This window comes from Streptomyces sp. NPDC041200 (assembly GCF_055591805.1).
In genome coordinates, this window is record NZ_JBVIZF010000011.1 from 53,025 (window position 1) to 243,131 (window position 190,107).

Genomic DNA, 190,107 nt, shown 5'->3' on the forward strand with positions numbered 1-190,107 from the left:
ATCGCGATCCTGCTCTACGAACACTTCACCGCCCTCGACGCCGTCGGCCCGTACGACACCCTGGCCGGACTGCCCGGCGCCGAACCGGTGTTCGTGGCCGAACGCCGCGGCCCGGTGCGCAACGACAGCGGCAGCCTCCAGCTGGTGGCCGAGGCCACGCTGGAGGAGGTGACGCGGCCGGATGTCGTGCTGGTGCCCGGCGGCCCGTTCCCCGAGGAGCAGCAGAAGAACCCGGAGGTGCTCGCCTGGCTGCGGGCGGTGGACGCCACCACGACCTGGACCACGTCGGTGTGCACCGGTTCGCTGATCCTCGGTTCGGCCGGACTGCTCACCGGCCGCCGCGCCACCACCCACTGGACCACCATGGACGGGCTCCGGGCCCTGGGGGTGGAGGCCGTGGACGAGCGTTATGTGTTCGACGGCAAGTACGTCACCGCGGCGGGTGTCTCGGCCGGGATCGACATGGGCCTGGCCCTGGCCGGACGGATCGCCGGGGACGCCACCGCGCAGACCGTACAGCTGATGCTCCAGTACGACCCCCAGCCGCCGTACGACTGCGGCTCACCGCACAAGGCCCCGGCCGAGCTGACCGCCCGGATGCGCCAGGAAGCGGGCGCGCCGGGCTAGGGGGTGTCCGTTGCCCGGCCGGGCGAACGACCTCAGGGTGGATTCGCTGGCCGGGCCGTCCGTGTGCGGAGCGAGGGGTGGCTGTTTCAGCAAGCGCAGTCGGCGGACCCGACCGGCGCCGTCAACGGGTCGGCCGCCCGCCGCTCGACGCCGTTCGCCCCTTCGACGGGGAGCCCTTCACGAATCCAGTACTCGATCCCGCCGATCATCTCCTTGACGCGGTAGCCGAGCCGGGCGAGGGCGAGTGCCGCGCGGGTCGCACCGTCGCAGCCGGGGCCCCAGCAGTACGTGATGATCGGAACCGCCGGATCCAACAGGCTCGCGGCGCGCTCCGGGATCTCGGCGGTGGGCAGGTGCACCGCACCCGGCACATGCCCCTGCGCCCACGCGGCGTCCCCCCGTGAGTCGACGATCACGAAGCCCGGACTTGCGGACTCCAACGAGTCATGGACATCGGACACATCTGCCTGGAAGGCGAGGCGTGCGGCGAAGAAGGCGGCAGCCTCCGCGGGTGCCGCTGGCGGCACCCGAAGGGCGCTGCTGATCTGGGTCTTGGTCATGCCCTCGACGCTATGCTCCCCACGCTTCCCCCGGAACCGACGATCCACGGCCCTGTCCGGCCTTTGCCGTGAACTCCGTGGTATCAATCGGCTATGGCCGCTGATTCCCTTGACGCCACCGACATACGCATCCTGGAAGCCCTGCAGCGCGACGGGCGCGCCAGCTACGCCGAGTTGGCCCGCAGCGTCTCCATGTCACCGAGTGCCGTCACCGAACGCGTCAGGCGGCTGGAGGAGAGCGGCGTCATCTCCGGCTACTCCACCGTCGTAAGCCCCGAGGCCCTGGGGCTGGACATTCTGGCCTTCGTCCGCCTCCGCTACCCCACCGGCAACTACAAGCCGTTTCACGACCTGCTCGACACCACTCCGGAGATCGTGGAGGCCCATCATGTGACGGGCGAGGACTGCTTCGTCCTCAAGGTCGTCGCACGCTCGATGCGGGATCTGGAACGCACCACGGGCCGCATCGCCGCCCTGGGCTCCGTCACGACGAGTGTCGTCTACTCCAGCCCGCTACGAAGCCGGGCGGTAACGGCGGCCGTGTCCATGGACTGTCCAGCGGGTCATGAGCAGAGCCAGAGGCGAATGGCAGCAACGGTCACGGTGCCGTAGACGAACGCGAGCGGACGTCGGCCGCGCCCGTTCTTCTCCCCGCCGGCCAGGCGCGTTTGGAACGGCCCGCCGCCGGTCGCGGTCTTCTTCGCGGTGGCCCGCCTGGTCTCCTCGCGCAGCGCCTCAGGGCGCATCACGATCCCCTTGCCGTCCGCCGAGAGCACCAGCAGCATCTCCTCTGCGCCGGAGCCGGAGCCTGCGCTGCGCGCGTGTGCGTATGCACCTCGCGGCCGCGCGCGGCGATGAACTCCTCCGCCTCGGCGTGGGAGAAGCCCTGCTGGTCGAACAGGTCGGGGACGGCCGAGCGTCGTGGTGCGGTTCAGCGCCTCCGAGGGAGTGGTTGTCACGTCGGTGGAGGTGATGCCCTGGTGTTTCTCATCAACATCGGCCAGGACGTTGCATGCCTGGATGAAGACGCCCTCCCTGCTCATGATCCACGAGTTGGAGTCGGGGAAGTTGACCTGGGCCGTGGGTTCCGGCCGAGCTCTCCCAGCGACCCTGCCGCCCGCATCGGCAGCTTGCGTGAAATAGGTGTCATGCGTATGGTTATTTCTCGACTGGGGCGGCTGGAGTCGAGGCGGTGCCATAGCAACCAAGGTTTCAGTGGCGGTGGTCAGTTATCGACGGTCGTATTCGCCGTGCAGCCACTGGCGCACTCAATGTCGTGGAGGAAGCAAGTGATCATCGATGCGAGTGAGTTGAATGCCACCTCGGCCTACAAATTGCTGATCGGGAGCATTGTGCCTCGTGCCGTGGCATGGGTGAGCACTGTTTCCCGGGAAGGTGTAGGGAACGTCGCGCCAATCTCCTTTTTCACCGTGGTGGGACGGAAGCCGCCGATGATCTCCATCAGCTTGCAGCCGCGGTCGGACGGCGTGACCCTCAAGGACACGCTGGTCAACATCCAGGGAAGCGGGGAATTCGTGGCTAATCTTGCGACACTCCCTCAGGCGCATCAGATGCACAGATCTGCCTTCGAATTTGATTCGGAAGAGGATGAGTTCGAAGCTCTCGGTCTGGAAAAGGAGCCATCCAAGGATATCGAGGCGCCGCGGATCAAGGGTTCTCCGATCTCTTTTGAATGCGTCGTGGACCGGATTATCCCGGTAGGGTCCGAGAATGAAAATGTCGTCTGGGGTAGGGTCGTAAATTTTCACATCCGGGATGATCTCTACCTGGAGCGTGGACGCGTCGACACCGCGGCCCTGCCTGTGGTCGGCCGGCTCGCCGCTGAGTACACCCTGGTCAACAACGTCTTCACGACGCCGCTCGACGACGACGTGCTGGCGGCGCACCAGGGTCGCCGCATGACCCGTCTCGACGCCCATGCAACGGACTGGTCACCCATTGACACCGCGGAGTGGTCACCCTCCGGCGCCGTCACCAGCCCCGGGGAGGGCAAGCGGCCATGAAGGCGCAGCGGGTAGCAGAGACGGACATCAGGTTCCGACGCGGCGGCGGCGACGACTGCGCGCTGGTGTTCGTCCATGGGTTCCTCGACGACCAGCACGTCTGGGACGGCGTGATCGCGGAGATGGGCACCCCAGGCGTCGAAGCCGTGCAGCTGGACCTCGCTGGATGCGGCGACCGTACGGAGGCGAGCGGCCCCTTCGACCTCGACCGGTTCGTGTCGGACGTCGGCGCGGTCGTGGATGCACTGGACAAACCGGTGGTGCTCGTCGGCCAAAGCATGGCGGGCCCCATCGTGGAACTGGTCGGCGCGGCCCGCCCCGACCGGACACGCGGACTCGTGTTGGTGACCCCGATCCCGCTGGCCGGCACGCAACTCCCCGACGATGCGATCGAGTGCTTCCGGGCCCTGGGCGGGGATTTGGAGGCACAGCGTGCCGTGCGTCGGCAGTTGTCGACGGCGCTGACCGAGGCCGATCTGGATGGCCTCGCGGTGGTCGGCGGGCGGGTGCGTCCCGAGGTCGTACGCGACCTTGCCGACTGCTGGAACACCGGTCACGCACAAGGTGCTCAGCCGTCCGCCTTTACTGGCCCCGTGCTGGTGCTACGGGGAGGCGATGACGGGTTCGTCACGGAAAATGTCGTTGCAAATGGGGTCCTGCCACGGTTCTGCGCCCCGCAGGCAACTGTGATCGCGCAAGCGGGTCATTGGGTGCACTTTGAGCAACCCGCCCTAGTCGCAGCCCATCTCGATGCCTTCCTCGAAGACGTTGACCTCCAGCAATAGTGCGCAAGGCGTACAGCCTCAGAGATGGACAAAAGATCGAGAGCAAGCTTCCGTGTCGTCCCTGAGCGGCTGTGTGTAACTAGAAGTCAACGGGTGAACCGGCCGGAAACCGGGACGCCCCTCAGGTGGATTCGTCCGCAGCAAGGAAGTAACCAAAGCAGCTATACCTCTTACGGATCCTCTAGGGGCCGCCACCCGGCCTGCCGGGGCGCCCGCATCAAGACAGGAGTGATCCTCGTGAGCGAGACAGCCAAGACCAACATCACCGAAGAGGTGGAGGCTCAGCCGTGGACCAAGGCGTTCGCCGCCAAGGACGCCAAGGCGTTCGCCGACGCCTTCGCCGAGGACATCGTCCTTGAGGCGTCCGCTCTGCGCAGCCCCGTCGAGGGGCGGGACAACGTCAAGCACGTGATGGGCGCCGCAAGCGGCATCTACGAGGATCTCGTCTTCACGTACGAGATCACTGATGGCTCCCGCAGCTGCATCGAGTGGGAGGCGAAGGCGTTCGGTGGCAAGGAGCTGCGCGGCTCCACCATCCTGACCGTCGACGATGAGGGCAAGATCGTCCGGGTCGTCATTCAGCACCGCCCCCTGGACAACCTGCTCGCCTTCTCCAACGAGCTCGGCGATCGTGTCATTGACCTCGTCGGGCGCGACCACTTCTACCGCGCCTGAGGGCCGGTGTCCGAACAGTCGGCGCATCTTGCCCCGCTTGTCGCATGACAGGTGCCCGGCAGCCACACGGCACTGCGTCATCGAGCAGTGGCAACACCTCATCCCTTGGAGGAACCAGTCATGACCCGACCCGCACCGTCACCCGTGGAGTTCCTCGCCCCGGACGGGGTGACGTTGCGCGGTGTGCTGTATCTGCCCGGCGAAGCGGCAGGGCCGTACCCCGCGATCACCATGGCCCATGGGTACGGAGGCGTGAAGGAACAGGGCATCCTCCCCTTCGCGGAAGCCTTCGCCGACGCCGGCTTCGCCGTACTGGTCCACGACCACCGCGGCTTCGGCGCCAGCGACGGCACCCCGCGCCAGGACATCGACCCCTGGCAGCAGATCGACGACTGGCGCCGCGCCCTCACCTACCTGGAATCCCGGCCCGAGGTCGATCCCGACCGGATCGGGCTGTGGGGGACCAGCTACGCCGGTGGCCACGCCCTCGTCCTGGGCGCCACCGAGCGCCGGCTGCGGGCGGTGGTCGCCCAGGTGCCCACCGTCAGCGGGTACGAGCAGGCCAAGCGCCGTGTCGTGCCCGAGAACGTCCCGGCGCTGGAGGCGATGCTGGACGAGGACGAACGTGCTCAGCTGCGCGGCGAGCCGCCCCGTACCCAGGCCCTCGTCAGCGCCGACCCCTCCGTCCCGGCCTCCTACCGCGCCCCGGACGCCGTCGACTTCTACCTCCAGGACCTCCCCGAGGGCACCGACTGGGACAACCGCGTCACGGTCCGCTCCACCCGCAAGGCCCGGATGTACGAGCCCGGCGTCTTCATCGGCCGCGTCTCCCCGACGCCGCTGCTGATGGTCGTCGCCGAGCGCGACACCATCACCCTCACCGACACCGAGCTGGCCGCCTTCGAACGGGCCCTGGAGCCCAAGCGACTGCAGTTGATACCCGGCGGCCACTTCGACCCGTACGGCAAGGAGTTCGCCCGCGCCCGCGATGCAGCCACCGACTTCTTCCGTACCCATCTCACACGTACAGGAGAGTGAACCCCCGTGTCCGCCGCACCTGACAACACCGTCATTTCCGCCGCCCCCGCCACCGGGCAGAGCCCATCGCCCCGCCATGTCACCCACCGTCTCAACGGTGCGCTGGCCACCGTCACCCTGACCAACCCGCCGCAGAACCGGCTCACGATCCAGTTCGGCGAGGAACTGGCCGAAGCCGCGGACGCCATTACCCGCAGCGACGCCCGCGCCGTGCTCCTCACCGCGGAGGGCGACGACTTCAGCTGGGGCGGCGACTTCGTACCGTGGGCCGACATGTCCCCGCGTGAGCTGCGTGCCACCTTCGAACGCTACTGGAGCGCATACGAGCAGTTCGAGAAGCTTCCGATCCCCGTGGTCGCCGCCGTACAGGGCCTGTGCCTCGGCGGCGGTTTCGAACTCGCCCTGCGCGCCGACGTCATCTACGCGGCCGAGACCGCGCGCTTCGGCCACCCCGAGCAGTCACTCGGCATCCTCACCCTCATGGGCGGCATCCAGCGCGTCGCCGAGCGGGCCGGACGGGCGCGCGCCATGGAGTGGGCCATGACCTCCGAGAAGGTCCCGGCCCAGACGATGCGCGAGGCCGGTGTCATCAACCGCGTCGTACCGGACGAGCGGCTGCGCACCGAGGCGGAAGCGTTCGCCCGCCGCCTGGCCTCGGGCCCCACCCTCGCGCACGCCGCCCACAAGGCCCTGTTGCGCGCCTGGGCCACCGGCGGTGTGGCCGCCGCCGACCGCGAGCTGTTCGACCTGGCCATTCCTCTCTTCGCAAGCGAGGACGTGCAGGAAGGACTCACCAGCGCAACCGCGGCCCTGCGGGCCGGCCGCCCCCGCCCCACCCTGGACTTCCAGGGCCGCTGAGCTGCGGGAAGGGGCGGCTGTGGAAGAGTAGGAAACGCACCCGCACGCGTGCGTACTCAACGAGACACTTCGCGTACTCGACGAGACGCTTCGGACCCGAACCAGGAGGTGGATTCGCCATGACGGCGCCCTGGCCCGCGACGAGCCGGTACGGCCTGACCCCCGCCCCTGGTGGCCTCGCCCTCGTGCAGGATCTCCTCAACACCGCCCCGGCTGGCACCCCGCCCGAGCCCGACCTGCTCGCCGACGACGCCTCCTCGCGTGTCTGGGCCCGCGCGGCCGCGGCCGCCTGGGCCCAGGCCACCGGGCAGCCCGTCCCGCAGATGGTCCCCGACCCCGATGGCCTGGCCGAGCTGCGCGCCTTCCGCGACGAACTGCACCGCCTCACCGCCATGCCACCGCCGGAGGCCGGCGATCCGGCAGCCGTTCCCGTGCTGCACACCGCCACCGCCGCACTGCAGCTCGACGAGAACGGACAGGTGCATCTCGAACCACGCGGCACCGGATGGCGGCGCATCGCCTCCCTGGTACTGGTCGCCGCGTTCGAAGGACAGCGGGCCGACACCCGCCGCCGCCTCAAGGTATGCCGCAACCCGCGCTGCGCGGTGACCTTCTACGACCGCTCACGCAACAACAGCGGCGTCTGGCACGACGTGAAAATCTGCGGCAACGCCGCCAACCTGCGCGCCTACCGCGCTCGCCAGAAGCAGCAAAGCCCGAAGGCCGCGGCTCGGTCTGAGGGACGGTGATCAGCAGGAGTTTCGCGTTCCGGAAGACCGGTAAGCCCTTGGACGGTGCGGAGTTTGGGCCCGGCGCAATTGCGTCGGCGGCATCGCCGGGAGGGACGCGTGGAGCAGGAACTGCTGGCGCCGCTGAAGCAGCACGAGGAGGCGGCCCGGCAGCGAGTGGAAGAGCTGCGGGCCGGGCTGGCCGCGCTGAACGAGTGGATCGCTGCCGCCGAGGGGGAGCTGTCCGATCTGGTGGTCACTCGGGCGACGCTGGCCCGTGTGTGCGCCGAACACGACGTGGCTGAACCGGAGTTCGATCCGGCGGCCGTGCGGGATGCGGATCCGTACGATCTGCCCAGGTGTCTGCCGCCGGTTGTGCGCGTCGCGACCGGTGAGGTGCCCGCGGAGGGCGACTGGCCGGCGCCGTCCGCTACCGCGACGGCTTCGCACTCGCGGCGTGATCACCGTCCCTCAAACCGAGCCGCGCCCAAGGCGGTTCGTGGGCGACATCGGCCGGCGATCACCCATAGAGCGAGCGTGTTCCCGGGCTGCTGGCCTTGCGGCGCTGGCCCATGGCGATCTCGTCGCCCACTACCGACCAGACGGTCTCGTCGTCCTGGAAGGGGAGTGGATCGATGCTGTTCGTCTCCTCACGGATGCGATCGACCTCGCCGTCCAGGCGCTCGAAGTCGGCTTCCTCCTCGTCCTCGTCGCCGCTAAAGGTGAACTCCTCGAGCAGGCGCTGGAGCCGGAGGGTGACCTGGACGAGGGAAGAGACGTCCGCGTGGAGTTCGACCACGGTCTCCTCGTCGGGGTCGAAGGCGTGCACCTTGCCGGATACGGGGGCGAGGGCGAGGTGCGCGTTGAGCAGCCAGCCGATGACGGGCCAGTCACCCGCGCCCTCCGCGGCGTCCTCGAAGTCCTCGATGGAGACGACGTCCTGGACGAGGGGCAGCAGGCCGTCGTCTTCGTCGGGCTGACGCAGCAGGAGCGTCCCGGTGGGGGCGCCGACGGTCTGCAGGAGGCGGGCACCCTCGGTGTCCGCGGCGGCGGGCGGGAAGGCGGTGGCGGGCACGGTCGCGACCCGGTCCTCGCCGAAGATGTCGACGAGCTCGCTGCGGGTGACGTCGAAAAGCACTTACGGAACTCCTATGTGTGAGGGCGGCAGCGGTGATGGTGGAGCGTGGCGTCGCCGACTGCCGGGCGCCGATGGAGGCCGGCCCGATGACCCCGAGGAACTCGATCGCGGCCACCGCTGGACAGCGGGAGCCGCGCCACGGCCAGGTAGAACACCGTGTTCATCGTGGCCAGGACCAGAACGGGTGCAACGCCCGGGTTCTGGCCGAAACATGGGTCAATCGGCGGGGTGCTCGGTGACCGGCAGGGTGTAGCGCAACCTCTGCCTTTCCTCGGCCCGCGCGCCCAGGCGTTCGTAGAAGCGCACGGCGCCCTCGTTCCAGACGGGGGTGTTCCACTGGATCTGGGTGAGGCCCAGGTCCCGGGCGTGGGCGGTGACCGCGTCCATGAGCAGGGCGCCGAGCCCCAGGCCACGGTTGCCCGAGCGCAGGAAGAGGCAGTCCATGTGGAGGTATGCGCGGCCGCCCCAAGTGGAGACCTCCGGAGCGCAGGTGGCGTACCCCACGACCTCGCCGTCGGCACGCTCCGCGACCACGCAGTGCAGGCGCGGGGTGGCGGTGCCGAACAGGAGGGCGCCGAGCCGTTCGGCGAGGCCGGGCGTGGGCGGCGTGGCGCGCTCGTACGCGGCGTGCTCGGCGGCGAGTTGGGCGACCCGGGGCAGGTCGGCGGGGCGGGCCCGCCGGACGTGCGCGGTGGCGGTCATCGGACGCCGCCTTCGAGGATGTCGGCCTGCCACGCGGCGAGCCGGTCCGCGAGGGCGCCGTCGCCGTCGAGGAGGTGGCGCGAGAACGCCTCGCGCTCATGGGCGAGGACCGCCGCTTCCCACACGCACGGGGCGAGTCCGACGCGCCCGGGGCGCAGCGCGTCGGGAATCCCGGCGGGGCCGGAGAAGACGGCGAGGTCGGACATGTAGCCCTCGATCCAGGTGTGGATCAGGACGTAGTCGCCGTCGCCGCCCGCGTGCACGATGAGCACGGCGAGGCCCAGCGAGCCGCGCAGGGCGCCGAGTTCGAGATGGGTGCCCGCGAGGCGGAGGGCGGCGGCCACGTCCTGCTCGGTCACGGCCCGCCCGGGCGCCTGCACGGAGTACACCTTCACCAGATGCCCGCCCGCCTCGCGGGCGCCCCAGGCCCGCGCGATCCGGTCGTGGTGCTCGCGGGACAGGGCCAGCAGGGCGTCCGCGTCCACGGCGGACGGCAGTATCTCGTGGTCGGCCATGCGCCTATTATCCGTGGTGTTCCGCGAGGACAAGGAGCGGGCGCGGGTCTGGCTTCACCCTGCCGTAAGGCCGACTCAGTGGCCGGAGGGCGGCATGAAGCAGCCGGTCTCCATGTAGGGACCGTTGGCGCTGACCGCGAAGTTCGTCTTCTGCAAGTACGCCGTCACGCACGCGTCGTCGTGGACGCGAAGTCCGACCTTGGAGCCCTCGGGCGTGACGTAGTGGTCGCGCTCGTAGCGCGAATCCAGTCCCCGCACGGTGAGCGTTCCGCCCAGCCGCTCTCCCTTCGGGCCGGTCCGCTCCTCCTCGTAGCCGAGCCCCAGCAGCGCCGCGCGCACGCTCTTGGGGTCCCACTTCTTCTGGTGCCACAGCCGCTTGAGCACGGGCTCGATGCGGGCGGCTTCCTTCCGGGCGTCCTCGGCGCTGGCGGGGGACATCTCGCCGGGGCGGCGGTAGGCGTTGTTTTCGCCGTTGTGCGGGGCGCCGTCGATGACTCCCGGTTCCACGTAGGGGGAGGCGCCGGAAGGGCCGCGGCTGGGACTGGGGCTGGAACTCGGGGGAGCGCTCGCGGGAGTGCTCGCGGCATCGGCCGCCGTGACGCGCTGCTCACCGCAGGCGGTCAGGGGCAGGGCGAGGCCCAGGAGGAGAGCGGCGAGGCGTCTGCGCCGCCGCGGCGATAAGGTCGGCATGCGCATGACTCTACGGGGCGGGCGTGCGGTTCGCCGTGGCGATCGCGGCCGCCAGGTGCTTCTGGATCGGTTCGGGCAGCTCGCCTCCCTGAAGCGTGACCAGGTCCCGCGCTAAGCGGTGCAGCTTGATGTTGGTGTTCTGGGAGGTCATGACCAACACGTTCCAGGCCGCTTCGGGGCTCAGGCCGTAGTTGGCCATCAGCATGCCGCGGGCCAGGTCGATCGTCGGCCGGGTCCGCATGGCCCGGCGCAGTTGGAGCACCTCGGTGCAGAGATCCTGCTCAGTTTCCGCGGCGGTGGGCGCCGTGCCCTGGTCGTCGGGGCCTGGGTGAGCGAACAGAGCCCGAGTGCCGGTCATGTCCAGCAGCCGCTCGACGGCCGGGCTGCTGCCGCGGATGGCGACCGTCTTGCCCTGGTCAAGGGCCCGCCGTCGCAGGTCGAGCAGCATGTTGAGGCCGGAGCAGTCGCAGAATGTCAGCGCGGTCAGGTCCAGATCGATGCCGCTGCCCGACCTGCGCAGCGCTTCGCGCAGGTCACCCCGGAGCATCTGGCCGCCGAGGTCGAGTTCCCCCCGCAGACTCACGCGCATCCGGTCGCCGTCCGGCGCGACGTCGCTGGCTGCCGGACGGGACATGAGCCCCGTCGGCTTGCCGTCACTCTCCGCGTGCCTGACGTCCTTCTCGACGACGGGCCGTGCAGGATCCGGCATGGCCGTGGCCTCCCCTTGTCTGATCGCCAGCCTCGGCCTTCAGATTCACCTACCTGTCCCACATACGTCAACCGATACATGAAATGAGTTACGTGCTTTTGGATACGTGTATGGCCAGTGGCTAAAGTCGGACCATGGATGAAGTGCCCGAGCCACACACCGGATGGACGTTCCTGACCAACCATGCACGGGTGCTGGCAACCATCGCGGACAACCACAACGCCCGCATCCGCGATATCGCCGTGCACTGCAGACTCACCGAACGCGCCGTGCAGAAGATCATTTCTGATCTGGAGCGGGACGGATACCTCTCCCACACCCGGGAGGGCCGCACCAACACGTACCAGCTCGACCCGAGCAAGGTGCTGCGGCACCCGGCCGAAGCCGGACTGACCGTCGCGTCGCTGCTCTCCTGGCTCGTCCAGGACGAGGCCGAACGCACGACGGCTCCCGAGAGCCACGCCCGGTCCCACACCTCCGCCTGACCGGCGAGTGTCGCACGGTACGAGTCGGGCCTCGGCCGTGACCGTGCCGTAAGCGGAATGGTCCGCTCCTCGTCACCTCGTGCCCGCCGGGACGGCCCCGCGCTGTGTAACGCTGGAAGCCGGTCCGCGCGCCCAGCGCGGACCGGAGTCTGAAGTGAGGCCACGGCGTGCAGAAGCCCCGATGGAAGACCGTGGGGGGAGCCCTGCTGCGGGTGGCGGCCGTGTGGGCGGTGTCGACGCTCACCATGCTGGCACTCGCGGGCATCCTGCCCGATTTCCGCCTGCAGGCGGCTGACGGCGACAGCGCGACGAGGATCGCGGTCACCGCCGCCAGCGGCGCCGGTGCGTTCGGCGTGCTGAGCGCGCTCGTATGGCCGCTGCTGGTACGGGCGTTGCTGCTGATGCCCGCGCTCGTGCTGGGGCTGCTGGTGTTCGTGCTGAACGGGTCGCTGCTGCTGCTCGCGATCAGCCTGATCCCCGACGGGCGGGGCACGGTCGCCCCGGAGACGGCGGTCGTGGTGGCGGCGGTCATGTCGGCCGCGTCCTCGGCGACGAGCACGTTCCTGACGGTGCGGGACGACGGGGCGTACCGGCGGCGGCTGGCGCGGCTCGCGGATCGCGAACGGCGCCTCAGCGGCGGGGACGGCGGCCGGGAGCGGCCGCCGGGGACGGTGTTCCTCCAGCTCGACGGGGTCGGGCACGCCGTGCTCCGGGACGCGCTGCGGCCACGGGACAACAGGCCGCCCGTCATGGAGACCGTGTCGGCGTGGGTGGGCGGCACCCACACCGTCACGCCGTGGCGCACCGACTGGTCCAGCCAGACCGGCGCCAGCCAGCTCGGCATCCTGCACGGCTCGAACGAGGACGTGCCCGCCTTCCGCTGGTACGAGAAGAAGAGCGGGGAGGTGATGGTGAGCAACCGGCCGACGAGCGCGGCCGTGTTGCAGCGCCGCGCCGCCGCCCGCGCCGGACACGACGGGCTGCTGACGGTGGACGGCGCGAGCCGGGGCAACCTGTTCACCGGGGGCGCCGACGAGCTGGCGCTCGTCCTCTCCGTGGCGGCCCGGCGCAGCAAGCACAACCGCTCCCGCAGCGGCTACTTCGCGTACTTCTCCGACCCGGCCAACGCCACCCGTACCGCGGCCTCGTTCGCGGCCGAGGTGGTCCGGGAGATCTGCCAGTCCACCCGCGCCAAGCTGCGCCGGGAGTCGCCCCGGGTGGGGCGCGGCGGGCTGTACCCCTTCATCCGGGCGTTCGCGACGGTCGTCGAGCGGGACGTGGTGGTGGCGGCGGTGAGCGGGGACATCCTGGCGGGCCGTACCGCGATCTACGCCGACCTGGTCGCGTACGACGAGGTCGCGCACCACTCCGGACCGCGCAGCCGCGACGCGCAGCAGGTGCTGGCCCGGCTCGACCGGTCGATCGAGCTGATCGCCAAGGTCGCCGAGCGGGCGCCGCGCGACTACCGGATCGTGCTGCTGTCCGACCACGGCCAGAGCCCGGGGGCCACCTTCGCGGGGGCGTACGGGCTGACGCTGGAGGACCTGGTGCGCGCCGGGTGCGGGCTGCCGGTGCCGAAGGCGGCGGGGCGCACGGTGAGCGGGGCGGAGGCGCGCGAGGCGGCGCGGGCGGCGCTGCACCGGCCCGAGAAGGACGAAGCGGGACCCGAGGGGGCCCGGCCGGTGGTGCTGGCCTCCGGGAACCTGGGGCTGGTCTCGTTCCCCGACGTCCCCGGCCGGATGAGCCGCGAGGCCATCGACCGGCGCCATCCCGCGCTGCTGCACACCCTCGCCAACCACCCCGGGGTCGGCTTCCTGCTCGTCCGCTCCGAAACGGAGGGCGCGGTCGTGCTGGGGGCGAAGGGCGCCGAGCACCATCTCGACACCGGCCGGGTGATCAAGGAGAGCCCGCTCGCGGTCTTCGGGCCCGGGGCCGCCGCTGCCGTACGGCGGACGGCGCACTTCCGGAACACCCCCGACATCATGGTCAACTCGGCCTACGACGCGGCGACCGGCGAGGTGCACGCGTTCGAGGGGCAGATCGGCTCGCACGGAGGGCTCGGCGGCGAGCAGGGTCACCCCTTTCTGCTGTGGCCGGTCCAGCTCTCCGCGCCCGTCGCGGCGGGGGAGGAGCTGGTGGGCGCGGAGCGGGTGCACACGGTGCTGCGGCGCTGGCTGCGGGAGGCGGACGGGCCGGAGGTTCCGGCGGAGGCGGCGGAGGTTCCGGCCAAGGCGGCGCCACCGGAACGGACCGTGTCTGACGGTGCGCAGGATCCCGCGAAGGAATCCCGGATTCCGGGTCCTCCGGCCGTACCATTTCCGGCCGCCGCCCCCGTCCTGCCGGACAAAGCCCGGTGATTTGGTGCACCGTACATCGTCCATGACGATATTCACATGCTCGACCAGCACCACACGCGCCGATTCGGCCTGCCCACGGCGACCGCCCTCGTCATGGGCAACATCATCGGCGGCGGCATCTTCCTGCTCCCCGCCTCCGTCGCCCCGTACGGCACCCTCAGCCTGCTGGCGTTCGTCGTCCTGACGGTCGGTGCCATCGCGCTCGCGCTCGTCTTCGGGCGGCTCGCGCGGCGCGACCCGAGCACGGGCGGGCCGTATGTGCACGCCCGCGCCGCCTTCGGTGACTTCGCGGGATTCCTGTCGGCGTGGTCGTACTGGACGATGACCTGGGTCAGCAACGCGGCGCTCGCGGTGGCGGCGGTCGGCTACGTCCATGTGCTGGCCCCCGGGCACCCGTCCAAGAGCGTGGACCTGGCCATCGCGCTGCTCGTGCTGTGGCTGCCGGGGCTCGCGAACCTCGCGGGGACGCGCTGGGTCGGCGCCGTCCAGCTGGTGTCGACCGTGCTGAAGTTCCTCCCCCTGCTCTTCGTCGCGGTCGTCGGGCTCTTCTTCTTCGACCCGGACAACATGGGCCCCTTCAACGCGGGCGGCGGCAGCGCGCTCGGCGGGATGTCGGCGGCGGCCGCGATCCTGCTCTACAGCTACCTGGGCGTGGAGTCGGCGTCGATGAGCGCGGGCGAGATGGAGAACCCGGAGCGCAACGTGGGGCGGGCCAGCGTGCTCGGCACGGTCGGCGCGGCCGTGGTCTACCTCCTCGGCACGGTGGCGGTGTTCGGCACCGTCGCCCACAAGGACCTGGTGAACTCCACCGCCCCCTTCTCGGACGCGGTCGACGCGATGTTCGGCGGCACCTGGGGCGGCACGCTGATCGCGGTGGCCGCCGTGGTGTCCATCGTCGGCGCGCTCAACGGCTGGATCCTGATGAGCGCCCAGGCGCCGTACGCGGCCGCGCAGGACGGGCTCTTCCCGGCCGTCTTCGCGGCCAAGCGGCGCGGGGTGCCGACGGCCGGGGTCATCATCGGCGTGATCCTGGCGTCGCTCCTCACCGTGGTCAACTACACCTCGGGCTCGAACGGCGTCTTCGCGACCCTCGTCCTGATCACCACCTTCTCGGCGACGGTCCCCTACCTGCTGGCGGCCGGTGCCCAGCTGTACTTCCTGCTGTCGGGCCGCCGCGACGAGGTCCGGACCGGGCGCTTCGTCTGGGACCTGGTGCTGGCGCTGGCGGGCTTCGGCTTCTCCTTCTGGCTGGTCTCGGGCGCCGGGTACGCGGCGGTGTACCAGGGCGTGCTGTTCCTGTTCGCCGGGGTGCTCGTGTACGTGGTGATCGCGGCCCGCCGCCAGCGCCAGGGAACGGACGAGAAGGCGGCCGGGGACGGCGCCGCGGCGGAGGCCGGTATTCCGTAACGCCGGGGCGCGTCGCGTCTTCTTGCCCGCTCGGTATTCCGTCGGGATATGCGGCGAGCGTCGCCGAATTCCCCGCTGAAACGCCGTATTTCTTATGCGGCGGATGAGGTCGAGGGGGAGGAAGTTGCGCTCTTTCCCGAGACTTTCCTCTTTTCGCACGCGCCGCAATTGCGCGAAAATTTCTCTCCATGAATGTCGACCTGAGCACCGGCTGCCCCTTCCGGCTCGACCCCACCGCGGGTGACATCCACGCCGAGGGGGACCGGTTGCGGGATCTGGGTCCGGCGACGCCGGTGGAGCTGCCCGGCGGGGTGGTGGCATGGGCCGTGACCGACCCGGCCCTGGTGAAGCGGCTGCTCACGGACCGCCGGATCTCCAAGGACGCCTACCGGCACTGGCCCGACGCCTACATCGAGGAACGCATTCCGCCCAAGTGGCCGCTACGCATCTGGATGGACGTCCGTAACGCGCTGACCGCGTACGGTCCCGAACACGTCCGGCTGCGCCGTCTGGTCGGCGCCGCGTTCACGCCCGGCCAGGTGCGGGCGCTCGCGCCGCGCGTCGAGGAGATCACCGGATCCCTGCTCGACGGGCTGGACGCCACCGAGGCCGCCGCGCCCGGCGCGGTGGTGGACCTGCGGTCGCGCTTCGCCTGGGTGTTGCCGCTGATGGTCGTCAACACGCTCCTCGGGGTCCCCGAAGCGCTGCACGACGACTTCCGTACCGCGATCGCCGGGGTCTTCGCGACCGGGCATTCGGAGGCCGAGGCCGAGGCCAACACCCGTGAGCTGTACCGGCTGTTGAGCGAGTTGCTGGCCATCAAGCGGCAATCTCCCGGCGACGATGTGACCAGTGCGCTCATCGACGCGCACGACGACGAGACCGACTCCCGCCTCAGTGAGCAGGAGCTGATGGACAGCATGCTGCTGCTGATCGGCGCGGGACACGAGACCACGGTCAACCTGCTCGACCACGCCATCGTCAATCTCCTCACCCACCCCCGGCAACTCGCCCTGCTGCGCTCCGGAAAGGTGCCATGGCAGGACGCGGTGGAGGAGACGCTGCGCCACCAGGCGCCGATCGCCACCATCATCATGCGCTTCGCGATCGAGGACGTGCATGACGCGGCGACCGGGCTGACCTTCCGCGAGGGCGACCCCATCGTCATCAACTACGCCGCCGCGGGACGCGATCCGGGCGTCCACGGCGAGCGCGGCGGGCACTTCGACCTTACGCGGGATACCCGCCGCGAGCACCTGGCGTTCGGATACGGTCCGCACTTCTGCCTGGGCGCGGAACTGGCCCGGCTCGAAGGCCGCATCGGGCTGCGCGCGCTCTTCGAACACTTTCCCGATCTCACCCTCGCGGTACCGGCCGCCGAGCTACGTCCGCTGGAGTCGTTCATCTCCAATGGACATCAGCAACTGCCGGTCCGGCTGCGCCGCTAGATCTTCTCCGGGCCACCCGCCTGGCATACCTCGCAAAGCGTGAGTTGACCATAAAACGGCCGATCACGTTTTGGTTGCGTACTCCGCGCGGCGACTGCTACGGTCGCTTGGTCTTGGAACTGATGTTAACTCGCAACGATAAGTATCGCGGTTTCGTCAACAATCCCGGTTGGGCCCGGGATGAGCCTTATCAATATCTGCCGTCCTGAACTCCGATGAACTGGCCGACGTGTGGGAGTCGGCACTTCGGGTACGGGCAGGGGGCTCGTGTTCCATACGACAGACGGGGTAAGCGGAAGTCCACGGGGGTGGCCTTGAGCCGGTCATTACTGCACCTTCGCGTCGATGTGGCTGGGCTTGTCGTCCAGCGCCCAGCCCTCCATGGGTAGTACGCCTCCTGATGTCTTCGTCCATCGCTGTCTTCCATGAAGCACCGGATTGTCACAGGGGGATAGGCACATGAATGGTCAGCTCATGGCTGACACTGCCGAGATCATGGCGCAGCGGTCCACCGAAATGGTGTCCCTGAGCGAGTTAACGCACTTTGATTCGCCACGGCTGTCGGGCGCGGACACCGAACATGTCCGTCTCCTCGCCGAGTCGGACGCCGAACTGCCGCCCATTTTGGTCAATCGCAGGACGATGCACGTCATTGACGGGATGCATCGGGTCCAGGCTGCGGATCTGCGTGGTCAGGGCAAAATCGAGGCGATTTTCTGCGAATGCGATGACGAGGAAGCGTTCGTCCTCGCCGTCAAAGCAAACGTCTCGCACGGACTTCCCTTGCCGCGCGCCGACAGGAATGCCGCTGCCAAACGTATCATCAACTCCCATCCGGAATGGTCCGATCGAGCCATCGCTTCGGTCACCGGGCTCTCCCATAAGACGGTCGGCGCGATCCGCCGCCGTGCGAGTGGGGAAATTCCCCAGTCGAGCACCCGGGTCGGGCGCGACGGCCGGGAGCGCCCGGTCGACGCCGCCGAAGGCCGTATCCAGGCCGGCCGGATACTCGCCGAGCGCCCCGGCGTCTCACTGCGCGAGGTCGCCCGGGAGGCCGGGGTCTGCGCCGCCACCGTGCGGGACGTCCGCGACCGGCTGCGGCGCGGTGAGGCCCCCTCGGGGCCCGTGCGCCGTGAGCCCAGGGCGGCGGCCACCGCGACCCCGCTGGGGCCCAAGGCGGTGGCCCGGATCGACGGCGCCGACCGCGCCCCCGACCTCCCCGCCCTGCTCCACAACCTGCGCAAGGACCCGTCGCTGCGGCTCTCCGAGTCGGGCCGCACGTTGCTGCGGCTGCTGGACGCCTGCACGGTGGGGCCGCAAGAGTGGACCCGGATCAGCGACAACGTCCCGCCGCACCGCGTGGAGCTGATCGCCACGGCCGCACGTGAGTGCAGCCGGGCGTGGCAGGACTTCGCGACGGAGCTGGAGCAGCGCTCCAGCCAGCAGGCATCCGGCTGACATCCGGCTGATATCCGGACGACACTCCCCATTCCCCATTCGCTTTTCGGCGCCTAGGGAAGGCAGGCATGACGATCCATCAAGTCAGGGGTTTCCGCGCGACGGACGCCCAGGACCTCCTCCACTCGACGCTGGCGTCCGACGCGCCCCCGTTCGCCCTGCTGCGCAGAGCGGGCGCGGGCGGGCAGGAGGTGGAGGTGCTCACCGGGCCGGTGGCCGAGGTGGCGACGCTCGCCGAACTTCCGTGTCCCGGACCGGCGGACGCGGACGCGGACACGGGCGCGGCGGGCGCCGGGGGCGGTGGACCGGCCGAGGTGCTGGCGGTCATCCCCTTCCGCCAGGTCACCGAGCGCGGCTACGCGTGCAACGACGACGGCGAACCGATCCTGGCGCTCACCGCCGAGCGGCGCGCCGCGCTCTCCGTCAAGGAAGCCCTGGATCTGCTCCCCGACACCGAAGTCGACCTGCGCGACGCCGGGTTCGACATCGGGGACGAGGACTACGAGAAGGTCGTCGAGAAGATCCTCGACCAGGAGATCCGGGCCGGTGAGGGCTCCAACTTCGTCATCAGGCGGTCCTTCCGGGCGACCCTCACCGACTACCGGCCCGAGGTCGCCCTGACCGTCTTCCGGCGGCTGCTGACCATGGAGTCGGGCGCCTACTGGACGTTCGTCGTGCACACCGGTGAGCGCACCTTCGTCGGCGCCTCCCCGGAGCTGCACGTCCAGGTCGACGGCGGCACCGCGCGGATGAACCCGATCAGCGGCACCTACCGCTATCCGCCCTCCGGCGCGGACCTGGACGGGGTGCTGGAGTTCCTGGGCGACCAGAAGGAGACCGACGAACTCTTCATGGTCGTGGACGAGGAGCTGAAGATGCTCTCCCGGGTCTGCGACGGCGGCGCCCGGGCCCGGGGCCCCTATCTGCGCGAGATGGCCAAGCTCGCGCACACCGAATACCTGCTGGAGGGCGCCACGTCGCGGGACGTCCGCGAGGTGCTGCGCGAGACGATGTTCGCGCCGACCATCACCGGCAGCCCGCTGGAGAACGCCTGCCGGGTGATCGCCCGGCACGAGGAGAGCGGACGCGGCTACTACGGCGGCGCCCTCGCCCTCCTCGGCCGGGACACCACCGGCCGGGCCACCCTGGACTCGGCGATCCTGATCCGCACCGCCGACATCAGCCGCGAGGGCGCCCTGCGCGTCGATGTCGGCGCCACCCTGGTCCGCGACTCCCGGCCCTCAGCGGAGGTCGCCGAGACCTGGGCCAAGGTGGACGCGCTGCTGGCCGCCACCGGATTGGAGCCGCGGGCGGGGCTCACGACACCGGTCCGGCCCCCGGGCGGCGGCGCGCCACTCGCCCACGACCCCAAGGTGATCAGCGCGCTGGAGCGGCGCAACGCCGGTCTGTCGGCCTTCTGGCTGGGCAAGGAGGACGACGGGCCGGTGCGGTGGGCCGGTCCTGGCGCCGGACGGGTGCTGATCGTGGACGCCGAGGACATGTTCACCGGCATGCTCGGCCACCAGACCCGCTCGCTGGGCCTGGACGCCGCCATCCGCTCCTGGGACGCGGTCCGCGCCGAGGACATCGACGGCTGCGACTGCGTCGTGCTGGGGCCGGGCCCCGGCGACCCCCGGGCCACCGCCGACCCCAAGGTGCGCGGCATCGCCGAGCTGATCGGCGGGCTCTTCGCCCGGGGGATCCCGTTCGTCGGCGAATGCCTCAGCCACCAGGTGCTGTGCGCGCTGCTGGGGCTCGAACTCTTCCCCCGGGAGCGGCCCAACCAGGGCACTCAGCGCCGTATCGACTTCTTCGGACGGTCCGAGCCGGTCGGCTTCTACAACTCGTACGCCGCCCGCCACACCGCCGACCGGCTGTATTCCCCACTCGCCCACGGCGCCGTCGAGCTGTGCCGCAACCCGGCCACCGGCGAGGTGCACGCGGTGCGCGGTGAACGGTTCGCCGCCACCCAGTTCCATCTGGAGTCGGTGCTGACGGAAAACGGCACCGATCTCCTGGCCGGTCTGCTCGGCTGGGCGCTGCGCCGCCCCGGGCCCGGCGCTCGCCCCGCCGGACCTCGCTCCGCCGAGCTGATCGAATGCGACGCCGAGCGGTGATCGGCGACGGCACCCGGGCCGCGCCCGGACACACCGGGCCCGAAGGGGCGACCGGGCCCGAGGCGGCGGGGGCCGCGCAGCAGCCGGAGTGGAAGGCCCACCCCGACTACATGGCGAGCCGCGCCGCCCTGGCCTCCGCGCCCGCGCTGGTGACCGCCGCCGAACTGGACCGGCTGCGCCGGGCGCTGGCGGTGGTGGCCGGTGGCGGCGCGCGGATGGTCCAGCTCGGCGACTGCGCGGAGAGCTTCGAGGAGTCCGGCGCCGACCACGTCCGCGCCAAGACGGCGGTGCTGCACGCCCTCGCCGGTGAACTCGCGGACGACGGGCCGGTGTTACGGGTCGGCCGGATCGGCGGCCAGTTCGCCAAGCCGCGCAGTCAGCCCTTCGAGGACGTCGACGGGGTGCCGCTGCCCGCCTTCCGCGGCCACATGGTCAACGGCGAGGCCCCGACCGCCGCGGCGCGGGCACACGATCCACGGCGGATGGTGCGGGCGTACGAGGCGAGCGCCGAGGTGTTACGGGTCCTGGCCCGCGACCGGGACCGCCGCGCCGCCGCACCCGCCGGGCGTCTCGCCGGACCGTTCCCCGACGGGCCCTGGGCCAGCCACGACGCGCTGGTCATCGACTACGAGGCCGCGCTCGTCCGCACCGAGGCCGGGCAGCGCGTCCTCGGCTCCACCCATCTGCCCTGGCTCGGCGACCGCACCCGGGCGCCCGGCTCGGCCCATGTGCGGCTGCTGTCCCAGGTGGCCAACCCGGTCGCGCTCAAGCTCGGCCCCACCACCGACCCCGCCGAACTCGCCGAGGTGTGCGCGCTGCTGGACCCGGGCCGGACCCCCGGCAGACTCACCCTCATCGCGCGGATGGGCGCCGAGCGGGTCACCGGACTGCTGCCGCCGCTGGTGGCCGCCGTACGGGCGCGGGGCCACCGGGCGGTCTGGCTGAGCGACCCGATGCACGGCAACACCGTCCGGGCGGGCGGGGTGAAGACCCGTCACCTGGACGCCGTCGTGGACGAGGCGGTCCGCTGCAAGAGAGTCCTGGAAAGGGCGGGGGAGCACCCCGGCGGACTCCATCTCGAAGTCGCCGCGATGGATGTCACCGAATGCCTCGGCGGAAAGGTCGACGGGGTCGAGCGACTGGCCGAGCGCTATACGACGCTGTGCGATCCGCGCCTGAATCCCGACCAGGCCGCCGAATTGCTGCGCACCTGGATTCGCGCATAGGAATCCGTAGACTCGGAATACATCCGCCGACGCTTTTCCGCCCTGACCGGCGGCTGCCCTTCTCTCCAAGGAAGGTGAGGATTTGACCGAGCACAAGGACACTCCCGATATCGCCTGCCGGGTCGCCCTGGTCACCGGCGCGGCCGGTGGAATCGGAACCGCCATCGCACGGGCGCTCGCGGGCCAGGGAACCCTGGTGGCCGCCGTGGACCGGGACGCCGACCGGCTGACCGATCTGGTGGAGAAGATGGCGACGGACGGCCTCACCGCCATCCCCTTTCCCGCCGATGTCACCGACAGCGAGCGGATCAATGAGGTCGTCGACCTGATCGAGGCCGAACTCGGCGCCGTGGACCTGCTGGTGAACGCCGCCGGAGTGATGCGGGCCGGGTCCGCCCTGGAGATGTCGGACGTCGATTGGCGGGCCATCTTCTCGATCAATCTGGACGGCGTCTTCCACTGTTCCCGGGCCGTCGCCTCGCGCATGAGGGAACGCGGCGAGGGTGCCATCGTGACCGTCGCCTCCAACGCCGGACGGATACCCAGGGTTCATATGGCCGCGTACGGCGCGTCGAAGGCCGCCGCGTCCCTCTACACCAAATCCCTCGGACTGGAACTGGCGGAATACGGAATCCGCTGCAACGTGGTCTCGCCCGGTTCGACCGACACCGACATGCTGCGATCGCTGTGGTCCTCGGAGGCCGACCAGCAGACCACCCTCGACGGTTCGATGGCCACGTACAAAACCGGAATCCCGCTGCGCCGGATCGCCGAACCTGGCGACATCGCGGACGCCGTGCTCTTCCTCGCCTCCGACCGGGCCCGGCACATCACGATGCAGGACCTGTGCGTCGACGGCGGCGCCATTCTGGGGGTGTGAGAAAAGGCCATGGGCATTCCCGTCATCGCGCCCTATCCGATGCCGACCGCGGCCGATCTGCCGAAGAACCAGGTCGACTGGCGGCCCGACCCAAAGCGCGCCGTCCTCTTCTTCCACGACATGCAGGAATACTTCCTGGCGCCCTACGACCGGGGCAGCGCCCTGTACGGCGAGCTGCTGGGCAACACCCGCGCCCTGCGCGACCGGGCGGCCGCGCTCGGCATCCCGGTGGTGTACTCGGCCCAGCCCGGCGACATGGACCGCGCCCAGCGCGGACTGCTGTACGACTTCTGGGGCCCCGGCATGTCCGCGCACGAGCGGGACACCGGGATCGTCGAACCGCTGCGGCCGGCGGACGGGGACACCGTGCTGACGAAATGGCGTTACAGCGCTTTCGTCCGCTCCGAACTCCGTGATCTGATCGAGAAGTCCGGCCGCGATCAATTGATCGTGTGCGGGGTTTACGCCCATGTCGGCTGTCTGATGACCGCCGTCGACGCCTTCAGTTCCGATATCCAGCCGTTCCTGGTGGCGGACGCGCTCGCCGATTTCACCGCCGACCACCACCGGTCCGCGCTCGACTATGCCGCGCGCTGCTGCGCGGCGATTCACACCACCGAGCAGATGCTCGACTTCCTGGCCGCCCGCTAGAGGGGTGCTGACCCATGAGTTCCACGGAAACGTTCCGGGTGGACGCCACCACCGACATCCGCGCCGATCCCGCCACCGTCTTCGCCTATGTCAGCGACCTCGCCCACAGTGGTGACTGGAGTCCCGAATGCCTGGGCGGGGAGTGGACCGAGGGAGAACCGGCGGTTGTCGGCTCCGTGTTCACCGCGCGCAATCACCGGGAGCCGGATGTGGTCGCCTGGGCGCCGGTCGTGCGCGGGGACTGGACCACCCAATGCGAGGTCGTGGAATCCGCCGCTCCGCGCGTGTTCAGCTGGGCCATGCGCACCGGCGACGGCCGCGCCCAGGAGAGCGTATGGTCGTTCACGATCGAGCCGACGGCGAACGGCAGCGCGCTCACCCACGCCTTCTGGATGGGCGAACTCACCGAAGGCATGCGGGGAATTCTCCACGGCATGAGCGACGCCGAGGTGAAGAAATTCCTCGACGACTGGTCGGACAAAATCGACGGCGATATGCGGAAGTCGCTCGCCCGCATCAAGGCCGCACTCGAAACCGCCTCCTGACGGCGCACGCGGACGCACGCGGAAGGGTGACGCCACCGTGATCCTGCAACGCATCGGGAACAGGGGTCTGTTCCTGGGCTCCTTCTTCGACGGCGCAGCCAAGAAGAGCCCGTACCAGAAAATCACCCTCGACCATGAACTCGACATCGCACCGGAGCTGGGCAGTGACCTCACCGTCTACGCCTGTGCGAATCTCGTCGCCGAAATGGCGTCCGCGCTGCGCGATCTGCGGGTGCGTCCGGGCGACAAGGTCGCCGTCTACAAAGAGGACGGCTTCGACATCTTCCTGCTCACCTGCGCGGTCGCCCGCGTCGGTGCCGTCCCCGTCGCCCTCTCGCCCAGCCTCACCGGCGAGGTCGTCGCGGAGCTGCTGAACCGCTGCGACTGGCCGCATCTGATCACCGACGAGAAGAAGCTCGTCGGCGAGCTGCCGCCGGACGTGACCAAGCGCTGCGCGCGGGTCTTCCTGGTGACCGGCGAGGCGGAGGGCACCACCGCGCTGCGGCGGGACCCCGAGGCGCAGCTGCGCCCGTACACCCGGACCAGGACCCGCAGCCCCGCGCTGCTCACCCACACCTCAGGCACCACCGACATCCCCAAGCTCGTCGTCCACACCGCCCGTTCGCTGCGCGCCCGCTACCGCCCGCAGGCGCTCGGCGCCCGGCTGCTGATACGCGGCCGCGAAACCCTCGCCGTCCGGGTGTCGTTCGTCCACTCGCGCCTGGTGACCGCGCTCGCCATCGCGCTGCGGCGCGGTTTCCCGGTCGTCATCACCAAGGACGCCACGCCCGAGCGGATCGCCGACATCTTCGCCGAGGTCAAGCCCGGTGTCCTGGAAGCGCATCCCAATACGTTCGTGGAGTGGGAGCCGCTGGCGGACGACCCGCGCGGTCCGCTGTCCAACGTCCAGGCCCTGAGCAGCACGTTCGACGCGATCCACCCGCGGACCGTGCAGAAGATCCTGGGCGCCTCCCGGCGCAGGCGCCCGTTCCACCTCCAGCTGTACGGCCAGAGCGAGATCGGGCCCACGGTCGGCCGGGCCACCTCCCGGCGGCGCGCGATGTCCGCCGACGGACGCTGCGTCGGCTTCCCGTTCCCCGGGATGACGGCGGTCCGGGTGGTCGACCGCAACGGCCGCACCCCCGGACCCGGAGACCCCGGCTTCATCGAGGTCCGCTCGGACGGCCGGGCGCTCACCTACTTCGGCGAGGACGCCCGCTTCCAGCGGCAGCTCGACGACGGCTGGTGGCGGATGGGCGACGTCGGCTACCGCACCCGCTGGGGCTGTCTGCACGTCTCCGACCGCGAGGTCGACGTCATCCCCGGCTTCGGCAGCGCGCTGGAGGCCGAGGACCTGCTGATGTCGCGGCTCGACAGCCTGCTGGAGGTCGTGGTCGTGCCCGGTGAGGAGGGCGCGCCGACCCCGGTCGTGGTGACCCGGGACGGCGGGCCGCTGGACCTCGCCCGCTGGGCGGAGGCGGCCGCCCAGCTGGCCCCGATGCGCCCGCCGGTGCAGCTGAGCCTGGACGAACTGCCGCGCACCGCCACCGCCAAAGTGCGGCGGCTGGAGCTGGCGCGGCTGCTGCGGGACCGGACCGCCGAGCCCGGGCGGGACGCCCGGCCGACCGAAGAGCAGGGGGAAGGCCATCATGGCGCACCGTAAAACGGCCGACCACGAGCGCGTCTTCGGCTGGCTGGACGATCCGTCGGACGACCGCGGGATGCGGTTCCGGCTGGACGACGGCTCCTGGCAGCGGCTCACCTACCGGGAGCTGGCCCAGCGGACCCTGGGCGCGGCCGCCGCGCTCGCCGACGCGGGGGTGCGGCCCGGCGATGTGGTGCCGCTGGTGGTGCCGGGCGGGGAGGACTTCGTCACGCAGTTCTTCGGGCTGCTCGCGATCGGCGCCACCCCGTCCGTTCTGCCCCTGCCGCTCGCCCTGCGCGGCGGAGAGGGCTACGAGAACCAGCTGAAGGCCATCACCGCCCGCATCCACCCGCGCCACGCCATCGCCGACCCGCGTTACCGGGACGTCGTCGCGGAGAACGTGGCCCGGCTCGGCGGCGGCACCGAGGTCCTGGCGCCGAAGTACGCCGACCGCCCTGAGGAGGCGCCGCGCGCCTGGGGCGAGCTGGCAGTGCTCCAGTTCACCTCGGGCTCCCGGGGCTCACCGCGCGGGCTGCGCATCTCGATGGCCAACCTGGCCACCAACCTCCGCATGATCCAGGGCTGGATGGACCCGGTGGGCTACGGCGCGGTCACCTGGCTGCCGCTCTACCACGACATGGGTCTGGTCGGCGGGCTGCTGGGCGCGCTGACCCTCCAGGTGGAGCACGCGCTGATGCGGCCCGAGCAGTTCATCCGGGACACCCGGGGCTGGATCGCCGAGTACGGCCGCACCCCGTACTCCAACATGTGCATGCCCAACTTCGGCTTCGAGCGGGTGCTGTCGGCGGTCCGCCCCGGCGACCTCGACGGGCTGGACTTCTCCCCGCTGACCGCCGTCGTCAGCGGCGCGGAGCGGATCGACCCCGCGGTGCTGGCCCGCTTCGCCGCGCTGCTCGGCCCGCACGGTTTCGACGCACGGGCGCTGATGCCCGCGTACGGGCTGGCCGAGGGCACCCTCGCGGTCACCGGCGTGAGCAAGCACCACGTCCCCCGGATGGTGCGGGCGGGCGGCCTGGAGCGGCGGCTCGGCGAGAAGCTGGACGTGAGCGAGGTCGTCGAACTGAGCACCGTGCCGGTCGACGAGCCCTGGACCTGGCAGGTCTCCTGCGGTCCGCCGCTGGAGACCGCGCGCGTGGAGATCCTTGACGAGGACGGCGCCCCGCAGCCCGAGGGCGTGCTCGGGGAGATCTACGTCGAGGGCCCCTCGGTCGCCGACGGCTACGCCGACCCCGGCCCCGACGACCTGGCCAAGCTGCACGACGGCAGGCTGTACACCGGCGACGCCGGGTTCCTGCTGGACGGCGAGCTGTATGTGATCGGGCGGCTCGGCGACAGCGTGAAGATCAACGGCCAGAACGTCTTCGTCGAGGACATCGAACTCGAACTCGTCGCCTCCGGGGCCATCTCCCGGCGGTACGCGACCGTCGTCGCCGGGATCACCGGGGGCGAACCGACGGTGCTGGTGGTCACCGAACGCCCGCTGGGCGAGCGGCTGGACGACGCGCTGTCCGTCATCGCGTCGTTCACCGGCGACGCGGCCCACGCCGAGGTGCTGTACGTCAAGCGCGGCACCATCCCCCTGACCTCCAGCCGCAAGCCCCGCCGCCGTTCGCTGTGGCTGTCGTACGTGGCGGGTGAACTGAAGGAGCGTAACGACTCGTGAGTGTTGTGGCCGCACCGGCGGAGCAGACCGCACCGGGAGAGCAGACCGCACCCGCGGAGCAGACCTCCCGCCTCTTCACGGCCGGGCCGTTCGGCGAGCGGGTGGAGGACACCCGGAAGGGCGTCGCGGAACTGCTGCGGCGGACCTTCGAACCGGTCGCCGAACAGGCCGAGGCCGAGGGGCTGTTCCCGCGCGACGCACTGGCCGACCTCGGCCGCGCCGGGCTGTTCGAGGACCGCTGGCGCGACGCGTCCCCGGCGGAGCCGTACGGCGACCCCGGCCTCGGCGTGATCACCGCCGAGGAGAGCGGGCGGCTCGGGCACGCCAGTCTGTCGGTCGGGCTCAGCCTGCACTGCGAGACGGTCCTGTCCATCCTCACCCGCTTCGGGGACTCGCCGCTGCTCGCCGAGTACCGGGCCGGCGCGCTGGAAGGGCGGCTGGTGGGCTGCCTCGGCGCGTCCGAACCGACCGGCGGCTCCGACCTCAACGGGGTGCGCACGGTCGCCCGCAAGACACCCGGCGGCTGGCGGGTCACCGGCGAGAAGAAATACCTGTCGCTCGGTCTGGTCTGCGACTTCGCCCTGCTGCTGTGCAGGCTGGACGAGGGCTCCGGGCCGGTCGACGGCAGGCTCGGACTGCTCGCCGTACCGCGCGACGGGCTCACGCCCCGCAAACGGCTCGACAAGGCGGGCACCTCCGCGCTGGACACCACCTGGATGGTCATCGACGCCGAGGTGCCCGACGAGGCCCTGGTGGGGCGGCGCGGCGGCGGGCTGCTCGGCGCCACCTGGGGGCTCAACCACGAACGGCTCTCCATCGCCGCCCAGGCCGTCGGCGGCGCGGCCCGCGCCATCGGGCTGGCCACCGCCCACCTCCAGCGCCGCAAGCAGTTCGGAAAACCGCTGATCGAACAGCAGGCACTGCGGCTGCGGCTGGCCGAACTGTCGTCCCGGCTGATCGCCCTGCGCTACGCCGTCTACACGGCCGCCCAGGGCGTGGCCGTCCCCGGCGCGTGCGGCACCCGCGAGATCGCGGCGCTCAAGACCACGGCGGCGCGGTTCGTCGAAGAGGTCATGAGCGAGTGCATGCACCTGTTCGGCGGCCCCGGCTATCTGGAGGACGAGACACCGCTCGCCCGCATGTGGCGCGACTCCCGGCTGGCCCGGCTCGGGGGCGGCACCGACGAGATGATGTGGGAGCTGGTCGCCGGGGGACTGGTGCCCGACATCGCCGCCTACGACGAGGGTGTCGATCTCGGATGAAACTGCTGCTGACCGGAATCACCGGACAACTCGGCACCGCGGTCGCCGAGATCGCCCCGCGGCGCGGGATCGAGATCGTGCCGCTGGTGCGCCGCGCCCGCCCCGGCCAGGTCCCCTTCGAGCGGCTGTTCCCCTCGCTCGCCCCGGCCCGGGTCGGCGGCGATGTGCGCGAACCGCTGTGGGGGCTGACGGACGCGGAGCTGGACGAGCTGGCCGAGGACGTCGACGCCGTCGTCAACCTCGCCGGGGACACCAACTGGGCGGGCAGCGGCCGCGATCTGTACGCGGTCAACGTGCTGGGCGCCCGCAACGGCTACGACGTCGCCCGTGAGCTGCAGCGCCGCTCCGGCCGCCGGGTGGTCTACGGCTACGCGTCCTCGATCTTCGTCGCGGGCGGCACCCTCGGCCGGATCCCCGAGACCCCGCTCGCCGCCGACCGCCACCGCACCGCCTACGAGCACAGCAAATGGCTGGCCGAACAGGAGCTGACGCGGCGGCACGGCCCCGGCGAACCCGATGTCCTCATCAGCCGGGTGGCCGCCCTGCTCGGCGACTCGCAGACCGGCGCCACCCGCAAGCGCAACTCGCTGTACCTGCTGGCCGAGCGGTGGGACGAGCTGCCCGGCCGGGTGCTGCCCGCCATGCGCGGCGCCCGGGTCGACGTCCTGCCGCGCGACCTGGCGGCGGGCACCCTGCTGGACGCGCTGGCCGGGCTGCACCGCTCCGGCCCGCGCCCCGAGCCCGTCGTCACCCATCTGTCCGCGGGGGAGCGGGCCCCGTCGATCCGCGGTCTGCTGGAGGTGGCGCGGGCCCTCTCGCCGCTGCACTTCGGCAAGTGGCTGCGGCTCGTCCCGGCCTCCGCCGAACAGGTGCTGTGGATCTCCGCCAACGCCGAACGCTTCCTGCCGCTGTCCCAGGCGTGGCGCAACAGCGTCATCGGACTGCGCTACATCGGGCTGGACCGGGTGATGGAACGCGGCAGGCTGGCCGGGCTGGTGGACGGGCCACTGCCCGAACCCTCCACCGAACTCCTCGCCCGGCTGCTGTTCGACCTCCCGGCGCCGAAGCGTCCCCTGGCCCCCGCCGACAGCGGATTGTCGAGGTTCCTGGCATGAACGATCCCGGCAAGAACGATCCGGGCATGAACGTGTTGATTCTGGGCGGCTCCGGCTTCCTGGGCACGGCCGTGGCGCAGGCGTGCGAACGCGACGGCGCCACCGTCCGGGTGCTCTCCCGCAGCGGCCGCACCGCCGTCGGCGAAGGCGTCCGCGGCGACGTACGGATGCCGCGCCTCGGCCTGTCCGCCGCCGACCTGGCCCGGATCCGGGACGAGACCACCCATGTGGTGCTCTGCTTCGGCTCGGTGTCCTGGACCTCCGGGCCCGGTGAGGTGCTGGAGACCCACAGCTCCGGGATGCGCCAGGCGCTGGCCTTCCTGCGCGAGCTGCCCGGGCTGCGGCAGGCCGTGCACGTCTCCTCGCTGCTGGCGCTCGGCCGCGCCAAGGGCCGGATCACCAACCGCGAGCTGTACACCGGCCAGCGCTTCCGCAACTGGTACGAGTACGGCAAGTACTGCGCCGAACGGCTGGTCCGGGACACCCCCGAACTCCCCGTCGGCGTCGTCCGCTTCGGCCCGGTGCTCGGCCCCGACCCGCGCGGCGGACGGCCCGACACCCGGCACGGACTGCCGATGGTCTTCCCGCATCTGCTCGCCGGGTATCCGGTGCACCTGGCCCGGCGCGGGGAGTTCCCCTGCTGGATCACCGACGCCACCTCCGCCGCGCAGATCGTGCTGAAGGCGCTCACCACGCCCATCGGACGGGCCACCTGGACCTGGTTCGACCCGGCGCTGCCCACCCTCGGCGAGGTCTTCACCGAGGTGTGCCGCCCCTGGGGCGTCGTGCCGAAGATCGTCGAGGCCGGGCCGCTCGGCCGGTTCACCCGCCTGGTCGGCGAACGGGTCGGCGCGCCGAAGGAGCTGACCGAGTACACCGAGCCCTGGTTCGACTTGGACGTCAACGTCCTCAAGGACATCCCCGAGCCCTGGCCCGTCCCCGACCCCGACTACCTCGGGGCCACCGGTGAGGCGCTGCGCGGCGGTACGGAGAGGAGGGCCCTCGTATGACCGAGCAGGTCACTGAAGAGTCCACCGAGCGGCCGGTGTCGGTCGACACCGACGCGCATCCCTACTTCCGCGTCTACTCGGCGGGCAACTTCGGCGAAGTGGCGCCGCAGCGGCTCTCACCCATGTCCTGGTCGCTGGTGGGCGACCCGATGGAGCGCGGCACCCGCGCGCTCGCCCGGCGCCTGTGGGGCCGCCCGGCCTGGGCCGAGGGCGGACACTACGTCTTCGTCGGCTACTTCGGCTGCCGTCCGTACCACAACCTGGCCGCCTACTGTCATCTGTCCGCGTCCATCCCGGGACTTCAGCCGAGCGATGTCACCGACGCCTACTTCGAGGGCATCGACTCCCCGGAGGAGCTGACCGCGCTGCGCTCCGGCCGGGTCCGCCAGGTCGCGGGCAGCGCCAAGCTGCTGGGCGAGCTGCGCGACACCGGGCCCCGGCTGCGCGCCCTGGAGGAGCGGGTCGCCGAGCTGGAGTGGGGGCTGCGCGCCGCGACCACCACCGACAGCCCCATCGCGCTGGCCGGAGTGCTGCGCGACGCGCTGCCCGTCCTCGAAGAGGCCTGGGCGGTGCACATCCTGACCACCTCCGGTCTGGTGCCGGTCACCGCCCTCCAGCGGCGCGTCTACGGCAAGCTGCTGCGGCACGGCAAGGAGATCGCGCACTGGCTGACCCGGCCGCGCGAACTGGTCTGGGACCGGCTGCACACCGCGGCGTCCACCCTCGACCCGTACGGCCCCGGTGACTTCCTGGCCTCCTCCTTCTACGAGGTCGCGGACGACCAGGCGCCCTGGCAGGACTACGCGGTGCGGCACAAGCAGGTGGCGGGCGGCAGCGGCGAGGCGTCGGTGGCGCCGATCGACCCGGCCGAGGCCCTGTCCGGCATGGTCTCGCCCTGGCGCAGCCGCACCGTACGGTCGCTGGCGGTCGCCGTCGGCGAGATGATGGCCGGACGCGAGCACTCCAAGTCCCTCGCGATGCGCACCCTGCACGTCTACCGGCGGCTGCTGCCCGCGCTGGCGTCCTCGATGGGCGGCGACGCCGGCCTGTGGCCGTATCTGACGATCCGGGAGTTCACCGAACTCGCCACCCGGCCGGGGCTGATCGAGCGGGCCCGGCCGAGGATCGAGGCCTGCCGGGCGGCGCTGGCCACTCCGATGCCCGAACACCTCGACCTCACCGGCGACGACGGGGTGATCCGGCCGTGGCTGAGCCGGACGCCCCAGGGGCTGCGCGGGGTGGCGCCCGGCATCGGCACCGGCACGGTGATGCCCCCCGAGGGCGACCTGCCCGACGAGCCGGTGATCATCGTCTGCTCGTCCGCCGACGCGGACATCGCCCCGCTGCTGCCCTTCGCCGAGGGCGTGCTCAGCGAGCGCGGCAGCGATCTGTCGCATATCGCGATCCTCTCCCGCGAGTACGGGATTCCGTGCGTCGTGGGCTATCCCGGCGCGGCCTCGCTGCCTGCGGGCACGGCCGTCTCCATCAATGGCAGTACCGGAGAGGTGAACATCCTTGACCCTTCCTGACTCCACCCAGACCGCCCGGACGTCCGTGAACTCCGAGACCCTGACCGCTTTGGAGGAGGTCTACGCCCAGGTCAAGCGGGTGCAGCGGGATCTGCGGCCGACCGACCGCATCATCCAGGACCTGGAGATCGACTCGCTGGCCACCCTGGAGATCCTGCTGGCCCTGGAGGAGCGCTTCGGCGTGGCGCTGGTCGACAACCCCAAGGCCGCCAGGATCACGACGGTCGGCGACCTCGTCGGACTCCTCGACGAACTGCGTGCCGAGGGCACCACGACATGACGACGGGAGATTCCTTGCTTCCCGACACCGACACCGCTGCTTTCGATGTCCTGCACACCCTGGTCATCAAGGGCATGGCCACGGCCGACCCGCTGGTGGCGGGCGCCGGTCGCGACCGCGACGACGTCCTCGCCGAACTGGAGAAGCTGCGGGCCGATGGGCTCGCCACCCACATGGAGCGGCGCGGACTGTGGCGCATCACGGCCGAAGGCCGCGAGCGGCACGCCACGCTGATCGCCGACGACCTGGCGGGCGACGCCCGGGACCGGCTGCGACCGGGATACGAGCGCTTCCTGCCGGTGAACGACCGGTTCAAGGAGCTGTGCACCCGCTGGCAGCTCCGCGACGGCACCACCAACGACCACACCGACCCTGCTTACGACCAGGAGCGGGTGGCAGAACTGGGCGCCGTGCACGAGGAGGCCGCTCCGATCCTGGCCGAACTGGCCGCCGTACGACCACGGTTCGGGCGCTACGCCGACGGGCTCACCGGCGCCCTGACCCGGCTGCGCGACGGCGACCACAAGGCGTTCACGGGCGTCATGTGCGACTCGTACCACGACACCTGGATGGAGCTGCACCGCGATCTGCTGCTCTCGATGGGGATCGAGCGGGAGGCCGAGGAGCGGGCGGGGACAGCGCGATGAGTGGCGCGGAGACCTCCATGCGTGGCGCGGACACCACCGTGAGCGGCGCGGACACGGTGCTGCGGCTCACCGGCGCGCTCGGCGACGGCGACCGGATCGCGGTCGGAGGCAAGGCCGTGGGGCTCGCCGCGCTGCTGCGCGCCGGGGTGACCATCCCCGACACCTGGGTGGTGCCGGTCGGGGCGGAGCCCGCCGCCGACGATCTCGCCCGGCTCGCGGCGGTCGCCCCGCGCTGGGCGGTGCGCAGCTCGGCCACGGTCGAGGACGGGGCGGCGCTCAGCTACGCGGGCATGTTCCGCAGCGAACTCGACGTGCCCGCCGATCTGTTGGCCGCCGCCATCGCCGCCGTACGGGACTCCGCGCGCAGTGGCCGGGTCGTCGCCTACCGGGAGCGCGCCGCCTCCGGTCCGCTGCTGGACGTCGGGATGGCGGTGCTGCTCCAGCCCTTCCGTACCCCGGTGCGCAGCGGGCTGTGGCTGGGCCGCGCGCCCGGCCGGGGGCGGCTGGAGTGGGTCCACGGCAGCGGCGACGCCCTGGTCTCCGGTGCCGTCACCCCCGCCTGGGAGGAGTGGACGCCCGAGGGGCCAGCCGGTGGCTCGGAGCCGGAGCCGCTGACCAGCGGCGGACAGCCGGTCGGCGCGGCGTGCGTGGCGCTGCAGGACACCCTCGGCATGCCCGCCGACCTGGAATTCGCCCTCCTCGACAGCGGTCTGGTGTGGCTTCAGTTCCGGCCGATGACCACCGCGCTGGGGGAGTCGCCGGGGCCCGCCGCCGAGCCGGACGAGAAGGCGGACGAGAAGGCGGACGAGAAGGTCGTCCACGGCATCGCCGCCTCCGGCGGGGTGGCCACCGCCCGGGCGCTGCGGCTGCGGGACATCGACGATCCCCGCTGGGAGCCGGGCGCGGTGCTGCTCGCCGAGCAGACCGACCCGGACTGGGTCCCGCTGATGGCGGAGGCCGCCGCCCTGGTCACCGCCGAGGGCGGGATGCTGTGCCACGCCGCCATCGTCGCCCGTGAACTCGGGGTGCCCTGTGTGACCGGGGTCGGCGCGGTGGCGCTGGAGCGGCTGGCCGTGGGCGGCCCGGTCGCGGTGGACGGCTCGGCGGGCACGGTGGCGATCCTGTGACCCCGATACGCGAGACCGCCGTAGGAGATACCCCCGTACGCGAGACCCCGGTACGCGAGGAGCTGGCCGATCTCGCCGATGAGCAGCGGGAGTTCGGCGCGCTGGTGCGGTCCCTCGACGAGGCCGACTGGGGCCGTGACTCGGCGGCCGACGGCTGGACCGTCGCCGACCAGGTGTCCCATCTGGCCGACACCGAGGAGGTCGCCCGCGACACCCTGTCGGGCGGCCCGCGCGCGTTCGCCGCGACCGTCCCCGACTATCCGACCGCCGAGGACTTCACCGCCGCCGGATGCCGCCGGGGTGAGGGACTCTCGCCCGGCGACCTGACCGCCTGGTGGGACCGCGCCGGTACGACGACCCGCCGGCTGATGGCGGAGCGCGCCCCCGGCGACCGGGTGGCCTGGGGCTTCGGCATGACCACCGAGGTGTTCGCCACCGCCCGGCTCATGGAGCACTGGGCGCACGGCCTGGACATCCGGGACGCGCTGGGCCTCCCGGTGGCCGATACGCCCCGGCTGCGCCACATCGCCGCACTCGGCCACGCCACGCTGCGCTACGCGCTGGCCCGGGCCCGGGTGCGCCCGCCCGGTGGCCGTACCCTCCGGCTGGAGCTGACGGCGCGGGACGGTACCGGCCACGCCGTCGGACCCGAGGACGCGACCGATGTGCTGCGCGGACCGCTGCTGGCGTGGTGCCGGGTCGCGACCCGGCGCACCCGGGGCGACGCGGCGGCGCAGCTGAGAGCCGACGGTGAACTCGCCGAACTCGCGGTGCTGTACGCGCGGGCCTATCTCTGAAAGCGAGGCAGGACGGTAGTGTGACGTCATGGTCAAGGTGGAGAAAGAACAGACAATCGCCTGTACACCGGAAGCCTTCCTCGACTTCGTGATGGACATCGAACGTTACGTCGAAGTCGATGACAAGGTCGGACCGATCTCCTGGGTGCGCAGGACCGGGAATCTCACCGAGTTCAAGTTCCAGCCCAAGCTGCCCGGGCTGAAGCTTCCGGAGCCCAAAGCAGTGGCCCAGATGCGGCTCACTCCGGGCTCGTGCATCGACATCCGGCTGGCGCCTCTGCCGCTGAACAAGTTCAATCACCGGATGGCCGAATTCAGCGCCCGGTTCTCGTGTGTACCGGTGGACGGCGGCATCCGGGCCACCCGCATGATTTCCTTTCAGTTCAACCCGCTCACCCGCTGGATGCTCGACCCGGTTCTGCGGCGCACCATCCCCGGGTCGGTGGAGCGGGAACTGCGGCTGAGCAAGGAGATTCTGGAACGCGCGCAATGACGCGACAGGGGGAAACCCATGGCGATATCGACGGACGACGACAACCCGGCCCCGGCCGGGGAACAGCAGGCCCATGTCATCGTGATCGGCGCGGGATTATCGGGTATCGCCGCCGCGGTTAAACTGCGGCGCGGCGGCATCACGGACTTCCTGGTCCTGGAGAAGGCCGACCGGGTCGGCGGGACCTGGCGGGAGAACACCTATCCGGGGTGCGCCGTCGACATCCCCTCGTCGATCTATTCCTTCTCCTTCCACCCCAACCCGGGCTGGAGCAGGAATTTCGTCGGCCAGCCCGAGCTGCTGTCGTACATCGAGGACACGGTGGAGAAGTTCCGCATCGCCCCGGCGCTGCGCTTCGGCACCGAACTGCTGGAGGCCGCCTGGTCCGGGGACCGCCGCCGCTGGGTCCTCGACACCAGCCGGGGGCGGTTCGTCGCCCAGCACGTCATCTTCGCCTCCGGTCTGCTCCACGAGCCGACCACCCCGTCCCTGCCCGGGCTGGACGGGTTCCCCGGCGACACGTTCCACTCGGCCCGCTGGAACCACGACGTGGACCTCACCGGCAAGCGGGTCGCCGTCATCGGCACCGGCTGCTCGGCCGTCCAGCTCGTGCCGGAGATCCAGCCGCAGGTGCGCGAGCTGTACGTCTTCCAGCGCACCGCCGCCTGGGTGATACCCCGGCTCGACTTCCGGGTCCCCAGGCCCGTCCGGCGGCTCTTCCGGCACGTCCCCGTCACCCAGCGGCTGTTCCGCGGCGTCAGCGACGGCTTCCTGAAGGCACTGGCCCTGGTCATGCGCCGCCGAAGCTCCGCCCGGCTGCTCACCCCGGTCGGCAAGGGGCTCCTCCGGCGCCAGGTGCCCGACCCCGAGCTGCGCGCCCAGCTGACCCCGGACTTCACCGTCGGCTGTAAGCGGCTGCTGCTGTCGAACACCTACCTCCCGGCCCTGACCCGGCCCAACGCCCGGCTCGTCCCGCACGCCCTCGCCGGAGCCGACGGCAGCGAGCTGATCGCGGCCAACGGCGAGCGCGTCGAGGTGGACGTCGTCGTGTTCGGCTCCGGCTTCGAGATGCGCCATCCGCCGATCGCCGAACGCATCCGGGGGCGGGACGGCCAATTGCTGTCCGAGACCTGGAAGTCGAAAAGCCCGGAGGCCTACCGGGCCACCACTCTGCCCGCCCTGCCCAACGCCTATCTGCTGCTCGGCCCGAACATCGTGATGTACAACTCGCTGCTCGCCCTCGCCGAGGCCCAGCTCGATTACGTCGTGGACGCGATACGTACCGCACGCGCCCGGGGCATCGACGCCCTGGAAATCCAGCCCGAGCCCTTCCGCTCGTTCAACGACGAGGTGCAGCGCGGCCTCGCCTCGACCGTCTACAACACCGGCGGATGCAGCAGCGTCTATCTCGACGAAAACGGCAAGAACTTCGTCACCTGGCCATGGTCCACCAAAAGGCTGCGCAACGGCCTGGCCCGCTTCGACATCGAGAACTACGCGACGACCCCTGCGGAGCGCTGAATGTACGACTACACCCAGCCCTTGAGCCGGAGCGAGGCGAGCCGGGCCAAAGTGCGGCAGCAAACGGATATCGAGCTGAGCGGCAAGGAATGGGCCCTGCTGCCGGACGTGTTCTCCCCGGCGGACTCGAAGTCCAGCCAGGCCCATCTGTCCCTGCTGGACTTCCCGGCCGGTGGCACGTTCCTCGAAATCGGCTCCGGCATCGGGCTGATCGCCATCCACGCCGCGCTCGCGGGCTGCCGCGCCGTATACGCCACCGATCTCAATCCGGCGGCGGTGAAGAACACCGAACTCAACGCCGAGCGCTTCGGTGTCGCGGACCGGGTCACCTCCGTCCACAGCGATCTGTTCAACGCGCTCCACGACGCACCCGCGTTCGACGTGGTCTACTGGCATTCCAACAATGTGTGGGCGCCGCCGGAACTCGATCTGACCGCCCATGAACTGGCCTATGTCGACCCCGGATACGAGGCACACCAGCGGTATTTCCGCGAGGCGAAGCATCATGTCGCGCCCGGGGGACGGGTGCTGATCGCACTGAGCAGCCGGGCCGGTCGCGCAGAGCTGGACGAGCTGGCGGCGGCCGAGGAGCAGCGGCTGATCACCGTCGACTCCACCACCGTGGACGAGCCGGAAGGCCCCGTGGTCTACGAACTGCTGGAAGTCGTCCCCTCGTAGGACTCCCCTCGTAGGACGCCCCTCGTAGGAGAAGAGGCCCACCCTTGATCTTCGACAAGCTGCTGAGTCTGCCCAGTGACGCCGAGCCCTGGATCGTCGACCACCAGCCGATCGCCGTCGCCGCCGAGGACGAGAAGGTACGGCCGGGCGATGTCGCCGACGCCGCCGCCCGCGCCGCGACCGCCCTCCGGGCCCATGGCGTCGAGCCGGGGCGGCGCTGCGTCGTCTGGCTGGAGTCCCCGACCGACATCATCGTCGCCTACGCGGCCATCACCGCCCTCGACGCCGTGCCCATCCTGATGAGCCCGACCCTCTCCGGCCCGGTCGTCGCCTCGATGGTGGAGAACGTCTCCGGTATCACCGCCGTCCTCTCCACCGACGCCCGGCTGGCGGAGAGCGAGAAGACCTTCCCGGACATCGGCACCTTCATCGACTGGCGCGACATCGCCGCCGAACTCCCCGCGCACAAGCGGATATCCAGGCCCCGCGAGGTCGCCTCCGACGCCGCGTACGTCGTCGTCCACACCTCCGGCACCACCGGCACCCCCAAGCTGGCCGAGTGCTCCAGCGCCAGCATCCAGTTCAACGCCCGCGTCCAGGCCGTCATCCACTGGCTCTCCCGGCTGGACGGCCACCTCGCCCTCGCCATCTCGCCCGTACACGGCCGGACCGTGGTCGGCATCCTCGCCGCCCTCATGCGCAAGGCGCCGCTGCTGCTCCTGGAGGACGACTCCCCGGACAACGTGGACCGGATGCTCAAGCGGCACCGCCCCAGCTATCTGGAGACCCACCCCAACACCTTCCGCGCCTGGCAGCACCTCGCGCCCGGCGGCGCGTTCCGCTCGATCCGCTTCTTCGGCGCCGGATTCGACGTCATCCACCCGGACACGGTGAGCGCCCTGCTGAAGGGCTCGGACCACCGCTTCGCCGTCTGCGTCGAGGTCTACGGGCAGAACGAGACCGGACCCATCTCCATCCGCAGCCACCTCAAGGGCACCCAGAAGCCGCTGCGCGCCCTGCGCCGACTGCGCCGCGCCAAGCTGCTGCGCGGCCACCCGGCCGGGCCCCGGTTCCCGTTCTGCCGGGTCCGCATCGTCGACGACTCGGGACGGCCCGTACCGGCAGGCACCCCCGGGCGCATGGTGGTGCACACCCCCGGCGTCTTCTCGGGATACATCAACCGGCCCGATCTGACGTCCAAGAACTACCCCGACAAACGCTGGTGGGACACCGGCGACTGGGGCACCAAATCGCGCACCGGGCGCATCACCCTGATCGACCGCCAGGTCGACAAGGTCTCCGGAGCCATCAGCGGCATCGGCATCGAGGACATCCTGCTGGAGAAGTTCCCCGAGTTCCTGGAACTCGTCGTCCTGGAACGGGGCGGCACCCTCCAGCCCGTCCTCTCCCTGCGGCCCGGAACCGAATTCCGGCGCAAGGCCTGGGAATCGGCGTCCCGCCGTCTCGCCGCGATGGCCGAGCCCGTCATCATCCCCGACAGCGAGTTCCCCCGGACCGTCACCGGAAAGATCAAGCGGGAACAGCTGAAGAAAACGCTGGCCGAACAGCAGCGCCTTTCCATCAGCGTCTGAGGGAGCGTGCCCATGACCGCCACCAGCGCATCCGGCACACAATCCGGCGCGACGTCCGACACGACGTCCGGCGCGACCAAGACCCCGCTCGGCACCAAACTCATCGGGTACGTCCAGCTCGGCAAGGTCCGGATCTACCACCACGCCTACGGCTGGCTCCTCGCCCTGCTCCTGCTGCGCCTGGACGGCCGGGTCGGCGGCGACACCGCCGCCGCGCTCGCCCTGACCCTGCTCATGGTGTGCGCCACCCAGTGGAGCGGCGGCGCCGCCGATGACCTCGGCGGCTTCCGGGACGGCAGCGACGCCCGCAACTACGCGGGCCGCCCCGCCTCCACCGTGGCCAAGAAACCGCTGCTCACCGGGGTGCTGACGGAACGCGAGGCGGTCCGGTTCGGCGTGGCGATGTGGGTGATCGCGATCGCCGCCGGCCTCGGGGCCGTGGCCAGCCTGGACGGCAGCGCGCCGCTGGCCGCCGTCCTGGTGATGCTCGTCGGGCAGATCGCCTCGGTGCAGTACTCGACCGGACTGAAGCTCAGCTATCTGCCCGCCGGACTGGAAATCACCATCTTCTATGTCATCGGCTGTATCGGCCTGGTGCCGTACTGGCTGATCGCGGGCCAGGTCTCCAGTGAATCCCTGATCGCCAGCGCACTGGTCGGCCTGTGGTTCCTGCTGATCGTGTCCTACGGGAACGCGTCCGACAAAGAAGGCGACTCCGAGGTCTCCCGCTACACCCTGGCGGTCCTGCTGCCGCCGGCGGCGTTCAAGGCATTTCTGGGTCTGCTCTTCGCCGCCAGCGTCACCCTGCTGACGCTGCTGTACACCACGACCCGACTCGACCCGATCCTCGGGCTCACGGCCGTTCCGGTCGTTGGCCTCCATGCCGTTCAGCTCTATTACGGCGCCGGAAAGGAAGAATGGCGAAAGGCGCGTTTCATCGGGCTCAGCTCGGTCGACCTCGGCTGCCTGGGACTGGCCCTCGCCTTCCTTCTCGCATGACGCCTGAAATGGGAGAGCAGTGCAGTGAACGGCGATATGACGGCGGCGTACATCACCGGTTTCGGCGGTGCCGATGACATCCGGACCGGGCCGCTGCCCCGTCCCGTACCCGGCCCGGACGAGGTGCTCGTCCGGGTCGAGGCGGTGGCGGCCAACCATGTGGACACCTTCGTCCGCTCCGGCGCGTTCGCCACCGAGGTGCCCTTCCCGTTCGTCGTCGGACGGGATCTGGTCGGCACCGTCGAGATGCCCGCCGGGCCCTTCGCGCCCGGCGACCGGGTGTGGTGCAACAGCCTGGGCCACGACGGGAGACAGGGCTCGTTCGCCCAGGTGGCCGCCGTGCCCGTGGACAGGCTCTTCTCCCTGCCCGCCGGGGTCGACCCGGTAGCGGCGGTGGCCGTGCTGCACACCGCCGGTACCGCACACCTCGGCCTGTTCCGGGAAGCCCGCGTACGGCCCGGCGAGACCGTGCTCGTCGAGGGCGCGGGCGGCGGCGTGGGAAGCGCCGTGGTCCAGCTGGCGACCGCGGCCGGGGCGCGCGTCCTCGCCGTCGACCGCGCGGAGAACGCCGAGTGGTGCCGTACCTGCGGCGCGGCCGACGTCCTCGACCGGGCCGACCCGGACATCCCCGCCGCGGTCCGCCGCCTCGCCCCGGACGGGGTCGACGTGGCGTGGGACTGCTCCGGGCGCCATGACTTCGAGACGACGATCCCGCTGCTCGCCCGGGGCGGCCGCATCGTCCTGATGGCCGGGATGGGCGCGCGCGCCGTGCTGCCCGTGGGCGCCGTCTACACCCGTGACATCAGCCTCCACGGCTTCGCCATCAGCAACGCCTCGGTGGCGGACCTCGCGGGCGCCGCCGAGACCATCAACCGCGAGCTGGCCGGCGGCCGGCTGCGCGGCCGGGTCCGCGCCGAACTTCCGCTGACGGAGGCGGCACGCGCCCACCGCCTGCTGGAGGGCCGCGAGGGCCGCGAGCCCGGGCCCGGCGGTCCGGGCCGCATCGTGCTGATCCCCTGACCGGAAGAGAAAGGAAGGCCGTAGGTGTCCCGTCAGAACAGCAAGCCGCGTCTGCTCAGCAAGGAATGGTGGGAACTGCGATTTCTGCGGATGTACGACTCCTGGCGGGACCCGGTGACCTGGCATGTCACGGCGACCCCGGGCGGCCCCGGTGACCTGCGGCAGTTCAAGCGCCGCCGGTTCGCCCTCCTGGTCACCTACAAGCGCAGCGGCGACCCCGTACCGTCGGCGATGTGGTTCGGCCTCAAGGACGGCCGGGCCTATCTGCGCACCGGCTGCGACTCCTGGAAGGTGCGCCGGATGCGGAACAACGACCAGGTGCTGTTCGCGCCGTCCAACATCCGCGGCAAGCCCAAGGGCGCCGTCATCCCGTGCACGGCGCGCATCCTGCCGGACGAGGAGAAGCCGCGCGCCGCGCAGATCATCGTGGACTCGTACGGCAAGGGCCGGAAGCTCTACGACCGTACGGTGGCCACGGTGTACGAGGAGGCCGCGTACATCGAGATCACCCCGAACGCCCTCCTGAAGGCCGAAGCGGAGCGTGCCGCGGCCCAGCGGGCCCGGGGCTAGCCACCGACACCACGACGCCGGGCGCGTCCGGGACCTCCCCGGACGCGCCCGGCGCTTTCGTGTTCACTTCTCCCGCAGGCCCACCTTGGCGTGCAGCGCCCGCAGCGGCTTCGGGGCCCACCAGTTGCCCTTGCCGACCAGCCGCATGAAGGCCGGGACCAGGGCGCCCCGGACCAGCGTGGCGTCCATCAGCACCGCGAGCGCCAGCCCGATCCCGATCGCCTTGAGATAGACGATGCCGGAGATCAGGAAGCCCAGGAACACGATGGCGATCAGCACCGCCGCGGCCGTGATCATCGAGCCGGTGCGCTCCAGGCCGCGGGCGACGGACGCCACGTTGTCCCCGGTTCTGTCGTACTCCTCCTTGATCCGGGACAGCAGGAACACCTCGTAGTCCATCGACAGCCCGAACGCGATGCAGAACAGCAGCACCGGCACGGTCCAGGTGATCGAGTCCGTGACCACGAAGTCGCCGACGACGCCCTCCAGATGGCCGTCCTGGAACCCCCACACCAGCACGCCGAGCGTGGCGCTCAGGCTCAGGCAGTTGAGGATCAGCGCCTTGAGCGGCAGCAGCAGGGAGCCGGTGAAGAGGAACAGCACGGTGAAGGAGCTGGCGGCGATCACCGCGAGGGCCAGCGGCAGCCGGGAGTTCATCGAGTCGATGGAGTCGGTGAGTTCGGCCGCGGGCCCGCCCACCTGGACGGGGTGGGGCGCCGGGAGGTCTCTGATGTCCGCGACCAGCGCGCGCCCCTCCTCCGAGAGCGACTGGTGGCTCGGCACCACGGACAGATAGGTGCTGTGGTCGGAGGCGAAACGCTCCGACAGGGCCGACGGCCGCTGCACCAGCCGCCCGTCGGCGAACGTCCCGGCCTCGCTGTCCACCCGGGACACATCGCCGAGCTTCGACAGCCGCTCGGCGTACGGGGCCACGTTCCGGTCGCCGGGCCCGGGGGTCCGGTCGAGGACCACGTTGAGCGCCTGGGTCTCCTGGGCCGGGAAGGTCTCCCGGATATCGCCGCCGACCTGCCGGGCCTGGCTCTCGGCGGGCAGCACCCGCTCGTCCGGCAGGCTCAGCCGCAGATCGAGGAAGGGCGCGCCGAGCAGCAGCAGAAGCGCGGTGACGGCGCCCGCGACCGGCAGCGGGAAGCGCATCACCCCGGTGGCCAGCCGGTGCCAGAAGCCCTCCCCGGAGCCCGCTTCGGCACCGGGCGCGCGGCGGCGCCCGATGCGTCCCTTCTCGATGCGGTGGTCCAGCACCTTCAGCAGCGCGGGCAGGAAGGTGAGCGAGACGAACGCGGCGAGCAGGGCGGTCGGGATTCCCGCGTACGCGAACGAGCGCAGGAAGTAGAACGGGAACACCAGCAGCGCCCCCAGCGCCAGAGTGACCGTCACCGCGGAGAACAGCACGGTGCGGCCCGCCGTGCGCAGCGTCGTGGCGATGGCCTGGTCGGTCTGCGCGCCCTGGCCCCGCTCCTCCCGGTAGCGCTTGATGAGGATCAGGCTGTAGTCGATGGCGAGACCGAGCCCGAGGCCGGTGGTGACGTTGCTGGCGAGCGCCGAGACCTCGGTGAACAGGGTCAGGACGCGGATGACCAGAAGCACCGACAGGATGGTCAGCCCGCTGACCATCAGCGGCACCAGGGCGGCGACCACGCTGCGGAACACGAACAGCATCACGATCAGCAGGACCGGGAAGGTCACCGCCTCGATCTTGATGAGGTCCTTCTCGGTGGTCTCGGACATCTCCTTGTCGGCGAGCGCGTTGCCGCCCACCCGGATGTCCAGCCCTTCGGCGCGGTGCTCGTAGCGGCTCTCCAGCCGCTTGAAGGTGTTCTGGACCTGGTCCTCGTCGCCGGAGATCCGGGCCATCAGCAGTGCCTGCCGGCCGTCCTCGGCGCGCAGCGGCTCGGCCTTGCCCAGCGACCAGTACGACGCGGCCTGCTCGACGCCGGACTCATGGGCGACGCGTTCGGTGAGCCGGGCGCCCGCGGCGGCCACGGCGGGGGAGTCCACGCCCCGTTTGTCGGATATGAGCAGGACGAAGTCCGGGGCGCCCGCCCGGAATCTGTCGTCCATGACCTTCGCGGTCCGCGCCGATTCCGTCGAGTCGTCGACGAACCCGCCGGCGGACAGCTCCTGGATCACTCCGCCGCCCAGCGCGCCCGCTATGACCAGCAGCGCTCCGGACAGGTACAGCACCAGTTTGCTGCGGCGGCAGGTGAACCGGGCCAGTGAGGCGAACAATTCGGCTAACCCTTCTCGCGCCGCGCCTTTCCCGGCAGGTGGTTGACCCGCAGGGCGCGCAGCAGCGTGGACGGTGCGGCCAGGGAACTGGGATGGGTGCGCATGTACGTCACCGAGTTGAACCGCACGGCGACGGCTTGGTCCGTCACCGAGGCGTCGGCGATCTGCTCGGCGAACCATTTCGAGACGCGGTAGCCGCGTGGATACGGCCCGGTCACATCCGGCCGGGCCAGATCGGCCGCGGTGGATATCTGCCAGGCCGCGTCCACCACGACGCGCTGATGGGCGAAGAAGCTACGGGCGGGGGCGTCGAGGTCCGGCCGGGAGCGCAGGTACTCCGACAGGGCCGAGGCGTGCAGGGTCGCTGAGGACATGCCCTGCCCGTAGATCGGGTTGAACGACGCGACCGCGTCCCCGACGCTGATCAGCCGGGCCGGGAACCGGGTGAGGAGATGGAAGTCACGGCGCCGGCTGTCGGCCTGGTGGTAGGGGAGGATCTCGCCGAGCTGATCGCCCGCGACGGCCTCGCGGTAGACCGGCGGCAGCTCGCCGCACAGCTTCCGGAACTCCTCGACGTCCCGGATCGGCGGCTGCTTCCCGTAGTTGGCCAGGGTGATCAGCCAGCGGTCGTCCTCGATGGCGGTGATCGCGCCGCTCGCCACCCGTGGCGGGGTCGCGGTGGGGGTGCGGTAGGAGATGGCCGCGGCCAGCTCCGGGTCGGCGCTGGTGCGCCGGAAGTAGCCGGTGGCGTAGTCGATGTTGATGGCCATGCGCCGCATCGCGGGCCGCTGCCAGCCGTCCTTCTCCAGCCACTCGCCGAGCTTGCTGGCGCGTCCCATCGCGTCGACGACGAAATCGGCTTCTTCGACCCATTCGTCCCCGCCCGTTCCGCACCGCACCCCGCTGACCGCGCTCGCGCGGAACTCCAGGCCCCGGGCGCGGCAGGTGAGGACCTTCACATTGGGCAGGGCCAGGGTGCGGCGGCGCACCAGCGACTCCAGGAAGGGGCGGCTGCTGGAGAGCAGCCCCATCGTGCCGTCGCTCACCTTCGGGACACCGTCCGCGTAGGCGCGGATGTTGTAGGGGGACGAGAGGATCGCGCCGCCCGCCCTCGCCTCGTCCTCGAAGCCGGGGAACAGCCGCCGCAGCTGCATCCGGCCGCCGTGCATCAGGGTGTGGAGCTGCCCGTCGTGCGGGGTGCCCGGCCGTGGGGACGCGGCGGCGGGTAAGGCGTCCCGTTCCACGATCACCACGCTTTCGGCGTGGTCGGACAGCACCCGCGCCGCCAGCATTCCGGCCATACTCCCGCCGAGCACCACCGCCTTGCCCATCAGGACCTCGGTATTGGTGATCGGTTCGTCCGTACTGAGCCGGGCGAACACACGGGCGGCTGACTCCATCACGAGACCTCCAGACCGGTTATATGCATCAACCAGGAACTGTGGGGTAGGCGCCCGAATCCGACTGACGAAGAGAGAGAAAAGTTGTGCCTGCCCTGACCGATTCCGATGCCCCCGCCGCAGTCCGGCACCCCATGCTCCACCGCGCCATCAAGCGGCGCAAGAACCCTCCGCTGCGGCGCAGTGACATCACGGTCACGAAGGAGAAGGACGTTCACCGGGCGGTCAAAGCCGCGGCGCTGGGAAACGCCATGGAGTGGTTCGACTTCGGGATCTACAGCTATCTCGCGGTCACCATCGGCAAGGTCTTCTTCCCTGGCGGGAGCGCCACGATCCAGGTGCTGTCCTCCTTCGCGACGTTCGCGGTGGCCTTTCTCGTACGGCCGTTGGGAGGTATGTTTTTCGGGCCGCTCGGTGACCGCATCGGGCGGAAGAAGGTGCTGTCCTTCACCATGATCATGATGGCGACGAGCACGCTCGCCATCGGCCTCATACCCGGCTATCACTCCATCGGCTACGTCGCGCCCGCGCTCCTCATCCTGTTCCGGATGCTGCAGGGATTCTCCACGGGCGGTGAATACGGCGGCGCGTCCACGTTCATCGCCGAATACGCCCCCGACAAGCGGCGCGGCTTCTTCGGCAGCTTCCTCGAATTCGGCACCCTCATCGGCTATACCGCCGCTGCCGGACTGGTCACCATCCTGACCCTGACGCTCTCCGACGACGCGATGGGCTCCTGGGGCTGGCGCATTCCCTTCCTGGCCGCCGCCCCCATCGGACTCGTCGGCCTCTATCTGCGGCTGAAGCTGGACGAGACCCCCGCCTTCCAGAAGCTGGAGGAAGAGGCGCCCGCCGCGCAGGAGCGCACGACGCTGCCGTTCTGGCAGGTGTTCCGGACCCAGTGGCGCGCGATGGTGCTGTGCATGGCGCTGGTCGCCGCGTACAACATCACCGACTACATGCTGCTGTCGTACATGCCGACGTACCTCTCGTCCACGCTCCACTACAGCGAGACCAGCGCCCTCGTCTCGATCATCATCGTGATGGTGGTGCTGATGGCGGCCATCACCTTCGTCGGCCGCCTCTCCGACCGCGTCGGGCGCAAGCCGATGCTGCTGGCCGGGTCCATCGGCTTCTTCGTCCTCGCCGTGCCGTCCTTCCTGCTCATCAAGCAGGGCGGGATCGTCCCCGTCTTCGCGGGTCTGCTGCTGCTCGGCATGTGTCTGCTGCCCTACGTCGCCGTGATGTCGGCCTCCCTGCCCGCGCTCTTCCCGACCGATGTGCGCTACGGCTCGCTGTCCATCGCCTTCAACATCTCCGTGTCCCTCTTCGGCGGCACCACTCCGCTGGTCGTCGAGGCCATGGTCAGCGGCACCGGTGATGACCTGATGCCCGCGTACTACACGATGGCCGCGGCGATCGTCGGCATCATCGCCTCGGCCGTGATGAAGGAGACGGCCCGCCAGCCGCTGGAGGGCTCGCCGCCCGCGGTCGCGACCAAGGAGGAGGCCATCGCCCTGGTCGAATCCCAGTCCCCGCAGTCCCAGCGCCTCTGACCCGGCGCCCCCGCCCCGGGGTTCATTACCCCGGCGGTAATCGACCCCCTCGTCCCCCGGCGGCACAGTGAAGGCATCGGGTTCCGGGCCGGCGCACTCCGGCCCGGGATCCGGGTACCGACCGTTCACAGGCCGCTCGTGGCCGCCCAGGAGGGGACGACATGACCGACTACGACACCGCCGTGGCCCGCTACTTCGAGGCATGGAACGCCACCGGGCCCGAGGCTCTCGCCAAGGCCGTCGCCGCCGCCTGGACGGAGGACGGCGGCTACACCGACCCGCTGGCCGACGTGCGGGGGCACGAGCAGCTGGCCGCCGTCATCGCCGGGGCGCACGAGCAGTTCCCCGGCTTCGTGTTCCGCCAGCTGGGCAGCGCCGACGGGCACCACGGCATCGCCCGCTTCGGCTGGGAGCTGGTGGCGCCCGACGGGTCCGCGCCGGTCGCCGGATCCGACGTGATCACCCTCGCCGAGGACGGCCGCATCCGCTCGGTCCTCGGCTTCCTGGACCGGGTGCCCACGGCCGCGTGAATCTCCCCTACGGGACCGCCCAGGGGGCAGTCCGCAGCGCGGCGGCGGTCTCCGGGTCGGCCGGGAGGAACGTCTCGATGGCCAGCTCGGAGACGGTCACATCCATGGGGGTGTTGAAGGTCGCGATCGTCGAGATGAACGACAGCACCCGCCCGCCGTGCTCGATCATCATCGGCAGCGCGAACGGCGCGTGGCCGCCGCCGGTGGCCGACTCCCGGCCGCCCGACTCGGGCAGCGGATAGCCCGCCACCTCGTCGTACAGCTCGCGCAGCGGCGCGGAGCGCATCAGCGCGAGCTGGCGGTCCATCTGGTCCAGCAGATGGCCGCGCCACTCATGGAGGTTGCGGATGCGCGGGGCGAGCCCGTCCGGGTGGAGCGTGATCCGCATCGCGTTCACCGGCGGGGTGAGCAGATGGTTCGCCACGCCCTCCAGCAGCGCCTGGATGCCCCGGTTGGCCGCCAGCACCTCGTACGTCCCGTCCAGCACCAGGGCCGGATACGGCTCGTAGCCGGTCAGCAGCCGCTCCATCCCCTCGCGCAGCGCGCCCATCGACGGGTCGTCCACCGCCCGCTCGGGATAGTGCGGGGCGTATCCGGCGGCGATCAGCAGCGCGTTGCGCTCCCGCACCGGTACGTCGAGGTGATCGGCCAGGCGCAGCACCATCTCCTGGCTCGGCCGGGACCGGCCGGTCTCGATGAAGCTGATGTGGCGCGCCGAGGAGTCGGCGCGCAGCGCCAGCTCCAGCTGGCTGATCCGCCGCCGGTCCCGCCACGCGCGCAGCAGCGCGCCCACCCCGGCGGGCGCGGCGGGGGAGGCCTTGCGGGAGGGCGCGGCAGTCGTCATGCCCTGAAGGTAACGGAACTCCGGCCACCCCCGTGGCAGGGTGGAAGGGCCGATCCCTTTACCTGAGGAAGGAGCCGTCATGGCTGTCGAGCCGCTGGCCCGCGAGGAGATCGACGGGCGCCTGGAGCAGCTGCCCGGCTGGTCGTTCGCGGACGACCAGCTCTCCCGTACGTACGTCTTCGACGGGCATCCGCAGGCCGCGGGCCTGGTCGCGGAGATCGCCCGCATCCAGGACGAGCTGGGCCACCACTCCGATCTGACCCTCGGCTACAACAGGGTCACCGTCACCGTGAACACCCACAGCGTCGGCGGCAAGGTCACCGAGCTGGACTTCGGGCTCGCCCGCCGTATCGAGTCCGCCGCGCCCGGCCACGGCGCGCATGCCTGAACCCGCCGCCCCCGCGCGGGAATCGTGACCAAACCGCTCCCCGACCGGCTCCGAATACCCCATGAAGGGTTCCGGTGGCGGTCGGAGGAGTTGAGGCATGGGCGGGCAGCGGCAGCGGATCGCCGTCGTCGGCAGCGGAGTGGCGGGGCTCACCGCGGCGTACGTGCTGCAACGCGCGCACGACGTCTCGCTGTACGAGGCGGACGACCGGTTGGGCGGCCACGCCCACACCCACCAGGCGGCGGCCCCAGGAGGCCGGGTGTGGGCGGTCGACAGCGGGTTCACGCTCCACAACGAGCGCACCTACCCGCTGCTGCTGAAGCTCTTCCGCGAACTCGGTGTCTCCACCCAGGAGTCCGAGATGAACATGTCCGTGGTGTGCGAGGGCTGCGGACTGGAGTACGCCGGAGCGCGCGGCCTGCCCGGGCTGCTCGCGCGGCCCTCCAACGCGGTCAGGGTTCGCTATCTGCGCATGCTCACCGAGGTCCCGGCCTTCCACCGGGCCGCCCGCCGGTTCCTCGACCGGGTGCCGGACGACACGGTCACCCTGCGCATGTTCCTCGCCATCGGCGGCTGGTCGCGCTACTTCGTCTCCCACTTCGTCACCCCGCTGGTCTCCGCCGTCTGGTCCTGCGACGCCGAGACCGCGCTGCGCTACCCCGCCCACTACCTGTTCCGCTTCCTCGACCACCACGGCATGCTGTCGGTCACCGGCGCCCCGCCCTGGAGAACGGTGACCGGCGGCTCGCGCACCTATGTCGAGGCCATCGCCAAACAGCTCTCCGCCCTCCACACCTCGGCCCCCGTGCGCACCGTCCTCCGCCACCCCGACGGCGTCGACCTCGTCACCGAGGACGGTGAACACGCCCCGTACGACGCCGTCGTCATCGCCGTCCACGCCGACCAGGCGCTGCGGCTGCTGGAGCGCCCCACCGCCGAGGAACGCGACATCCTCGGCGCCTTCCCGTACTCCCGCAACGACACCGTGCTGCACACCGACCCCACCCTGCTGCCTCGCAACCGCCGCGCGCGGGCCGCCTGGAACTACCGGATGCCGTCCTGCGCCACCCCCTCCGGCCGGGTGCTCATCAGCTACGACATGAACCGGCTCCAGCGGCTCGACGCCCCCCGCGACCACATCGTCACCCTGAACGGCGGCGACCGCGTCGACGAGAGCCGGGTGCTGGCCCGCATGGTGTACGAACACCCCATCCACACCCCCGAGTCGGTGGCCGCCCAGCAGTGGCTGCTCACCCTCAACGACCGCGTCACCGCCTTCGCCGGGGCCTACCACGGCTGGGGCTTCCACGAGGACGGCTGCGCCTCGGGCGTACGGGCCGCCGCGGCCCTGGGGGTGCGCTGGTGAACCGTCCGTATGCCCGTAGCGGTCCCCGCAGCGGTCCCCGCACACAGGAGGGCATGGAGTGACCGAACTGCACCCCATATCCGGCGCCGCCCACCGCCCGGCCGTCGACGCCGCCCGCTGGCCCGCCGTGGCCAACCGGCCCGGCCCCTCGCGGCCCCGCGACGCGCTGGCCCGGCCGCTGGTCCGGCGGGCCCTGGCCCGGCTGCCGCTGCGGGTGCGGTACGGCTCCGGGCCGCCGCGCGGCACCACCGGGCCGCTGCTGGAGATCGCCGATCCCGAGGCGTTCGTCCGGCGGGTCGGCCGGGACGGGCTCATCGGCTTCGGCGAGTCGTACCTGGCCCACGAGTGGGACGCCGAGGACCTGGTGGCCGTGCTCACCGTGTTCGCCGAGCACGCCGCCCGCATCGTCCCCCGCTGGACCCGGCCGCTGCGCCGGGCCTGGGCCCCGCGGCGCCCCGTCGGGCAGTACAACACGCTGGAGGCGGCGCCCAAACACGTCCACCACCACTACGACCTGTCCAACGAGCTGTTCGGGCTCTTCCTCGACCCCACCCTCAGCTACTCGGGCGCCCTCTTCGACCGTCTCCCCGCCGTCTGGGACGACCTCGCCGACGCCCAGCACCGCAAGATCGACCGGCTGCTCGACCTCGCCGGGGTCGGCCCCGGCACCCGGCTGCTGGAGATCGGCACCGGATGGGGCGCGCTCGCCCTGCGCGCCGCCCTGCGCGGGGCCCACGTGGTCACCGCCACCCTCTCCGAGGAACAGCGGCGGCTCGCGGCGCGGCGCGCCCTGCGCGACGGGCTCACCGACCGGATCACCCTGCTGCTGTGCGACTACCGGGAGCTGGAGGGCCAGTACGACGCCGTCATCAGCGCCGAGGTGATCGAGGCCGTCGGGGCGGCGTACTGGCCCCGCTACTTCGGCACCCTGCAGAACCTGCTGGCCCCCGGCGGCCGGATCGCCCTCCAGGCCGTCACCATGCCGCACGACCGGATGCTCGCCACCCGCCACACCTACACCTGGATCCAGAAGTACATCTTCCCCGGCGGCTTCCTGCCCTCCGTGACCGCCCTCGAACAGTGCGCCGCCCGCCACACCCGGCTGCGCCTGGCCCGCCGCGATGCCTTCGGCGACCACTACGCGCAGACCCTGCGGCTGTGGCGGGAACGTTTCACCGCCCGCGACGCGGAGGTCGCCGCCCTCGGCTTCGACGCCACGTTCCGCCGCATGTGGACCTTCTACCTCGCCTACTCCGAAGCGGGCTTCCGCGCCCGCTACCTCGACGTCCAGCAGATCCTGCTCCAGGAGGCAGACCGATGAGCGACGTGGCCCCCACCCTCGCCCCGATCGCCGAACGCCTGCTCGGCGGGCCGCTCCCGGTGCGGCTGTGCGCCTGGGACGGCAGCGAGGCGGGCCCGCCGGACGCGCCCCGCGTCGTCCTGCGGTCGCCGCGCGCGGTGCGGCGGCTGCTGTGGCAGCCCGGCGAACTCGGCCTCGCCCAGGCGTACATCAGCGGCGATCTCGACGTCGAGGGCGACCTCACCGACGCGCTGCGCGCCCTATGGCACGCCCCGCGCGAGCACTCCGCGACCCTGCCGCGGGCCGGTCTCGCCGCGCGTGCCCGGGCCGCCGCCCGCACCGCCCGGATCGGCGCCCGCACCGCCCGGATCGGCGCCATCGGACCGCCGCCGTCCGCCCCCGTTTCCCACCAGGGGCCCCTCAGCGAGTTCTACGAGCGGCTGCTCGACCCCTCCATGGCGTACTCCTGCGCCTACTGGACCAGCCACGACCCCTCGTACGGCCTCGCCGACGCCCAGTGCGACAAGCTGGAGGTCATCTGCCGCAAGCTCGGGCTGGTCCCGGGCGCCCGGCTCCTCGACATCGGCTGCGGCTGGGGCGCCCTCGCCCTGTACGCGGCCGACCGCCACAAGGCTCAGGTCACCGCCGTCACCAAGGTGCCCGAGGAGCGCGACTTCTTGTGCGAGCGGGTCGACGAACTGGGGCTGGGTCAGTTCGTCGAGGTCGTGCTGAGCGACTACCGCGATCTGCCGGGCGGTCAGTACGAGGCCGTGGCGTGCGTGGAGACGGGCGAACACGTCGGCCACGACCAGTACCCGCACCTCGCCCGCACCCTGCACGGCATGCTGCGGCCCGGCGGCCGCGCCCTGGTCCAGCAGATGTCACGCACCGCCGCCGGGGGTGCTTTCTTCGACACCTGTCTCACCCCCGACCTCTCCACGCGGCCCCTCGGCGACACCATCGGCCTGCTGGAGGCCGCCGGACTGGAGGTGCGCTCCTCCGAGTCCCTGCGCGAACACTACGTCCGCACGGTCGGCGCCTGGCGGGAGGCGCTGGAGGCCCAGTGGGACGCCCTGCGGCTGCTCGCGGGCGACGACACCGCCCGGATGTGGCGCCTCTACCTGGCCGGTGGCGCGCTCGCCTTCGAGGAGCGCCGCATGGGCATCGACCAGATCCTCGCCGTACGGCCGACGGGGCGCGGTGTCAGCGGCATGCCGGACACACCTGCGGCGTGGTATCCGGCGCTGGAGGTGGCATGACCGCTTTCCCGTGGGACGCCTTCGGGGCTTCTCTCGTCTACAGCGCCCTCGCCCCGCTGACCATCACGCTCCTCACCTTCCTGGTGGCCCTGGCCAAAGGAGTCCACCGCATCGTGGACGTGGCCTGGGGGCTCGGGTTCACCGCCATCGCCCTGGTCACCTTCGCCGCGTCCGACGGTCACGGCGACGGGACGCGGCGGCTGCTGGCCACCGTGCTCACCGCCGTCTGGGCGCTGCGGCTCGCCGTCCACGTCGGCGTACGGCGGTGCGGGCACGGCGAAGACTCCCGCTACGAACGCCTCCTGGCCCGCGCCCCCGGCAACCGCCACCTCTACGCCCTGCGCACCGTCTACCTCCCCCAGGCCGCCCTGATCTGGCTCGTCTCCCTCCCCGTCCAGGCCGCCCAGTACGCCCCCGGCCCCCTGGGCCCGGCCACGGCGGCGGGCGCGGCCCTCTGGCTCCTCGGCCTCACCTTCGAAGCCGTCGGCGACTCCCAGCTCGCCCGCTTCCGCGCCGACCCGCGCAACCGGGTCCGGATCATGGACCAGGGTCTGTGGCGGTGGACGCGCCACCCCAACTACTTCGGGGACGCGTGTGTGTGGTGGGGCCTGTTCCTGCTGTCCTGCGCGACGTGGCCGTCCGCCCTGGTCTCCCTGATCTCCCCGCTGGTGATGACCTACGTCCTCACCCAGGGGCGCGGCAAGGCGCTCCTGGAGCGCCACATGGCCGACCGCCCGGCCTACGCCGCCTACGCCGCCCGCACCAGCGGCTTCCTCCCCCGCCCTCCAGCCGACCCCTGACGAGGGTGGTGTGTCCCCCACCCCGCCCCTCCCCGAATCCGGGAGCTACGCCTCCGGGTCCCCGACGGGGCTGTGCCCCGGCCTGGACCCCCGCGAGGCTGTGTCCCCGGGCCCTCGGGGGACTGCGTCCCCGTGCGGGGGTGGGGAATCCTGGGGTGTGGCCTCTGGCGCGGGTGGTGTGTCCCCTACCCCGCCCCTTCCCGAAACCGGCGGGCTGCGCCCCCGGGCCCCGCGTGGGTTGCGGCCCGGCCCTCGGTGGGGGGTGTGCCCACGGGCCCCGTGGGGACTGCGTCCCCGGGCCCTTTCGGGGCTGCGCCCCGGGCCCCGTGGGGGTTGTGCGCCGGTCGCCGGTGGGGGCTGCGTCCCCGGAACTGCGCTCCGCCCTTTCGGGGCGTGCCCCCTGGCCCCGTGGGGCTGTGCCCCGACCTGCCTCGGCGGCTGGGCCCCTGGCCCCGTGGAGGCTGCGACACCGGGCTCCCACGTCGCGGCTGGGCTCGCCCTGGGGCCGGGTCCCGGTCCTGTGTGTCGCTCGGGTCTGCCTAGGCTCGGGCCCGGTCTCCGCACCTCATGTCCGTACAGGAGAACCCTGCGGATCGGCCACATCCAGCCCCTCCGGCGTTTGAGGAGCGGGGGTGTGGGGGCGGAGCCCCTGCGTTCGGGGAGGGGCGGGGTGGGGAACAACTCACGGTCAGGCGCCGTGGCGGGAGGCGCGGAAGCGGGTAGCCGCTTCGGACAGATCCACGATCGGGGGCGGGTAGGAGAGGGCGGCGCGCTCGGGCTCGGGGAGCTTCCAGGGGGTGTGGACGCGGCGTCCGGGGACGCCCGCCAGTTCGGGCACCCATCGGCGGACATAGGCCCCGTCCGGGTCGAAGCGGCGGGCTTGGGACAGGGGGTTCAGGACCCGGTTGGGGCGGGTGTCCGTGCCGGTCCCGGCCACCCACTGCCAGTTGAGCTGGTTGTTCGCCACGTCCCCATCCACCAGCAGAGACAGGAAGTGCCGCGCCCCCACCCGCCAGTCCACGTACAGCGTCTTCGTCAGGAAGCTCGCCACCAGCAGCCGGGCGCGGTTGTGCATCCACCCTTCGGCGGCCAGCTGCCGCATCCCCGCGTCGACCAGCGGGTAGCCGGTGCGGCCAGCCACCCAGGCCGCGACGGCGGTCTCGTCGGTCCGCCACCGGTCGCCGCGCGGGCGGTAGTCGGCGTGGGAGGCGTCGGGGCGGGCGGCGAGGACCTGGTGGTGGAAGTCGCGCCAGGCGAGCTGCCGTACGAAGGCCTCGGCACCGGGCCCGCCGGACTCCCGCGCCCGGCGTACCAGCTCCACCGGGGACAGACAGCCGAAGTGGAGGTAGGGGGAGAGCCGTGACGTGGCGTCGCCCGCCAGATCGTCCTGGCGGTCGGCGTACGCGCCCAAGCCCGACCGCAGCCACGAGTTGAGGCGGCGGCGCCCGGCCCGTTCGCCGCCCTCGGGCAGCCCGGGGGAGGGACTGCCGGAGGCGAGCGAGGACACGGCGTCGACCGGTTCGGACCGCACGCCGGGCGGCACCCGCACACCGCCCGGAGCGGCGAGCGGCCTGCGCGGTTCGACGCCCTGCCAGGCGCGGTAGTAGGGAGTGAAGACGGCGAAGTGGTCTTTGCCGACCGGGGTCACGGTGCCGGGCTCGACGGCGTTCAGCACGGCACCGTGCACCCTCAGCGCCTCGCCCAGCACCTTCCGCAGGCCCCCCTCCCGCCGCCCCGCGAACCCGCTCACGCCGCCCGCGATGTGCACCTCCCCGGCCCCGACCTGCTCGGCCACCCGGCGGATCTCCTCCACCGCGTCACCCGTACGGACGATCAGACGGCCCCCGCGCTCCCGCAGGCCCGCGTCCAGGTCGGCCAGACAGTCCCGCAGGAACGCCACCCGGTTGGGCACGGCGAACCCCGCCGCCGCCACCCGGCGGTCCACGACGAACAGCGGAACGACCTGGTCGGCCGAGCGGACCGCGGCGTGCAGCACGGGGTTGTCGCGCAGCCGCAGATCGGAGGTGAAGACGGCGATCGAGGTGCTGGTTGTGGTCACTCCTCTCCCTTACACCGGGCGCCCTCACCCCGCCGGGAGCGACATCAGCCCGATCGGATCGGTCGTCGGCGCCTTCGAGCCCCCGGCGGGCTCGACCGTCACGCCCACGCCGGACGCCTTCCCGACCGCGCCGCTCAGCAGGGCGGCCGTGCCGCCGCCGGTGCCGGTGCCGGTGTCCGCGGTGTCCATGAGCCCGGCCGACCGCATCGTGCCGCCGTCGCTGAACCACAGCTGGTACACCCGCCCCTCGGGCGGCTTCGGCAGGCCGGAGGCGAGGAACGCGGCCTTGTCCAGCCCGTGCGAGACCACGACCGTGCCCGTGGCGCCGTTCGTCAGCTTGGCGTTGCGGCTGTGGGCGTCCGGGGCGGCCAGCACCTCGGTCACCGCGGCCACCCGCGCCAGCCGCTGTTCGGAGCGCTGGGCCGTATCGCGCGCGTCGGACGCCTGCTGGTTCTGCCATACGGCGACCCCGCCGAGCGACACCGCCCCGGCGAGACAGGCGGCCAGCGCGAAGTTCTGCCACCGGCCGCCGCGCGCGGCACGCCGGTGCGGGGTGGCGCCGCCGGAGAACTCCGGTTCGCTCCGCGCCACCCGCGGCGGGTCCTGACGGACCGTGGCGATCCGCCGCATCACATCGTCCTTGAGCACCGGCGACGGCGTCAGCGAGGTGGCCATGCCCAGCTTGGCGGCGGTGGCCCGCAGCTCCCGTACCTCCTGGGCGCAGGCCTCGCAGTCGGACAGATGCCGTTCGAAGGCCAGCAGTTCCCGCCCGGAGAGGGCGTACACCGCGTACGCGCCGGTCAGCGTGTGCAGATCCGCTCGGTCCGCTCTGGTCATGCCCCGACCCCCATGCAGTCGCGAAGCCGGATGAGTCCGTCCCGGAGTCTGGTCTTCACCGTGCCGAGGGGGAGCTGGAGCAGCTCCGCCACCTCGCGGTAGGTACGGCCACGGTAGTAGGCGAGCGTCACGGACTGACGCTGTAGTTCGGTGAGGGTCTGCATGCAGCGGCGCACCTGCTCGCGCTCCAGCCTGGCCTCGACCTGCTCGGTCACCTCGTCGAAGGCCGGGGTGCGGTTCAGCAGGGCGGCGCGCTCCTCGCGGTCCGACGCGGACTGCGCGGACCGTACGCGGTCGACGGCGCGCCGGTGCGCGAGCGTCATGATCCACGCCATGGCGCTGCCCCGGGCGGGCTCGAACCGGGCCGCGGTCCGCCACACCTCCACCAGCACCTCCTGGGTGACCTCCTCCGCCTGGGCGGGGTCGCGCAGCAGACTGCGCGTCAGACCGAGGACGGAGCCGCTCACGGCGTCGTAGAGCGCTGCGAAGGCGTTCTGGTCCCCCCGGGCCACCAATCCGAGCAACTCCTCGAGGTCCGGGCCCCTGGGGGCCGGTCCACCGATGAACACGGGCTCTCTCACTAGCCGTCCTTCCGGATGAGCATCACGACACCACGCAGGTGTCGTATCTCATTCGCGGCTGGAGCGGGTGCGGATTGGTCAGATCAGCGAATTTGCCGATCCGGCAAGGAAGTTTGGCAGATCGGCCCCGAGGCGAGCACTCTCGGGCCATGAACGCATCCCATGGCGCACACGGACACGCACACGGACACGCGCACGCACACGGGCCCGGGCACGATCACGGGCAGCCGGACTGGGCCGCCTTCGCCCTCTTCCTCGAACAGGGCGCGGAGCTGCACGCCCCCATGTACGACCAGGCCACCGCCTGGCTGCGCGAGCGCTTCGCCGCGGGCGGCCACCCCGTACGCCGCGTCCTCGACGTCGGCAGCGGCCCCGGCGTGGTGACCTGCCTCCTCGCCCAGGCCTTCCCGGACGCCGAGGTCGTGGCCGTCGACGGGACGCCCGCCCTGCTGGAGCGCACCCGGGAGCGCGCCGCCCGGCTCGGGCTCGCCGACCGCGTCACCACCTTGCACGCCGAGCTGCCGGAGGGGCTCGACCCGGCCACGATCGGCACCGCGGACCTGATCTGGTCGAGCAAGACCGTGCACCATCTGGGTGATCAGCTCGCCGCGCTGCGCCAACTCGCCGCCGCCCTGCGCCCCGGCGGGCTGCTGGCGATCGGCGAGGGCGGACTGCCGCCCCGCTTCCTGCCCCGCGACGCGGGACTGGGCCGACCCGATCTGCTGGCCCGGCTCGACGCCGTCCAGGGGGAGGGGTTCGCCGCGATGCGGGCGGAGCTGCCGGGCGTGGTGGAGGCCGTCGAGGACTGGCCCGGGCTGCTCACCGCGGCCGGTCTCACCGGCGCCACCAGCCGCAGCTTCCTGCTCGACCTGCCCGCCCCGCTCGGCGCGACGGCCCGCGAGGCCCTGCGGACCGAGCTGGCCCATCGGCGCGAGGCCGCCGCCGAGGGTCTCGACGACGGCGACCTCGCCGCCCTGGACCGGCTGCTCGACCCGGATGACGAGGCCGGGATCATGCGGCGGCCGGATGCCTTCCTGCTGGTCGCGCAGACCTTCCACGTGGCGGCCCGGACGGAGTGACGGACTGGGGGGCGGCGCCGTCAGCCGGTGGTGAGGGTGAGCCCGTACGCGCTGAGGATCGGGTTCACCGGCTGGTAGTACGTCGTACCGCCGACGGTGCAGTTGCCGGAGCCGCCGGAGAGGACGCCCTGCGCCTCGGTGCCGGAGACGAACGAGCCGCCCGAGTCGCCGGGCTCGGCGCACACATTGGTGCGGGTCACGCCGCGGATGGTGCCCTCGGGGTAGACCACGCTGGTGTTGTGCTGCTGGATCGTGCCGCAGTGCCAGCCGGTGGTCGACCCCGAGCGGCAGACGGACGAGCCGACCGGCGCCTCCTGGGAGCCGGTGACCGTGATGGTGGTGGAGTCGGGGCCGATCACCAGGGGCGTGGGCGTCCAGTTGGCGTTGGTGGCCACCCACGCGTAGTCGCTGCGGGGGAAGACCGAGCCCTGGAAGGTGCCCTGCGCGACGCGGTTGAAGCCGGTGGTGGTGTCGCCCGCGTCGCCGCAGTGCCCGGCGGTGACGAAACCGGCCTGGGTGTCCTGGGTGACGGAGAAGCCGATCGAGCAGCGGGCACTGGCGTTGATGTAGTACGCCTCGCCGCCCCGCAGGTCATAGAGGGGAGCCGGCCGCTCGGCCGACTCCACGATGCGCACCATGGCGCGGTCGACGCCACTGGCGTCGATGAACTGCTGGGCCGCGGTCGGCTGGGCCGACTGGACGACCACGCTGTTGCTCTTCACGTCCACGTACCAGAGGGAGGCGGTGGAGGCGGACGGGGGGCGCGCCTCGGCCACCCGGTCCAGCATGTCCTTCGCGGCGTTCAGCTGCTCCAGGCTGTGGCCGACGACGGTGGCCTTGGCGCCGGAGGCGGTGATGGCGCCGCTCTGGGCCTGGTCGGTGGTGCCGATGGTGAGTTCGGCGGTGTTCCCGGTCACCCAGGTGCCCGCGTAGCTGCTGCCGAGGTTCTTGCGCCAGCCGGGTTCGGCCTGTCCGGCCTTGTACTCGTTGGAGATCCGGGTCCGCGCCTCGTCGGCCGTCAGGCCCAGGTCGCGCTGCATGGCGGCGAGCACCTCGGGCGGGATGTCCCGGTGGGAAGCGGGCGACGGGGACGGGTTCGCGGCGGCGGGTATGCCCGCACCGGAGAGGAACAGGGCGGCTATGGCGACGGTGCATCCCGTGGCGAGCTCAAGACCATGACGGCGTCTGCGGCGCATAGTGCGTTCTCCTGTCGCGTGTCACGCTGTGTGTCCTGTTGAGCGCCAAGCGTAATTGCGGTGACAGGGGACCGCGCGGCGGGCGTGAACACGACGCCGCCCCGGCATGACACCGCCCCGCCGCGCGGCTCGCGCGACGGGGCGGGTGGGGCGACCGGTGGTCAGTCCGCCAGGTTGAACGTGTCCGGGTTCGGGCCCAGGCGGTTGCCCGAGTCCAGGGCGCCGATCGCGGACAGGTCGTCGGAGTCCAGCTCGAAGTCGAAGACGTCGATGTTGTCCTTGATCCGGGACGGCGTCACGGACTTCGGGATCACGACGTTGCCCAGGTCGAGGTGCCAGCGCAGCACGACCTGCGCCGGGCTCTTCCCGTGCTTCGCGGCGATCTCGACGAGCTTCGGCTCCTCCAGCAGACCCTTGCCCTGGCCCAGCGGGGACCAGGCCTCGGTGACGATGTCATGGCGGGAGTTGAAGGCGCGCAGCTCCGTCTGCTGCAGCTGCGGGTGCAGCTCGACCTGGTCGATCACCGGGGTGACCGAGGCCTCGGAGAGCAGCCGCTGGGTGTGGGCCGGGTGGAAGTTGGAGAGCCCGATGGCCTTGGCGCGGCCGTCGGCGTAGATCTTCTCGAACGCCTTCCAGGTGTCCACGTACTTGTCGACCTCGGGCAGCGGCCAGTGGATCAGGTAGAGGTCCACGTACTCCAGGCCGAGCTTGGTCAGCGAGGTGTCGAACGCGCGGAGCGTCGAGTCGTAGCCCTGCTCCGCGTTCCAGAGCTTGGTGGTGACGAACAGCTCGTCGCGGGCGATGCCCGACGCGGCGATCGCCTTCCCCGTGCCCTCCTCGTTGCCGTATATCGCGGCCGTGTCGATGTGGCGGTATCCGGCGTCCAGCGCGTTGCGCACCGCGACCTGGGCCTCGTCGTCCGGGATCTGCCAGACACCGAAGCCGAGCTGCGGGATCCGAACGCCATTGTTGAGGGTGATGAAGGGGACCTTGCTCACGAGCAGTCGATCCTTACGTCGTGCGGATTCGTACTCTCTCTGTCAACGATCACCGGGCGCCACGCATTCCCGGTCCGCGAGCCGCACCGGATGCGCGATCTCCGTGCGGAAACGGTGCGGGGTGTGCCCCTCGCGCACCGTCGCGCCCACCGCGACCGCCGCCAGGCTCACCGTACCCCGTGGTGCTCGCACCACCATGACCAGCCGGTATGTACCGCCGATGGGGGCCGTGCCGGTGCGGCGGATCTCCCAGCCGGGGTCGGAGCGCAGCTCCCGCCGCGCCTCCAGGCGGACGCGCTCGCCCGCCGCCAGGGTGTGGTGGTCGTCCCGGAGCCCCAGCCGGGGGCCGAGGCGGACCGGCGCGGGAACGCCCCCGGCTTCGGCCGCGGCTTCGGTGAGCTGATGCGGGGCCATGGACCAGGCGATCGGCGTGAAGGCGGCTTCAGCGTCGGTCGACAGGGTCAGATCGAGGTTGACCGTGTGCAGAGCGGGTTCCGGCGCGTCCTGTGCGCAGCTGAGCGCACAGTGCAGCAGGTGGTAGACGGCGGTGTGCGCCTCGGCCTCCAGGAAGGCCAGCAGTTCCGGGTCCCCGGCGGCCAGCTCGGCCGTCACCGGGACGGATACCGGCCCGCCCAGGGTGACGTGGCCGGCCAGCGCCGGGGCTTGGGGAGTTTCCTCGGAGACCAGGGTCAGTTCGCGCTCGGGAAGTGCGGGGAGAATGACATCGATCATTTCGTGCCCCCTTCGCGGCTCGGTGGTTCCCAGGGAGTGCGTGTACCCCGTCTCCTACGCGTTGTAGAGCGCCTCGACCTCGACGGCGTATGCCTGCTCGATCGCCTTCCGCTTCAGCTTCAGGGACGGTGTCAGGAGACCATGCTCCTCCGAGAACTGCGCGGCAAGTATCCGGAACGTACGAATCGACTCGGCCTGCGAGACGGTGGTGTTCGCCGCGACGACCGCCCGCCGGATCTCGGTCTCCAGATCCGGGTCCCGGACCAGCTCGTTCGCCGCCATCTCCGGTTTGCCGCGCATCGTCAGCCAGTGCGAGACGGCCTCCGGATCGAGGGTGACCAGCGCCGCGACGTACGGGCGGTCGTTGCCGACCACGATGCACTGGGCCACCAGCGGATGCCCCCGCACCCGCTCCTCCAGCCCGACCGGTGAGACGGTCTTGCCGCCGGAGGTCACCAGGATCTCCTTCTTCCGCCCGGTGATCGTCAGATAGCCGTCGTCGTCCAGCGTGCCGAGGTCGCCGGTGGCCAGCCAGCCGTCGCGCAGCACGGCGTCGGTGGCCTTCGGATCGCCGAGGTAGCCGATGAAGACCTGGCCGCCGCGCAGCCAGATCTCGCCGTCGTCGGCGATGTACACGGTGGTGCCGGGGATCGGCTGCCCGACCGTGCCGTAGCGGGTCCGCTCGGGCGGGCAGGCGGTGGCGGCCGCGGTCGACTCGGTGAGCCCGTACCCCTCGTACACGGTGACGCCCGCGCCCCGGAAGAACAGCCCGAGCCGCCGCTCCATGGCCGAGCCGCCCGACATCCCGTGCCGGACCCGGCCCCCCATCGCGCCGCGCACCTTGCTGTACACGAGCTTGTCGAAGAACTGGTGCTGCATGCGCAGCGAGGCGCTGGGGCCGCTGCCGGTGCCGAACGCCTTCTCCTCCACCGCCTCCGCGTACCGCACGGCGATGTCGACCGCCTTCTCGAACGGCCCCGACCTGCCGTCCGCCTCCGCCCGGCGGCGCGCCGCCGCGAACACCTTCTCGAAGATGTACGGCACGGCGAGGATGAAGGTCGGCTTGAAGGTCTGCAGGTCGGGCAGGAGCGCGGACGCCGCCAGCTTCGGCTGGTGGCCGAGCTTGACCCGGCCGCGGATCGCGGCGACCTCCACCATCCGGCCGAAGACGTGTGCGAGGGGGAGGAAGAGCAGGGTGGAGGCCTCGTCGCCGCGCTTGGAGTGGAAGGCGTCCTCGTACCGCTCGACGACGTTGTCGCACTCGGCCATCAGGTTGGCGTGGCTGATCACACAGCCCTTGGGGCGGCCGGTGGTGCCCGAGGTGTAGATGATGGTCGCGGTCTGCTCCGGGGTCATCGCCAGCCGGTGCCGGTTGACCAGGTCGTCGTCGATGGACTCGCCGTCCGCGATCAGCTGCTCCAGCGCCCCGGCGTCCAGCTGCCACAGCCGCTTGAGGTGCGGCAGCCGTCCGACCACCGAGCCGACCGTCATGGCGTGGTCCTCGTGCTCGACCATGCACGCCGTGACGGACGCGTCGTGCAGCATCCAGAAGACCTGCTCCGCGGAGGAGGTCGGGTACAGCGGCACGCTCTGCGCGCCCACGGTCCACAGCGCGAAGTCGAACAGCGTCCACTCGTAGCGGGTGGGGCACATGATGCCGACGCGGTCGCCGAACCGGACGCCCTGCGCCAGCAGTCCCTTGGCGAGCGCCACCACCTCGTCCCGGAACTGGGCCGAGGTCACATCCTCCCAGCGGCCGTCAGGGGTCTTGCGTGCCAGCGCCACCCGATGAGGGTCGGATTCCGCATGCTCGAAGACGGCATCCGCCAGTCCTCCGGCCTGGGGCGCCGACGCCATCGGGGGGACGGTGAACTCGCGCAATACCTGCTCCTTGAAGCCGCTCCGCACAGCGCCGCGACCGTACCCGATGCTGACCTCCCGGCGGGAGAGGTGTTTCGTCAGGGAATGATCGATATGCGTTCTGGTCTGTGAGGTGAAAGCACGTCAAACAGTCACTGAGGGCGCCGGTTTGTACTCAGTCTGCCTCTGTGCACCGCATGTGTGGCCGATATGTGATGACTTTCTGCACGGAATCTCTCCGATCACGGCACAGGCCCGGCCAGGATCGCCTCCGCGAGCCGCTCCGCCGCGGCGCGGGTCGCGGTGTCCCGCTGCCGCTCCCCGTACAGCAGGACGAAGTCCACCGGCCCCAGCTCCGGCAGCCCGGCCCGCTCCGGAACCGGTACCAGGCCCGGCGGGATCAGGCCATCGGTGTGCGCCATCACCCCGAGCCCCGCGCGCGCCGCCGCGACCAGACCGTTGAGGCTGCCGCTCGTGCACACGATCCGCCACGCCCTGCCGTCCCGCTCCAGCACCTCCAGCGCCCGGGCCCGGGTCAGCCCCGGCGGCGGGAAGACGATCAGGGGGAGCGGGCGGCCGGGGTCGAGCCGCAGCCCCTCCGCGCCGATCCACACCAGCCGGTCCCGCCACACCAGCTGCCCCTGCGGCCGCTCCTCGGACCGCTTGGCCAGCACCAGATCCAGCTTCCCCGCCTCCAGTTGCTGATGCAGGGTGCCCGACAGCTCGACCGTCAGCTCCAGATCCACCTCCGGGTGATCGCGGCGGAACCCCTTGAGGATCTCCGGCAGCCGGGTCACCACGAAGTCCTCCGACGCCCCGAACCGCAGCCGCCCACGCAGCCGGGTGCCCCGGAACCAGCCCGCCGCGCGCTCGTTCGCCTCCAGGATCGACCGCGCGAACCCGAGCATCGCCTCGCCGTCCTCGGTCAGCTCCACCCCGTGCGTATCGCGGCTGAACAGCTGCCGCCCGGCCGCCTCCTCCAGCTTGCGGACGTGCTGGCTCACGGTGGACTGGCGCACCCCGAGGCGGTGCGCGGCCTGGGTGAAGCTCAGGGTCTGGGCGACGGCGAGGAACGTACGGAGCTGGGCGGGATCGAACACGTCTTCCACTTTAGGCAGCGCCCATCACGGAACGCGATAGCAGTCAGTGCGGTATGCGGGATTCCCGATGGGCCCGGTCGCGGGCAGGCTGGAGAGGGCCCCGTACGGCACCCGGGGAGCCCGAGCAAGACGCACGACCGCGAACGACCGCGCGACCGAGGAAGATCGAGAAAGAGAGTTCATGCACCGCCCGCACCATCCGCTCCGCAAGATCACCCTCCCCTCCTGGCTGCCGCTGGACGGCTTCATCCTGGGCCTGGTCGGCACCGTCGCCCTCGCCGCGCTGCTCCCGGTCAGCGGCCGGGCCGCCACCGTGACGGACGGGGCGACGACGGTCGCGGTCGCCTTCCTCTTCTTCCTCTACGGCGCCCGGCTCTCCACCCGCGAGGCACTGGACGGGGTGCGCCACTGGCGCCTCCACCTGACCGTGCTGGCCTGCACCTTCGTCATCTTTCCCGCGCTGGGCCTGGCCGCCCGCGGGCTGGTCCCCCACGTCCTCACCCAGCCCCTCTACACCGGCCTCCTCTTCCTGTGCCTGGTGCCCTCCACGGTCCAGTCCTCGATCGCCTTCACCTCGCTCGCCCGGGGCAACGTCGCCGCCGCGATCTGCGCGGGCTCCTTCTCCAGCCTGATCGGCATCGTCGTCACGCCGGTCCTGGCCGCGCTGCTCCTCGGCAGCGGCGGCGGCGGGTTCTCCGCCGACTCGATGGTCGAGATCGCCCTCCAGCTGCTGGCCCCCTTCCTGGCCGGGCAGCTCCTCCGTCGCTGGATCGGCGGCTTCATCTCCCGCCACCGCACGGTCCTGCGCCTGGTCGACCGCGGCTCGGTCCTGCTCGTCGTCTACGCGGCCTTCAGTGAAGGCATGACCCGGGGCATCTGGCACCAGATCACCCCCGCCCGGCTGGCGATCCTGCTGGCCGTCGAGGCGGTGCTGCTCGCCCTGATGCTCACCCTCACCACCTACGGCTCCCGGAAGCTGGGCTTCCCGCGCGAGGACCGCATCACGATCACCTTCGCGGGCTCCAAGAAGAGCCTGGCCGCGGGGCTCCCCATGGCCAGCGTCCTGTTCGGCGCCCAGGCGAGCCTGGCCGTCCTCCCGCTGATGCTCTTCCACCAGATGCAGCTGATGGTCTGCGCCGTCCTGGCCCGCCGCTTCGCCGACCGGGCGCCGGAGGCGGAGCCCGAGCCGCTGCCGTCAAAGACCCCTCAGCCGCCTGCCGTGGTCCGCTGAGCGATTCTTCCGGCTGTTCCGCTAATCTGCGCACATGTCGAACACACTTACCCATGGGGCCTTTCGCACGGAACGCTTATGGGCCGGGGCCGGTGTGCTGTCCCTCCTCCTGTTCCTCACCTGCGTGGTGGCCTGGGTGGACACATTCGAATTCGACGAGCGGTGCAGCCACGGCTTGGTGAACGGCTCCGGACAGCTCGGCGACATCCGGCGCCAAGCGTTCCCCCCGGCCACCATCTGTGAGTACGAGGGAGGAGACGTCACCGCGGGCGCGACCGGGCTGCTGGGCGCGGTGATCTGGTGCGCCTTCCTGGGGCTCGCGCTCTGCGTGCTGCTGGCGCTGCTGGCCGAATGCGTCGAACTGCCCGACGGTACCGGCGGATTGCGGCTCACCCGCAAGGAGCGGCTGCGCCGCGCGGGGACGGCCCTCTTCGTCACCGGCTCCTTCTTCGCCCTGGTGTACGGACTGCTCGCCTGGCCGCTGCTCACCGGCCCGTCCTCGGCCTGTTCGGCGGGCGCGGAGTGGGGCATCTACGCGCCGAAGACGCTGGACTACCGTCTGTTCCCGCCGCAGGCCACGTGCATGACCCACAGCGGGAGCGTCTCGCGGCTGAACGCGGGCTGGGCCGAGACCCTGACGGTGGTGCTGGCCGTTCCCGCGGCGATCTCCGCGACCGCGCTGGCCCTCGCCTGGCGGCGCGGACGGCGCGAGGCGCACGCCGCCCGCGCCGACCACGCCGCTCAGGCCGCGAGCGAGACGTCAGCGGTATGACCGTACGCGGTCCAGGGGGAGGCGGGCGGTCGCGGACTTCGCGTCGAGGGGGGCGTTGAACTCGCGGACCCGGCGGAGTTCGGTGTCGGTCAGCGCCCGGGCGTAGACGCGGACTTCGTCCAGCGCGCCCGTCATCCGGGAGCGGCCGTCGACCGCCTCGCCCAGATGGAGGGCGAAGGGGGAGGAGCGGCTGATGGTGCCGGGGGCGTCGGGCGCGGAGACCGGGGCGGTGCCGTCCACCGTGAGGGTGAGGCGGCCGCCGGTGCGGGTGAGGGCCAGGTGGTGCCATGCGCCGTCGTTGTGGGCGGTGGTGGTGGCGACCGAGGCCGAGGTGTAGGTGGCCGGGCCGTTGACGGTGGTCATCAGGGCGCGGACGCGGTTCGCCGAGGGTTCGCCGCGCAGCCAGACCTGGGCCTGCTTGCCGCCGATGCCGCCCATCCAGAGGAACGGGTGCTGCCCGGAAGCGGCGTTGTAGCGGAACCACAGGCTGATGGTGAAGTCGCGGGTGCCGAGGGGGAGCGCGCCGCGGTACGGGAGGCGTACGGCGGCGTCCGTACCGTCGAAGGTGAGCGCCCCGCCGAAGCGGCCTTCGGCCCCGGTGGCCCCGCCGAGGACGGTCGCGGGGCGGGCGCGGGGCGCGCGGTCGTCCGTGACCGGGGAGGGGGCGGCGCGCGGGCCGAGCCAGTCCTCGGTGAAGCGGGCGAAGCGGATCTCGTCGCGGGCGTCCACCGCGCCGCCCTCGTACATCAGCCCGACCGTGCCGGGCGAGACGAGGGCCATGTCGGAGTAGCCGGACCAGTCGGTGGTGACCACCTTGCCGCGGTCGGTCCCCTCCCAGCTGCGGGCCTCGTCCCAGGAGGAGCGGATCATCATGGTGCGGCGCCGGTCGGGGTCGGCGGGCGCCGCGAACAGCAGCCGCCCGGGACCGTCGCGGCCCTGATCGCGCAGCCGCAGGACCGAGCCCTGCACCATCGGCGTGGACAGGTCGGGGATGGCGCGGAACGGCGCGGCGAAGCTCTCGCCGCCGTCGCGGCTGACGGCGTAGTCGCGGTGGCCGAGGTCGGTGCCGTCCTGTTCGCGCCCGTTGACGTAGACCGAGCCGTCGGCCCGCTCCACCAGCGTCATCTCCGACGGCTTCTGACGGAACGTACCGTCCTGCGCTATCGGGTACGAGTCCGTCGCGCCGACCTTCCAGCGCCTGCCGCCGTCGTCGCTGTAGGCGAGCGCCGCGTGGTTGGCGGTGATGCGGGTGCCGTCGTGGCTCTCGGTGTTGACGGTGAAGAGCAGCCGTCCCTTGTGCCGCCCGTGCTTCAGCTGGATGCCGTGCACCGGGCCGGTCGCGTACCAGGAGTTCCAGCCCGGCGGCAGCAGGGCGGGGCTCAGATCGCGCGGCGTGGACCAGGTGGCGCCGTCGTCGTCGCTGTACTGGAGGTGCGGGGTGCGGTCACACGGCACGTCACAGCTCTGGGAGTCGTCCCGGCCGGTGTTGTACGTGCTGGCCAGCAGGACGCGGCCGGTGCGCATGTCCACGACCGGCGCCGGGTTGCCGTGGGTGTCGCCGCCGCCCTCGTTGACCACCTGTAACGGGCCCCAGGTGCGGCCCCCGTCGGTGGAGCGCTTGAGCACCAGGTCGATGTCCCCGGCGTCGCCGCAGTTGTCCTTGCGCCCCTCGGCGAAGGCGAGCAGCGTGCCGTCCTTGGACGTGACGATCGCGGGGATCCGGAAGCAGAAGTACCCGGCGTCCTGGCTGGACTTGAACAGGATCTGCTGTTCGAAGCCCGCGTTCGCGTCGGCGTCAGTGGGGGAGCCGGAAACGGTACGGGCCGCGGACACGGTGTCGTCCGTGTCCGCGGCCCGTACCGGAAGCGGAGCCAGGGCCAGCGCCGCGGCGGCGAGAAGCACCGAGGCCCGGCGCCGCGAGCGTCTGGTCCGGGGGCGTGTACGGGGATCTGACGCCATGGGTCACGACCTGCCCTTCAGAGCCATCTGGACATCAAGACATCACGACATCCCACGTCTGATGGAGACTGTCGCAGAAGTGTCCCGCTTTGCTCCCGTCCGGGACAAGGACCGTGCGTCATGTCGCTTTGACGCAGGGCCTGTTCGGCTCAGCGCCCGCCGGGTCGGAGCTTGGGGGCGCACATCACATCGTCGAGGAGTGTCTGGATGGCCTGTTCCGCCGCGAGTTGTTGCTCTTCGTCGGCGGTCGTGCCCGTGGTCATGGCGACGACCGAGCGGCGCCCGGCCGAGTCGGTGGTGGTCCTGATCGTGCCGCCCGCGAGGTCGCCGCCGTGGCCCCAGCGGTCTCCGCCGCAGCTCAGCGGCTGGAGGGCCAGCCCGAGGCCGTAGCGCATGCCGGGGAAGGCCTTCTCGTAGTCCGCGTTGACGGGGACGGTCCGGCGCATCTCGGCGAGCTGCTCCGGTTCCAGCAGCTTCCCGCCCAGCAGCGCGCTGTAGAACCGGGCCAGATCGTGGTCGGTGCTGATCAGGGAGCCCGCGGAGCCCGCCCAGTTCACATTGCGGACGGTGGTGTCGGTCCACTCGGCGGAGCCGGGGAAGCGCTGGTACGTATGGGCGTGCGGGCCCCTCAGATACGGGTCGTCGCCGGGCGCGTACGTGCCGGTCAGGCCCAGCGGGCGGACGATCCGGTCGTGTACCTCCCTGTCCCACGACCGCCCGGTGACCTTCTTGATGATCATCCCGGCGAGGAGGTAGCCGGGGTTGGAGTAGCTCCACCGCGGCTTCGGGTCGCCCTCGGCGGCGGGCGGGAAGTCGGGTGCGTGCTTCATCGCTCCGGCGACGATCTCCGCCGGGTCGATGTGCCGGTACCGGTTCTGTTCGAAGGCCTCGGCCGTGTCCCCGGTCTCCTCCGTGGGGTCGTAGCGGTAGATGCCGCTGGTGTGCTGGAGCAGGTGCCGGATGGTGATGCGACTGCCGTCGTTGCCGTTGCCGCTCACCACGCCCGGCAGCCACTTCTCCACCGGATCGCTCAGCGACAGCTCCCCCTCGGCGACCAGTTGCAGCACCACGGTGGCCACGAAGGTCTTGGTGGTGCTGGCGGCCCGGTAGTTCGCCCCGTACGGCATCGGGCGGCCGGTGTTCCGCCTGGCCTCGCCCGCCCGGGCGTGCATCCGGCGGTGGCCGTTCTCCCGCACCTCCACGGTGATGCCGGTGTACCCGGCTTCCTCCAGGATCCGGGTCACCCGGCGTTGCAACTCCTTCTCGGTGAGCGCGGTGCCGCCCTCGGCGGTTGTCGCCGTGGCCGCCGTGGCCGCCGTGGCCGCCGGGACGGCGGCGGCTCCCAGGAGGAGGGCGGCCGCTGTGGCGGTCGCGGCGAGGCGTAAAGGGGACGTTCTGAGGCGTCTGTTCATGGCTCATCAGCCTGCCCGGGCGCGGGGGCCCGGACCATGGCCCCACCACCCCGGCCCGGGTGGGGGAAAGCCCGATGGGCCGGGTGGGGAAACCCCCAGGTCACGGCGGAGCCCGGCCCTCCGCAAAGGGGGCGGGCCGGGGCCCGGCCGGGCCGTCAGGCCGCGGAGCCGCTGTCCACGACGAGGTCGGTGCCGACCACGGAACCCGCCGCCGGTGAGGCCAGGTAGAGCACCGCCGCCGCGATCTCCTCCGCCTCCGCGAGACGGCCCAGCGGGTTCGCCGCCTTCATCCGCTCGATGCGGTCGGCCTCGGTCTCGCCGGGCAGCAGCGACATGGGGCCGTCGGAGGCGCCGGGGCTGACCGCGTTGATCCTGACTCCCTGGTGGATGTGGTCGAGCGCGGCCGCCCGGGTCAGCGTGGCCACCGCCGCCTTCGACGTGCTGTACGCGCCGAGGCCCGGAACCCGCAGGTGGGCGCCGAGGTTGGAGGAGACGTTGACGATGGCGCCGCCGCCGTTGTCCTTCATGTGGGCGATCTGATGCTTCATCGCCAGCCAGACGCCGGTCACATTCGTGCGCAGCACCGCGTCCCAGTCCTCCTCGCTGACCTCGCCGATCGGCCCCCGGCCGCGGAGTATCCCGGCGTTGTTGACCGCGATGTCCAGCCCGCCGAAGCGGGTGACGGTCTCGCGGACCAGATCCCGCAGCTGTCCGGAGTCGCCCACATCGGCCGTGACGGCGGCCGCCCGGCCCCCGGCCGTCTCGATGAGGCGGACCGTCTCGGCGAGGGTGGCTTCGGTGCGCCCCGCGGCCACGACCGACGCGCCTTCGGCGGCGAAGGCGAGTGCGATGGCGCGGCCGAGGCCGGAGCCCGCGCCCGTGACGAGGGCGGTCTTGCCGGTGAAGCGGTTCATCGTGTGGCTCCTTGTGCGGTGTGTGCGGTGTGTGCCGTGGAGGAGGGGCGGCTCCGCTGGAGGCGGAGGTTCAGGGCGGCGGCGGCCGCGAGCGCGGCCCCCGTCGCGGCGAGGGAGAGGGAGTCGCTGCCGAAGGTGAGCACGATGGCGAAGACCACCGTCGGGCCCAGCTCCATCGCCGTGTTCAGCACCCCGCCAGCGAGCCCGGTCCGCTCGGGCGGCACACCGTCGGTGGTGAGGACCGCGGCCCCGGCGAAGGAGGCCGCGGTACCGGTCGGCAGCAGCATCAGCCCGGGCAGAAGCCCCGAGGCGTACGGGGTGTGGGGGTCGAGCCCGGTGAGGGCCAGCAGGACGAGCCCGGCGGCGGCCGTGGCCAGCCCGGAGGCGGTGACCTTCCGGGGCCCGAAGCGGGCTATGAGCCCGCCCGCCGACCGACCCGAGGCGAGCAGGGCGACGGCGAACGGCAGGAAGGCGGCCGAGGTCCGCAGCGGGGACCAGGCACGGTCCTGCTGGAGGTGGAGCGAGAACGTCACGAAGGTCATCGCGGTCGCGCACGCGCTCAGCGCGATGGCCGTGAGGGCGAGGGCCCGCTGCCGGTCCGCCAGGAAGCGCGGCGGCAGGAGCGGATCTCCGGCCCGGCGCTCGGCGTACCAGAACGCGGTGAGCAGCACGCCTCCGAAGAACAGCGGCACCAGCACCCCGGCCGACGACCAGGGCAGGGCGTCGGTGACGACGAGCCCGTAACTGGCGAGCGTGATCCCCGCGGTGGCCAGTAGCGCGCCCGGCAGATCGAGAGTCCTGCCCGGGGTCGGCGCGGTGTCCGGAAGTAGCCGGGGCGCGAGCGCCAGGGCGGCCGCGGCCACCGCGAACGGTACGGCGAAGCTCCAACGCCAGGACAGCAGTTCCGCTATGACGCCGGAGAGCACATTGCCCGCGGTCGCGCCGAGCACCGAGAGCCCGCCCCAGGACGCCATCGCCTTCCCGTACGCCGAGGGGGAGGGGAAGACGGCGCGCAGCACGGCCATCGCGGCGGGCGCGGTCAGCGCCGCACCCGCGCCCTGTGCGAAGCGTGCCGCGAGGAGTGTGCCGATGCCGGGGGCGAACGGGGCAGCGGCCGAGGCCGCGGCGAAGAGGACGAGCCCGGCGCCGAGGGCTCGTCGCCCGCCGTAGCGGTCGGCGAGCCGCCCGCCGAAGAGCAGCAGCCCGGCGAAGGTGAGTCCGTAGGCAGCGCTCAGCAGGATCAGATCGGCGCGCTCCAGGCCGAAGGCGCGCCCGATCTCGGGCAGCGGAACGGCGATCGCGGCGAGCGTGAAGATAAGCGTGATCTGGACGGAGCCGAGCAGGGCGAACGCCCGGCGCCGGCGCGTGCCGGTACTGGCGCCGCACGGCGTATCCGTGGCGGTCATCTCGTCCCCAATTTTTGACTGATCGGTTTAATATGCGGGCATGAAAAAGGGGCGGTGAAGCGTCGCTCTTTCCTCAGTCCAGCAGTGCCAGCGCCTGCTCCGCCGCGTCCCGCACCCGGGCGGGGTCGTCCGACGCCTTGCCCACCACCCGTAGCCCCTGGAGCAGGACGAACAGCATCCGTGCCAGCGCGCGGGGGTCGCGGTCCTCGGGCAGCTCTCCCTGGGCCTGGGCTCGTATCAGCGCGGAGTGCAGCGGGGTCTCCACATGGTCCCAGCTCGCTTCCACCCGGCGGGCCATCGCCGGGTCGTGCGGGGCCAGTTCGGCCGCGGTGTTGGTCACCAGGCAGCCTGTCAGCCGCTGCTCCGGGGAGGCGGCCTCCTCGGCGAAGCGGTGCACCACTGCCCGCACCGCGGGCAGTGCGGGGCCCGGCTGGGACAACTCGGCCAGCAGGGGCGGGTCGCGGGTCTCCGCGTAGCGGTCCATCGCCTTCAGGTACAGCTCGCGCTTGTTTCCAAAGGTCGCGTAGATGCTGGCGCGACCGATGCCGAGATGCTCGACGAGGTCCGCCATCGACGTCGCTTCATAGCCGCGCCGCCAGAACAGCTCGAGAGCCGACTGCAGCGCGGCCTCCGGATCGAATTCCTTCGTTCTGGCCATGAGAAAACCCTAGCACCTATCCAGAACGGTCGGTCAATAATTCGTTCGAGTGACAGTGCCGTCAGGCGCCGCCGACCGCCGTCGGCAGGGCGAGCCGGTGCTCACCCGCGTACACGTTCATCGACGTGCCACGCAGGAAGCCGACCAGCGTGAGCCCCGCCTCGTCCGCCAGATCCACGGCCAGCGAGGACGGCGCCGAGACCGCGGCGAGCACCGGGATCCCCGCCATGACCGCCTTCTGCGCCAGCTCGAACGAGGCCCGGCCGGACACCAGCAGCACCGCCCCGGACAGCGGCAGCAGCCCCTGCTGGACCGCCCGCCCGACCAGCTTGTCCACCGCGTTGTGGCGGCCCACGTCCTCCCGTACGTCCAGCAGCTCGCCCTCCGGCGTGAACAGCGCCGCCGCGTGCAGCCCGCCGGTGCGGTCGAAGACGCGCTGGGCGGCGCGCAACCGGTCGGGCAGGGCGGTCAGGGTCTCCGGGGTGATGCGGATCGGCGCGGCGTGCTCGTCGTCCGGCTCGTCCAGCCGCCAGCGCGCGGTGGTGCGGACGGCGTCCAGGCTGGCCTTGCCGCACAGGCCGCACGACGACGTCGTGTAGACGTTGCGTTCGAGGGTGATGTCGGGGACGGGCACGCCCGGGGCGAGCCTCACGTCCACCACGTTGTAGGTGTTGGAGCCGTCCTCGGTCGCGCCCGCGCAGTAGACGATGTTCGCCAGCTCGTCCGCGCTGCCGAGCACCCCTTCGCTCACCAGGAATCCGGCGGCCAGTGCGAAGTCGTCACCCGGTGTGCGCATGGTGATCGCCAGCGGCCGGCCGTTCAGCCGGATCTCCAGCGGTTCCTCGGCCACCAGGGTGTCCGGGCGGGTGCTGACCGCCCCGTCCCGGACGCGGATGACGCGACGTCGCTCAGTGACCCGTCCCATGTCGATCAGTCCCGGTTCTGTGCGTGGTTCCGTATGTGCTGGGCGATCTCATTGTCCTGCACCGGAACCGTGAGACCGTGGCCCGGTGTGGGTAAACTGTAGACAATAACCAATCCAGGGATTCTGGGAATTCCCGGGATCCGGCCGATGCCGGTACCGATGCCGACGCACAGGGGGACCGATGCTGTCCAAGGGACTGCCGCAGGGCGCGGTGCCGAGGCTGGAGCGGCCCGGGCCGCTGCGCGAGCGCGTCTACGAGGCCCTGCTCGAACTCATCACCACCCGTGCCCTCCGCCCCGGCCAGCACCTCGTCGAGAGCGAACTCGCGGGTCAGCTCGGCGTTTCCCGGCAGCCGGTGCGCGAGGCGCTGCAGCGGCTCAACACCGAGGGGTGGGTCGATCTGCGCCCTGCGCAGGGCGCGTTCGTCCATGAGCCCACGGAGGAGGAGGCCGATCAGCTCCTCACCGTCCGCACCCTGCTGGAGGCCGAGGCCGCCCGGCTGGCCGCCGCGGGCGCGGAGCCGGAGGGGATCGCGGCGCTGGAGGCGGTGTGCGCGACCGGTGAACGGGCGGTCCTCGACGACGACGTGGACGGCGCGGTGGCCGCGAACGCGGAATTCCACGCCACGGTGATGGCGCTCGCCGGGAACACGGTGCTGGCGGACCTGGCCGCCCAGGTGCACCGGCGGGTCCGCTGGTACTACACCCCGGTGGCCCGGCAGCGCGGCAAGCAGTCCTGGACCGAGCACCGCGAGCTGATCGACGCCATCGCCGCGCAGGACGAACGGCGCGCTACGGAGATCATGCGCGCGCACACGGAGCACACGCGCCGCAGCTATCACGAGCGCCCCCGCGACTGAGCCCCCTCTGGCCGTGCCCCTCCGGCCGTGCCCCTCCGGCCGTATCCCTTCGGCCCTCAGTAGCGGGTGCCGGCCATGCGCTCGACCGCTTCCTTGGCCTCCTTGAGGTCGGCGCCCGTCACCTCGCGGTACACCTTGATGGCCTGGATCTTCTTGTTCTCGCGCAGCAGCGCGGTCACCCGCTCCAGGCCCGGCTCCTCCTGGCGGATGTCCAGGTGATCGAGGATCAGGTCCACCTTGCGCTCCAGCCGGGCGGCCCGGCGCTCCGCCCGCTTGATACGGGATTCCAGGCCGCCGTACATCAGGAAGACGGCCACGACGAGGGCACCAATCGCTATTTCCATGATCTGCATGCTAGCCGCACGGCATTGACGGGAAATCGCCCCTGCTTCGGCCTGAGTTTGTCCTTCCGCAGGAGAAAGTCCGCGTGGATTGCGGCGCAAGTTCTTCCCACCCCCGACAACCGCTGCTACGTTCCCCTCGAAAGCCCGACCATGTGCATGCCGATGACGGCGGGAGGGGCGGCGTGAGGCGCATGACGGCACGACCCGCGAACGCGCATCAGGCCCGGCTGCTCCGCCTGTTGCGCGACGGCGGCCCCAACTCCCGGGCTCAGCTGGGCGATCAGATCGACCTCTCACGTTCCAAACTCGCCGTCGAGATCGACCGGTTGCTGGAGACCGGACTGGTCGTCGCCGACGGACTCGCCGCCTCACGGGGCGGGCGCCGCTCGCACAACATCCGGCTCGCGCCCGCCCTGCGGCTGCTCGGCGTCGACATCGGCGCCACGTCCGTCGATGTGGCCGTGACCAACGCGGAACTGGAGATTCTCGGCCACCTCACCCAGCCCATGGATGTCCGCGAGGGCCCGGTCGCGGTGTTCGAACAGGTGCTGGCCCTGGCCGCCAAACTCCGCGCCTCCGGCGTCGCGGAGGGCTTCGACGGCGCGGGCATCGGAGTACCGGGCCCCGTCCGGTACCCCGAGGGCGTGCCCGTCGCACCGCCGATCATGCCGGGCTGGGACGGCTTCCCCGTACGGGAGGCACTCAGCCAGGAATTGGGCTGCCCCGTCATGGTCGACAACGACGTGAACCTCATGGCCATGGGGGAGCAGCACGCCGGAGTCGCCCGCTCCGTCAAGGACTTCCTCTGCGTCAAGATCGGCACCGGTATCGGCTGCGGGATCGTGGTCGCCGGTGACGTCTACCGCGGGACGACGGGAAGCGCGGGCGACATCGGGCACATCCAGGCCGAGCCCGACGGCCGCCCCTGCGCCTGCGGCAACCACGGCTGCCTGGAGGCATACTTCGGCGGCGCGGCTCTCGCCCGCGACGCCGAGGCGGCCGCCCGCGACGGCCGCTCCGCCGAACTCGCCGCGCGGCTGGGCGCCGCGGGGCAGCTCGCCGCCACGGACGTGGCGGCGGCGGCCTCGGCCGGTGACGCCGCCGCCCTCGAACTCATCCGCGAGGGCGGCATGCGCACCGGCCAGGTCATCGCCGGTCTCGTCAGCTTCTTCAACCCGGGTCTGGTGGTGATCGGCGGCGGCGTCACCGGCCTCGGCCACACGCTCCTCGCCGCCATCCGCACCCAGGTCTACCGTCAGTCCCTTCCGCTCGCCACCGGAAACCTCCCCATCGTGCTGGGCGAACTGGGCCCGGCCGCGGGGATCACCGGCGCGGCCCGTCTGATCAGCGACCACCTCTTCTCCCCGGCCTGACCTTTACGCTGCCGGGCGACCCGCCGCCCGGCCCCGCTCCTACGGCCCGCCGCGCGGCACGGCCGTACCGAGGCACGGCGCGCAGCGTACGACCCCCGCGGGGCGGTTTCCCCACCCCCGGGGCTACGCCCCGGACCCCGACCCCCGGGCCCCGGAGACCGGGCCCGGGGCAGGCCGCCCGGTGCCCTGGGACCGGCCGCCGGTCACCCGGCGAACCGGGCTCGGCGAACCGGGTCCGGTGGGCCGGGGCTCCGGAGCCACCAGCCCCTCCGGCGCTTGGGGAGCGAGGGCCGGGGCGGAGCCCCGGTTCGGGGAGGGGCGGGGTGGGGGAGAAGCAGCAGCCGCACCACCCGCACGGCACAAGTAAGCCGCACCCAGCAACCCGCACCGCCACAGCGCCCCGCACCGCCACAGCGCCCCGCACCGCCACAGCGCCCCGCCCGAGGAGGCTCGCCATGGCCCCACCCGATCCGCATCAGTCAGCCCCAGCCCTTCTCACCATGTCCGGCATCACCAAGTCGTTCCCCGGCGTACGGGCCCTCGACGGCGTCGATCTCGACGTCCAGGCGGGCGAGGTGCACTGTCTGCTGGGGCAGAACGGCGCGGGCAAGTCCACGCTGATCAAGGTGCTGGCCGGGGCCCATCAGCCGGACGGCGGGGACATCGTCTGGCAGGGCGCGCCCGTGGCCCTGAAGTCGCCGGTCGCCGCCATGCGCCTCGGCATCGCCACCATCTACCAGGAACTCGACCTGGTGGAGGGCTTGTCCGTGGCCGAGAACATCTTCCTCGGCCACGAGCCCGCCACCGCGGGCTTCGTACGGTCCCGGGCCGCCCGGGCCACCGCCGCCGAGTTGCTGGCCCGTCTCGGGCACCCCGAGATCGACCCGCGCCGGCTGGTGGGCGAACTCTCCGCCGCCGCGCAGCAGATCGTGTCCATGGCCCGCGCCCTCTCGCACGACGTACGGCTGATCGTCATGGACGAGCCGTCCGCCGCGCTCGACCCCGACGAGGTGGACAACCTCTTCCGTATCGTCGGCGACCTCACCACCGGCGGCGTGGCGGTCGTCTACATCAGCCACCGCCTGGAGGAGATCCGCCGCATCGGCGACCGCGTCACCGTGCTGAAAGACGGCCGCGCCGCCGCCCGCGGGCTGCCCGCCCGCACGACGCCCACCCGCGACATCGTCGCGCTGATGACGGGCCGGGACGTCGAGTACGCGTTCCCGCGCCGCACCACCGAAACCCCCGCCCACCTCGAACCCGTGCTGCGACTCCAAGGGCTGGCCAGGGACGGGGAGTTCGAGCCCGTCGACCTCGACCTGGCGCCCGGCGAGATCGTCGGGCTCGCCGGACTCGTCGGCTCCGGCCGGTCCGAGATCCTGGAGACCGTGTACGGCGCCCGCCGCCCCACCGCGGGCCGCGTCCTCGTCGACGGCCGCCCGCTGCGCCCCGGCAGCGTGACCGCCGCCGTGCGCGCCGGGCTGGGGCTCGCGCCCGAGGAGCGCAAGGCGCAGGCGCTGCTGATGCTGGAGTCCGTCACCCGCAACGTCTCCGTCTCCTCCCTCGCCCGCTTCTCCCGCGCCGGATGGCTCGACCGCGGCGCCGAGCGGGACGCGGCCCGCCGCAGCGTGCGCGATCTGTCGCTGCACCCGGCCGACCCGGAGCGCCCGGTGCGCACGCTCTCCGGTGGCAATCAGCAGAAGGCGGTGCTCGCGCGCTGGCTGCTGCGCGGCTGCCGGGTGCTGCTGCTGGACGAGCCCACCCGCGGGGTGGACGTCGGCGCCCGTGCCGAGCTGTACGCGGTGATCCGCCGCCTCGCCGACGACGGCATGGCGGTGCTGCTGGTCTCCAGCGAACTGCCCGAAGTCCTCGGCCTCGCCGACCGGGTGCTGGTGCTCCGCGAGGGGCGGGTCGTCCATACGGCGCCTGCGGACGAACTGGACGAACACCGCGTCCTCGATCTCGTGATGGAAGGGAGTCCGTCGTGCTGAACTCACCGGGAGACACGGGCGCCGACGCCGTCCCCGGCGCCGCCGCCACGCTGACGAAGGCATCAGAGCCCGCCCCCGGCCCACCCGCCAAGGGCGGCAACGGCCTCAGACGCCTCGCCGACCTCCGCAATCTCTCCCTCCTCGGCGTGCTCGCCGTCCTGGTCATCGTGGGCGGCATCACCAAGCCCGACGAGTTCCTGAGCACCGACAACCTCCAACTCGTCCTCACCCAGGCGTCCGTCATCGGCGTCGTCACCGTCGGCGTCACCTTCGTCATCACCAGCGGCGGCATCGATCTGTCCGTCGGCGCGATGGTCGCGCTCGCCTCGGTGTGGGCCACCACGCTCGCCACCCAGGACTACGGGTTCGGCGGCATCCTGCTGTGCGCCGTGCTGGTGGGGCTCGGCTGCGGCCTCGTCAACGGTGTGCTCATCGCGTACGGCGGCGTGGTGCCGTTCATCGTCACCCTCGCCATGCTGGCCTCGGCCCGCGGTCTCGCGCTCCAGATCAGCGACGGCAAGACGCAGGTCGTCACCGTCAAGCCGGTCCTGGACCTCGGGCTCCGCGACTCCTACGTGCTGGGCATCCCCCCGCTGGTGATGATCTTCGCCGCGGTCACGGTCCTCGGCTGGCTGCTGCTGGGCCGTACGACCTTCGGACGGCGCACCGTCGCCATCGGCGGCAACCCGGAGGCGGCCCGGCTCGCGGGCATCGACGTACGGCGCCAGCGGCTGATGCTGTACCTGCTGTCCGGGCTGTGCTGCGGCATCGCCGCGTTCATGCTGGTCATCCTCACCGGCTCCGGCCAGAACACCAACGGCAACCTGTACGAACTCGACGCCATCGCCGCCGCCATCATCGGCGGCACCCTGCTCACCGGCGGCCGCGGCACCATCACCGGCTCCGTCCTCGGCGTCCTCGTCTTCACCACGATCACCAATCTCTTCGCCCTGAACAACCTCGAGACCGATGTCCAGCAGATCGCCAAGGGCGCGATCATCGTCGCCGCCGTCCTGGTACAGAAGGGTCGTTCGACGCCATGAACCACACCGTCATGAACAACACCCCGAGAATCCCTACCAGCCGCAGAAACCTCCTCCTCGGCACCGCCGCGGCGGGCGCGCTGTTCGCGGCCGGCTGCACCAGCAACGAGAACAACGACAGCGGCGACGAGGGCAAGCAGCCCGCCGCGGCCGACGACAAGAAGCGCGGCAAGAAGGTCACCGTCGGCTTCGCCGGGCCGCAGGCCGACCACGGCTGGCTCAACGCCATCAACGAGCAGGCTAAACGGCGCGCCAAGGAGTACGAGGACGTCACCCTCGTGAACACGGAGGGCTCCAACGACACCGCCCAGCAGATCGGCCAGATCGAAACCCTCATCAACAAGAAGGTCGACGTCCTGGTCATCCTGCCCGCCGACGGCAAGGCGCTCACCCAGGTCGGGCTGAAGGCCATGGAGGCGGGCATCCCGGTCGTCAACCTCGACCGCGTCTTCGCCTCCCCGCAGGCGTACCGCTGCTGGATCGGCGGCGACAACTACGGCATGGGCCTCAACGCGGGCCGCTACATCGGCGAACAGCTCAAGGACAAGAAGAACGCCAAGGTGGTGGAGCTGGCCGGGCTGGACAACCTGGAACTGACGCGCCAGCGCACGGCCGGGTTCAACGACGCCCTCAAGAACTACCCGAACATCAAGAAGGTCGGCCGCCAGGCCGCCGAATTCACCGTCGAGTCCGGCCAGTCGAAGATGGCCCAGCTGCTCCAGGCGCACTCCGGCTTCGACGCCCTGTGGAACCACGACGACGACCAGGGCGTGGGCGCCGAACGCGCCATCCAGCAGGCCGGGCGCGACGACTTCCTGATGGTCGGCGGCGCGGGCGCCAAGCGGGCCATGGACGCCATCAAGGCCGACAACACCGTCCTCAAGGCCACCGTCCTGTACCCGCCGACGATGGCCGCCTCCGCCATCGACCTGGCCCGCGCGCTCGGCCAGGGCAAGGGCGTCGGGGGCCTGGCCGAGCTGGAGATCCCGGCCTCCCTGACCCTCTACTCGGCCGTCGTGACGAAGGACAACGTCGACGACTACCTCCCCACCGGATTCAGCTAGGCCCCGTCTCCACCAATCGCATCCGCCGCGATCTGAGAGGAGCCACATGGAAAGCCCCGCAGCACAACACCCCGAAGCACACGGCCTCGGCATCGGCCTCGGCGTCGGCATGGTCGGCTACGCCTTCATGGGCGCCGCCCACTCCCAGGGCTGGCGCACCGCGGGCCGCGTCTTCGACCTCCCCCTCCGCCCCGCCATGGCCGCCATCTGCGGCCGCGACCCGGACGCCGTCCGCGCCGCCGCGGACAAACACGGCTGGGCGGCCGCCGAGACCGACTGGCACGCGCTGATCGCCCGGGACGATGTGCAGCTGGTCGACGTCTGCACCCCCGGCGACAGCCACGCCGAGATCGCGATCGCCGCGCTGGAGGCCGGTAAGCACGTGCTGTGCGAGAAACCCCTCGCCAACTCGGTCGCCGAAGCGGAAGCCATGGTGGCCGCCGCCCGCCGGGCCCGCGCCCGCGGGCAGCGGGCGATGGTGGGCTTCAACTACCGCCGTACGCCCGCGATCGCGCAGGCCCGCCGCATGGTGGCCGAGGGCCGGATCGGCGTCCTGCGCCACGTACGGGTCACCTACCTGCAGGACTGGATCGTGGATCCGGAATTCCCCCTGGTGTGGCGGTTGCGCCGGGAGCTGGCGGGCTCCGGCGCGCTCGGCGACCTCGGGGCGCACATCGTGGACCTCGCCCAGTACCTGGCGGGGGAGCGGCTGGTCGGCGTCTCGGCGCTCACGGAAACCTTCGTGCGGGAGCGTCCGCTGCCCGCCGGGGCGGGCGCGGCGGCGCGCGGCCCGGTGACGGTCGACGACGCGGCCCTGTTCACCGGACGGCTCGCCTCCGGCGCCCTGGCGTCCTTCGAGGCCAGCCGTTTCGCCGCGGGCCGTAAGAACTCGCTGCGCATCGAGCTGAACGGCGACCACGGCTCGCTCGCCTTCGACCTCGAACGGCTCAACGAGCTGTCCTTCCACGACCACACCGCCCCCGCCGCCGATTCCGGATTCCGCCGCATCCTGGTCACCGAGCCCGACCACCCCTACCTGGAGGCCTGGTGGCCCCCGGGCCACGCCCTCGGCTACGACCACACGTTCGTCCACCAGGCGCGCGACATGGTGCTGGCCGTCGCCACCGGTACGGACCCCGAGCCGTCGTTCGAGGACGGGCTGCAGGTGCAGCGGGTGCTGGCCGCGGTGGAGGAGAGCGCCGAGAAGAACTCCGTCTACACCCCCGTACCCGCCTGAGGAGGAGGCCCCATGCCCAGACCCTTCACCCTCTTCACCGGCCAGTGGGCGGACCTGCCCCTGGAGGAGGTCTGCCGATACGCCCGCGACTTCGGCTACGACGGCCTCGAACTCGCCTGCTGGGGCGACCACTTCGACGTCCCCCGAGCCCTCGGAGAACCCGGCTACCTCGACGGGCGCCGCCAGCTCCTCGACAAGTACGGCCTCCAGTGCTGGGCGATCTCCAACCACCTGGTGGGCCAGGCCGTCTGCGACCACCCCATCGACGAACGCCACCAGGCCATCCTCCCCGCCCGCATCTGGGGCGACGGCGACGCGGAGGGCGTACGGCAGCGGGCCGCCGCCGAAATGGCGGACACGGCCCGCGCCGCGGCCGCCTTCGGGGTACGTACGGTCATCGGCTTCACCGGCTCGTCCATCTGGCACCTGGTCGCCATGTTCCCGCCGGTCGTGCCCGGCATGATCGAACGCGGCTACGAGGACTTCGCCACCCGCTGGAACCCGATCCTGGACGTCTTCGACGCCGAGGGCGTGCGGTTCGCCCACGAGGTCCATCCGAGCGAGATCGCGTACGACTACTGGACGACCCACCGCGCCCTCGAAGCCATCGGCCACCGTCCCGCCTTCGGTCTCAACTTCGACCCCAGCCACTTCGTCTGGCAGGACCTGGACCCGGTCGGCTTCCTGTGGGACTTCCGCGACCGGATCTACCACGTCGACTGCAAGGAGGCCCGCCGCCGCCTCGACGGCCGCAACGGCCGCCTGGGCTCCCACCTCCCCTGGGGCGATCCCCGCCGGGGCTGGGACTTCGTCTCCGCGGGCCATGGGGATGTGCCCTGGGAGGACGTGTTCCGGATGCTGCGTTCCATCGCGTACGAGGGGCCGGTCTCGGTGGAGTGGGAAGACGCGGGCATGGACCGCCTGACGGGTGCCCCCGAGGCCCTGTCCCACCTGAAGTCCTACGACTTCGACCCTCCGACAGCCTCCTTCGACGCCGCCTTCGGCAACCCCTGACCCACGGCGCCGCCTCCTCGGCCTCGGACGCGCGGCGCGGTGTCATTCCCCACCCCGCCCCTTCCCGACCTGGGGGGGGGCAAGCCCCCAGCCCCCCAACGGCACGGGACCGCGCCCCAAGGACCCGTCCTCCCCAGCCCAGGAGGCGGGGCCGCAACGGGCGCCCCCGCGCACCGCGGCCCGCCGGGCCGGAGGCTTGGAGGGCTTGCTCTCAGGGTCGGGGAGGGGCGGACGGTGGGAAGGGCACTCGTACCTGTTGCGCCTGCCCCGCCGGGCCGGGGGCCTGCGGGCAGGCTCCCGGTTTCGGCAGGTGGCGGGGCGGAGGGGAGTGGCACCGTGTCGGTCCGCCTCGCCATCGCGGCGTGCCCGTGGCACCACTCCGCCTCCAGCGCGGCGTGCCCCCTCGGGACGGGGGGCTGGGGGATTCCCCCAGTTCCGGGAAGGGGCGGGGTGGGGAGCAAGCCGTGCCGAGCCTCGCCGTCAGGTCGTGCCCGTTGCGTCGGCCGGGCTGGGCCTGGAGGCGGGTTCCCGGGCCCGGGAGGTGCTGTGTCGGCCCGCCTCGCCATCGCGGCGTGCCCGTCCGGGGGTCTGGGGGCTTGCCCCCGGTTCGGGGAGGGGCGGGGTGGGGAAAGGTGTCGCCGCACACCCCACCCGCTTTGTCCTCCCCGCGGACCAAGCCAACCCACTCCGTGTCAAAGGGGTTTCCGAACCGGACAAACCCCGCTACCGTCCTTGAGATGTACCGGTCACATGGGGCCCCTCACCCCGGACCGGTCATCGAACGGCGCGACGGCGCGCGCCTGTGCCAGGTCGGGCGGTCAACGACCCCCGTCCGTACACCCCCTCTTTTCCCGGAGGATCAGCGTGCACAGGAAACGGCATGGACTGCGCGGCTCCCTCGCGCTCCTCACGAGCGGCCTGCTCGTGGGCACGGGGCTCGCGTTCACCGCGAGCGCATCCCCACCCGCGGGAGCGGAACGGGCAGCGGAGGAGAAGTTCCAGCAGGTCACGCTCGCCAAGGGCGCGGCCGAGACCGGTGAGCCCATGTCGCTCGCCGTGCTCCCCGACCGCTCGGTGCTGCACACCTCCCGCGATGGCACCCTCCGCCTGACCGACGCGGGCGGCGACACCAAGGTGTCCGGCAAGCTCCCGGTCTACTCGCACGACGAGGAAGGGCTCCAGGGCGTCGGCATCGACCCCGGGTTCCAGGAGAACCGCGCCATCTACCTCTACTACGCACCCCCGCTGGACACCCCCCAGGGCGACGCCCCCGAGGAGGGCACCGCGGCCGACTTCGCGAAGTTCGACGGCGTCAACCGCCTCTCCCGCTTCACGCTCAACACCGACGGCACCCTGAACACCGGCAGCGAGAAGAAGATCCTCGACGTCCCCGCCTCCCGCGGCACCTGCTGCCACGTCGGCGGCGACATCGACTTCGACGCCGCGGGCAACCTCTACCTCTCGACCGGTGACGACACCAACCCGTTCGCCTCCGACGGCTTCACGCCCATCGACGAGCGCCCGAACCGCAACCCCGCCTACGACGCCCGCCGTTCCGCGGGCAACACCAACGACCTGCGCGGCAAGATCCTCCGTATCAAGGTGGCCGCGGACGGCTCGTACACCGTCCCGGACGGCAACCTCTTCGCGCCGGGCACCGACAAGACCCGCCCCGAGATCTACGCGATGGGCTTCCGCAACCCGTTCCGGATGAACATCGACAAGCCGACCGGCACGGTGTACGTCGGCGACTACGGACCGGACGCGGGCGCCGCCGACCCCGCGCGCGGACCGGCGGGCATGGTGGAGTTCGCGCGCGTCACCAAGCCGGGCAACTTCGGCTGGCCGTACTGCGTCGGCGACAACAAGCCGTACCGCGACTACGACTTCGCCACCGGCACCTCCGGCCCGGCCTTCGACTGCGCCGCGCCGGAGAACACCTCGCCGTACAACACCGGCCTGAGCGAGCTGCCGCCCGCCCAGCCCGCCTGGATCCCGTACGACGACAACTCGGTGCCCGAGTTCGGCACCGGCTCCGAGTCGCCGATGGGCGGCCCGGTCTACCGCTACGACGCCGCGCTCGACTCGCCGGTCAAGTTCCCGGAAAGCTACGACGGGGACTTCTTCGCGACCGAGTTCGGCCGCCAGTGGATCAAGCGCATCGAGCAGGGCGCCGACGGCACCGTCGAGAAGATCAACGACTTCCCGTGGACCGGCACCCAGGTCATGGACTCCGCCTTCGGCCCGGACGGCGCGCTGTACGTCCTTGACTACGGCCTGAACTGGTTCGGCGGCGACGAACACTCCGCCCTCTACCGCATCGAGAACGCCACCGACGGATACTCGCCGGTCGCCGAGGCCGCCGCCGACCGTACGTCCGGCAAGGCGCCCATGAGGGTCGCGTTCAGCTCGGCGGGCACCGCCGACGCCGACGGCGACTCGCTCACGTACCGCTGGGACTTCGGCGACGGCCACACCGCCACCGCCCCCAACCCCTCCCACCGGTACACCAAGAACGGCACCTACACCGCCACCGTCACCGCCACGGATCCCTCCGGCCGCAGCGGCAGCGCCAGCGTGCACCTCACGGTCGGCAACACCGCCCCCAAGGTGACCCTGCAACTCCCCGGCGACGGCCAGCTGTTCACCTTCGGCGACGAGGTGCCGTTCAAGGTGAAGGTGACCGATCCCGAAGACCGGAAGATCGACTGCTCCAAGGTCAAGGTCACCCATGTCCTCGGCCACGACAGCCACGGCCACCCCATCACCTCGGCCACCGGCTGCTCCGGAACGCTCAAGACCAGCGCCGACAGTGAGCACGACCCCAACGCCAACATCTTCGGGGTCTTCGACGCCGAGTACACGGACAACGGCGGGGGCGGCCAGCCGTCGCTGACCACCCACGATCAGAACGTCGTCCAGCCCCGGCACCGCCAGGCCGAGCACTACGACGACTCCCAGGGCGTCTCGGTCGTCAGCCACACCCCGGCCAACGGCGGCAAGACGGTCGGCGACATCGACAACGGCGACTGGATCGCGTTCACCCCGTATCTCCTCGGCAACGCCAAGGACTTCACCGCACGCGTCTCCTCCGCGGGCGCGGGCGGCACGCTCGAAGTGCGCACCGGCTCCCCGACCGGGCGGCTGCTGGGCCGGGCCACCGTGCCGGTGACCGGCGACTGGGAGACGTTCCAGGACGTCAAGACGACGTTGCGGAAGCCGCCCGCCACGACCACCACGCTCTACCTCGTCTTCAAGGGCGGTGCGGGAGCGCTGTACGACGTGGACGACTTCACCATCGGCACCGGCTGACCGCCCGCGGCCCGGGGCGGACGGGCGACCCCGCCCGTCCGCCCCGGGCCCGGATCCGCACCCGGAGGAAGGAGTACCCGGCCATGCCCCCGCACCGCCTCGCTCTTCTCCGTACGTCCGCCGTGGCCGCACTGCTGCTGGCCGCCACGGCCCTGCCCCCGGCGGCGGCCTCCGACGCGCCCCCGCCCCGGGGCGACCGCGTCCTCGTCTTCTCCAAGACCGCCGCCTACCGCCACGACGCGATCCCCGACGGCATCGCCGCCATCCGGGAACTCGGCGCGCAGCACGGCTTCGCCGTCGACGCCACGGAGGACGCCACCGCGTTCACCCGCGCCAACCTGGCCCGCTACGACGCCGTCGTCTTCCTCTCCACCACCGGCGACGTCCTCGACGCCGCGCAGCAGACCGCCTTCGAGCGCTACATCCGCGCGGGCGGCGGATACGCCGGGGTGCACGCGGCCGCCGACACCGAGTACGACTGGGCGTTCTACGGCGGCCTCGTCGGCGCGTACTTCCAGACCCACCCCGCCATCCAGCAGGCCACGGTCGCCGTCGAGGACCGCGCCCACCCGGCCACCGCGCACCTGGGCGCGCAGTGGCAGCGCACCGACGAGTGGTACGACTACCGCAGCAACCCGCGCGAGCGCGCCCACGTCCTCGCCACCCTCGACGAAACCTCGTACGAGGGCGGTGGGATGGGGGAGGACCACCCCATCGCCTGGTGCCAGGACTACCGCGGCGGCCGCGCCTTCTACACCGGCCTCGGCCACACCAAGGAGTCCTACGCCGACCCCGCGTTCCGGCAACACCTGCTCGGCGGCATCCGCTACGCCACCGGCGCCGCCCGCGCCGACTGTCGCCCGGAGCGCGGCTACCGGCCCCTGTTCGACGGCACGTCGGTGGCGGGCTGGAAACAGGCCGGGCCGGGTGGCTTCACCCACGACCCGGCCACCGGCACGCTCACCTCGGCGGGCGGCATGGGCCTGTTCTGGTACGAGGCGCGCGAGCTGCGCGCGTATTCGCTGAAGCTGGACTGGCGGATGACGGGCGCCGCCGGGGACGACAACTCCGGCGTCTTCGTAGGCTTCCCCGCCTCCGACGACCCCTGGTCGGCGGTCGACCGCGGCTACGAGATCCAGATCGACGCGACGGACACCCCCGATCGCACCACCGGCGCGGTGTACGGCTTCCGCTCCGCCGACCTGGAGAAACGGGACGCGGCGCTGAACCCGCCGGGGGAGTGGAACACGTACGAGATCCGGGTACGCGGCGAACGCCTCCAGGTCTGGCTCAACGGCGTACGGATCAACGACTTCACCAACCGCGACCCGGCCCGCAGCCTGCGCCGCGGCCACGTCGGCATCCAGAACCACGGGGACGGCGACGAGGTCGCGTTCCGCGACATCCGCGTCAAGGAACTGCCGTCCTGACGGACCGCCGCCCGATGGCCCGAGGGGAGCCGCCGGGCGGCATCAGGCGGCGGGGAGGAGTACGCCGCCTCCTCCCCGCCGCCCCACGGCCCGGCCGGGCGCCCGCACCCGCACCACGTACCGCGTACCGCGTACCGCCACCACCGGACCCCACCCCGCACCGCACCCGCACCACCGCACCGCGCACCCAGCACGGGGAGGACCTCACCAACCGCCGCACCCGTTCCGCCGCGTGGGCGCCGCCGCACCAACCGCCGTACCGCACAACCGGACCCGCACCAGCGCACCGCCGCATCACACCACGCACCCGCACGGGCGCCACCACACCGGCGCCACCGCACCGCACCGCCTGCCGCACCAGCGCACCGCCGCGCCACACCACGCACCCGCACGGGCGCCATCGCACCACCGCACCCGCACGGGGACCACCGCACCGCGCAGCCGCGTGGGCGCCGCCGCACCGCACTACCGCACCCTTACGGGCGCCACCGCGCACCGCGACGGCACCCCAGTAACGCCGCACCACCCGCGCCGCGCCACGGCACCGGTAACGACCCCACCCGCGCCCTCGACCACCACCCCGTGACCCCCGCCACCGCCACGCCACCGCGTCTACGTCACCCGGGAGGCAGCCAGTGACCACCGGCCCCGACACCACCCACCTCCACACCCACCCCACCGGCACCCCGGGCGGCGGGCTCCGCACCGGTATCTGGCTCATCGGCGCGCGCGGTTCGGTTGCCACCACCGCCATCGCCGGATGTGCCGCCGTCGCGGCGGGGTTGCAGCCCGCGACCGGGATGGTGACCGAGACCGCGCCCTTCGCGGACAGCGGCGGCGGCACCGGCTGCGGTCTGCCCGCGCTCGGCGATCTGGTCTTCGGTGGCCACGACACCGCCACCACCCCGCTCCCCAAGCGCGCCGAGGCGCTGACCGCCGAAGGTGTTCTGCCCTACGGGCTGCCCGACGCCGTACGCGCCGAGCTGACCGCCGCCGACGAGGCGATCCGCCCCGGCGGCCCGCACCCCGGGGACACCCGCGGCGACGACGAACTGATCGCCGCCTTCGCCCACGACCTCGACGACTTCCTCCGTACGCACCGCCTCGCCCGCGCCGTCGTCGTCAACGTCGCCTCCACCGAAGCCGCACCCACCCCCACCTCCGCCCCCGGGGACCGGTTGCCGCCCAGCTCCCTCTATGCCTCCGCCGCCCTCCGCGCCGGGTGTCCGTACGTCAACTTCACCCCCTCCACCGGCCTGCACCACCCCCGGCTGCGCGCCGAAGCGGCCCGTGCCGGACTGCCGTACGCGGGCCGCGACGGCAAGACCGGGCAGACGTTGCTGCGATCCGTCCTCGCGCCGATGTTCGCGCAGCGCGCCCTGCCCGTACGGGCGTGGTCCGGCACCAATCTGCTGGGCGGCGGCGATGGCGCCGCGCTCGCCGACCCCGCCGCCGCGGCGGCGAAGAACGCGGGCAAGGCGCGCGTCCTCGCCGACACGCTCGGTGAACTCCCGGACGGCGAACTGCACATCGACAACGTGCCCGCGCTCGGCGACTGGAAGACCGCCTGGGATCACGTGGCGTTCGACGGTTTCCTCGGCTCCCGTATGGTCCTGCAGACGATCTGGCAGGGCTGCGACTCGGCCCTCGCCGCGCCCCTCGTCCTCGACCTGGCCCGTCTCACGGCCCGCGCCCACGAGGCCGGTCTCAGCGGGCCGCTCACCGAACTCGGCTTCTACTTCAAGGACCCGGACGGCGGCCCGTCCGCCCTCGCCGACCAGTACGCGGCCCTGACCGGCTTCGCGGCCCGGCTGGCCGCAGGCTCCCGGGAGCAGCGGTGACGTCGGCGCGGGGACGGGCGCGTGCCTGGGCCGAACTGCTGCGGATTTCCGCCGCGTTCACCGTCCCCGGGGACGCGCTCGCGGGCGCGGCGGCCACGCGTACCGCCCCGAGCCGTGGCACCGCGCTCGCCGTGGGCGCGTCGGTGTGCCTGTACGAGGCGGGCATGGCGCTCAACGACTGGGCGGACCGCGACGTCGACGCCGTCGAACGCCCCGGCCGCCCCCTGCCGTCGGGCCGGATCACCCCGGCGGCGGCCCTCGCGGCCGCGACCGGCCTGACCGGGGCGGGGCTGGTGTGCGCGGCGTTGGCGGGCCGCCGGGCGCTCGCCACGGCCGTGGCGCTGGCGGGCACGGTGTGGGCGTACGACCTGGGGGTGAAGAACACCCCGGCGGGCCCGTACGCGATGGCCACGGCCCGCTCCCTGGACCTCCTGCTCGGCGCCACGGCCACCCACGCCCCCGCCGCCCGCCAAGCCGTGGCCCCGGCCGCCTTCCTGGGCGCGCACACGCTGGCCGTGACGGGGGTCTCCCGCCACGAGGCGCGGGGCGGCTCGTCGAAGGCCCCCGCCGCCGCCCTCGCCACGGCGGCGGCCATCGCCTGGGCCGCCACGAGATCCCCCACCCGCCCGGCCCAGCCGAACCGCACCACTCCGGCCACCCGGCCGGGGCCCACGGCCGGTGGCCGGGCGGTGCCCCCCGTGACGGCCGCTGCCTACCTCGTCACCGCCGCCCGCCCCCTCGCGCACGCCGCGCTCAACCCGTCCCCCTACCTCCTCCAGCGCGCCGTCGGTGGCGGCATCCGGGCGATGATTCCGCTTCAGGCGGCGCTGGCCTCGCGCGCGGGGGCGGGGCGGGTCGGGGTGGGGCTTGTTCTGCTGATGCCGGTCGCGCGGCGACTGTCCAGAAAGGTCAGCCCGACATGACCAGTCCGACACCGGCGGACGGCACGCTCCGCTTCGCCTACGGGACCAACGGGCTCACTGACCTCCGGCTCGACGATGCCCTCACCCTGCTCGCCGACCTCGGCTACGACGGGGTTTCGCTCACGCTCGACCATATGCACCTCGACCCCCTCGCCCCGGATCTCGCGGCGCGGACCCAACGGGTCGGGCGGCGGCTGGCGCGGCTGGGGCTGACCACCGCCGTGGAGACCGGGGCGCGGTATGTGCTCGACCCCAACCGTAAGCACCACCCGACGCTGCTCGACCCCGACTCCGAGGCCCGCGCCGCGCGCGTGGGGCTGCTCCTGCGTGCCGTGCGGGTGGGTGCGGAGTTGGGGGCGCACGCGGTGCACTGTTTCAGCGGGATGCGACCGCCGGGGACGGACGAGGACACCGCGTGGCAGCGGCTGGCCGACGCCCTCGGACCCGTGCTGGAGGCCGCCACGTCGGCGGGGGTGCCCCTGGCCGTCGAGCCCGAGCCGGGGCATCTGCTGGGCGATCTGGCCGGGTTCCACCGGCTCCGCGAGGCGATGGGCGACCCGCCCGCCCTCGGGCTGACGCTCGACGTCGGGCACTGCCAGTGCCTGGAGCCGCAGTCGCCCGCCGACTGCGTCCGCGCGGCCGCGCCGTGGATCCGCCACGTGCAGATCGAGGACATGCGGCGCGGTGTGCACGAGCATCTGCCGTTCGGGGAGGGCGAGATGGACGTCCCGCAGGTGCTGGAGGCCCTGCACGCCGTCCGCTACCAGGGCCTGGTCGGCGTCGAGCTGCCCCGCCACTCCCACGCCGGGCCCATGCTGGCCCGCTCCTCCCTGGCCTATCTCAAGGCGGCGGAGCACACGGCCGCGAGGGGAGGCGTCGCGTGCTGATCGCCGACCTGCGCGCGACCGTGCGCGAGCGCCTGGATCCTGACGCCGCAGCCTGGCTGGACCGCGCCCTCGCCGAGGCGGCGACCACTCCCCGCTGGGAGGCGGACTTCGCCGCCGCGGCCCGTCACTGCCGCCGGAGCGGCCACGGCGTCGGCCACGGCGGCCACGGCGAACTCGCCGACGCCACCCGCGTCCTGCTCCTCCACGCGGCCCGCCCCGACGTGCCCACGCTCACCCGCCTCTACACGCGGGGGACGGCCGCCGAGCGCCGGGCCGTTCTCCTCGCCCTGGCCCATATCGACGACGTGGGCCCGGACGCCCTCCCCCTCGTCGAGGACGCCCTGCGCACCAACGACACCCGCCTGGTGGCCGCCGCCGTCGGCCCGTACGCGGCACGCCACCTCGGCGCGCACGGCTGGCGGCAGGCCGTACTGAAGTGCCTGTTCACCGGGGTACCCATCGACGCCATCGCCGAGTGGCCCGCCCGCGCCCGGGGCGACGCCGAGCTGGCCCGCATGCTGACCGACTACGCGCGCGAACGCACCGCCGCCGGGCGGGACGTGCCCGCCGATCTCCCACGCGTCCTGGCGCACACCACCCCCGAGGAGCCCTGATGCGCATCTTCGACCCGCACATCCACATGACCTCCCGCACCACGGACGACTACGAGGCCATGTACGCCGCGGGCGTGCGCGCCCTCGTCGAGCCCTCCTTCTGGCTCGGTCAGCCCCGCACCTCACCCGCCAGCTTCTACGACTACTTCGACGCCCTCCTCGGCTGGGAACCCTTCCGCGCCGCACAGCACGGCATCGCCCACCACTGCACGCTCGCCCTCAACCCCAAGGAGGCCAACGACCCCCGCTGCCTCCCCGTCCTGGACGAACTGCCGCGCTATCTCGTCAAGGACGGCGTGGTCGCCGTCGGCGAGATCGGCTATGACGCGATGACCCCCGCCGAGGACACGGCACTCGCCGCGCAGCTCCAGCTCGCCGCCGACCACGGGCTGCCCGCCCTCGTGCACACCCCGCACCGCGACAAGGCCGCGGGCCTCGCCCGCACGCTCGACGTCGTCCACGAATCCGCCCTCCCCACCGACCGCGTCCTGCTCGACCACCTCAACGAGACCACCGTAAGGGCCGCCACCGACAGCGGCTGCTGGCTCGGGTTCTCGATCTACCCGGACACCAAGATGGACCCGGACCGCATGGTGCGCGTCCTGCGCGAGTACGCCACCGAGAAAACCCGCATCCTGGTGAACTCCGCCGCCGACTGGGGCCGCAGCGACCCGCTGGAGACCCGCCACGTGGGGGAGGCGATGCTGGCGGCGGGCTTCACCGAGGACGACGTCGACCAGGTGCTGTGGCGCAACCCGGTGGCGTTCTACGGGCTCAGCGGGCGGCTGGACCTCGACGTCGAGACGACCACACCCCAAGCCACCCACGAGGGGAACTCCATCCTCCGCGGCGCCCCCGTGACCACGGCCACCCCGGCAACGACAAAGGGCCGGTGACCCCATGCGCTTCCGCCACCCCGACGGCTCCACCGTCCACCTGGCCTACTGCACCAACGTCCACCCCGCCGAAGACCTCGACGGCGTCATGGACCAGCTCCGCCACCACTGCGAGCCGGTACGCCGCCGCCTGGGCCGCGACCGGCTCGGCATCGGCCTGTGGCTGGCCCGCGACGCCGCCCGCACCCTGACCGCCGACCCGGCCGCCCTCCGCCGCCTGCGCACCGAACTCGACCGGCGCGGCCTGGAGGTCGTCACCCTCAACGGTTTCCCGTACGAGGGGTTCGGCGCCCAGGAGGTCAAGTACCGCGTGTACCGGCCGGACTGGACGGAGACCGAGCGGCTGACGCACACCGGCCACCTGGCCCGGCTGCTGGCCGCCCTGCTCCCGGACGACGTCACCGAGGGCAGCGTCTCGACGCTCCCGCTCGCCTGGCGCACCCCGTTCGACCCCGCCAGGCGGCGGGCCGCGCTCGGCCACCTCACCACGCTCGCCACACGCCTCGACGCACTGCAGGACCTCACCGGCCGTTCGATCCGCATCGGCCTGGAACCCGAGCCGGGCTGCACCGTCGAGACCACCGCCCAGGCCATCGACGCGCTCACCGCGCTCCCCGGGGGACCGCCCCGCCGCCGCATCGGCCTCTGCCTGGACACCTGCCACCTCGCGACGCAGTTCGAGGACCCGCGCATCGCCACGGAAGCCCTCACCTCCGCCGGCGTGCCCATCGTCAAGGCGCAGCTCTCGGCCGCCCTGCACGCCGAGGAGCCGCACCACCCCGCCGTACGCACCGCCCTGGCCGCGTTCGCCGAGCCGCGCTTCCTGCACCAGACCCGCACCCGCACCTCCGCGCACGGTGTCCGCGGCACCGACGACCTCGACCAGGCCCTCGCGCCCGGCGGGCTCGACACCACCGCCCCCTGGCGGTCCCACTTCCACGTGCCGCTGCACGCCCCGCCCGAGCCGCCGCTCACCTCCACCCTCCCCGTCCTCACCGACACCCTCGCCCACCTGGTCGGCGGCCCGGCGCCGCTCACCCGCCACCTGGAGGTCGAGACGTACACCTGGCAGGCGCTGCCGCCCGAGCTGCGGCCCCGCAACCGCGACCGGCTGGCCGACGGCATCGCCGCCGAACTCGCCCTGGCTCGCGACCTGTTGACCGACCTCGGCCTCAAGGAGCTGCCATGAGCGCCGCGTCAGCGCCGAAGCCCCTCCTCGTCCTCGACGTCGTCGGCCTCACCCCGCGCCTCCTCGCCCACATGCCCCGGCTGCGCGCCCTGGCCGACTCCGGTTCGTACGCCCCGCTCGGCACCGTGCTGCCCGCCGTCACCTGCGCCGCCCAGTCGACGTTCCTCACCGGTGCGACCCCCGCCGAGCACGGCATCGTCGGCAACGGCTGGTACTTCCGCGAACAGGGCGACGTCCTGCTGTGGCGGCAGCACAACGGCCTGGTCGGCGGCGACAAGCTGTGGGACGCGGCCCGCCGCGCCCACCCCGGCTACACGGTCGCCAACATCTGCTGGTGGTACGCGATGGGCGCGGACACCGACATCACCGTCACCCCGCGCCCCGTCTACTACGCCGACGGCCGCAAGGAGCCCGACTGCTACACCCGGCCGCCCGCCCTGCACGACGAACTCACCGCCGCCCACGGCACGTTCCCCCTGTTCCACTTCTGGGGCCCCGGCGCCGACCTGGTCTCCTCCCAATGGATCATCGACGCCACCCGCCACATCCTGCGCCGCCACCCCACCGACCTCACCCTCAGCTACCTCCCGCACCTCGACTACGACCTCCAGCGCTACGGCCCCGACGACCCCCGTTCCCACGCCGCCGCGGCCGCGCTGGACACCGCCCTCGGGCCGCTGCTCGCCGACGCGCGGGCCCGGGGCCGCACCGTCGTGGCGCTGTCCGAGTACGGCATCACCCGCGTGTCCCGTCCCGTGGACATCAACCGGGCGCTGCGCCGCGCCGGGCTGCTGGAGGTGCACACCCAGGACGGCATGGAGTACCTGGACCCGGGCGCATCCCGCGCCTTCGCAGTCGCCGACCACCAGCTCGCCCACGTGTACGTGCGCCGCGCCGAGGACCTGACGGCCACCCGGGCCGCCCTCGACGGCCTGCCCGGTCTCGCCGAACTCCTCGGCGACGAGGGGAAGAAGGCGCACGGCCTGGACCACCCCCGCGCCGGGGAGCTGGTGGCGGTGGCGGAGCCGGACGCCTGGTTCACGTACTACTACTGGCTGGACGACGCCCGCGCGCCCGACTTCGCCCAGCTGGTGGACATCCACCGCAAGCCCGGCTACGACCCGGCCGAGCTGTTCCTCGACCCCGTCGATCCGTACGTACGCGTCAAGGCGGCCACCGCACTGGCCCGCAAGAAGCTCGGGATGCGCTACCGGATGGCCGTCGTCCCGCTCGATCCGTCCCCGGTGCGCGGCAGCCACGGACGGCTGCCCGAGCGGGACGAGGACGGGCCGGTGTTCCTCTGCTCCCAGCCGGACGCCGTGTCCGGCCGGGTGGCCGCCACCGACGTCAAATCGCTGCTCCTCCGCCTCGCCGGTCTGCACACCACCGAGGACCCCAACCGACAGGAGACACGCACGTGACAAGCGCCCAGCACCCGGAACTCGCCGACAGACTCCGCCGCCGCGGATTCCTCGGCGTCGCCGCCGGAGCCACCGCGGCCACCCTGCTCAGCACGACCGCCGCGCACGCCACCACGAGCCGCAAGCGCGGTCCGATCGTCCCGCGCGGCCACCTCGGCATCCAGCTCTACACCCTCCGCGACCAGGTGCAGTCCATCGGCTTCGCCCGTGTCTTCGAGCAGCTGGCCCGCTTCGGCTACGACCAGGTGGAGTTCGCCGGATACACCCAAGGGTCGGCGGGCGCCATCACCCTCAAGCAACTGAAGCGGCTGCTGCGGGACCACGGGCTGCGCGGCATCGGCAGCCACGTCGGCTACTACTCCGACGACCCGAACGCGTACACCTTCGCCACCAACCTCACCAAGGTGCTGGACGACGCCCAGGCGCTCGGCCTGCCGCACGTCGGCACCGCGTCCGGCCCGTGGCGCTACGGCACGACGGTCGACGGCTGGAAGCGCTGCGCCGAGGACTTCAACACCTACGGCGCGGCCGCGAAGGCGCGCGGGATGAAGTTCTACCAGCACAACCACGCCGAGGAGTTCTCCTTCGCCACCGACCGGCCGGACGTCCGCCTCTACGACGTCCTCCTCGCCGAGACCGACCCGGAGCTGGTCCACCTGGAGATGGACATCTACTGGGCGTACGTCGCCCAGCACCGCTTCGGCACACGAGCTGACGGCACCCCGGCGCCCTTCGAACCGCTCGACTACGTCCTGGCCGACCCGGACCGCTATCCGCTGTTCCACGTCAAGGACGGCGAGCACGACGAAACCGTCCCCGACGGCTACCGCATGGTGGACGTCGGAGACGGTGACATCGACTACGTGCGGTTCCTCGGCAAGGTCGGCAGGACCCACGGCGGGCGCCGCAACCACCACTGGATGGTGGAGCACGACGCCCCTGCCGACTCGCTCACCACCGCCCGCCGCAGCGCCCGCTATCTGCGCACCGGGCGCTGCGGCGACTGAGCGGCGCCTTTGAAGGCCTACACCGCCTCGCGGCTGATCGGCTGCGGGTTCGGGGCGATGTCCCGGACCCGCGGCCGGCCCGGCTGCCGCAGCAGCAGGGCGACCGCGGCGGCCAGCATGGAGATGCCTCCGGCGAGCGCGTACGCCCCGTCGTAACCCCAGCCGTCGACCACCATCGAGCCGAGCCCGCCGCCGAACAGCCCGCTGATCAGCTTTCCGCTGTACACCAGCCCGTAGTTGGTGGCGTTGTAGTTCTCGCCGAAGTAGTCCGGGGTCAGGGCCGCGAACATCGGGTAGAAGGCGCCGCCGCCGAATCCCGAGAGGAAGGCGAAGAACAGGAACAGCCACTCACTGCGGATATTGCCCGCCCAGATCACCCCGAATTGCGCGAGACCCAGCACCACGATGACGAACACCAGGGTCGTCTTGCGCCCCCAGAAGTCCGAGAGCCACCCCACCAGTCCCCGGCCCACGCCGTTGATGACGGACATGATGCCCATCGAGGAGGCCGCGACCAGCGGACCGAAGCCCACTTCCTTCGCGTAGTCGACCTGGAAGGAGATGCCGAAGATGGACACCCCCGCGGTCAGCACGAGCGAAAGCCACATCAGGGGCAGCACGCCCGACCTGATGGCCTCCCCGGGGGTGTACTGCCGCACCGCGGGCGGATTCTTCGCCAGACTCCGCGCGCTCTTGGCGTTGCCGCCGAAGGTGAGCGGATCGACGTGCGCGGGCCACCAGTTCTTGGGCGGGTCCTTGAAGAACCACCCGCAGATCGCGACGGCGGCCAGCACATAGATGCCGATGAGGTCCAGCACCTCGTTGTAATTGCCGGTGTCGAACCAGTAGTTGAAGATGAAGATGAAGGGCAGCGAGCCATAGGCGAAGCCGCCGTTCACGAATCCCGTCTTCGCCCCGCGCCGCTCCGGGAACCACTTGCCCACCATGTTGATGCAGGTGGCGTAGACGAGCCCGGAGCCGAGCCCGCCGATGACGCCGAAGCCGCAGATCGCGGCGAAGACGTCGTCCAGGTGCGACAACGCGAGGAATCCGATCAGGCAGAGCCCCGCCCCGATCAGCATCGCCCGGCGCGCGGTGAGAATGCCCTTCTCCCGCAGCCAGCCCGCCGGAAAGGCGATTCCGGCCTGGAAGAAGACCCAGACGCTGAGGATCCAGAAGGTGTTGCTCTGGCTCCAGCCGTGGGCCTCCGACAGCGTGTCCTCCGCGGAGCCGTACGCGTACTCGGACACGCTGATGGCCATCATCGCGATCCACGGCAGATAAACCATCAGCTTCCGGTTGAAGCCGAGAATGTCGCGGTCCGTCTCGCCGACGCGATACACGCGCCCCTTGCTGTCCTGTATCTCCCGGAAAGCGACTAATCCCTCCGGTCGTTCCGCTGTGCTCATGTGCGTCCCCTTGGCTTCGGGTGCGGTTTACCTGAGCAGCCCCGCCGACCGGGCCCAGCGGTATTTCGCGCCCAGCACGGCCACCGGCTTTTCCGTGGTGTAGGGATAGGCGACGACGCCGCGCTCGTAGAGGTACTGGCTCGCCTCCTCGACTTCGGTGTCACCGGCGAGCGAGGCCACCACCGGTTTCGCGATGCCGCGCTCCCGGAATTCCGCGACGACCCGCGCGGTCAGTTCGGCGAAGACCATGGGCGGGGTGACGATGGTGTGCCAGTAGCCGAGGACGAGCGCGTGGATGCGCGGATCCTCCAGGCCCAGCCGGATGGTCGCCTCGTACGTGGCGGGCGGCTCGCCGCCGGTGATGTCCACCGGGTTCCCGGCCGCACCGAACGGCGGGATGAACCGGCGGAAGGCGGCGTCCAGGTCCGGCGGGATCTCCATCAGCGACAACCCGTTGTCCACGATGGCGTCCGACAGCAGCACCCCCGAGCCCCCGGCGCCGGTGATGACGACGACGTTGTCACCCTGTGGCGTCGGCAGCACCGGCAGCGCCCGCGCGTACTCCAGCATCTCGTTCAGCCCCGGCGCCCGGATCACCCCGGCCTGCCGCAGGATGTCGTCGTACACCGCGTCGTCCCCGGCCAGCGCCCCGGTGTGCGACCCGGCGGCCCGCGCGCCCGCCGCCGTACGGCCCGCCTTCAGCACCACGACCGGCTTCCTCGGCACGGTCGCGCGCGCCGCCTCCACGAAGGCGCGGCCGTCCTTGAGGTCTTCCAGGTGCATCGCGATGCACTGGGTGTTCGGGTCCTCGCCGAACCAGGTGAGCAGGTCGTCCTCGTCCACGTCCGACTTGTTGCCGAGCCCGACGATGGCCGAGACGCCGGTCTTCGTCGTCCGCGCGAAGCCGAGGATCGCCATCCCGATGCCACCGGACTGCGAGGTGAGCGCCACCGGCCCCTTGACGTCGTACGGGGTGCAGAAGGTGGCGCACAGGTCCTGCCAGGTGGAGTAGTAGCCGTAGATGTTCGGCCCCAGCAGCCGCACGCCGTGCTCCTCGGCGATGGCCACGATCCGGTCCTGCAGCGCGTGTTCGCCGGTCTCCGCGAAGCCGGACGGGATCAGCACGGCGTTCGGGATGCCCTTGCGGCCGACCTCCTCCAGCGCGGCCGGTACGAACTTCGCGGGGATCGCGAAGACCGCCACGTCCACCTCGCCCGGCACGTCCGTCACCGACCGGTACGCCTTGCGGCCCAGGATGTCGTCGGCCTTCGGATTGACCGGGTGGATCTCACCGGGAAAGCCGCCGTCGATGAGGTTGCGCATCACCGAATTGCCGATCTTCCCCGGCTCGTTGGAGGCGCCGACCACCGTCACCGAGCGCGGCCGCATCAGCCGCCCCATCGCGGCCAGGATCTCCTCGCGGGAGTAGCGGCGGCGGGCCGGTGGCGCGTCGTCGCCGAGCAGCAGCCGGACATCGGCGGCGAGCACTCCGCTTCCGGTCGCGAAGACCGGGTTGAGATCGACCTCGGCCACTTCGGGAAAGTCCGTGACCAGGTTGGAGACCCGCGCGATCAGATCGGCGAGCGCGTCCCGGTCCACCGGCTCCCCGCCGCGCACCCCGCGCAGCACCTCGGCGGCCCGGATCCCGTCCAGCATCGACAGCGCGTCGTCCCGGCTCGCCGGGGCCAGCCGGAAGGTGATGTCCTTCAGCACCTCCACCAGCACCCCGCCGAGCCCGAAGGCGACCACCTTCCCGAAGGTCGGATCCGTGACCGCGCCGACGATCACCTCTTGCCCGCCGCCCGGGACCATCGCCTGCACCTGCACGCCCTGGATGCGCGCCGCCGGGTCGTACGCGCGGGCGTTCGCGACGATCGCCGGGTACGCGCCGCGCACCTCGGCCGCCGAGCCCAGCCCGACCCGTACGCCGCCCGCGTCCGTCTTGTGCGAGATGTCCGGCGAGACGATCTTCAGCACGACCGGAAAGCCGATCCGGTCGGCGAGCGCCACCGCGTCATCGGCGGACTCGGCCAGCCCCTCGGCGGGGGTCGGTATGCCGTACGCGTCGGTGATCCGCTTGCCCTCGGGCGCGGTCAGCGTGGAGCGCCCCTCGGCGCGTACGGCGTCCAGCACCGCCCGTACGGCGTCCTTGTCGTAGCCCGTCGTCATGGCTAGATCACCCCGTTCGTCTTGAGCAGCCGCACTTCCTCGTCACCGAGCCCCAACTCGCCGTAGATCTCCGCGTTGTGCTCGCCCAGCAGCGGGGAGCGGTCGACCTGGACGGGGGAGTCGGAGAGCTTGAGCGGGGAGCCGACCGTGGTGAACGCGCCGCGCTCGGGGTGGTCGACCCGGACGACCATCTCGTTGGCCGCCAGTGAGGCGTCCTCGACGATCTCCTTGGTGGACAGGATCGGCCCGCACGGGATGTTGTGGGCGTTCAGCTGCTCCAGCACCTCCCACTTGGGCAGCGTGCTGGACCACTCCTCGATCAGCTGGAACATCTTCCCGAGCTTCGGCAGCCGCACGTCCGGCGTCGCCCACTCCGGGTCCTCGGCCAGCTCGGGCCGTCCGATGAGCCGGGTGATCGGCCCCCAGCCGACCGGCTGCACGATCACGTACACGTAGTCGTTGGGCCCGCCGGGCGCGCACTTGACCGCCCAGCCGGGCTGCCCGCCGCCGCTCGCGTTGCCGCTGCGCGGCACCTCGTCGCCGAAGCTGTCGTTCGGGTACTCGGCGAGCGGCCCGTGCGCCAGCCGCTGCTGGTCGCGCAGCTTGACCCGGCACAGATTGAGCACCGCGTGCTGCATGGCCACGTTCACCCGCTGGCCGCGCCCGGTGCGGGTGCGCTGGTAGAGCGCGGCCAGGATGCCCGCCACGCAGTGCACCCCGGTACCCGAGTCGCCGATCTGGGCGCCGGTCGCCAGCGGCGGCCCGTCCTCGAAGCCGGTCGTGGCCATCGACCCGCCCATGGCCTGCGCGACCACCTCGTACGCCTTGAACTGGGTGTACGGGCCTTCGCCGAACCCCTTGATCGACGCGTACACGATCCGCGGGTTGATCTCCTGAACGCGCTCCCAGGTGAAGCCCATCCGGTCCACCGCGCCCGGCCCGAAGTTCTCCACCATGACGTCGCTGCGGCGGATCAGCTCGGTCAGGATCTCCTTGCCGCGCTCGGACTTGGTGTTGAGGGTGATGCTCCGCTTGTTGCAGTTGAGCATCGTGAAGTAGAGCGAGTCGACGTCCGGGATGTCGCGCAGCTGCCCCCGCGTGATGTCACCGGTCGGGGACTCCAGCTTGATGACGTCCGCGCCGAGCCAGGCGAGCAGCTGGGTTGCGGACGGACCGGACTGTACGTGCGTCATGTCGAGGACGCGGACGCCCTCCAGAGCCTTGGTCATGGTTGGCGGGGCCCCTCTACTTGTACATGGTCTGGTTCATCGTTCCGGGGGCGTACGCGTCCGGGTCGACCCAGACGTTGATGAGCGACGGCTTGCCGGACTCGCGGGCGCGCCGCAGCGCGGGCGCGATGTCGGCCGGGTCCCGCACCTCCTCGCCGTAGCCGCCGAGCATGCGCGCGAACTGGTCGTACGGAACGTCGCCGAGGGTGTTGCCGATCCGCTCGCGGGCGTCGCCGTACTTGGCCTTCTGGCCGTAACGGATCTGGTTCATCGACGAGTTGTTGCCGACGATGCCGACGAACGGCAGATCGAAGCGGACCAGCGTCTCGAAGTCCCAGCCGGTCAGCGAGAACGCGCCGTCGCCGAAGAGCGCCACCACCTCCTTGTCGGGGCGGGCCTTCTTGGCGGCCATCACGAACGGCACCCCGACGCCGAGCGTCCCCAGCGGCCCCGGGTCCATCCAGTGGCCGGGCGTACGGGGCTGCACGACCTGCCCCGAGAACGTGACGATGTCGCCCCCGTCCCCGATGTACACCGAGTCCTCGGTCAGGAAGTCGTTGATCTCGCTGACCAGGCGATACGGATGGATGGGGGAGGCGTCGGAGCGCAGCTGCGGCAACCGCTTCTCCAGCGCCGTCTGCTCGGCCGCGCGCAGCTCGTCCAGCCACTCCTTGCGCTTGCGCGCGCCCCCGTTGATCCGCCCGGACGCCGCCTGGGTGACGGCTGACAGAATCTGATGACTGTCACCCACTATCCCGAGATCAATATCCCGGTTCTTGCCGACCGTCCGGTAATCCAGGTCGATCTGAACCACCGTCGCATCGGGCGACAGCCGCTTCCCGTACCCCATCCGGAAGTCGAAGGGCGTGCCGACGATCACGATGAGGTCGGCGTTCGAGAACGCGTACCGGCGCGAGAGCTGGAAGTGATGCGGATCCCCGGGCGGCAGCGTGCCGCGCCCCGCGCCGTTCATGTACGCGGGCACGTTCAGCGTCCGCACCAGCTCGGTCGCGGCGTCGGTCGCCCGGCACGTCCACACCTGGCTCCCCAGCAGGATCGCCGGTTTCTCCGCGCGCACCAGCAGATCGGCCAGCTCCTCGACCGCCTCCGGATCGCCCGCGCCGCGGGTCGACGCCCGGTACGCCCCCGCCTTCGGCACCCGCGCCTTCTCGACCGGCACCTTGGCGTCCAGTACATCGCGCGGAATCTCCAGGAACGACGGCCCCGGCGCGCCGTGGAAGCACTCCCGGAACGCCATCGAGACCATGTCCGCGGCCCGCGCGGTGTCCGGCACGGTGGCCGCGAACTTGGTGATCGGCGCCATCATCTCCACGTGCGGAAGGTCCTGGAGAGACCCCATCTTGTGCTGCGTGTGCGCCCCTTGCCCGCCGATCAGCAGCATGGGCGACTCGGCCCGGAAGGCATTGGCCACCCCGGTCACCGCGTCGGTGGTCCCCGGCCCGGCGGTGACCACCGCGCACCCGGGCTTCCCGGTGATCCGGGCATGCCCATCGGCGGCGTGCGCGGCCACCTGCTCATGGCGCACATCGACGACGTCGATGCCCTCGTCGACGCACCCGTCATAGATGTCGATGATGTGGCCGCCGCAGAGGGTGTAGATGACGTCAACCCCCTCCGCTTTGAGCGCCTTGGCAACTAAGTGCCCGCCGGAGATGAGGTCCTGGCTGTCGTCGGGCATGGCGAATCGCGTCCCTTCGTAGGGGTCGGGTCTCGCGTAGATTGCATACAGTCGACGTTATCCTGTATGAAACCCGTTATCCCGCACCGGCCGAACGATGTCCAGGGGTCGTACATCAATCGTTCGGCCAAGCCCCCACCAACCACCGCCCAACCCCACCGTCCATCACCCTCCGTGATCCCCCGTATCCGCACCCCGCCGATCGCCGCGTCACCGCAGGTCGGCGCGGGGTTGGGCGCCATGCATACGCTGGTGAAACGCACCCCAAAACCTTGGTATCGTTGTCCATGTCGCCGCGGGCAACCGCGGGGCACACCTTGTCCGGGTGGCGGAATGGCAGACGCGCTAGCTTGAGGTGCTAGTGCCCTTTATCGGGCGTGGGGGTTCAAGTCCCCCCTCGGACACCAGCTAAGACTCCTGTCCAGCAGGGGTCTTTTTGCTTTCCCGGGTGAGCTGGTTCGTGATCTCCCCGGCGGTCAGCACGAGAGCGAAGCCTTTGCGCAGGACGGCGAGTTCGGGTTCCTGCCGGGACTCGTCGTCGGTGGCAGTGACGTCGGCCCCGAAGGCGACCTTGTAGCCCCGTTCGTAGGCCTGTCGGGCCGTGGTGCCGCAGCAGTAGTTGGTGAGCGTTCCCGTGATGATGACCGTGTCGCGGCCGAGGTTGCGCAGCATCGTGTCGAGCGGGGTGTCGTAGAAGGCGCTGTAGGAGGATTTGCGGATCAGGGCCTCGTCGGCGCGGTAGCTCATCTGCTCCCACACCGCCGCAGGCCCCGGCCGCCGCCAGTCGGTGTCGGCGTGGGGGAGATGGCGCAGGGCGTGCGGCCGGTCCAGCCCGAAGTGTGTGTCGTCGAAGATGGTCCAGATGACGGGCGTGGAGGCAGCCCGGCATGTCTCGACCAGTCGGCGAAGCCGTGGCGCCATCCGCGTCGCCGCGGGCACCCAGTAGGGACTCCACTCCGGGCGCACGAATTCGTCCTGCATGTCGATGACCAGCAGCGCCGCCCGCTCGGGCTGTATGTCGAACGTCGCACGGCCGTGCTCGTAGGCGTCGCGCGCCCGCGCGGTCACCCACTCCTCGGTGTAACTCACTCCTGCCTCCTACCTCGATTCGAGATACCTCGCTTCGATGTGCGAGAGTAGCAGCATGCTGGAACTCGCGATCCTGGGATTCCTGGCCGACGGCCCGCTGCACGGATACCAACTGCGCCGCCTCATCGCGCACTTGTCCGGCCACTCCCGGCCGGTCAGTGACGGAAGCCTCTACCCGGCGATCAACCGACTGGTCAAGGCCGGGCTGCTGGACCGGCGGACCGAGCCGGGCGCCTCGGCTGCCCAGCGGCACACCCTGAGCCTGACCGCAGAGGGCCGCACCGAGCTGCTGCGACGGCTCCGGGAGCCCGACGAGCTGGATATCAGCGACAGCACTCGGTACTTCACCATCCTGGCCTTCCTCTCCCAGCTCCCCGACACTGCCGACCAGCACGCGGTGCTGCGTCGACGGCTGGCGTTCCTGGAGCAGCCCGCGAGCTTCTTCCGCGACGGCGACCGCCCGCTCCGGGCCGAGGACACCGACGACCCCTACCGTCGCGGCATGCTCCTCATCGCCCGCGCCACCAGCCAGGCGGAGCAGTCCTGGCTGCGGGAGCAACTGGCGTGAGCGCGAGGCCGACGGCCGTGAGTCGCTCTGTCGGGCCTGTTCGGCACCGAACTCGACAAGCGCGCGGGGCGCCTCGGTAACGATGCGCTCACTGAAGGCTTGTCCCCGCCGGGGGCCGGACTTCAGGGAGCGGCAACTGGCCACCGTCTACCGGAGGGCGTTCAAAGCCCGGGAACAGGCGGCAAGCGATGCCGGTGGAGGCGAGTTGACGCCCAGCGAGATAGCACACGCCGTCGGCCCTCACGCCCTGGTCGAACGGCATCGGCGGGGTGTCCGTATCACTCAATGGTTTACCAACGCCCCGCTGGGCGACGCCATCGACATGGGCACGGGCCAGAACGAGGCGTTGAAGAAGGAGAGCGGCCACCCGGGCGGTTCAGCCTGTGGCTACGCCAGCGCCAGCACCGGCGTGAGGGGTGTGAGCCGTGGGGTATTGGGCCAGATACCCTCTCGGACACCACTCATTTCCCCACGGTCGCTGGTCGACCGTGGGGATTTGTCGCGTTGGGCGGCGCACGCGGCGGGAGGCGACATGTGCGGGCCTCCTGGCGCCGGCGGCGTCACTTCACAATCGGTCCCTGCGGCGGCTTGGGTGGCGTCCCAGGTGGGGCAGGGGGCGGGGTGGGTGGCGGAGTAATGGGGCCGGGAGGGAACAGGGGAGGCGGTGTGGGGGCGGCCCCCAGGCATGTGGGGGCGAAGTTCTCCACGATGTACGTCCATGCCTTCTTGGCCTCGTCGAGGGTGAAGTCGGGTTCGCCGCTCCGATAGGCACTCCAGAACACGGTGCGCCAAATGGCCCCGTTGGCGAACGCGGACTTCTCCACCGGCGAGAACATGATCCGGTCCACGCCGTCGGCATGGCAGAGGCCGACGTAGTGGCCGAGCTCATGGACCATTACGTACTTCCAGATGGAGTCGGGAAAGTTGTCGGTGAAGGTCACGCCCGAGACATCCGACGCCGTCGTGGTGCATTCTCTCGGCCCAAAGACACTGGCCAACCCGTGCCTGCTGTGCGTCTCGTACCGGAATATGCCAGCGACGACGGGATGACAGAGCTCGAACCGTGCGGCGACGGGGTTGGCCGGGGTCCGGCTCTTGCGTGTACGGCCGATCACCTCGGCGAGGAAATCGGTCTGCGCCGTGGAACCCTCACCCTGGACAATGTGCTCCGCCTTGGTCACCGGCACGGTGGCCTTGTCGAAGCTGAACTTCAGCCATAGTTCGCGCCCCTTGTCCTCCGCCGCGCCGAGCTTGGTGTCCAGGTCGTCCTCGCTCATGGGAAAGACCAGAAAGTCCGGGCCGCGCTCACCGCGCGAGGTGATGTATTCGTCCAGCTCGTCCTCGGTCAGTGGGTTCTCGAACTCCCCGCCGCCTCCACCAGCAATGATCTCCTCCTGCTTCAGGGTCTTGTAGCGCTTGCGGTTGAAGAGCCCCTGAGGGAACGTGAAGCCGCACAGCTCACGCAGGTCGATTTGTCCCGACTCCTGGAGCGCTATCAGGTTGGGCACCTTCGGGTCGGTGACGGAGGACGCCTGTGAGTCGATGACGGTGCGGTACGCGGTGCCGTGCAGCTGCAATCGGAAGGGACCGTGATCGAGATTGATGGCTCTCTTGATCTGGTCGAGGGTCTCACCCGTGTATTTCCGCTCCAACAGTCCACGGACGTGGGCTCGTATCGATGCGTCATTGGCCTCGTCGATGAAGAACGCGACCAGTTCACCGCCGAGGGCGATGCGGCCGAACCGTATGACTCCCAGCGTGAATCCAACGACCATACGGATGAGCCCGTCAAAGATGCGGAGCGGGTTGCCGGTGAACGTCCCGGCGATGATGTCCCAGATGCCGCCGAAGAGATTCTTGCCGAACTCAACGGCGACCTCGACCACCTTGCAGACTATCCGTGTCACCAATTTGCCCACGGTGACCACGACCCACCTGACCACCTTCACCACCACGGTGACGAGCCAGCAGAACCAGCCCCGCGGGTCGTACCACGGGTAGTCCTTGCACTTCTTTTCGGTGCGCGACTCCCACTCCTCGACGGGCTGCGAGACTTCCTCTTCGACCCATTCCTGGACCTGTTTGCAGACGACGGCCATGGTGTTCCTCCCTCACCTCACACACCAGCCGGCCGAGCTGGTCAAGGGATCATTCAGGGATCACGGCGCACGGACGGCCGGCCTCGACCGTCCGATGCGCAGCAGCAGGGAGCGCAGCCGATGGCGACTCCAGGCCAGGCCCAGCAGCTTGCCCACGGCGCCCCCAGCGACACCGAAGAGCAAGGCGATCCCCGTCGACGACCAGGACCAACCCCCGACGGCAAGCTGCCGCCCCAGCGCAACCCCCACCGTCACCGCGAAGGCCGCCAATCCGGCGGTGCAGCCGCAGTCGTTGAACAGCCGCCGGATCGATACGGCCGACTGGCGCTGTTCATCGGCGTCGAGCCACGGAACGAGCACGACGACCTCATGGACGGACGGGCGGCCCAGCCAGGAGGCAAGCGCCGCGGCGTGCTCCAGGTCCTCAGGCCACTCCAGCTTCAGGCGCACGATGTGCCACTCACGGTCCCTGAGAAACGATCGATATGTATGTAATTGACGCTATCTCCGCCACCCATTGATCGCATCTGGGGCTCGCTCAGGGGCGCCGCTCGTGGCGCTGGACGTACAGGCGATTGCCCTTCGGGCCCGTCCACTCCACCCGCACGACACCCGGTACGGCGGCGTCGGCGGTGCGCGATGGGGCGGACCAGTAGCCGTGGGCCGGGTTGCGGAAGAAGGTGGCCCACAGGTGGCCGTGGTGGTCCGCGAAGAAGTTGTTGTGGCCCGCGCCCACGCCCGCGGTCCAGCGCTCGGAGTACGGACCCTCGAAGCGGTCCGAGACGGCGACGATGGCGTCGTACTGGTACTGCACACGGCCGGGGCCGGGTGGGTCGTAGGCGTGACGGGTGGTGCCGTCGGCGTTGACCGAGGTGCGGTTCCAGGCGGCGTGGAGGAGGTAGTACCGGCCGCCGTGCTTGAAGACGTACGCGCCTTCGAGGTACGGCTCGGGGGAGTAGGGCGCCTGCCGGAACCTCGGGAGGTTCGTCGTCGGGACGATGTCCTCCATGTCGTCCCGGAACTTCGCGTACAGGTCGTTGTGCAGCACCAGCCACGCGTCGTCGCCCTCGGCGTAGAGGCTGCCGTCGATGTGGTGGTAGGCGCCGGGCTCGATGAAGTCCGGTCCGCCGGGGGCCAGGTCGCCGAACGGCTTGTCGAGGTTGCCCTCGACGAGCCGGTACGGGCCCTCGACCCCGCCCTCGCTCACCAGCAGGAACGAGCCCACCTTCCGGGAGTGGTCGCCCATGCACGCGACGATGTACCACCGGCCCCGGATGTAGTGCACCTCCGGCGCCCAGGCCTGGCCGCGCTTGCCGAACCGGTCGTCGTGCCAGTACTCCTGCCACGGGGCGACGACCGTGCGGCCGGGCCGGTTCTCGCCGGTGAACTCCGGCGACCACACCTTGCCCCGCTCGGCGCCGGGCCGGATGCCGGTGGTGTCGGCCAGTCGCCACGGCCCCCGCAGCGACCGGGACACCCACACGAAGATGCCGTCGTTCCACGGCCCCGCCACATCGAGCCCGGGCGCGCGGGTGGTGCCCGTGGCGACGTACAGCGGACGGCCGCCGACGACGAAGCAGTTGACGTACGTGTCCCGCATCCACACCCGGCCGTGCTCCCGGTCACGGGGGCGCGGCTCCAGCGGCAGGATGAAGGAGTTGTCCTCCCGCGGCCACAGATCCAGCCGGGTGTCCGCGAGCCCGTACGGCCCGGGATCGGGCCAGTTCGACGGATACCGCGCCCTCCGCGGGCCCGTCGCCGCCTGCGCGGCGCTCGCGGGCAGCGCGGCCGCCAGGCCCAGGGAACCGGCACCGGCCAGGAAGAACCGGCGGTCGAGGGGTAATGTGTTCTCGGAGCTGGTCATCAGCGTGTCCTCCTCGTTGTCCGGGCAGGACGCGGGCGGCGCCCTGCCCGGGAGGCCACGTTAAATGTCCGTTCCGACGGTGAACAGACGGAAGTGGGTCATCCGGCCGTCGCCGCTCGGGTGAAGGGGGAGAAGGCCACGACCTCCGTGGCGATGCGCTGGGGTGGCTGCGGGGATCGGGAGGCGGGCCGCGATGCGCCGCCATCGCGCACGTGCTGCAACGCGGCCGTGACGGCGGGAAGTTCGACCCGGAACCCGCGCTCCACTCCTGCGGTTCCTCGCGCCAGGCGCCGAGAAATCCTGCGGGTCGAGAATGGTCGTCTGACGGAGCGCCGGAGCCGGGGAGGGGCGGGCATGGACGCGGTGGTGGAGTGGGTGGACGCGCGCGAGAGGTTGCCGAAGAGCGGGACGCCCGTGGCGGCGGCGACGTCGGGGCGCTATCCGCCCGAGCCGGGGCAGGCGGCGGGGGAGGACTTCTGGCTGGTGTTGCCGATGTACTTCACCACTCGTCACATCGCCGAGGACGGCACCGAGTACCGCGATTGTTTTGTCGATTCCGACCGTGTCGTCCGCCTGCCCTACGGCCGCCCCTGCGCCGAACCCGTCACCCACTGGGCAGAGTTGCCCGCACTGCCGGGCACGGCGGTGCGCCACGTGCTCGGGGAGGACGCGCGGACCGCCGTCAGGAACGCCATGGAGCGAGGCGTTACTCGGCGAGGGTGATGAGCCCGGCGGCCAGGAGGCGGTGGACGCTGTCGTTCACGTGCCGGGTGGCCTCGGGGGAGTCGGCCGGGAGGCCGGCGTCGCGGGGTGTTCCGTCAGGGCCTGCTCGGGCAGGGACAGGGCGCGGCCATGGCCATGGCCATGGCGGGGTGGCGGCGCGGTGCATGGTGCCCTACCCGGCGCGCACGCGGAACGCGACGTAGGCGGTCGCGGTGAGGACGGCGGTGGCGGCCGTGGTGGTCCAGCGGTCAGTGGGGAAGGGCGGGGAGGGGCGTTCGGCGAGGCGTTCGGGGTGTTCGCTGGGCAGGGGGCCGTCGAGCGCCAGGGCCAGGGCTTCGGCCAGGTGGAGGGCCCGGCGGCCGGTGTCGCCCTGCTCGATCTGGGTGCGGCAGCTGAAGCCGTCGGCGAGCAGGAGGCTGCCGGGGGCGGCCGCGCGGACGGCGGGCAGGACGCCTTGTTCGGCGATGGCCATGGAGACCTCGTGGTGGCCGCGTTCGAAGCCGAAGTTGCCCGCCAGGCCGCAGCAGCCCTCGTCGAGGACGTCGGTGACGAGGTGGGCGCGGCGCATGAGTTCGCGGTCCGGATCGTCCTTCAGGATGGCGTGCTGGTGGCAGTGGGTTTGGACGACGGCCTGCCGGGTGAGCGCGGGTGGCTGCCAGCCGTCCGGGGCGTGGTGGACGAGGTGTTCGGCGAAGGTGCGGAACTGCTCCGTCAGCCGCCGCATGTCCTGGTCGGCGGGCATCAGATCGGGCGCGTCGGCACGGAACACGGCGGTGCAGGAGGGTTCGAGGCCGATGACGGGGGTGCCCGCTTCGCGGTAGGGCCGAAGGACGCGGAGCGTGCGGCGCAGCACCTTCTTCGCGGTGGTCAGCTGGCCGGTGGAGATCCAGGTCAGGCCGCAGCACACCGGTGTGGTCGGCACGGCGACGCGGAAACCGGCGTCCTCCAGCACGCGCACGGCCGAGACGGCGATCGAGGGGTGGAAGTAGGTGCTGAAAGTGTCCGGCCAGAGCACCACGGTCCGCGGGTCGGCCGGGTCCGGCTCCCTAATGGCGCCGGTGGCGCGGGCGCTCCACCACTGGAGGAAGGATTGCCGGGCGAACAGGGGCGCCGGGCGTGCGCTGTCGACTCCGGCCAGGCGTTTGCCGAGGCGGGCCAGGCCCGGCGCCTGGGTCGCCGCGTCGACCAGCGGTGGCGCGATACGGGACAGCCGGGCCCACAGCGGCAGCCAGCCCATGGAGTAGTGCGCCGCCGGACGCAGGCGGCCCGCGCAGCGCCCGCTCCAGCCCGTCTGTGTCCACCGGCACCTGAGCCACGGCACCCTCCTCCGTAGCGCTGCACGAAGCACTCGCTCAGGGGTAGCCCCCGCCGGGGTCGGGTAAACCTGGCGGCTGCCCGCATGGCCCGCGGCCGGTCAGGGCACCGGCCGCCGGTCGGCACATGCGACGGAACGCCGACGACGGCCGACGAGGGGCGCCGCCTCGGTAAGGACCGGTGAAAGCGGGCCTCGCGCGGCCCGGGGCCCATCGGCCCGGGCCGCGCGAGGGCGGCGGTCGGCGGCTCAGCTGCCGATGCGCTTCTTCAGTAGTTGTTTGCCCAGCTCGGCGCCCTTGCGGCTGTCGGCCTGGGCCTTGCGGAACAGCTCCGCGACCTCGGTGTCCTTCTCACGCTCCGCGTCCTGGATGTACGTCTCCATCTTCAGCGCGTTGCTCAGGCACGCCTCGACGTACCAGACCAGGTTGTAGTCCTTGTCCTTGGTGCCAGTGGTCTCGCCGGTCTCGGTGGCGTGGGCCATGGTGGTGCCTCCTCATCCGTGCGGATTCCGTCTCGGCGGCCGAGTACCCCGAACTCCCGAGTGATTCGTCAAGGAATGCGCTGAGTTGCGGCTGTCTGTGTCCGCGCTTTCGGTGAACCCTCCTACGTCTGGTCCAGCGAGGCCCAGAAGCGGGTGAGGGCGCGGGCGCCCTGGCCGGGATCCTGCGTCATCCACCAGTGGCCGAGCCCGTCGAGGGTCGCGACCCCGGCACCGGCGCGGCGAGCGGCGCGGCGCCGCTGCTCCGCGGTCCCCACCGCGTGGTCCTCGGTCGCGAGCAACGCGAGCCCCGGGCGTTGCGACGCACGCTCCAGGTCCCGGCCCAGCTCGGCCATCACCGGCTGCGCGGCGGACCTGTAGAGCGCGACCACGGCCCGGCCCATCGCCCCGTCCTGACCCCGGGCCACCTGCTCGGCCACCAACTCGCCCATCCCGCGCGCGACGAGCGTCGCGGCGCGTTCGGCGAGGGGCGCGCCGAACCGTGCGGTCACATCGGCTTCCCCGGCGTCCGGCGTCTGCCACCGCTGGGCCAGCTCGTGCCAGACGTAGTCGGGTTCGAAGACCCCGATGGTGTCGCTGGCCCAGCTGCGTACGAGGTCCGGGCGGCTCATCACCGCGTTCAGGACGTGCCCGCCGCCCCAGTCGTGTCCTACCAGGTCGACGGGTTCGTCGAAGCGGGTGGTCAGCTCGTCGATCAGCCAGCCGCGGTAGTCGGCGACGGTCGCGCCGAACCCGGCCGGTAGGGGCGCGCCGAACCCGGGCGGGGACAGGCACACCAGACTGCCGCGGGCCGCACCGGCGCGCTCCAGCTCGGCGAGCAGCGGATCCCAGACCGCCGCCGTCTCGGGGTTGCCGTGCACGAAGACGATGGTCATCAGGCCAGTCCTTCCAGCGGTACGGTCGGCTGCAAGACCGACTCCACCAGCGCCTCGCTGCGGAAGTGGGACACCGCCTGGTATTCGGGGTCACGGATCATGTCGGTGAACGCCTGTCGGTTCGGGTACCGGACCAGTAGCACCATGTCCCAGGCCTGCCCGTCCTCGGCGACCAGCGCCCGCCCGCCGTCTCCCAGATACTCCACCCGCACCCCGTACCGCGCGTTGATCGCCGGGCCGAGCGCCTCGGCGTAGCGCTGGTAGCTCTCGCGGCCGCCGTCCGGACGGAACCGCAGCAGGTTCAGCATCACCACGGGACCACCCGGATCCTCGGCCAGCAGGGTGTCCAGGGCGCGGTCGTCAATCTCGATCATCAGGAAACCTCCAGTCGGTCGACGCCGTGATCCTTGCCTACTTGTTGGTCGAATAACAAGTTTGTTGTAGGTTCCTGTCCATGACCGCAACTCACCGCACCCAGCAGCAGCGCCGTGACCAGGCCGAATCCGCGTTGCTCCACGCCGCCGCCGAACTCGTCGTCGAACAGGGAGTGCGCTCGCTGACGCTGGTGCGCGTCAGCGAGCGAGCCGGGTACAGCCGTGGCCTCGTCAGCCACTACTTCGGGTCCAAGCAGTCGCTCCTCGAGCGCCTGGCACACGCGACCCAGGCCGGATTCGTCCCCGGGCTCGACGGCCTGCCACCCGGTCTGGACCGTCTCCTGCGGCTGATCGACGGCTACGTCGGCGCGCTCGGCCAGGCGGGCGTGGCACACCGGGCGTTTCTGCTGCTCTGGGTCGAGGCGGTCACGGCGCCCGAACTGGCCCCGATCTTCCGCGCGCGGGACGAGGCGTTCCGCGCCGATCTGCGCGAGGACGTGGCCGCCGGTCTCGCCGACGGCACCATCCGCCCCGAGGTCGTACCCGACGAGGCCGCGGGCGCCCTCGTCGGGCAGCTCCGCGGAATCGGGCTGCAACGGCTTCTCGATCCCGAGGCCGTCGACACCGAACGGCTGCGGTGCTCGGTCACCGAGCACTGGCGCCGGGCGCTGGTCCGCGACTGATGCCGCCCGCCCGACGGTGCCGTTTTCCTGCCCGGCGGCGGGGCACCCGCCTGTTCTCGATGGGGCTGCTGACCAACCTGTTCAACCCCAAGATCGCTCTGATGTACGCCGCGCTGCTGCCCCAGTTCCTGGACCCTCAGGGAGGCCCGGACTGGGTGCAGTTGCTCCAGCTCGGTGGCGTGCAGATCCTCGTGGCGGTCACCGTGAACGCGCTGATCATGCTGGGCGCGGCACGGGTCTCGGGGTTTCTGGCCGCCCGGCCCCGTGTCATGGCCGTCCAGCGGTTGGCGGCAGGCGGCCTGCTCGGCGTCTTCGCGCTGCGCACCGCCCTGTCCCGCACCCCCGCCTCCGCCTGACCCTGGCCCGCGTGGCGCCCTCTAGCATTCGGCGCATGCCCTTACGCCGCAGCTATGACAAGCTCGCCGACCTGCCGCGCGATCCGCGCGCCGACGCGTACCCCATGCCGCCCGTTCCCCACGGCTGGTACGCCGTCCTCCGCAGCCGCGAGCTGCGGCCGGGGAAGGTCGTCAGCCTGCACTACTTCGGGCGTGCCCTCATCGCCTTCCGCGGAGCGGACGGGCGGGCGGCGGTGCGCGACGCCCACTGCCCGCATTACGGCGCGCACCTGGGCGCCGGGGGGAAGGTCGTCGGCGGCACCGTGGAGTGTCCGTTCCACGGGTGGCGGTTCGGCGCGGACGGGCAGTGTACGCACGCCCCCTTCGCGACCCGCACCCCCAAGGTGTCCCTCGGTGGCTTCCCGGTCCGCGAGCACAGCGGGCTCATCTTCGTGTACCACGGCCCGGACGCGCCCTCGTGGGAGGTGCCGGACATCCCGGAGACGGCCTCCGGGGGCTTCGCGACACCGATCGACGACGTGTGCCGGGCGCGCATCCACATCCAGGAGATGCGCGAGAACATCGTGGACGAGTCCCACTTCCACTTCATCCACGGCCAGAGCGAACCCCCGGTCCAGGAACTGCGGCCGGACGGCCCCTTCGCCGAGGTCCGCGGCCGCATCCACCGGCGTGTGCTCGGCCGGGACGTCAACAACACCTTCGATGTGTTCATGTACGGGCCGGGCGTGATGGTGGTGCGCGTCCTCGGCCCCGTCCTCTCGCTCACCGCCGTCGCCCTCACCACCCCCGTCGACGACCGTACGAGCGAGATGCGGATGCTGTACTACGTCCGCAAGCCCGCCCGACTGCCGTTCCTGGCGCCCCTCCTCAAGCTGGTTTTCCGTGCGGAAGCCCTGCGGGAGGTGCGCGAGGAGGTACGGATCTGGGACCACAAGATCCACCAGCCGCGCCCCGTCCTGCTCCCGCACGAGAAGGGCATCAGGGCGCTGCGCCGCTGGTACGCCCAGTTCTATCCGGCGGAGGGAAGTTCGTCGCGCGCGGCTGAGCGCTAGGCCGCGTACTCGGCCCGCATCCAGCGGGCCGATGCGACCGCGCTCTCGTACGGGTCGGCGATGTCCGGGCGGTCGACCTCGACCATCAGCCAGCCGTCGAACCCGCTGGGCAGGTTGCCGATGATGCCCTTGAGGTCGAGTTCGCCTCGGCCGGGTTCGACCCAGAGCCCGGCCATGACGGTCTGCTGGTAGCCCCAGTCCGCCTCACGGCACTGTGCCGCCACGCTGAGGCGGCAGTCCTTCACGTGCACGAACGGGATCCGCTCCGCGTAGTCCTTGATGAACGCGCCGACGTCCGAGCCCGCCCACGCCAAGTGCCCCGTGTCGGGCAGGAAGCCGAGCCGGGAGTCCGGAATGGCATCGAGCACCGCCCGGCCCTCCTCCTCCGTCTCGATCCACGTGCCGATGTGCGGGTGCAGGCTGGGCCGGACGCCTTCGGCGACCATGGCATCGGCGATCTTCCCGAGCAGCGCCGTCACCGCCTCGACGCGCGACGGATCCGCGTCGTACGCCTGTCCCGGATGCGCCACGCGCGGCTTGTCCTTGCCCATCGCCAGGCCGAGGCCGATGTCCGTCATCCCGAGTTCGGCGTGTTGGCGGGCGGTGGCGGCGGCGTTCTTGACGACATCGGTCTCGTTGCCGTCCCGGCCGTCCGAGCGGCACCGTCGCGGTGTGCGTGGGGACCGTGACCTCTATGGAATCGACGGCCCGGCCGGGCGCGGTCACCGCCCGGTGTGGCGCGCCGATCCGGCTCGCCGCGGCGATGGACTGGATCGGGCCCAGGCAGTTGACGAGGATGGCGACGTAGTACGGCCCCATGTCCATCACCGGGCCGCCGCCCTGCTGGAAGAGGAAGCGGGGGTCCGGATGCCAGGTCTCCGCCTTGCTGTGGCCGATGAAGGCCGAGGCGCCGATCGGTGCGGGGACGGCCGCCCAGGGTGCTGACGCTCAGCCCGGGGGCCGGGATCGTCACCGCGGGAGGGCAGCTCTACCGGGGGGCGGACGGGCCAGCCGGGGACATCGGCCATATCCGGGCCGCCGGTGGCGGCGATGCCCTGTGCTCCTGCGGCAACGTCGGCTGCCTCAGCGCGCTGGCCTCCCGCCCGGCCGTCCTGCGCAGCCTCGGAATCCCCGAGTCGACCGCGGAGGATCCGCTGCACGGCGTGCGCGTGCTGGCGGGACGCGTCGCCGACAACGAACCGCGCGCCGTGCGCGCCCTGCGCCAGGCCGGTACCGATGTCGGCGAGATAGCGGCCATGCTGGTCGCCATGTACAACCCGCGCACGCTGGTCGTCGGCGGTCCGCTGAGCGAACTCCGCGACGACCTCCTGTCCGGGGTCCGGGCCGTGGTCTACCGGCGTGCGCTGGCCCTGGCCACCAGCAAGATCACCATCACCACGCCCCGGCTCGGCGAGAGCGCCGGGATTCATGGCGGCATCGCCCTCGCCATCCGGGAGGTCTTCAGCCCTCAGGGCGTCGCCCCGGTTGATGGTGGGCAACCCGTAGGGGCGCCGGGGGCGGCTGAGCCGGGGGTGGCTGAGCCTGGGGTCACCCCCGGCGCGGTGTCAGCCGACGCGCGTCAGCCGACGCGCATCAGCAAGCGGCACGCCTCGTCGCCGTCGCGCAGACACGCCGTGGCGCAGTTGCGGGTGAGTTCGACGCCGAGCCCCTCCGACCAGCCCGCGTGGATGTCCGTGCACGGGCAGTCGTAGCCGTCCAGCGACCCGGCCATCCGGACCATCGCCACGGCGAAGTTCTGCCGCATGGTCAGCTCGATGTCGCCGTCCGGGAGTACGGCCGTGCCGCCGTCGCGCAGTTCGCTCGGGAACATCCACTCCGCGCAGGCGTCGTACCGGCAGCGGAGTTCTTCGAGGTCGGCGGCGGGTTTTCCGCCGTGCTGGCGGGTGATGCGCTTGCCGACCTGGACGGCCACGTAGCGCAGCGCCTCCGCGTTGATCTCGTTGGCCACCGCGTGGCCGAACCGCTTCGCCACGCCCTGGTACCAGCGGGCGTCGTGCAGCCACCACTGGCGGTAGACGTCCATGGGCCTGGGGCTCGGGGTGGTCATCGGGCCTTCCCGTCCAGCTCGCCACCTGCCAGGCGGGCCCGGAAGCGTTCGCGCATCTCCCGTTTGAGTACCTTGCCGGTGGCTCCCTTCACCACGTCGTTCGCGTCCATGCGGAGCGCGCCGGTGAGTGGCGGGAAGCCCTCGGCGGTGAGTGTCTCGTTCACCCGGCCCGTCCAGTCGTCCGCGTCCACCGCGTCCGGGCGCACCTGGAGCAGGACGTACGCGTCGGCGACGCCGTCGCCGTCCCAGTCGGCGCGTACGCCCTCGGGGGCGACGGCCACCACCGTGCAGTCGTCGAGTTCGGGCAGCTCGCGCAGCAGCAACTCCTCGGTGCGGGTGCTGAACACCAGGCCCGCGGCGGTGCGGATGGCGTCGGGGGCGCGGTCGAGGTGGTAGAAGTTGCCCTCCTCGTCGCGGTAGGACAGGTCGCCGGTGAGCCAGTAGCCGCCGAGCCGTAGCCGGTGGAAGGTCAGCGAGTCGTTCCAGTAGCCGGGGGTGAGGGTGGGGGACCGTACGCCGAGGCGGCCCACCTCGCCGGGTGGCAGGGGCGTGCCGTCCTCGGAGAGCACCGCGGCCTCGGCGAAGCTCATCGGTTTGCCGACGCAGCGGGAGAACGACGACCGGCCGGGTTTGTGGCCGTTGTGGAAGAGCGAGTAGCCGGTCTCGGAGGAGCCGAGGCCGTCGGTGAAGACGGAGCCGGGGACCCGGCAGCGCTTGAGGTCCGGGCCGACCGTGTCGTGGCTGCCCTGCGCGATGAGCGCCCTGATGTGCGCCTCGTGTGCCGCGTCGCCGGTGTTGTACCAGGCCTCGACGCTGGACAGATCGCGGGCGGCGAGGTCTTGGGCCGCCATCTCCCCGTACGTTCCGGCGAACGCGAACACCGTGGTCGGGCGGAACGATTCCATGGCGTCCAGGACGTCGGTGCCGCGCTGGCTGGAGAGCAGGAGCACGGGCGAGCGCAGCAGGAAGCCGAACATCATGACCGAGATGGAGGCGTTGTGCGAGCCGGGCATCGCGACGAGCAGCCTGCCCATCGCGGAGCCGACGGACAGCTTCAGCCGGTGCAGTTGCGCGTACAGCAGCGTCTGATGGGTGTGCGGGACGGCCTTGGGCATGCCGGTGGTGCCCGAGGAGTGGGAGATGACGATCGGGTCGGTGGGGTGGTGGGCGTACGGGTACGACGCGGGGAGCCGCTGGCGGTCCGAGGTGCGGATGTCGGCGGCGGTGGCGCAGAAGCCGAGGCCCAGTTCGGCCTGGTGGGGGGCCAGGACGGGGTGGTGGGCCCGGTCGGTGAGGGCGCCCACCGCGCCCTGGCGGCGTACGTACTCGCGGGCGATCTCGGGGCGGAGGTTGCCGTTGACGAAGGAGGGGATCGCACCGAGGGAGGTGAGCGCGAGGAAGTTGATGGCGAACTCGGTGCTGGAGTACGTCTGGATCGCCACCGGGTCGCGGGGCCGCACACCGTGCGCGTGGTACCAGCTGGCGTAGGTGGCGACGGCTTCGTGCAGCTCGCCCAGGGTCAGCACCTCGGGGTGGCCGCCGTCCGGGGCCTGCCAGGTGGCATCGGTCCACAGCACCTGGTCGTCGGGGGATCTGCCGTACGCCGTCAGCCGGTGGATCACGTTTCCGGCACCCAAGGCGGCGTCCTGGCTGATCAGCGCGCGTTCTTCCTTGGTGATCATGGGCGGGTTCCTTGGATTTGGGCGGCCAGCTCGACCAGGCCGCGGAGAGTGCCGTACTCGGCGGAGGATGTGGTGGGGGACAGCGGGGCGTCGCCGCGATCGACCACGATCGCCACGGCCAGATCCTCGGCGGGCGGGCCGACGTCGCCGCCGACGCGGCTCAGGTGGCGGTAGGCGGCCGTGGTGCGCTCCGTACCGGCCAGCTCGACGCCGATGAGAACGACGCGGTCCAACTCCTCATCTTCCAGGAGGAGTTCGGCGGTGTTCAGCAACTCTCCGGCCAAGTCCGTCGCGGCGGACAGGCACAGCAGCGGGCCGGTGATGGCGAACTCGCGGCTGAGCTGGCCGAGGATCGCGTTGGCGGTGCTCTGCATGAACAGCAGCGGATTGTGCACCTGCCCGGCGACGAGCAGACGGCTGCCGAGGTCGAGGGTGGTGGCGTCCCCCATCGTGCTGGCCAGGACCATCGCGGTCCGCGAGCCGTCGCCGGGGTGGGCGGTGAGGGCGCGCTCGACGGCCTGGTGCACCAGAGGGCTGAAGGCGGACTCCACGAAACCGGCCACGGGCGGCACGGCCGCCGCCGGTCCGGACACCGCGGCGATCACGCCCGCTCCAGGAGCAGCGCGGTGTTGGCGCCGCCGAACGCCGCGTTGAGGGTGAGCGCCCGCCGGATGTCGGCCTTGCGGGGGCGGTTCGGTACGTAGTCGAGGTCGCAGGCCGGATCGGGTTCGGTGAACCCGGCGGTGGGCGGCAGGACGCCGTCCCGCAGCGCGAGCAGGGTGATGACGAGTTCCACCACTCCGGCGGCCTCCAGGAGGTGTCCGGTCGTGCTCTTCGTCGAGCTGACGGGTGTGTGGGGCGCGTCGGTGCCGAAGAGCGTGTGCAGTCCGCGCGTCTCGGCGGGGTCGTTGGTCTTCGTCGCGGTCCCGTGGGCGTTCACGTAGTCGACGCGGGGCCCGCCCGCCCGCCGCAGAGCCCGCCGGGCGGCGGTGACCAGCCCGGTGCCTTCGGGGTGAGGGCGCGCGATGTGGTGAGCGTCGGAGGCGGCGCCCCAGCCGGTCAGCGCACCGAGCACACGCGCCCCTCGGCGCCGGGCGGACGCGGCCGATTCGAGCACGACGGCGGCGGCCCCGTCGCCGAGCAGCAGCCCGCTGCGGTCGGCACAGAACGGCCGCACCATCCCGTCCCGGGAGAGGGCGAAGCCAGACCCGAACTTGGCCAGGTTCTCCTCCTCCACCAGATACGCCCCCGCGCAGATGACGAGGTCGGCCCGCCCGGAGGCGATGAGCTGGCATCCGTGCGCGACGGCGGTGGCGGAGGCGACACACGCGTTGGTGAACGCCACCCGCGACCCACGAACCCCGAGCACGTCGGCGAGCGCCTCGGCCTGCCACGCGGGCACGGTCGCGGCGGCGCCGGGCGAGCCGGGATGCGCGGTGCCGTCGCGGGACCCGGCGGCGCGCCAGAAGCGGGTCAGGGCGGTGAAGTCGCCCGCTGTGCCCAGCAGGACCGTGGCGTCCGTTCCCGGGCGCAGACCGGCCATTCCGGCCGCCGCACCGGCTACCTCGGCCAGGGCCTCGTGGAGTGGGGCGGCGTCGCCGCACGTGGCGGCCAGGGGGGTGCGATAGGGGGCGGGGTCGAAGCGGGTGATCGGGGCGAACGACGGGCTTCCGTCGAACACGCCCGCCCGTAGCGCGTCCGGCCCGGCGCCGAAGGCCGTTCGTACTCCGAAGCCGGTCAGCAGGACCTCATGACCCATGGACGTCCACCAGGTAATCCGTGATCCGGCGGATCGAGGTGAACTCGGCGAGGAACGCTTCCGCGGGTTCGATCTCCAGGCCGCAGCGCAGCTCCAGTTGGTGGAGGAACCACACCAGGCCCAGGGAGTCCAGCGCCAGGTCGGCGTCGTCGTCCAGTTCCGCCGGCAATTCGGCGAAGATCTTGGGGTCGGACAGCAGCTCCCGCACCACGTCGGTGGTGATCGTCATGCCGTGGCGCCCCGCTTGATGACGTCGTCGATCAGGTCGCCCAGGTTCATCGCGCCGACCGGCTCGATATCGGTGTCCGGGAACTTCACGCCGAAGCGGCGCTCGATGCGCAGGACCAGCTCGATCAGGCTGAGCGAGTCGATGTCGATGCCACCGGTGCCCAGGGGGCTGGCGTCGGTGACCTCGTCCGCGTCGAGCGGGTGGTTCATGTCGTCGCTGATCGTGCTGAGCACGAACTGACGGATCTCCTTCTCCAATGCCGTCTGCATGGTGTGCGAAACCCTTCTGTGGCAGCGGAAGTTGGGGTGCGGTCAGTGGCCGGGGGAGCGGGCGAGCAGGGCCTCGCGGCGGCGGACGAGCTTGCCGTTGGAGGTGCGGGGCAGGTCGGGGAGGACCTGGACGACGCGCGGCACCTTGTAGTCGGCCAGCCGGTCCCGGCACCAGACCAGCAGCTCCCCGGCCGAGGGGCCGTCCGGTTCGGTGGACACGTACGCCTCGGTGGTACCGGCGTGGACGACCACGGCCCCGCTGACCCCGGGGTGGCGGCGCAACACGTCCTCCACCTCGGTCAGATCGACCTTCAGGCCACCGATGACCACGAGCGAGTCGCCACGGCCCAGCAGCCGCACGGTGCCGTCGGGACCGAGTTCGGCCCGGTCGCGGGTGTGCAGCCAGCCGTCGGTGTACCGGCCGCCGCCGGAGTCGTGCAGGTACGGTGAGCCGTCCGGCAGCCAGACGTCCAGCTCGCCGCCGTGGATCCGTAACCGCACACCGGGCGCCGCCCGCCCGACGGAGGGCCGCGAGGCGCCGCTGATGTCCATCGCGATGACGCCCGTCTCCGTCGTTCCGTACGACTCGCCGACCCCGATGCCGAACCGTTCGGCGAACCGCGCGGCCGTCTCCGGGGGCATGATCTCGCCGCCGGAAGTCGCCGCGCGCAGGGCGGGGAGGGCAGGCAACTCGCGTGCTGTGCCGAGGAGTTCGTAGTGGAAGGGGGTGCCGAAGATGACGTGCACACCGTGGCGCGCGGCGGCGGCGAGGATGTCCTTCGCCGACACCCGGCGGGCGAACACGGCCGCGACGCCCGCGGTGAGCGAGTGCAGCACCCCGGCGATCAGCCCGAAGCTGTGCGCGGTCGAGCTGAGCAGCAGCACCCGCTCGCCCAGGGTCGGCATCCCCTCGATCCGGGTGAAGCGTTCGATCTCGGCCGCCATGGAGGCCGGGGTCCGGCCGATCACCTTGGGCAGCCCGGTGGAGCCCGAGCTGAACTGCACCAGCCGGTGGCCGGTCGTCGCGGCCCGGCCGTCCGGGAAGCGGGAGGTGACCACCTCGTACCGGGGCTCGAACCGCAGTGGCGAGCGCCCGACCGCCCCCGCGCTGACCAGGAACTGTGGATGGCACAGCGCGCGCAGCGCGTCCACTTCGGACTGTTTGAGCCGGTGGTCGATCAGCATCACCTGGGCGCCCAGCCGCCACAGCGCGAGCAGCACCTCGATCTGGGTGAAGCTCGGCGGGATCCGGAGCATCACCGTGGTGCCCTCGCCGATGCCGTACCCGGCGAAGACGTCCGCCTCCCTGGCCGCGGCGGTGCGCACCTCGGCGCGGTTCACCGGGTGGTCGCCGTGCACGAGGCAGGGCAGCTCGCCGGGGTGGGCGTCGAACAGGGTGTCGGCCAGCGCCCGCATGCCACCGCGTCCGTCGCGTGGGCCGCTCATCATTGTTCCTTGCAGAACTCGCCGATGGGGAAGCCCACATGGCGCTGGTCCGTGGCCAGATAGCCGAGCAGTTCGTCGCCGGGCCGCAGCTCGGTGACGTTGTGGACCTTCGCGCCGGGCCCGAGCACCCGTACGTGCCAGTCGTCCTGCACGGTCAGGCTCACCACGGTGCCGTCGGCGGAGCGCGCCGTGATGGTCAGCAGCGGCCGGGACTCCAGCTTGGCGCGGCCGACCGTGACCGGCCGGGTCCGGCCCTCGGCGTTGACGGCCAGCGTGGTGCCGCCGGAGCGCAGCTCGCTCAGGTAGTTGGTGCGGTTGTCCGGGCCGAGGACGTAGGAGTGCAGGGCGCCCGCGTTGACCCGGAAGGGGCGGGTCGGCATGTACGGCAGCGGGTGGGTCTCGCTGCAGCAGAGGATGAAGCCGGTCGAGTACGAGCCGACGAGGATGCCCTCGTCCTCGGCGAAGTGGCTGCAGGTGTCCACGCACACCCGGTCGCCGAGACCGTGGTGCTCGATGCCGTCGACGGTGAGCGTGGTGAGGTTCAGCGGTGCCGTCCCGGCCTCCAGCAGCCTGGCCAGGGCGAACACGTCGCCCGCGGTCGAGGGGGCCAACAGGACGCCGTCCGAGCCGCGTTCGAGCACGTCGAGGACGGTGGCGGCCTCTTCGAGGTCCGCGCAGACGGTGATCAGCTTGCCCTCGGAGCGGTCCGCGGCGGCGAGCACGATCTCCAGCGGGATCTTGGTCGGGTCGGCGAAGCGGACCACGGTGAAGGGGAGGGTGACGGCGGCGGCGCACGCCAGCCGCAGCGACGGTTCGTCGTGGACGTCGACCCAGCCCGCGGTGTCGTCGTCGAGCGCGTACAGCTCCTTCTCGTCGGACACCGGTGTGGTGGGGACGGCCGTGATGGTCGGGGGCAGCGCCTTGAGGACGGATTCGTCATCGCAGACCACGCCCCGCATCCGGGTGTGGATGGCGGCGTCCACGACGGACTCCAGCTGGCTCTTGGACACGCTTCTGAGGTCGATCCAGGCGAACTTCATACGGCACCTGTCGCAATCGTCGAGGAGTGGTGGGCCGTTCCGGTGTTCGCGGCGTCGGTGGCATTGCTGGCATCGGCGGCATCGGTGGCGTGGACGACGGCCGCGAGCCGTGCCACCAGCGCGGCGGGGGAGGGCGAGGAGAAGATCCGGCGGCCGACCGCGAGGCCCCGGCAACCGGCGAGCATCAACGAGGTTCCGTGGCGGATCAGATCCGTACCGTCGGGCGGGCCGCCCGCGGCGAGGACCGGCAGCGGGCAGCTGTCCACCACCTCGGCCATCCGGTCCAGCGGCAGCGCGACCGTGGTCTTCACCAGGTCGGCGCCGAGATCCGCGGCGATGTTCACGGCGTGGGCGAGCAGCGCCGGATCGTGCGGGTCGGCGATGCGCGGGCCCCTCGGATAGATCATCGCGAGCAGTGGCATGTTCCAGGTGTCGCAGGAGGCCGCGACGGTTCCGAGGTCGGCGAGCTGGCGGTGTTCGGTGTCCGAGCCGAGGTTCACATGCACGCTCACCGCGTCCGCGCCCAGCCGTACGGCCTCTTCCACGTCGCCGACGAGCACCTTGGCGTCGGCGTCGGCCGCGTACACCGTTCCGGCGCTGAGGTGCACCACCAGGGCGCAGTGGCGCAGGATGTCCGGGGCGATCGCGCGCGCCCGGCCCTTGTGGACGACGACCGCGTCCGCGCCGCCGTCCACCAGCGCGCTGAGCAGCCCGTTCCAGCGGGCCTGGGGCACCACCGGCCCGTCCGACACGCTGTGGTCGAGCGGGACGAAGAGATGTCGCCCGTCGCCCACGGCGGAGAGTCTCCGCATCCGGAATTGTTTACCCACATCGGTCATGTGCCGGGCACACCTCTTCCAACGGGTGGACGGTGCTTCGGGGGTGTTCGGGTTATTCGGGGGGTGGTTCGGGAGTCCTGAGGGACTGCCGGGTCAGAATGGCACGCCCGTGCGAAGGCGAGCCGATATCGAATCTCCATCACTCCGCGGTTATGCGGCTCTGAGAAACCTCTGAGACTCCTGTGGCAGGCTGGCCGACGGCTCTGCGCACGAACCGGACCCGAACAGCGTTTTCAGCGTTTTCGAGGAGGACGGTTGACCGCCCTGACCGACCCGGTACACATCGCCATCGCCTGCCACGGCGGACGCGGACACACCGCCACGCTCGGGGAGGCAGTACGAGCCGGAGCGAGCCGGGCCCCGGACGCCAAGGTCACCCTCATCCGGGTCGACCACCTCACCGATGAGGACTGGCGCCTGCTCGACGACGCCCACGCCATCGTCTTCGGCGCGCCCACGTACATGGGCACGGCCTCCGCCGCCTTCCACACCTTCGCCGAGACCAGCGCCCGGCGCTGGCTCACCCGCCGGTGGCAGGACAAAGTGGCCGCGGGCTTCACCAACTCCGGCTCCATGGCCGGGGACAAGGCGGGCACCCTCGGCTACTTCGCCACCCTCGCCGCACAGCACGGCATGCTCTGGGTCAGCCTCGGCCTGGCGTCCGGCTGGAACCGCTCCTCGGGCAGCGAGTCCGACCTGAACCGGCTCGGCTTCTACCAGGGGGCCGGGGCCCAGACGCCGGTGGACGACCGGTCGGGCACGGCGCATCCGTCCGACCTCGCCACCGCGGAACACCTCGGCCAGCGGGTCGCGGAGGTCACCCGGACCGTCGTCGCGGGCAGACGAGCGCTGGCACCGTGACACAGCGGCCGTGGTGGACCGTGGCCGTCGCGGTCCTGGCGCAGACGCTGGTCCTGCTGGACAACACGGTCCTCAACGTGGCGATGGAAACCCTCGCCGACCCGGTACGCGGCCTCGGCGCCGACTCCGCGGAGCTGGCGTGGGCCAACGCCTCGTACTCGCTGGTCTTCGCCGCGGGCAGCTTCGCCGGTGGCGCCCTCGCCGACCGCTACGGGCCGCGCCGCACCCTGACCGCCGGGCTGCTGCTCCTGGCCGTGGCCTCCACGCTGGCCGCGTTCTCGCCCGGCGCCACCGAACTCATCGTCACCCGCGGGTTCATGGGTGCGGGCGGGGCGCTCATCACCCCGGCGACGCTGGCGCTCGTCACCCGTGGCACCGCGCCCGCCCACCGCACCCGGGCCATCGCGGTGTGGGCCTCCGCGGGCGGCGCGGCGGTGGCGCTCGGGCCGGTGGCGGGCGGTGCGCTGCTGACCCGGTTCTGGTGGGGATCGGTGTTCCTCGTCAACCTGCCGGTGGTGGCCGTATGCCTGGCCGGTGTGGCGCTCCTGGTGCCCGAGCTGCGCTACGCCGAGCGCCGGGTACTCGACCCGGTGGCGCTGCTGCTGTCCGTCCTGGGGCTTGGCCTGGTGGTGTACGGCGTCATCCAGGGCGGCCGCCCGTCCGGCTGGACGAGCCCGGCCGCGCTGCTGCCACTGGTGGCCGGGCTCGCCCTGCTGGCGGTGTTCGTCAGGACGCAGAGCAGCCGGGAGACGCCGGGGTTCGACGTGCGCCTGTTCACCGAACCGCGTTTCGCGGGCGGCAGCGTGACCCTGCTGCTGCTCTTCTTCGGCCTGGCCGGACAGCTCTTCTACTGCGCCTTCTATCTGCAAGGGGTGCACGGTCTGTCGGCGCTTGCCGCCGGGCTCGTCATGGCGTCCGCCGCGGGTGGCATCGTCCTCGGCAACCAGGTCTCCCCGGCGCTGGCCCGGCGGCTGACCGTCCGCTGGTGCGCGGTGGCCGGAGTCCTTCTCGCGGGCGCCACCTTCGGTGCCTACGTGTTCTTCGACGCGGACACTCCGGTGGCCGCGATCGCCGTGGTGCTGTTCGCACAGGGCGTGGGTATCGGGATGGTGGTCGCGCCGATGACGGCGGAGATGATGGCCGTCCTGCCCGCGCGGTACACCGGCGCGGGCGCGGCCATCAACGCCGCCACCCGGCCCGTGGGCAGCACCCTCGGGGTCGCGGTCCTCGGCTCGGTGCTCGCCACCGCCTACCGGGGGGAGGTCCGGCCCGCGCTCGACGGTCTGGGCCCTGGGGCCAGGGGCCGGGCGCTGGACTCGGCGGAGGCCACCCGGGCGGTGGCCGCGTCGCTGGGCCGGTCCGATCTCCTCGCCGCCGCCGACCGGGCCTATCTGCACGCCCTGTACACCACCGCCACTTGGACGGCGCTGCTGTCCCTGGCGGGTGCCGTCCTCGTCATCGTCTCTTTCCGGCCACGACCATCACCGACGGAGGCAGGAAGTGGATATGGGTCTGCGCCACCTGCGGATCGTGCTCACCGTGGCTGAATCCGGCAGCATCAGCCGCGCGGCCGCCACACTGAATATCGCGCAATCCGGCCTCTCCACTCAACTCAGGCGCATCGAAGGGGAATTGGGCGGCCCGCTGTTCCGCCGCCGGCCGCAGGGCGTCGTCCCTACCGAGCTGGGTGTGCATGTGGTGGGCCGGGCGCGGGAGTTGCTGGACGCGTTCGGCGACCTGCTCGCCACGGCGCGTACGCTCGCCCAGCCCGCAGAGCCGCCGCGGGCCGTCGGGCTGGGCGGCGTGGACAACCCGTGGGTGCCGCTGATCGCCGCACTCATCCGGGAGCGGCTGCCGCACCATGAGCAGCTGACCTTTCTGGAGCCCTCCTCCCAGGCCGCGCTGGAGCTGCTGCGCACCGAGAAGATCGCGCTCGCGGTCGTCAGCGAGTTCCCGGACGTCGGACCGCCCGCGGTCCGCGAGTTCACCGTCCGTGACCTCGGCACCGAACCGGTGCTGATCGGACTGGCCCCGGGCCACCGGCTGGCCCACCGGCAGACGGTCACCCTCGAAGAGCTGGCCGACGAGATCTGGGTCGCCCCCGGAGACCGCTCCGACGGCCTCGGCCTGAGCCTGCGGATCGCCTGCGAGCGCGCCGGTTTCACCCCCCGCTTCCGGTACTTCGGCGCCGACCAGACCACCGCGGCGGCCATCGTCAGCGCCGGGAACGCGGTCGGCGTCTTCGCCGCCCCGGCCGACCGCTGCCCCGGCATAGCCCTGAAACGCCTGGCCGACGGCCGCCTATGGCGCCGGACCCGACTGGTATGGCCCCCCGATTCGCCACTGGCCGCGCTGGCGGAGGACATAGACGGCGGTGCCCTGGACTGGTGCCGCCCGCGGGTGCCGTGAGGGGCGGGTGTCTCGGGCGCGCGTGCGGTTGCGGGGCCCGTGGTGCGGGTCGCGCTGTCCGGTGCGGCCGGGGCCGCGCGGCGTTCTGGCGGTGCGGCCGCGCGGCAGCGGCAGGCTGGGCTGGCGGCGCGCCGTGGGCGCGGGGGCGCGTACGGGTGCGGGATGCCCGCGGCCCCGGCGGCGCTGTCGGGTGCGGCGCGTTCGCGGTTCGCTCGTTTGCGGTGCCGCCGCGTGCCGCCGCGTGCCGCCGCGTGCCGCCGTACCGGGTCGGTGCCCACGGCCGCGTACGGGGGCGCCCCGGAAGTGCGTCTGGCCGGGACCGGGCGTACCGGGTTGCGGGTCCGGTGGTGGCACGCCCGCGCTGCGGCCGTACCGGGGCGGTGCGCCCGGCTGTGGGCTGGGCTACGTGCCCGGCGGTGGGCCGGTCGGGGGTCAGTGGCCTGGGCCGTTCGGCTGGCGGGCCACTACGGACAGGCAGGCCGCGATCGACCGCTGCCGCGGAATCGCCTCGCCCGGCGCCTCCGCCGTCCGCGCCGCCGGGAGTTCGACGGTGAACAGCGCGCCGTGGCCTGGACGCCCCCCGGCGGTGATCCGTCCACGGTGGCTTTCGACGACCTCCCGGGCCAAGGCCAGGCCGAGCCCGAAACGCCTGCCCCGCCCCGACGTCCCCCGGGCGAACCGTTCGAAGAGGCGGTCGGCCTCCTCGGGCGCGAAACCCGTCCCCGTGTCGCGTACGGACAGCGACACGACCCCGGTACGCGGGGCGTCCACGGACACCACGACCTCGCCACCCGCCGGGGTGTGCCCCATCGCGTTGTCGACCAGCGCGGCGATCACCCGGCGCAGGGCCGGGGCGGTGCCCATCACCACGTGCCGACCCGGGCTGTGCCGCAGCCGTACGGCCAGGCCCAGCGACTGGGCGCGGGCGTCCTCGGCGGCCACTGCCTCCTCGGCGAGCGCGGCGACGTCGACCGGATCGCAGGAATCCGGCGACTGGGACAGCCGCGCGGACAGCAGCAGGTCGTCGATGATGTCGCCGAGCTGCCGGGTGCCGGTCACCAGGCGCTGGAGGTCGGAGGCCAGCTGCTGCGGGGGTTCCGAGCCGGAGCGCCGGGCCAGCAACTGGGCGCGGGTGTGCAACTGGGTGAGCGGGGTGCGCAGTTCGTGGCTGGCGTCCGCGACGAACCGCCGCTGCCGGTCCAGTGCCTCGGACAGCGGTGTCATCGCCCGCCGCGCGAGCATGCCGCTCGCCGCGGCGACGAGCAGCAGGCCGATCGACTCGGCCGTGGCGAAGGCGAGCAGCAGATGCTGGCGGTCGACGCGCTGGAACCGTTCGCCGTACGCGGCCTGTACGACCTCGTCGCCGCGCCAATCGGTGCGCACCGTGTACTGCTCGCCGCCGCGCTCCACCCGTTCCAGCACCGGGGGCGCGCCCGCGCGGACCGCCGCCAGGCTGGACGTCACGGGCAGGCCGTCCGGGATGCCGCGGGTGCTGCGGAGCACTCCGTCCCGCTCCACGGTGATCCACATGCAGACCGGCGGGCTCTCGACGGTGTTGCGCTGGACGCCCCACCGCGTCTCGCGCTCCGCGTCGGCGCGCTGGGCGAACAGTACGACGGAGTAGACGATGGCCACGACCAGCAGCATGATCACCGACATCACGAGCGAGATGCGCAGCGTGATGGACCACTGGGCGGCGGAGAGCCGTCGCTGCTCGGGGCTCCGAGCCGTACGGCGGGTCGGAAGGCGGACCGGGAGGGAGATCACAGCGTGCCCAACTGATAGCCGCGCCCCCGCACGGTACGGACGACGTCGCGGCCCAGCTTCCGCCGCAGGTAGTAGACGTAGGTGTCGACGATGGACTCCGCCGAGGTGTCGGGGAAGACTCGCTCGCGCAGGTGCGAGCGGTCGTGGACCCACTTGGGGGCGTCCGCGAGCGCGTGCAGCAGGCCGAACTCCCGCAGGGACAGTTCGACCCGGCTGCCGTCGGCGAGCTGGACCTCGTGGCGCCGCAGGTCCAGCTGCCCGCCGTCCCCGTCGCCGAGCGGCAGGACTTCGGCGTCCGCGCGGTCGCGCCGGTGCAGCGCCCGCACCCTGGCCAGCAGTTCGTCCACTTCGAAGGGCTTGACGAGGTAGTCGTCCGCGCCGGAGTCGAGGCCGGTGACCCGATCGCCCAGTTCGCCCAGCGCGGTCAGCACCAGGACCCGGGTGGTGACACCGACCCTCCGTAATCGTTTCACCAGGTCCAGGCCGTCGATGCCGGGCAGCATGCGATCGATGACCATCACCTGATGACGTCGGCCGAGACCGAGATGGAGCCCCCGGTGGCCGTCGAATGCCACATCGACGGCATAGCCCTCTGAGACGAATAGTTCGGCCAGCATGTCTGCGGTCTCCCGGTCGTCCTCGACCAGTAACAGCCGTGTCTGATCCGCAGTCAACCGTTGTGTATCGGCTGGGTAGATCATTCGCTCATCTTGGCAGCCCGGCTCCGGGGGCGGTGCGTACTATCTCGGCCGTCGGCGAGCGGGTCCGCCGGGTCCGCCCGGGCAGGCTCAGGCGGCCGGGAGGCGGTCGTAGGTCTTGAAGGTGTAGTACGCCGTATATGCGACCAGGCTGTCACCGGAGGCGGCGGGCAGGGCGAAGCGGTGGTTGATCGCGGGGCCGAGGGGGCCGCAGCGGGTGGCCGCGGGCGTGGTGAAGGTGTCGTCGTGCGCGGGGAAGCGAACCAGCGGCGGGTCCTGGGACAGCCAGGTGCTCGGCGCGTCCTTCGTGAGACGGAGCTTCACCGGATTCTCGTCGGTGCCGATGGTGCACGCCTGGTTGAGGAACGGTGAGACCAGTCGGAACTTCAGATGCAGTGCGCCGCTGCTGAGGAAGTCGGCGTAACCCCCGTACTCGGGCTGGACGGACAGGCCCAAAGCGCCCGGTACCGGTGTCGGCTCGGCGCGTGCGGTGCCCATGACCTGCCCGAACGTGCCGTCGGGCAGCGGGCCCTCGGCGTGGACGAGGGTGATGGGCTTGATGTCGGGGAGGTCGATCCCGCCCAGCTTGATGCGCCCGTACGCGACCGACACCTCGCAGTGCCACTTCGCGCGGTCGGCTCCCGCGGGCAGATCCTCAGGACAGTCGGCGTAGGCGGGGGCGAGCGACTCCGGGGTGGGGATGGGCGCGGTGGTGGAGCGGGCCGAGGCGGGATCGGCTGAGAAGGGCTGCGCGGAGGCCGGAGCCTGGGCAGTGGCGGTCAGGGTGAGGGCGGCGGCGACGGCGCCGACTCCGTACGCGAGGCGGCTACGGCGGAGCGCGTTCCTGGATCTCTTCATGCCCTCGACCCTGGCCGCCACCGGTGTCCCGGACCATCGGGAAGCTCCCTGAGTAGCCCCGCAGACGCACCCTGATGCGGCATCAGGGAGATGGATCAGGGGGTGGGGGCCAGGAGCCAGGGTCCCGGCTACAGCGCGCGGCGGATGGCGTCGGCCACTGTTTCGACGTGTGCGGAGAGCGCGAAGTGGCCGCCCGTGAGGCGGACGTGGTCGCGGACGTCCACGACATCGCGCCAGGCGGCGATCTCGGCGGGGGAGAAGACCTGGTCGTCGTCGGCGGAGAGGAGAAGGACCGGGGACTTGGTCCAGGCGCGGTCGGTCATGGCGGCGAGGCCGTCGCCCAGGAGGAGGTCGGCCCGTAGGGGCGGGAGGAGGTATTCGGCCACCAGGGCCTCGTCCAGATTGGCCATCCCCGGGGTGTCCAGGGAGCGCAGGAAGGCGAAGAGATCGCCGGTGTCGAGTTCGGCGGTCGGCTTGCCGAGGGGGTGCCGCACGAACTGGCCGGGAACCGGCCACGCGGACAGGACGACGAGATCCGGGGTGGTGGGGGCGCGGGTGGCCAGGAGGTGGGTCATGGCCGCGCCCATGCTGTGGCCCATGACGATGAGGCGGCCGTCGGTGGGCGGGAGCGTGTCGAGCGCGGCCAGGACGCTGTCCGCGGCCTCCGTGGGGTCGGTGACGGCCGGGGTGCGGCGGCGGTTGGCCCGGCCCGGCGGCTGGACGGCCCAGACGTCGGCCTCCGGGAGTGCGGCGGCGAAGGGGTGGAAGAAGGTGGCGGAGCCGCCCGCGGGCGGCCAGCACACCACTCGGTCCCGGTGCTCCGGAGCCGTCGCGGCGGGCTGATCGGCGTGCCGCAGCGGCTGCAGCCAGGGGTCGGTGATCGGGGCGTTCATGAGTGACCTTCCGGGAACGACGTCTCGGGGCAGGAAATTCAGTAATCCCGGGGTTTGTTGATGCTGTCAAGCACGCGAATAAGTCAGGGCAGTCTTATTTCTGACCTCTCCAGCAAGCACTAGGGACATCACTAGTTTGACAGAATGCGACAATGTAACCTTCGCCACATGAGTGCCCCTTGCATGCGTCGGCGCACTTCGTCGATGCTGATTTAGGGCCGAGCGCGTTAACCGGCTCTTCTTCTGGTGTCCACCTGAAAGGCGCCATGGTTTTCGCAATTCTTTTTCCCGGGCAAGGTTCCCAATTCCGGGGAATGGGCAAGGATGCCTTCCAGTGCTACCCCGGGCTCACCCAATTCGCCTGTGACGTGCTGGGGTACGACCTCGTCGCCCTGTGCCGGGACAACCCCGACGACATGCTGGCCCGCACGGAATACACCCAGCCCGCCCTCTACACCGTCAACGCGTTACAGATGTTCGAGCGCATACGGCGCGAGGACCGGCCCGCCGACTGCTATCTCGGGCACAGCCTGGGTGAATACAACGCCCTGCTGGCCGCTGGGGTGTTCGACTTCGAGACCGGCCTCAGGCTCGTCAAGAAGCGCGGCGAGCTGATGGCGGCGGCATCCGGCGGCGGAATGACGGCCGTGATGAACACTCCGGCGTCGCGACTCTTCGACATCCTCGGGCAGGACGGCGTCGAAGGCCTGGACGTCGCGGGCTTCAACACCGACGCCCAGCTCGTCATCGCCGGTCCCGCCGGGGCGCTGCGCGCCGCTCACGCCGCGTTCAAGGAGCGCGGCATCCGGTTCGCGCCGCTGCGCGTCAGCGCGCCGTTCCACTCCCGGTACATGGAACCGGCCCGCGCGGAGTTCGAGCGATACCTGAAGGAGTTCACCTTCGCCGAGCCCGCCGTCGACGTGGTCGCCAACGTCACCGGACGCCCCTACGAAACGGGCGCGATCGTATCGACGCTGAGCCAGCAGCTCGTCGAGCCGGTGCGCTGGACGGACAGCGTCCGGCATCTGCTCGCCCGCGACCCCCAGTTCGCCTGCGAAGAGGTGGGCGGAAAGTCCCTCTCGCGCATGGTGGAAAAGATCCGCGCGTCAGAAGTCCTCGCACCCGTTCCCGCGCCCGTTCCCGTCTCCGACTGAAACCAGGGTTCTGAAATGAGCAGGACAGAGAAGATCCAGCAGTTCATAGAGGAGCGCTTCCTCGTCGAGTTCGGCGGCGACATCACCGCCGACACCGACCTCTTCAAGGAAGGGGTCATCGACTCCTTCGGCTATATCCAGATGATGAACTTCCTCGAGGACGAGTTCGCGTTCCACATGGACGAGGCCGACATTCTCACCGATGTGTTCGTCTCCCTCTCCTCCATCGACGACTTCGTGTCCCGCAAGCTCGCCGAGTCCAACCGCCGGTAACTCGCCGAGCCCGACACCCAGTAAGAGGACTCCCATGTGCGGACTTGCCGGTTTCCTTTCCCCTGAACTCCAGGGTGATGCCGCGCCCCAGGTCATCACCTCGATGCTGTCACTTATTCACCACCGCGGTCCGGACGAGGCGGGGTACTACCTCGACGACGGCATCGCGATGGGGGCCGTCCGCCTGTCGATCATCGACATCGCCGCGGGCTCACAGCCGATGTCGGACCCCTCGGGGCGCTACTGGATCTGCTTCAACGGCGAGCTGTACAACCACATCGAGCTGCGCGACGAATTACGCGGACTCGGCCGGACCTTCCGCACCCACTCGGACACCGAAGTCGTGCTGCAGGCGTGGATCCAGTGGGGGCCGTCCTGCCTCACGCGCTTCAACGGCGCCTTCGGCCTGGCGATCCGGGACGCGGCCACGGGTGAACTCTTCCTCGCCCGCGACCGGTACGGCAAGCGCCCGCTCTTCTACTCCGACCGCCCCGGCGCGTTCCTCTTCGCCTCCGAGATGAAGGCCTTCCGCGCGTTCCCCGGCTTCCGCTTCGAGCTGGACCCCCGGGAGCTGGCGTCGATCTTCGCCGTATGGACGCCGCTGCCCGACCGCACCCCGTTCCAGGGCATCCGCCAGATCCCGATGGGTGGCCTCCTCACCGTTCGCGGGGAGCGGCGCACCCTGCGCACGTACGAAGAGCTGCGCGTCGACGCGCCGCCGTTCACCGGAAGCGAGGAGGACGCGGCGGCGTTCGTCCGCGAGGAGCTGCGCAAGAGCGTCGAGGTGCGGCTGCGCAGCGATGTCGAGGTCGGCGTCTACTTGAGCGGCGGGCTCGACTCGTCCATTGTCACCAAGCTCGCGACCGACCTCTCCCGGAACCAGGTGCGCACGTTCTCGGTGGAGTTCGAGGACAAGACCTTCGACGAGTCGAGCAGTCAGCGCGCCGTCGCCGAGCACCTCGGCACGGTCCATTCCTCGCTCGCCATATCGAGCGCCGATATCGCGGAGAACTTCCCCTCGGCGGTCTACCACGCCGAAGTCCCGGCCTTCCGTACCGCGTTCGTTCCGATGTATCTGCTGTCGCGCCATGTGCGGGATGCCGGAATCAAGGTGATCCTGAGTGGTGAGGGGGCCGACGAGGCGTTCCTCGGCTATTCACTGTTCCGCGAGACCCTGCTGCGTACGTCGTGGAACGATCTGACGGACGAGGAGAGGGCGGCCAAACTCGGCAGCCTCTACCCCGAACTGGTCCATTTCGGGCCCGGCCATCGGAAGCATCTGACCGGGCTCTTCAGCCAGTTCTCCACCGAACGGCTGCCGGGACTCTTCTCGCACGAACTCCGCTACCAGAACGGCCGGTTCGCGGTGCGGTTGCTCAAGGAGCGCGACGAGCCGTTCGGGGATGTCCTCGACCTCGTCGGGACCGCGCCTGATTACGCCACGCTGTCGCCGACCCAGAAGGCGCAGTGGCTCGAATACAAGACGCTCCTCGCGGGCTATCTGCTGTCCACCCAGGGCGAGCGGATGAGCCTCGCGCACAGCGTCGAGAACCGCTGCCCGTTCCTCGACCCGGCCGTGGTGCGGGCGGCCGCGTCGGTGAACCTCACATACGACGATGGATTCCAGGAGAAGGCCATCCTCAAAAAGGCGTTCCACGGCGAACTGCCCCAATCCAGCCTGACTCGGCCCAAACAGCCGTATCGCGCCCCGGGCGCCGCCGCGTTCAAGGAGCGGCGCCCCGACTACATGGAACTGCTGCTCTCCGACGCCGAACTCGCGCAGCTCGACTGCGTCGACCCGGTCTTCGCCCGCAAGCTCGTCAACAAGGTCATGTCGACGCCCGATCCCGAGATCAGCACCAAAGAGGATCAGGCGTTCGTCTATCTGCTCTCCACCGCCGTCCTGAATCACCAGTACGTGCTGAACCGGGAGGACCGCGCGAGCGCGGAGCCCGGCGCGCGCATGGAGATACGGACCGCTGTCGACCACCGTCTGTCCCGGCTGTCCGTCGGAGGAACGCGATGAATCCCGCCGCCATGCCGCCTGTTGCCGCGCCGTCTACCGCTGACGACATCGCCGTGATCGGCCTCGCGCTGCGGCTCCCCGGTGCCAATACCCTCGACGAGCTGTCCGGGCATCTGACCGCGGGCCGCTCGCTCATCTCCGAAGTGCCGCCCGAACGGTGGTCCAAGGAACGCTACTTCGGCGACCCGAGGCGCGGTGCCGAAAAGACCAGCAGCGTCTGGGGCGGCTTCATCGACCACGCCGACTGCTTCGACGCCGCGTTCTTCCGCATCTCCCCGCGCGAGGCGGAGAGCATGGACCCGCAGCAGCGTTTCGCGCTCGAACTCGCCTGGAAGGCCATCGAGGACGCCGGATACCGGGCGAGCGACATCGCCGGGACCGCGACCGGCGTCTTCATGGGCGTGTGCCACGCGGACTACGCGGAGCTGATGGAACGCGACCGTGCGAAAACCGACGCCTATTTCCCCACCGGCACCGCCTATTCCATCATCGCGAACCGGGTCTCCTACCACTTCGATTTCCAGGGCCCGAGCATCACCAACGACACCGCCTGCTCCAGCTCGCTGGTGTCGGTGTACGAGGCCGTATCCGCCCTCCAGCGCGGCGAATGCGGGCTCGCGCTCGCCGGGGGCGTCAACCTGTGCTGGTCGCCCAAGCACTTCATCGCCTTCAGCCAGGCGGGGATGCTCTCGCGCACCGGCCGCAGCCGCGCCTTCGACCAGGACGCCGACGGCTATGTGCGCGGCGAGGGCGGCGCCGTCCTGCTGCTGAAGCCGCTCGCCCGGGCCATCGAGGACGGCGACCCCGTGCACGCCGTCATCAAGGGCATCGCCACCAACCACGGCGGCCGGACCAACTCCCTGACGGTCACCAACCCGGCCGCCCAGTCGCAGCTCATCGAGGGGCTCTACACTCGCGCCGGAATCCGTCCGGAGACCGTCAGCTACATCGAGGCGCACGGGCCGGGCACCCCGGTCGGCGACCCGATCGAGATCATCGCGCTCAAGCGGGCGTTCCAGAACCTGCACGCGGCGCAGGGCACCGAGGCGCGCCCGGAGACCTGCGGGGTCGGCTCGGTCAAGACCAACATCGGCCACTTGGAAGGCGCGGCGGGCGTGGCCGGAATGGCCAAGGTGATCGCCTCCCTCGCGGGCCGGACCCTGCCCGCGACCGTCGGTTTCGAGGCTCAGAACAAGCTCATCAAGCTGGACGGCAGCCCCTTCTTCATCGTGCGCGACACCCAGCCGTGGGGCGCTCCGGACCGGCAGGACGGACCGCTGCGGGCGGGCGTCAGCTCGTTCGGCTTCGGCGGTACGAACGCCCATGTGGTCCTGGAGGAGTACGTACGCGTACGGGACGATGACGAGCGCGCCGATGAGGTGGCGGGCGACGTGACGGGCCCGGAGGTTGTGCCACTCTCCGCCCGGACGTCCGAGCAGCTGCGCGAGGTCGCCCGGGAGCTGCTGGACCATCTGCGCACCCCGCACACCGGCGACGGCGCGGCGCGGCGGCTCGCCGACATCGCGTACACGCTCCAGATCGGCCGGGAGCCGATGCCCGCGCGTGTCGCGTTCGTCGCCGCGAGCCTGTCCGAACTCGGCGCGTCGCTCGCCTCGTTCGTGGACGGCGCGCTCGCCGAGGCGGCGGTGCACGGGGACGCGTACGACACGCCCGGGCTGCTGCGCGAGGCGACCCGCTGGGTCGAGGGCGAGACCGACACGGTCGACGTGGCCGCGCTCCACGGCGGCTACGGGGGCCGGCGGCGGGTACGGCTTCCCACCTACCCGTTCGCGCGGGAACGCCATTGGTTCCGGATCCCCGAGGCGCCGGCGGAGGAGGGCGCCGCGGCAATCCAGCCGCCTTCCTCGCTCGTCCAGCGCAACACCTCCGACGCGGGGGAGCAGCGCTACAGCGCGACGTTCACCGGGGACGAGCCCTTCCTCGCCGCCCATCAGGTGCGGGGCGCCCGGGTGCTGCCCGCCGCCGCCCATCTGGAGATGGCCCGGGCGGCGGCGCACGACGCGGCGAGCCCGGGGGCGACCGGCCTGCGGCTGCGCGATGTCACCTTCCTGCGTCCCGTGGTGGCGGGCGACGCGCCGCTCGACGTCCATGTGAACCTCGCCCCCGGGAACGGGAGCGCGCTCGCCTACCAGCTTTCCACGGGCGCGTCGGCGCACGACCCGTCGTGCGTGGTCCACAGCCGTGGCACCGCCGAGGTCGGCGGGCTCGACACGCCGGAGCCGGTCGACCTGACGGCGCGGCGCGCGGCGTGCCCCACGCGGCGCGCCCCCGGCGACGTCTACGCCACGTTCCATGACCAGGGGCTGGAGTACGGCGCCGCGATGCGCGGACTGGCCGAGATCTTCGTCGGGACGGACGAACTCGTCGCCCGGATCGCCCGGCCCGCGACGACGCCCGGGGGCCCGGGCCCCGTCCTGCCGCCGAGCGTCCTGGACGCGGCGCTGCAGGGGTCGGTGCTGCTGCTGAACGAGACGGGCGGCGGCGCGACACCGCCCCCGGGCCCGGCGCTGCCGTTCGCCCTGGACGCCCTGGAGGTCCACGGCCCCTGCCCGGACGACACCTGGGCCTGGGTCCGCCGCCGCGCCGGCGGCGGCTCGCTGGACACGTTCGACATCGACCTGTGCGACGCGCGGGGTGTCGTCGCCGTACGCATGCGCGGCCTGGTCCAGCGCCGGGTGGCCTCCGCGGCCAGCGAGACGGCGCGGCGCGGCGGGACGGGCGCGGCGCATCCGGTTGCCCCCGGGGAGAGTGCGCCCGGCGGCAGCACGGGCCGCGTCGTGACGGCCACCTGCCGGTGGGTGGACGCACCGTTCGAGGCACCACCGGACCCAAGCGAAGGCGCCCCCGCCGCGCATGCCACGACCGCGCGTGCCACGACCGCGCAGTGCCTGGCCGCGCACGGGCCGACCGTGCACGGCTTCATCGCCGGGGGCGGTTCGGTTGCGAGCGTGGCGGATGGCTCGCTCACACGACTGCCCGACATCACCCGCGACCGCCTCGCCGACGGCGTCGACGCCGCGCTGGGCGTCGTCTTCGCGCGCGTTCAGGAGCTGATGCGGTCGCGGCCGCAGCACGCGCAGCGTGTCCTCGTCCTCGTCGACGACCGCGTGCCCCGCCACTTCCACGCCCCGCTCGCCGGGCTCCTCCAGACCGCCGCCACCGAGAACCCCCTCGTCTCCGGGCGTGTCGTCCGTATCGCCGGGCTCGACACCGCCGCGCCCGAGCGTGTCGCCGCCGTCGTGGCCGCCGAGGCGCCCGCCCCCGCAGGGCCCGGCGAGGTCCGGTACGGCCACGACGGCACCCGCCAGGAGTGGCGGCCCGTGGACGTCGAGTTGGGCCAGGGGCCGCAGGTCCCGCCGCTGAAGGACGGCGGGGTCTACTGGCTGACGGGCGGACTCGGCGGCCTCGGACGGCACTTCGCGCGATACTTCGCGCGCTCCGGCCGGGTCACCGTCGTCCTGAGCGGCCGTACGGCGCCCGGGGCCGCGAGCGACGCGGCCCTGCGCGAGCTGCGGGCAGCGGGCGTGGACGCGCACTACCGGGCCGTCGACGTCGGCCGCGGGGAGGACGTGGAGCAGGCCGTCCGCGCCATCATCCGCGAACACGGCTCGCTCGACGGGATCGTGCACGCGGCGGGCGTGTTGCGCGACGGCTATCTCCTCACCAAGGGCGCGGCCGACCTGCCCGCCGTGCTGGAGCCGAAGGTGCGCGGCACGCTGCACCTCGACGCCGCCACGCGCGACCTCGGGCTCGACTTCTTCGCCGTCTTCTCGTCCGTCGCCGGGGTGTACGGCAACTCAGGACAGGCCGACTACGCGGCGGCGAACGCCTTCCTGGACGCCTTCGCGAACCACCGGCAGGCGCTGGTGGACATCGGGGAGCGGACCGGGCGGACCGTCGCCGTCAGCTGGCCGCTGTGGGCGGACGGCGGGATGACGGTCGACGCCGTGACCCGCGAGTCGATGCGCAAACAGCGCGGCTGGGAGCCCCTGCCGACCGAGGACGGACTGCGCGTGTTCGGCCGCGCGCTGGGCGACGCGCCCGGGCATGTCGTCGTCGCGTACGGCGCGGACGCCACGCTGGCGCTGGCGCGGCGCGATGAGCAGCGGCCCGCCACGCCCGCAACGGCTGTCGCGCCAGCGGGCGGTGACCTGACGGAGCCGACCGGGGAGCTGCTGAAGCGGATCCTCGGCGAGGTGCTGCACCACGAGCCCGACGCGTTGGACACCACGGTCAACCTGGTCGAGTACGGCATCGACTCGCTCGCCATCCTGGAGACCACCGCGCGCCTCGAAGAACACTTCGGCCCGCTGCCGAAGACGGTGTTCTTCGAGTACGTCACCATCGAGGACGTCGCGGGCTATTTCCTCGCCTCGCACCGCGCGACGCTGGAAACGATCCTGGGCGGCGAGGGCCCGGCGGAACCCGAAGCAGATACGGAACCAGCAGCCGCGCCGGAGGCCGAAACCGCGGCGGCCGCGCCCCTGACCGTCACCGATCGCCCCACCGTGCCCTCGCGCGACGACTACCACGACATCGCCGTCATCGGCATCTCCGGCACCTACCCCGGCGCCGACACGATGGACGAGCTGTGGTCGCTGCTCGAAGAGGGCCGCCACACCTTCGAAGAGGTCCCGCGCGACCGCTGGGACCACGACGCGATCTACAGCCGCGACCGCGCCGTCCTCGGCAAGAGTTCCATCCGCACGGGGACGTTCCTGCGCGGCATCGACGCCTTCGACCCCCGCTACTTCCGCGTCTCCAAGCGCGACGCCGAGCAGATGTCGCCGGAGGTCCGGCTGTTCCTCCAGACCGGCGTCGAGGCGCTGGAGGACGCGGGATACTCACGCGAGACCATCCAGCGGCAGTACGGCGGCGACGTCGGCGTGCTCGTCGGGGCGATGAGCAACCACTACGGGCTCTACGGGTTCCAGAACAGCCTGACCCGGGGCTCCGCGGCGAGCGGCAGCTACACCGGCACGCTGCCCAACATGCTCTCGTACTTCTACGGGCTCACGGGGCCGTCGATCTTCCTTGACACCATGTGCTCGGGGTCCTCGGCCTGCGTCCACCAGGCCGTGCAGATGCTGCGCGCCCGCGAGTGCAAGATGGTCGTGGCCGGGGGAGTGAACCTCCTCCTCCACCCGTACAACCTCATCTCCTCCTCGCAGGAGCACTTCACCACCGCCACCTCCGACGTGATCCGCAGCTTCGGGCTCGGCGCGGACGGGACGATCCTGGGCGAGGGCGTGGGCGCCGTCGTCCTCAAGCCGCTGGTCGAGGCCGAGCGCGACGGCGACCACGTCTACGCGGTCATCAAGGGCACCGCGCTCACGAACGCGGGCGTCCGCAACGGCTTCACCGTGCCCAGCCCCCGCGCGCAGGCGCGGGCGGTCGAGAAGGCGATCGACGACGCGGGCGTGGACCCACGGACGATCAGCTACGTCGAGGGGCACGGCTCGGGTACGTCGCTCGGCGACCCGATCGAGGTCAAGGCGCTCACCGACGCGTTCCGCAAACACACCGGGGACACCCAGTTCTGCGCCCTCGGCTCGGTCAAGTCGAACCTGGGGCACCTCCTGCACGCGGCCGGAATGATCGGCTTCGCGAAGGTGATCCTCCAGATGCGGAAGGGCACGCTGGCGCCCTCGCTGCACAGCGACGAACTCAACCCGGACATCGACTTCAGCGGGACGCCCTTCCGCGTGCAGCGCGCCCTCGCCCCGTGGGAGCCGGTGACGGTCACGGCGGCCGACGGGCGTGTCGTCACCCATCCCCGGCGCGCCGGGATCACCTCGATCGGCGCGGGCGGGATGAACTCGCACATCATCCTGGAGGAATATCCGGGCCTGCCCGGACGCCACGATGTCCGCGACGGCCGCGACGAGTTGTTCGTCTTCTCGGCGATGACCGATGCCGCGCTGGACACCTCCCTCGCCCGTTTCCGCACGTATCTGACCGGGGCGGACGAGTCCGATCTGCCGTCGATCGCGTTCACGCTGCGCGTGGGCAAGAACGAACTCCCCCGGCGGTGGGCCTTCTTCGCGTCCGACACGCGCGGCGCCGTCGCTGCCATCGACCGTTATCTGGCGGGCGACCGCGACCTCACCACCGCGCTGCACAGCGACGACCCGCGCGCGGCGGCCGCGCGCGACCTCGGTACGACCTGGGCTGGCGGCAAGAGCGTCGACTGGGCGCGGCTCGGCGACCCGCGCCGACTGCGGCGTGTCCCGCTCCCCGCCTACCCCTTCGACCGCGTGTCGTGCTGGGTGACGCCCGAGCCCGGCGCGCCGAGCGTGCTCGCGCCGCTCGCCCTCCGCGACAAGCTCCACCCGTTCCTGGGCCGTAACGACTCCGATGTCGACGGACTGCGCTACACCCTGGACGTCCGTCTCGACGACCTGCTCGACTACGGATACCAGCGGGGCCGGGAACGGGACATCGTCCCCGCGTTCGCCCTGGACGTGGCGCTCGCCGTCGCCCGGATCTCCGGCCTCGCCGCCGATCCGGCAGCGGTGCGGGTCCGCGACCTCCGGGTCCTCGGCCCCATCGAGTGGACCGCCACGGAGCGTTTGACCATCACCCTGGACACGGCGCGTCCCGAGGCGGCCCACGGCGCCGTGTTCGCCGAGGACGCGTCGGGCGCGTGCACGCCTGTCGTGGAGTTCGACCTCAGCCCGGACGGGGCACCCGGCGCACCCGTCACGCCCGTCCCGGTGAGGCCCCGGGAATCCCTCCGCTTCGACGCCGTACGGACCCTCGACCAGCCGCAGACGCTGGCCGAACTCGCCGAGGGCGGGCTCGACTACGAACCCATGCTGTGCGGGATCGACAGGGCGTCCTGGCTGCGGGACGGACGACTGGTGCTCGCGGTCGCCGCCCCCGAACTCCAGCGGGACCACACCAAGCCGGGCGTCACGCTGGCCCCGCATGTCCTCGCGGCCCTCGACCAGGGCGCGCACCTCGTGGCGAAGAGCGCGGACATGCGGCACTGGGAGCGGCAGACCTGGCGGCACACCGCCGACGTACGCCTCCACACCGGCGCCCCCGACGTGGCGTACGTCGTGCTCGACTTGGCGGCCCGAGCCGAATCCGGATCCCTGGCCGGGAGCGTCACGCTGCTGGGTTCCGGCGGCGAGGTCGCGGTGGAGCTGACGGGTGTGCGCTACGGGGACCACGACACGCCCCGGCACGACACACCGCGTGACGTACCGCGTGACACACCGCGCGACGGCGGCATCGTCTCCTTCGTCGTGGACGAACTGCGCGGCATGGCCTCCGACATCCTCAAGTTCGACGCGGACGAGCTGGACGTCCACACGGGCTTCGACTCCTTCGGCTTCGACTCGATCTCGCTGGTCACCTTCTCGAAGCGCATCCACGAGCGGTTCGGCATCGACGTGAGCCCGGCGGTCTTCTTCGACGTCCGCACCTTCGACGCGCTGGGCCGCCACCTCGTCACGGAGTACGCGGAGCCGGTCCGCGCGGCGCACGAAGCAGGAACACCGCCTGCCGTACCGGAGCCGCCGCGCCGCGAGGTGGCAAGGCCCACCGCCGCGCCCGTGGCGAGCCCTGCCCCGGACCACGAGGACGGAGCGGACGGCGAGGAGGACGCGCCCGTGCCCATCGCCGTCATCGGCGCGGCGGGACGCTTCCCCGGCGCGCCCGACCTCGACACGTACTGGGCGAATCTCATCGAGGGCAAGGACTCGGTCACGGAGTTCCCGCGCCACCGCTACGACGCCACCTACCAACGCGTCGTGGACGAGGCCGACTTCCCGCGCCACGCGGGTGTCCTGGACGACGTCGACGCGTTCGACGCGGGCTTCTTCCGGATCTATCCGCGCGAGGCCGAGCTGATGGACCCGCAGCACCGGCTGGCCCTCGAAACGGTGTGGGGCGCGCTGGAGGACAGCGCGTACACCCGCGCGGACCTGCCCCGGAACACCGGGCTCTTCCTGGGCGTGTCGGGCACGGACTACGCCACGCTGCTCACCACGTACGGCGTGGAGCCGGACGCGTTCACCTCTACCGGCAACGCGCACTCGATGCTCGTCAACCGCGTGTCGTACGTGCTCGACATCCGTGGCCCCAGCCAGCCGGTCGACACCGCCTGCTCCAGTTCGCTCATCGCCGTCCACCGCGCCCTCGACGCCGTGCGCTCCGGCGCGTGTGAGGTGGCGATCGCGGGCGGGGTGAACCTGCTGCTCAGCGTCGACACGTTCGTGAGCGCGCAGCGCGCGGGCATGCTCAGCCCGGACGGCCGGTGCAAGACGTTCGCCCGGGACGCGGACGGCTACGTACGCGGCGAGGGCGTCGGCGCCGTCGTCCTCAAGCCGCTGGCAGCCGCGGAACGGGACGGTGACGCCATCCTCGCGGTGTTGCGCGGCAGTGCCGAGAACCACGGCGGCCGGGCCAACTCGCTCACCGCGCCCAACGCCGACGCCCAGACCGAACTGGTGACGGCCGCGCTCGGCGGCCTCGACCCGGACACCGTCGGCTACATCGAGACGCACGGCACCGGGACCGCGCTCGGCGACCCCGTCGAGGTACGGGCGCTGCGGTCGGCGTTCCGGCGGCTGGGCGGCGGCGACACGGCCATCTGCGGCCTCGGATCGGTGAAGTCCAACATCGGCCACCTGGAGGCCGCCGCGGGCATCGCGGGGCTGCTGAAGGTGATCCTCGCGATGCGCCACGGGGTGCTCCCGGCGACCCGCCACTGCGCGGAGATCAACCCGTTCATCGAGCTGGACGAGGGCCCCTTCCGCATCGTGCGCGAGAACGAGCCGTGGCCCCGCCCACGCGACGATGGTGGCGCGGTCACGCCGCGCCGGGCAGGTGTCAGCAGCTTTGGCTTCGGTGGCTCCAACTGCCATGTGGTGGTCGAGGAGTACGTACCCAAGGCCGTCGAACGCGGCGCCGGCGGGACGCCGGACCACGCGAGCGTCATCGTCCCGATCTCGGCCCGTACGGACCAACAGCTCCAGCACGTCGCGCGCCGCCTCCTCGCGCACCTCGGCGACCCCGGCCGGTCGGACACGCTGCCCTCGATCGCCTGGACGCTGCAAAGCGGACGCGAGGCGATGGAACGGCGCACCGGCTGGGTGGTGGCCTCGCGGGACGAACTCATCGACAAACTCAGGGTGTTCGTCGAACGTGGCGAACGCGGCAGCGCGCCCAGCGGGGACCTCGGGGCGTTGCTCGCCCGCTGGACCGAGGGCGGCGACGTCGAGTGGCGCACGCTCTACGGGACGGACACCCCGCTCCGCGCCCACCTGCCCACGTACCCCTTCGCCCGCGAGCGTTACTGGATTCCCGGCACCGAAACCCCCGGGCCCACCGGCGACACCACTGACGACACCGCCGACGACTCATCGGCCCAGAGTCTCCTGCCCGTCATCGGCACGACCCTGCTCGTCCCCCGGTGGGCTCCGCGCCCCGCGCCCCCGGGTGGCGGCACCGCGCACACCTACGCCCGCCGCCTGGTGATCCTGTGCGGGGCGACGGCCACCGCGCGGGACACGGTCGAGCGACGGGTCCCCGGCGCCCGCTGCCACACCGTCACCACGGCCAAACAGCGCCTGGACAGCCGCTTCGCGGACCTCTCACGACAGGTCTTCGAGACCGTCCGCGAGCTGACCGCCGAGCCCGCCGCAGGCGGCGGCGCCACCCTCGTACAGGTGGTGGTCCCGACGGACGGCGACGACGCGACCCTGCTGGCCCTCGCGGGCCTGCTGCGCACGGCGGCGCTCGAAAGCCCCCGGTTCACGGGCCAGATGATCGGGCTGGACGGCGCGTCCACGGAGGCCACCGTGGCCACCGCCGTCGCGGACAACGCACGCGCCACGGACGGCGATGTGATCCGCTACGACGACGGCGTACGCACCGTCCAGACCTGGGACGTCCCGGCTCCGAACGCAGCGGCGGGCATCCCGTGGCGCGCGGGCGGTACGTACCTCATCACGGGTGGCGCGAGCGGCATCGGCGCCATCGTCGCCCGCCACATCGCCCACGGTGTGGACCGCCCGACGCTCGTCCTGGTCGGCAGGCGGGCCAAGGACAGCCACATCGACGCGCTCCTCGGCGAGTTGCGTGCCGCCGGTGCCGTGGCCCGCTACCAGCGCGCCGACATCTCGCGCTGGGAAGAGGTCCGTCACCTGGTCGCCGAAGTCCGCGAGGAGAGCGGCGAGTTGCACGGCGTCGTGCACTCCGCCGGGGTCCTCCGCGACGCCACGCTCGCGAAGAAGATGGCGGAGGAGTGGGACGACGTTCTCGCGCCCAAGGTCGACGGCCTCGTCCATCTCGACCGGGCCACCGCGAACGCACCGCTCGACTTCGTCCTCACCTTCTCCTCCGGCTCCGCCCTCACCGGGAACCCCGGCCAGGCGGACTACGCCACGGCCAACGCCTTCCTGGACGCCTTCGCCACGCTCCGCACCGCCCGCGTCGCCGCCGGGGAGCGCTCGGGGCGCACCCTGTCGATCGCGTGGCCGCTGTGGAAGGACGGCGGGATGGCGGTGGACGAGGCGACGCGCGCGTACCTCTGGCACAGCCGTGGCCTCGTCCCCATGGACTCGGTCGACGGGCTCGCCGCCCTCGTCCGCGCCTGGCGGCTCGGCGCGGACCGGGTGTGGGTGCACCACGGCGACCCGGACAAGGCGCTGCGAACCGCGCAGTTCGGCACGCCAGAGCACGCCACCGGCGCACCGGACAGCACACGCGGCACACCGGTACGCGCCACCAGCACACCGGACACCGCCCCCGCCGCGCGGCCCCGGCCCGGCCGTGCCGCCTCCGAGCGGGCCGGGCGCGAGGCGCTGCACCACCTCCTCGACCTCTTCGCGCGCGTCACCAAGGTCGCGCGCGAGGCCGTGGACGCCGATGAGCCGATCGGCGCGATGGGACTCGACTCGATCATGGTCGTGCAGCTGAACAAGGAGCTGTCCGCCAGGTACGGCGATGTCTCGAAGACCCTCTTCTACGAACACCCGACGCTGCGCGCGGTCGCCGCACACCTCGCGACGGAGCACGCGTCACCGGCCCCCGAGGACACCGCCCCCGTGGACACAGCCCCCGTGGAGACCACCGTGACACCCGACCCCACCCCCTCTGAACAGCAGCCCGCTCCCTCGCCCTCACCCGGGGCGCGTGAGCCCATCGCCATCATCGGCATGAGCGGCCGCTATCCGCAGGCCGAGAACCTGGCCGCCTTCTGGGAGAACCTCAAGGCGGGCCGCGACTGCGTCGGCGAGATTCCGGCCGACCGCTGGTCGCTGGACGGCTTCTACGAGCCGGACCGCGCGACAGCCGTCGCCACCGGCCGCAGCTACAGCAAGTGGGGTGGTTTCCTGGAGGACTTCGCGGCGTTCGACCCGCTCCACTTCCAGATCGCGCCGCGCGACGCGTACGCGATGGATCCGCAGGAGCGGCTGTTCCTGCAGGCGTCGTGGGAGGTGCTGGAGGACGCCGGATACGCACGCGAGGAGCTGGCGCGCCGCCACCAGCGCCGGGTCGGTGTGTTCGCGGGCGTCACCAAGACGGGCCACGCCCGGCACGGCGTGCGGCGGCTGCCGTCGGGGGAGACGGCGGCTCCGGTGGTCTCGTTCGCCTCGCTCAGCGCCCGTACCTCGTACGTTCTCGATCTGCGCGGGCCGAGCCTGACGCTCGACACGATGTGTTCCGCGTCGCTCACCGCCATCCACGAGGCGTGTGAGCATCTGCACCAGGGCGCGTGCGAGCTGGCCATCGCCGGTGGCGTCAACCTCTATCTGCACCCGCAGGACTACGTCGAACTGTGCGGCTCCACCATGCTGTCGGCCGACGCGCGGTGCCGGAGCTTCGGCAGCGGTGGCGACGGCTTCGTGCCCGGTGAGGGCGTCGGCTGTGTCCTGCTGAAGCCGCTGTCGCGCGCCCTCGCCGACGGCGACCGCGTGCTCGCGGTGATCCGCGGGACGAGCATCAACCACGGTGGCCGCTCCAACGGCTACACGGTGCCCGACCCCGGCGCCCAGGCCGAGCTGATCCGGGACGCGATGACCCGCGCCGGGGTCTCCGCCCGCGAGGTGAGCTACGTCGAGGCGCACGGCACCGGAACGGAGCTGGGCGACCCGATCGAGGTGAAGGGCCTGTCGCTCGCCTTCGAGCAGGACACCCAGGACACGCAGTACTGCGCGCTCGGCTCTGTGAAGTCGGGGATCGGCCACCTGGAGGCCGCGGCGGGTGTCGCCGGGCTGACGAAGGCCGTCCTCCAGCTCCGCCACGGGCAGCTCGTGCCGAGCCTGCACGCGGAGGAGCCGAACCCGAACATCGCCTTCGAGCGGACTCCGTTCTTCATCCAGCGTGAGCTGAGCGCGTGGGAGTCGGGCGGCCGTCCCCGCGTCGCGTCCGTCTCGTCGTTCGGCGCGGGTGGTTCCAACGCCCATGTGATTGTCGAGGAGTACGCCGCTGAGCAACCGCCTCCCACGGGCGGGGTGGCCGACGGCGCCGAGCACATCGTCGTCCTCTCGGCCCGTACGCCGGAGCAGCTGCACACGTCGGCCGCGCGGCTTGCCACGTTCCTCGGCAGCGAGGACGTCCGGCTCGCCGACCTCGCCTTCACCCTTCAGGTCGGGCGCGAGGCCATGAAGGAACGGCTCGCGGTGGTCGCGGCGTCGGTGCCCGAACTGCGTGACGCGCTGCGTGCCTACGTGAACGGCGGCGGGGACGCCGACGGGGCGCCGGGCGTGTACCGGGCCACCGCGGGCCACGCGCAGGGCGCCCTCGCCGAGATCGCCGCCGACGACGACCTCCGGGATCTGCTGGTCCAGCGCTGGGCCCGGGCCGGGAAGGCGGCCAAGCTCGCGGCCCTGTGGGTCGAGGGCGTGGAGCCCGACTGGCACGCGTTGCACGCACCGGCGACGCCGCGGCGGATCGCGCTGCCCACGTACCCGTTCGTCAAGGACCGGTACTGGATCGGGGACCTCGATCCGGTGGACGAGACGCCACACGTGGCCGTACGCCAGAACGCGCGGATCGCCGAGCAACCCACCGAACCGACGGCCCCGCCGGAGGAACCGCTCGACGCCCAGGTGGCCCGCGTGGTGCGCGGCAAGCTCGCCAAGGCGCTCGCGGTGCGGGAGAACGAGGTCGAGGGCGGCCACGCCTTCGCCGACTACGGGCTCGACTCCATCCTCGGCGTCCGGCTCGTCCATGACCTCAACGAGACCCTGGCGCTCGACCTCCCGACGAGTGTCATCTACGACCACAGCACGGCGGACCGCCTCACCGCCCACATCCTGGGCGACCACCGCCCCGTCGTCGCCCGCACCGAGCCCCGACCGGCCCCGGGCAGCGCCCCGTCCACCACAGGGCCCGCGACGCCACGGCCGCCGATCGCCATCGTCGGCATCAGCGGCCGGTTCCCCGGATCGGACTCGCCGGACGAGCTGTGGGAACACCTCGCCGCGGGCCATGACCTCGTCGGCGAGACCACCCGCTGGAACGTGGACAACACGGGCAACGGCGCCGCGAAGCGCTGCACACGTGGCGGATTCCTCGACCACATCGACGAGTTCGACCCGCTGTTCTTCAACATCTCCGGCGTCGAGGCCGCCATCATGGACCCGCAGCAGCGGCTGCTGCTGGAAGAGTCCTGGAAGGCCCTGGAGGACGCCGGATACGCGGGCCACCGGATGAGCGACGTGCGCTGCGGCGTCTACGTCGGCTGCTGGGACGGCGACTATCAGGAGCTGCTGGGCGAGGACGCGCCCGCCCAGGCGTTCTGGGGCAACACGGCGTCGTTCATCCCCAGCCGGATCTCCTACTTCTTGAACCTCAAGGGCCCCGCCATCGCGGTGGACACCTCCTGCTCCAGTTCCCTCGTCGCCATCGACCTGGCCTGCAAGGACCTGGCGGCGGGCGAGACCTCGATGGCGCTCGCGGGCGGTGTGTACGTCCAGTCGACACCGCGCCTGTACGACCTGGCCGGGCGCGCCGGGATGCTCTCGCCGACCGGCCGCTGCCACACCTTCGACCACCGCGCGGACGGTTTCGTCCCCGGCGAGGCGGTCGGCGCGCTGGTGCTCAAGCGGCTCGACGACGCCCTCGCCGACGGGGACCACGTCTACGGCGTGATCCGCGCGTCGGGGGTCAACCACGACGGCGCGACCAACGGCATCACCGCGCCCAGCTCCGCGTCCCAGGAGAGCCTGCTGCGCGAGGTGTACGACGCGTACGGCATCGACGTGGAACACATCCAGCTGGTCGAGGCGCACGGCACGGGCACCAAGCTGGGCGATCCGATCGAGTTCCAGGCGCTCACCCGGGCGTTCCGCAAGGACACCGACAAGTCCGGTTACTGCGCCCTGGGTTCGGTGAAGACGAACCTCGGCCACACCCAGCACGCGGCGGGTGTCGCGGGTGTCGTCAAGGTGCTGCTGGCGCTGAAGCACCGGCAGATCCCCGCGTCGCTGCACTTCGAGGCCGCCAACGAGGCGGTGGAGCTGGAGGGCAGCCCGTTCTACCTGAGCACCCGCGCCCACCGCTGGGAGACGGCCCCGGGCGTCCCGCGCCGCGCCGTGGTCAGCTCGTTCGGCGCGAGCGGCACCAACGCGCACCTCGTCATCGACGAAGGACCCGCCCCCGTGCGCGTCCCGGCGCCGCGCCCCGTGTATCTCGTCGCCCTCTCGGCACACTCGCGCGACCAGCTCACCCAGCAGCTGACCCGCCTGGCCACCCACCTGCGCGGCCACCCCGGGCTCGACTGCGGCGACGTGGCGCACACGCTCGTCGCCGGACGCGAACACTTCGCGCACCGCTTCGCCTGCGTCGTCCGCGACCGCGACGAACTGGTCCGGGTCCTGGACGAAGGGCTCGACGGACCGCGCGCGTTCACCGGAGAGGCGGTGGCGGCGAGCGGTACGGGGGACCGCACACGGCTCGGCGAGGAGGCCCTGCGCCGCTGCTCCGGCGGTACCGGACACACCGACGCGCCGCTCGGCTACCGCACGGACCTCGAACTGCTCGCCGAGCTGTTCGTCCAGGGCGAGGCGCTCGACTACGCCGAGGTGTTCCCGGAGACGGCGCGGCGCCGGGTGCCGCTGCCGACGTACCCGTTCGCCCGCGAACGCCACTGGCCGACGACGGCGGCACCCGCCCCCGCACCGGACCCCGCTCCCGCACCCGCCGCCCCCGAAGTGCCCGCCGTACGCCACCCGATGGTCTCCCAGCCCGCGCCCCACGCGGACGGCGGCCACCGCGCCGCCGCCACGCTGACCGGTGACGAGTCCTATCTGCGCGACCACACGGTCCACGGCCGCCGGATCCTGCCCGGGGTGGCCCACCTGGAGATGGCGCGGGCGGCCGCGGCCCACGCGCTCGGCGCCGACGCCACCACCCCGCTGCGGATGCGCAACGTCACCTGGGTGCAGGCGCTCGCCGTCGAGGGCGCGCCCGTGGACGTCGAGGTGCGGGTGAAGCCGTTCCAGGACGGTGGCGGTGTCTCCTTCGGCATCGCCTCCCAGTCCGCCGAGCCGGCCGTCCACAGCGAAGGCCGCGTCACGCGGTCGGACACCCCGCGCCCGGCGCCCCTCGACCTCGCGTCGCTGCGCGCGGACTGCCCGCACGCGGTGTCCCCGGCCCGCGTCGCCGGGGCACTGCGGGCCATGGGCATCGTGCACGGCGCGTCGCTGCGCGCGATCGAGGAGGCGTACACCGGCCCCGGCCTCGTCGTCGCCCGGCTCGCCCTCCCCGACGCGGCCGAGCACCCCGGCCACCCCGACGGGGCGTACGTCCTGCACCCGGCCATCATGGACTCCGCCATCCAGGCCTCGATGGCGCTGCATCTGGCCGACGGGGCCGAAGGGCCCCGGGACACCGCGATCCCCTTCGCGCTCGACCGGCTCGAACTCTTCGCCCCGTGCACTCCGGCGATGTGGGCCGTCGTCCGCGTCGCGGACAGCGCGGCGGAGGTGACCGCGCTCAGCAGGCTCGACATCGACCTCGTGGACGACACCGGCGCGGTGTGCGTGGCCATGACCGGATACACCTCGCGCCGGGTGCCCGAGCCGGTGCCGTCGCTGTACGCGCCGGTGTGGGAGCCGCTCGCGCCCGCCGCGTTCGGCGCGCCCGTACCGTCCGCGGCGGACCGCGTCCTGGTCGTCGGCGGCACCGCCGGGCAGCGGGCGGCGATCAGCGAGCGGTGCCCGCACACCACCGTGTGGAGCCTCGCGCCGGACGCGTCGGTCGACGAGGTCGCGGACGCGCTGCGAGAGGCCGGTCCGCTCGGCCACCTCGTGTGGATCGCGCCCGACACCGAGGTGGCGCTCACCGACGCGGCCGGTCTCGTCGCCGCCCAGCAGGACGGGGTCCTCGCGGCCTTCCGTATGGTCAAGGCGCTGCTGCGGACGCGGCACGACGCCCGGCCGCTCGGTCTGACCCTGGTCACCCGGCGCGCCGTCCCCACCCACGCCACCGATGAGGTCCGGCCCGTCCACGCCGGGCTGCACGGCCTCTTCGGATCGCTGGGGCAGGAGTACCCGAACTGGACGGTGCGCCGCCTCGACCTGGACGGCGACACCGAGTGGCCCGCGGACCTCGCGGCGCTTCCCGCGCATTCGCACGGCGACACCTGGGTGCGCCGCGCGGGCCAGTGGCTCGGCCGTGGGCTCGCCCCGTGTGCGACGGAAGCCACCGGCACCGAACGTTACCGTGAGGGCGGCGTGTACGTCGTGATCGGCGGCGCGGGCGGTCTGGGCGCGGCCTGGACCGAGCACGTGGTCGAGCGTTACGGCGCGCGGGTCGTGTGGATCGGACGCCGTGAGCGCGACGCGGACATCGACGCCAAGCTGCGCGCCGTCCACGGCCGCGGCGAGGTGACCTACCTCGCCGCCGACGCCACGGACCCCGCGGCCCTCGCCCGCGCCCACGGCGAGATCATCGACCGGTACGGGCGTATCGACGGCGTCGTCCAGGCGGCCCTGGTGCTCCGTGACCAGAGCCTGGCCAACATGGACGAGGACACGTTCCGCGCGAGCCTCGCGGCCAAGGTCGACGCGAGCGCGGCCATGGCGGCGGTGTTCGCCGACGACGACCTCGACTTCGCTCTCTTCTTCTCCTCGATCCAGTCGTTCACGACCGCGGCCGGGCAGAGCAACTACGCCTCCGGCTGCACCTTCGCCGACGCGTACGCCCACGCCCTGTCCGGGCAGTGGCCGGGCCCGGTGAAGGTGATGAACTGGGGCTGGTGGGGCAGCATCGGCAGCGTCGCCTCCGACTTCCACCGCGAGCGCATGGCCCGCTGGGGGCTGCTCTCCATCGAACCGCCGGAGGGGATGGCCGCGCTCGGCACCCTGCTCGGCGGCCCGCAGCGGCAGCTCAGCTTCGTCAAGCTCACCGAACCGGCCGCGCTCCAGCCGATCGACCCGGCCACCCGCCTCACCGTCTACGAACGCGACCCGGCCCCCCGCATCCCCGCCGACGCCCTGATGGCCCACTCCGGCCTCGCCGACAGCCAGGAGATCCTGCGTACGGTGGCCGACTGGCGCGCCGAGCGCGACGCCCTCCTCGGCCGCATGACCCGCGGCCACCTGGAGGCCATGGGCGTCGTAGGAAACGGCGAGACGTACGACGCGGGCGCCGCCACCGACCTCACCGCGCTCCGGACCCGCGGCGGCATCCTGGAGCGCTACACCACCTGGCTGGACCACGCGCTGCGGACGATGCCCGCCACCGCCCCGCCGCTCGACACGCTGAACCAGGAGTGGAAGGAGCGCTGCGCCGAGTGGTCCGCCGACCCCGACAAGCGGGCCGAGCTGCGGCTCGTCGACGCCACGCTCGCCGCCCTGCCCGACATCCTGACCGGCCGCACCCGGCCGACCGACATCATGTTCCCGCGCGGCTCCCTCGAACTCGTCGAGGGCTGCTACAAGAACAACCGCGTGGCGGACACCTTCAACCGCGCCATGGCGGACGCCGCCGTCGGCGTCGTGTCCGAGCGGCTGCGCCGTGATCCCGGCGCGCGGCTGCGCGTCCTGGAGATCGGCGCCGGTACCGGCGGCACCAGCGTGGGCCTGTTCGCGGCGCTGCGCCCCTACCAGGACCACATCGAGCAGTACCTGTACACCGACCTCTCGAAGGCATTCCTGAACCACGCGCAGAGCGAGTACGGGCCCGACGTCCCGTACCTGGACACCACGCGCCTCGACGCCGAACAGCCGCTCGCCGCACAGGGCATCGAGGTCGGCGGCTACGACCTGGTCGTCGCCGCCAACGTCCTGCACGCCACCCGCGACACCCGCACCACCCTGCGCAATGCCAAGTCGGCACTGCGCGACGGGGGTTGGCTGCTGCTCAACGAGCTGTGCTCGTTCGATGTGTTCAGCCACCTCACCTTCGGGCTGCTGGAGGGCTGGTGGCTGTTCGAGGACGCGTCGCTGCGCATCCCGGGCTCGCCCGCGCTGTCGCCCGAGAGCTGGCGCGACGTCCTCCACGGCGAGGGCTTCCCGTCCGTCGTCCTGGTGCTGCCGCAGGCCCGGGCTCTCGGGCAGCAGATCATCGCGGCCGAGAGCGACGGCATCGCCCGCGGGCCGGTGTCCGGGTCCGTGGCCGACGCCCGCCCCGCCCCCGAACCCAACCGGCCCGTGGCCCTCGCCCCCACACCCGATGAGCCCGCCACCGGTCCTTCCGCCGAGTCGCGCGCCGCGACCGTGGTGGCCTACCTCCGGGAGAAGGCCGCGGCCACCCTCAAGATCCCGGCGGAGAAGATCGATCCGTCGGTGTCGCTCATCCAGTACGGCATGGACTCGATCCTCGTCCTGCAACTCGCCAACGCGCTGCGCGAGGACTTCGACGACGTCTCGCCCACCCTCCTCTTCGACGCCGAATCGGTCGACGAGCTGTCCGCCCACTTCCTCGACACCTACCGCGACCGCGTGGACGCCCTCGTGCTCCGCCGCGGCCAGGAGGCCTGATGGCGCTGCCGATAAACGACCCCGGACCCGCCAGGATCGTGGTGGGCATCACCGGCGCCACCGGGGCCGTGCTGGGCGTGCGGCTGCTGGAGCGGCTGCGCGAGCACGGCGGGGTGGAAACGCATCTGGTGGTCAGCCGCTGGGCGCGCTCCACCATCGAGTACGAGACGTCGATGAGCGTCCGCGAGGTAGCGGCCCTCGCCGATGTCACCCACAACCCCGAGGACCAGGGCGCGGCCATCTCCTCGGGCTCCTTCCGCACGGACGGCATGGTGATCGTCCCGTGCAGCATGAAGACCCTCGCGGCGATCCGCGTGGGCTTCGCCGACGGCCTGGTGGCCCGCGCCGCCGACGTCACCCTGAAGGAGCGCCGCAAGCTGGTCCTGGTGCCCAGGGAAACCCCGCTGAGCGACATCCACCTGGAGAACATGCTCGCGCTGTCCCGGATGGGCTCGGTGATCCTGCCGCCGGTGCCCGCCTTCTACCAGCACCCGGAGACGGTCGACGACATCGTCGACCACACCGTCACCCGCGTGCTGGACCAGTTCGGCATCGACACGCCCAAGGCCTGCCGATGGAACGGGATGCGCGACGCCCGGCAACACGCCCGACCCCGACACCGAGGTGAGGACGAAACCGCATGAATCACCTGTCCAGTCTGCGCGACTACCTGGACGCCCTGGCCAAGCTCGACGATCTGCGGGTCATCGACGACGAGGTGGACGCCGAGCTGGAGATCGGTGCGATCGCCCGCTACGCCACCGAACACCGGGCCCCGGCCCATCTGCTGTCCCGCATCCGGGGCTTCGCGCCCGGTTTCCGGGTCCTCACGGCGCCCGCCGCGTACAGCAGCGTCCCCGACAGCCCGTACGCCCGGGTCGCGCTCTCCCTCGGGCTCGACCCGGACACCCGGCCGCTGGAGCTGCTGGACGGGCTGGTCGCCGCCCAGTCGGCCACCCCCGTACCGCCCGTCACGGTGGCATCGGGGCCCTGCCAGGAGAACGTCCTGCTCGGCGCGGACGCCGACCTGACCCGCTTCCCGTTCCCGCTGCTGCACCACGGCGACGGCGGCCGGTACGTCAACACCATCGGCACCTTCGTCCTGCGCAGCCCGGACCGCCGCTGGACCAACTGGGGCATCGCGCGGGCCATGCTGCACGACGCGCACCGCATGGCCACCTTCACCGGTTCGCCGCAGCACGTCGGCCTCATCGACGACATGTGGCGCGAACGCGGCGAGCGCACTCCCTTCGCGCTGGTCCTCGGCGCCGAGCCCGCCGTCCCGTTCGTGTCCACCATGTCGCTGCCGGAGGAGGTGGACGAGGCCGCCTACCTCGGCGCCTACTACGGCAGGCCGGTGGAGCTGGTCCGCTGCCGGACCGTCGACCTGGAGGTGCCCGCCACCGCCGAGATCGTCATCGAGGGGTACATCAACCACGACGAGCTGGTACCGGAAGGCCCGATGGGCGAGTTCGCGGGCTACATCCCCGACTGGGAGGTGGAACTGCCCGCGTACACCGTCACCGCCATCACCCACCGCAACGATCCGATCATGCCGGTGGTGTGCGCGGGCAAGCCGGTCGACGAGGACCACACCCTCATCGGGCTGACCCACTCCGCCCGCTGGACCCACTATCTGCGCGAGGCCGGGCTGCCGGTCGCCGCGGCCTGGATGATCCCGGAAACGGCGGTCCACGTGCTGGCCGTCACCGTGGACGCCGACTGGCGCGAACGCACCGGCTTCACCTCCTCCGAGCAGCTGTGCCGGGCCATCGGCGAGGCGTGCGACGCCTTTCCGCACGGGGGGTGGTGGGTCACCCGGATCATGGTCCTCGACCACGACATCGACCCGACCGACCTGCGCGATGTGCTGTGGGGCTTCGCCACCCGCTCGCACCCCAGCACCGGCATCCATGTCCTCCCCGACACCGCCATCATGCATCTGATGGTGTGTTACACCGACGACGAACGGGAGACCGGCCGCGGCCCGACCGTCCTGTTCGACTGCCTCCGCGAGGACAAGCTGAACATCGCCTCCTTCGCCGAGAACTACCCCGAGGCGGTGCGACAGCGCACCCGCGAACTCCTCGCCACCGCACGGCCGTTGGGTGACTCGCTCTAGCCTGGGCGCGGAGCGGCCCCGCCACCGGCGGGGCCGCTCTCCTTCAATCCGCTCAGCCGTTCGGCCGTTCAGCCCGTCAGCCCCGCGTCACGGGCCAGGAGGGCGGCCTGGACGCGGTTGGTGACGTCCAGCGCGGACAGGATGCGGCTGACGTGGGCCTTGACGGTGCTTTCCCGCATGGCGAGGCGGGTGGCGATGTCCGCGTTCGTATCGCCTCGGGCGAGCAGGGCCAGCACATCCCGTTCCCGGGGAGTGAGCCGGTCCAGGCGGGCCCGGGCCGCGGTGGCCTTCGGCTGGGTGGTGGCGTGGTAGCGGTCGATGAGGCGGCGGGCCGCGGCGGGGTGGAGCATGGCAGAACCGGCGGCCACCAGATGGACGGCGCGCAGGATGTCGGCCGGGTCGGTGTCCTTGAGCAGGAAACCATCGGCTCCGGCTGCGAGGGCGTTGTAGACGTATTCGTCGAGGTCGAAGGTGGTCAGTGTGATCACCTTCGGGGGGTGGGGGAGGGTTCGCAGCCGGGTCGTGGCGGTGATGCCGTCCATGCGGGGCATGCGCACGTCGACGAGGGCGACGTCGACGTGGTGTGCGGTGGCCCGCTCGATGGCCTGGAGACCGTCGGCGGCCTGGGCGACGACCTCGATGTCCTGGTCGCCTTCGAGGAGGTCGGCCAGGCCGAGCCGGACTAGGGCGTCATCGTCGACGATCATGGCGCGGATCATGTGCGGGTGCCGTTCTGCTCGGTGCCTGCCGGGTGTTCGGTGCCTGCCGGGTGCTCGGCGTGTGAGGGGTGGGGGAGGCGAGCGGCGACCCGCCAGGCCCCCGCACCGGCCGGTCCGGCATCCAGCTGGCCGCCGAGCGCGGTGACACGTTCGCGCAGACCCACGAGCCCGTAGCCGCCGCCGACCGTGTCCGTGCGTGCGGCGCCGGGGGAGTTGGTGGCCTCGACCAGGGTGTCGGGCGGTCCGTAGCCGACGCGTACGGTCACCTCGGCGCCGTCCGCGTGCTTGCGGGCGTTGGTCAGCGCCTCCTGGACGATGCGGTACACGGCCAGCCGATGCGTGGTGGGAGCCCGCTCGGGAAGCCCGTCGGCCGTCAGCCCGACGCGCTGCCCGGCCGCACGGGCCTCGTCGACCAGCTCCCGCACATCCCGCAGCACGGGGGCGAGCGCCGAACTCGCCGGAGCGGAGCCGGGGTGACGCAGGGCGCCGAGCACATCACGCAAGTCGGCCAGGGCCTCCGTGGACGTCGTCCGCAGCAGGCCAAGGCGGTCGGCCACGGGCGCGGGCAACGTGTCGCCCTTGGTGACCAGGACGCCGGTGTGCAGGGCGATCAGGCTCAGGCGGTGGGCCAGCACGTCGTGCATCTCCGCGGCGATACGGGACCGCTCCGCGGCACGGGCCGCCTCCTCGCGCAGCTGCGACTCGACCCGCAGGTGCTCGACCTGGCCGGCCAGCGCGGCGACCAGCCGCCGCCGGTTGCCCAGCCACAGGCCACCGACCACGACCAGCAGCAGGAACACGATGGATCCGTACTGCTGCGGCGTCCACAGTGAGGAGGGCGGGCGAGTGATCAGGTTGCCGCCCAGCGCGGTGGCGATACTGGCTACCGCCACACGCGCGCGGCGGTGCGCGGCCAGGTCGAACAAGGCGACCAGCAGCAGCGGGAGTACGGGCCATCCCCACCACGACGTGGCCGCGGTGACCATCAGCGGGGCGGCCTGCCAGGGCAGTCGGCGCACGAGCAGGGCCACCGCGCACAGCACGGCGGCGATGGGCTCAGGGGCCAGATAGCCGTCATCGCTGACCGCCGCACCGTTCTGCGCGGCGATCGAGCCCAGCACCACCACCAGCCCGGCCCGACCGTACGCGGCCCGCCCCGGGCCCTCTCGCCAGCTCATCCAGCCAATCCTAGGCAGGCACGGCGCACCCCCATCCGACGAACGGCTACGCCGACCCCCAACTTTCGTAGGGGGAGGCCGTCGCATGACGGCGGATCCGGTCCCGGGCGCGGATCTCTAGCGTCGCCACCATGAACGACTGGACCACTTCCCACGACCGTGTCCTGGCGCAACGCCGTGCCGAGGGCTGGATGTTCCTCATCGAGGCGGCCCGCGATCTGCGGACCACCGGCGCGGTCGTCCCCAGCGGCAAGGCCCTCGCCCGCGCCCTGACCGAACCCCTGCGGGCCCGGACTCCCCGCCCGCCGGCCGTCCTGGAAGCGGGCGCCGGAACCGGCGCGGTCACCCGCACCCTGATCCCCCGGCTGGCCCGGGGCAGCCAGCTGGACATCGTCGAGGCGAACCCGCGCTTCGCCGCCCGGCTGCGCCACCTCGTCGCCACGCACCCCCACCTGGCGGGCCAGCAGCGGGCGGTGACCGTGCACCAGACATACGTCGAGCACCTCAGCACCGACCGGCGCTACGACGTGATCGTCTCCGGCCTTCCGCTGACCAACTTCACGCCCGCGCAGGTCGAGCGCATCATGGCCCGGTACATGGAGATGCTGCGCCCCGGCGGCACCCTGACCTACTTCGCCTACGTCGGCACCCGTACCGCCCGTGCCCTGACCGCGTCACGGGCCGAGGCGCGCAGGCACGCCGCGGTGGACGAGGTCATGGCCGACTACCAGCGCGGCTACGCCACCGGCCGCCGCAGCGTGTGGGCCAACCTGCCCCCGGCCCACGTCTGGCACCTGCGCCGCCCCCTCACCTCCCCGCGCGACCAGGAGCCTCCCCGGTACGTGGCCAGCCGGTGAACGCGCTGTCCGGCACCCTCGGCCACCTTTCCCCCGCCTCGGCCTACACGGTGGTGGCCCTGGCCGTCCTGGCCGAGTCGATCCTTCTGATCGGTGCCGTCATCCCCACGCTCACGCTGCTGCTGACCGCCGGAGCGCTGGCCCGCACGGGCCAGATCAGCCTCCCGGCCGTGATGGCGGTCGCAGCGGGCGCTGTCGTCGCAGGCGACTTCCTCGCCCACCGCACGGGCACGCTCCTGGGCGACCGGCTGCGTGCGGGGCGCCTGGGGCGGCGCATCCCGGGCACGGCCTGGCGGCACGCCGAGGCGCTGATGGCCCGCCACGGCGGCCGAGCGGTCTTCCTGGCCCGCTTCCTGCCCGTGGTCCGCACCCTGGCACCCCACTTCGCGGGCGCCACCCGGCTGCCCTACCACCGCATCGCTCCCTACAGCGCCACCGCGGCCTGCCTGTGGGCCACGGCCGAAGCGGGGGCCGGATACGCCGCCGCGACCTCACTTCACCGCGTGCTCACCCTCGTTCCCTGAGCGCTCCGCCGCCGAAGGGCACCTGGGCGGCGGCGGCCCGCGGAGCGGTGGCGGGGCCGGCCGGGTGGGACCACAGGCCCTGCTGTCGCAAGCGCGGCAGGACGCCCTCGCCGAACCAGTACGCCTCCTCCAGGTGCGGGTAGCCGGACAGCACGAACTCGTCGATCCCGATCCGGTGGTACTCGGCGATCCGCTCCGCCACCTCCGCGTGGCTGCCGACCAGCGCCGTCCCGGCGCCGCCGCGCACCAGGCCGATGCCCGCCCACAGGTTGGGGTGGATCTCCAGCCCGTCCCGGCCACCGCCGTGCAGGGCGAGCATGCGCCGCTGCCCCTCGGACTCGCTGCGCCCGAGCCCCTGCTGTACGGACTTCACCGTCTCCGGGTCGAAGCCGTCCAGCAGCCGCCGCGCCTCCGCCCACGCCTGCTCGCTGGTGTCCCGGCTGATGACGTGCAGCCGGATGCCGAAGCGGACCGTGCGGCCCTCCTCGGCCGCGAGCCCCCGGATCCAGGCGATCTTCTCCGCGACCTGGGCGGGCGGCTCGCCCCAGGTGAGGTACACATCCGAATGGCGCGCCGCCACCTCACCGGCGATGGGGGAGGAGCCGCCGAAGTACACCTCCGGGACCGGGTCGGGCAGCCGGGCCAGGGAGGCGTCCGCCACCTGGAGGTGGTCGCCCGCCAGATCCACCGTCTTGCCGTCCCACAGCCCGCGCACGATCTCCAGGAACTCACCGGTGCGCCGGTAGCGCGCCTCCTTGTCGAGGAAGTCGCCGTACGCCCGCTGCTCATGGCTCTCGCCCCCGGTGACCACGTTCAGCAGCAGCCGGCCGCCGGTCTGCCGCTGGTACGTCGAGGCCATCTGCGCGGCGAGCGTGGGGGAGACGAAGCCCGGCCGGAACGCCACCAGGAACTTCAGCCGCTCGGTGTGCTGGCTGACCATCGCGGTCGTCAGCCACGCGTCCTCGCACCACGCCCCGGTCGGCGTCAGCGCTCCGACGAAGCCCAGGTCCTCGGCGGCGCGGGCGATCTGGGTGAGATAGCCGACGGACGGCGGACGGTCGCCACCGGCCGCGGTGACCGGCGTTCCATGGCCGCCGCCGACGACATGGCGGCTGTCGCCGTTGGTGGGCAGGAACCAGTGGAAGGTGAGGGACATGGGATGCGGCTCCGATCGGGGGTGTTGCCTGGGGTGCTTCTCGGGAGGTTTCTTCGGGGGTTACAGAAGGCCGTGCCGGGGCGGCGGGGTGCCGTTCAGCACATAGCGGCCGATGTGCTGGACCTTCCAGCGGGGCGGGTCGTGCAGGGTGTGTGTCCGGGCGTCCCGCCAGTGCCGGTGGAGGTTGAGGGAGTCCAGCGCCGCGCGGGTGCCGGACACCTCGAAGAGCGCGCTGCCCGCCTCCACCGCCGCCTCGGCCGCCGACACCTTCGCGGTGGCCACGGCGATCGACGCCTCGGCCGCGGTGTCGTCGGTGAGATCCGCGCGGGCGGCGTCCACCGCCCGCGCGGCGGCGGACAGCAGCGCCCCGGCCGCCCGCACCTGGATGGCCAGTTCACCGAAGCGCTGGATGAGCAGCGGATCCTCGGCGGCCGTCTCGAAGCCGCTCTCGAACCACGGGCGGCTCTTGGTGCGGACGAACGCCACCGCCTCCGCGAGCGCGCCCGAGGCGATCCCCGCGTCGATGGCAGCGTGCAGCAACTGTGCTACCGCGCCGTGTAGTTGAGGGCCTCGGAAGGTGAGGTGATGCGGCACCACACGGTCGGCGGGCACGGCCACGCCCTCCAGCCGTACGGTGCCGCTGGCGGTCGTACGCTGCCCCATGCCGTCCCAGTCGTCCACCACCGTCACGCCCGGCGCCTCCCGTGGCACGTACGCCACGTACAGCTCCTCGTCCGCGCCGCGCGCCAGCACCGGGATCCAGTCGGCGAACAGGGCGCCGGTGGAGTAGTGCTTGACGCCGGTCAGCTGGTACGAGCCGTCGGGGCGGGGCTCCAAGCGGGTGCGGAAGTCCTGGATGTGCTTCGTCCCCGCCTCCGACTGGGCGTTGCCGAACCGCCGCCCCGCCAGCACCTCCCCGAAGAAGAACCCCTGCTGCGCCGGGGTGCCCTGACGGCGCAGCACATTGACGTACACGAAGTGGCTCTGCGGGATCTGGGCGAGGCTGGCGTCGGCGGCGGCCAGCAGCCGGAACACCTCGGCGAGGGTGACCGCCGAGACGTCCGCGCCACCGTGCCCGGCCGGGACGGTGATGGCCAGCAGCCCGGACGCGGACAGCCGGTCCAGCTCGGCGCGCGGCAGGGTGCGTTCCGCGTCGCGCCCGGCCGCGCCCGTACGGAACTCCTCGGCCAGCTTCGCGGCCACCTCCAGCGCCTCCGCGTCGTCGGCGACGCGGTGGGCGGTTTCGGGAAGGGACGTCATGGCGGCCCTCAGCTCGCCGCCGCGAGCAGCGGCTTGTACCCGAGCGCCGCCGAGAACTGGTCGACGACCTGCTCCAGGGCCTCGGCCGCGCCCGGGGTCACGATCACCCCGCCGTCCGCGGTGGCGGTGATGTCCTTGTCGAGCGTGAACCAGCCCTGCACGATGTGCGCGGCGCCCATCGAGGACAGCACCGGCCGCAGCGCGTAGTCGATGGCCAGGACGTGTGCCGTGCTGCCGCCGGTGGCCAGCGGCAGCACCGTCTTGCCCGCCAGGGCGTACTGCGGCAGCAGATCCAGCAGGGACTTCAGCAGCCCGGAGTAGGCGGCCTTGTAGACGGGGGTGCCGACGATGATCCCGTCCGCCTGCTCGACCAGCGTCTTGGCCCGGACGATGTCCGGATGCGCGAAGTCGGCGCCGAGCAGCGCGGTGGCCGGGATGGTGCGCACGTCGAGCGGGACCACCTCATGGCCCTGGTCGGTGAGGCGGGCGTCGAGGTGGCGCAGCAGCCTGCCGGTGCGGGAGGTGGCGGAAGGGGAGCCGGAGATGGACAGGACGGTGGCCATGGAGGCCCCTTTCGAGGAAGTGGCGAGGGGTGTGGCGGGCGGGCGTACGGGGATCAGGTGAGGGCGGGCGCGGGCGCGGTGTCCGGCAGCTGGGCCTCCAGCTCGCGCACCAGCGGCAGCACGCGCTTGCCGAAGTACTCGACCTCCTCCAGGTAGTGCAGGAAGCCGAGGAGGAACAGGTCGACGCCGAGCCGCTTGTAGGCGACGATGCGCTCGGCGATCTGCTCGGGGGTGCCGATCAGCCCCGTACGGAAGCCGTCGTTGTACTGCACCAGGTCCTCGAACGAGGAGTCCTGCCACATGCCCTTGCCGTCGGCGGTGGACTGCCCCGCCTGCTGGACCGCGTCGCGGAAGCCGTGCACGGCGTCCTCGTTGGCCTCGGCGACGATCTCGCGCAGCGTCTCGCGGGCCTCGGCCTCGGTGTCGCGGGCGATGAGGAACGCGTTGAGGCCGAAGCGCGGGGCTCGGCGGCCCGCGGTGGCGGCGGAGGCGCGGACGTCCCGGAGCTGCTCGGTGACGCCGTCGAAGTCCTTGCCGTTGCTGAAGTACCAATCGGAGACCCGGCCCGCCATGGCGCGGGCCGCGGTGGAGTTGCCGCCCTGGAAGATCTCCGGATGCGGGCGCTCCGTGCTGTTCAGGGGCTTGGGCTTGAGCGAGAAGTCACGGATCCGGTAGAAGTCCCCGGCCAGGTCGGCGTGGTCCTCGGTCCAGATCGTGCGCAGCGCGTCGATGAACTCCTCGGCGCGGCGGTAGCGCTCGTCGTGCTCCAGCCACGGTTCGCCGAGCGCGGTGAACTCGCCCTTGAACCAGCCGCTGACGACGTTCACGGCGAACCGCCCGCCCGAGAGCTGATCGGCGGTGGCGCCCAGCTTGGCCAGGACGCCGGGATGCCACAGCCCGGGGTGGACGGCGGCGATGACTTTCAGCCGCTGGGTGGCGAGCAGCAGCGCGAGGCTGAAGCTGGTCGACTCGTGCTGGTACTCGGCGCCGTAGCTGGCCATGTACCGCACCTGGCTGAGGGCGTAGTCGAAGCCGTTGTTCTCGGCGAGGACGGCCAGCTCGCGGTTGTAGTCGTAGCCCCAGTCGGTGCGCTGCTCGATGGTGCTGGTGACCAGACCGCCGCTGACGTTGGGCACCCAATAGGCGAAACGCAGCGGGTCGTTGGGGAATTCGGTAGGCGAATGTGCGGGCATGGGGAACTCCCGGAATGTGCATACGGGCATGGCGAATCAGCGCCTGGCGGGGAATTCAGGCGCACGCGGAATGCGGTCGACGCGCGACGGTCAGATCAGGCCGTCAGGCCGTCATGTGAGAGGAGAGAAAGGGGAGGGAAGAGAGAGGGGGCGACGCGGAAGACGCGAGGGGATCCGTTGATCCGTGGCGTTCGCTCAGGCCCGACAGCAACAGGACGCGCTGGAGACACGCGCAAGGTCGACGTGGCGTCGCCGCGTGAGGTCCTGTCGCTTCATGGCATCGATACAAGCAGGGGAAAGTCCGGCCGGTCAAGAAGTCCCGGCCCGGATTCCATATCCCGGACACGCGCGGACACGCCCGAGCACGCTCCGGACGCGCACACAAAAAGCGGCTGGGCCGCGGAATCCCGCGGCCCAGCCGATGGTTCCGGATGTTCTCTACAGCTCCCGCAGCGCGGGCAGCAGTTGCTTCTCGGCCCAGTCGAAGAAGGGCGCCTGGTGGTCCCCGCCGATCTGGACCAGGGCCACGTCCGTGAAGCCCGCGTCGGCGAACGCGCGGATCTTCTCCGTGAACTCCCGAACGTCATCACCGCACGGGATGGACGCCGCCACGTCCTCGGGGCGTACGTACTGCGTGGCGCCCTCGAAGGAGGCGGGGCCCGGCAGCTCGGAGTTGACCTTCCAGCCGCCGCCGAACCAGCGGAACTGGTCATGGGCCCGGGTGACCGCCGCGTTCCGGTCGGGGTCGTACGCGATCGGCAGCTGACCGATGCGCGGCTTCCCGCCGCCACCGTGCCGCTCGAAGGCGTCCACCAGCTCCGGCTTCGGCTCGGTGGCGATCAGCATGTCCGCCAGCTCTCCGGCCAGCCTGCAGGACGCCTCGCCCGAGGCGGCCAGTCCGATGGGCGGTGCCTCGTCGGGCAGGTCCCACAGCTTGGCGGACTCGACGTCGAAATGGGTGCCGCGGTGGTTGACGTAGCCGCCCTTGAACAGCGCGCGGATGATCTCCACGGCCTCCTCCAGCATCTCCTGCCGGATGGCGGCGGACGGCCAGCCGCTGCCCACCACGTGTTCGTTCAGGTTCTCGCCGGACCCCAGTCCCAGCCGGAACCGCCCCTCGGACAGCAGCTGCAGCGTGGCGGCCTTCTGCGCCACCACCGCCGGGTGGTAGCGGACACTCGGGCAGGTCACGAACGTCGTCAGCGGAATCCGCGACGTGGCCTGCGCGGCCGCCCCGAGCACACTCCAGGCGTAGGGGGAGTGCCCCTGGGAATCGAGCCACGGAAAGTAGTGGTCGGACGTCACCGAGAAGTCGAAACCGACCTGCTCGGCCCGGACCACGTCCTCAACGAGCTGACGCGGTCCGGCTTGCTCGGTCATCATCGTGTATCCCCATCGCATGGCTCCCGGGTACCGGTTTGCCCCGCTTTCAAACCGGCCCCCCGGGTCCGGGTTCGCACCCGTCTCACCTGGGGTTGCTTGCGGTAAGCGTGCATGTTCCGAAGGTGGCGGTCGGAGCGCGCGGACATCCCGCCCGGCCGACGCGGTCGACTGCGTGGCCCCGTCGGAGACCTGCAGGAGGCCGACCCGGTGGGCGGACGACTTCACCGTCCCCGGGTGCCGCCGACAGGCCGAGGCCCGTCAGCCCTCATCCGGTCGCGGTCGCGCCGCCGAGCAGCGTTCGTCCGCGCATGTCCCCTCCGCGTTTCCGGCAAAGGTCCAGGGCTGACGTAGCGTCAGGAAACGAGGCCCAGGCATCGGAGGTCGTCAAGGAGTGAATAAACATTTCCCGGGGTGCGCGGGGCGTGCCAGGGTCGGCGGATGACTGTTTCCCGATGTGACCTGCTGCGCTGGCAGTTCGATCTGACCTGGTCGCTTTTCGAGTACCACCTGGAGAGGATCGAGCCCGAGGACTTCCTCTGGGAGCCCGGGCCGCTCTGCTGGACGATGCGCCGGACCGACGACGGCGCCTGGGCCCCGGACTGGGCCGATGCCGAACCCGATCCCGTCCCGGTGCCCACGATCGGCTGGGTGAGCTGGCACATCGGCTGGTGGTGGAGCGTGACCATCGACCACGCGCGCGGGCGGGTGCCCCGGGAGCGGACCGAGATCGTATGGCCGGGGGCCGGGGCGGCGTCCGTCGCGTGGCTGCGCGGTCTGCGCGACGACTGGCTGGCGGTGCTGGACGGGCTCACGGACGCCGAGCTGGACGCCGCCGCCCCGTTCCCCTGGCAGAACGATCCCCAGCACACCGTCGCCCATATGGCCGGATGGGTGAACGCCGAACTCATGAAGAACGCCAGCGAGATCGGCCAACTCCGCCTGCTGCGGGCAGCGTCGCCGGAGTGACCGAGCGAGCGTGCCGCGCGGGGTCTCAGTCGTCCGAGCTGTTCCCCGAACTCTGGCTCGAACTCCGGCGGCTGGACTTCGACGCGGCGCGCGTCACCTCGCCCAGCGCCAGGGTCACCCTGGACACCCCACGCACCCAGCGCGGCCCGCCCCGCGCCGCCCACACGACGCAGACACACCCTCCGACGACGAGCGCGAGGACGGCGGCCAAGAGGAGCACGATCATGCTCATCACTCTCTTTCTGTTGTGGTCCGCGCATCCTCTCAGCGTTGGTGTTCGCCGCGTAACCACCACCGGGCGTCGTGTCCGACACACCGTATTTCCAGGTGTGTCCTCAGGACGTGTCCGCTACTGTCCGCCAAATGATCCTCTCTCATGATGTGTCAGGGAACGGCCCGGCCTTGGTGCTGCTGCACTCCTCGGTGTGCGACCGGCGCATGTGGGACCCGCAGTGGCCGGTGCTGGCCGCCGCCGGATACCGGGTGATCCGGTGCGACTTCCGGGGGTTCGGCGACTCCCCGGTGGCCGACCGCCCGTACGGTGACGCCGGGGACGTCCTGGAACTCCTGGACCACCTGGGCATCGCGCGGGCCGCGCTGGTCGGCTCCTCGTACGGCGGCCGGGTCGCCCTGGAAGTGGCGGCCGCCCGCCCGGGCGCCGTTACGGCCCTGGTGCTGCTCTGCTCCGCCCTTTCCGGACACGCGCCCGGCCCGGAGCTGCGGTCCTTCGCCGAACGGGAGGAGGCGTTGTTCGAGGCCGGGGACCTCGCGGCCGCCGTCGAGCTGAACGTGGCGACATGGTTGGGGCCGGAGGCCGACGACGAGGCCAGGGAGCGCGTCCGCCGGATGCAGCGGCACGCCTTCGAGGCGCAGCTGACGGCCGAATTCGCCTCCGCCGAGGAGCAGGCCGACCTCTCACGGATCGAGGCGCCCTGCTTGGCCGTATCCGGCGCGCACGACCTGACGGATTTCCGCGAGATCGCCGCCCACCTGGCGGACCGCATCCCCGCCGCCCGCCACCTGGAACTCCCCTGGGCAGGCCACCTGCCCGGCCTGGAGCGGCCCAGCGCGGTCACCGACCTGCTGACCCGCTTCCTCCACGAAACGGCCCCCGCCAACTGAACGCCACCCGCTGCCGGTCGTCGATACGAACGCGTCCGGAATGGCGCCGATGTCCCCCCAATTCTCGGCGGCCAAGAGCGCCTTGGTGGCCGAGGGACGTGGACCGACGACGGCGTAGGCGCGGGCGCGGGTGATGTGCGGGGGGCGCCCCTTCGTGGCCGAGGTCATGGTGGGCTGGAGGCGTCAGGCGCGGCCGCGGCCGGATGTGTTGTCCAGCAGGTGGTCGAGGTGGCGTTGGAGGATGGCCAGCGCCGTGGCCGGGGCGTGGTGGCCTGTCAGGACGTGGGCCGTGAGGCCGTCGGCCAGGGCGAGGAGCGTGTGGGCTTCGCGCTCGGGGTCGAGGTGCTGGGGGACTTCCCGGGTGTCCTGGCCGTAGCGGATGAGCCACGCGATGAGGCCGTGGAGCTTGGCATAGGTGTCGCGCAGGACGGCGGCCAGTTTCTCGCTGGCAGGGGCATGGGTGACGAAGGCCAGCCAGACCTGAGCATGGGTCTTGGATTCCTCATCCAGCAGGGCGAGTTCGGCCACGGTGTGGGACAGCAGGGTCGACGCGGCCCGGGGGGTGGAGGTGGCGGCGATGCGCTGGTCGGCGCGTTCGGTGACGTGGCGGGAGATGTGCTCCAGCGCGAAGAGCAGCATGTCCTGCTTGGTGCGGAAACACCGCTGGACAGCGCCCATGGACACGTCGGCCTGGGCGGCGACGTCGCGGAGGCTGACGGCCTCCATGCCGGAGCGCGCGATCAGGGTGCAGACCGCCTCGGCGATCCGTCGGCGCCGGTCCTCGTAGTCGACCTGCCTGGGCACGGGTTTGCTCCTTCCCACGTTCTGATGCACTTGCATCATATCCGGATCCCCTGCACGATGTGATGCGACCGCATCGGAACGTTGCGCGGACCCCGGGAGGGAAGGCTCGTCATGGCGAAGCAACTCAAGAGGACGGACAGCGGCTCAGGGCAGGGGCTGCTGTGGCTGTTCGGTGCCATCCTCGTCATCCAGGGCTTCGGCTCCGCCATCACGGAGGCCGGGTGGGATACGAGTTTTGGCGTTGCTGGCCTCCTGCGGGCCGCCCAGATGCCCGAGTGGGTGACGCTGCTGGTCGGCTTCGCGGGGTTGACCCTGCTGGGCATGGCGGCGCGCCGTTGCTACGCGAGGAAGCGGGCGCATCGCCACCCGTGAGAAGTTGGCAGGCCAACCGGCGCGCTGGGGCGCTCCGGATGGGGCCGCCGCGGCCCGAATCATCGGCGCGACGCGGACACCTGTCTGGTCATTCCCTGCCGCGGCAAGCGGATCAGGGGTTCCAGAAGACATCGGTGTACACGCGGTCGAAGCGCCACGCGGCCAGGTCCTCGCGCTGGATCACCCAGTGGACGAAGGCGCCTTCCCAGCCGTTGACGCCGCAGTACCAGTCGGCGAGGAGCACCCAGTCCTCGACGTCACCCGAAACCGGCCCCTCCCACAGGCCTGCTTCCACCGCCTCCACGGCCCTGGCCACGGCATTCGCGACCGGGTCGGTGTAGACGGCCTCCTCATCGGCGTATCCGCCGATCTGGAGCTCCACTTCGGTGGGGCGGCCAGCAGCCTGGAGGCGCTCCCATACCGTGGCCAGTTCCTCGGAGCGGGGATGCCCGGGGAGCGGTACGCACTCCGGCCCCTCGGAGGACTCGACCGCCCCGTGATAGGGCAGTGACACATCGGCCGTCACCCGCAGCGGGCCCTGGGGGAAACCTTCGAACATCTCGCGGTAGTCGTCGAAGTCGTCCTCGTTCCAGGCATGCCGGTCCCGCTCCTCCACGGCCGTACCGGCGGGGACATACACCACGCTGCCCATGGGCGAGTAGTCGTCGTCGCGCTCGGGGAGGGCGAACAGGAGCAGTTGGCCATCGGGAGGCAGGGGGAGGTCCGTCGCGTCGGCGGGCAGGGCCGCGAGGTCGATGGAGGCGACGAAAGGAGTGGAGGGGTCCGGGCTGTCGGCGGGGAGCAGGAGCGGACCGCCGAGTCGGCCCACGACCGGCCCGCCCCCGCCGCCGCCCTGCGTGAGCGTCGCGCAGGGGCGGGCGGCGGTCATCCACCGCTCCACGTCGTCGGCGGGGATGCCCTGTCCGATCGCCCTCTCACGGAAGGGGCGTAGCCGGTCCCGCGTCTCCGACGTCATGGAAACGGCTCCCACCTCGCTGTCTCGGATGATGCTCAGTCGAGACAGAACTCGTTGCCCTCGATGTCCCGCATGTTGATGCACGACTCATCGTAGTCATCGGCAAACAGCGTTTGATCGTGTACCGCGCCGAGCGCGACCAGGCGCGCGCACTCGGCTTCGAGCGCGGCGAGGCGCTCCTTCCCCACGAGCCCGGTGCCGACTCGCACATCGAGATGCACCCGATTCTTGACGGCCTTGCCTTCGGGGACGCGCTGGAAGAACAGTCGCGGGCCCACGCCTGAGGGATCACCGCAGGCGAACGCCGCACCCTGCCGCTCAGGCGGCAGAGAGCGGTCGAATTCGTCCCACGTGGCGAACCCCTCCGGCGGCGGCGGTACGACATACCCCAACACCTCGCACCAAAAGCGAGCGACGCGCTCAGGTTCCGCGCAGTCGAAAGTGATTTGGACCTGCTTGACCGATGCCATCGGCGCACCATAGCAGGGGCTCTGTCGCTCAACACCCGCTTTATCCACCGAGCTTGGCGGAGATGACCGGGGCCAGGCGGGTGGTGATGGCGCGGTGGCCCTGGTCGTTCGGGTGGACGGAGTCGGAGAGGTCGCCGGAGGCCAGCCAGCCGGTGGTGTCGACGTAACTGGCCCTGGCGTCGCCGAAGGCGGTGACGGCGGCCTTGGTCTCGGTGCCGAAGCGGCCGCTGAAGGTGCGCAGGGCGAAGATCCAGGCGCCCGGGTAGGCGGTGCGGACCTTGCGGAGGAGGCTGGTGTACGACGCCTGGAACTGCGCCGAACTCACGCCGCGCCCCACGTCGTTGGTGCCGAGGTTGATGACGACGGCGCTGGCCTGGTAGCGGGAGAAGTCCCAGGCGGGCGTGGCGGCGTTGGGGTTGAGCTTGGTGAACTGCTGCTCCAGGCTCATCCGGTCGTCCGCCGTGTCGACGAGCGCGGCGCCGCCCTGGGCGATCTGGGTGTGGTCGGCGCCGAGGCGTTCGCCGATGAGCCAGCCGTAGGCGGTGCGGGCGTTCTGGGAGGTGGTGGTGCCGACGGTGATGGAGTCGCCGACGAACTCGATCAGCTTCTTCGGGGCGGGCGGGGCGAAGGTGGTGGCGCCGCTGTCGAGGGTCAGGCCCTGGAAGACCGCGTCGCCGTGGTAACTGCCCGCGATGACCTGGTAGTTGATCTGGAGGGTGTGGTTTCCGGCGGCGAGCGGGGTCGGGGTGAGGTTCACCGTGCCCTTGGCCTCGTCGTAGAAGGTGGCCGGGCCGCCGTCGATGCTGGCCCACAGGTCGATGGCGTTCCGCTGCTTGAGCTTGATGGTGCGGCCGGTGAAGCCGGTGCGGAAGTAGGCGCCCGCCCAGTAGGGGGTGTAGGCGGTCGCGGAGGTCTGGGTGTCCCAGCGGCCACTGAACTTGATGTTGGGGTCGCCCGGCTGGCCGGGGGCGGCCGCCGCCTTGGTGGTGGTGAGCCTGGCGCTGATGACCGGGGCCAGGCGGTTCGCGAACTTGGTGTGGCCCGCCTCGTTCGGGTGGCCGTTGCCGTCCTCGTAGTCCGTGCCGTCGGCGAGCCAGCCGCTGGTGTCGACGTAGTACACCTTCGCGTCGCCCGCGCTGGCGCGCGCGCTCACGGCCGCCTTGGTCTCCGTCAGATAGCGCTTCTTGAGGGTCTGGACGGCGAAGAGGGACGCGTTCGGGTACTTGCCCCGGATGTCACGGAGGAGGGCGGTGTACGCCGACTGGAACTCCGCGCCGGTGACGCCGTGCCCGATGTCGTTGGTGCCGAGGTTGATGACGACGGCGTTGGCCTGGTAGCGGGAGAAGTCCCAGTTCTGGTCGCCGGTGGAGGCCGTCTTGAAGAACTGGGTGGCCAGGCCCACGCAGCCGCTCTTGCCGACCAGGCAGTAGCCCGCGCGGGCGATCTGGGTGTGGCGCGCGCCGAGCTGTTCGCCGGTCTTCCAGCCGTACGAGTCGAGCGCGAGCCGGTCGGTGAGGGCACCGGCGGTGATGGAGTCGCCGACGAACTCGATGAGCTTGGACGGTACGCGGGGCGTGGTGGTGCCCGCGCCCGCGTCGAGGGCCAGGCCCTGGAAGACGGTGTCACCGGAGCGGTAGGAGACGCGGAGGGTGTGGTTGCCCCGGGGGAGTGGCGTGGGGGTGAGGTTGACGGTGCCCCTGACGCCCGCGTAGAAGACGTCGGCGCCGCCGTCGACGCTGGCGTAGAAGTTCACCGCGTTGCGCGCCTTGACCTTGACCGTCGTTCCGGTGAACGCGGTCTGGAGGTAGCCGCCGGTCCAGTTGGGGACGGCGGCGGTGGAGTCGCCGAGGTCCCAGCGGCCGGTGTAGACGATGTTCGGGTCGGTCACCGAGCCGTTGCCCAGTGCCTTCGCGGGGGTGGCGCGGGCGGCCTTCGCGGGGGTGGCCTGGGCGGCGTGGGCGGTGCTCAGGCTCAGCCCCAGCACCAGCAAAGTCGTGGCCATGACAAGTGCTAAGAGTCTTCGCATCGGAGGGGTCCTCTCGCGGAGGGGTTCCTGGGAGCGCTCCCAGGTGCGGGGTGCGGTCACGATGGAAGCGATGAATCGGTTCAACGTCAAGGTGAAGCGCACATCTCAAGCGCACATCTCAAGCGCACACCTCAAGCGCGCAGCCCGGCCCGGGCCGCCCCCTCGGCGGTCCGGACCGGGCTGATGGGGCGTGGCTACCAGCGCGGAATGGCCGGGGTCACCCACTCGGGGTCGGCGACCCGCATCGCGGCGGCGTCGTCGCGGTCCCGCATCGTGCCGTCGTCGTCCAGCCAGCGCTGGTGCAGTACGGCGAGCCGGTCACGGTCCAGCTCGACGCCGAGCCCGGGGGCGTCGGACACGTCGAGACGGCCGTCGCGGAAGGTGAGGCGCTCGGTGATCACGTCCTCGGTCTGCCACGGGTAGTGGCTGTCGCACGCGTAGTCCAGGTTGGGCACGGTGGCCGCGACGTGTGTCATGGCGGCCAGGCTGATGCCCAGGTGGGTGTTGGAGTGCATGGACAGGCCGACGCCGAACGTGCGGCAGATGGCGGCCAGTTCGCGGGTGTTGCGCAGGCCGCCCCAGTAGTGGTGGTCGGAGAGGACGACCTGCACCGCGCCCTTGGTGAACGCCTCCCGGATCTCCCCGAAGGTGGTCACGCACATGTTGGTGGCCAGCGGGACACCGGCGGACGCGGCGACCTCGGCCATCCCGGGCGTACCGCTGGTCGGGTCCTCCAGGTACTCCAGGACGTCCCGCAGTTCCTCCGCCACATGCAGTGACGTGGGTACGGACCAGGCGCCGTTGGGGTCCAGGCGCGTCGGCTGGCTGGGGAAGCGCTCGGCCAGGGCACGGATCGCGGCGATCTCCTGGTCCGGCTCGAAGACGCCGCCCTTGAGCTTGAAGGACGTGAAGCCGTAGTCGCGGGCGAAGCGCTCGGCCTGGGCGACGACCCCGGCCGGGTCGACTGCCGCGTCCCAGTCGTCGGGCTCACAGGCGACGCCCTCCGGGTGCTCGGCCCAGCGGTAGAAGAGGTACGCGCTGTACTCGACGCGGTCGCGGACCTTGCCGCCGAGCAGGGCGTGCACCGGCAGGCCGGTCGCCTTGCCCCAGGCGTCCAGACAGGCCACCTCGAAGCCGGAGACGATCGACAGCCGCAGCTTGTCCGCCGTCTGGACGCCGCGCAGGCCGCCGACGTCCACCGAGTTCTCGACCCGGGAGGCGTCCACCGCGACCTCGTCGGCCAGGGTGAAGAGCCCGTTCAGGTCGGTGACGCTGTGCCCGGGCAGCTTCTCGGCCAGCGGGCGGGCCAGGTCGAGGTACTTGGTGTCGCCGTACGTCTCGCCGATGCCGGTCGTGCCGTCCTCGGTGACCACCTCGATGATCAGCCGGGGGGTGTAGGGCTGGTGGACGCCCTGGGTGTTCAGCAGCGGCGGGTCGGCGACGAGGATGGGCGTCAGCCGCACCTCGGCGATGGCGAGGGCTCCGGCTCGCGCCGTCTGCGTCTGCGTCGTCTGCGTCATCGTGCGGCTCCCACGAGGTCGAGTCCGGTGGTCAGGAGGGCTTCGAGGTCGGCGAGATCGTCCTTGCCGGGGTCGGCGAGCGGTGCGCGCACCGGGCCGACCGGCCGCCCGCGCAGCCGCGCCGCCGCCTTGACCAGCGAAACGGCATAGCCGGGGACACGGTCGCGCAGCTCGACGAGGGGTACGTAGAAGTCACGCAGCAGTCGCTCCACCGTAGCGTCGTCGCCGTCGCGCTGGGCGGTGAAGAAGGCGTTCGCGATCTCGGGGGCGAAGGCGTGGACGGCCGACGAGTACGCGGTGATGCCGATGCTGGCGTACGGGCGGGCCTGGACCTCGGCGGTCGCGGCGCCGTTGAAGAACAGGAAGTCCTCCGGCGCGGCGAGCTTGAGCCGCTGCAGCCGGTCCAGGTCGCTGTGCCCGTCCTTCAGCCCGATGACGCCCGGGATGCGGACCAGTTCGCGCAGGCTGTCCATGGTGAAGGCGACCTGGTCGCGCTGGTACGCGATCAGCGGCAGCCGGGTGCGGGCGGCGATCTGCCGGATCTGCTCGACCAGCCCCGACTGCGGGCCCTTGACCAGGTAGTGCGGCAGGACGAGCGTGGCGTCCGCGCCCGCCTCCTCCGCGATCCGGGCGAACCGCGCCGCCTGTGCCCAGCCGTAGCCGATGCCCGCGACGACCGGTAGCCGGCCGTCGGCCTCGCGGACGGCGGCGGTGATGACGTCGCGGTACTCGTCCTCGTCGAGGGAGAAGAACTCACCGGTGCCGCACGCCGGGAAGATCGCCCCCGGGCCGGTCTCGATCTGCGCCGCGAGGTAGTCGCGGTACGCGGGCAGGTCGAGCGCGGCCGCGCCGTCGCCCTGGTCGCTGGTGAAGCTGGTCAGCGGGAACGAGAGCACGCCGCTCGCCATCCCGTCGCGCAGCCGGGCCGCCGTCGTCGCCGCATCGGCCGTGAGGGCCGTCATGTCTCGTCTCCCTATGTAGATGGCGTCTACGTATGAAGATAGAGGTTAGGAATGCGCGCGCGGGGGCGTCAATAGCTGGAACGTGAGCGGGCGGCCTCCCGCGGATTACGATGCGACCCATGGCGGAAACCGGTGGCGTACGCGAAGTGAAGTCTGCGGGCCGCACGGTGCAGCTCCTCGAACTGCTCGCGGCCCGTGGCGACCAGCCCGCCCGGCTGCGGGAGCTGGCCGAGGAGCTGGACGTGCCGCGCAGCAGCATGTACGCGCTGCTGCAGACCCTGATCGACCGTGGCTGGGTACGTACCGACGTCACCGGCTCGCTGTACGGCATCGGCATCCGGGCGCTGCTGACGGGGACGAGCTACCTCGACAGCGACCCGCGGGTGCGGGCGGCGCGGCCCTATCTGGACGAGGCGTCCGACGCGCTCGGCGAGACCATCCACTTCGCCCGGCTGGACGGCGGCGACGTCGTCTACCTCGCCACCCGCGAGTCGCACGAGTACCTGCGGCCCTTCAGCCGGGTGGGGCGCCGCCTCCCCTCGTACGCCGGGGCCCTCGGCAAGGCGCTGCTCGCGGAGCGTCCGGACGGCGAACTCCCCCTGCCGGACGACCCCTTGGAACCCCTGACCCCGAGGACCCACCGGGACCGGGCCTCCCTGGCCGCCGACTTGGCCCGCACCCGGCAGCGCGGCTACGCGGTCGACCGCGAGGAGGGCGTCACCGGCATCGTGGGCTTCGGCTTCGCCCTGCGGTACGAGGTGCCCGCGGTGGACGCGATCAGCTGCTCGGTGCCGACGGCCAGGCTGGCGGCGGAGGGGCGGGAGGAGCGGATCGTGGCGGTGATGCGGGAGATCCGGGAGAAGATCGAGGCGGCGGCGCCGAGGGCGGGCGGGGCGACGCCGCAGTGGCGGTAGCGGGGCGGGTGTTCCCCACCCCGCCCCTTCCCGACCCCGCCCCTTCCCGGCCCCGAGGGCGGGGGACGTGGCCGCGTCCGCGGCCGGGGGCCGGGGGTCTTCCCCGGTTCGGGGAGGGGTGGGGTGGGGAGAGCGCAGCGGTTAGGCCCAGCCTCGGTGGGCGGCTCGGGCGCCTGCTTGGAAGCGGCCTCGGGCGCCCAGGCGGAGTTGGAGGCTGCTGATGCGGCGGCGCAGGGTGCGCAGGCTGATGCCCAGGTGGCGGGCTATCGCCTCGTCCTTCATGCCCACCGCCAGCAGGCCCACCAGGTCGCGGTCCGCCTCGGTGAGGTCTTCGTGGCCCTCGTCGCGTACGCCGCTCAGGGGCGTGGCCTGCTGCCACAGGGTCTCGAAGAGGGTGCGGAGGGCGTCTGTGAGGGCGGAGTGGCGGACGATGACGGCGCAGTAGCCGGGGCCCGCGTCGGTGCTGGTCAGCGGGAGCATGGCGGAGCGGCCGTCGACGACCAGGAGCTTCATGGGGACGGTGGGGAGGACCCGGGCCTGTTCGCCGAGGGCGACCATGCCCTCGGCGTAGGCGAGGAGTTGGGGGCTCTCCAGGGAGGAGACGGAGTAGATCGTGCGGTAGGAGACGCCGCGGCGCAGCACCTCGCTCTGGAGGTCGAGTTGCGGGGTGAGCGGGGCGAGGTAGGGCGGGGAGTCGAAGAGGCAGATATCGTGTTCGGCGCGGGCGTACAGCTCTTCCAGCCGGGCCGCGTTGGCGCTTTCGCCGTGGACCACTTCGATCAGGCCGGACGGTTCGGCCCGCAGCAGTCCGGCCGCGTAGACCTTGGCCATGTCATCGGCGGTGGCGGCGAGGAGCTCGGATTCGGTCTCGCGTTTGCGGATGAGGGCCCGTACGGCGACGCGGGGGTCGACCGGGCGCGGCCCGCCGGTGGAGTCGGGTGCCTGGAGGAGGCCGAGGCGCAGGAGGCGGGCGCAGCCGCGGCGGACGCGGGAGGGAGAGGCGCGGAGCAGTTCCGCCCAGCCGGTGACGCCCACGTCGGGCTGGTGGAGGATCGCATGGTACAGCGTCTCGTCGAAGTCGGAGACCCCCGCCGCGGCCCAGGGGCTCGGGGGTGCGGCAGGGGTCTCGTCGGATGAGGATGCTGCTCTGCTGTCCACTTGTGGCGGCTCCAGCGCGTCGATGTAACGATTCAACGGCACGCTAGACGGTGTTCGTTACCGCCAGAGGACAGCTTTCGGCCTACTTCAGGCCATATGCACGAATGAGCGTTTGATCGATTCGGTTGCCGTCGGCGTCGGTGGCCTGGACGCGCAGGCCGGTGAAGCCGTTGGTGGCGCCGAGCCGGGGGTGGTCGACGGCGGCCCGGTATTCGGCGCCGTCGCGGGTGAGCTTGACCGCCTTCCAGGTGGCGCCGTCGTCGTAGGTCACCCAGGCCTTGAGGGAGCGCACCTTCGCGGCCTGAGCGCCGTCCTGGTGGCGCGGGGTCAGGCCGAAGGTGAAGCGGTGTCCGGCCTTGGTGCGGCCCAGCAGGTCAACGCCCAGGTCGTAGTCGAGGGAGAGCAGGGGGAGGGCGGTGGCCCCGGCGGTGTGGGCGGAGGTGAAGTCCCACTGGGTGGTGGTCCTGGTGGAGTACGCCGACCACGCGGCGCTCCGCCGCGCGTCGATGGTGAGCCGGTAGTTGGCCTTCGCGGCCGGTACGGCGAAGGTGCCCGAGCCGTACGGCGCCTCGCCGACCAGCTCGCCGTCCTTGTACAGGCTGGTCTTCACCGCGTCCACGCCGTCCTTGGCCGCGCCCGCGGAGCCGTAGTGTCCGGTGCCCGAGTCCGAGAACTCCGGTACGGCGAGGGTGAGTTGGTCGCCCTCGCGCTCCGAGGTGCCGAACTCGGCGGCGGTCGTGGGGCGGATGACGGGGGAGAGCCAGTTCACGGTCTCCTTCGTCCCGGGCGCGTAGGTCGTGAGCGGCGCCCACTGCCGTCCGCCGCCGTCGTAGTCCTGCAGGGCGGTGCGCCAGACGCGGGTACCGGGGTCGGCGCTGTAGTACTCGGTGCGCTGGGTGCCCAGCGTCACCTCTGCCTTCTGCTCCACCGAGAAGAGCTGGTAGGGGCGGAAGGTGTGGGTGGCCTCGGCGCCGAGGTGCCCCTTCCCGGGGCCGTGGTAGCGGGCGGTGACCTTGTGGGTGGTGCGGCTGTTGAGCGGGTACGTGAGGTCCTCGCCGATGGCGTCCGGCTCGGGCAGCACCACGTCGTACAGGTACGGGCTGTCCACCGTGCCGCCCAGTTCGATGGTCACCTTGGACTGGTCGCCCAGGAGGGACAGCAGCTTGTCGCCCTCCTCGCCGGGCAGCGACATGACGGGGATGGTCGCGCTGTCGACCGCGGTGAGCCACAGACCGGCCGTCGTCTTGCGGTAGGCGAGGACGTACGCGGCTCCCGCCTTGGTGGCGTTGGTGACCGCTTCGTCGGGCCATCCGTCGGGCGCCAGGCCCACCAGCACGGCCTTGCCCTTCACGTCCAGGCCCTCGAAGTCCTCGGCCGTACCGGCCCCGGCGGACACCAGCCGCACCTTCCGCTTACCGTCGATCTTGACGGGCCAGCCGGTGTAGGTGTTCGCGTACTCCGGGTTCAGCGCGACCCGCGCGGGACCGGTGACGCGCGCGGTCAGCTTCGTCTTCTCCAGGCGCCAGCGGCTGTAGAACTCGAAGGTGCCCTCGGTGACCTTCTCGGTCGGCGCCGCGTAGATGTGCTTCTTCCACTTGCCCATGGAGTAGGTCAGGCCGAAGGAGCTGCCGCCCTTCAGCTCCCGGTGCCAGGAAGTGATCACGCCCTGGGATTGGGAGTCCTTCTCCTTGGTCTGCGGCTTGATCTCGACGGCCTTGCGGGCGTCGAGGGTGAGGGAGGTGTCGCCGTTCAGCTCGATCTGCGGATCGCCCACGACGCTCGTCGCGACCTCGTGCTTCCCGCTGTCGTAGACCGGGATCCAGGTGGCGAGGGAGTACGTGCCGGGCGGCAGCTGGAAGGTGTCGGAGCCGCTCATGAAGCCGAACTGGTTCTGGCTGGTGTCACTGAGCTTCTGGAGGGTGTAGAGCGCCGCAGGGGACTGCTTGCCCTCGCGGTCCAGCAGCGTGACGTTGAGGTCGTGGAGCTTCTCGGCCTTCTCGTAGGCGACGGCCGTGGTCACCTTGACCGTGCCGCCCGCGCCGTCGTCGCCGGTGGCGGTGATGTATCCGGCGTGGCGGCCCGCTGCCGCCTTGGCCGGGTCGACGGTGACCAGGACCTTCATCTCGCCGTTCGCGGGCACGGTCACGGTGTCGGAGCCGAGGGTCAGGGAGCCGCCGCCGACCGAGGACGCCAGCTTCAGCGTCACCGGCTTGTCGGTGGCGTTGGTGTACCGGATGGTCTTGGGGTCGGCCTTATCCGCGTCGTACGCGTACTGGCCGTAGTTGAGGACCGGCGTCCCGAACACGTTCTGGGCCGCCGCGCGCGGTACGTCGACCCGGCCGTCGCCCTGGGTGAACGGGCCGTCCGCCGTGCTGGTCTTGGCGGTGCTGGCCAGGGCGTCCTTGATCTGCTGGCCGCTCCAGTCGGGGTGCGCCCCGGCGACGATCGCCGCCGCACCCGCGACGTGCGGCGTCGCCATGGACGTGCCGCTGGAGGTGGTGTACAGGTCGTTGACGGGGGTGCCCATGGTCGTACCGGCCGCGCGGGCGGCGGTGATGTTCACGCCGGGCGCGGTGATCTCGGGCTTGACCGCGTAGTCGCCGGTGCGCGGCCCGCGGCTGGAGAACGTCGCCCACTTGTCGGACTTGTCGACGGCGCCGACGGTGAGGGCCGAGTTCGCGATGCCGGGCGTCTCCACGGTCCCCTCGAACGGGCCGGAGTTGCCCGCCGCGACCACGAACAGCGCCCCGGAGGACGCCGACAGCTGGTCGACGGCCTCGCTCAGCGGGTCCGAGGGGCCGGACGCCGGGCCGCCCAGCGACATGGAGATGATCTTGGCCTTGGAGGCGGCGGCCCACTCCATGCCCTCGATGATCCACGACGAGTAGCCTTCGCCCGCGTCGTTCATCACCTTGCCGACCAGCAGCTTCGCGCCCGGCGCCACGCCCTTGTACGTGCCGTCGGACCCGGCGCCGCCGCCCGCGATCGTGTCGGCCACATGGGTGCCGTGGCCGTGGCCGTCCTTGACGGTCTGATCCGGGACGAAGCTCTTGGAGTCGGCGACGGCGTCCTTGACGTCCGGGTGGGTGGCGTCGATGCCGGTGTCCAGCACGGCGACCTTGACGCCCTCGCCGTCGTGTCCGGCCTTCCACATCTCCGGGGCGCCGATCTGCGGGACGCTGACGTCCAGCGACGCCTTGACCTTCCGGTCCAGCCAGAGCTTCCGTAACCCCTTGTCGCGGCTGACGTCGGCCCAGAAGTCCGCCGCGTCGGCCTTGCGGGCGCTGAGCGCCGCACCGTCCACGCTGCTCAGGGCGAGGGTCTTGCGCGCGCCTTCGGGTGCCGGGTGCGCGCCGTCGCCGCGGTAGGTGGCGATGACCGGGATCGAGCCGGTCTTCCGGTCGTCGTAGCCCTGCTTGACGAGCTGGGTGATGTTGAACAGGCCCGCGTCGACGCGGCCCCTGGACATCAGCCGGAGCGCGTCCACCGGGACGACGCTGATCTCCTTGTCCTGCTGGGTGGTCACGAACTCCGCCGACTCGCGGCCCGGCGCCCGCTCCACCTCCACGGCGTACTTGCCGTCGGGACCGGTGGTGACGGTGACCGTGTCACCGGTGATCAGGGTGACCGTGTGCTGTTGGGTGCGAACCGGCGGGGCGGTCTGTGAGGCCTGCGCGGCGGACTGGGACGGCCGGGCACCGGCCACCGGGGTGGCCAGGACGGCCACCACGCCGGCGGCGCCCACCACGGCCACGAGACGACGCGATCTTCGCATCGGCTGGCTTCCTCCCTCATCGCATCCGACTCTGCTGTCGGAAGGTGCGATCAGAGTGGTCGCCGGGGGTGTGCGGGCTCAAGGGGTGGCTGTGGCCGGGCGGTGCCAACGCCTCCCTTGGCCACGGGAGTTACGCCCGGGGATCGGCTTACGCGTGGTGGCGGCCCATCATCTCGGCGCACTTCTCGCCGATCATCATCGTCGTGACGCACGGGTTGACGGCCACCAGGTGCGGCATCACCGAGCCGTCGGCCACCCGCAGCCCCGTCACCCCCTTGACCCGCAGCTGCGGGTCCAGCGGCGCGGCCGGGTCGTCGGGCGCGCCCATCTTCACCGTGCAGGACGGGTGGTAGACGGTGTTGTGGGTGTCGCGGATGTACGCGAACAGCTCGTCGTCGGTGTCCGCGCCGGGCCCGGGGGCGAGTTCGGCGCCCGCCCACAGGGCCAGCGCGGGGCGGGCGACGATGTTGCGGGCCAGCCGCAGGCCGTGGATCATCACGCGGATGTCGTGGTCGTGGGTGAAGTAGCGGGGGTCGACCCTCGGCTTGTCGCGGAAGTCGCGGGTGCGCAGCCGGACGGTGCCGGTGGAGCGGGCGCGGGTGACGTTGGGGGTGAGGCAGAAGGCGTTCTCGGACGTCGGATAGCCGTGGCGGTAGGTGTTCATGTCGAACGGCACCGAGCCGTAGTGGAACATCAGGTCGGGCCGGTCGAGATCCGGCTCGGTGGCGGCGAAGATGCCGATCTCCCACCACTGGGTGGAGCTGCGGACCATGGGCTGTTCCGCGTGCCACATGATGACGCCCTCGGGGTGGTCCTGGAGGTTCTCGCCGACGCCGGGGGAGTCCACGATCACCTCCACGCCCGTCTCGCGCAGATGCTCCGCGGGCCCGATGCCCGACAGCATCAGCAGCTTCGGGGTGTCGATGGCGCCGCAGGAGACGACCACCTCGCGCCGCGCGTGCACGGTGTGGGTGTGGATCAGGTCGGGGGCGAGGTAGTCGACGCCGATGCAGCGCCGGTCCGGGTCCAGCAGCAGCCGCTTGGCCTGCAGCCCGGTGCGTACGGCCAGATTGGGGCGCCCGGACATGACCGGGTGGAGGTAGGCGACGGAGGCGGAGCATCGGGTGCCGTCCTCGCGCGCGTTGATCTGGAACCAGTGGGCGCCGCGCACCACGGTCCGGCCGGTGTTGAACGGGGTGACCGGGATGCCCGCCTCCTCGCACGCCGCCAGCAGCGCCCGGCCGCACGGGTCGTGCGGCGGTACGGTGCGCAGGGTGACCGGGCCGCCGCGGCCGTGGTGGTCGCCGGGCGCGTCGCTGCTCTCCAGCCGCCGGAACAGCGGGTAGGTCTCCTCGGCGCTCCACCCCGTACAGCCGGTCCCGGCCCATTCGTCCAGATCTTCGGCGGGCGCCCAGAAGGCGATGCAGGAGTTGTGGGAGGAGCAGCCGCCCAGCACCTTGGCGCGGGCGTGCCGCAGGAAGCTGTTGCCCTTCTTCTGCGGCTCGACGGGATAGTCCCAGTCGTAGCCGGACTCCAGCAGCGCCATCCACCGGTCGAGCCGCAGGACGTCGTCGTCGCCGACGTCCGAGGGGCCCGCCTCCAGGAGACACACCGACACCGACGGGTCCTCGCTCAGCCGCGCCGCGACGACCGACCCGGCCGTGCCGCCACCGACCACCACGTAGTCGAACTCGTCCACGGGCGTCTCCTCACGGGGTGGTGGGGGCGGCGTGCTCGGCGAGTACGCCGGTGTGCTTGCGCTGCACGAACCAGTAGTAGGTGAAGCCGCCGAGCGCGACCACGCCGATGAACAGCACCGCGCCCCAGCGCAGATACCAGTGCTGCGGGCCGCTCGCGTTGTAGACCTGGGCGCGCGGCCAGGCGAGGTTGACGGACATCGCGACGCCCCACAGCACGGCCAGCGCGTTGACCGGCACACCGAACCGGCCCAGCGAGAACCGGCCCTCGGCGGGCTGCCACCGTCCCCTCATTCGTCGCGCCAGCATGGGCAGGGTGACCAGCAGGTACGCCAGGTAGATCATGATGATCGCGATGCTGGTGACCACCGAGAAGATCTGCGGCTGGTTGATGTTGATGACCAGGATCCCGACCGCCACCAGGCCGATCAGGACCGCCGGGAGCACCGGTGTCTGGAAGCGCGGATGGACATGGGCGAGCCGGGAGCCGCCGGGCAGGTTGTTGTCCCGCGCCATGGCGAACATCAGCCGGATGCTGGCGGTGTGCACGGCCAGCGCGCACACCGTGATCGCGACGACCACGCACCACAGCATGATCTCGCCCATGGTGTGCCCGAGGGTGGACAGCACCACGTACTGCAGACCGTCCTCGGCCAGCTGTCTCGCGTGCAGGTTCTCCACCGCCATCAGGGCGAACAGCAGGATGAACCCGCCGATCAGGAACGACGCGACCAGCGCCCGCAGAATCGCGCGCGGCGCGTTGCGGCCCGGGTCCACGGACTCCTCGCCGAGCGACGAGGCCGTGTCGAAGCCGTACATCACGTACGCGGAGGCGAGCGAGGCGGTCAGGAACGCGCCGAAGTAGCCCAGCGACTGGCCCTCGCTTCGGCCGAAGGTGTCCAGCACGACGGACGGGCCGCGGGTGAAGTGCGCGGCCAGCAGCAGGATCAGCACGATCGCGGCGACCAGCTCGATGGCCACCCCGGCCGAGTTGATACGGGCCATCAGCTTCACCCCGAAGCCGTTCACCAGGGTCGTGAAAAGGACCAGGATCGAGCCGAGCACGACCGCGTTGGCCGCCCGCTCGGCGCCGCTGCTCCCGTCGCCGATGAACTGGAACCACGCGGAGATCTGCGGCAGCGTGATCTGGTACGCGAGCGCCACCGCCGCCAGCGACACCATCGAGGCGGTCATCATCATCCAGCCGCCCAGCCAGCCGACGTGCGGGCCGCCCAGCAGCTTGGACCAGTTGTAGACCGACCCCGCCACCGGATAGCGGCCCGCCAGCTCGCAGAAGCACAACGCCACCATCAGCTGGCCGAGGAACACCATCGGCCACGACCACCAGTACGCCGGGCCGCCGTGGGTCACGCCGAAGTAGAACAGCTGGAAGGTGCCGGTGAGGATGGAGATGTAGCTGATCCCGGCGGCGAAGGTGTGGAAGTTGCCGAGCGTGCGCTTGAGTTCCGGCCGGTAGCCGAGTTCCGCGAGCGAGTCGTCGTCGTGTGCCGTGTCCCGGCGGGGGCCGGGGCGGGGTGGCTCGGTGGGATCGGCCGCCGTCACGTGAACCACCGCTGGGGGCGGGGCGCGGTGTTGCGCCAGATGTGCTTGGTCTCCTGGTACTCGTGCAGCCCCGCGGGGCCCAGCTCCCGGCCGATGCCCGACTGCTTCATCCCGCCCCACTCGGCCTGCGGGACGTACGGGTGGAAGTCGTTGATCCAGACCGTTCCGGCGCGCAGCCGCGACGCCACCCGCTGCGCCTTCTCCGCGTCCTGCGTCCACACCGCGCCCGCCAGGCCGTACACCGTGTCATTGGCGAGCGCCAGCGCCTCGTCCTCGTCCCGGAACCGCTCCACGGTGAGCACCGGGCCGAACGACTCCTCCTGCACCACCCTCATGTCCGGAGTGCAGTCGTCCAGCACCGTGGGCAGGTAGTAGTGGCCGCCCGCGAGCGACGGCTCGTCGGGCGGCGACCCGCCACAGCGCAGCACCGCGCCCTCGTCGATGCCCGCCGCCACGTAACTCGCCACCTTGTCGCGGTGCGCGGCCGAGATCAGCGGGCCGGTGCGGGCGTTCTCGTCGAACGGGCCACCGAGCCGGATCGCCCTCGCGCGCGCCACCACCTCGTCCACGAACGCGTCGTGCAGCTGCTCCTGGACCAGCAGCCTGGCCCCCGCCGAGCACACCTGGCCGGAGTGCAGGAACACGGCCGTCAGCGCGTAGTCCACGGCCGTGTCGAAGTCGGAGTCGGTGAAGACGATGTTCGGGTTCTTGCCGCCCAGCTCCAGGGCGAGCTTCTTTACGGTGGTCGCGGCCGCCGCCATGATCCACCGGCCGGTCACCACCCCGCCGGTGAACGACACCATGTCCACCCGCTCGTCCGTGACCAGCGGCGCCCCGGCCGTCGACCCGGCCCCCAGCACGAGGTTGGCCGCGCCCGGCGGCACCCCCGCCTCGCTGAGCAGCCGCATCAGCCCGATCGCGGTGTGCGGGGTCAGCTCGCTGGGCTTGAGGACGAACGTGTTCCCGGCGGCCAGCGCGGGCGCCACCTTCCAGGCCGTCTGCAGCAGCGGATAGTTCCACGGCGTGATCAGGGCACACACCCCGACCGGTTCACGCACCACCCTGCTGTCGATCTCCGGACTGCCCGTGTCCAGTACCCGGTCCGCGCCACCGGCGGCGACGAGATGACCGAAGTAGCGGAAGCACCCGGCGATGTCGTCGAGGTCGTACTCGCTCTCCACCAGCCGCTTCCCCGTGTCCAGGGACTCGGCCCGGGCCAGATTCGCCTTGTCGCGCTCCAGCAGATCGGCCACGCGCAGCAGCAGCCGCCCCCGCTCCGTGGCCGGGGTGCCCGGCCACGGCCCCCGGTCGAACGCGTCCCGCGCCGCCGCGACCGCCATGGCCACGTCCTTCGCCCCGGCCTCGTCCACGGAGGCCACCAGGGCCCCGTCCGCCGGGCAGCGGATCTCCCGCGTCTGTCCGTCGAGGGCGGCGGTCCACTGTCCGCCGATGAACAGCTCCGGCATAGTGCCCCCCTTTGCTGGGGTTCCCCGGCCAGTCCACACCCCGAGCGTAAGCGCCCCAGGTCGCCCCCGCACGACGTACGCCCCCCGCTTGGCACCGGCGGCGCGCGCGTGCGGCCCGTGGAACCGGCACGCCGACACCCAGCCCGGCCGGGCCAGATGTCCGGCCCTCGCTCGGGCTGGCCCCGGCCGCGCGCCCGACGCGCGTCTGCCGCCCTGCCGGGCGCTCCGCCCACCTCGACCGCCCACCTCGACGCCCGCCCACCTCGACGCCCGCGCCGCCGACGGCCGCCGCCACTGCGGGCCGCGAGCCGGTGGCCCGTACCCGCCCCGCCCCCGGGAGGGCGGGGGCGCCCTGCTCCCGACCGAAGCCTCCGTGTGGAGGCCCATGGGCCAGCGCGCCGCCTGCTCCCGGTCCGTGCCGGACGCCCGGCGCCCGGCCGCCGCCGCCTCGCCCACCCCGGCCGTGCGCCCGGCGTGCGGCTGCCGCCCCGGTGGCCCGGCGCGCTGGGCGGCACGGCCTGTTCCCCTTCGTCCTGGGGGGGCGTCGCATGGCCCCGGCCCGGTCGTGCGGGTTGAGGCCGCGGGGCGGGGTGCCCCTGTTTTCGTCCGCCGTTTCCGGGGCGTGGCGGAGGCTCAGCGTCCGGATGCTGGTGTCGGTCGCGTGTCCCTCCGGGGGAGTCCCGGGTGGGGGAGACCACCCGGTGGGGGAGTGGCGCAGGTGGCGGGGAGAATCCTCGGCATGGTGTACGACCCCGACGCGCCCCGCGTCCTCGCCGACGAACTGCTCGCCGCCCTCGACCCCTTGCCCTATCCGCGGCGCATGCGGGAGCTGGCCCTGCGGGTGCGGGCGGCCAGTGCGCGGGGGCAACTGGCCGGGCTGGTGGAGGAGCTGGCCGGGCGTGGGGGGTACGAGCGACGGCTGGCCGCCGCGGCGGCCGCCATCGGCGGGCGGACCGGCCATCTGGAGACGCTGCTCACCGACCCCGACCCGCTGGTGCGTAGCCACGCCCTGCGGGCCCGGGTCCGGGACGAGGCGCTGGAGGCGGCGTTCGAGGACGCGCCCGCCGCCGTACGGCGCCAGCTCATCCGGGCCGTCGTCGCCCAGCGCCGCACCGCGCTCGCCGACCGGCTCGTCGAGCCGCTGCGGGAGCGCTGGGGCGACGGCGAGGCGGCGCGGCTGCTGCCGGGGTGCGGGGCGGACACCGTCGTACGGCTGCTGCCCCTGGTGTTCCACGCGGTCGGCAGCTGGCGGCCGCTCACCACCCGCCACCCCGCCGCGGTCCTCGACGAGGCCGAGCGGCAGCTGACCGCGCTGCCCGAGGCGCTGCGCGCGGGCTGGTGGCAGCGGTACGCGTCCGGCGTGGCGCTCGCCGCCCGCGCCGAGCCGGACCGCGTGCTGGACCTGCTGGAGCGGCGGTGCCACAGCGCACTGGAGCCTGCCCTGTGGCACCGGCTCGGCACACTGGTGGCCGCCGACCCCGGCCGTACGCTCGATCTGCTGCTCACGCCCGAGCACACCCACCTGCTGCGCGGCGGCCCGCATGGCCGGGGGCTGGAACGGGCCGTGCTGCGCCGTCTCGTGACGGCCGACCCGGCCGAACTCGACGCCCTGGGGCGAGAGCTGGCGCACGACGCCGAGCCCCTGGCGCGGCTGCTGGCCGCCCTGCCGCCCGCCCGCCGCGCCGCCTTCTTCGACGCCGCCACCGCCGACCGCGACCCCGCCCACGCCGTCCTGGCCCCCGCCGTCCTCGACGCCCTGCCGCGCCCGCGCCGCCAGGAGGAGGCGCGCCGCATGGCCACGCAGGCGCGCGAGCGCGGCGCGCACTGGACCACGGTGCTCGAAGCGGTCGCGTATCTGCCGGTCGAGGAGGCGCGCGACGAGCTGCTGGCCGCCACCCGCCGCCCCGCCGCGGACGACCGCGCCACCGCCTACCCGCTGCTGATCCGCAACGCCACCCGCTCCGGCGACCCCGACGCCGTCACCGCGCTGCTGCGGCAGCTGGAACGGCTGCGCAACGAACAGGACCCGGTGCGCCACGCCGCGCTCGGCGCGCTCGCCACCATCCCGCCCGCGCTGTTCACCGACGACGCCGCCGAACCCCTCGACCGGGTCGCCACCGACGCCATCCAGGCCCGCGACTCCTCCGCCGGCACCCGCCGCGCGCTGCGCCGCCTCGCCGTCGCGCTGCTGCGCGAACACGCCGTCACCGGGCGGCGCGAACTGCTCGGCTGGGGCTTGCGCACCGTCACCCGGCTCGCGGGCAGCGTCGGCGCCGCCGACCTCGGCCGCCTCGACCACCGGCTGCGGCGCGGTCAGGAACACGCCGTCTTCGAGGCGTTGCGCCCCTGGCTGGAGGCGGGCGCCGAACGCGTCGACCACGAGCTGACGTTCGCCCTCGCCCGCTCCCTCGGACGGCGCGCACACACCCTGCCCGAGCTGCAGGAACTGCTGTGGCAGGCCATCGCGTTCGGCCGTGGCGAAACCGCCCGCACCGCCATCGCCCTGTGGCTGGAGCCGCCCCGCGAACGGGACGCCCGGGTGGCCGAACTCCTCGCCCAGGAGCCCTCCGCCGCCGTCCTGCCGCCGGTCCTGGCGGTGCTCACCCGGCGCCGCACCGACCTGCTCGACGTCGCGCTCGGCGACACCCCGCCGTACGGGCGCTTCCTCACCCACGGCACCCACTGGACGCCGCCCACCGGCCGGGACGCCGCCCGCTGGCTGCCCCGTCAACAGGCCGCCGCCGCCCGCCTCCTGGCCAAGGCCGCCGCCGACACCGCCCTGCCGCCACCCGAACGCGCCTCCGCCATCGCCCGCGCCGCGCCGCTCGACGAGGGCGCGCCGCTGGTCAGGATGTGGGCCGCCGCCGATGACGTGGTGCTCGCCGAGACCGCGCTCGCCGCCCTGCCCCGGACCCGCCGTCCCGGGGACGCCCTGCCCCTCCTGCTCGCCCACGCGGGCGGCGACCGCGCGCGGGTGGCGGTGTACGCGGCGGCCAGGGCCGCCCGGTACGTCGCGCCGTCCCGGCTGGACCGGCTCATCCGGGGCGTCCTCGCGCCCGACGGGGTCGCCACCGCCGTACCGTCCGTCCCGCCCAAGGTCACCAGCCGCAAGGAGGCCGCCCGGCTCGCCGCCGCCCACCTCCCCGCCTCCGACGCGGCCACCCTCCTCGCCGACGCCCAAGGGCTCCCCGGCCAGCACCCCGACGTCCAGGCCGTCTGCGTCCGCTTCGCGGCCCGGCTGCTCGGCACCAAGCGCGCCTGGGAACTGCTGTCGGCCGCCGCCGGCGGACGCCGCGAACTGCGCCACGCCGTGCTGCGCACCCTCCCGCTCGACCTCCCCGAACTCCACCGCGAGCGCTACGCCCAGCTCATCCGCGTCGTCTGCGACACCGAGGACCCCGAAGTGGCCGCCTCCGGCCACGCCGCGCTCGCCCGCTGGTCGCCCTGGGCGCCGGACGCGGCGGCGCTGCTGGTCGCGGCCGTCACCGACCTCGGCAACCGGTCGAGCTGGCGGTCCGCCGCCGACGCCCTGCTCGCCCTCATGGCCGCCGCGCCCGACGGCACCTCCGAGGACAACCCCCTCGCCTGGGCGCTCGCCGCCCTCGTCACCGCCGACGCCCGCACCGGCATGCCCGACGCCGAACCCGACCGGGACCGGCCCGCCCGCCAGCGCATCCGGCACCTGGCCGCCCAGCTCGCCCAGCGCGGGCGGGTCCGGCCGCGCGAGATGCGGCGCCACGCGCTCGGCGCCGCCGAACTCCTCGCCGGGTACGAGACGTTCGTCCCCGAGGCCGCCCAGGTCCTCGTCCACGCCCTCGACCTGGACGCCCGGCCGAGCACGCTCACCGCGGCCCTCGCCCGCCTCGCCCGGCTGCACGCCTCCCGCCCCGCGCTCGCCGCCCGCACCGCCGACGTCCTGCGCGACCGGCTCACCGCCGCCGCGCGGCCCGGCGGACGGGAGGGGCTGCTGCGCGCCGCGACGCAGCTGGAGGAGGACGGCGGACACGCCGCCGGGCTCTTCGCCGCCGTCCTCACGGGCGTCGGCGGCCCCCGTACGGAATGGGCGGAGCCCTGGCGGGAACGGGTGCGGGGCTTGCGGCAGCATCCGCACCCGGATGTGCGGGACGCGGCGTTGCGGCTGACGACGGCGGGGGAGTAGTTCTACGTGCTCTCGCGCCAGGCCCCGGCGCCGTAGTCGTACCCGTACGCGGGGCGGCCCTTGACGCCGCTGGTGCGGAACGGCGCGCCGCCGTCGTCGATCCGCACCGTCCCGGCGCGGTCCCCGCTCGTCCACTCCAGCTCCAGGTACCAGCGGCAGTCGCAGCCCGCCGTACGGGCGTTGACCAGCAGCACCTCGGGGTCCGACGCGGAGACGCGATACGGGAAGCGGACAGCGGGGATCGGCTCGCCCTCGTCGTTGCCGTCGGTGGGGCGCGCCCGGGGGCGGGCGGCGTCCAGGTCGACGGAGAAGGCGCGCGGGGTGAGGGCGCCGCCGCAGCCGTTCTCCATGGCGTACGACGACCAGGCGAGCGGCGTACGGCGCCCCACGACCCGTACGTGCAGGGCGCGCAGCACGACCGCCGACTCCGCCCGCCCCTGGACGGTCACCTCGACGTTGGTGGTGCCGCCGTGCACCGCGTCGTGGGCGGCGGCCCAGGCGGGGGCGTCCTGCTCGGTGGGCGGCGGGGCGACGTCGGCGGGCGGCCGGTCGATGAGGTAGCGGTGGTCGCAGCCGTTCTCCCAGACGTGGGAGCGGGTGCCGAGGGTGAGCGGGAGGCGGGCGGCCCCGGGCGGCCCGGACGCCGGGGGCGAGGACGCCGTTCCGCCGCCGCGCCGCCCCGGCGTCCCACTGTGCGGCGCGCCCGACCGCGCCGCGTCGCCGGTCTCCTCCCGCTCCAGACGGCCACGGGCGGTGGGTCCGGTGGTGGGCGGGCGCGTCGCGGGCGCTTTCGGCGTCGCGGTGGCCGCCGGGGGTGAGACGGCGGTGTGGTTCCTCGGCCCGCTCCCGCCGGACGACGACCGCACCTCCACGGCCGTGACGGCGAGGACGACGACGGCCGCCGCGCCCGCCACCAGCGCCCACGGCCGAGTACGCCAGGCCGGGCGCCCCGCCCCGGCTGGCGCCACGTCATCCGGAACGCTCCGCAACCGCCCCTGCCCCGGCCCCCCGCCTGCCCCCGCCGTCGGTACCCCCGTCAACCACCGGGCCCGGGCGCTTCCCGGGATGCCCGGCGTCCGGCCCCCGTCTGGTGCGGCCCGCCGCTGGGCGGCGGCTTGGGGGCGGTCCGCGTCCCGCTTCGCTGCCTCCCCAGCGGCGGCTGACGCGGCCTCGGCAGGGCGACCGGTGGGGGCGGCGGAGCTGGGCTCGGCCTCGGCGGGGGCCAGCTCCGTGCCCCGTGGGGGGCCGTCCTGGCGGGGCACCGCGGCGGCCCGGCCCGTGGAGCGGCGGGCGTCGGCCAGGAGCCAGCGGTGGTGGAGGGCGAGCAGTTCGTCCGGGGTCGCGCCGCACAGGCGGGCTAAGCGCTCCACCGGGGCGTAGTCCGTGGGGACCGCGTCGCCGTTGCAGTAGCGGTGCAGCGTGGACGTGCTGACGTGCAGACGGGTGGCCAGGGCCCCGTAACTGCGGCCCGAGCGCTCCTTCAGCGCGCGCAGGCTCTCCGCGAACCGCTCGACCTCATCGGCTCCATCGACCCCATCGGCTCCATCGCCCCCATCAACTCTGCCCACCGGCCCGTCCCCCATTTCCCTCTGCCCCTTCCCGCGGCCGCGTTCGAGGGCGTCGCCATTCCCCCAAGTCAGCGTACGTGCAGGCATTCCCGCGTCCCGGATGCCACGCTTCCCGTAGCGGTGGCGGCGCGGTGCCGCGCAGTCTTGGGCTGCCGTCGTGAGTTTGGCGGTTTTTCCACCACATGCGAAGCGAGGAGCCCTTTCCATGCGTATGTCCGCGCACACACTCCGCACCGCCGGCCTCGGCGCCCTGACCGCGGCCGCCCTCCTGGCCGGGTCCGCGACCGCGACCGCCGCCCCGGGCACGCCCGGCCACCTCGTACCGAAGGAGCTGCCGCCGCACCCGTCGTCGGACTGGTACGCGAGCGACGTCACCCCGGGGCTGCCCGAGAACGTCCCCTTCTGCGTCGAGGGCACGCTGCCCTCGGCCGGGGCCACCCATCGGACCTTCTGGACCGAGTACGACACGAGCGCGAGCCAGGTCGTGGTCAAGGCCGCCACCGTGGACGCCGCCCGCAAGCTCGCCGCGGCCGCCGAGAAGAAGGTACGGAACTGCGCCGCCGACTGGGAGCGCGACTACCCCGGGGGCACGGCGTCCTGGCGGGACTACGGCACGCTCCCGGCCGAGGACGGCGCCCATGTGTACGGCGTCCACACCTCGTACCCGGACTCGGAGCCGGGGATCCACCTCTACGGGGTGGGGCGGGACGGGCGGACCGTCACCGTCGTCGAGTGGGGCGAGATGGGGAACTACGAACACGCGCCGGTCGACGCGTTCCGGCGGACGACCACCACGGCGGTCGTGAAGCTGCACCACCCGTAGCACCCGTGACCCCCCGGGGGGTGCGCGTCGCCGCCGCCGGGGAGGGCACTCGTCCCCAGGGGGTGTCTTGCCGATCATGCCGGGCTCCCGACGCCTGGCACGGCACCTCGCGGCCCCGCGCTCG

At 71.9% G+C, this 190,107-nt stretch carries 154 protein-coding genes, 1 tRNA gene and 2 pseudogenes (1 of these 157 cut by a window edge); 86 read left to right on the forward strand and 71 right to left on the reverse strand.

Annotation, left to right across the window (positions count from 1 at the left end; genetic code table 11):
• Positions 1-627 carry the 3' portion of a DJ-1/PfpI family protein gene (locus ACZ6CL_RS23970; protein ID WP_468938540.1) on the forward strand. The gene continues 6 nt to the left of window position 1, outside the view, so the window shows 627 of its 633 coding nt (coding positions 7-633); the start codon falls outside the window, past its left edge; the stop codon is at positions 625-627.
• 86 nt (positions 628-713) lie between these two features.
• Here ACZ6CL_RS23970 and ACZ6CL_RS23975 read toward each other — a convergent pair whose 3' ends face one another.
• Complete coding sequence (locus tag ACZ6CL_RS23975; RefSeq protein WP_468938543.1) at positions 714-1,187, reverse strand: rhodanese-like domain-containing protein; 474 nt, start codon at positions 1,185-1,187, stop codon at positions 714-716.
• A gap of 93 nt (positions 1,188-1,280) precedes the next feature.
• On the opposite strand from ACZ6CL_RS23975, the gene ACZ6CL_RS23980 reads away from it, so the two are divergent.
• A complete protein-coding gene (locus ACZ6CL_RS23980; RefSeq protein ID WP_468938546.1) occupies positions 1,281-1,799 on the forward strand; it encodes an Lrp/AsnC family transcriptional regulator in 519 nt (172 codons plus the stop codon).
• On the opposite strand, the gene ACZ6CL_RS23985 is transcribed toward ACZ6CL_RS23980, so the two are convergent.
• Positions 1,751-1,972: a hypothetical protein gene (locus ACZ6CL_RS23985; RefSeq protein ID WP_468938862.1), complete on the reverse strand. Its 222-nt coding sequence runs from the start codon at positions 1,970-1,972 to the stop codon at positions 1,751-1,753. The two genes, ACZ6CL_RS23980 and ACZ6CL_RS23985, sit on opposite strands and share 49 nt — an antisense overlap.
• Before the next feature lie 504 nt (positions 1,973-2,476).
• On the opposite strand from ACZ6CL_RS23985, the gene ACZ6CL_RS23990 reads away from it, so the two are divergent.
• The 6 genes from ACZ6CL_RS23990 to ACZ6CL_RS24015 all read left to right on the forward strand — a co-directional run bounded on the left by ACZ6CL_RS23990 (position 2,477) and on the right by ACZ6CL_RS24015 (position 7,316).
• Positions 2,477-3,211, forward strand: coding sequence for a flavin reductase family protein (locus tag ACZ6CL_RS23990; protein WP_468938547.1), 735 nt, complete (start codon positions 2,477-2,479; stop codon positions 3,209-3,211).
• The gene (locus ACZ6CL_RS23995; RefSeq protein WP_468938550.1) at positions 3,208-3,996 is read left to right on the forward strand and encodes an alpha/beta fold hydrolase; all 789 of its coding nucleotides are present in this window, start codon (positions 3,208-3,210) and stop codon (positions 3,994-3,996) included. Before ACZ6CL_RS23990 ends, ACZ6CL_RS23995 begins: the two co-directional genes overlap by 4 nt.
• Before the next feature lie 237 nt (positions 3,997-4,233).
• On the forward strand, positions 4,234-4,671 hold the full coding sequence (locus tag ACZ6CL_RS24000; protein WP_468938552.1) for a nuclear transport factor 2 family protein: 438 nt from the start codon (positions 4,234-4,236) through the stop codon (positions 4,669-4,671).
• 120 nt (positions 4,672-4,791) lie between these two features.
• A complete protein-coding gene (locus ACZ6CL_RS24005; protein WP_468938553.1) occupies positions 4,792-5,709 on the forward strand; it encodes an alpha/beta hydrolase in 918 nt (305 codons plus the stop codon).
• A gap of 6 nt (positions 5,710-5,715) precedes the next feature.
• The gene (locus ACZ6CL_RS24010; protein WP_468938555.1) at positions 5,716-6,567 is read left to right on the forward strand and encodes an enoyl-CoA hydratase/isomerase family protein; all 852 of its coding nucleotides are present in this window, start codon (positions 5,716-5,718) and stop codon (positions 6,565-6,567) included.
• A 119-nt stretch (positions 6,568-6,686) separates the two neighbouring features.
• Complete coding sequence (locus tag ACZ6CL_RS24015) at positions 6,687-7,316, forward strand: CGNR zinc finger domain-containing protein (protein WP_468938557.1); 630 nt, start codon at positions 6,687-6,689, stop codon at positions 7,314-7,316.
• A 499-nt stretch (positions 7,317-7,815) separates the two neighbouring features.
• Here the strand turns inward: ACZ6CL_RS24015 and ACZ6CL_RS24020 are convergent, their stop codons facing one another.
• The 5 genes from ACZ6CL_RS24020 to ACZ6CL_RS24040 all read right to left on the reverse strand — a co-directional run bounded on the left by ACZ6CL_RS24020 (position 7,816) and on the right by ACZ6CL_RS24040 (position 11,049).
• On the reverse strand, positions 7,816-8,433 hold the full coding sequence (locus ACZ6CL_RS24020; RefSeq protein WP_468938559.1) for an SUKH-4 family immunity protein: 618 nt from the start codon (positions 8,431-8,433) through the stop codon (positions 7,816-7,818).
• Positions 8,434-8,649: 216 nt separating this feature from the next.
• Positions 8,650-9,135: a GNAT family N-acetyltransferase gene (locus tag ACZ6CL_RS24025; RefSeq protein WP_468938561.1), complete on the reverse strand. Its 486-nt coding sequence runs from the start codon at positions 9,133-9,135 to the stop codon at positions 8,650-8,652.
• Entirely contained in the window at positions 9,132-9,650 is a 519-nt protein-coding gene (locus ACZ6CL_RS24030) for a hypothetical protein (protein ID WP_468938563.1), read from the reverse strand. The genes ACZ6CL_RS24025 and ACZ6CL_RS24030 overlap by 4 nt, the downstream gene beginning before the upstream one ends.
• 75 nt (positions 9,651-9,725) lie before the next feature.
• Positions 9,726-10,340 carry a hypothetical protein gene (locus tag ACZ6CL_RS24035; protein ID WP_468938565.1) on the reverse strand — a complete coding sequence of 205 codons (615 nt, stop codon included), beginning with the start codon at positions 10,338-10,340 and terminating at the stop codon, positions 9,726-9,728.
• 10 nt (positions 10,341-10,350) lie between these two features.
• Positions 10,351-11,049, reverse strand: a complete 699-nt coding sequence (locus ACZ6CL_RS24040; protein WP_468938568.1) for an ANTAR domain-containing protein — start codon at positions 11,047-11,049, stop codon at positions 10,351-10,353.
• Positions 11,050-11,183: 134 nt separating this feature from the next.
• On the opposite strand from ACZ6CL_RS24040, the gene ACZ6CL_RS24045 reads away from it, so the two are divergent.
• The 27 genes from ACZ6CL_RS24045 to ACZ6CL_RS24175 all read left to right on the forward strand — a co-directional run bounded on the left by ACZ6CL_RS24045 (position 11,184) and on the right by ACZ6CL_RS24175 (position 41,592).
• On the forward strand, positions 11,184-11,534 hold the full coding sequence (locus tag ACZ6CL_RS24045; RefSeq protein WP_468938569.1) for a helix-turn-helix transcriptional regulator: 351 nt from the start codon (positions 11,184-11,186) through the stop codon (positions 11,532-11,534).
• Between the two features lie 167 nt (positions 11,535-11,701).
• Positions 11,702-13,891 carry a phage holin family protein gene (locus tag ACZ6CL_RS24050; protein ID WP_468938571.1) on the forward strand — a complete coding sequence of 730 codons (2,190 nt, stop codon included), beginning with the start codon at positions 11,702-11,704 and terminating at the stop codon, positions 13,889-13,891.
• A 36-nt stretch (positions 13,892-13,927) separates the two neighbouring features.
• Positions 13,928-15,298, forward strand: a complete 1,371-nt coding sequence (locus ACZ6CL_RS24055; RefSeq protein WP_468938574.1) for an amino acid permease — start codon at positions 13,928-13,930, stop codon at positions 15,296-15,298.
• A 188-nt stretch (positions 15,299-15,486) separates the two neighbouring features.
• Positions 15,487-16,746, forward strand: a complete 1,260-nt coding sequence (locus ACZ6CL_RS24060; RefSeq protein WP_468938575.1) for a cytochrome P450 family protein — start codon at positions 15,487-15,489, stop codon at positions 16,744-16,746.
• Positions 16,747-17,220: 474 nt separating this feature from the next.
• Positions 17,221-18,204, forward strand: coding sequence for a ParB/RepB/Spo0J family partition protein (locus tag ACZ6CL_RS24065; protein ID WP_468938577.1), 984 nt, complete (start codon positions 17,221-17,223; stop codon positions 18,202-18,204).
• Positions 18,205-18,272: 68 nt separating this feature from the next.
• Complete coding sequence (locus ACZ6CL_RS24070; RefSeq protein ID WP_468938580.1) at positions 18,273-20,321, forward strand: anthranilate synthase family protein; 2,049 nt, start codon at positions 18,273-18,275, stop codon at positions 20,319-20,321.
• Complete coding sequence (locus ACZ6CL_RS24075; protein WP_468938583.1) at positions 20,303-21,547, forward strand: 3-deoxy-7-phosphoheptulonate synthase; 1,245 nt, start codon at positions 20,303-20,305, stop codon at positions 21,545-21,547. Before ACZ6CL_RS24070 ends, ACZ6CL_RS24075 begins: the two co-directional genes overlap by 19 nt.
• 82 nt (positions 21,548-21,629) lie before the next feature.
• A complete protein-coding gene (locus ACZ6CL_RS24080; protein ID WP_468938585.1) occupies positions 21,630-22,427 on the forward strand; it encodes a 2,3-dihydro-2,3-dihydroxybenzoate dehydrogenase in 798 nt (265 codons plus the stop codon).
• 9 nt (positions 22,428-22,436) lie between these two features.
• On the forward strand, positions 22,437-23,078 hold the full coding sequence (locus ACZ6CL_RS24085) for an isochorismatase family protein (RefSeq protein WP_468938586.1): 642 nt from the start codon (positions 22,437-22,439) through the stop codon (positions 23,076-23,078).
• A 14-nt stretch (positions 23,079-23,092) separates the two neighbouring features.
• Positions 23,093-23,623 carry an SRPBCC family protein gene (locus tag ACZ6CL_RS24090; RefSeq protein WP_468938589.1) on the forward strand — a complete coding sequence of 177 codons (531 nt, stop codon included), beginning with the start codon at positions 23,093-23,095 and terminating at the stop codon, positions 23,621-23,623.
• Between the two features lie 37 nt (positions 23,624-23,660).
• Positions 23,661-25,286, forward strand: coding sequence for a class I adenylate-forming enzyme family protein (locus ACZ6CL_RS24095; protein ID WP_468938592.1), 1,626 nt, complete (start codon positions 23,661-23,663; stop codon positions 25,284-25,286).
• Positions 25,273-26,952 (forward strand): AMP-binding protein, encoded by a 1,680-nt coding sequence (locus ACZ6CL_RS24100; RefSeq protein ID WP_468938593.1) that lies wholly within the window; start codon positions 25,273-25,275, stop codon positions 26,950-26,952. Before ACZ6CL_RS24095 ends, ACZ6CL_RS24100 begins: the two co-directional genes overlap by 14 nt.
• On the forward strand, positions 26,949-28,214 hold the full coding sequence (locus tag ACZ6CL_RS24105) for an acyl-CoA dehydrogenase family protein (RefSeq protein WP_468938594.1): 1,266 nt from the start codon (positions 26,949-26,951) through the stop codon (positions 28,212-28,214). The genes ACZ6CL_RS24100 and ACZ6CL_RS24105 overlap by 4 nt, the downstream gene beginning before the upstream one ends.
• Positions 28,211-29,329: an SDR family oxidoreductase gene (locus ACZ6CL_RS24110; protein WP_468938595.1), complete on the forward strand. Its 1,119-nt coding sequence runs from the start codon at positions 28,211-28,213 to the stop codon at positions 29,327-29,329. Before ACZ6CL_RS24105 ends, ACZ6CL_RS24110 begins: the two co-directional genes overlap by 4 nt.
• The gene (locus tag ACZ6CL_RS24115; protein ID WP_468938597.1) at positions 29,326-30,339 is read left to right on the forward strand and encodes an SDR family oxidoreductase; all 1,014 of its coding nucleotides are present in this window, start codon (positions 29,326-29,328) and stop codon (positions 30,337-30,339) included. Before ACZ6CL_RS24110 ends, ACZ6CL_RS24115 begins: the two co-directional genes overlap by 4 nt.
• Complete coding sequence (locus ACZ6CL_RS24120; RefSeq protein WP_468938599.1) at positions 30,336-31,868, forward strand: PEP-utilizing enzyme; 1,533 nt, start codon at positions 30,336-30,338, stop codon at positions 31,866-31,868. Before ACZ6CL_RS24115 ends, ACZ6CL_RS24120 begins: the two co-directional genes overlap by 4 nt.
• Complete coding sequence (locus ACZ6CL_RS24125) at positions 31,855-32,148, forward strand: acyl carrier protein (protein WP_468938600.1); 294 nt, start codon at positions 31,855-31,857, stop codon at positions 32,146-32,148. Before ACZ6CL_RS24120 ends, ACZ6CL_RS24125 begins: the two co-directional genes overlap by 14 nt.
• A complete protein-coding gene (locus ACZ6CL_RS24130; protein ID WP_468938601.1) occupies positions 32,145-32,795 on the forward strand; it encodes a transcriptional regulator in 651 nt (216 codons plus the stop codon). The genes ACZ6CL_RS24125 and ACZ6CL_RS24130 overlap by 4 nt, the downstream gene beginning before the upstream one ends.
• Entirely contained in the window at positions 32,792-33,922 is a 1,131-nt protein-coding gene (locus tag ACZ6CL_RS24135) for a PEP-utilizing enzyme (RefSeq protein ID WP_468938603.1), read from the forward strand. The genes ACZ6CL_RS24130 and ACZ6CL_RS24135 overlap by 4 nt, the downstream gene beginning before the upstream one ends.
• The gene (locus ACZ6CL_RS24140; protein WP_468938604.1) at positions 33,919-34,719 is read left to right on the forward strand and encodes a maleylpyruvate isomerase family mycothiol-dependent enzyme; all 801 of its coding nucleotides are present in this window, start codon (positions 33,919-33,921) and stop codon (positions 34,717-34,719) included. Before ACZ6CL_RS24135 ends, ACZ6CL_RS24140 begins: the two co-directional genes overlap by 4 nt.
• A gap of 28 nt (positions 34,720-34,747) precedes the next feature.
• Entirely contained in the window at positions 34,748-35,212 is a 465-nt protein-coding gene (locus ACZ6CL_RS24145) for an SRPBCC family protein (protein ID WP_468938605.1), read from the forward strand.
• An 18-nt stretch (positions 35,213-35,230) separates the two neighbouring features.
• The gene (locus ACZ6CL_RS24150) at positions 35,231-36,733 is read left to right on the forward strand and encodes a flavin-containing monooxygenase (RefSeq protein WP_468938608.1); all 1,503 of its coding nucleotides are present in this window, start codon (positions 35,231-35,233) and stop codon (positions 36,731-36,733) included.
• Entirely contained in the window at positions 36,734-37,411 is a 678-nt protein-coding gene (locus tag ACZ6CL_RS24155; protein WP_468938611.1) for a methyltransferase, read from the forward strand.
• A 44-nt stretch (positions 37,412-37,455) separates the two neighbouring features.
• On the forward strand, positions 37,456-39,003 hold the full coding sequence (locus ACZ6CL_RS24160) for a class I adenylate-forming enzyme family protein (RefSeq protein ID WP_468938612.1): 1,548 nt from the start codon (positions 37,456-37,458) through the stop codon (positions 39,001-39,003).
• A 12-nt stretch (positions 39,004-39,015) separates the two neighbouring features.
• Complete coding sequence (locus ACZ6CL_RS24165) at positions 39,016-40,002, forward strand: UbiA family prenyltransferase (protein ID WP_468938615.1); 987 nt, start codon at positions 39,016-39,018, stop codon at positions 40,000-40,002.
• A 36-nt stretch (positions 40,003-40,038) separates the two neighbouring features.
• The gene (locus ACZ6CL_RS24170) at positions 40,039-41,022 is read left to right on the forward strand and encodes an NADPH:quinone reductase (RefSeq protein WP_468938849.1); all 984 of its coding nucleotides are present in this window, start codon (positions 40,039-40,041) and stop codon (positions 41,020-41,022) included.
• A 24-nt stretch (positions 41,023-41,046) separates the two neighbouring features.
• On the forward strand, positions 41,047-41,592 hold the full coding sequence (locus ACZ6CL_RS24175) for a PPOX class F420-dependent oxidoreductase (protein WP_468938617.1): 546 nt from the start codon (positions 41,047-41,049) through the stop codon (positions 41,590-41,592).
• Positions 41,593-41,655: 63 nt separating this feature from the next.
• On the opposite strand, the gene ACZ6CL_RS24180 is transcribed toward ACZ6CL_RS24175, so the two are convergent.
• On the reverse strand, positions 41,656-43,839 hold the full coding sequence (locus tag ACZ6CL_RS24180; RefSeq protein WP_468938619.1) for an MMPL family transporter: 2,184 nt from the start codon (positions 43,837-43,839) through the stop codon (positions 41,656-41,658).
• Positions 43,840-43,844: 5 nt separating this feature from the next.
• Complete coding sequence (locus ACZ6CL_RS24185; protein ID WP_468938621.1) at positions 43,845-45,239, reverse strand: FAD-dependent oxidoreductase; 1,395 nt, start codon at positions 45,237-45,239, stop codon at positions 43,845-43,847.
• Between the two features lie 134 nt (positions 45,240-45,373).
• On the opposite strand from ACZ6CL_RS24185, the gene proP reads away from it, so the two are divergent.
• Both proP and ACZ6CL_RS24195 read left to right on the forward strand, forming a co-directional pair.
• Entirely contained in the window at positions 45,374-46,795 is a 1,422-nt protein-coding gene (gene proP / locus ACZ6CL_RS24190) for a glycine betaine/L-proline transporter ProP (RefSeq protein WP_468938850.1), read from the forward strand.
• 161 nt (positions 46,796-46,956) lie between these two features.
• Positions 46,957-47,325, forward strand: a complete 369-nt coding sequence (locus ACZ6CL_RS24195; RefSeq protein ID WP_468938624.1) for a nuclear transport factor 2 family protein — start codon at positions 46,957-46,959, stop codon at positions 47,323-47,325.
• A 7-nt stretch (positions 47,326-47,332) separates the two neighbouring features.
• Here the strand turns inward: ACZ6CL_RS24195 and ACZ6CL_RS24200 are convergent, their stop codons facing one another.
• Positions 47,333-48,169: a helix-turn-helix domain-containing protein gene (locus ACZ6CL_RS24200; RefSeq protein WP_468938626.1), complete on the reverse strand. Its 837-nt coding sequence runs from the start codon at positions 48,167-48,169 to the stop codon at positions 47,333-47,335.
• 79 nt (positions 48,170-48,248) lie between these two features.
• Between ACZ6CL_RS24200 and ACZ6CL_RS24205 the strand changes: the two genes are divergently transcribed.
• The 5 genes from ACZ6CL_RS24205 (at position 48,249) to ACZ6CL_RS24225 (ending at position 53,282) form a co-directional block, all read left to right on the forward strand.
• Positions 48,249-48,557: a 4a-hydroxytetrahydrobiopterin dehydratase gene (locus tag ACZ6CL_RS24205; protein WP_468938628.1), complete on the forward strand. Its 309-nt coding sequence runs from the start codon at positions 48,249-48,251 to the stop codon at positions 48,555-48,557.
• Positions 48,558-48,654: 97 nt separating this feature from the next.
• On the forward strand, positions 48,655-49,923 hold the full coding sequence (locus ACZ6CL_RS24210; protein ID WP_468938629.1) for an NAD(P)/FAD-dependent oxidoreductase: 1,269 nt from the start codon (positions 48,655-48,657) through the stop codon (positions 49,921-49,923).
• A 58-nt stretch (positions 49,924-49,981) separates the two neighbouring features.
• Entirely contained in the window at positions 49,982-51,244 is a 1,263-nt protein-coding gene (locus ACZ6CL_RS24215; protein WP_468938631.1) for a class I SAM-dependent methyltransferase, read from the forward strand.
• Positions 51,241-52,482 carry a class I SAM-dependent methyltransferase gene (locus ACZ6CL_RS24220; protein ID WP_468938632.1) on the forward strand — a complete coding sequence of 414 codons (1,242 nt, stop codon included), beginning with the start codon at positions 51,241-51,243 and terminating at the stop codon, positions 52,480-52,482. Before ACZ6CL_RS24215 ends, ACZ6CL_RS24220 begins: the two co-directional genes overlap by 4 nt.
• Positions 52,479-53,282, forward strand: a complete 804-nt coding sequence (locus ACZ6CL_RS24225; RefSeq protein ID WP_468938634.1) for a DUF1295 domain-containing protein — start codon at positions 52,479-52,481, stop codon at positions 53,280-53,282. Before ACZ6CL_RS24220 ends, ACZ6CL_RS24225 begins: the two co-directional genes overlap by 4 nt.
• Before the next feature lie 688 nt (positions 53,283-53,970).
• On the opposite strand, the gene ACZ6CL_RS24230 is transcribed toward ACZ6CL_RS24225, so the two are convergent.
• The 3 genes from ACZ6CL_RS24230 to ACZ6CL_RS24240 are packed head-to-tail and all read right to left on the reverse strand — an operon-like array spanning position 53,971 to position 56,759.
• On the reverse strand, positions 53,971-55,341 hold the full coding sequence (locus ACZ6CL_RS24230; protein ID WP_468938637.1) for a cryptochrome/photolyase family protein: 1,371 nt from the start codon (positions 55,339-55,341) through the stop codon (positions 53,971-53,973).
• A gap of 24 nt (positions 55,342-55,365) precedes the next feature.
• Positions 55,366-56,178: an anti-sigma factor gene (locus tag ACZ6CL_RS24235; RefSeq protein ID WP_468938639.1), complete on the reverse strand. Its 813-nt coding sequence runs from the start codon at positions 56,176-56,178 to the stop codon at positions 55,366-55,368.
• On the reverse strand, positions 56,175-56,759 hold the full coding sequence (locus tag ACZ6CL_RS24240) for a sigma-70 family RNA polymerase sigma factor (RefSeq protein WP_385439951.1): 585 nt from the start codon (positions 56,757-56,759) through the stop codon (positions 56,175-56,177). Before ACZ6CL_RS24240 ends, ACZ6CL_RS24235 begins: the two co-directional genes overlap by 4 nt.
• Positions 56,760-56,908: 149 nt before the next feature.
• Between ACZ6CL_RS24240 and ACZ6CL_RS24245 the strand changes: the two genes are divergently transcribed.
• Positions 56,909-57,838 (forward strand): class I SAM-dependent methyltransferase, encoded by a 930-nt coding sequence (locus ACZ6CL_RS24245; RefSeq protein ID WP_468938641.1) that lies wholly within the window; start codon positions 56,909-56,911, stop codon positions 57,836-57,838.
• A 20-nt stretch (positions 57,839-57,858) separates the two neighbouring features.
• Here ACZ6CL_RS24245 and ACZ6CL_RS24250 read toward each other — a convergent pair whose 3' ends face one another.
• From ACZ6CL_RS24250 to ACZ6CL_RS24270, 5 genes are all read right to left on the reverse strand, one after another.
• Positions 57,859-59,034, reverse strand: coding sequence for a S1 family peptidase (locus ACZ6CL_RS24250; protein WP_468938643.1), 1,176 nt, complete (start codon positions 59,032-59,034; stop codon positions 57,859-57,861).
• Between the two features lie 161 nt (positions 59,035-59,195).
• The gene (locus tag ACZ6CL_RS24255) at positions 59,196-60,032 is read right to left on the reverse strand and encodes an aldo/keto reductase (RefSeq protein ID WP_468938645.1); all 837 of its coding nucleotides are present in this window, start codon (positions 60,030-60,032) and stop codon (positions 59,196-59,198) included.
• Between the two features lie 42 nt (positions 60,033-60,074).
• Positions 60,075-60,764 (reverse strand): hypothetical protein, encoded by a 690-nt coding sequence (locus ACZ6CL_RS24260; protein ID WP_468938648.1) that lies wholly within the window; start codon positions 60,762-60,764, stop codon positions 60,075-60,077.
• 54 nt (positions 60,765-60,818) lie between these two features.
• Entirely contained in the window at positions 60,819-62,645 is a 1,827-nt protein-coding gene (locus ACZ6CL_RS24265) for an AMP-dependent synthetase/ligase (RefSeq protein WP_468938651.1), read from the reverse strand.
• Positions 62,646-62,866: 221 nt separating this feature from the next.
• Entirely contained in the window at positions 62,867-63,724 is an 858-nt protein-coding gene (locus ACZ6CL_RS24270; protein ID WP_468938652.1) for a LysR family transcriptional regulator, read from the reverse strand.
• Positions 63,725-63,905: 181 nt separating this feature from the next.
• Here ACZ6CL_RS24270 and ACZ6CL_RS24275 point away from each other — a divergent pair, with 181 nt between their 5' ends.
• Both ACZ6CL_RS24275 and ACZ6CL_RS24280 read left to right on the forward strand, forming a co-directional pair.
• A complete protein-coding gene (locus ACZ6CL_RS24275; protein ID WP_468938655.1) occupies positions 63,906-64,955 on the forward strand; it encodes a bile acid:sodium symporter family protein in 1,050 nt (349 codons plus the stop codon).
• A gap of 34 nt (positions 64,956-64,989) precedes the next feature.
• Positions 64,990-65,727 (forward strand): hypothetical protein, encoded by a 738-nt coding sequence (locus tag ACZ6CL_RS24280; RefSeq protein WP_468938656.1) that lies wholly within the window; start codon positions 64,990-64,992, stop codon positions 65,725-65,727.
• Here ACZ6CL_RS24280 and ACZ6CL_RS24285 read toward each other — a convergent pair.
• The 6 genes from ACZ6CL_RS24285 to fdhD form a co-directional block, all read right to left on the reverse strand.
• Positions 65,716-67,686: an exo-alpha-sialidase gene (locus ACZ6CL_RS24285; RefSeq protein WP_468938658.1), complete on the reverse strand. Its 1,971-nt coding sequence runs from the start codon at positions 67,684-67,686 to the stop codon at positions 65,716-65,718. The two genes, ACZ6CL_RS24280 and ACZ6CL_RS24285, sit on opposite strands and share 12 nt — an antisense overlap.
• Positions 67,687-67,835: 149 nt before the next feature.
• Entirely contained in the window at positions 67,836-69,098 is a 1,263-nt protein-coding gene (locus ACZ6CL_RS24290) for a serine hydrolase domain-containing protein (RefSeq protein WP_468938661.1), read from the reverse strand.
• A gap of 155 nt (positions 69,099-69,253) precedes the next feature.
• Entirely contained in the window at positions 69,254-70,012 is a 759-nt protein-coding gene (locus ACZ6CL_RS24295) for an SDR family NAD(P)-dependent oxidoreductase (protein WP_468938663.1), read from the reverse strand.
• The gene (locus ACZ6CL_RS24300) at positions 70,009-71,418 is read right to left on the reverse strand and encodes an MFS transporter (RefSeq protein ID WP_468938665.1); all 1,410 of its coding nucleotides are present in this window, start codon (positions 71,416-71,418) and stop codon (positions 70,009-70,011) included. Before ACZ6CL_RS24300 ends, ACZ6CL_RS24295 begins: the two co-directional genes overlap by 4 nt.
• A 73-nt stretch (positions 71,419-71,491) precedes the next feature.
• On the reverse strand, positions 71,492-72,076 hold the full coding sequence (locus ACZ6CL_RS24305; protein WP_468938667.1) for a TetR/AcrR family transcriptional regulator: 585 nt from the start codon (positions 72,074-72,076) through the stop codon (positions 71,492-71,494).
• Between the two features lie 61 nt (positions 72,077-72,137).
• On the reverse strand, positions 72,138-73,001 hold the full coding sequence (gene fdhD, locus ACZ6CL_RS24310) for a formate dehydrogenase accessory sulfurtransferase FdhD (protein WP_468938669.1): 864 nt from the start codon (positions 72,999-73,001) through the stop codon (positions 72,138-72,140).
• 181 nt (positions 73,002-73,182) lie between these two features.
• Between fdhD and ACZ6CL_RS24315 the strand changes: the two genes are divergently transcribed.
• Positions 73,183-73,860 carry a GntR family transcriptional regulator gene (locus tag ACZ6CL_RS24315; protein WP_468938670.1) on the forward strand — a complete coding sequence of 226 codons (678 nt, stop codon included), beginning with the start codon at positions 73,183-73,185 and terminating at the stop codon, positions 73,858-73,860.
• Positions 73,861-73,916: 56 nt separating this feature from the next.
• Here ACZ6CL_RS24315 and ACZ6CL_RS24320 read toward each other — a convergent pair whose 3' ends face one another.
• Entirely contained in the window at positions 73,917-74,204 is a 288-nt protein-coding gene (locus ACZ6CL_RS24320; RefSeq protein WP_468938672.1) for a ribosomal protein L7/L12, read from the reverse strand.
• Positions 74,205-74,395: 191 nt separating this feature from the next.
• Here ACZ6CL_RS24320 and ACZ6CL_RS24325 point away from each other — a divergent pair, with 191 nt between their 5' ends.
• From ACZ6CL_RS24325 to ACZ6CL_RS24400, 16 genes are all read left to right on the forward strand, one after another.
• Complete coding sequence (locus tag ACZ6CL_RS24325; protein WP_468938675.1) at positions 74,396-75,577, forward strand: ROK family transcriptional regulator; 1,182 nt, start codon at positions 74,396-74,398, stop codon at positions 75,575-75,577.
• A gap of 455 nt (positions 75,578-76,032) precedes the next feature.
• Complete coding sequence (locus ACZ6CL_RS24330) at positions 76,033-77,568, forward strand: sugar ABC transporter ATP-binding protein (protein ID WP_468938677.1); 1,536 nt, start codon at positions 76,033-76,035, stop codon at positions 77,566-77,568.
• A 50-nt stretch (positions 77,569-77,618) separates the two neighbouring features.
• Entirely contained in the window at positions 77,619-78,611 is a 993-nt protein-coding gene (locus ACZ6CL_RS24335) for an ABC transporter permease (RefSeq protein ID WP_468938852.1), read from the forward strand.
• The gene (locus tag ACZ6CL_RS24340; RefSeq protein ID WP_468938679.1) at positions 78,608-79,675 is read left to right on the forward strand and encodes a substrate-binding domain-containing protein; all 1,068 of its coding nucleotides are present in this window, start codon (positions 78,608-78,610) and stop codon (positions 79,673-79,675) included. The genes ACZ6CL_RS24335 and ACZ6CL_RS24340 overlap by 4 nt, the downstream gene beginning before the upstream one ends.
• A gap of 46 nt (positions 79,676-79,721) precedes the next feature.
• Positions 79,722-80,912 (forward strand): Gfo/Idh/MocA family protein, encoded by a 1,191-nt coding sequence (locus tag ACZ6CL_RS24345; RefSeq protein WP_468938682.1) that lies wholly within the window; start codon positions 79,722-79,724, stop codon positions 80,910-80,912.
• 12 nt (positions 80,913-80,924) lie between these two features.
• Positions 80,925-81,926 carry a sugar phosphate isomerase/epimerase family protein gene (locus tag ACZ6CL_RS24350; RefSeq protein ID WP_468938685.1) on the forward strand — a complete coding sequence of 334 codons (1,002 nt, stop codon included), beginning with the start codon at positions 80,925-80,927 and terminating at the stop codon, positions 81,924-81,926.
• An 864-nt stretch (positions 81,927-82,790) separates the two neighbouring features.
• The gene (locus ACZ6CL_RS24355; protein WP_468938688.1) at positions 82,791-85,238 is read left to right on the forward strand and encodes a PQQ-dependent sugar dehydrogenase; all 2,448 of its coding nucleotides are present in this window, start codon (positions 82,791-82,793) and stop codon (positions 85,236-85,238) included.
• Positions 85,239-85,321: 83 nt separating this feature from the next.
• A complete protein-coding gene (locus tag ACZ6CL_RS24360) occupies positions 85,322-86,668 on the forward strand; it encodes a ThuA domain-containing protein (RefSeq protein WP_468938691.1) in 1,347 nt (448 codons plus the stop codon).
• A gap of 710 nt (positions 86,669-87,378) precedes the next feature.
• Complete coding sequence (locus ACZ6CL_RS24365) at positions 87,379-88,509, forward strand: inositol-3-phosphate synthase (protein ID WP_468938854.1); 1,131 nt, start codon at positions 87,379-87,381, stop codon at positions 88,507-88,509.
• Positions 88,506-89,432, forward strand: coding sequence for an SCO3242 family prenyltransferase (locus tag ACZ6CL_RS24370; protein WP_468938693.1), 927 nt, complete (start codon positions 88,506-88,508; stop codon positions 89,430-89,432). Before ACZ6CL_RS24365 ends, ACZ6CL_RS24370 begins: the two co-directional genes overlap by 4 nt.
• On the forward strand, positions 89,429-90,319 hold the full coding sequence (locus ACZ6CL_RS24375; RefSeq protein WP_468938695.1) for a sugar phosphate isomerase/epimerase family protein: 891 nt from the start codon (positions 89,429-89,431) through the stop codon (positions 90,317-90,319). The genes ACZ6CL_RS24370 and ACZ6CL_RS24375 overlap by 4 nt, the downstream gene beginning before the upstream one ends.
• Entirely contained in the window at positions 90,313-90,933 is a 621-nt protein-coding gene (locus ACZ6CL_RS24380; protein WP_468938698.1) for an EboA domain-containing protein, read from the forward strand. Before ACZ6CL_RS24375 ends, ACZ6CL_RS24380 begins: the two co-directional genes overlap by 7 nt.
• Positions 90,933-91,829: a TatD family hydrolase gene (locus ACZ6CL_RS24385; RefSeq protein ID WP_468938701.1), complete on the forward strand. Its 897-nt coding sequence runs from the start codon at positions 90,933-90,935 to the stop codon at positions 91,827-91,829. The genes ACZ6CL_RS24380 and ACZ6CL_RS24385 overlap by 1 nt, the downstream gene beginning before the upstream one ends.
• A gap of 4 nt (positions 91,830-91,833) precedes the next feature.
• Entirely contained in the window at positions 91,834-93,018 is a 1,185-nt protein-coding gene (eboE, locus tag ACZ6CL_RS24390; RefSeq protein ID WP_468938704.1) for a metabolite traffic protein EboE, read from the forward strand.
• Complete coding sequence (locus ACZ6CL_RS24395; RefSeq protein ID WP_468938706.1) at positions 93,015-94,439, forward strand: nucleotide pyrophosphatase/phosphodiesterase family protein; 1,425 nt, start codon at positions 93,015-93,017, stop codon at positions 94,437-94,439. The genes eboE and ACZ6CL_RS24395 overlap by 4 nt, the downstream gene beginning before the upstream one ends.
• Entirely contained in the window at positions 94,436-95,446 is a 1,011-nt protein-coding gene (locus ACZ6CL_RS24400) for a sugar phosphate isomerase/epimerase family protein (RefSeq protein ID WP_468938708.1), read from the forward strand. Before ACZ6CL_RS24395 ends, ACZ6CL_RS24400 begins: the two co-directional genes overlap by 4 nt.
• Before the next feature lie 17 nt (positions 95,447-95,463).
• On the opposite strand, the gene ACZ6CL_RS24405 is transcribed toward ACZ6CL_RS24400, so the two are convergent.
• The 4 genes from ACZ6CL_RS24405 to ACZ6CL_RS24420 are packed head-to-tail and all read right to left on the reverse strand — an operon-like array spanning position 95,464 to position 101,952.
• Positions 95,464-96,855 (reverse strand): OFA family MFS transporter, encoded by a 1,392-nt coding sequence (locus ACZ6CL_RS24405; RefSeq protein ID WP_468938711.1) that lies wholly within the window; start codon positions 96,853-96,855, stop codon positions 95,464-95,466.
• Between the two features lie 27 nt (positions 96,856-96,882).
• Positions 96,883-99,024 (reverse strand): acetate--CoA ligase family protein, encoded by a 2,142-nt coding sequence (locus tag ACZ6CL_RS24410; RefSeq protein ID WP_468938714.1) that lies wholly within the window; start codon positions 99,022-99,024, stop codon positions 96,883-96,885.
• A 2-nt stretch (positions 99,025-99,026) separates the two neighbouring features.
• A complete protein-coding gene (frc, locus tag ACZ6CL_RS24415; protein WP_468938716.1) occupies positions 99,027-100,253 on the reverse strand; it encodes a formyl-CoA transferase in 1,227 nt (408 codons plus the stop codon).
• Positions 100,254-100,269: 16 nt separating this feature from the next.
• The gene (locus ACZ6CL_RS24420; protein ID WP_468938718.1) at positions 100,270-101,952 is read right to left on the reverse strand and encodes a thiamine pyrophosphate-binding protein; all 1,683 of its coding nucleotides are present in this window, start codon (positions 101,950-101,952) and stop codon (positions 100,270-100,272) included.
• 319 nt (positions 101,953-102,271) lie between these two features.
• Between ACZ6CL_RS24420 and ACZ6CL_RS24425 the strand changes: the two genes are divergently transcribed.
• Positions 102,272-102,359: transfer RNA gene (locus tag ACZ6CL_RS24425), tRNA-Leu, on the forward strand.
• Position 102,360: 1 nt separating this feature from the next.
• On the opposite strand, the gene ACZ6CL_RS24430 is transcribed toward ACZ6CL_RS24425, so the two are convergent.
• Positions 102,361-103,041: a cysteine hydrolase family protein gene (locus ACZ6CL_RS24430; RefSeq protein WP_468938720.1), complete on the reverse strand. Its 681-nt coding sequence runs from the start codon at positions 103,039-103,041 to the stop codon at positions 102,361-102,363.
• Between the two features lie 55 nt (positions 103,042-103,096).
• On the opposite strand from ACZ6CL_RS24430, the gene ACZ6CL_RS24435 reads away from it, so the two are divergent.
• Entirely contained in the window at positions 103,097-103,609 is a 513-nt protein-coding gene (locus tag ACZ6CL_RS24435) for a PadR family transcriptional regulator (RefSeq protein ID WP_468938723.1), read from the forward strand.
• 560 nt (positions 103,610-104,169) lie between these two features.
• Here the strand turns inward: ACZ6CL_RS24435 and ACZ6CL_RS24440 are convergent.
• From ACZ6CL_RS24440 to ACZ6CL_RS24450, 3 genes are all read right to left on the reverse strand, one after another.
• Positions 104,170-105,708 (reverse strand): hypothetical protein, encoded by a 1,539-nt coding sequence (locus ACZ6CL_RS24440; protein ID WP_468938726.1) that lies wholly within the window; start codon positions 105,706-105,708, stop codon positions 104,170-104,172.
• A 60-nt stretch (positions 105,709-105,768) separates the two neighbouring features.
• Complete coding sequence (locus ACZ6CL_RS24445; RefSeq protein ID WP_468938727.1) at positions 105,769-106,158, reverse strand: hypothetical protein; 390 nt, start codon at positions 106,156-106,158, stop codon at positions 105,769-105,771.
• A gap of 88 nt (positions 106,159-106,246) precedes the next feature.
• Positions 106,247-107,572, reverse strand: a complete 1,326-nt coding sequence (locus ACZ6CL_RS24450; RefSeq protein WP_468938730.1) for a family 43 glycosylhydrolase — start codon at positions 107,570-107,572, stop codon at positions 106,247-106,249.
• A gap of 354 nt (positions 107,573-107,926) precedes the next feature.
• Between ACZ6CL_RS24450 and ACZ6CL_RS24455 the strand changes: the two genes are divergently transcribed.
• Positions 107,927-108,295 carry an AQJ64_40280 family protein gene (locus ACZ6CL_RS24455; protein ID WP_468938732.1) on the forward strand — a complete coding sequence of 123 codons (369 nt, stop codon included), beginning with the start codon at positions 107,927-107,929 and terminating at the stop codon, positions 108,293-108,295.
• Positions 108,296-108,467: 172 nt separating this feature from the next.
• Here ACZ6CL_RS24455 and ACZ6CL_RS24460 read toward each other — a convergent pair.
• The 4 genes and pseudogenes from ACZ6CL_RS24460 to ACZ6CL_RS24475 all read right to left on the reverse strand — a co-directional run.
• Positions 108,468-109,562, reverse strand: a pseudogene (locus tag ACZ6CL_RS24460) ((Fe-S)-binding protein); the annotation flags it as partial.
• A 294-nt stretch (positions 109,563-109,856) separates the two neighbouring features.
• On the reverse strand, positions 109,857-110,090 hold the full coding sequence (locus ACZ6CL_RS24465; protein WP_398293485.1) for a hypothetical protein: 234 nt from the start codon (positions 110,088-110,090) through the stop codon (positions 109,857-109,859).
• 122 nt (positions 110,091-110,212) lie between these two features.
• The gene (locus ACZ6CL_RS24470; protein ID WP_468938734.1) at positions 110,213-110,983 is read right to left on the reverse strand and encodes an alpha/beta fold hydrolase; all 771 of its coding nucleotides are present in this window, start codon (positions 110,981-110,983) and stop codon (positions 110,213-110,215) included.
• A complete protein-coding gene (locus ACZ6CL_RS24475; protein WP_468938737.1) occupies positions 110,983-111,357 on the reverse strand; it encodes a DUF1330 domain-containing protein in 375 nt (124 codons plus the stop codon). Before ACZ6CL_RS24475 ends, ACZ6CL_RS24470 begins: the two co-directional genes overlap by 1 nt.
• Before the next feature lie 80 nt (positions 111,358-111,437).
• On the opposite strand from ACZ6CL_RS24475, the gene ACZ6CL_RS24480 reads away from it, so the two are divergent.
• From ACZ6CL_RS24480 to ACZ6CL_RS24490, 3 genes are read left to right on the forward strand one after another with little or no spacing between them, the layout of a single operon-like run.
• The gene (locus tag ACZ6CL_RS24480; protein WP_468938739.1) at positions 111,438-112,040 is read left to right on the forward strand and encodes a TetR/AcrR family transcriptional regulator; all 603 of its coding nucleotides are present in this window, start codon (positions 111,438-111,440) and stop codon (positions 112,038-112,040) included.
• A 59-nt stretch (positions 112,041-112,099) separates the two neighbouring features.
• On the forward strand, positions 112,100-112,396 hold the full coding sequence (locus tag ACZ6CL_RS24485; RefSeq protein ID WP_468938742.1) for a LysE family translocator: 297 nt from the start codon (positions 112,100-112,102) through the stop codon (positions 112,394-112,396).
• A gap of 35 nt (positions 112,397-112,431) precedes the next feature.
• Positions 112,432-113,448, forward strand: coding sequence for a Rieske 2Fe-2S domain-containing protein (locus ACZ6CL_RS24490; protein ID WP_468938744.1), 1,017 nt, complete (start codon positions 112,432-112,434; stop codon positions 113,446-113,448).
• On the opposite strand, the gene ACZ6CL_RS24495 is transcribed toward ACZ6CL_RS24490, so the two are convergent.
• On the reverse strand, positions 113,445-114,026 hold the full coding sequence (locus tag ACZ6CL_RS24495; RefSeq protein ID WP_468938747.1) for a sugar phosphate isomerase/epimerase family protein: 582 nt from the start codon (positions 114,024-114,026) through the stop codon (positions 113,445-113,447). The genes ACZ6CL_RS24490 and ACZ6CL_RS24495 overlap by 4 nt on opposite strands.
• A gap of 360 nt (positions 114,027-114,386) precedes the next feature.
• Here ACZ6CL_RS24495 and ACZ6CL_RS24500 point away from each other — a divergent pair.
• A pseudogene (locus ACZ6CL_RS24500) lies at positions 114,387-114,890 on the forward strand (ROK family protein); the annotation flags it as partial.
• Between the two features lie 137 nt (positions 114,891-115,027).
• Here ACZ6CL_RS24500 and ACZ6CL_RS24505 read toward each other — a convergent pair.
• From ACZ6CL_RS24505 to ACZ6CL_RS24545, 9 genes are read right to left on the reverse strand one after another with little or no spacing between them, the layout of a single operon-like run.
• Entirely contained in the window at positions 115,028-115,516 is a 489-nt protein-coding gene (locus ACZ6CL_RS24505; protein WP_468938749.1) for a hypothetical protein, read from the reverse strand.
• On the reverse strand, positions 115,513-117,198 hold the full coding sequence (locus ACZ6CL_RS24510) for a class I adenylate-forming enzyme family protein (RefSeq protein ID WP_468938752.1): 1,686 nt from the start codon (positions 117,196-117,198) through the stop codon (positions 115,513-115,515). The genes ACZ6CL_RS24505 and ACZ6CL_RS24510 overlap by 4 nt, the downstream gene beginning before the upstream one ends.
• Positions 117,195-117,803 carry a hypothetical protein gene (locus ACZ6CL_RS24515; RefSeq protein WP_468938753.1) on the reverse strand — a complete coding sequence of 203 codons (609 nt, stop codon included), beginning with the start codon at positions 117,801-117,803 and terminating at the stop codon, positions 117,195-117,197. Before ACZ6CL_RS24515 ends, ACZ6CL_RS24510 begins: the two co-directional genes overlap by 4 nt.
• Positions 117,800-118,957 (reverse strand): beta-ketoacyl-[acyl-carrier-protein] synthase family protein, encoded by a 1,158-nt coding sequence (locus ACZ6CL_RS24520; RefSeq protein WP_468938755.1) that lies wholly within the window; start codon positions 118,955-118,957, stop codon positions 117,800-117,802. The genes ACZ6CL_RS24515 and ACZ6CL_RS24520 overlap by 4 nt, the downstream gene beginning before the upstream one ends.
• Complete coding sequence (locus tag ACZ6CL_RS24525; RefSeq protein WP_468938757.1) at positions 118,947-119,186, reverse strand: phosphopantetheine-binding protein; 240 nt, start codon at positions 119,184-119,186, stop codon at positions 118,947-118,949. Before ACZ6CL_RS24525 ends, ACZ6CL_RS24520 begins: the two co-directional genes overlap by 11 nt.
• Positions 119,183-119,455 carry an acyl carrier protein gene (locus ACZ6CL_RS24530; RefSeq protein ID WP_468938758.1) on the reverse strand — a complete coding sequence of 91 codons (273 nt, stop codon included), beginning with the start codon at positions 119,453-119,455 and terminating at the stop codon, positions 119,183-119,185. Before ACZ6CL_RS24530 ends, ACZ6CL_RS24525 begins: the two co-directional genes overlap by 4 nt.
• Positions 119,456-119,497: 42 nt before the next feature.
• Positions 119,498-120,901 carry a class I adenylate-forming enzyme family protein gene (locus ACZ6CL_RS24535; RefSeq protein WP_468938761.1) on the reverse strand — a complete coding sequence of 468 codons (1,404 nt, stop codon included), beginning with the start codon at positions 120,899-120,901 and terminating at the stop codon, positions 119,498-119,500.
• Positions 120,901-121,941 carry a 3-dehydroquinate synthase II gene (locus ACZ6CL_RS24540; protein ID WP_468938764.1) on the reverse strand — a complete coding sequence of 347 codons (1,041 nt, stop codon included), beginning with the start codon at positions 121,939-121,941 and terminating at the stop codon, positions 120,901-120,903. Before ACZ6CL_RS24540 ends, ACZ6CL_RS24535 begins: the two co-directional genes overlap by 1 nt.
• Complete coding sequence (locus tag ACZ6CL_RS24545; RefSeq protein WP_468938765.1) at positions 121,938-122,780, reverse strand: 2-amino-3,7-dideoxy-D-threo-hept-6-ulosonate synthase; 843 nt, start codon at positions 122,778-122,780, stop codon at positions 121,938-121,940. Before ACZ6CL_RS24545 ends, ACZ6CL_RS24540 begins: the two co-directional genes overlap by 4 nt.
• 264 nt (positions 122,781-123,044) lie before the next feature.
• On the opposite strand from ACZ6CL_RS24545, the gene ACZ6CL_RS24550 reads away from it, so the two are divergent.
• From ACZ6CL_RS24550 to ACZ6CL_RS24560, 3 genes are read left to right on the forward strand one after another with little or no spacing between them, the layout of a single operon-like run.
• Positions 123,045-123,641, forward strand: a complete 597-nt coding sequence (locus ACZ6CL_RS24550) for a flavodoxin family protein (RefSeq protein ID WP_468938856.1) — start codon at positions 123,045-123,047, stop codon at positions 123,639-123,641.
• Complete coding sequence (locus ACZ6CL_RS24555; RefSeq protein ID WP_468938768.1) at positions 123,638-125,188, forward strand: MFS transporter; 1,551 nt, start codon at positions 123,638-123,640, stop codon at positions 125,186-125,188. Before ACZ6CL_RS24550 ends, ACZ6CL_RS24555 begins: the two co-directional genes overlap by 4 nt.
• Complete coding sequence (locus tag ACZ6CL_RS24560; protein WP_468938771.1) at positions 125,148-126,050, forward strand: LysR family transcriptional regulator; 903 nt, start codon at positions 125,148-125,150, stop codon at positions 126,048-126,050. The genes ACZ6CL_RS24555 and ACZ6CL_RS24560 overlap by 41 nt, the downstream gene beginning before the upstream one ends.
• 432 nt (positions 126,051-126,482) lie before the next feature.
• Here ACZ6CL_RS24560 and ACZ6CL_RS24565 read toward each other — a convergent pair whose 3' ends face one another.
• The 4 genes from ACZ6CL_RS24565 to ACZ6CL_RS24580 all read right to left on the reverse strand — a co-directional run bounded on the left by ACZ6CL_RS24565 (position 126,483) and on the right by ACZ6CL_RS24580 (position 130,266).
• Positions 126,483-127,817, reverse strand: a complete 1,335-nt coding sequence (locus ACZ6CL_RS24565) for a sensor histidine kinase (RefSeq protein ID WP_468938773.1) — start codon at positions 127,815-127,817, stop codon at positions 126,483-126,485.
• Positions 127,814-128,491 (reverse strand): response regulator transcription factor, encoded by a 678-nt coding sequence (locus ACZ6CL_RS24570; RefSeq protein ID WP_468938775.1) that lies wholly within the window; start codon positions 128,489-128,491, stop codon positions 127,814-127,816. The genes ACZ6CL_RS24565 and ACZ6CL_RS24570 overlap by 4 nt, the downstream gene beginning before the upstream one ends.
• Before the next feature lie 114 nt (positions 128,492-128,605).
• Positions 128,606-129,373, reverse strand: coding sequence for a hypothetical protein (locus ACZ6CL_RS24575; protein WP_468938777.1), 768 nt, complete (start codon positions 129,371-129,373; stop codon positions 128,606-128,608).
• Between the two features lie 128 nt (positions 129,374-129,501).
• Positions 129,502-130,266, reverse strand: coding sequence for a thioesterase II family protein (locus ACZ6CL_RS24580; RefSeq protein ID WP_468938778.1), 765 nt, complete (start codon positions 130,264-130,266; stop codon positions 129,502-129,504).
• Positions 130,267-130,532: 266 nt separating this feature from the next.
• Between ACZ6CL_RS24580 and fabD the strand changes: the two genes are divergently transcribed.
• From fabD to ACZ6CL_RS24610, 6 genes are read left to right on the forward strand one after another with little or no spacing between them, the layout of a single operon-like run.
• Positions 130,533-131,420, forward strand: coding sequence for an ACP S-malonyltransferase (gene fabD / locus ACZ6CL_RS24585; protein WP_468938858.1), 888 nt, complete (start codon positions 130,533-130,535; stop codon positions 131,418-131,420).
• 15 nt (positions 131,421-131,435) lie between these two features.
• On the forward strand, positions 131,436-131,693 hold the full coding sequence (locus ACZ6CL_RS24590) for an acyl carrier protein (RefSeq protein ID WP_468938779.1): 258 nt from the start codon (positions 131,436-131,438) through the stop codon (positions 131,691-131,693).
• A gap of 34 nt (positions 131,694-131,727) precedes the next feature.
• Complete coding sequence (gene asnB / locus ACZ6CL_RS24595; protein WP_468938781.1) at positions 131,728-133,719, forward strand: asparagine synthase (glutamine-hydrolyzing); 1,992 nt, start codon at positions 131,728-131,730, stop codon at positions 133,717-133,719.
• The gene (locus ACZ6CL_RS24600; RefSeq protein ID WP_468938782.1) at positions 133,716-152,687 is read left to right on the forward strand and encodes an SDR family NAD(P)-dependent oxidoreductase; all 18,972 of its coding nucleotides are present in this window, start codon (positions 133,716-133,718) and stop codon (positions 152,685-152,687) included. The genes asnB and ACZ6CL_RS24600 overlap by 4 nt, the downstream gene beginning before the upstream one ends.
• Positions 152,687-153,331, forward strand: coding sequence for a non-oxidative hydroxyarylic acid decarboxylases subunit B (locus ACZ6CL_RS24605; protein WP_468938784.1), 645 nt, complete (start codon positions 152,687-152,689; stop codon positions 153,329-153,331). Before ACZ6CL_RS24600 ends, ACZ6CL_RS24605 begins: the two co-directional genes overlap by 1 nt.
• Positions 153,328-154,809: a UbiD family decarboxylase gene (locus tag ACZ6CL_RS24610; RefSeq protein WP_468938786.1), complete on the forward strand. Its 1,482-nt coding sequence runs from the start codon at positions 153,328-153,330 to the stop codon at positions 154,807-154,809. The genes ACZ6CL_RS24605 and ACZ6CL_RS24610 overlap by 4 nt, the downstream gene beginning before the upstream one ends.
• A 68-nt stretch (positions 154,810-154,877) precedes the next feature.
• On the opposite strand, the gene ACZ6CL_RS24615 is transcribed toward ACZ6CL_RS24610, so the two are convergent.
• Positions 154,878-155,528, reverse strand: coding sequence for a response regulator (locus ACZ6CL_RS24615; RefSeq protein ID WP_468938789.1), 651 nt, complete (start codon positions 155,526-155,528; stop codon positions 154,878-154,880).
• Positions 155,525-156,706 carry a sensor histidine kinase gene (locus ACZ6CL_RS24620; protein ID WP_468938791.1) on the reverse strand — a complete coding sequence of 394 codons (1,182 nt, stop codon included), beginning with the start codon at positions 156,704-156,706 and terminating at the stop codon, positions 155,525-155,527. The genes ACZ6CL_RS24615 and ACZ6CL_RS24620 overlap by 4 nt, the downstream gene beginning before the upstream one ends.
• A 131-nt stretch (positions 156,707-156,837) precedes the next feature.
• Here ACZ6CL_RS24620 and ACZ6CL_RS24625 point away from each other — a divergent pair, with 131 nt between their 5' ends.
• Positions 156,838-157,563 (forward strand): class I SAM-dependent methyltransferase, encoded by a 726-nt coding sequence (locus ACZ6CL_RS24625; RefSeq protein ID WP_468938793.1) that lies wholly within the window; start codon positions 156,838-156,840, stop codon positions 157,561-157,563.
• On the forward strand, positions 157,560-158,087 hold the full coding sequence (locus ACZ6CL_RS24630) for a DedA family protein (protein WP_468938794.1): 528 nt from the start codon (positions 157,560-157,562) through the stop codon (positions 158,085-158,087). The genes ACZ6CL_RS24625 and ACZ6CL_RS24630 overlap by 4 nt, the downstream gene beginning before the upstream one ends.
• Here ACZ6CL_RS24630 and ACZ6CL_RS24635 read toward each other — a convergent pair.
• The 5 genes from ACZ6CL_RS24635 to ACZ6CL_RS24655 form a co-directional block, all read right to left on the reverse strand.
• A complete protein-coding gene (locus tag ACZ6CL_RS24635) occupies positions 158,071-159,243 on the reverse strand; it encodes an LLM class flavin-dependent oxidoreductase (protein WP_468938797.1) in 1,173 nt (390 codons plus the stop codon). The genes ACZ6CL_RS24630 and ACZ6CL_RS24635 overlap by 17 nt on opposite strands.
• 60 nt (positions 159,244-159,303) lie before the next feature.
• Positions 159,304-160,503, reverse strand: coding sequence for an SfnB family sulfur acquisition oxidoreductase (locus ACZ6CL_RS24640; protein ID WP_468938799.1), 1,200 nt, complete (start codon positions 160,501-160,503; stop codon positions 159,304-159,306).
• A gap of 8 nt (positions 160,504-160,511) precedes the next feature.
• Positions 160,512-161,066 (reverse strand): NADPH-dependent FMN reductase, encoded by a 555-nt coding sequence (gene ssuE / locus ACZ6CL_RS24645; RefSeq protein ID WP_468938800.1) that lies wholly within the window; start codon positions 161,064-161,066, stop codon positions 160,512-160,514.
• Positions 161,067-161,119: 53 nt separating this feature from the next.
• Positions 161,120-162,259, reverse strand: coding sequence for a dimethylsulfone monooxygenase SfnG (sfnG, locus tag ACZ6CL_RS24650; protein ID WP_468938802.1), 1,140 nt, complete (start codon positions 162,257-162,259; stop codon positions 161,120-161,122).
• A gap of 438 nt (positions 162,260-162,697) precedes the next feature.
• Complete coding sequence (locus ACZ6CL_RS24655; protein WP_468938804.1) at positions 162,698-163,660, reverse strand: LLM class F420-dependent oxidoreductase; 963 nt, start codon at positions 163,658-163,660, stop codon at positions 162,698-162,700.
• A 420-nt stretch (positions 163,661-164,080) separates the two neighbouring features.
• Here ACZ6CL_RS24655 and ACZ6CL_RS24660 point away from each other — a divergent pair, with 420 nt between their 5' ends.
• Positions 164,081-164,608 carry a DinB family protein gene (locus tag ACZ6CL_RS24660; RefSeq protein WP_468938806.1) on the forward strand — a complete coding sequence of 176 codons (528 nt, stop codon included), beginning with the start codon at positions 164,081-164,083 and terminating at the stop codon, positions 164,606-164,608.
• 25 nt (positions 164,609-164,633) lie between these two features.
• Here the strand turns inward: ACZ6CL_RS24660 and ACZ6CL_RS24665 are convergent, their stop codons facing one another.
• Positions 164,634-164,834, reverse strand: a complete 201-nt coding sequence (locus tag ACZ6CL_RS24665; protein WP_468938808.1) for a hypothetical protein — start codon at positions 164,832-164,834, stop codon at positions 164,634-164,636.
• Positions 164,835-164,911: 77 nt separating this feature from the next.
• On the opposite strand from ACZ6CL_RS24665, the gene ACZ6CL_RS24670 reads away from it, so the two are divergent.
• Positions 164,912-165,730, forward strand: a complete 819-nt coding sequence (locus ACZ6CL_RS24670; protein WP_468938810.1) for an alpha/beta fold hydrolase — start codon at positions 164,912-164,914, stop codon at positions 165,728-165,730.
• A 183-nt stretch (positions 165,731-165,913) separates the two neighbouring features.
• Here ACZ6CL_RS24670 and ACZ6CL_RS24675 read toward each other — a convergent pair whose 3' ends face one another.
• Complete coding sequence (locus tag ACZ6CL_RS24675; RefSeq protein ID WP_468938811.1) at positions 165,914-166,534, reverse strand: TetR/AcrR family transcriptional regulator; 621 nt, start codon at positions 166,532-166,534, stop codon at positions 165,914-165,916.
• 111 nt (positions 166,535-166,645) lie between these two features.
• Here ACZ6CL_RS24675 and ACZ6CL_RS24680 point away from each other — a divergent pair, with 111 nt between their 5' ends.
• Entirely contained in the window at positions 166,646-166,906 is a 261-nt protein-coding gene (locus tag ACZ6CL_RS24680; RefSeq protein WP_468938812.1) for a hypothetical protein, read from the forward strand.
• A 112-nt stretch (positions 166,907-167,018) separates the two neighbouring features.
• Here the strand turns inward: ACZ6CL_RS24680 and ACZ6CL_RS24685 are convergent, their stop codons facing one another.
• The 5 genes from ACZ6CL_RS24685 to ACZ6CL_RS24705 all read right to left on the reverse strand — a co-directional run bounded on the left by ACZ6CL_RS24685 (position 167,019) and on the right by ACZ6CL_RS24705 (position 172,860).
• A complete protein-coding gene (locus tag ACZ6CL_RS24685; RefSeq protein ID WP_468938814.1) occupies positions 167,019-167,882 on the reverse strand; it encodes a DUF1963 domain-containing protein in 864 nt (287 codons plus the stop codon).
• Positions 167,883-167,917: 35 nt separating this feature from the next.
• Positions 167,918-168,352, reverse strand: coding sequence for a VOC family protein (locus tag ACZ6CL_RS24690; RefSeq protein WP_468938816.1), 435 nt, complete (start codon positions 168,350-168,352; stop codon positions 167,918-167,920).
• A gap of 40 nt (positions 168,353-168,392) precedes the next feature.
• A complete protein-coding gene (locus ACZ6CL_RS24695) occupies positions 168,393-170,354 on the reverse strand; it encodes a GDSL-type esterase/lipase family protein (RefSeq protein ID WP_468938818.1) in 1,962 nt (653 codons plus the stop codon).
• 218 nt (positions 170,355-170,572) lie between these two features.
• On the reverse strand, positions 170,573-171,898 hold the full coding sequence (locus ACZ6CL_RS24700) for a glucarate dehydratase family protein (protein WP_468938820.1): 1,326 nt from the start codon (positions 171,896-171,898) through the stop codon (positions 170,573-170,575).
• Positions 171,895-172,860, reverse strand: coding sequence for a 5-dehydro-4-deoxyglucarate dehydratase (locus ACZ6CL_RS24705; protein WP_468938821.1), 966 nt, complete (start codon positions 172,858-172,860; stop codon positions 171,895-171,897). Before ACZ6CL_RS24705 ends, ACZ6CL_RS24700 begins: the two co-directional genes overlap by 4 nt.
• A 119-nt stretch (positions 172,861-172,979) precedes the next feature.
• On the opposite strand from ACZ6CL_RS24705, the gene ACZ6CL_RS24710 reads away from it, so the two are divergent.
• Positions 172,980-173,774, forward strand: coding sequence for an IclR family transcriptional regulator (locus tag ACZ6CL_RS24710; protein ID WP_468938823.1), 795 nt, complete (start codon positions 172,980-172,982; stop codon positions 173,772-173,774).
• A gap of 141 nt (positions 173,775-173,915) precedes the next feature.
• Here the strand turns inward: ACZ6CL_RS24710 and ACZ6CL_RS24715 are convergent, their stop codons facing one another.
• The 5 genes from ACZ6CL_RS24715 to ACZ6CL_RS24735 all read right to left on the reverse strand — a co-directional run bounded on the left by ACZ6CL_RS24715 (position 173,916) and on the right by ACZ6CL_RS24735 (position 183,433).
• Positions 173,916-174,974 (reverse strand): helix-turn-helix transcriptional regulator, encoded by a 1,059-nt coding sequence (locus ACZ6CL_RS24715; RefSeq protein WP_468938824.1) that lies wholly within the window; start codon positions 174,972-174,974, stop codon positions 173,916-173,918.
• 40 nt (positions 174,975-175,014) lie between these two features.
• Positions 175,015-178,707 (reverse strand): S8 family serine peptidase, encoded by a 3,693-nt coding sequence (locus ACZ6CL_RS24720; protein WP_468938826.1) that lies wholly within the window; start codon positions 178,705-178,707, stop codon positions 175,015-175,017.
• Positions 178,708-178,855: 148 nt separating this feature from the next.
• Positions 178,856-180,406, reverse strand: a complete 1,551-nt coding sequence (locus tag ACZ6CL_RS24725; protein WP_468938828.1) for a GMC family oxidoreductase — start codon at positions 180,404-180,406, stop codon at positions 178,856-178,858.
• Positions 180,407-180,416: 10 nt separating this feature from the next.
• Positions 180,417-181,967 carry an APC family permease gene (locus ACZ6CL_RS24730; RefSeq protein WP_468938831.1) on the reverse strand — a complete coding sequence of 517 codons (1,551 nt, stop codon included), beginning with the start codon at positions 181,965-181,967 and terminating at the stop codon, positions 180,417-180,419.
• Complete coding sequence (locus ACZ6CL_RS24735; RefSeq protein ID WP_468938833.1) at positions 181,964-183,433, reverse strand: aldehyde dehydrogenase family protein; 1,470 nt, start codon at positions 183,431-183,433, stop codon at positions 181,964-181,966. Before ACZ6CL_RS24735 ends, ACZ6CL_RS24730 begins: the two co-directional genes overlap by 4 nt.
• Before the next feature lie 739 nt (positions 183,434-184,172).
• Here ACZ6CL_RS24735 and ACZ6CL_RS24740 point away from each other — a divergent pair.
• A complete protein-coding gene (locus ACZ6CL_RS24740; protein ID WP_468938836.1) occupies positions 184,173-187,592 on the forward strand; it encodes a hypothetical protein in 3,420 nt (1,139 codons plus the stop codon).
• Positions 187,593-187,594: 2 nt separating this feature from the next.
• Here ACZ6CL_RS24740 and ACZ6CL_RS24745 read toward each other — a convergent pair whose 3' ends face one another.
• The gene (locus tag ACZ6CL_RS24745) at positions 187,595-189,160 is read right to left on the reverse strand and encodes a helix-turn-helix domain-containing protein (RefSeq protein ID WP_468938838.1); all 1,566 of its coding nucleotides are present in this window, start codon (positions 189,158-189,160) and stop codon (positions 187,595-187,597) included.
• Between the two features lie 205 nt (positions 189,161-189,365).
• Here ACZ6CL_RS24745 and ACZ6CL_RS24750 point away from each other — a divergent pair, with 205 nt between their 5' ends.
• Entirely contained in the window at positions 189,366-189,983 is a 618-nt protein-coding gene (locus tag ACZ6CL_RS24750) for a hypothetical protein (RefSeq protein WP_468938840.1), read from the forward strand.
• The last annotated feature ends 124 nt before the right edge of the window (positions 189,984-190,107 follow it).

Coding starts and splice junctions, on each gene's coding strand:
- ACZ6CL_RS24680 (WP_468938812.1), top strand. CDS start 166,646: ATGGCGAAGCAACTCAAGAGGACGGACAGCGGCTCAGGGCAGGGGCTG.
- ACZ6CL_RS24170 (WP_468938849.1), top strand. CDS start 40,039: ATGACGGCGGCGTACATCACCGGTTTCGGCGGTGCCGATGACATCCGG.
- fdhD (WP_468938669.1), bottom strand. CDS start 73,001: ATGGGACGGGTCACTGAGCGACGTCGCGTCATCCGCGTCCGGGACGGG.
- ACZ6CL_RS24005 (WP_468938553.1), top strand. CDS start 4,792: ATGACCCGACCCGCACCGTCACCCGTGGAGTTCCTCGCCCCGGACGGG.
- ACZ6CL_RS24200 (WP_468938626.1), bottom strand. CDS start 48,169: ATGACGACTGCCGCGCCCTCCCGCAAGGCCTCCCCCGCCGCGCCCGCC.
- ACZ6CL_RS24015 (WP_468938557.1), top strand. CDS start 6,687: ATGACGGCGCCCTGGCCCGCGACGAGCCGGTACGGCCTGACCCCCGCC.
- ACZ6CL_RS24665 (WP_468938808.1), bottom strand. CDS start 164,834: ATGATCGTGCTCCTCTTGGCCGCCGTCCTCGCGCTCGTCGTCGGAGGG.
- ACZ6CL_RS24485 (WP_468938742.1), top strand. CDS start 112,100: ATGGGGCTGCTGACCAACCTGTTCAACCCCAAGATCGCTCTGATGTAC.
- ACZ6CL_RS24315 (WP_468938670.1), top strand. CDS start 73,183: ATGCTGTCCAAGGGACTGCCGCAGGGCGCGGTGCCGAGGCTGGAGCGG.
- ACZ6CL_RS24490 (WP_468938744.1), top strand. CDS start 112,432: ATGCCCTTACGCCGCAGCTATGACAAGCTCGCCGACCTGCCGCGCGAT.
- ACZ6CL_RS24220 (WP_468938632.1), top strand. CDS start 51,241: ATGAGCGACGTGGCCCCCACCCTCGCCCCGATCGCCGAACGCCTGCTC.
- ACZ6CL_RS24615 (WP_468938789.1), bottom strand. CDS start 155,528: ATGATCCGCGCCATGATCGTCGACGATGACGCCCTAGTCCGGCTCGGC.
- ACZ6CL_RS24350 (WP_468938685.1), top strand. CDS start 80,925: ATGCCCAGACCCTTCACCCTCTTCACCGGCCAGTGGGCGGACCTGCCC.
- ACZ6CL_RS24720 (WP_468938826.1), bottom strand. CDS start 178,707: ATGCGAAGATCGCGTCGTCTCGTGGCCGTGGTGGGCGCCGCCGGCGTG.
- ACZ6CL_RS24750 (WP_468938840.1), top strand. CDS start 189,366: ATGCGTATGTCCGCGCACACACTCCGCACCGCCGGCCTCGGCGCCCTG.
- ACZ6CL_RS24410 (WP_468938714.1), bottom strand. CDS start 99,024: ATGACGACGGGCTACGACAAGGACGCCGTACGGGCGGTGCTGGACGCC.
- ACZ6CL_RS24275 (WP_468938655.1), top strand. CDS start 63,906: ATGCACCGCCCGCACCATCCGCTCCGCAAGATCACCCTCCCCTCCTGG.
- ACZ6CL_RS24610 (WP_468938786.1), top strand. CDS start 153,328: ATGAATCACCTGTCCAGTCTGCGCGACTACCTGGACGCCCTGGCCAAG.
- ACZ6CL_RS24740 (WP_468938836.1), top strand. CDS start 184,173: ATGGTGTACGACCCCGACGCGCCCCGCGTCCTCGCCGACGAACTGCTC.
- ACZ6CL_RS23975 (WP_468938543.1), bottom strand. CDS start 1,187: ATGACCAAGACCCAGATCAGCAGCGCCCTTCGGGTGCCGCCAGCGGCA.
- ACZ6CL_RS24165 (WP_468938615.1), top strand. CDS start 39,016: ATGACCGCCACCAGCGCATCCGGCACACAATCCGGCGCGACGTCCGAC.
- ACZ6CL_RS24535 (WP_468938761.1), bottom strand. CDS start 120,901: ATGAGCGGCCCACGCGACGGACGCGGTGGCATGCGGGCGCTGGCCGAC.
- ACZ6CL_RS24135 (WP_468938603.1), top strand. CDS start 32,792: ATGAGTGGCGCGGAGACCTCCATGCGTGGCGCGGACACCACCGTGAGC.
- ACZ6CL_RS24465 (WP_398293485.1), bottom strand. CDS start 110,090: ATGGCCCACGCCACCGAGACCGGCGAGACCACTGGCACCAAGGACAAG.
- ACZ6CL_RS24330 (WP_468938677.1), top strand. CDS start 76,033: ATGGCCCCACCCGATCCGCATCAGTCAGCCCCAGCCCTTCTCACCATG.
- ACZ6CL_RS24640 (WP_468938799.1), bottom strand. CDS start 160,503: ATGACGTCCCTTCCCGAAACCGCCCACCGCGTCGCCGACGACGCGGAG.
- asnB (WP_468938781.1), top strand. CDS start 131,728: ATGTGCGGACTTGCCGGTTTCCTTTCCCCTGAACTCCAGGGTGATGCC.
- ACZ6CL_RS23995 (WP_468938550.1), top strand. CDS start 3,208: ATGAAGGCGCAGCGGGTAGCAGAGACGGACATCAGGTTCCGACGCGGC.
- proP (WP_468938850.1), top strand. CDS start 45,374: ATGCTCCACCGCGCCATCAAGCGGCGCAAGAACCCTCCGCTGCGGCGC.
- ACZ6CL_RS24115 (WP_468938597.1), top strand. CDS start 29,326: ATGAACGATCCCGGCAAGAACGATCCGGGCATGAACGTGTTGATTCTG.
- ACZ6CL_RS24090 (WP_468938589.1), top strand. CDS start 23,093: ATGAGTTCCACGGAAACGTTCCGGGTGGACGCCACCACCGACATCCGC.
- ACZ6CL_RS23980 (WP_468938546.1), top strand. CDS start 1,281: ATGGCCGCTGATTCCCTTGACGCCACCGACATACGCATCCTGGAAGCC.
- ACZ6CL_RS24225 (WP_468938634.1), top strand. CDS start 52,479: ATGACCGCTTTCCCGTGGGACGCCTTCGGGGCTTCTCTCGTCTACAGC.
- sfnG (WP_468938802.1), bottom strand. CDS start 162,259: ATGCCCGCACATTCGCCTACCGAATTCCCCAACGACCCGCTGCGTTTC.
- ACZ6CL_RS24130 (WP_468938601.1), top strand. CDS start 32,145: ATGACGACGGGAGATTCCTTGCTTCCCGACACCGACACCGCTGCTTTC.
- ACZ6CL_RS24605 (WP_468938784.1), top strand. CDS start 152,687: ATGGCGCTGCCGATAAACGACCCCGGACCCGCCAGGATCGTGGTGGGC.
- frc (WP_468938716.1), bottom strand. CDS start 100,253: ATGACCAAGGCTCTGGAGGGCGTCCGCGTCCTCGACATGACGCACGTA.
- ACZ6CL_RS24575 (WP_468938777.1), bottom strand. CDS start 129,373: ATGAAGAGATCCAGGAACGCGCTCCGCCGTAGCCGCCTCGCGTACGGA.
- ACZ6CL_RS24035 (WP_468938565.1), bottom strand. CDS start 10,340: ATGCCGACCTTATCGCCGCGGCGGCGCAGACGCCTCGCCGCTCTCCTC.
- ACZ6CL_RS24545 (WP_468938765.1), bottom strand. CDS start 122,780: ATGACCGATGTGGGTAAACAATTCCGGATGCGGAGACTCTCCGCCGTG.
- ACZ6CL_RS24195 (WP_468938624.1), top strand. CDS start 46,957: ATGACCGACTACGACACCGCCGTGGCCCGCTACTTCGAGGCATGGAAC.
- ACZ6CL_RS24040 (WP_468938568.1), bottom strand. CDS start 11,049: ATGCCGGATCCTGCACGGCCCGTCGTCGAGAAGGACGTCAGGCACGCG.
- ACZ6CL_RS24245 (WP_468938641.1), top strand. CDS start 56,909: ATGAACGCATCCCATGGCGCACACGGACACGCACACGGACACGCGCAC.
- ACZ6CL_RS24100 (WP_468938593.1), top strand. CDS start 25,273: ATGGCGCACCGTAAAACGGCCGACCACGAGCGCGTCTTCGGCTGGCTG.
- ACZ6CL_RS24185 (WP_468938621.1), bottom strand. CDS start 45,239: ATGGAGTCAGCCGCCCGTGTGTTCGCCCGGCTCAGTACGGACGAACCG.
- ACZ6CL_RS24455 (WP_468938732.1), top strand. CDS start 107,927: ATGGACGCGGTGGTGGAGTGGGTGGACGCGCGCGAGAGGTTGCCGAAG.
- ACZ6CL_RS24435 (WP_468938723.1), top strand. CDS start 103,097: ATGCTGGAACTCGCGATCCTGGGATTCCTGGCCGACGGCCCGCTGCAC.
- ACZ6CL_RS24065 (WP_468938577.1), top strand. CDS start 17,221: ATGGCTGACACTGCCGAGATCATGGCGCAGCGGTCCACCGAAATGGTG.
- eboE (WP_468938704.1), top strand. CDS start 91,834: ATGCGCTTCCGCCACCCCGACGGCTCCACCGTCCACCTGGCCTACTGC.
- ACZ6CL_RS24280 (WP_468938656.1), top strand. CDS start 64,990: ATGTCGAACACACTTACCCATGGGGCCTTTCGCACGGAACGCTTATGG.
- ACZ6CL_RS24025 (WP_468938561.1), bottom strand. CDS start 9,135: ATGACCGCCACCGCGCACGTCCGGCGGGCCCGCCCCGCCGACCTGCCC.
- ACZ6CL_RS24340 (WP_468938679.1), top strand. CDS start 78,608: ATGAACCACACCGTCATGAACAACACCCCGAGAATCCCTACCAGCCGC.
- ACZ6CL_RS24505 (WP_468938749.1), bottom strand. CDS start 115,516: ATGACCACCCCGAGCCCCAGGCCCATGGACGTCTACCGCCAGTGGTGG.
- ACZ6CL_RS24580 (WP_468938778.1), bottom strand. CDS start 130,266: ATGAACGCCCCGATCACCGACCCCTGGCTGCAGCCGCTGCGGCACGCC.
- ACZ6CL_RS24450 (WP_468938730.1), bottom strand. CDS start 107,572: ATGACCAGCTCCGAGAACACATTACCCCTCGACCGCCGGTTCTTCCTG.
- ACZ6CL_RS24710 (WP_468938823.1), top strand. CDS start 172,980: ATGGCGGAAACCGGTGGCGTACGCGAAGTGAAGTCTGCGGGCCGCACG.
- ACZ6CL_RS24055 (WP_468938574.1), top strand. CDS start 13,928: ATGCTCGACCAGCACCACACGCGCCGATTCGGCCTGCCCACGGCGACC.
- ACZ6CL_RS24735 (WP_468938833.1), bottom strand. CDS start 183,433: ATGCCGGAGCTGTTCATCGGCGGACAGTGGACCGCCGCCCTCGACGGA.
- ACZ6CL_RS24155 (WP_468938611.1), top strand. CDS start 36,734: ATGTACGACTACACCCAGCCCTTGAGCCGGAGCGAGGCGAGCCGGGCC.
- ACZ6CL_RS24590 (WP_468938779.1), top strand. CDS start 131,436: ATGAGCAGGACAGAGAAGATCCAGCAGTTCATAGAGGAGCGCTTCCTC.
- ACZ6CL_RS23985 (WP_468938862.1), bottom strand. CDS start 1,972: ATGCTGCTGGTGCTCTCGGCGGACGGCAAGGGGATCGTGATGCGCCCT.
- ACZ6CL_RS24210 (WP_468938629.1), top strand. CDS start 48,655: ATGGGCGGGCAGCGGCAGCGGATCGCCGTCGTCGGCAGCGGAGTGGCG.
- ACZ6CL_RS24625 (WP_468938793.1), top strand. CDS start 156,838: ATGAACGACTGGACCACTTCCCACGACCGTGTCCTGGCGCAACGCCGT.
- ACZ6CL_RS24075 (WP_468938583.1), top strand. CDS start 20,303: ATGCGACGCCGAGCGGTGATCGGCGACGGCACCCGGGCCGCGCCCGGA.
- ACZ6CL_RS24705 (WP_468938821.1), bottom strand. CDS start 172,860: ATGACGGCCCTCACGGCCGATGCGGCGACGACGGCGGCCCGGCTGCGC.
- ACZ6CL_RS24305 (WP_468938667.1), bottom strand. CDS start 72,076: ATGGCCAGAACGAAGGAATTCGATCCGGAGGCCGCGCTGCAGTCGGCT.
- ACZ6CL_RS24685 (WP_468938814.1), bottom strand. CDS start 167,882: ATGACGTCGGAGACGCGGGACCGGCTACGCCCCTTCCGTGAGAGGGCG.
- ACZ6CL_RS24440 (WP_468938726.1), bottom strand. CDS start 105,708: ATGGCCGTCGTCTGCAAACAGGTCCAGGAATGGGTCGAAGAGGAAGTC.
- ACZ6CL_RS24110 (WP_468938595.1), top strand. CDS start 28,211: ATGAAACTGCTGCTGACCGGAATCACCGGACAACTCGGCACCGCGGTC.
- ACZ6CL_RS24655 (WP_468938804.1), bottom strand. CDS start 163,660: ATGCGATGGGGATACACGATGATGACCGAGCAAGCCGGACCGCGTCAG.
- ACZ6CL_RS24345 (WP_468938682.1), top strand. CDS start 79,722: ATGGAAAGCCCCGCAGCACAACACCCCGAAGCACACGGCCTCGGCATC.
- ACZ6CL_RS24540 (WP_468938764.1), bottom strand. CDS start 121,941: ATGAAGTTCGCCTGGATCGACCTCAGAAGCGTGTCCAAGAGCCAGCTG.
- ssuE (WP_468938800.1), bottom strand. CDS start 161,066: ATGGCCACCGTCCTGTCCATCTCCGGCTCCCCTTCCGCCACCTCCCGC.
- ACZ6CL_RS24235 (WP_468938639.1), bottom strand. CDS start 56,178: ATGACCAGAGCGGACCGAGCGGATCTGCACACGCTGACCGGCGCGTAC.
- ACZ6CL_RS24395 (WP_468938706.1), top strand. CDS start 93,015: ATGAGCGCCGCGTCAGCGCCGAAGCCCCTCCTCGTCCTCGACGTCGTC.
- ACZ6CL_RS24120 (WP_468938599.1), top strand. CDS start 30,336: ATGACCGAGCAGGTCACTGAAGAGTCCACCGAGCGGCCGGTGTCGGTC.
- ACZ6CL_RS24360 (WP_468938691.1), top strand. CDS start 85,322: ATGCCCCCGCACCGCCTCGCTCTTCTCCGTACGTCCGCCGTGGCCGCA.
- ACZ6CL_RS24475 (WP_468938737.1), bottom strand. CDS start 111,357: ATGATCGAGATTGACGACCGCGCCCTGGACACCCTGCTGGCCGAGGAT.
- ACZ6CL_RS24325 (WP_468938675.1), top strand. CDS start 74,396: ATGACGGCACGACCCGCGAACGCGCATCAGGCCCGGCTGCTCCGCCTG.
- ACZ6CL_RS24695 (WP_468938818.1), bottom strand. CDS start 170,354: ATGGCCACGACTTTGCTGGTGCTGGGGCTGAGCCTGAGCACCGCCCAC.
- ACZ6CL_RS24690 (WP_468938816.1), bottom strand. CDS start 168,352: ATGGCATCGGTCAAGCAGGTCCAAATCACTTTCGACTGCGCGGAACCT.
- ACZ6CL_RS24520 (WP_468938755.1), bottom strand. CDS start 118,957: ATGGGTCATGAGGTCCTGCTGACCGGCTTCGGAGTACGAACGGCCTTC.
- fabD (WP_468938858.1), top strand. CDS start 130,533: ATGGTTTTCGCAATTCTTTTTCCCGGGCAAGGTTCCCAATTCCGGGGA.
- ACZ6CL_RS24320 (WP_468938672.1), bottom strand. CDS start 74,204: ATGGAAATAGCGATTGGTGCCCTCGTCGTGGCCGTCTTCCTGATGTAC.
- ACZ6CL_RS24295 (WP_468938663.1), bottom strand. CDS start 70,012: ATGAACCGCTTCACCGGCAAGACCGCCCTCGTCACGGGCGCGGGCTCC.
- ACZ6CL_RS24070 (WP_468938580.1), top strand. CDS start 18,273: ATGACGATCCATCAAGTCAGGGGTTTCCGCGCGACGGACGCCCAGGAC.
- ACZ6CL_RS24420 (WP_468938718.1), bottom strand. CDS start 101,952: ATGCCCGACGACAGCCAGGACCTCATCTCCGGCGGGCACTTAGTTGCC.
- ACZ6CL_RS24700 (WP_468938820.1), bottom strand. CDS start 171,898: ATGACGCAGACGACGCAGACGCAGACGGCGCGAGCCGGAGCCCTCGCC.
- ACZ6CL_RS24060 (WP_468938575.1), top strand. CDS start 15,487: ATGAATGTCGACCTGAGCACCGGCTGCCCCTTCCGGCTCGACCCCACC.
- ACZ6CL_RS24480 (WP_468938739.1), top strand. CDS start 111,438: ATGACCGCAACTCACCGCACCCAGCAGCAGCGCCGTGACCAGGCCGAA.
- ACZ6CL_RS24525 (WP_468938757.1), bottom strand. CDS start 119,186: ATGACGATCACCACCGACGTGGTGCGGGAGCTGCTGTCCGACCCCAAG.
- ACZ6CL_RS24290 (WP_468938661.1), bottom strand. CDS start 69,098: ATGAACAGACGCCTCAGAACGTCCCCTTTACGCCTCGCCGCGACCGCC.
- ACZ6CL_RS24530 (WP_468938758.1), bottom strand. CDS start 119,455: ATGCAGACGGCATTGGAGAAGGAGATCCGTCAGTTCGTGCTCAGCACG.
- ACZ6CL_RS24285 (WP_468938658.1), bottom strand. CDS start 67,686: ATGGCGTCAGATCCCCGTACACGCCCCCGGACCAGACGCTCGCGGCGC.
- ACZ6CL_RS24660 (WP_468938806.1), top strand. CDS start 164,081: ATGACTGTTTCCCGATGTGACCTGCTGCGCTGGCAGTTCGATCTGACC.
- ACZ6CL_RS24150 (WP_468938608.1), top strand. CDS start 35,231: ATGGCGATATCGACGGACGACGACAACCCGGCCCCGGCCGGGGAACAG.
- ACZ6CL_RS24635 (WP_468938797.1), bottom strand. CDS start 159,243: ATGTCCCTCACCTTCCACTGGTTCCTGCCCACCAACGGCGACAGCCGC.
- ACZ6CL_RS24470 (WP_468938734.1), bottom strand. CDS start 110,983: ATGACCATCGTCTTCGTGCACGGCAACCCCGAGACGGCGGCGGTCTGG.
- ACZ6CL_RS24205 (WP_468938628.1), top strand. CDS start 48,249: ATGGCTGTCGAGCCGCTGGCCCGCGAGGAGATCGACGGGCGCCTGGAG.
- ACZ6CL_RS24495 (WP_468938747.1), bottom strand. CDS start 114,026: ATGACGGACATCGGCCTCGGCCTGGCGATGGGCAAGGACAAGCCGCGC.
- ACZ6CL_RS24250 (WP_468938643.1), bottom strand. CDS start 59,034: ATGCGCCGCAGACGCCGTCATGGTCTTGAGCTCGCCACGGGATGCACC.
- ACZ6CL_RS24300 (WP_468938665.1), bottom strand. CDS start 71,418: ATGACCGCCACGGATACGCCGTGCGGCGCCAGTACCGGCACGCGCCGG.
- ACZ6CL_RS24600 (WP_468938782.1), top strand. CDS start 133,716: ATGAATCCCGCCGCCATGCCGCCTGTTGCCGCGCCGTCTACCGCTGAC.
- ACZ6CL_RS24405 (WP_468938711.1), bottom strand. CDS start 96,855: ATGAGCACAGCGGAACGACCGGAGGGATTAGTCGCTTTCCGGGAGATA.
- ACZ6CL_RS24145 (WP_468938605.1), top strand. CDS start 34,748: ATGGTCAAGGTGGAGAAAGAACAGACAATCGCCTGTACACCGGAAGCC.
- ACZ6CL_RS24560 (WP_468938771.1), top strand. CDS start 125,148: ATGGGTCTGCGCCACCTGCGGATCGTGCTCACCGTGGCTGAATCCGGC.
- ACZ6CL_RS24510 (WP_468938752.1), bottom strand. CDS start 117,198: ATGATCACCAAGGAAGAACGCGCGCTGATCAGCCAGGACGCCGCCTTG.
- ACZ6CL_RS24385 (WP_468938701.1), top strand. CDS start 90,933: ATGCGCATCTTCGACCCGCACATCCACATGACCTCCCGCACCACGGAC.
- ACZ6CL_RS24030 (WP_468938563.1), bottom strand. CDS start 9,650: ATGGCCGACCACGAGATACTGCCGTCCGCCGTGGACGCGGACGCCCTG.
- ACZ6CL_RS24085 (WP_468938586.1), top strand. CDS start 22,437: ATGGGCATTCCCGTCATCGCGCCCTATCCGATGCCGACCGCGGCCGAT.
- ACZ6CL_RS24260 (WP_468938648.1), bottom strand. CDS start 60,764: ATGATCGATGTCATTCTCCCCGCACTTCCCGAGCGCGAACTGACCCTG.
- ACZ6CL_RS24045 (WP_468938569.1), top strand. CDS start 11,184: ATGGATGAAGTGCCCGAGCCACACACCGGATGGACGTTCCTGACCAAC.
- ACZ6CL_RS24620 (WP_468938791.1), bottom strand. CDS start 156,706: ATGAGCTGGCGAGAGGGCCCGGGGCGGGCCGCGTACGGTCGGGCCGGG.
- ACZ6CL_RS24375 (WP_468938695.1), top strand. CDS start 89,429: ATGACCAGTCCGACACCGGCGGACGGCACGCTCCGCTTCGCCTACGGG.